The organism is Stenotrophomonas sp. PAMC25021, assembly GCF_004795795.1.
Taxonomy (GTDB): domain Bacteria; phylum Pseudomonadota; class Gammaproteobacteria; order Xanthomonadales; family Xanthomonadaceae; genus Stenotrophomonas; species Stenotrophomonas muris.
This window is the reverse complement of the sequence record NZ_CP039255.1, coordinates 4,249,460-4,476,811: the sequence shown is the minus strand read 5'-3', so window position 1 is coordinate 4,476,811 and position 227,352 is coordinate 4,249,460. Positions and strand designations below refer to the sequence as shown.

The following is a 227,352-nucleotide window of genomic DNA, read 5'->3' as shown; positions in this document are numbered from 1 at the left end:
GCCGTCCTCGTAATGCTCCTGCTTCCAGATCGGGCACTGGTGCTTCACCGCCTCGATCAACTGCCGGCAGGCCCGGAACGCCTCGTCTCGATGCGGGCTGCCGGCAGCCACCACCACCGCCACATCGCCAATGCCCAACCGGCCCTTGGCGTGGGCCACATACAGCTTCAGCTTCGGACCGAACGTCGCCTCGACCTCGGCGGCCAGGCGCTTGAACTCGTTCAACACCAACGGCTCGAACAGGTCGTAGGTGATCCCGGTCACCGGCCGGCCGATGTTGACGTCGCGCACCTTGCCGATGAACACGTCGATGCCACCGAAGCCCGGATCAGATACCGCCGCGATGCCTTCGGCCGGATCGATCGCCGCCTGCGCGCGGTCCACCACCTTCGCGATGATCTTCCCGCTCATCGCTCAGCCCCCGCTCACGGGCGGCAGGATCGCCACCCGGCCATCGTCGGGCAGCGCCTCGTGGTCACGCAGCACGCGTTGCTGGTCGGCGAACGCCGAATAATCCAGCAGGCCGGCACGGAAATCCGGCCAGCGCAGCGGCAGCAGTTCGCGCAACGCCTGGCGCAGGTCGGCCACGGTGCCACCGGCCACATCGACGGCGATTTCGCGGCTGGCATCCAGATCGGAAAACGCACCGAACAATTGCAGATTCACCTGTTTCATCATGACTCCTGGCTCACCAGCTGCAGCGGTTCGTGGTGACCCCAGCCCTGCACGCGCACGTAGGTGCCGGCGCTGGCCAGGTCACCCTCGGCCTCCAGCACCACCCAGGCGTTGGCCTGCAGCATGGACATCAAACGGAACGACTCCTGCCCGGACAGCACACGCGCACTCAGGCGCCCCTGCCCGTCCATTTCCACCCGCGCACGCGCGTGGAAGCGCAGGCCCGGCGGCTTTCGCACGTCGGCCTGCAGCGGCAGCTGCAACATGACTTCCGGCGCCAGCCCCAACAGGCGGCGTAGCACCGGCTCGACGAAGAAGCGCTGGCCCACGGCAGCGGAGACCGGGTTGCCCGGCAGGCCGAAGTACAGTGCGCCATTGGGCAGCACCGCGAACAGCAGCGGCTTGCCCGGGCGGATCGCCACCTTGTGGAATACGATGCGTGCACCACGCTCGCGCAGCGCATCCGGAACGAAGTCGTAGCGACCGGCCGAGACCGCGCCGGTACTGATCAACACCTGCGCGCCGGCGGCCAACGCCTCATCCAGCACGGCATTGAACGCGGCCACCTCATCACCCACCGTGCCCTGCCAGACCACCTCGGCACCGGCCGCCTGCAGGCGGCCCACCAGGTAGGGGCGATTGCTGTCACGGATCTGGCCCGATTCCAGCGCCTGCGCCGCCTCGGTCACCAGTTCCTTGCCGGTGGCGATCACCGCCGCCCTCGGCCGCGCCACCACCGCCACCTCACCCACGCCCAGGGCGTGCAGCAGGGTGCGCGCATTGATATCCAGCACCTGCCCGGCCTGCAGCACACGCTCGCCTTCGCTCACGTCCTGGCCGCGCAGGCGCACGTTCTGGCCCGGCTTCACCGTCGCGGTCAGCGCGATGCGGGTCGGCCGGCCCGCGTCGCTGGCAAGGACCTGCACATTCTCGACTGGCACCACCGTATCCAGCCCGGATGGCATGCGTGCGCCGGTCATGATTTCCCACGCACCCTCGCCGCCTTCTGCGCTGGCATCACCGGCGGCCTGCCAGCCCTGCACCGCGAATTCGGTACCCGGCTCGAACACCCGGCCCTCGGCGCGCAGCGCGAAGCCGTCCATCGCCGAGTTGTCGAACGGCGGCAGCGACTGCCCACTGTGGATGTCGGCAGCCAGCGTCCGGCCCGCGGCCTCATGCAGGCGCAGGGTCTCGGCCGGCAGCGCCGTGGCCGCGTCCAGCAGGTGTTGCAGGGCGTCGCTGTAGGCAATCATGCCGCGCCCCCATGGGCATGGCCGCCGCCATCGACCATCGCCAGTGCGTGGCCGAGCACCGGCGCCAGGATGTCCAGGCACTGTGCCGCCGCCTTCGGGCTGCCCGGCAGCGCGAACACCAGCATGCCGCCCAGTTGCACCACCTCGGCGCGGCTCAGCCAGGCCATCGGCGTGTGCTGTGCACTCAGTGCCCGCACCATCTGCGCCAGGCCATGTACCGGCCGCGCGTTCAAGGAACGCAACGCCTCCGGGGTCAAATCACGCGGGCCCAGCCCGGTACCGCCGGTACACAGGCACAGGCGCACGCCCTCGGCGGCCAAGGCCTGCAGGCGGCCCGCCAATGGCTCGATGCCATCGGGCAACACCTCAGCGGCCACCACCTCGCCGCCCAGCTTTTTCAGGCCGGTCACCAGGGTCGGGCCAGAGATATCCTCATAGGTGCCGTCGCTGGCGCGATCGCTCAGCGTGATCACCGCGCAGGCCGCGCCCTCCAGGCCCTTCGGCGCACGCGGCTTGAAACGCGTGCGCTCGGCATCGTCCATGCCGTCGGGGTGCAGCCAGACACCGCGCTTGCCGCCTTCCTTGAACAGCAGGCGGATGCCTTCGATGCGCAGCGCCGGCTCCACCGGCTTGCTCAGGTCGTACAGGGTCAGCAGCGCCGCGTTGACGCCGGCCAGTGCCTCCATCTCCACGCCGGTGCGCGCCTCGCTGGCGCACTCGCACCACACTCGGATCGCCTGCCGTTCCGGTACCGGCGCGCAGAACACCTGCACCAGTTCCAGCGGCAGCGGGTGGCACAGTGGCATCAGCGTCGAGGCCATCTTGGCGCCCTGCAGGCCGGCAATCTCGGCCATCACCAGCGCATCGCCCTTGGGCAGGCGGCGCTCGACGATCAGCGGATAGGCCACCGGACCGGCGTGCAGCTCGCCCACCGCCACCGCCCGTCGGCGGGTGATGCGCTTGTCGCGGACATCGGCCATATGGAAGGCCGCATTCAATTCCCCACTCATCGTGTTGCTCATCCTCCGATGGAGGCCAGGTGCGGGGTCAGCCCGGTCTGGCCCTGGTGCAGTCCATGCCCGGCCGCTTTCAGGCCAAGCTGGGTGGTGATGCGTGCCAGCAGCGCGTCATGGTCGTCGTCGTTCTGCAGCAGCGGCCGCAGCGGCACGCCGAACTCGCCGAACAGGCACAGCCGCAGGTCGCCCTTGGCGGTCACCCGCAGGCGGTTGCAGCCCTTGCAGAAATCACGCGAATACGGCGCGATGATGCCGATGCGGCCGCGATGGTCGGGGTGGCCGAATTCGCGCGCCGGGCCGGCGTCGGCCGCGCGCGGGCGTTCGTGCCAGCCGGCAGCCAGCAGCTGCTCGATCACCACGTCGGCGCGCAGGTGATGGCGCTGGAAATAGGCTTCGTTGTCGCCGGTGCGCATCAGTTCGATGAAGCGCACGCTGAAGGGGCGCTCGCGCAGGTAGTCCATCCACTGCGGCAGCTCATCATCATTCAGGCCACGCAGCAGCACCGCATTGAGCTTGATGGCCGGCAGGCCCAGTGCCTGCGCCAAGGCCAGGCCCTGCTCGATTTCCGGCAACCGGTCATGCCCGGTGATGGTTGCGAAGCGCTCGCGCTGCAGGCTGTCCATGCTCACGTTCAACGCCGTCAGCCCGGCGCGGTGCCAGCCCGGCAGGCGCCGCGGCAGCAGCGTGCCATTGGTGGTGATAGCCACCTTGGCGATGCCCGGCACCGCCGCCACGGTGGCGATGATCTCGTCCAGATCCTTGCGCAGGCTCGGCTCACCGCCGGTCAGGCGGATCTTGCTCATGCCCAGCGCCGCGAACGCACGCACCAGGCGCGCGATTTCATCCACCTGCAGGAAGCGCGGGCGGCCGTCGGCCTGGTAACCGTCGGGCAGGCAGTAGCTGCAACGGAAGTTGCAGGCTTCGGTCAACGACAGGCGCAGGTACGGAAAGCTGCGTCCGAAACCGTCGGTGAGTTGGCGGGGATGACCTGCCAGTGCGCCCTCACCTACCGGCTCTGGCGCCCGAATGAGCTCGGCTGACATTCTTAGTCCTCCCTACGACATGCCGGCGCAATCACTGTGAAATGACCACCCTGACCGGGATCGACTTCGCCGCGGGGGTACCACTGATGCGATCGAAGTAATCCAGAGGTAGCAGTGGATTGAGTTCAGGGTAGTAGCCCGCAATCGCGCCACGCGGCATCGGATAGTCAAGCACAGTCAACCCATCGACCCGCCGGCAGACGCCATCACTGGAGATCGTCTCGAGGCTCACCTGTTCCTCCTTCCCAATCCCTCGTGCTACTCGATCTTCCAGGTTCATGAAGAGGATCATTCGATCGTTGTACACACCGCGATAGCGATCGTTGTAGCTGTAGATTGTCGTGTTGTACTGGTCATGGGAGCGAACCGTGGCCAGCCGAAGCATAGTGGGATCCTCGACCAGGTCGTTCACTTCAAGACCCGGCAACACCAGAATATTGGCCTTCCCGTTAGGTGTCGGCCACTCACGGCGGCGCGGCGGAATGTCCAAGTGGAAGCCACGCGGCGCCTGGATCCGTTCATTGAAGTCTGCGTAGATGCCGGGATAGACCGCCGCGATCAGCTCACGAACATGGTTGTAATCGTGCATGCAAGCTGCCCAGTCGACCTTGCTGTCCGGCAGTGTTGCCATTGCCATGCGGCACACGATCTCAACTTCCGGAAGAACATGTTCACTCACAGGCTCCAGCACTCCACGGGATGCGGTGACATTCGACATGGCATCCTCGATGGTGACAAACTGCTCACCTAGCGGGGTATGGATCCACTCCGAGCGCGCCACCACCGGTAGGATCAGCGCCTCCTTGCCATGCACTAGGTGGCCACGGTTGAGTTTGGTGGCGATGCCAACCGTAAGCTCAAGACCACGCATTGCCCTGTAGGCAATTTCGGTATCAGGAACAGCATGGATGAAGTTCCCGCCCATGCCGATGAAGACCTTGGCGGTTCCAGCCAGCATCGCCTCAATAGACTCAACCACATGGTGCCCATGTTCGCGCGGCGGTTCGAACCCGAACACGTCGCGAACTTGGTCCAGGTAGCGTTGCGTCGGCTTCTCATCAATGCCGACGGTACGGTCGCCTTGCACGTTGGAATGGCCGCGAATAGGAGCAATGCCCGCCCCGGGCTTTCCGAAGTTGCCGCGCAGCATCAGCAGATTGGCAACCTGCTGCAAAAGGCGAGATCCTTGCTGGTGCTGGGTCAGGCCCATGCCATAGCAGATAATGGTCGCACGGGAACGGATGTAGATCTCTGCACAACGCAGAATCTGCTCCTTCTTGATCCCGGACACTTGGAGGATCTGGCTCCACTCCAGGGACATCACTTCTTCACGCAATGCCTCCAGCCCGACGGTGTGCTCGGTCAGGAATTCGTGATCGAGAACAGACTCGCCGGCCGCTTCCCGCTCGAACATAGCCTTCATGATGCCCTTGATCAGGGCCAGGTCACCGCCGATGCGAATGTGTACAAATTCACTGGAAATCGCGGTGGAGCCAAACGTGGCCATTTGCACGACGTCTTGGGGCTCGGCAAAGCGAATCAGCGCACGTTCCGGCATAGGATTGACCGCGACAATTGGAGCATTACGCTTCCGCGCCTCCACCAGGTTGGACATCATTCGTGGTGAGTTGGTGCCTGTGTTCTGGCCGATGACGAAGATGGCCTCAGCATGCTCAAAGTCATCGAGCACGATAGTGCCCTTGCCGACGCCAATTGCCGGCGGCAACCCCCGGCTGGTCGGCTCGTGGCACATGTTCGAGCAGTCCGGGAAGTTGTTGGTTCCGAACTCGCGCACGAAGATCGAGTACAGGAACGCGGCTTCGTTCGGCGTCCTCCCCGAGGTGTAGAACTCAGCCTCATGCGGGCTGGACAGGGCCTGCAGGTGTCGCCCGATCAGCGCGAAGGCTTCATCCCAGCTACAAGGAACGTAATGGTCGGTTACCGGGTCATATCGCATCGGCTCGGTCAATCGACCCTGCATCTCCAGCCAATAGTCGGACTGCGCCATCAGCTCCTGGACAGTGTGCTCCGCGAAGAACTCACGCGTGGCGCGATGCTTGGTTGCCTCCCATGCCAAGGCCTTCGCACCGTTTTCGCAGAACTCCAGCTTCTTGGTGTGATCTGCATCCGGGAAAGCGCAACTGGGGCACTTGAATCCCCCAGGCTGATTCATCGACAAGAGCGCTTTAGATCCCTTGGCAATGACGCTCTGCTGCATCAGAACCTTGGCGGTTGCACCGGCGGCACCCCAACCACCGGCAGGATGGTCGTAGGCTTTGTAACGGGGGATCTTCTGCTCTGACATGACAGGCACTCGCAGCATGCAATTGGGAGTGGGAAAAGTTAAGCACGCGACGGCCTCCCCTTCCACGGACAGTATGTCCACCCTGCCCAGACAAGACGTCCGGCGTACACGCCGGGGATCGAATCGAGGCACTGGTGTCCGATACGAGTGCCTCAACGGACCCGAAGCGCTCATCCTGGCCCTCACCACGAACAGGTCTTCACGCCACCCGCCATCGATTGTAACCATCTAATTTATCGGGCGTTTTCTAGCTACAGACACCTGTAGCGGACAGGCGGACCACAGCCCCTCGAACAGAATGTCGGATCAACTCAGCCAAACTGTCCATCTGCGAACATTTGTAAATTTTGACCGCAGCGGGGTGTACGCCTTGGGATACTCTCCGCACTGTCAAACCACTAAGAAGTCCCCGACCCGAGGGACCCTGCACGCCCAGATCATCGTTACCGGCTTCCCTCCCCGCCAGGCCTCATCTCCATGCAAGCGCCCAGCCCAGTACCTGCCAACGAGCCCTGCGGCATCGCATATCGAAGAACCCTTCGGTGGCGTGGTGGCGAGCGCGGCTCAATCATGGACAGCGTTGCCGAAGAAGTGCCTGTCGCGATGCTCTACAACGACAATCCTTTCTCGGTGATGATGGCCAGCCCAACGGATCTGGAAGACTTTGCGCTGGGCTTTTCCATGACGGAGGGAACAATTTCTGATCCCTCCCAACTTCTCCGGATTGAAGTGAGGCCATCGCTGGAAGGCATTGAGCTGGCGATGGAAGTCACAGATAGTGCGCCCATCGTGTCAATGCCCAAGGACGCCACCCGCAACCTACCCGGGCGTAGCGGTTGCGGGCTATGTGGAGCTAGTCGACTGGAGCAAGTGCTCAGAATGCCTTTGCCAATCGACCGACCCACCACCTACTCCGCCTTGGCGCTACGCGTAGCGCTGTCCTCGCTAGAAGGGCTACAGCCAATGAACGAGGCTGCCGGCTCAACCCACGCAGCAGCGTGGGCTCTCCCGGACGGAGCTATCGAAGTGGTACGCGAAGACGTAGGCAGGCACAACGCACTAGATAAGCTCATTGGTGCAATGAGGCGCTCATCGACTTCAACCAACGAAGGTCTCGTGCTTCTATCTAGCCGTGCTAGCTACGAAATGGTGAGTAAGGCCGCCTATGCAGGCATGGCGATCGTTGCAGCGGTATCGGCACCCACAGCCTTAGCCATAGATCTCGCAAAGGCAGCAGGAATCTGTCTTGTCGGCTTCGCGCGCTCGGATGGCTTCAATATCTATTCACACCCCCAGCGCCTACTCGATTTGGAAGCTGCACACCTAGCAGCCGTATGACACCAGATGACGCCTGCCGTGCAATAAGCAAGGATCTCCGCCGATGAAATTGCCAAGCACGATCGGAACTTGAGCCGCTAGCCACCACCCACCCCCTATTGGGATCGTTATGGACGCCTTCCTCCTTTCCCGAATTCAGTTCGGCTTTCTCATCAGCTTCCATGTGCTCTTCCCTGCCTTCACCATTGGCTTGGCCAGTTGGCTTGGTTTCGTGGAATGGCGCTGGCTTCGAACCCGCAACCCGGTGTGGCGGGATCTGTTCTTCTTCTGGCAGAAGATCTTTGCCGTGTCCTTCGGCATGGGCGTGGTAAGCGGTATCGTCATGGCGTTCCAGTTCGGCACAAACTGGCCTCGTTTGAGCCAGATCGCCGGAACCGTAATCGGCCCCCTACTGACTTACGAGGTCCTGACAGCCTTCTTCCTGGAGGCAAGTTTCCTCGGAGTGATGATGTTCGGCTGGGGGCGAGTATCACCACGCCTGCACTTCTTTTCCACATGCATGGTCGCACTTGGAACGCTCTTTTCAACGTTCTGGATTCTTGCCTCCAACAGCTGGTTGCATACGCCTGCGGGCTACGAAACGATCAACGGAGTGGTCCATCCGGTTGACTGGTTCGAGGTTGTGTTCAATCCATCGTTCCCCTATCGACTGGCCCATATGGCAATAGGGTCATTCATAACAACCTGCTTCGTGGTGGGTGGTGTTGGCGCCTGGTACCTGCGGCGTAAGGAGCACGTCGAAGCCGGCCGCAAGATGCTTGGGGCGGCTGTGATATTTGCGGCCATTACCGTTCCTGTTCATATTTTCGTGGGTGACATGCATGGTCTGAACACCCTCAAGCACCAGCCGATGAAGATCGCAGCGGTAGAGGCTCACTGGCATCAGGGCCAAGAAGGTGAAGGAGTTCCGCTGGTCGTCTTCGCTGTACCAAATGAGAAGGAAGAGCGGAACGATCTTGAGATCGCGATTCCGCGTGTTGGCAGCCTCATCCTGACTCACTCCATGGATGGAACCTTCGCACCGCTGACATCCGTACCGGCGAGCGAACGGCCTCCGGTCACGCCTGTGTTCTTCGCATTCCGGATCATGGTTGGGATAGGCACCCTCATGCTACTGCTCGCCTGGCTTTCTGCTTTCACCCTGGCCCGCCGTAAGCTGTTCGATTCCGGGGCCCTGCTGCGCGCTTGGAACTGGATGCTTCCAAGTGGGTTCGTTGCTTTGGTGGCCGGCTGGTTTGTCACCGAGATGGGGCGCCAGCCTTGGATTGTCTATGGCGTTTTGCGAACGGCTGATGCCGTGGGACCGCAAACGGCCTGGATGACAGCGATCTCACTCGCGGTCTATGTCGCTGGATATGCGTTCGTATTTGGTTGGGGCATCTGGTATCTGGTCAAGATCCTCCGACATGGCCCACATGCCCAAGACGGAAGTCCGTCGCTAGAGGGTGGTGATCGCACACCTGCACGGCCTATCTCGGCCGCTGATCAATCTCTCTGAGGAACGCTGACATGGACTCGATGACCTGGTTGCCCATCGCCTGGTTCGCCGTCATCAGCTTCGGCGTCCTGATGTACGTCGTCCTCGACGGCTTCGTACTCGGTATTGGCATTCTCGCGCCCTTTGCCGAGGATGAAGAGCAGCTCGATGTGATGATGAACACCGCTGCCCCAATATGGGATGGCAACGAAACCTGGCTGGTGCTCGGCGGAGCCGGATTGCTAGCAGCGTTTCCAACAGCCTATGCAGCGCTTCTTTCGGCCCTGTACCTTCCAGTACTTCTGCTGCTTGTATCATTGGTTTTCCGGGGGGTCGCCTTTGAGTTCAGGTTCAAAGCCCATCGCTCCAAGAGGCTTTGGAGCGTGGCTTTCGGCCTTGGCTCGCTTCTGGCCGCGTTCTCTCAAGGAGTGATTCTTGGCACGGTGGTGCAAGGCGTGCCAATGACTGGTGACACCTACGCTGGCGGACCATTCCTATGGTTCAGCCCCTTTGCCATGCTTACCGGAGCAGCCTTGGTTGCCGGCTACGCCTTGCTTGGAGGCACCTGGCTAATCTTGAAGACCGAGGGGCGAACCCAGGCACTTGCCAGGCGCCTGACCCGCCCCCTGGTGGTCGCCGTGATCGTGGCCATGGGGCTCGTGAGCAGCTGGCTGCCGTTCCTTGATCTGCGACTAATGACTCGCTGGTTCAGTGACGGGAATTTCTGGTGGCTGTCCCCCGTCCCCCTTCTTACGCTCGCCGTGGCAGTGGCGCTGTGGCGCGCGGAGAAACGCCCCACTCATGATCTTGCCCCTTTCCTACTGAGCCTGTCGTTGTTTGTCCTGGGCTACCTAGGTCTCGTACTCGGCATGTGGCCGTACCTGCTCCCGCCCGGATTGACGATCTGGGATGCAGCAGCGCCAGTGTCGTCGCTTGGCTTCAGCCTGGTCGGCTTGGCGGTCATGCTTCCGGTCATCCTGGGCTACACCGCCTGGTCATACCGCGTTTTCCGCGGCAAGGTGAGTGCGAGCACGAGCTATCATTGAGCGTGATATACCACCCATTCGCCTGATTAGCCAATACGCCCGGCCTCCCAGAATCGTGTATCGCCCTAAGACACACAGGATGTGATGAATGAGGCCTTCAGCCGACCCTGAATCGTATGCCTTCGGATCGAACTGACTTGAAGGAAAGTCGATGATTCACGGTGAGGTGGTAGAAGAACGCCTCACACCAACGAAGCCGCCTAGAAAGAAGGACTACATCATGTATGGGGCCGCTACGAGATAGCCACCTGACAAGAGTGAGTGGGTCCCTTCCCGACAGCATGGGGCTAAGTAGCTCAACAGTAGAGCCTCTGGCCAACGTGCAAACCCACGGCCGTACGGATCTTAACCATAGGTGGAAGCCCTCCCGCTCAAGCCTACGCCTTTCAGCAAGCTCCGCTCTGAGCTGACGCCGGCGAACTTGGCGGGCTATCTCCAAGTGTGGCGAGTACTCCCCCTTGCCATGATAGGCAACCTTCAGGACGTAGCCCCGGGCCCTGGTAGGAATCGGTGAGTACGAAGCTCGAACACGCGCAAAGAAGTACCCCGCGAAAACGGCAGTTGCGACGAGAACAACATGAAGTTCGCTCGGGGCGATACGGTATCCACTCGCGGTGAAGAACTGGACGCAAACAAGTCCATCACAACCCGTAGGAATCAACGTTCGATACAACGTCGTCCCGGGAACATACAAGAGAAAAATGAAGCCATAGGCGCACCATTTCCAGCAATGAACTCGCTGATCCAGCACCGGCTCCCAACTGAGCTCTCTTTTGGGGCGGCGCAGAACGTAAGCGCCAATGAAGAGCAGCGAAGGAACGCCCAATAGCAGCAGCAGGTCGATGATCTTCTGAATTGAGTACATGGCAGGGTACTTAGAACGTCGCTCCGGAGCTCCTGGGCAAACGGGATGCCATCGACTGGATTCGTGGCCGGGACGACCCGCCAGGAGTCTGGACAGAGCTGTATCGGCCGCGCGACATGGAACTTGAACCACTGATTCGTCCATGCTCAATGGCCTACTCGCGCTCCTCGGCATAGCACGGCTCCCCAAAGAACCTAGAACGCCGCTGGAGGAAGCGACGGGACTTTCACTCACAACTCCAGCGCAGCCACGGACAGCAGTGTGGTGATATCTGAAGATCAGATGGACGCGAACTCGCCTCGCTGCTATGCTGGTGAACTAGGCGAGCGATCTGAGAGACAAGTGGCCTATGTTGTCACCCAACCGACCCTCATTTCGCATTGGCCAGAGTTGGACGATTTCGTTCGTTCAATCGGCCCGTTCTTAGCCTGCGCCTGGTGCGCACTGGAGCGCTCAAGGACCGTAAGCGGGCCTGTTGCCGCCGAGGGCTTGGCCTCAGCCGCACTCGATACGCTTGCCTCACTTCGCGTACTGCAGCGCATTCCCATCGCAGCCCCCAATTCCGGGGCGAGGTCCTTGTATGAGCCTCTGGCATGGACCTATCAGGCCGCTTGGTCACGTCAGGACGTGAGTCTGGAGGCCAGGTTGACCAGTACGCTTACCCGATGGGCTGCCGAATGCCCGTCCACTGCCAAACGGACCTTGGGAACCTCGCTCGCAGAGAGCGAAGCCCGTGCATACCTGGCCAACCTGCTACGCAAGTATCGGCTATCTCCCACGCTGGGCAATGGCCTGAGATCGACCCAGCTCCCGGAGTGGAATGCACTGAGCTTGGGACGCAAGAGGTATGTACTGTGGGCCGGCATGCGCAACGTTGCGTCGGAGTTCCTGAAAGCTCATCTGGACGAGGAGGCCGCCCGTCGGGTACTTGATCGAGAGATCAGCAGGAGATGCACTTGGCTCGTTAGCCGAGTTCAATCGGGAGCACTTGACCCGACTGACTTTTGCTTCGTGCCAGGCCATGGCTGGCGTCAGCCGTTGATCTTGGACGTGGCAATGGAGACCTTTATCCCTCTGGGCAGACAGTACTGGCTGCAGCCAAGTAGCGACTGGAGGCTTTAGCGGATACTCTCCGCGCCGCGTCCACTAGTGGGCGCGCGACCCAGCGAATCCGGTGTCAGCGGTCAACTAGATCGCGTAGGTATCGGTGGCGCCAATAGCCAGGGCCTGGCCTTGAACGACTGATGAGCTCGCCACGCGTTTGATCTGGAAGGGCAACTACGAGCGCAGTCCCTGTGCCCATTGCTGCAGGAACTCCTCCTGGACAGCGGTCTCGATGGCACCCGGCCTGACACGTCGCACCGAGCCAATGGCAGCCTGCGCTGTTCGCTCAGCCCCTGACTGCAGTAGAAGCATCGCTGCGACAGTGCCGGCTCGCCCCAGCCCACCCTTGCAGTGGACCACAATGCGCAGGCCCGAATGCAAACTCCGAACGAGCATTGACCCCAGTACTGGCCATCGTTCGAGCAACCTCTGGTCAGGCGCTGCGCCATCCGTGATTGGAAGGCCATGCCATGAGATGCCCTGCCCTTCAACCACTTGAGGCAAGCACTCGATCCGCAACTCACTGAACTCCCACGGCTCGAGTAGCGTAATCAGGTGGCTGGCTCCCCAACGCTGAATCACAGAGACATCCACATCGATGTCTCTCGCCCATGCCCCCGTCATCGCAACTTCTTGGTACTTACCTGGCGCGAAGGTCACACCAATTGCCCCTCCCCTTTCGCCAACCGGGAGTTCCGCGATAGCTAAAGGGTGGGTCAAACTTGTTCGAATCATGTCGGATCTCCTGAACGACAGCCCATTCCTATGCAGCAACCGGCGCTGCTGGCTGGAAGAGCTGCACCCGCCAACCCACTCACTAAGCACACCAACTACAACGGAACAACCAATCGTTCCTTCAGCATCTCAAGGGCCACTTCCAGGCCGGCGTCATCCGCGTCATATGGAGCGCCGAACAAAGAGACCTCAATCCAATAGCGCTCCTGCCCCGGATGGATGTAGTCCGAGTGATCGTCCAGCAACAGCGCTGCACCCAGGATCGGAGACACATACCGGAGGTCCTTCGTTGCCCCTCCCCAGAATGTATATGGCAACTCAGCGAACCAGCCTGGCGCGCTCCCTTCCTCGACCAGCAGCCGCGAAATCCTGCGGAAAGCTGCCTCAGGGACCGTGGTGTAGATGACCAGATGCTCGAAGAGTTCATGAGCGACCTCAAGGAACTGATAAAGCCCTGGGCGTGGAATCTGGCTGACAGCATTTGAGATCAGCGTCCCCTCGAGATCGAGAGCAAGGATGGTCGGTCGCATTGAGCGCTAGAATCCTCATCAGTAGTTGGACACTTGGATCTGGAGCGTTCCGCGCTGCGCTTGGTCATCGGACGCAGTTGCTGAACGCCAATGAGTCAGATATCTGAGAACTTCTCGGCTTGCTTAAGCTGATTCTCCAGAGAATGGATCTTTTCCCTATAGTTGGCAGCTATGTAGGGCTTGTCATTGAAGTCCAAAGCCGTCTGAGGAATTAGTTCGAGCTCGACTCGCGTTGAAGACGCTTGTCGAATTGCCAGTGTCGACCACGCATCATCACCTTTTACGAAGCCAACATTGAAGCGCGCCGTGACGCCGTGGTTCGGCTTGAGGCCATCAATCGATCGGAAGTCGCTGTGCACCCGCGACTTTGCCGTGGGCTGAGCTTCGCCATTGATGTAGAGCGTCGCCGCCCAGCTGGCCTGGCTGAGCGCCAAAGTTGAGCTATTGGCAATTCGCGCCTCAATGACCGGCTTCGGGCCAAAGAAGCTGTCCTCGATCCGTAACGTTGCGCCACTCGCACGCACTCTTTCTAGTTCGGTGATCGTCGGACGCTGTGTGTTGGCCTGCTCCTGCAGAGCAAGAATTTCTTTTGGATGGGCATCCCTAATCTGCTTGATGTGCCCCCTAACCACCTGTCTTATAGATGCATTCGGGTAGGCCTTGTTCAGCTCAGCCAGATCAAGGTCGGCAACGGCCCAGTTGAAGGCATCCCGCTCATGGGCACTCAGCTCGGCGTCAATCGCGTCAATCGACGCTCTGTATTGCTCCTGCGTGCCGTCAGTGACCAACTTCCTGTCTACTGGACCGCTGCAGGCGGCAACTAGGACCGTCAGAGCAAGCAGCAAGCCCTGCCTGCCCCAGCCAGCTGCGTCGCGTCGACGTTGTTCTTTGATCATGCCCTTCCCCTGTCAATGAGAAGCACAGGATATCTGGTTTTTAGATATCGGAGAACTGGATATAGCTTCTGAAGCCGCTCAACCAGGGTGCGGCCGTGGCCAAGACAATCCATCGCAAGGAATACGCCGCCCTGATTGAGACCGTCAGAGACGCGCGCTTGGCTGCTGGCCTTACCCAAGTACAAGTGTCCAGCAAGCTGGGGCGCAGCCAGTCGTTCATTAGCGATGTTGAGACAGGGAAGCGCAGGGTTGACGTCGTGGAGCTTAGGGACATAGCGCGCCTGACAGGCCTATCCCTGGGCAAGCTCATTGCCGACTTTGAGAAGCGACTCAAAGACTGACTTTACTGAGCTATGGCTCAGTCTTCTTCAGATGCGTACCACTAGGCTCACACATAGTGCCCAGCGGCCGTACCATCACCGCCAATGCGCGCTGGACCTGGTGACCCCGAAAAGCCCTTCCATCGTCGCGGAGGAGGAGCATGCCATCACGAGAACGATGCCATGACCGCTTTGCTTGCCATCCTGGCAATGCTTTCCGGCAGCGCTGCCGCGTGGCTTTGCTACCTGGCCTCACCGCAACAGCAGTACGCGGCCACCTGCCGGCATTGTCCCGAGGAGAGGCTCGTCGACCGTTGTGCCAGACATTTAATGATCGGGCGCCGGCGCGATGGGTCATCTCCGCCCCCTCCCCCTGCCGCGCTCGTCCCGTTCATTCGGCCACTGCAAGGCGCTGAACCTAGGATCTTGGGTAAGGAATACGGAGCTTGTTCAGTGCCCGCCTCCGCGGTGGACATGAGTGATTACAACGATCTACGCACTCTCCATCGGATGGGAGTGCGCCTTGGCGCCACCTGGCTCTTCGTGGGCAGCCATCAAGCGAATAATCGCGTCTTCGGGCAGCAGAGCTTGCCTTCTTCCCGTTGCTAGTACCGAGGTTGCCCACTCCCAGGCAACGTTATTGAAACTGACGGACCGTCGCACGTCTTCGCTGGCGTCTTCGAACGGCACCTTCAGTTTGATTCTCGGCCCCAATCCAAAGCGAAGGTCAAAGCCGTAGTCGACCGAGAGCAGTCGGCGAAGCTCCCGCGTTGGGCCGCCGGGGACGTAGCCCGTCCAGCCATTGGCTTTCATGTGAAGGATGGTGCTGCGCAGCCAATCTGCCTGGGCATTGAGCACTCCCCGGTCCAGTTCGAACTCAACGAACGTGTCAGAGGCCATTGGGAAAACATATCGGATAAGGTACTCGAAAAGTTCCGGTGCGATCGCTCGCAAGCCCGTCACAGTGGCGGCCATCAGCATGATTCCATGCAATGAACGTCCGATGTCAAACGCACGCGACGCATCACCCGCTTCATGGGCTTCCCGAACGAGTACGACGGCAGCAGCGATCGCCTGCAGGTCTGCCTGCCCCTCAAGGCGGATTAGCGGCTGGACCGGGGCGGTGCGCCGAACATAGCGCCCCATCGCCAATGCCCGTTCTTCGAATAGGGCACTTTGGATCGATGGCCGCAGTCGCTTCAGCAGCTTGTCACCGTCGCCACCGATCGGCCGACTCACATCCAGCAGGTCCCAGCTCGGATCCTCCAGCAGGTAGCTAGAACGCGGGACCTGCTGTTCACAGGCATAGACCGTCTCAGCACTTGGGAGGTGCTTCCCCACAGCGTACTTGGCCCACACGTTGTGGTGATACAAGCCATCACGGTAGGTGTGTGGCTGCAGTCGCTGTCCGACGCCGTAGGCGGTGGATTGGTGCAGGCGTATGCGTAGCCCTTCAAACCAAACGCCAGCTCTAAGGACGTTCAACGCCTTCTTCAATGATCTGGGGCGATCGGATTGGGCAAAACACAGCATGTTTTCTAGCCGGGCTTCGTGATAAGGCTTTATCCTTTTCAATGGCTTAGCAGACATCTTGGTGTGGAAATAGAGTAACGATTTACTCCAGCTTGCCATCTGTGCAAAAGCCAATGCAATGACTACGCTAGTGCCATGACTGAGCGTGACACGATCGTGGACCCACTGGCTCGCTTGCTGGAGCAGGATTTGCTGCAGCGCTATGGACCAATGATTGGCCAGGATGATCTGCGGCAAGCCTTGGGCTACAGCTCTTCCGACGCCTTCCGCCAGGCCCTCGCTCGAGGGGTCTTGCCCGTTCCTGTTTTTGCCATCGCACATCGGCGCGGCAAGTTCGCGCTGTGCAAGGATGTCGCGCAGTGGTTGGCCCAATTACGACATCACGCACAAGGCGTTGAGTCGGCAGGATGCTAGTAGCCACAGTTTCGCGCCCAGTCGGGGCTGACTGCGTTGTTCGCGCCGACGCCTGCTGCACTTGTCGGCGTCGATGACCCTGTCGGCGTCGTTTACGTAACTGTTGCAGATGGATGCAGCAGAGCCTCGCGCCCGGAGCCGCCCCCCAGTTGCTGACGGTAAGGAGAACATCCTCGCAGACCTAGTTCAGAACTCCGGACCATAGAAATGAAAAATGCCCCCGTTGGCGCGGAGGCATTTGGCCTCTCGTCGGAGCGAGAGGTGGTGAGCACTAGTAGAAGCTGACATCAGGCTCGCGCATTTCTCCCCCCAAGTCAAGTCGCCCAATGCCGGCGGCTGGGCACTCGTGTGCGCTCGCTCGGGCCAGTCGACCCCGGCAGACAAGAGGCGTGCTGAGTTTCCCTGGCCGCGCATGGTGCGAAGCAGCGCACACATGCGCCGCAACAGGAGAAACCAATGACTGCAGGAGCAGCGGCCACCGCCTCGGGCGTGGCCACGTCACATCACGTTGACGCTTCACTGAACTACACACCCCGTCCGCTCAAGCGAGGCCAGCGTAGCCGGCGCGAGGTTTTCGTGTTCCAGTCCCCGCGCAATGGCCGCGTGGTCACCGTCGCCGACGCCAGTGCGTTTGCCTACGCCCTTCTGCTCGAGTTCGATCCAACCGTGCGAACCTACGTGGAAAGGCCGCGGCAGCTTCAAGTAACGAGCAAGAGCCGCATAGACCTGAGCTTCTGGTCGGAGCGAAATGACGGCACCGAGCGATTTGATCTGATCATACCGGCCGCCCGTACTCTGCAGAGCACCACAGGCTCAATGGCGCTGCCGGGAAAGCAGGAGCTCATCGAGATTGGGACTCGCAACGGGGTCAATCTGACACTGGTTACCGAGCACGAGCTGACCTCCCAGTTGTCCCAGATCGCCGTTGCCTACGAGCTGTTGCCACTGGTATGGGATAGCGCCCGTATAAGCGCGCGGGCTGCGATCGCTGAGCAGGTAAAAGAGCTGCTTAAGCGCGCCGCTCGTCTGAGCCTGCTCAGCGTTGCAGCTGCCCTGCCCTATACCTCCAACCAGGTGCGAGCCACGGTGGCCTGGATGGTTCACCAGGGCGTGGTCCACCTGATCGACCATACCCCCGGCGCTTCGGACGCCGTACTGGAGCTCGTCCGTGGCTAATCCTCCCTATCTCTACGATGCCCAGGAGCTGGCCACGTGGTACCGGCCGAATGTGAATGAGGTGCGGGAAGAAGACCGCGACTCCTATCGCCGTGCTGAGGCCGCGCTGCTCGGGGTGGTCACCGGGCAGCTCTCCCTTGCGCGGGCGGCCAAGCTGCACGGACTGTGTCGTAAACGCCTAAGGCGGATGGTAGCCCATGCGCCGGGCGTCCATGCCGACGGCATGGCCAACGGATTTCGCGTATGTGTGCCCTACGGCACCTATCAGCGCATGCCAGGAGCATCAGGCGAGGTGTCTGTTCCTAGCAGTGGCGGGCCCGGAAGCATCGCTCAGCTGCTTCAGGCGCTGCCTGCAGTGCGTGACCTGGTGGAGCGCTTCACAGACCCATTGCCGCCAGGGCGTGCACCAAGGGCATTCTCCCGCCTACATGAGCGCATTTGCGCGGAACTGCGTCGACTGGATCTCTCTGACCACTACCCCCTGAACACGCCTGACCATGGGCGCAGAGCCCTGCTCGACTACCTGCGTCGTGACCGGCTTGCCGCGGTCGTGCCGGGGACGCTGGAGCTGGAGCCTATGGCTGTCCATAAGCTGGAAGACGCCTTCCGAGGCAGGCTGTTTGATCGTACGGAGTTCGACGCGCACCGCATCGATGTCGAAGGCACCTTGAGTGTTGAGCTTCCGGATGGCGGGGTTGCAGAGCGGCCCATCACTACCCTGTGGCTTCTGGTAGAGGTGGAGGTGCGCTCCAGAGCCATTGTCTCGTGGTCCCTGCGCGTTGGTCGTGGCTACAACAACCTCGATGTGGCCACCTGCCTGGCATCGGGACTTCGCCCGTGGTCGCCTCGCGAGCTCACCATTCCTGATCTGGCCTATGCGCCCGGTGCGGGAATGCCAACGGGACTGGAGCCGGCATTGGCCTCCAGGCGCTCGCGCTCGATCGCCCTGGACAACGCCTTGGCCCACTCAGCCCTGGAGCTGGAAGCTTCGATGTGTCGCTCCCGCGGTGGCGTGATCATCTTCGGCCGCGCCCACGAGCCCCGATCTCGGCCTATTGTCGAGCAGCTGTTCTCGCGCTTGGAGCGCGGAGCACTGCGCCGGATCCCTGGCGGCTTTGAGCCTGCCAAGTCCCTAAATGAAAGCAGGCGACGGATAAGCAAAGTCCCTGGGAATGAGCACTACTTCAATCTGGGCGCATTCGAAGAGCTGCTTGACGTCATCATCGCAAACTACAACGCTACGCCGCACCCAGCGCTGGGGAGCCTGTCTCCTCTTCAGTTCCTCAGGACCCAGCCCTGCTCGGCCTTTGCTTTCAGTCCCGATGTCGCCGAGCAGGACGCCGCGGACCTGTGCACGGTCCTGGTTCCGTTGGTCGTGCATGGCAACAGGCCCCAGGGTGTGATGCCCCACGTCAACTACAAATATGTCAAATACCGTGGACCCGGCCTGGATGGGCGCTGGGAGCTGATCGGCAAGACGGTGCTCGCTCGCGTCAATCGCAATGACCTACGTACGTTGACATTGATGAAGAGCGTCACCGCTCCGTTGTGCGGTGTACGCGCTGCAGACCCTTGGGCCCGCACGGCACACGATGAGACGACCCGATCTTTGATCATGCGATGGATCAAGAATCGCGACGGGTTCAGCGTTGCCGGTGCTGATTGCGCAGTTGTGGCCTATGTGGGCTTCCTCAAAAGCAGGATGCAGACCTCACAGCTGGCGGTCGATCAATTGGCGCGCATGGACGCGGCGACACGCCCAGTGTCTCGCCAGGCTGTTGAGCCTGACTGCTACAGCACGGCTATCACGATGGCAACCGACGGCTGGATCAGCCTGGATGAATAGTGCGACGCCTGATCGCCTCCTCGCCAGCTCTGCCACCGCCAACTTCCAGACCTTGCCATGAAACACACCCACAGCAATCCGCTGATTGCCTCCCACCATCCGTTGCTGGTCCCCGATGGTTACCAGATCAACACCAAGCCCACCGAGCGGCTGGCCAATTTCATTCGTAAGAACATCTTTGAAGGACACCACGGGTGCTCGGCCTATGGAGGCGGCGGCGTGGGGAAAACCACCGCCATTGCCTACCTCACCGACAATGCACCGCGCTGGCTGATTGACAGCGACAAATCCCCGATGGGTGTGGCGATGCGGATGGTCATGGCCAGCGGCATTCGTCGCACGGACCGCGCCTTCTGGTCGACCATGAATGATCGGATGGGGATCGGTAGCTCAAGCGCAACCTCAGCAGCGGCAGGGATGGCCAAGCTCAGGAACCTGATCAGCAGCCGCTGCGGCCAAGCCGGCGTGAGCAGGATGGTCCTGTTCATCGACAATGCGCAGCGGATCACCGAGGCCGAGTACGAGTACCTGGAGGATCTGGACAGTATGGTCAGAGAGGACCGGCTGAGCCTGTTCTTGGTGCTGATGCGCCAGAGTGACGCCGAAGGCGTGGACGTGGGCGATGACTGGCGTGATCGTGCAACCCACAGCATCCGGCGCTGGTTCATGGCCACCGCCCCCTTTGGCCCATTGATGGGCCTGGATGAGGCCAAGCATGCCTTGGGCGGTTACGACAGCAGTTGGTGGCCAACGCCTGACATGCCCTACAGCCGCTACTTCGCCCGCTCCGCCTTCGACGGCGGCTGGCGCCTGGCGATGGAGGCCCCGCTGATCTGGCAGGTGATGGGAGAGCTTCGAAAGAAGGGAAAGTTGCCGGAGAGCCAGGCCTGGCCGATGGCAACGTTCACCTTGATGGTGCGTCATTTGCTCCACGACATTGCATTTCGGCAGAAGGACTTCACAGGCTTCACCGCCGACCAGGTGGCCACCGCCCTGCAGAACTGCGGCTATCTGCGGTTGGAGTACGTCCGGGCGCGCATGCGTATGCCTCTGACGAGCTGACGGAAGGAGCACGTAATGGCCTGGAACGACGATATCCAAGGGCAGCCGGCAGTGCCACGCATGATAGGGGCTGACCTCAGCCCCTATCCCTACATCTCCGGCTACGGATTGGCTCAACGCATCACGGCGTTTGCCCTCCCCGCCGGTGTGGAGCTGACGGCCCTTGGCTTCAGGAATCGAAAGGGGATGGATGTTCTGATTGCGACCCAGCGATTGGGCAAGCCCCGATCGAACTTCCTTTGGAGCTTGGCGTTGACCGACACGAAGGTGGGGGCATATTGGGCCCCGGAAGTCTGGTCGCCAACCGACTGCCCAGGATTGTTCTCTCGGCATCCGAGACCGCTTCGGCAATGCTGGGAGTGCGCTGAGCACGGATACCACAGTGCGCTGTTCCAGCTTCCCTCCATCACTCGTTGCCCCTGGCATGGGCTGCGGCTCAGCTGTACCTGCCCGCAGTGCGGTCAAACCCAGTTCGCCCGCTTCAATGATAAAAATGCGCTGGGTGTCTGTGCCTGTGGATACATCGCGATGAACGCCCGGACTGCGCTTGCAGGCATGCGCAGCTTCCCAACGTATCAATGCGCTTCGTGGGCCGAGGTCTACTTGGAGTGGGCCCAGCGTCAGCGGGAAAGACGAGTTCTCTATGTGCCCGAATCCAACCAGGCATGGGATCAGGCCTATGCCGCAGTGGCTGCCCCGCCTGCCTATCTTGTCACTCGGGAGCTGCCTGCCTCTAGAACGGCACCGACACATTTCGTGTTTGAAGGCGTTGGCGCAGATCCTGACCACGATTGCCTGTGGGGCTTCTCGCACCTGGGTGGCCCCCAAGTCTTCCGCTTGACGCCTTTGCCCAAAGGCGTCATTGACCGGCTGGCGGCCATCACGGATCAGGCCGTTGCGGAAGTGGCGAAACAGGAGCGCGAAATGGTGCCAAGCGAAGGTCACGCTCGCCCGCTCGATTCAACGTCAGCGTCGCCGGCCAGAGATCGCACATTCCTTATCGGCCCCTATGGCCTGTCGGAGAGCGGTCATGCTTGGCTCAGCCTGGCGGTAGTGGACAAGGAGCTGACGATTGCCTGCGGAAACGCCCTACTGCACTTTTCTGAGAAACTGCGCACGTCTCTTGAACTGCATCTGTCTCCGCAGGCGAGCGTGGCGTCGGTGCTTGGTTCCATCGGCGGCCGCAGGCACCTTGTGGACGCAATGATGGATTGCGTATGTCGTGCTTATGACCAAGGTCTTAGATCGCGGCTGTGCCACCCCACACAGAAGCCGAAGAATGCGCAGGCCAGCACTCTGGAGGTTCCACTGATTGAACTGCAGATCCGTGATGGGGCCATTGCCAGGGTTCAGGTGGCGTGGGCGCCCTCTCCTTCGGAAAAACGGGCGCCAAGCCTGCCGGCGCCCTGTGACATTCGCGAGGTTTCACCGAGGTCGAAACCGAATTCGGCGTAGAGAAGGGAACGGGAGGGTCTGCGACGACGTGGGTCACATGATCCTTGGAGAAGGTAATCTCTGTCTCTTCGGCCGACAAGGGTGCTCAGAAGCGGAGGCGAGCAGCGACTCGTGCAATTTCAAGCGCTAGGGCTGCGCCTGCGGTCGACTCGCGGCGACGGGGGCGATGGGTCCAGTGTTCGGGACGGTAGTGAGCCTACGCAGGTTTGGTGCATATTCAGGCGTAGCGAAAGCGCTACCTGGTGGCATTTGAGCCAAGATTGGACCGAATTCGGTGAGGCTATGCAAGCTGTTCCGACGGGTGCAGGAAGGGGGCTGTACGTGACGGCCGGAATTTCGACGTTGTCCGATAGCACAGAGACTGGCGATTCTGGATCATCGCGTCACCCCTAGGAATGGCAAATAGAACCGTGAGTGCCGTTTAGCTAGGGAGTTCCTTCTGAACCTACGGATTCCACCATGACCACTGCCTGCCTCGTTTTGACCCAGCCGCCGAGCTGGCGCATGGTGAGCGCCCAGACCAGATTCAGCTGCGCCGCACCGGAGTGGCGAATAGCAGCCCTCGATTGCGTCATGTCCAGCGGGAGCCACTCAGGCAAATGCCCGGCCAGAACCATGGGATCGGCCTCGCTAATCTGGACGATCTGAACCGGAAGCGGACGTCCCAGTATTTCCCGTCCGTAGTCACTTGCCCCTTGGAGCGTGAGAGTTCCTCCGAGCAGGGGGCGCAGTTGCTGCTCAGCCTCTTGGACCGAAACTGGGCCAAGGCCGGCGCATGCCTCAACCAGTGCCTCGAAGCACGCAGCCTCCAAAGGGGTATTCCCCAAGAAGGACAGCTGCCTAGATACAATCTGGCGGATTCTCTCTCGAGTAATCCCGTGCACCTCGCCAATTGCACGCAGGGTGCTCTCATCCTCGCCCTGCCCGCCATAGCGAGCCCTGAAGACCAGGGCATTTCTCTCTGCACGCGATGGTGCATGGGCGCGCCGTGTCAGAATGCTGGCGAGGCCGCATCTCTGGGGAAGTTCAATGGCGACGATTGATTACACGCAAGCGGTCAAATACGACGTTGAGCGGGCTCTCCTCAACAGCCGTCGCACCGTTCTATCGGCGCGGCTGAGTCATGAACGCAACTGCGCTCAGCCCTATGCTCACGCAATAAGCAAACTTCAGGCTGAGATGCGTGATGTTGCCGTGCTTGTTCGCCGGCTCAGTGTCCGGCTGGAGCCAAAACGCTGAGACAGTGACACCGTGCGCCGCTGGCCCGCCCAGTACATGTCAGCGGCGAGGACTCGATGCCAATCTCATCGGAAGAGACGCTGGGGCCGTAGGCTGGAAGAAGTAGACGTAACGACCCCAAGGAGCTTTGCCGTGAGCACAATCACCACTACACCGCCCAAAATCACCATTGCGGTGCGTCGTCTGACCGATTCCGTCGTACTTGGCGCAGAGCCGATCTATCTCCCCGTCCGGCCTGAAGCCGACGCGATCGTGCATGAGTGCTTTCCCAATGTGCAGGCCAAGATCGCCCGGGATGGCGGCCAGATGCTGTGCGGTTGGCAGCTTTGGGAGTGGCCGGATGTGCTGGTGGAGGCAGAGTTCCATGCTGTGTGGGTCAGCCCGTGCGGGGAGCCGATCGACGTCTCGCCAAAGCCCGAAGGTGAAACGCGCATACTGTTCGTTCCGGACCCGGGCAGGCGCTACGAGGGCTTGGCCATCGATAACGTCCGAATGCCGCTGAGCGACGATCTGCTGATCAGGCATTTCATCCAAATGTCCGAGGCCATCGTGGGGGTCATGAATCGAGGCAAGCGAGCAACGCAGTACGGCCACGTCAGCGTTCCCGCCAATGAGATTCAGCCGCTTCTGCAGGCAAGAGCTTTCCTGGGGCAATCACTCGCCGCAGGGCTCCGCGAGCATACGCCGTGCCTATGCGGCAGCGGCCGCAAGTATGCGCGTTGCCATGGTAGCCACGTAGAGGCCTTCTTTGGCTCTTGATGGTGGCGTTCTTGGCTCATTTGAATTGTCGTCAATCCAAAGCAACGCCGTTGCTTCTAGCGCAGCGTCGGTAGCTGGAATCAGTGCGCCCCAAGCGAACTCAGGCCTGGTGGCGACTGATTGCACTCTTCCTAGCGGCGCCCTGGGAACACGAACAATCACCCGCATCGCTCGTTAATTACGACGTGCCCTCCAGGCAAGAGGTGAGTGCTGCATTGCAGCATCCGACCGCGCTGGCACCGAGATCAAGCGGCCACAGCAGATGTCGCCGTTCGAGCGGCCGGACCGCGTTTTTGGCGCTCAGGCCTTGCACTTAAAGGCCTAGTGCAGGAGAACTGCGTCCTGCCAGTTGCCTGCCGTACCCGAAAGGTGTATTAGTAGCAATACTACTAACCGCGCTCTTGGAGGCAATGATGTCTTCTGATTTCGCTCCAGTCCCGCCACGGCCGAAGGGTTGGGACGACCTCTTTGAGATTACCCATGGGCTTCATGGAATCCCTATCGAGGAGATAGAACGCGGGAGAGTCGATTATGAGTACACATTCAGCTCCAACGATCTTCGCCCCTGTGGCCGGCTGGGGTGCGAGCAAAAGCACTGTCATGGCTGGCTTGTCGCCTTGGCTGGAGGGCGTTTCGTCAACATTGGGAACGACTGCGCGTTGAAGTACGCCCAGGCGGGTTTATGGTCGTCAAGCATCAGGAACTATAGAGAGCAGGAAGCCTCCAGAGCTCGGGCGGTCGCGCTTGTAGAGGTGAGAGAGCAAGCGCAGGGGAAGCAGTATTGGTTGGACAATTCTCCTGAAGTTGATCGTGCAATCGCGCTGCTCCAGTCATTCTCAGTTCAAGCCCGCGGCGGGCTTCTTAAGGAGCTTGAACGGCGCGCCGAGCGTGGGCACGTAGACATAGAGAGCGAACGACGGCTGACCGATGATGAAGTTCAGTTGCGACGGGCGATGCTTGCTGGCCGCCGAACAGAAGATGAGCCAATGCCGTATTTGCCCACTGTGGAGAGGGTCGTTGTAGGGCGCATTGAGGGGCTCGAGTGCTTCAAGGGCAACGGAAATCCGGAACGGTTAAGGATGGACCTTCAGCGGTTGGTCGAGACATTGTTGAAGTGGTCTCCCGCACAGAAGGATCGCAGCGCCCAACGCGCCCTGCTTCAAGCGACCCGTGATCTGGCGCCACTGAGCAATCGCTTGAATTCCAGCATTGTTGCAGCTGGGCGATTCTTTACCGAATCCAATCTTGAGACGCTGATGCGCCTGGAAATTATCAGATCTCAGGGCATTCAGTCGATCAAACTTGATGGAGTCGGCGGCGTTATCATTTCTCGCCTGCCGCACTGGAGACAGGCCGCCTAGGCTCCGCGCCAAGTCTCGTAGGTTTGATAGTTCGATTCCGGTGGGCAAGGCGCATGCCAGCCTGGCTAGATCCCTAGCGAAAGCTCGGCGCCCCTCCCCTCAGCCCCCCTTTCCCCGAGTCTTGATCAGTGGGTGAACTGCGAAGGAGCTCGCCTAAACAGCCCAATGTTGTTTCCGAGAGCGATTGGTAAGGCCGCAACCTCTGAGTGAGCTTCAGTTACCCTCTTCAAACTCATCCTCTGTCGCCCCCATGACTTCGACGAGCGCCCTTCTGGTCCTGCCATTGGCGGTTACTTTGTATGCCGTCCCGGCAGTGCCTCCCAACGAAACCACATACTTGATCAAGCCAACCATCCTGGTCTCGGTCAGTGTGAGCATGATGCCACCTGCATCATAGTCGCCCTCTCCCAAATGCAGGAAGGCCTTGGCGGGCACGCCGGCGTAGAGGTTACTCAGCGAGCTCTTGCTAACCGTGTTGACCCAGCTAACGTCGCCGGAGCTGGAGACGCTGACCTCCCGATGGTTGACCAGTGGTCCACTACTAGTTCCTACCCGGCCCTGCGCCTCGGTCAGGCGTGCAGCGTTAATCGGCCAGCCTCGAATTGCAAAGATGCCTCGATCAACTTGGCGCAAGAGGGGCGAGCAAGCCAAGGCAACAGAGAAGGAGATGGCGTTGAGTCCAAGATTTACGACCAATGATTGATGAAGTTCGCTGCGAGAGGCCAGCCCGCCTCGAAGCTTGAGTTCCTCAACGATTGATTGTGCAACTCCCTTCTTGCCCTCACGAGGCGCACCAGGGTTAGCCAGCCGGAAGTCGTCGCCTTGTTGGCAGACTAGAACAGGCGTCTTGGCGAGAACCCTTTGAACGACCTCCATTGGCGGCCAAATGCCGGCATCTTCTGCAACATCAGATGAGGCGCCACGTGAATAGCGTGTTACGCCGCTATAAATGACCTCGATGTCAAGTGCACCCTTTGCATTGGAGAGGATATCGATCGCCCGGTTCACGACTCGATTCGCGCTCCCGTCAACACCAAACCAATACCAGGCTTGATCGTCATCGACCCACTCGAATCCTGGGGCATGAGCGATGATTGAGCGGAACTCATCAGGAGCGATCCAATCTCCGTGCTGGCGCATGGTCAAGGCCCAGACGAGATTGATCTGGGCGGCACCACAATGCCGGATCGCCGCCTTGGACTGCGAAATCCCCGCCACAAACCACGTGGGCAGCTGCCCAGGAAGGACCACCGGATCTCCCTTCTTGATCTGAATGATCTGAACGGGAAGAGATCGCCCGAGCACCTCGCGCCCGTAGTCAATTGCGCCCTGCAAGCTCAGTGTCCCACCCAAGAGACTCCGCAACCGCTCTTCAGCCTCTGGAACTGCAACAGCTCCCAGCTCCTGACACGCCTCTGCTAGTGCATCGAACTGCGCTGTTAGGACGGTGGTCGTCGGAAGGAAGGACAGCTGCTTGTCCACGATCTGACGGATGCGCTCGCGGGTGATTCCATGAATCTCCCCTATGGCACTCAATGTGCTCTCGGAATCTCCCTGCCCGCCATAGCGGGCCCTGAAGACCTGCGCATTTCGCTCGGCATGGGAGGGCGCATGCGCGCGCCGGCTTAACAGACAACCGTTGAATAGAATCTCCTCGTATAGATCCGTCGGAGAAGCCATGGACGCTATCACTTCAGCTTGAATGGCCCGCCCCTGGCGCACGTCGAAATCGGGACCAGGGGGTTCAACGCAGCATGCCTCAGCGATGGCACAGATATCCTTGTACTTAGGAATTCTGCTGATTCCCGGGTTCTCCCATGCTGCCACTGACATATGCGATCGTCCTATGCGGTCCGCCAGCTCCATCTGGGTTAAGCGGCCTCTTGGATTATCGCGGCGCGCGGAGCGGAGCCAAAGCTTCAGCGCATTGCGCGATGCTCGGGGAAGTACAACCGTTTTTTCTGAAGGAGTGAGGTCCAGCACAGTTGGGCAAAGGTAGTCGGCCGCCTGTACTACAAGATCGTGGGCAGGATAGCCGGTAGCGGCGGAGATCTTTTTGATTTCCTCTGGCAGAGGAGTGTCTTGACAATGCAAGCTGAAGAGCTTGACGAGTCGCTTCCTCTGTATCCCTGTCTTTGCATGGATATCCGAGATGCCCTCGGATCGCTGTAACGAGAGCGACATCCAGTTTTTGATGATCTCAACCGCGGACTCGTCTGAAAGCTCTCCTGCTTCGGTACCGATCCACCCGTCCAGCATCTCCCCCTCCCTGCCTTTTACGGCGTTCCTTGGAGATGAATATCGCGTTCCAGCCACCGACTGTCCACTCTGCTGTCGATTGCGCCGTTCAAGAGCGTCAGACTCGGCAACAATAGAGCGCCACGAGGAGCAGCTCTATGATCCGACGGACCTAGCACCCGGGAGAAGGAAGGTGCCGCCGGCCAGCATCACTCGCTCAATTGAGCCCCCTCTCGCGAAATCTGGGGCACATTGCCCGGGGTTCTAGCGCAAGCGGGACACCTTTTCCGGAGTTCGCGGACGATGGGGCGCTTTTTCCGTAGTTCACTAAGAACGGGGCGCATTTATCGTAGTTCGAACTACGGACAGTTCACCCAATCCATGTCGCCAAACTATAAGAATCAATGGCTTGCAGATGGGGGACATCGTCCCCGTCAATCAAATGGCTGGGCCTCTGGCTCGGCTCTTTGACTGCCACAACGGAAACGCCCCAGATCCCACAGCTGTCCGCCCGTATTTCCCCACAAGGACGCCCGCGATTTCCAGATCTCCCCCAAAGATGCCCTTGATTCCTGGATCCGCACCTAAGACGCCCTCGATTTCTGGCTCCACATCCAGCTCGCCCTTGAGTTCCCAACTGCGCACCTGATCGGTCAGAGCTTGTCGCCTGCACTTCCCAGTTCCGCCAGTCGCGACATTGGTCGCAAGAACAATTAGACGAGATCTCGGGCCTGAACGTGCGAACAGTTCAGCGGGTTGAGCAGGACTACAACACCGCGACTTCCCTGGGTGACGCGCCACGCCCCGCTCCACCTGCTCAAGCGCGTCGCTCGCCCCCTGACCAAGCTTTGACCTTAACTGGGCGTCGGTGACTCCCTCCCGTTCTGGTCGGCATCTGGGCCTTGTAGCGGCTCAAGCGCTGAGCTATAACGCCTTAGCCAGTCGCTATAAAGCGCCGGTGTTGTGCCCGCATAGCCAATAGGCTCCGGGTGCCCGAGGTCCACCCAATGGGGGCACGGGAATCCTTCGATTCCGGAGCCATCCATGACCGCCAAACGCCGCAGATCCCTTCGCACTTCTGCCTTCTACGCCCAATCGGGCCGTTGCTTCTATTGCGGCCTGCCGATGTGGCTCACTGCACCCTCAGAGCTCGGGCTGAAGGCCAGTAAGGCCCGAGCCTTTCAATGCACCGCCGAGCACCTGGTGGCCCAACAGGACGGGGGCAGAGACGTGTCCGGGAACGTGGTGGCCGCGCATAGCCGGTGCAACCAGGGCAGGCACCAGCGGAAGGGACCAGCCCCTTCCGCTGAAGCGTTCCGGGCGCTGGTTCAGACGCGGCTGGCAATGGGGAGATGGTGGTCCCGACTGCCATCAGGGATTGCACGTGCTTCCGTATGGCCAATTGAATTGAATCTTTGCAAGGAATCGGCAGCTGCTTGCCTGATTCGCTAGTCCACACTAGTGGCGCCCGGTTGCGGTGCTAGAACGGCGAGTCTGCTGCGAAATGGTCGCGCATTGGGCCTAACAAGGTCTGCGACCCTGTCAACACGTCCGAGAATTCCACCTGTCGCCACCTTCTCGTTCCAATATCGTTCCATCCACTCGGCTTTATCCAGGATCTTACCCGGAGCGCCTAGCAGCCTCTTGGCGATGAAATGCCGGATGAGAGCGGCCTGGCTATCGAGAATCACGACGCCCGCCCTTGGATTAGAGTCATAAGCGCTGTACGAGATCAGATAGTGGACATAGTGGCGGTCTGGCTCTTCGTCATCCCACGTCAACAGGTTGCTTAACCCCGCAGCGCGAGCATCCGATCGCACCTCTTCGCTCACGAGCACCATGGGATTGCGTGCTTCCTTACATTCCATGCGATAGGCGTCCAGCATCGCCGGTCCGAAGATCATCTGAGAATCATGATGAATGCTTCCAACTGTGAGCCCTCCACGTATCAATATATCAACCACTAGCAGGTTCTCGGCCAACATTCTGATGTAGCTCAGGATGTCGGCAAGGCCAGCAGGAGAGCGGCTGCTTGATATGACGATGCAGTCGCTGAAGTAAGTGAACAAAAGTGCTGTTGCTGGGTTGCAGCACGCTGTGTTCTTTAGTCTGTCGATGGCCTCTGCTATTTCATCAAGCTTGCTCATGTCGGCTGCCGACTCTTGGACAAGTGCGGAGAACCCGAGCATGTCGATGAAGGCGACGTACTTATCTTGGTAGAGCATGAAGAACTCCTTAGATGGTCGTGCCCATGGTGCCGAGGGCGGTTCCATTTGACCAGCGGGTGCGGGGCACGTCATAGGCCATGGAGCAATGTCAGCGACCTGGCTCGCGCACTAGTCTCGCAGAGGCTTGTTACGGCGCATCTTCGCATCGGATAGAAGCGAGCGAACGAGAGAGTTGAAGTCCATCCTGGCCCTAAAAGTTTCCTTCACCCTTGGTTAAACGAATGTCCGCTTTCGGTCAGAAGCGGACCAAAGTAGCCGGTGCTCTTCGCAGCCCGTACGCGACTTGGAGTCATATCATCAATCTGTATCAGGGCTCAGACCTAAGTGCCTGATGGTCCAATTCAGCGACACTATCCAGCTTCGGCGTCATCGCACACTTCGGGATACAGCCAGCGCGATCCGCTTATGGAACCAAACCGCACTGTGCCTTACTCTTAAGGAACATTGCCAACGGCAACCTTCGGCAATTGAATTTAGAGAATCCGGGCGGTTCATCCCGCGCGGCCCGTTAATGTCTACAGCTGTGGAGTTGTGAATGGCAGAAGATCAAGGTGGTGAAGAGGTAATTAGGGAGATAGGGAAGGCGCTAGCCCTTGCGTCTGAGCTTGATCCACAAATTGTTAGATCGCTTCGCTCCGCGATTGTTCAGGCGATGTCTGATTACGAGGACGACACGAATGCACAAGCTGCAGCCGCACTTGCGGCGGTTCTCGATTTTAGACCTGTGACGACCCAAGACGCCCTCTCGCAAACCTTGGGTGAGATCGGGAAGCTGGTCCAAGGTCTCACCGGACTGGAGGACGTTCATTACACTGTTGAGACACCAGAAGGTCGCCGAGTTCGCTCAATCCGGTCACATCTACCAACTGTATCACCCCAGCGTTTGACGGATCACGAGCAGGCAGATCTTGAGGCCTATATCGCTCGATATCTGCCACCGGACGACCCTCGCGAGGAACACGCGCCACGAGGACCGCGACTGTGACGATCAGTAAGTTAGCAATCCTCAACGCTGTGAAAGCAGCCATTTCGCGTGCTAAGGCGAGCGGGTCTCCCTACGCGCAAGGAAAGGCTTACGAACTTCGGGTGCTGCTTAGGCTTCTGCGAATCATCGATAGTGCGGGCTACAAGCTCACGTGTACCCCCAAGATGGCAGGCGTCCTGACGTTTGGAGGATCTCCATGCAAAGCAAACCATCCGGATCACGATTACATCAGTGGATCTACGTCTACTGAGAAGCTCGAGATTAGGATTTCAGTGCAGGTCACCACACTAAGCCATAGCTGGAAAGGCACGACGGTGGTCAAAGCGGCTGACCGTCACGAGATTGACGTCGGTGTATATCGTCCGATTAAGACCCGTCGCTATCCCGCATTTACGGAGTTACTACTTGGGGTCTCGTGCAAGACTGGCGGCTGGAACAAGGCGTACGTCCGCGAGGCGCTAGGTATGCGTAGGGAGCTAGGATTCCTCACATCACCTAGGACGAGCTTGACGAGCTCAGCTCCGTGGTTCATCGCAACAGTTCCCTGCGATCCTCCGGTTCCCTTTGCCTTGTACGCGACCAACGCTGGGTCCGCCGTGTATGCGTCGTTGGCAGCTTTGGGGCTCTACGTCGAGCACTACAAGGGGTAGCGGAAACAGGCTTTGGAGTACGGATCAACTCAGGTGTGTCGAGAACGATGCCCGCTTTGGGTCGAAGGCGGATGCCATCACCGGGCCGGTCGCCGCCCAATGTCCGCTTCCGGCCAGAAGCGGACATCCACCCTGCCCTCGATAAACATCCCAAATCCACGGACGACCTTGGTCTGCTTTGGCCTTCTGCCTTAGGGCCAGACCTGAACTTCGATTTCAGCCCCTAGCGTATTTGACTCCCGCGACCTAGATCTCTCCTAGATCCTTGAGCAGGGCTTGCCCCTTCTGCAGAAACCCAACTAGCAGTCGACCTCCTGCTACTTTCCGGCCCAATTGCCCATTGAGGTAGCTGACCTGGAGACGCGCATGGGCCAGCAGATCCACCTGGGCCATGCTAGGGGTCGCGGCCTGGAGCGGTTCGCCCGGCGACGCCATCTGCCCCCCGATCGGCTGGACAACGCAAGGGCGCCGGCTGTCACTCTTCGCATACGCCGTGGCCATCATCCGGCCGTTCTTCAACGACCATCCACCAAGCACCAACTCGGTCCCGAGTTGCTCGATCGGCAATCCCGCTTCGCTAACCGCTTTCTCAAAGTTCGGCCAGAGTTGGTCCACCACCAGCCCTAGCTCGGCAGATAGCTGTTCTATTGTGAAATCTGCGCGGAAGCTGGCCTGCAGTGCAAGCTCGTAGATGCGGAGGAAGGGGGAACCGCAGAATTCGGAAAAAATCGTACGCTAAGCTAACGGTGTTCTCGTGACAGCTCTTTGACTAGGCTTTCTAAGGGGTCGTCTCAGAAAACGGAAAATAAAGCACGCTAAGGCATAGCCGAACCTGCCAAGCTTGCTCCACCCTGTAGTGACGCGATCAGCGGGCAGGAAACGTTCCCCCTTCGCGCATGGCAGGCGCGCACCAACTCAGACAGCACGGCCTCCATGCGCGCCAGGTCAGCCATTTTCTCGCGCACGTCCTTGAGCTTGTGCTCGGCCAGACTGCTGGCTTCCTCGCAATGGGTGCCATCCTCCAGCCGCAGCAGCTCGGCGATCTCATCCAGGCTGAAGCCCAGCCGCTGGGCTGATTTCACGAAGCGCACCCGCGTTACATTCGCCTCGCCATAGCGGCGGATGCTGCCATAGGGCTTGTCAGGCTCCAGCAACAAGCCCTTGCGCTGATAGAAACGGATGGTCTCCACATTGACCCCGGCCGCCTTGGCGAAAACGCCAATGGTCAGGTTCTCCAAATTGTTTTCCATATCGCTTGACTCCGTACATGAGTACGGAAGTAAGGTTACGCTATCCAATTTCAATTCGAAAGGACAAGCGCATGTCTGAACCAAAAACCGGGCGCGGCGCGCTCTTCACTGGAGGGCTTGCCGCCATCCTCGCCTCGGCTTGCTGCCTCGGGCCGTTGGTTCTGATCGCCTTGGGGTTCAGCGGCGCTTGGATCGGCAACTTGGCGGTGTTGGAACCCTATCGCCCCATCTTTATCGGCGTGGCGCTGGTGGCGTTGTTCTTCGCCTGGCGGCGCATCTACCGGCAGGCAGCGGCCTGCAAACCGGGTGAGGTCTGCGCGATTCCCCAAGTGCGAGCTACTTACAAGCTCATTTTCTGGATCGTGGCCGCGCTGGTTCTGGTCGCGCTCGGATTTCCCTACGTCATGCCATTTTTCTACTGATCGGAGTTCACCATGAAGAAACTGTTTGCCTCCCTCGCCCTCGCCGCCGTTGTTGCCCCCGTCTGGGCCGCCACCCAGACCGTCACGCTGTCCGTACCGGGCATGACCTGCTCCGCCTGCCCGATCACTGTCAAGAAGGCGATTTCCAAGGTCGAAGGCGTCAGCAAAGTTGACGTGACTTTCGAGACACGCCAAGCGGTCGTCACCTTCGACGATGCCAAGACCAGCGTGCAGAAGCTGACCAAGGCAACCGCAGACGCGGGCTATCCGTCCAGCGTCAAGCAGTGAGTCACTGAAAACGGCACCGCAGCACAACGGACGTCATTGTCTGGCGCCACAAACGATAAAGGATCTGTTGCATGACCCATCTAAAAATCACCGGCATGACTTGCGACTCGTGCGCGGCGCACGTCAAGGAAGCGCTGGAAAAAGTGCCAGGCGTGCAGTCGGCGCTGGTGTCCTATCCGAAGGGCACAGCGCAACTCGCCATCGTGCCGGGCACATCGCCGGACGCGCTGACTGCCGCCGTGGCCGGACTGGGCTACAAGGCAACGCTAGCCGATGCGCCACTGGCGGACAACCGCGTCGGACTGCTCGACAAGGTGCGGGGATGGATGGCCGCCGCCGAAAAGCACAGTGGCAACGAGCCCCCGGTGCAGGTAGCGGTCATTGGCAGCGGTGGAGCCGCGATGGCGGCGGCGCTGAAGGCCGTCGAGCAAGGCGCGCAGGTCACGCTGATCGAGCGCGGCACCATCGGCGGCACCTGCGTCAATGTCGGCTGTGTGCCGTCCAAGATCATGATCCGCGCCGCCCACATCGCCCATCTGCGCCGGGAAAGCCCGTTCGATGGCGGTATTGCGGCAACTGTGCCTACGATTGACCGCAGTAAGCTGCTGGCCCAGCAGCAGGCCCGCGTCGACGAACTGCGGCACGCCAAGTACGAAGGCATCCTGGGCGGTAATCCGGCCATCACCGTTGTGCACGGTGAGGCGCGCTTCAAGGACGACCAGAGCCTTACCGTCCGTTTGAACGAGGGTGGCGAGCGCGTCGTGATGTTCGACCGCTGCCTGGTCGCCACGGGTGCCAGCCCGGCGGTCCCGCCGATTCCGGGCTTGAAAGAGTCACCCTACTGGACTTCCACCGAGGCCCTGGCGAGCGACACCATTCCCGAACGCCTTGCCGTAATCGGCTCGTCGGTGGTGGCGCTGGAGCTGGCGCAAGCCTTTGCCCGGCTGGGCAGCAAGGTCACGGTCCTGGCGCGCAATACCTTGTTCTTCCGTGAAGACCCGGCCATCGGCGAGGCGGTGACAGCCGCTTTCCGTGCCGAGGGCATCGAGGTGCTGGAGCACACGCAAGCCAGCCAGGTCGCCCATATGGACGGTGAATTCGTGCTGACCACCACGCACGGTGAATTGCGCGCCGACAAACTGCTGGTTGCCACCGGTCGGACACCGAACACGCGCAGCCTCGCGCTGGACGCAGCGGGGGTCACTGTCAATGCGCAAGGTGCCATCGTCATCGACCAAGGCATGCGCACGAGCAACCCGAACATCTACGCGGCCGGCGACTGCACCGACCAGCCGCAGTTCGTCTATGTGGCGGCAGCGGCCGGCACCCGTGCCGCGATCAACATGACCGGCGGCGATGCGGCGCTCGACCTGACCGCAATGCCGGCCGTGGTGTTCACCGATCCGCAAGTGGCGACCGTGGGCTACAGCGAGGCGGAAGCCCACCACGACGGGATCGAGACCGACAGCCGCACCTTGACCTTGGACAACGTGCCGCGTGCGCTCGCCAACTTCGACACACGCGGCTTCATCAAGTTGGTTATCGAGGAAGGCAGCCATCGGCTGATCGGCGTACAGGCGGTCGCGCCGGAAGCGGGTGAACTGATCCAGACGGCGGCTCTGGCCATTCGCAACCGCATGACGGTGCAGGAACTGGCCGACCAGTTGTTCCCCTACCTGACGATGGTCGAGGGGTTGAAGCTCGCGGCGCAGACCTTCAACAAGGATGTGAAGCAGCTTTCCTGCTGCGCCGGGTGAGAAAAAGGAGGTGTTCAATGAACGCCTACACGGTGTCCCGGCTGGCTCTTGATGCCGGGGTGAGCGTGCATATCGTGCGCGACTACCTGCTGCGCGGATTGCTGCGCCCGGTGGCGTGCACACCAGGCGGCTACGGCTTGTTCGATGACGCCGCCTTGCAACGGCTGTGCTTCGTGCGGGCGGCCTTCGAGGCGGGCATCGGCCTCGACGCGCTGGCGCGGCTGTGCCGGGCGCTGGATGCGGCGGACGGCGACGAAGCGGCCGCGCAGCTTGCCCTGCTGCGTCAGTTCGTCGAGCGTCGGCGCGAAGCGTTGGCCGATCTGGAAGTGCAGTTGGCCACCCTGCCGACCGAGCCGGCACAGCACGCGGAGAGTCTGCCATGAACAACCCCGAGCGCTTGCCGTCCGAGACGCACAAACCGATCACCGGCTACCTGTGGGGCGGACTGGCTGTGCTGACTTGCCCCTGCCACCTGCCCATCCTCGCTGTCGTGCTGGCCGGCACAACCGCCGGTGCTTTCCTCGGCGAGCATTGGGTCATCGCGGCGCTCGGTTTGACCGGCCTGTTCCTTCTGTCCCTGTCGCGGGCGTTGCGGGCATTCAGGGAAAGAGAATGAGCGCTTTCCGGCCGGATGGATGGACGACGCCGGAACTGGCCCAAGCGGTCGAGCGCGGGCAGCTTGAACTGCACTACCAGCCCGTCGTCGATCTGCGCAGTGGTGGGATTGTCGGCGCGGAAGCCCTGTTGCGCTGGCGTCATCCGACGCTTGGACTATTGCCACCGGGCCAGTTCCTGCCCGTGGTCGAATCGTCCGGCCTGATGCCTGAAATCGGCGCTTGGGTGCTGGGCGAAGCCTGCCGCCAGATGCGTGACTGGCGAATGCTGGCATGGCGACCGTTCCGGCTGGCCGTCAATGTTTCGGCGAGCCAAGTGGGACCGGACTTCGACGGGTGGGTAAAGGGCGTGCTGGCTGATGCCGAGTTGCCCGCCGAGTATCTCGAAATCGAGCTGACCGAATCGGTCGCGTTTGGTGATCCGGCGATCTTCCCCGCCCTGGACGCCTTGCGGCAGATCGGTGTGCGCTTCGCCGCCGATGACTTCGGGACGGGGTATTCCTGTCTGCAACATCTGAAGTGCTGCCCAATCAGCACGCTCAAGATCGACCAATCGTTTGTCGCCGGGCTCGCCAACGACCGCCGCGACCAAACCATCGTGCACACCGTGATTCAGCTTGCGCACGGGCTGGGCATGGATGTGGTGGCTGAAGGCGTGGAAACATCGGCGAGTCTTGATCTATTGCGACAAGCGGACTGCGACACAGGACAAGGCTTCCTGTTCGCGAAGCCAATGCCGGCGGCGGCATTCGCCGTCTTCGTCAGTCAATGGAGGGGTGCCACCATGAATGCAAGTGACTCGACCACCACCAGTTGCTGCGTGTGCTGCAAGGAAATCCCGCTCGATGCCGCCTTCACCCCGGAAGGCGCGGAATACGTCGAGCACTTCTGCGGGTTGGAGTGTTATCAACGCTTCGAAGCGCGTGCCAAGACAGGGAACGAAACCGATGCCGATCCGAACGCCTGCGACTCGCTACCGTCAGATTGAGGCATACCCTAACTGGATGTCAGGCAGGGCCGCGCCGCTTAGTCAGAATAGAGTCATCTTTCGCATTTTTTGACACATGCCTGCGAAGGTCATAGATTTCAGCCTGACAGAAACGGGGTTTGAGGCACAACGGAACAGAAGGAGCACTTAAGCCGCCTTCAACCAAGGAGACATCGTGCAGGGGCACCGCATCGGCTACGTCCGGGTCAGCAGCTTCGACCAGAACCCGGAACGCCAGCTGGAACAGACACAGGTGAGCAAGGTGTTCACCGACAAGGCATCGGGCAAGGACACCCAGCGCCCCCAGCTCGAAGCGCTGCTGAGCTTCGTCCGCGAAGGCGATACAGTGGTGGTGCACAGCATGGACCGGCTGGCCCGCAACCTCGATGACCTGCGTCGCTTGGTACAGAAGCTGACTCAACGCGGCGTGCGCATCGAGTTCCTGAAGGAGGGCCTGGTGTTCACTGGCGAGGACTCGCCGATGGCCAACCTGATGCTGTCGGTGATGGGGGCCTTCGCTGAGTTCGAGCGCGCCCTGATCCGCGAGCGGCAGCGTGAGGGCATCACCTTGGCCAAGCAGCGTGGCGCGTACCGGGGCCGCAAGAAAGCCCTGTCCGATGAGCAGGCTGCTACCCTGCGGCAGCGAGCGACGGCCGGCGAGCCCAAGGCGCAGCTTGCCCGCGAGTTCAACATCAGCCGGGAAACCCTCTACCAGTACCTCCGCACGGACGACTGACACATGCCGCGTCGCTTGATCCTCTCGGCCACGGAGCGGGGCACCCTGCTCGCGTTGCCAGAAAGCCAGGATGACCTGATCCGCTACTACACCTTCAACGACTCCGACCTGTCGCTGATCCGTCAGCGGCGCGGCGACGCCAACCGCCTCGGCTTCGCCGTGCAACTCTGCCTGCTGCGCTACCCCGGCTATGCGTTGGGCACTGACAGCGAGCTGCCCGAACCGGTCATCCTGTGGGTGGCCAAGCAAGTCCAGACCGATCCGGCGAGTTGGACGAAGTACGGCGAGCGCGATGTGACCCGTCGCGAGCACGCCCAGGAACTGCGCACCTACCTTCAACTGGCCCCGTTCGGCCTGTCCGACTTCCGCGCCCTGGTGCGCGAGCTGACCGAACTGGCCCAGCAGACCGACAAGGGCTTGCTGCTGGCCGGCCAGGCGCTGGAGAGCCTGCGGCAGAAGCGACGCATCCTGCCGGCGTTGAGCGTGATCGACCGGGCTTGCTCGGAGGCCATTGCACGGGCCAATCGGCGGGTCTACCGCGCCCTGGTTGAACCGCTCACGGACTCGCATCGGGCCAAGCTGGACGAGCTGTTGAAGCTCAAGGCCGGCAGCAGCATCACCTGGTTGACCTGGCTGCGCCAGGCACCGCTGAAACCCAACTCTCGGCACATGCTTGAGCACATCGAGCGGCTGAAGACATTTCAGCTGGTGGACTTGCCCGAAGTCCTGGGCCGGCACATCCACCAGAACCGCCTGCTCAAGCTGGCCCGCGAGGGTGGGCAGATGACGCCCAAAGACCTCGGCAAGTTCGAGCCGCAGCGGCGCTATGCGACCCTGGCCGCCGTGGTGCTGGAGAGCACTGCAACCGTGATTGATGAGCTGGTGGATCTGCACGATCGCATCCTAGTCAAGCTGTTCAGCGGCGCGAAGCACAAGCATCAGCAGCAGTTCCAGAAGCAGGGCAAGGCGATCAACGACAAGGTGCGCCTGTACTCCAAGATCGGCCAGGCGCTGCTGGAGGCCAAGGAAGCCGGCAGCGACCCCTATGCCGCCATCGAGGCGGTGATCCCCTGGGACGAGTTCACCGAGAGCGTCAGCGAAGCCGAGCTGCTGGCCCGGCCGGAGGGCTTCGACCACCTGCACCTGGTCGGCGAGAACTTCGCCACCCTGCGCCGCTACACGCCGGCTCTGCTGGAGGTATTGGAGCTGCGCGCCGCCCCGGCCGCGCAGGGCGTGCTGGCAGCCGTGCAGACGCTGCGCGAGATGAACGCCGACAACCTGCGCAAGGTGCCGGCCGATGCTCCCACCGCCTTCATCAAGCCGCGCTGGAAGCCACTGGTGATCACCCCGGAAGGCCTCGACCGGCGCTTCTACGAAATCTGCGCCCTGTCCGAGCTGAAGAACGCCCTGCGCTCCGGCGACATCTGGGTCAAGGGCTCGCGGCAGTTCCGCGACTTCGACGACTACCTGCTGCCGGCCGAGAAGTTCGCCGCGCTCAAGCGGGAACAGGCCCTGCCGCTGGCGATCAACCCGAACAGCGACCAGTATCTGGAAGAGCGCTTGCAGCTGCTGGACGAGCAGTTGGCCACTGTCGCCCGCCTGGCCAAGGACAACGAGCTGCCCGATGCCATCCTCACCGAGTCCGGGTTGAAGATCACCCCGCTGGATGCGGCGGTGCCGGATCGGGCGCAGGCGCTGATCGACCAGACCAGTCAGTTACTGCCGCGCATCAAGATCACCGAACTGCTGATGGACGTGGACGACTGGACGGGCTTCAGCCGCCACTTCACCCACCTGAAGGACGGGGCCGAGGCCAAAGACCGGACGTTGCTGCTGTCCGCGATCCTCGGTGATGCGATCAACCTCGGGCTGACCAAGATGGCCGAGTCGAGCCCCGGTCTGACCTACGCCAAGCTGTCCTGGCTGCAAGCCTGGCACATCCGCGACGAGACCTATTCGGCGGCCCTGGCCGAGCTGGTCAACCACCAGTACCAGCATGCCTTCGCCGCCCACTGGGGCGACGGCACCACCTCATCCTCCGATGGCCAGCGTTTCCGGGCTGGCGGCCGGGGCGAGAGCACCAGACACGTCAACCCGAAGTACGGCAGTGAGCCGGGACGGCTGTTCTACACCCATATCTCCGACCAGTACGCGCCGTTCAGCACCCGCGTGGTGAATGTCGGCGTGCGCGATTCCACCTATGTGCTCGACGGCCTGCTGTACCACGAGTCCGACCTGCGGATCGAGGAGCACTACACCGACACGGCCGGCTTCACCGATCACGTCTTCGCCCTGATGCACCTGCTGGGCTTCCGTTTCGCGCCGCGCATCCGCGACCTCGGCGAAACCAAGCTGTACGTGCCGCAGGGCGTGCAGACCTACCCGACGCTGCGGCCGCTGATCGGCGGCACCCTGAACATCAAGCACGTCCGCGCCCATTGGGACGACATCCTGCGCCTGGCCAGCTCGATCAAACAGGGCACCGTCACTGCCTCGCTGATGCTGCGCAAGCTCGGCAGCTATCCGCGCCAGAACGGCCTGGCCGTGGCCCTGCGCGAGCTGGGCCGGATCGAACGCACGCTGTTCATCCTAGACTGGCTGCAAAGTGTTGAGCTGCGCCGCCGCGTGCATGCCGGCCTGAACAAAGGTGAGGCGCGCAACTCGCTGGCCAGGGCGGTGTTCTTCAACCGCCTTGGGGAAATCAGGGATCGGAGCTTCGAGCAGCAGCGCTACCGGGCCAGCGGCCTCAACCTGGTGACGGCGGCTATCGTGCTGTGGAACACGGTGTACCTGGAGCGCGCCACCCAGGGGTTGGTCGAGGCCGGCAAGCCGGTGGACGGCGAGCTGCTGCAATTCCTGTCGCCGCTGGGCTGGGAGCACATCAACCTCACCGGCGATTACGTCTGGCGGCAGAGCCGCAGACTGGAAGACGGGAAGTTTCGGCCCCTACGGATGCCCGGAAAACCTTAGCGTACGATTTTTTCCGAATTCTGCGAGCCCCCCAGGAAGAATTGCGTAGACCCGCGCGCAGCAAGCACTACGTTGTGCTGAGGGATCAGCAGCAGCTTTGCCCCCGCGGAATACGCCCCTGTGAGAGCATCCTCTGCCAGGGTATCCGCTGCGACGACGAGGTGGTCACGAGTGAGGAGAACGTTGAGGATGCTCATTGCGGGATCGTCTAGACGTTTGCAGACTATCGCCTTCCCCTCCCCTCCTGTCCAGACTGCTATGGCCTCCGCGATCACACAAATTCTTGGTCGCCCCAATGCTTGCGAGAACGCACTTGAGATACGCCGCGGCTACCTCAAGGCGATGGAAGATGCGCTGCGGGTTTCGCTTCTGATCCACCAAGATCCAAGGCTTCTGTTCGACACGTGGGCCAGACTGCTCCCCTTGATCGCTCAAAGCCACGAGAGTGACGGCAGCCAGCCATTTGCGACCGGGATCGTCCGCTCGCGCGATCATGGATCCCGGCGGTTGGCTGGCTGAGCGTATGGTTGCAATATAGGAAGCAATCGCGCGCGGACCAGAACGCTGTTCATCGCAGACATTCTTAGGGTGCCATTGCAGAGATTTCAGCTTTTGAGGAATAAAATTTCAGTGCAAGACGGTCCATTGCAGAAAAATTTGACTTGCGACTGACGCAACGCAGAAATTGCTGATGCACGGATGATGCAATGCAGAGATTACCGGCTAACAGATGCTGCAGCCCAGCCGGCCAACTGAGGGCTTTGCCCGATGGACGAGCCGTTACTCTTGCCTGCAGATCACGATTCTAGGATGACTTGTGCCTCAATCGGCTGACCAGGATCGGGCGTCTGTGCTGGAGGGCTCCTTAGAGCTCTTGGGTGAAATTCGAGCCGCTTGGATGGAGATAGAGCATGGACGTGACCGAAGATCGACGGCGGTGGCGGCACTTTGCCAGATGTCCCTTGATCACGCCGTGGCAGTACAGTCCCTGATCGCTACTCTGCCCCAGTCAGCAATCTCGCTGGTCCGGCCCCAGTATGAGGCCCTCGTGCGTGCAACCTGGGCATGTTATGCAGCTACCGACACCGACATCGAGAAGCTTCTTGCGCCCCTGACTCTGGAGAGTCAGCAAGCGGCAAAGAGGCTCCCTGGCGTTCAGGACATGCTCGTAAAGCTTGAGTCCTCTGGGCCCCGAGGAGCATCACAGTTGTTGGGCAGAGCCAGACAATGCCTTTATGTCGGCTTGAACTCCTATCTCCATGCCGGGATTCACCCCTTGGCAAGGCAGTTAAATGGCTACCCGGGCGCGCTTCTGGCGGGGGTGGCCATGAACAGCAATGCGCTTGCCATGCTAACCCTTCTGAATCTGGCGCACCTGTGGCCAGGCGAACCAGTTCTGGCATGGATGAATGCACTGCATCATCAATTTGGGGGTGTTTTGCCAGAGCTGGAGCCATTGACCCCCCATCAGCCCTCGCCATAGAGCTGTCCCGGATCGCCTGCGCGTCTAGGGTGGGGTCTGTGGTGAGTGACTAGGCAGTTGGGCCTCGCCCCCCTCTGGGGGCACGGGGAGAACATCACGGGCGCATAAGCAGTTGCCCCGGATTTCTCGTTGGGGCAAGTCCTGGCAGTTGATCTGTGTCGGGGGCCTGTCGGGCGACTGTCATGTTTCCAAGTTCGGCACCCTCCTAATCTGGGCTCCCTACCCCTCCGGAGTTATCTTCTATGACCACCAAGACCCCGCCTCGCCTGCTTACCGCTGCTGAGGTTGGCGCCTGCATTCGCCAGTTCCGCCAGTTGCGTCATTGGTCGCAAGAACAATTGGCCGAGATCTCGGGCCTGAACGTGCGAACAGTTCAGCGGGTTGAGCAGGGTGACTCGGCCAGTTTCGACACCCGTCGCGCACTGGCGCGCGCCTTCGATTTCAATGACATCGATGCACTCAACAAGCCTTTCTCGCTGCCGACAGACGAGGAACTGCAGGCGGCGCAAGCGCAGTTTGAGCGCGACTACATCACCCTGGCGGTGTCCCCGCTTGCTGCTGGGCGCGAGCTGGCCAGCCTGATCGTTTCGTGCGACATGGATCTGTCCGAACCGGCTTTCGAGCTGTCGCGCGAGGCGGCGAGCGAGTTTGCTGCACTGGTCGACTACTACCGTTAGTATCGCGACTGCCAAGACCTGTATTCAGAAGTCGACAAGCTAGACATCTACGACGGGCTGCAGCAGCGCATTGAGGTCCTGCGGGAACTGGGAGTATCACTGTCGCACGGTCAGCGTAAGGTCGTCATTCGGATGGGCTCAGGTATGCCGATGGATGCCACGGTCCTGTACGTCGTGGCGTTTCGCCTCGGCCACGAGTGCAGTCAGATCGTAACTCCTAAGGCAGCACGCATCGGCTGAGTCAGCATTCATTAGATCGATAGTGGTGGCGATACATCTGACAGATGTCTATTGATCGCGCCGTCGCAGTACAGTCCCTGGAGGTTGCCCTGCCTTAGTCAGCGATAGCGCTGGTCCGGCCCCAGCACAAGACCCTGATTCGTGCGACAGCAAGGTTCTTAGCTTTCGAGGCAGCGAATTTTTGATGTGCCCTGAACCCTCGCGAAGATCCACTATGGAGACGCCGTCGATTTCTGGATCCAGACCTAAGAAGCCCTCGAGTTCTGGATCCACAGGCAACTCGTCCTTGAGTTCCTGACTGCGCACCTGAGTGGTCAAGCTCCGCCCGGGTGAAGGCTCTGCGCCCAGTACTCTAGGAACTCCTCTTGAGCAATCGTTTCGATTGCGCCTGGCCTGGCATGCCGCACCATGTGGATGGCATCCGATGCCCGCTTGGCCTCGCCAGACTGCAGCAAAAGCATGGCAGCGACCGTTCCCGCGCGTCCCAACCCCCCCTTGCAGTGGACCACGATCCTTTGACCGCTCAGCATGTCAGCGACGAGCTCAGCACTTAGCTGTAGCCAATCTTTGAGGAGTCTGTCGTCTGGTGCGGCTCCATCAGTGATTGGCAGTCCATGCCAAGAGATGCCCTTCCCCGCCACTATCGCCGGTAAGCTCTCGATTCGAAGGTCCTTGAGCTCCCAAGGCTCAAGCAAGGTGACTAGGTGAGTGGCACCCCAGTCCTGAATAGCCGAGACGTCCACATCTAGGTCTCTCGCCCATGCTCCAGTCATGGCGACTTCCTGGTACTTGCCTGGCGCAAATGTCACCCCTATGCCGCCTCCATGGGCTCCAACAGGCAACTCTGCAATCAGTAACGGGTGGCTAGCGCTGGTGCGCATCATTTCGGCTCTCCCAACATGCGGTAACGTTCTGCGTCGTGCGCCGGGGCGCTCCCCGCTCATTCGCTGCACGGCTAGGATATCGGATGTTCAGATATCGTTGAACTGGAGAGAACACCTAAGGGTCAATATCGGAAAGTCAGATAGACAGTCTGTGGGCAGGTTGATATCCTGACAACTGGTATCGCGATTTGAGGGCTGTGTGGCCTATGTCGTTAGCCAACCGACCCTCATCGCGCCCTGGCCAGAACTGGACAATTTCGTTCGTTCAATAGGTCCCTTTCTTGCGTGCGCGTGGTGCGCGCTAGAGCGCTCAAGAACGGCTAGTTCGCCGGTAGCTGCTGAGGGGTTGGCCTCGCAGGCACTTGACACGCTTGCGACGCTGCGCGTCCTCCATCGCGAACCAGTCGAATGTTCTCGGCTTGCCGCAAGATCTCTGTATGAGCCCCTGGCTTGGTCCTACAAATCTCCGTGGTCTCGCAGTGACTTGAACCTTGAGTCGGCATTGACCCGGTCGCTCACCCAGTGGGCGGCTGAGTGCACGCCCAGTGCGAGGCGGAATCTCGGAATTTCACTGGCATCCACCGAAGCTCGAGCGTACTTGGCAAACCTTCTGCGGAAGCATCGGTTGGACCCGAAGCTAGGCGACGGGCTTCAGTCGATTGGATCGCCTGAATGGAATGCGCTCAGCTTGGGGCGTAAGCGCTACGTGCTGTGGGCGAGCATGCGAAATTCTGCCTCGGAGTTCATACAAAGCGGTTTGGATGAGCATGCCGCGAGGCGAGCACTTGATCGCGAGATAAAACGCAGATGCATCTGGTTAGCTGGACGCGAGCAAGCTGGAACCCTCGCCCGGAAGGATTTTTGCTTCTTGCCTGGTCAGGGTTGGCGTCAGCCGTTGATCCTGGACGTTGCAATGGAGACTTTCCTGCCGCTGGGCATGGCGTACTGGCTGGAACCTAGCGGCAGTTGGCAGCTTTAGCTTCTAGTCTGAGTAGACCGACCAGCTGCCACGGGTCCATGAGATGGTTTGAGGGGGCTCAGGACTCTATCGCGGTAAACGCCCCCCCAGGTCTATATCGACGGTTCTCCAACGAAGCGCTGGACCTTGGTTGACCGGCGAGCCTGTGGCCCATTGGACGCTGGCCGAGAGATGGCCCTCTAGTACTCGTTCAGTCGCTTACGGATTGCCTCGATGGCATCGTCCAGTCCCGCGTCGTCCTCGGGGTAAGGAGAACAAAACAGTTGAACCGGGACCCAGCAATGTTCCTGTCCCGGTTGTACATAGGGGGCGTAATCATCTAGTAGCCATGCAGAGCCGATGGGCTGGGAAACGTTGGCAAGATCCTTCGTCGGCCCAGTCCAGTCTATGTATGGCAAGCGGGCAAACCAACCCGGGGCCGCTCCTTCGCAAGCCAATAGGTCGGCAATCTCGCGAAATCTAGGCTCCGGAACTGTGGTGAAGATGACTAGACCCTCAAAGAGCGACTTTGCCGACTCCAGAAATTCGTAGAGGCCCGGGCGCGGGATCTGGCTTACAGCGTTGGAAATCAGCGTTCCTTCTAAGTCCAAGGCGAGGATGGACGGGCGCATTGTGTAATGGTCCTCTTTGGCGGGGGTGAACGTCGGTACCGCTACCAAGCCCCGCCGGAGGGTGATCCGCCGGCGGGGCTTGGTAGCATCAGACATCTTCGAACTCGCTCGCTTGCTTGAGTTGGTTCTCAAGGAAATCAATGCGCTTCTGAAGATCGGCACTTAGATAGGCTTTGTCCGTAAAGTCCATTGCTGTCTCAGGGATCATCTCCAGCTCGACGCGTGTGGATGTAGCTTGACGAATTGCCAAGGTGGTCCAGGCCTTATCGCCCTTGACGAATCCGACAGTGAATCGAGCCGTAACATGGTGTTCGGGCTTGAGGCCTTCGATGGAACGGAAATCGCTGCGCACCTTCGACGTGGCTACAGGCTGTACATCGCCATTGATGTACAGCGCCGCATTCCAGCTCGCTTCGCTCAATGGCAGTGTTGAGCGGTTGATGATGCGGGCGGTGATGACTGGCTTGGGCCCAAAGAAGCTGTTTTCCATCCGGAACTCTGGATCAACCGCACTGACCCTCTTTAGCTCGGCGATAGTAGGAAGTTGATCGTTGGCCTCCTGTCGTAGCGCTTCTATCTCCTTGGGATTGCTATCCCTGATGTGCTTAACCTGCCCTCTCACCACCTGCCTTACGGAAGCGTTTGGGTAGGTCTGGTTCAGTTTTTCAAGAAGGTCGGCAGGGATTCGTGAGAAAAACAGCCGAATCGTCTCTAACACCATGATTCAACGAGGAAACACCCCTCGACGTCAGGCAGTTCGTGGATTACAGACCTAGGCTTGATTGAACCAGAAGCCGCGTGACACAGGCATTCCTGGAGTACTGCTCAGGCACGCGTGCCCTTCTTGAATATTGGATTCAAGAGTTTCCACGCTCCTGACCCAACGGAAACCTTCAAGAAGGCTCTGACCGTCGCCTGATCCATTGCAGTAGTTCCTCGTGCGGGATCGTACGTCCAGCGTCGACGTCGGCCATACCCTCGCGGGTCCGCCGTTCCTTCTCTTCCTCGGTCAATCCCGGAAGGAGTGCTAGTAGCTTATCTTCAGGGCTCATAGGCCGATGAGCTGTGCTCAAGTTGGCTTGATTCTCGTGAAAAAATATGGGCAGGATCTGGGGATCATCCAAGCCCGCCGGCAAAGGCAGCGATACGTCGTGGACCGCCAAGTCGATGATGACGTCCAAATCTGAGCATAAGGGCTGTATGGCGGTGGTCACCAGACGAGCCGCCCGCTCGGCGAAAGCCAGGTCCACCACCAGCCAGATCAACAGACCGGGAGGCTGTTCGACGCCCCCTGACGAGTGAGTTTCCAGGAGATAGGCCGACGAGACGAAGTCGGCGTGCTCAAGGCTGCCGCTGATGGCCGGAGCGAGCCAAGCCGGCGCGGCCTGGGCAGGTCTCACCGCGAACTCCGCCGGCGCCAGACGTTCCACCCTGGCCAGAAAGCCCGTATCCAACAATGTCGCAACCTCTTCCGGGTACAGGACAACGCCGCCGTAGTTGGGATTGAGCATCAACGTCGCGCCGCGAGTACCGGTTAGCAGCTCACGGCCTGAAACTCCCAGAATTCTGACAGCAGACGAGCTGGCCGCCTGCGCCTTGTCGAGCGAGGTAAAGAAAGGGATCGCATCGAAACCGTCAGGATGGCGGAACTGGACCAGCCGCAGTGTCTGCGCGTCGTCCGAGATGGGCGCATGCACGTACACGATCGCATCCATCAGTCGCTTGAAGAATGCGCGTTCCTCGGCCGCACTGTCGCGGGCCCGTTCAAAGGAAGCCTCCAGCGCTGTCTCCGCAGACGTAGTCCCTCTTCCACGCGGCCTGCTCGGTTGCTTCATGGTCAGATGCGATGAGGGCCGAGCGGGTACCCGGAGAACCAATCCGCCTCGATCTCGCTGCTCAGGTAGGGTCGTACGAAGGCCGACTGGGTCAGCGCTCGCAGCCGCTCTTCGTGCTCAGCAATCGCCTCGATGTCGCTGACGGTTGGATAGTGCCGCAGCAGTCGATATGCCTCTTGCCGCACCTCTTTAGGCACGGCTTGGCTGGCCGCTAGCTGCCTGAGGAACGCGCCCGCCTGCAGCACATTGCGGGTGCGCTCAGATGGCATCGTCATGACATCAAGAATGACTAGCACTAAGGAATGCTTAGCTTATCGCGTTTGTGGCCGGCCAGGGCACGGTGCAACTACAGACCTTGCGATTCCTGTATTAATGTAATATAATCAATAACTTAATTCGCATAAGTGAGCGTTATGTCCATGGAGTGAGGGCCAATAGGAACGAGCAGGTAGCCTGAGCCTTCCCATGATGGGAAGGTCAACAACGCGGGACGGATTACCACTCAACTTGCCTGTCGTTTGACCTTCCCACCGTGGGAAGGCTCATCGTCACGCCGTCGGCAAACCGCCGATGCTTTTGGAGGGTTGTCCATGAATCTCGTTGTTGAAGGTATGACCTGTGGTCACTGTGTCCGAACGGTCACCCAAGCCATTCAGGCCCTTGACCCCCACGCCCAGGTGGACGTCGATCTGGGCAGTGGCGTGGTCAAGATCGAGGGCCTGCTTGCCGTAGAACAGGCGGTTGAGGCTATCCAGCGGCAAGGCTATGTGATCGCTGCGGTGCTCCCTTCTGAGGCTGGTACGCCGGCCGCCCCGGCCGTCGCATCCTCCTGCTGCGGCGGATGCCACCGCTGAGTCCGCGCGAGGGCTTGATCCTGATCAATGACAGTCGGCCCCAAGAGGGCTAGACTGGCCATCATGAGAGCTCGCACGTCCCCTGCCCTGATCTGCCCAGCGTCCGCAGGCGCTGCTTCGGGCGTGCGGGAGCTGTCATGGTGAGGCTGCTGAGGCGATGGCGGCGACCCCGTTCTCGTGCCCGACTGGCATGGCTGGGACTGTGGGCGCTGCTGCTGCAGCAACTCGCGCTGGTGGCTTACGCCTGTCCGCTGGAATCGGTGGAAGCTGGACAAGCGACCCTGATGGTCGGTTGCGAAGAGATGTCCACGCCGGATCCCGATGCTCCGGCGTTGTGCGACCAGCATTGCCAGCGCGATCACATCGCCACGGCCGATGCGAAGGCCCCTCAAGTGCCTTACCAGCCCGCGCTGGCCGCCTTCGCGCTGGTGCAGGCTCTGTTGCCACCGGTACACGCGCAGTTGTATCGGGATGTTCCGGTGTGCGTGTCCGATCCGCCTCCCCTGCAGCGCTTCTGTAGCCTGCTGATTTAAGCCCCCTCCTGGATTGACCCGTGCTCGTGCTGCATGCGTTGCAGCGCGCTCGTTGTCGTTTCCCGGAGGTCTTATGGAGATGTCTTTCTTCTTGCGTGCAAGGCGCAAGATGGCGTGTGGGTTCGTGTTTGCCCTGGCGCTCAGTGGTCCTGTGCTGGCGGCATCGCGCGCTATCCCGATCAGCTACACAGAAGCCCTACAACGGGCGCTTGCTAACGCCCCAACCCTGCAGGTGCGCCGATCGCAGATCGATGCCAGTACCGAAGAAGCCGCGCGTGCTGGCGCGCTTCCCGACCCACGTTTGATCGTGGGGCTGGCGAACTGGCCCGTCAGCGGACCCGATGCCTTCAGCTTGCGGGCCGATGAGATGACCACCCAGCAAATCGGTCTGATGCAGGAGTTTCCTGCGCGTGCGAAACGACGTGCCGAGCACGCGTTGGCGCAAGCGACGCTGGCGCAAGCGCGCTCACTGTCGATGGCCGAACAGCAGATGGTGGCCCAAGCGGCCGCGCTGGCCTGGATCGAGCTGTGGAGTACGCAGCAAGCCGTAGATGCGTTGGAAGGTCTGCGCGAGCCGGCCCGTATAGCCGAGCGTGCGGCGCGTGCTCGCTTGGCAGGCGGCACGGCCGGGGCCAGTGATGTGCTTGCCGCCCAGGCCGCCCTACTGCAGTTGGACAATCGCCTGGAGCAGGTACATGCGGAGCACGCCGCCGCGCAGGCCGGCCTGGCGCGGTGGTTGGGTATTGCACCAGAGGCGATCTTGGCCAGTGGTGCGGCACCGGATTTTTCGCAGTTGCCATTGGAGCCCACCCAACTGCTGGCCAAACTGGACCAACACACGCCACTACTGGGCTGGGAGGCACGCGAGAGCTTAGCCCAGGCCCAGGTGGATGCGGCCGTGGCCGAAACCCGCCCGGATTGGAGTGTGGAGCTCACCTACGGACGTCGCGAGCGCGCACCCGACGGCATGGCGCGCAGCGACATGCTCATGGTGGAAGTGGGTGTGGGCCTGCCGCTGTTCCAGAAGAACCGCCAAGCACGAGGCATCGCGGCACGGCGGGCCGAGCTGGAGGCGGTGTCCGCAGAGCGCGATGAGGCCCGGCGCATCCAAGCCGAGTCGGTGCAACGCGCGATAGCGCGATGGCGCGGGTTAACCGGCCAGTTGGAGCGCCAGAACACGCAGAGCCTGCCTTTGGCGCGCGATCGTGCACGCACGGCGTTGGCCGCCTACGGCGCCGGTGCCGACCTGCAGCCGTGGCTGGAAGCGCGGCGCGATGAGATCGAATTGCACCTGGAGAACGCCCGTCTGCTGGGCGAACAGGGCCGTGCCTGGGCGGCACTGGCCTATCTGCTACCCCATGAGGAGAACACGCCATGAGCCCGACCAAGACGCGTCTCACACAGCTCGCCGTGGCCCTCGGGTTGCTGGCGCTCGGCTTTGCCGGCGGCTACGCCTGGATGACTCGAACCTCTGATACCACCCCGCCCCCCGGCACGAGCGTCGCAGATCAAGCACGCAAGGTGCTGTACTGGTACGACCCCATGGCGCCGGAGCAGCGATTCGACAAGCCGGGCAAATCTCCGTTCATGGATATGGAGTTGCTGCCCAAATACGCAGATGAGGCCATAGGGGGCGGAACGCAGATCGATCCGCGCCTGCAGCAGAACGTGGGCATACGCACTCAGGAAGTGACGGTAGAGTTACTAGGGACTGCCGTACGCGTGCCGGGCACACTGACGTGGGATCTGACCCAGGAAAGCGTGATCAGTGCGCGCATGGAAGGCTTGATCACCCACGTGCAGGTAAAGGCGCCGTTTACCGAGGTTCGTCGTGGTCAAACGCTGGCCACCGTGCAGGCCCCGGCATGGAACGCGGCCATCGCCGAAGCACATGCCCTGAGCCAAGCTCAGTCCGCGGGCGCGCGTGAGCTGCAGGGTGCGGCGCAACAACGGTTGCGTTCGTTGGGTGTTCCTTCTGGCGCCTCGGCCAGAAGTGGCGTCGTGCTTAGCGCAGACCACAGTGGTGTCGTGACCGAGATCCTGGCACGCGAGGGACAGACGGTGATGCCCGGTACGCCACTGTTCAAGATCAATGGGCTGGACACGTTGTGGCTGGAGGCCTCGGTACCCCAGGCAGCGCTGGGCACCTTGCGGCCGGGGACCTCAGTGCAGGCCACGGTCAGTGCCTGGCCGGCAGAGCGCTTTGCCGGACAGATCCAGGCGTTGCTTCCCCAGGTCGACATGGCTAGTCGCACGCAGCGGGCGCGAATTGTGCTGCGCAACCCGCAGCGTCGGCTGGTGCCGGGCATGTTCGCCGAGGTTCTGGTGCAGCCCGACGCCGAGCAGGCCCTGCCAGTCGTTCCCACGGAGGCGCTGATCGCCACCGGGCGGGACAGCCGGGTCATCGTGCAGGATCCGGACGGGAGCTTCCGGCCAGTGCGGGTGAGTGTGGGACGTAGCGTGCAAGGGCGCACGCAGATCGTGGCAGGCTTGGCCGGTGGTGAACGCGTGGTCGTCTCGGGTCAGTTCTTGCTCGACTCCGAAGCCAGTCTCTCCGGTGCGTTGGAGCGCCTGGGTGCTGCACAACCGACACGCCCTGCCAGCGCATCAGGTGTGCACGAGCGCCATGACGCCGGGCACGAACCACGCACTGTCGTGCCGTCACCGTCCAGACAGCCGGCGCCTGTCGCGCCAGACACCTCCACCTCTACGCCGCCGCGCTGCCCGGTGCAGTACTGGTATGACCCGATGGTGCCGGAGAAGCATTTCGACAAGCCGGGCAAGTCACCGTTCATGGATATGCAGTTGGTACCCAAGTTCGGCCCCGCCGCAGCCGCTGATTGCCAGGCAAGCGAGGTCATGTCCGAAGCGATGGAGGGCACACCATGATCGCGCGCCTGATCCATGCTTGCATCGCCAATCGCGTGCTGGTGCTGGTTGCCGCCGCGCTGCTGGCGGTGGTCGGTATCTGGTCGGTAAAGAACACGCCGCTGGATGCGCTGCCGGACCTGTCCGATACCCAGGTCATCATCCGCACGCAATGGGCGGGGCAAACCCCGCGCATCATCGAAGACCAGGTCACCTACCCGTTGGCCACCACGATGTTGTCCGTGCCGGGCGTGAAGGCGGTACGCGGCTTCTCCTTCTTCGGTGATTCATTCGTCTACATCCTGTTTGACGATGCCACTGATCTTTACTGGGCGCGCTCTCGAGTGCTCGAGTACTTGAGCCAGGTACGCGATCGACTTCCGCCGAATGTGAATCCGGCGCTGGGTCCTGATGCGACAGGACTGGGCTGGATCTACCAGTACGCCTTGGTGGATCGGACAGGTCAACGTGATGTGGGGCAGCTGCGTGCTTTGCAGGACTGGTTTCTTCGTTATGAGCTAAAAACCGTGCCGGACGTGGCTGAAGTAGCCAGTGTGGGCGGTGCGGTGCGCGCCTGGCAGATCCAGCCCGATCCGCAGGCGTTGGCGGCCCGTGGACTGACGGTGGCCGAGCTCATCGAGGCGGTGGATGCGGCCAACGGCGCTACCGGGGGCTCGGTGATCGAACAAGGCGAAGCCGAACTGATGGTGCGCAGCGAAGGCTACCTGCGCACACAGGAGGCGTTCGAACAGGTGCCGGTAACCGGCAACGACGGCATCCCCGTCCTGCTCGGCGAGGTGGCCACGATCAGTCGCGGGCCGGTCTTCCGTCGTGGTATCGCAGAGTTGGATGGTCAAGGTGAGGTGGCCGGCGGCGTGATCGTCCTGCGGACCGGCAAGGATGCCTTGGGGGCCATTTGGAACGTCAAAGCGCGACTGCAGGCGTTGCAATCCAGCTTGCCCGAGGGCGTGGAAGTGGTGCCGGTGTACGACCGCTCCGAGCTGATCCAGGATGCGGTACGCAACCTCACCCACAAGCTTGGCGAAGAGTTTCTGGTCGTAGCGCTGGTATGCCTGCTGTTCCTGTGGCACCTACGCTCGGCGTTGGTGGCCGTCATCACCCTGCCTTTGGGTATCCTGGCGGCCTTCATCGTGATGCACGCCCAGGGGATCTCCGCCAACTTGCTGTCATTAGGCGGCATCGCCATCGCCATTGGTGCGATGGTCGATGCAGCGGTGGTGATGATCGAAAATGCACACAAGCATCTGGAGCACTGGCGGGAGGCGCACGGCCGGGAACCTCAGGGTGAGGAGCGCTGGCAGCTGATGGCCCGCTCGGCGGCCGAGGTCGGACCGGCCCTGTTCGCCAGCTTGCTGGTCATCACCCTGTCTTTCGTGCCGGTTTTTGCCCTGCAGGCGCAGGAAGGGCGATTGTTCTCGCCTCTGGCCTACACCAAGACCTACGCGATGGCCGCCGCAGCAGGGTTGTCGGTGACCTTGATCCCCGTCTTGATGGGCTACCTGATCCGCGGCCGCATCCGCCCGGAACAGCAGAACCCCATCAATCGCATCCTGATCGCTGGCTATCGGCCCATCCTGCTGTGGGTCCTCAAACATCCCGGTGTCACCTTGCTGCTCAGCGGCCTGCTGCTAGTGCTCACCTTGATCCCCTTTAGCCGGTTGGGCAGTGAGTTCATGCCGCCCTTGGAAGAAGGCAGCCTGTTGTACATGCCCACGGCCCTGCCCGGCCTGTCCGCCGACAAGGCCCGTCAGTTGCTCCAGCTCTCGGGCCGGATGATCAAGACCGTACCGGAGGTTGAGCACGTGTTCGGCAAGGCGGGCCGTGCCGAAAGTGCGACCGATCCGGCACCGATCGAAATGTTTGAGACCACCGTGACCTTCAAGCCGCGGGATCAATGGCGCCCGGGCATGACCCCCCAGAAGCTACGCCAGGAGTTGGACGCAGCGGTCAAGATTCCCGGTCTGACCAACCTATGGGTCCCGCCCATTCGCAATCGCATCGATATGTTGGCCACCGGCATCAAGAGCCCGATTGGGATCAAGGTCTCCGGACCCGATGTGGAGCAGATCGAGCGCCTGAGCCAGCAGATCGAGCAGGTGGCCAAGACTGTGCCCGGCGTGAGTTCGGCACTGGCCGAACGCGTCACGGGTGGGCGCTATGTCGATGTACAGGTGCGCCCGGAAATCGCTGCACGTTACGGATTCACTCAAGGCCAACTCCAGCAACTGATTGCCACGGTCGTTGGCGGTGATCCAATCGGGGAAACGATCGAGGGGCGCGAACGCTATCCCATCGTCTTGCGCTACCCCCGTGGCCAGCGTGACTCGTTGCAGGCCTTGCAGGATCTGCCGCTGATCGCGCCAGGCGGTGTGCAACTGACCTTGAGCCAGGTGGCGGAGCTGTCAATCAGCCCAGGCCCGCCGATGCTCAAGAGCGATAACGGCCGGTTGGTGGGCTACATCTACGTGGATGTGGCCGATCGCGACTTGGGATCGGTGGTCCAGGACCTGCAAGCCGCGGTGCAGACCCAGGTGAGTTTGCCTGCCGGCTATGGTCTGGCGTGGTCGGGGCAGTACGAGTATCTGCAACGGGCTTTGGCACGCCTGCAATGGGTGGTGCCCGCGGCGTTGGCGATCATCTTCCTGGTCATCTGGATGGTGTTTCGCCGGCTTAGCGATGTATCCATCATCCTGCTCAGCTTGCCCTTGGCGTTGGTGGGCGGTTTCTGGTTGATCTGGGGGCTGGGCCATGCGATTTCGGTGGCCAGCGTGATCGGATTCATCGCCCTGGGCGGCGTTGCGGCTGAGTTCGGCGTCATCATGCTGCTGTACCTGCGTCATGCCTGGGAGCAGCGCTTGGCCAGCGGTGCGCCGGAAGATGTGTCTACCCTGCAAGAGGCTATCTACGAAGGCGCCGTGCAACGGGTGCGCCCGAAGGCGATGACGGTAGCCGTCATCCTGGCCGGGTTGTTTCCGCTTTTCGTCGGTGCCGGTGCCGGCTCGGAGGTCATGCAACGTATCGCCGCGCCGATGCTGGGTGGCATGCTCACCGCACCGGTGCTCTCTATGGTGGTGATTCCCGCAGCGTTCTATCTAGTGCGGCGACGTGGATTGCGCGCGGCGCGGGGCGACCAATGAGAGACAGACTGAGCACTTGAGGTAAGTCCCCACAAAAAGACGCCAGTCATGGAAGAAGTCATGACTGGCGTCAAAGGGGAGAGTACCGCCTACATGCTTACTTATCAGTGCCCGGCGTGCGGGGAAATCTCAAAGCTCAGCGACGCCCGATCCGACACAAAATCCAAACCCTTTTGTGTAGAGGGCACAATGTGATTGGTGTGGATGTACCAGGTCTTGGCGGTGGTCACCTGGAAACTGGCTTGGCCTTGGGCATCGGTGCGCAGGAGCGTAGCGCTACCGTGCCCACCCTTGACCGGTGCGTCAGCACGATGACCGACGTACACGCGTAGGTTGGGCACTGGCGTGCCCTGCTGCAGCACCTGGAACGACAGCTGTTCGCCGACCTTCACGCTTCCAGGATTGCGGGCCAAGCGGATCTCCAGCGGATAGCCCAGCGAGGCAGCGAAATCGTCGGTCAGTTTTGTGCCCACCTGTCCAATGGTACGAGCATGCTTGGTATAGCTATAGGTGACCCCTTTGGGAAACTTGCTCGCATCATAGGTGGCCAGGGTATCGGGCAAGTCTTCCAACTCCAGGTACTTGCCGAACTCGCTGGCCGTACGCGTGCTGGTGGAGGCCATCGTCGAGACCCCCAGCAGATAGGTGCCCTCGCCCGCCGGATGCACGGTGAGCTGGCTCTGCTTGCCGACCTCTTTCCAACTGGCCAAGTCCGGTGCAGCCTTAGCGCCGCCCTGACTCAGCGAAACGTCCTGTAGACGCGCTCGGGTGACTGCACCTGCACTTTCATCGAAGGTGCCATTGTTCACCAACGCTGTGTTCGCCTCGCCCGCTGCGGTGCCAGGCTTGGAGAAAGCGACAAACAGGTCGTGCGCACCGGCACTGCCGGCCACAGCGAACAGCAGTAGTGTGGCGGATAGTTGCGTGTTTCTCATGATGTGTAGCTCCTCGTGATCGTGGCTTACCAGTGGTAACCAAAGCGGACATTCCAGCGACGACCCAGCAAGTCGTACGTCATGGTGTCGGTGTCGGTGTTGGGGTTGTTCTTCACGAACGGCGCCTTCTTATCGAGCACTTTTTCAACGCCGGCGGAGATATCCCACTTCTTCTTGATGCCGTAGCTCAGTTGCAGGCTGTGGTACACCACGCTGGACACATGCGAGCCGATCGTGTCGGGCACGGCGATGATGTCGTCCGCGCTGCCGATGTACTGCGCCGAATAGACGCCGGTCCAACGGTTCTTGCCCATACGCAGTGAGCCCAAGCCACGCCACTGGGTGTAGCTACCCAAGCCGCTGGTGATCTTGCCGGCGTACTCAATGGTGGTGGCCCCGGGCGTGAGCGCCCCCAACCCACGCGGGGTGAGTCTGGAGGTCCTGGAAGCCCTGCTGGATCTGGTCATGGCCTCGGGCAAGGTACGTGTGGTCGACGTGGCGGAACTGTGTCCGCCCCTGGATCCGGATCAAGCCACCGCACGTGTGGCCGCGCGTTTGATCCACCGAATGGTCAGTGCGCAGGCTCAGTGAAGTGATATCGGCTGGCAAAAGGCAGTGAGCTAATGGGAACGCTCAGCCAGCAACTGCTTCATTTGCGCGATCTCCTGTGTCTGCGAGGTAATAATGTCCTGGCAGAGCTTCACCAACTCAGGATCCTTCAGACGATTCTCCTCACACATCAGGATGGCGCCAGCGTGGTGGGGAATCATCGAACGGATGAACTGTTTGTCAGTGACCGCTGCTTGAGTGCGAATGCCCCACCAGCAGAACAGCATGAACGCCACCGTCAGACCAGCCAGAATCAGATTGCGTCGGCGATCGGGGTACATGCTGGACATTAGCCACAGCTCGATCAGCAGCATGGGAGCGGCCATCAGGCCCGCCATGTAGAACTGGTTCACGTTGTTATAGACGTTAGCCCACTGATCGACCATTGCGTACATCAATGCGTACATGGCCACGAAAGACAGGCCCATCATCAACAACAGGCGGCCGTAATGGCCTTGATGCCCTTGTTGTGCCTGGTGGGCAGGTTGGTGTGAGGCGTGCGGTTTTGCGTGCTGGGACTGCGGGTCTTGCGCGTTTTCGTGCGTACCGTGCGAAGAGGACATAACAATCTCCGTGGGAATGGCAGAACGGCGGAAGAACCCGCGAACTGTTGGAACAGCTCCCGGGCTGAGAACACTTACATACCCTTGCCGGCAGCGAATTCCTGCGGGCTCAGCTTGCCATCTTTGTTGCTATCGAGCATGCCAAAGTGCGGCGCCAGCTTGTGCTTGGCCAGTTCTTCCTTGGACAGCGAGCCGTCCTTGTTGGCATCGAGCTTGGTGAAATCGGCATCGGCCGCCGCCGGCTTGTGCTGACCGTGGTCGGTGGTGGGCGTGGTGGTCTGGCCGCCGGCGAAGGCCGCGCCCGCCATCAGGAACAAGGCCATCATCGAGAGGGAGGCATAACGCTTCATTGCAGTACTCCTTGTGGGATATGAGCCATCAGTGACAGGAATGGCCGCGCGCAGGCTCATCGGCGCGGTCAGGGTGGGGGGTGGCAACAACGGTGGAGCCGGACAAACGCAGGGCATTGGTGACCACCGAAACCGAGCTCAGGCTCATGGCCAGGGCCGCCATCATCGGACTGAGCAAAAGGCCGAAGCTGGGATACAGCAAGCCGGCGGCGATAGGCACGCCGATGGCGTTGTAGACGAAGGCGAAGCCCAGGTTCTGCTTCATATTGGCCACCGTCAAAGACGAGATGGCACGGGCTTGCACGATGCGCCTCAAATCACCCTTGACCAGGGTGAGCTGGGCGCTGGACATGGCCACATCCGTGCCCGTCCCCATCGCGATGCCCACATCGGCTGCCGCCAGGGCCGGCGCATCGTTGATGCCATCGCCAGCCATGGCCACGCGACGACCCTGGGCTTTGAGTTGCTGGACCAGGTCGGCCTTGTCCTGCGGCTTGACGCCACCACGCACATCCTCGATGCCCAGCGTGCGCCCCACGGCCTCGGCCGTCGCCTGTGCGTCACCGGAGGCCATCACCACGTGCAGGCCATCGGCACGTAGCAGGTTCAAGGCAGGCAAGGTCGTGGCTTTGATGGGATCAGCCACCGCAATGGCGCCGGCCAACCGACCATTGACCGCCAGGAACATCACGCTAGCGCCTTCTTTCCGAAGACGCTCGGCGCTGCTTTGCAAAGGTGCTACATCGGCGCCAACCGACGCCATCAGGCTTTGGTTGCCGAGCACGACATCCTGATCGGACACGCGCCCGCGGACGCCTTGGCCGGTGAGCGAATCAAAATCTTGGGCGGCCACCAGGTTCAAGCCACGTCGCTGGGCTTCAGCCACGATGGCCTCGGCCAAGGGGTGCTCACTGCCCTGCTCCAAGCTGCCGGCCAAACAAAGGATCTGATCGGCGTCGAAGCCGGCGTTGGAGAGCGTGTCGCGAAAGGCTGGACGCCCCTCGGTCAACGTACCGGTCTTGTCCACGATCAACGTGTCGATCAGACGTAGCTGCTCGATCGCCTGAGCATCGCGGAACAGGACCCCGACCTGCGCAGCGCGGCCAGTGGCGACCATGATCGACATGGGGGTAGCCAAACCCAAGGCACACGGGCAAGCAATGATCAGAACCGATACGGCATTGAGGACGGCAAAGGTCCAGGACGGTTCGGGTCCAAACAGACCCCATCCGAAGAACGTGAGCACCGCCGTGGCCAGCACGGCCAGGACAAACCAGTACGCCACCTTGTCCGCCATACGCTGCATCGGCGCGCGGGAGCGCTGGGCTTGGGCTACCAACTGCACAATCTGCGCCAGTACCGTCCCGGATCCGACTTTGTCCGCCCGGATGACTAAGGCGCCCGTCCCGTTGAGCGTGGCGCCTATAACGTGATCACCGACAGCCTTCTCCACCGGAATGGGTTCACCGGTCAGCATCGACTCATCGACACTGGCGCGGCCTTCGATGACTTCCCCATCGACCGGCACCTTCTCGCCCGGTCGTACGCGAAGCAGATCACCCACGTGCACGTGATCCAGCGCAACGTCCTCTTCGCCCCCATCGGGTTTGACGCGGCGAGCCGTCTTGGGCGCCAATCCCAGCAGGGACTTGATGGCCGCCGAGGTTTTGGAACGCGCCCGCAGTTCCAGCAGCTGTCCGAGCAGGGTGAGCGAGACGATGACCGCTGCCGCCTCGAAGTAGACCCCTACCCGTCCATGCTCGCGGAAAGAGTCCGGAAACAGGTCCGGTGCCACGGTGGCCACCACGCTGTAGCCAAACGCGGCGGCCACGCCGATGCCGATCAGCGTCCACATGTTGGGGCTGCGATTGCCGATGGACTGTAGGCAGCGCTCAAAGAAAGGCCACCCCGCCCAGAGCACCACCGGGGCGCTCAGCACGAGCTCAATCCAGGTGCGCGCCTGCGTGGACAAGCCGGGCAGACGGTGTCCCAGCATGGCCAAGACCAGGACGATCAACGTCAAAGGCAACGTCCACCAGAACCTTCGGGTGAAATCGCGTAACTCTGGATTGTCGTCCTCCTCCAGCGAGGGCATCTCCGGCTCCAGCGCCATGCCGCAGATCGGACAGGTGCCGGGACCTGGCTGACGAATCTGCGGATGCATCGGGCAGGTGTAGACCGTGGCGTGGGTACCGCTGGGTTGGGCCACCGCTGCTGGGGCGGTCACTTCAACTTGCTGGGGAGCATCGTCCGTATAGCGGACGGGATTGGTGATGACCCGTCCATCCGCAGCCTCGACAGGGGCTGCGCCTGCAGAATGGTGATGGTCATGGGACGACGGTGAGTTCATGCCGATGCTCGCTTTAGTGGGGATGGACTGCCAAGGCAGTGTGCCATTGCGGGTTACACAGCTATTCGGGGCTGAGCGTCCCGAGCACTGAAACAACAATCAGGATCAAGATGGCCAGCGCGGCCTCAGCCGTAACACTCTGCCGCAAAGCCCGCACCTCCTGCGCGGGATCTCCGCTGGTCAGCGCTCGTTCCAAGCGCGGCACCAGCGTCCATCGGTGCAGCGCTCCCAAACCCAGCATTCCAGCGAACAGGGCCAGTTTGAAAAGCAGCAACTTCCCGTAGGTGCTCTGGAACAGGGCCGAAAACGACCACGCGGTGAGATCCCCGTAGTGCGCGATGCCGGACACGATGAGCGCACCAACGAAGATCGTTCCCAGCGTCGAAAAACCATGCAGAAAGTCATGCGTTGATCGCAGACGCCCGCTGCCGTTCGTCTCTTTGCCGCGCAGCAGCATGGCAAGGAACATCAGGACCGCTGCGATCCAGCCGCCTGCCGCGAGAAGATGGACGATGCCTGCAGCAAGCCGGACCGCGCCTGCCAAGCCCTCGCCAGCGGCGGCGTGGCCGTTCCATGCCAGCGAAGCGAGTGCGCCGCCCGCCAGCATCGCCCCCAGCGGGAAGGCGGTCTCCACCTTCCCGCGGCGACGATGCCATCCGAGCACGAACATCAGGGCGACCAGCAGCGCGCCTCTCGCCATGGCTGCCCGGCCCGCGGACGTCTCGAGCAGATACCAGCCAAGCGATGCGCGATCAACCTCGGCAAGCGGCATTCCCATGATGCCCGCGGTCTTGAAGACGACATCGAGCCCGGTGAGCACGAGACCGGCTACGGCACCCGCCAATAGAACGCCCATGAGTGACCACCCGGCCAAGGCGTCGGCGAGTGCCGATCGACGCGACCCGTACCAACCGAAGAGTGGAACCCCGAAAAGAACCATGATGACAAGGTATTCCAAGAATCTCAGTGCATAAGCCGACAGGTCGAACATTCGCGACTCCTCAGCGCACCGTGAAGCTGAAGCTGCCCGGCATGGGGTGGTTGTCACCACCGACGGCGCGGTATTCCACGGTATAGACGCCCGGAGCCAGCGGTCCAGGCAACTTGGCACGCAGGGTCTTGCCGTTGTTGACGATCTCGGTCGTGAAATTCTCGATCGGCATGGTGGAACTGCCGTGCTTCATGAGCAACTTGAGACGCGACGCCCGCGGAATCAATGTCTCGTTGAACACGAGATCGATCTGGCCTGGCGAGGCCACCACCGCATTTGCCGCCGGTGTGGACTGCTGCAGCGCGGCGTGGGCGTGCGCGACCTGCAGCGAAAACTGCCCGGCCGCGATTGCGAGGACGAGCGCGAAGGAGCGAATGACGTTGGACGACTTCATATGGATAAATCCTCATTGGAATGTGATGCAAAGCCCGTTCGGGAGGGGCCGCGCTGTGTTCGATGCGACAAGCGTTAGATGTCGGACTGTCACTGAAACCACGATTTGTCGGATTTTCTTGATACTTCCGCTTTCGCGAGACGAGGATCCCACCGGCTCAGGCGGGATCCTCGACGCATTACGCTGCCATGGCGCTGCAGCTTTCCGCGCAGCGGCGACAAACTTCGGCGCAGCGCGTCATCTCAGGGTCGTTCATGGCGTCGCATGCATCGGCGCACTGGCGGCAGATCTCCGCGCAGGCACCGCAAACCACGTCGTGAACGCTGGCACCGCGCAGCATCGCGTCGGCACTGGTTGCGCAGGTATCGGCACACGTCGCCAACAGGGCGATGTGCTCCGGGGCCGCGTGAACACCTCCTTTGGTCAGGCAGTAGTTGATGGTCTCCAGGCAGATCGCATGGCATTGCGTGCAGTTGTCGATGCACTCGTTCATGGCCTGGGGCCGGTGTGCTGCGGAATGGTGAGTCATGTAGTTCTCCTTCTTCCTCGCGGGCGAGAATCGGCGCGCCCGCAACACCGTCCCCTGTTGCTGCGACGGATCAGTGCTGTGCGAACGGTTCGGTGGTTCCGTCGCGATGTATCAGCTCGACCGTGAACGGCTGCTGGCGTCCCTCCGGGACCTCCATGCCCGGAGAACCAAGCGGCATCCCTGGGAGGACCAGGCCGCGTGCGTTCGGCTTTTCTTCGAGGAGACGCTTGATGTCCGCGGCCGGAACGTGGCCTTCGATGACGTATCCGCCGATCTCGGCCGTGTGGCAGGAGCCCTTTGCATAGGGGACACCCAACCGCTCCTTGACCAGACCCAGGTCATCCATGTCGTGCACATCCACGGTGAATCCCGCCTTCTGCACGTGGTCGATCCAGACACCGCAGCACCCGCAGGTCGGGGTCTTGTGGACGGTCATGCGTGGCAGGGCTGCTGGAGTCGCGTCGGCTGATTGGACGACAACCTGTGCGGAGGGCGAGGTTGTGGGTTGCGCGGATGAAGCATCCTGGGTGCAAGCACCCAGACCAGCCACGGCAAGGACCACAAAAGTCAGACGGTGCAATGTGAGCGTAGTCATTTCAATCTCTCGACTCAGCGCTTGGTCCGCGAGGACCAGTGGATGTGGACGATCCGCCAGCCGTCCGCGGTCTCCTTCAGCACCATCGTCTCGTCGCTCTGGACGGTCAGTGGCTGGCCGTCCTTCTGGGCATGCAACTCGCTTTCGGTTCCGACCCACGCGAACTCGCCAGCGGCTCGTGCGCGCTGACGGAGCAGCTGGCGATGGGCGCCCTTGAGGAACGCCGCATCGCTGACTGCGTGATGGCCCATGTATTCCTCGCGGCTGCGTTCGGCGCCCCCGGACTCGAGGATGAGAACGTCGGCAGCGAGCAGGGCTTCGACCGTGGCCAGATCGCCGCTAGACAGGGCCCTGTTGAAACGCTCCGCTACGGCGACCGCGGCCTCTGCAGTGACTGGGACGTCGACGTCCGCAGATGCCGCGGCAGCGGGGTGATGTGCGTGCGGCTGTGTCGCCTGCGCCATTGCGGGGGACACGACGGCCAGTGCCAGTGCGAGGGTGAACGAGATTGCTGTTGCGTTCATTGCGTGGGCTCCAAGAAGATCAATGGGGGTGCGCATGGCCGTCATCGGCCACGGGCGTGTGTGGTGCAGGGTGCGACTCCACCTTGCCGTCGGGATGGCCGTGGCTCACCAACCCGACTTCCGTGTCGCTGGGTGTCGGGCCGTGGTGATCGTCGTCCACGCCCGGCGGGTGCGCATGCGGCATGGAGTTGTTGCCCGGCTCGAATAAGGCAGGGTGATCCTCGGCCTTTTCGTCGTCATGGTGGCCTTGCGTCTCGCCGCCGCCATGCGAATGGCCCTCGCTGCTGTCGACAAGTTCCTTGTACGCAGTCGCGTCCAGCGTGGGCAACTTCTGCAGGAAGGCCGACATGTTCCATATGAACTCATCGTCCATGCTGCCGCCCCAAGCGGGCATGCCGCTGGCCTTGATGCCGTGCTTGATCACCCAGAACGCCTCAGCTGGAGCGACCGGCTGTTTGCTTAGGTTCGGTGGCGCGGGGTACAGGCCCTTGCTCATCTCGGTGGCCGCCGCGTCTGGTGAAAGATGGCAGGTCACGCACATGGCGTTGTAGTTGCCCGCACCCTGGCGGATACGCTCAGGATCATCAAGGTTCGTGGGTAGCTGAAGCTTGGCGGCGCGCACCTCAATGGAACGCTCGCGCGCCGTTTCAAGTAGCGCATACACCGGGCGACTATGCGGATCGTCGGCGGCCACGTTGTACACGCCCAGAGAGAGCGTGGCGGTTGCGACCACCGCAACCAATGCCACGCCGGCACCGAGCCATACCCACATCTTTTTGTTGGATTTCATTGTCAGTTCCCCTTAGAACCAGGTACGAAGGCCGATGACCAAGCGCGTGTCTTCAAAGGACTCGCCATGCTCGCGTCGCATGTCTGCGGTATTGCCAAACGCGCGCTCGTACACCACGCCGATGTAGGGAGCGAACTTTCGGGTGAACTCATAGCGAAGTCGTAGCCCCGCCTCAGCGGCACTCAGACCCGAACCTATCCCGCGCAATGGATCGTTCTTGCCATAGGCGGTGACTTCCACCAGCGGCTGCAAGATCAGCCGGTTGGTTAGCAGCAATTCGTACTCGGCCTCGACATTGGCGGCAGTCTGGCCCCCTTCGCCGAGATAGGCTGTGGCGGACACTTCGAACTTCATCGGCGCCAAGCCCTGTACACCGATAGCGGCGAAGTTCTGCGATGCCCCAGGCTTGAAGTCATGACGCACACCGGCCACCACATCCCACCACGTGGAGATACTGCGGCCGTAAAGCACTTCCAGATCAGCCGACTCGGTCTGACCATCCGTGCGTTCGCCTTCACTGCGGAGCCAGACGCGATTGAGGTCCGTACCGATCCAGCCCTGGCCCTCCCAGCCCAGCCCGGTGCCCGGATCGGCATCCCAGGTTTCCAGGCGATTGAGCAGCACGTAGCTCTTGATCGAGTTGTCATGCACCGGATGCGCGTGTTCCGGCGCGATGGCCGCCTTGCGATCCGCGTCCGTCACCGCGGGAATCGGGGTGCGCGGCTGCGTTGGCGCTGCAGGCCCGTGTCCCATCTGACTGTGGTCCATGCCCTCCATCGATTGCATTCCCGCTTCTGGTGTAGCGGGCGCGGGCGAATCATGGCCCATCTGCGAATGGTCCATCCCCTGCATCGCAGGCGTGGCCGTGCCGGAGGTGTCGGCTGCAGCGGGCTGTGCCATCTGACTGTGATCCATGCCCTGCATCGACTGCGCCTGCGCTGTGGGCGCCGCAGGTGTGCTCGCGGGCGAGCCGTGCCCCATCTGCGAATGGTCCATGCCCTGCATGGCAGGCTCGGCTGCGTTAGCCTGCGGCTCGGCGTGGCCCATCGCCGCATGATCGATCGTCGCTTCGCTCGTCTTGGCCGGTGTTGCAGGCTTTTGGGCTGGCGCAGGTTTTGATGTCGGTGCCTGATGTGCAGAGTGATCCTGAGTCTGGGTCTGCGCGCCCTGCTCCATCTGCATGGAGCCGTGCTGCATAGATTGGGCGCTGGCCGCATTGGCCAGGGCCAGCGAGATAGCCGTCAGCGCAGTCAGGGTGGTATCGCGTCTATTGATGTTCATTCGTCGACCCTCACCGTGCGCATCATTCCGGCTTCCATGTGATAAAGCAGGTGGCAATGGAACGCCCAGCTGCCCAACGCATCGGCACGCACGCGATACGTGCGTCGGCTACCTGGCGGCATATCCACCGTGTGCTTGCGCACCATGAAGTTGCCGTTGTCGTCCTCCACGTCACTCCACATGCCGTGCAAATGGATGGGATGGGTCATCATCGTGTCGTTAACCAATACGATGCGCATACGCTCGCCGTAGTTCAGCCGCAGCGGCTCGACATCGGAAAACTTCTGACCGTTGAAGCCCCAGGAGAATTTCTCCATGTGTCCGGTCAGATGCAGCTCGATCTCGCGACCGGGGTCGCGTCCGTCAGGGTCTTCAAAGGTGCTCTTGAGCATGGAATACGTCAGCACATGACGGCCGTTATCGCGCAGGCCATTGCCCGGATCATCCAAGCGCGAACTCACGCTCATGGCTTGGTTGTCCAACAGGGGATTGTTGGTCTCGCTAGCAGGGTGTGATTGCATGCCCCCGTGCTGCATGCCTGCCATGGCACCATCGCCGGCGGCGGGCATCGCATGGCCTGCATGGGCCGAGGTCGCGTTACCGCTGACAGGTGGGGTCATGCCAGGCATGCCCATGGCCGCACCACAGCCGCCTTCCATGCCCTTGCTGCCGCCAGACATATCCATCGACCCATGATCCATGCCCATGTCTGCCATCGTCAGCAGCGGCCGGGGATCCACAGACGGAACGGGCGCGCGTAATCCTTCGCGCACAGCGAGCGTGCCGCTGATGTAGCCGGTGCGACCGGAGTCTTGGGCAAAGATGGTGAATGCGTCCTGCCCGGAGGGCTCCACGATCACATCGAAGGTTTCTGCTACCGCGATGCGGAACTCGTCGACGGAAACCGGATGGACATACAAGCCATCTGCCGCCACCACGGTCATCTTCAGCCCCGGAATACGCACATCGAAGTACGTCATGGCAGAGCCATTGATGAAACGCAGGCGCACCTTCTCGCCACTGCGGAACAAACCGGTCCAGTTGCCCAGTGAGGTCGTGCCGTTCATCAGGTAGGTGTAGGTGTTGGCGTTGACGTCGGACAGGTCCGTGGGCGTCATCCGCATCACGCCCCACATCTTGCGATCTTCCAACGTGGCCGACAGGCCGTTGCGCTTCACATCGCGCGCAAAATCGCCGACCGTGCGCTTGTAGTAATTGTCATGGCCCGGCATCTTCTTCAAACGATCGAACAGGGCCGTCGGGTCCAGGTCTGTCCAATCGCTCAGCATCACGACGTAGTCGCGATCGAAACTGAAGGGCTCCGGCTCCAATGGGTCGATGACGATCGGGCCATAGAGCCCGGCTTGTTCCTGGAACCCTGAGTGGCTGTGGTACCAGTAGGTTCCGCCCTGATGCAGGGTGAACCGGTAGTGGTAGGTCTCACCACGTCCGATACCGTCAAAGCTCAGACCCGGCACGCCGTCCATGTTGGCCGGCAAAATGATGCCGTGCCAATGGATGGAGGTGTCCGCGCCATGGATGGAGTTAGCGGGCAATGCATTAGAGACGCGCAAGTTGACCGTGGTGCCTTCCCGCCACCGCAGCAACGGCGCCGGAACGGACCCGTTGACCGTGATCGCGGTGCGGGTCTTGCCGGTGAAGTTCATCGGCGTCTCGCCAATGGTCAGGTCAAACTCAGTGCCCGATAGTACGTTGGGTTGTCCCGGCCCCTTGAGCGCCCAACTGGCTTTGGGCCAGAAACCTAATCCTGCGACTGCGCCTCCCAAGGCCAAGCCTTGGACAAATCGCCGCCGCGAAGGCAGCAGCGGTCCACCGCGTGGACCACGAAAATCATCATGCGACATGAAAATGCTCCAAGCGTCGTGTTGCCACCGGCGGGCGGTGGTACAGAGCGGGCGGCTGGCCTAAACAGGCATGCAAGCCACACCAACGGCGCCATTGCGGCGCCTAGGGACGCTTAGCCGATCGGTGGTCGGATCAGATGAGGCAAGGCAGGTGCCGCATGCCCTAGGGGCAGCGGCATGACATCCAGGCCCAAGGCCAGTTGCACCGAAACATGCAGGCGCGCAGGAAGTGCGCTCGCGCAAGCGTGTACGCAGGCGCACCGGCACGCAGAAGACTTGCAACAGTCGGGACCGGCATGGTCGCCATGCCCAGTGCCAGCCTTTTCAATCGATGTGGCATCGGGATGATGCTCAGCACTGTGATGGGCGAAGCAGTCTTCGTCGACTTGCACCGCGGCAGCCACTTCGCTGGCCTGCTCTTCCATGACCGGGTTCATACTGACGGACGCAAACGCCGACCACGCGCCGTTAAGCACGAGCATGGCGATCAGGAACAGTCGCAGTAGAAGTGAGGAGGCTGACACGGGCGACATGGTATATCACTTTAGACAAGGCGCGTGTGTATCGGTCGTGAACAAAATCTCAAGTAAGCCTGAGATGTCGCGACTTGTCAGTCGCACTAGCCGCGGACACTGCAGCTCCCTCCAGAAGCGCCCAAAGGGCGGGTTGAGGCGAAGAGTTGCCCATAGGGCGAGCGCTTGTTCGGTTTACTTCTCGGGCGTGGCCTCGATCAGCTTCACCAACTCGCGCTTCTGCTGCTTGCTTAGCGAGCCCCAGCGCAGGAGCAACTTGGCCAGCAGATCATCGTCGGTGTAAAGGAAGGCGGCGGGGATCCCCAACGCTTGGGCCAACCGCTCAGCAATCTCCAGCATGGGCTCGTGCTTGCCACGCTCGTACTGGTTGATTCGGGGGCTGGCCACGTGAGGATCCAGACCGGCCCGGATGCCCAACTCCTTCTGCGACAAACCCGTGTGCAGGCGGGCTTGTTTGAGGCGTCGAGCGAAGGTCGGTGTTGAGTCGACGGACAAAGTCACGCGCGCACCCCATGGAGACCCCATAAGGATGGCGGATGTACCCAGCCTTGCATACTAAGATATTCTTAGCTTTGAGGCAACCGGCGACACCGGTAGCGCCGCCCCCCCCCCAGGAGCCACGCCGCTCCCTCATCCCCGGAAACCGCATGCCCGGAACCTCGTCAATGACGCCATCTGGGGTCGCCAGCATCGAGGAGTTGGGCCTTCGTGGCACCCTTTTCCTAGCCGCACTGTTAGCCGCGCAGCTACGACGCCTACCGGTGGCGCCCACACGCCGCTCCACCTTGCTGGTGCTGGACACGCTGCGAGACTTGGCCTTGATCCAAGTTCCCTGGCCAGCGGATCGATGGCAGATCCGCCCCGATGCCGAGGTCACGCCCATCGAAGATCTGCAATGGGCTTTCGCCTGGTCTACCCACGAGCGCAGGCACCTGCTCCCGGTGCTGGAAGACCAACTCGGCGATATGGCACACGATGTAGACTTGGCGGACGCGAAACTGGAGCTGTGGGATGAACTTGCACTCTGGGAGACCGAGCAGTTTCTGGAGCAGCAATTGCTCAAACATCACTTCGACCCAGGCTGGGCACGTGATGTGGGGTTCGTCTTTCAATCCGGACCGCGGGGCTTGCCGATCGCGCGGTGGCGTTACTGCTGCTGGGCGGCGGTACGCCAAGGTGCCTCGGTGGCGATGCGTCTTGGCGTGCACGACAGCGCCCATGTGCGGGAAGCCATCTTTCAGGAGGTCCAGAAGCGCCTGCGCTACCTGATGACCAGTTCGCCCGAGCAAGGCATGTTCAAGCCCTATCATTTGGCACCGGAGTCCTCAGTAGCCAAACTGTTTGTAGATTGGGTCGTCCCTATGGAATGGGCGTACTGGACAGGTGAGCGCCACCCCAGCCGCTAGCAGACAAACGAGCAGCCTCGTCAGTCGGCTCCCCCATCTTGCGCATGGCCGCGCCGAGTTTTCTTCACCGCATTTTGTGCTGGCGTCAGTTGATTCAGTAGAGGCTCTAGCGCTTCAAGACGTGCATTGGCACGCAACGCATCGGCTTCAGCGCTCTCGCGGCGCTCACGCTCCCGCGCAAGGGTGTCTTGAACTTGAGCTAGCTCGTTGCGCATGGTATCCAAGGTCTTGGCGTCAGTCTTCCAGCGCTCCTGCAGTGCCAAATAGTCCGTCGCGGTCTGGCGCAACGCCACGACCTCGCTGTGTTGGCCTTCGTGGGCCTGTCGTAGCTGGGCAAGCTCACGCTCAATCCGCCCGTGGCGCTCCAGCCATTGACCATTGTCGCGGTTCAGCACCAACAGCTCCTGATTCTTCGCGCCCAAGGCTTCATTGGCCTGACGTAAGGCTACTTGCAGCTCTTGGACCTGATGCTCGTGACGGCGAAGCTCTTGCTCACGCTGCTCTTTGGTTGAAGTGCGGTAGTGCTCAAGCGCTTCCCGGGCATGGGCATGCTTGTCCTCCAGAGAACGCGTATGCGCCTCATGATCAGCCAGCCGCACCGTCATGCCAGCGATGCGCTCGTTCAACTGGGCGATTTCCGCGATCCTGTCACCTAGATTCTGTTGAAGGAGGGCGTGAGCAGCTTGCTCTTGGTGCAGGCTTGCTTCGGTGCGCTGCAGCCGACTGCTCAAGGCGGCAGCCTCCTCTTGGGCACCGGAAAGCGCCTGTTGCCGACTGTGGAGCTCAGCCTGATGGCGCTCACGCTCCTGGGTGAGGATGGCCTCTGCTTCCTCCTGGAGCCGCGAGGCCAAGCGCGCAACCAAGTCCTGCAAAGCATCACTAACGGCTACCGTCCTCGCCGGACCGCCGCCTTCCTCTCCTTCCAGTTCACGCAAGTAGCGGTGGATCGTGGTCTTGGAGCCCGTGTTGCCCAAGGCCACTCGCACCGCGTCGACTGACGGCTTCTTGCGTTGGGCCAGCAGCGCGTCGCGCGCCTTCTGGACGTCACTCTTATAGAGTCCTGCGCGCGCCATCGTGCCACCTCACTTTATTTCGTAATGTATTACATACCATGTAATTACATACTATTAAAGCAGGTAGACGACCGCTCGTCGGCGAAAATAGTTATACGGGATAATATTGAATTATCCCGCGTAAGGCGGATTCTGACCCTTCCCGGCGTCCCAAGCAGTACGAAACCGCCCAGGGCCGGCGATCGCTGGGTAGTATGGCCCAGAGCGGAAAGGAGGCCAGCCAGGGTGCAGGCAGGCTCCGCCACCGAGCCCGTTGGCCATCATAGGACTGTGCATGCCGATCGAACGTATCGTCATCGACAACTTCAAGTCGTTTCGCCATCTGGACCTGCCCCTCAATGCCCACATGAACCTGGTGGTGGGCGACAACGAGGTCGGTAAATCCACCCTGCTGGAGGCCATCCACGCGGTGGTCACCGGCCAGCTGCATGGGCGCAATCTTGCCTACGAGCTCACGCCCTACCTGTTCCACCAGCCCACGGTGCAGGAGTACTTGGGAGCGCTTGCCACGGGCACGCCGGCCTCGCCGCCACGGATCTCCATCGAAGCCTATCTGGGCGCCGACGCCGCGCTGGCGTCGTTACGCGGCACCAACAACTCCCTGCGTCTGGATACCGCCGGCATCCGGCTGCTGGTCGAGCTCAACGACGACTACCGCGAGGAGTTCAACGCCTACCTGCAGCAGCACCAGGGCGCGGTCAGCCTGCCGGTGGAGTACTACACGGTGCGCTGGTACTCCTTCGCCAACAATGGCGTCACCGCCCGTAGTATTCCGTTCGACTCGACCATCATCGACACGCACGGCATCAAGACCTTGTCCGGTGCCGATCGCTATATCGCCGGCATCATCGAGCAGGCACTGACGCCTGCGCAGCGCGTCTCGCTGTCGCTGAGCTTCCGCCGCATGCGGCAGAGCTTTTCCGAAGAAGCGGATGTGGCAGCGATCAATGCCTACTTGACCGAGCACACCGGGGACATCAGCCACAGGGCATTGACGGTAGGCGTGGACACATCGCCGCGCTCAACGTGGGAAACCAGCCTGTCACCCTACCTGGATGAGCTCCCGTTCACCCAGGCCGGCAAGGGCGAGCAAAGCGCGGTGAAGATGAAGCTGGCGATGCACGCGGCCGGCGCGGCTCACGTGCTGCTGATCGAGGAGCCGGAGAACCATCTGTCCTATTCCAGCATGACCCAGCTGATCGACAAGATTGCGGCCCTCTCCACCGCCCAGCAGGTGATCATCGCCACCCACAGCAGCTTCGTGTTGAACAAGCTGGGCGTGGACAACGTGATCCTGTTCAGCGCGCAAGGCCAGATGAAGCTGGACCAGCTGCCCAGCGATACCCACGACTATTTCATGAAGCTGCCGGGCCACGACACGCTGCGGTTGATCCTGGCCAAGCAGGCGATCCTGGTGGAAGGCCCTTCCGACGAACTGATCGTGCAGCGTGCCTACAGTGACCATCACGGCGTGGCGCCGATGGCTCACGGCGTAGACATCATTTCGGTCAAGTCGTTGGCATTCAAACGCTTCTTGCAGATTGCCGATCGACTGAGGATTCAGGCCAAGGTGATCACCGACAACGACGGTGATATCGCAGCTGTGCAAGAGCGCTATGCCGAGCACATCAACGCGATCTATTACGATTCCGACGAGAGCGCCCCTTCGCTGGAAGAGCAGCTGATCAAAGCCAACTCGCTGGCCGAACTCAATACCGTGCTGGGCAAGGCCTTTGCCGATGAGGTGGCGCTGCTCAAGTACATGAAGGGCCATAAGACCGATACGGCCTTGGCGATTTTCAATAGCCCGCACTCGATCAGGTTCCCGGACTATGTCCAGCGTGCCATCACCTAACCGGGTCCTGCTCTCGGCAGCCGGCTCGGGCAAGACCACGTTGCTGGTCCGGCAGGCCTTGGAGCGACCTGAGCGCCGCATCGCGATTGTCACCTACACGCTGGAAAACCTGGAAGAGATCCGGCGCTCGTTTGAGGCCCACGCAGGCGCGGTCCCCGCGCATGTCACCTTGCACAGCTGGTATGGCTTTCTGCTGCGCCAGTGCATTCGCCCGTACCAGGCTGCGCTTTGCCCTGAGCCTCGCATCGAGACCATCCTGTTCGTAGAAGGTGTCACCAACAACCGCGCCCCACGCACCCAGGTGGCGCGCCACTACCTGGCGGGCAACCGGATGTATTCGGACCGAGCGGCCGATTTCGCTGTGCGCTGCGATGAGCTGACCCAAGGCCAGGTCGTGGCGCGATTGGCGGCGATGTACGACGAGCTCTACATCGACGAAGTCCAGGATCTGGCCGGCTTTGATCTGGATCTGGTCGAACGGCTGTTGAAGAGCGAGATTGCCATCACGTTGGTAGGCGATACGCGCCAAGCCACGTATGCGACCAACTATGCGCAAAGGTACAGCCAATACCGTGGTCCGAATCTGGCAGCGCTGTTTCAGATTTGGGAGGCCGACGGCTTATGCCGGCTGGATCACCGCCTCACCAGTCTGCGCTGCGTCCAGGCTCTGTGCGATATGGCTGACACGCTCTATCCGCAGATGCCGCGGACCCAATCAGGCAATGGCGAGGTCACCGGACACGATGGCATCTACCTCGTCGCTCCAGGGGATGTGGCCGCGTACATGCAGGAGTTCGCCCCCACCGTGCTCCGGCATGACCGGCGGCAGGCGTGCGACGGACTGCCGGCGGTGAACTTTGGGCAGTGCAAGGGCCGCACCTACAGTCGGGTCCTCATCTTTCCGAACGGGCCGTTGACGCAGTACCTGCGCACGGCCGATGCAGCGCGTATCACCGCGCCGCCGAAATACTACGTGGCCTTCACCCGGGCGCGGCAAAGCGTGGCCTTTGTGTATGCCGGCGCGTGCGCGTTGCCGGGTCATCAGCTCTATGCGCCTGCCAGCGCAGACGCATAGAGCCAGGGGCTGCGATCACATCTTCTTTAACGGCGCCGCGGTGGGCGGCGGCGGTACCGGGCCCGGGTCGTTGAAACACAGCATGATCTGATCGATGCCGAATTGATCGGCCAGGACCTGGGCAATCACAGCATGCACCAGGTCCAGGTCGACCGAGGGCGCCGCGACCGTGATGGTGGCCGCGATCGCACGGCCATGCTCACCGGCGACCAGGCGCAGGTCGTCCACCGCTTTCACGCCCGGGTCGGTAAACATCGCCGCACGGACCTGTTCCAGGTTGAGCTCGTTCATGGGGACTCCAAAGCAGTGCTACCGGCGCGGGGAGCTCGGTCGCGATGCAGCCAACGATAGAGCACCGGCAGCACCAACAAGGTCAATGCGGTGGATGAGACGATGCCGCCGATGACGACAGTGGCCAGCGGCCGCTGCACTTCCGAGCCAGCACCGACATTCAAGGCCATGGGTAGGAAGCCCAGCGAGGCTACCAGGGCGGTCATCAACACCGGTCGCAGGCGTCCAAGGGCGCCGTCGCGCACAGCGTCGTCTAGCGGATCGCCCTGTTCGCGCAGACGGCGGATGAAGGCGATCATGACCAGCCCGTTGAGTACGGCCACGCCCGACAGCGCGATGAAGCCCACGCCGGCAGAGATCGACAACGGAATCCCGCGCAGAGCCAGTGCCAGCACACCGCCGGTCAGCGCCAGCGGCACGCCACTGAACACAATGGCCGCATCCTTGGCCGAGCCGAAGGCCATGAATAGCAGAGCGAAGATCAACGCCAGTGTCACCGGAACGACCACGCCCAGGCGTTGGGTGGCCGAGATCAGCTGCTCGAAGGTGCCGCCGTAATCGATCCAGTAGCCCTCTGGAAGCGCGACATCCTGGCCGATGCGTGTGCGCAACTCGCCGACGAACCCGCCCAGATCGCGCTCGCGCACGTTGGCGGTGATCACCACGCGGCGCTTGCCGTTCTCGCGGTTGATCTGATTGGGCCCGCGCTCTACCTGGATCTTCGCCACTTCCCGCAGCGGCACCGTGCGAGGCCCCCCATTGGCGCCGGCGGCCAGACGGCTGGACTCATCGACACTGGTGCTTGCCGGCAGCGGAATGGGCAGATCTGCCAGCACAGCGGGGTCTTGGCGCTGCGCTTCGGGCAGGCGCACGACCAGGTCGAAGCGGCGGTCGCCCTCGATCAACTGGCCGGCAACACTGCCCCCAATGGCGGTGGCCACCGTTTCCTGCACATCGCCCGGGTTCAGGCCATACCGTGCCAATGCCGCCGGATCTGGCGTGATGGTCAGCAGCGGCAGGCCGGAGACCTGCTCGGCCTTGACGTCTTCGGCGCCGGGGACGCTACGCATGACCCGCTCGACCCGGCTGGCCAGGCGCGTCAACTGGTCAAGGTTGTCGCCGTAGACCTTGACCGCCACGTCCGAACGGACGCCGGAGATCAACTCGTTGGTGCGCATCTGGATGGGCTGGGTGAACTCGTAGTTGCTGCCCGGGATTTCCTTGGCCGCCGCCTCCAGCTCTTCCACCAGCTCGGCCTTGGGCTTGCGCGGGTCGGGCCACTGGTCGCGGGGCTTGAGCATCAGGAAGGTGTCGGCCATCGACGGCGGCATAGGATCGGTGGCCACCTCGGCGGTGCCGATCTTTGAGAAGATGTTGGCCACCTCCGGGAACTGGGCCAGGCGCTTCTCCAGCGTTTCCTGCATGGCCACCGACTGCTCCAAGCTGGTGCCGGGAATACGCATGGGCTGCAAGGTGATGTCGCCCTCATCCAGGCTCGGCACGAACTCCGAACCCAAGCGGGTGGCCAGCACGCCACAGCCCACCACCAGCACGGCCGCGCCGGCCAGCACCACCACGCGCCGACGCAGGGCCCAATCCAGCAGCGGCGTATAACGGGCACGCGACCAGCGCATCAGGCGGTTGTCGTGCTCAGCCACACGGCCGCGCAGGAAGCTGGCGATCGCCGCCGGCACGAAGGTCAGCGACAACACCATGGCGCCGGTCAGGGCCAGCACCACCGTGATCGCCATCGGGTGGAACATTTTTCCTTCTACCCCGGACAGCGAGAAGATCGGCAGGTAGACCGCGGCGATGATGCCCAGGCCAAACAGGCTGGGACGGATCACCTCGGCGGTGGCCGAGGCGGTCAGGTCATAGCGCTCTTCATCGTTGAGCTGGCGGCCTAGCGCGTGCTGCGCCTCGCCGAACCGGCGCAGACAGTTCTCGATGATGATCACCGCCCCGTCCACGATCAGGCCGAAGTCCAGCGCGCCCAGGCTCATCAGGTTGCCCGACACGCCGCCACGCACCATGCCGATGATGGTGAACAGCATCGCCAACGGGATCACCGCCGCGGTGATCAACGAGGCGCGCACATTGCCCAGCAGCAGGAACAGCACCACCACCACCAGCAGCGCGCCCTCGATCAGGTTCTTGGACACCGTGCCGATGGTGCGATCCACCAGCGCGGTGCGGTCATAGACGGCCTTGGCATGGACGCCGGCAGGCAGGCTGGCGTTGGCGGCATCCAGCTTGGCCGCGGCCGCCTGGGAGACTTCCCGGCTGTTGGCGCCGAACAACATGAAGGCGGTACCGACCACGACCTCGTGGCCATTCTGGGTGGCCGCGCCCGTGCGCAGCTCCTTGCCTTCGCCCACGCTAGCGACGTCGCGCACCCGAATGGGCACGCCATCGCGCCGGTCCAGCACGATGTTGCCGATTGCCTCCAGATTGGCTAGCTGGCCCGGCACGCGCACCAGGAACTGCTGTCCGTTGCGCTCGATGTAGCCGGCGCCGATGTTCTGGTTGTTGCGCATGACCGCGGCGACCACGTCGTTCAACGTGAAGCCCAGCGCCACCAACTGAGCTGGATCGGGAGTGATGTGGATCTGCCGCTCGAAGCCGCCGATGGTGTTGACCTCGGTGACGCCGGGCGTGGTGCGCAGCTGCGGCCGGATCACCCAGTCCTGCAGGGTGCGCAGGTCCGTGGCCGTGTACGGGGTGCCGTCGGGCTTGCGAGCGTTGGGCTCGGCCTCCACGGTGTACATGAAGATCTCGCCCAACCCGGTGGAGATCGGCCCCATTTCCGGGTCCAACCCTTCGGGAAGCTGGGAGGCGATCTGCTGCAGGCGCTCGGCGACCTGCTGGCGGGCAAAGTACAGGTCGGTGCCGTCCTTGAAGACGACGGTGACCTGCGAAAGCCCGTAGCGCGACAGCGAGCGGCTGTAGTCCAGCTTGGGCAGACCGGCCATGGCCGTTTCGATGGCAAAGGTGACCCGTTGTTCGGCCTCCAGCGGCGAGTAACCCGGGGCCTGGGTGTTGATCTGGACCTGGACGTTGGTGATGTCGGGCGTGGCGTCAATGGAAAGGTGACGGTAGCTCCACACGCCCAGCGCAACCAGCGCAGCGGTGAGCACTAGCGTCAGCCAGCGATGGCGGATGGACAGCCCAATGAGGCGTTCGAGCATGGCGGGCCTCATTCTTCTTCCACGGTGGACTTTTCGATGTCGGCCTTGATCAGGAAGCTTTGGGCCACCACCACCTGTTCACCGGCCTTGAGGCCTTCCAGCACTTCGGCGCGTTCGGCGTCGCGGCGCCCCAGCTTCACCGGCCGGGTGTGGTAGGTTTCGCCCTGCTGCACGTAGACCACGTCCTGGTCTTCTGCGGTCTGCAGCGCCGTGATCGGCACCACCAACGCTGCCGATTGGCGATCCACGGTGACCCGCGCCTTGACCGCCGACCCCGGCCGCCACAGGCCATCGGTGTTGGCCACCGTGCCGCGCGCAATGGTGCTTTGGCTGGCGGTGGCGGTGCCGGGCAGGACGCGCTCCAAGGTGGTCTGTGCGGTGACGCCATCGCTCAAGCGGGTAACCGTCACCGGCACGCCAGCACCGATGTGCTGGGCGTCGGCGCCGAAGATGTGAAGGTCCACCCACAGCGTGGACAGGTCGGCGACCTCAAACAGCGGCGCGCCCTCAGCGGCGGCCATGCCTACGGCGGCCGTGCGCGCCATGACCACGCCACTGATCGGCGCGGTGACGGTATAGGTGGTCAGGCTCAGGTTGCTCTCTACCGTGGCCAGTGCCTGGCCGGCCCGTACCTGATCACCCACGCCCGCACGCACGGAGCGGACCGGTCCGGGGAAGCGTGCCGTGACCTGCGCGATGCGACCGTCAATCGGGGTCAACAGCCCTTGCACCTCATGCTCGTCAGCAATCTCACCGGGGCCTGCCGGTGCGACCTGGATACCCGCTGCCTGCGCAGCTTTGGCGGCAATCTTGGTTTCCAGCGGCGCTTCCTCGTGCTCGCCGTGCTCTTCGCCCTCAGCGGCGGCGCCGCCTTCGGACGCTTCGTTGGGGGCCGACGCGTTGCAGGCGGCCAGCATCATCAGGGCCATGCCCAGTGCGGTCCAAGAAAAGCGATTCATGGGGTCTCTCCGGTGGAAGCAGCCGCCGGCGGCGCGACAAGCGCTTGGCCGGTCAGGCGTTGAATTTCGATCAGGGCGCGCTGCGCATCGAGCGCCACGTCCAGCTGCTGCTGGGCCATGGCCGTGCGTTCGGACTGCAGCTGTGCCCATTCCAGGTAGCTGATCGCGCCGGCGCGATAGGCGCGCTCGGCGGCCTTCTCAGCCCGGGCCAACTTCGGCAGCACCTCGCCTTGCAGCCGTGCCACCTCGGCCTGCGCCACGGTGTAGCGACCATGGGCTTCGACCAGCGTGGAATACAGCGACAGGCCCTTGGCCTCGCGCTCGATCGTCAGAACCTCCAGCTCGGCTTCGCCGGCGCGGATCTCCGGCTGCGCGCGGCTGCGGCTGCCCAGTGGCATGGACAGGCTGGCCACCAGCGCGGTGTCGTCAGTCTCCTGCAGGCGGCGCACGCCCAGCTGCCACGACAAGTCCGGCGAGGCCGCCGAACGCGCCAGCTGCAGTCGTGCCTGCGCGATCCGGCGGGCATCGGCAAACTGCGCCAACTCGGGAGTGCGCTCCAATTCCTCGGCCAGCGACTGCATGGACGCGATCGCCGGCAGGGTCATGGGATCCGCCGCGGCCACCTCGAAGCTCGGAGCACGTTCGCCCCAGAGGGCAGCAAGGTGCTGCCGGGCGGCAATGCGCTGCTGCTCGGCCCGATCACGGGTCAACTCTGCTCTCGCCAGTGCTGCTTGTGCGGTGAGCATCACCGATTCGGGAGACGCGCCAGCCTGCAGGCGCTGCCGGGCAGCGGCGACGGTCCGCTGGCGCTGGCCGACATCCATGTTCGTCAGGCTGCGTTGCCGGTCGGCACCGACAACGGCCAAATAGCGCTGCGCCGTCTCGGCGAGCAGGTCCAGCCGCCTGGTCTCGCGCTGCACGGCCAGTGCATCAATCCGGCTTTGGGCCAAGGTGCGGCGGGCGTCGAGCTTGCCGCCGCGCTCCAGGACCGAGCTCAGGCTCAAGGTCAACTCCGCGCTGTCCAGGCCACGGGCCGCGCCCGTGCCCAGCGCATTTTCAACCTCCGCCCCCAACGTCCACGGTGGCCGCTGCACGGCCTGGTCGCGCTCGGCAGCGAGCACCGTGGCTCGCGCATCGACCAGGCGCAGCTCGGGGTGGGTTTGGGCCACGCGTGCAAACGCGTCGTCCAAGGTCATCAGCTCTTCTGCTGTCGCCGGCGTTGCCGCCGCGCTCAACAGTAGCCACGCGGCCAGGGCCGCCAATCGCACATGCATGAAGTACTCCAGAATTTTCGATAGCCAACAGGGATCCGGCGCACGCCGGCGCGCATCACCCTGCGATCGGCGGCCGGAACGGCGCGAGCAGGTGCTCATGCCGATATCTGTCCGCATGGGCTGTCGCCGACGGCCAATGCCGGCCGATATGAGCAATGGCCAACACTATTTCTGGAGCCGGCGCGGCCTGGCTACAGCACAGCACCAGCTGCTGTAGCCGGTGCAGCGCGGCGTCTACGCCACGCTCGGAAGCTGGTGATGCCACTGCCGGGTCATGGTCGGCCGCGGCCAGATGGGTTTGAGCATGGAGCTCGCCAACCACTGCCAGCACCGGCTGCGTCACAAGGCCCACGGCCAAGTGCGCCAGCAGCAGCCAGCGCAGGCCACAGCTCAGCCGGCCAAGCGCTGTCATGCAGGCGTTTTGCGCGCGTCGGCACGCGCCCGGCGAGCATCACCCAAGATCTCGAAAGCCTCCTTGATCACATACAGGCCGATCAGGGCGCCGATCACGAAATCCGGGTAGGGGCTGGCCAGCCACCACACCAACAGGCCGGCCAGAATCACCCCAACGTTGGCCACCACATCGGCGCGGGTAAACAGCCAGGTCGCTCGCAGATGCACTTCGCCAGACTTCAAGGGGGCGAGCATACGGAGCACCTTCAGGTTCACGGCCAGCGAGACCAGAGCGGTACCGATCATCCAACCGCTGACCGGCTCGGCGCCGTACATCACCCGGCGGCCGACTTCGACCAGCACGCCTACGCCCAGCACCAGCAGCACGCTGCCACTGACCCACGCGGCGTTGGCCTTGAAGCGCGCCGTGCGCCCGATAGCGACCAGGCCAATGGCATAGGCGGTGGCGTCAGACAGCATGTCCAGCGCGTCAGCCAGCAGCCCGGTGGAATGGGCAATCCAGCCGGCAATGCCGCCGATCACGGCCATCGCTGCATTCAGGACCAAGGCGATCCAGAGGATGCGTCGCTCCTCCTTGTTCTTGGCTTCGTGGTGGCACCCGCAATCACTCATGTCTTGGTCCTCTGCTGTGTTGTTTCATTGCTTGTTTGCGCCTGGCTGTCTACGCACACCGGAACGGGCATTGGCGAGGAACCCCACGATGGCGGCGGTGCCTACCAATACCTGCGCCAGCAGCGACTGCCAGGTGGGATACAGGCCGATCCACTCGATGCGCGGCAACGCGAGCGGTGTTTGAGAGATCCAGCCCGCTTCCTGCAACGCGGCCACGCCTTTACCGATCAGGATGACCGCCATCACCGCGATGAGAATCGAGCTGATCGAAAAGAACCGGCCAATCGGCAGCCGCCTGCTCATGCGCAGCATCCAGTACGCCACCGCAGCCAACACCGCGATTCCCGCCGCCAGGCCTGCGAGGATGGCGGTGGACGCCTGATCGCTCCACATCGCGATGTAGAACAAGATCGTCTCAAACACCTCGCGGTACACCGCGACAAAGGCCAGCATGAACAGGAAAACAGCCGAGCGCCGTGTCAGCGCAGTCGTCAGCTTGGCGTGCAGGTACTCCTGCCACCGCCCTGCAAGGCTCTTTTGGTGCATCCAGATGCCTACGCTGAGCAGGACAGCGGCAGCGAACAAGGCCGAGACGCCCTCAGTGACTTCCCGGTTCGCACCGCTGATATCAACAAAGTAAGTGGCCACCGCCCAGGTAGCTGCGCCTGCCAACAACGCGCAGATCCAACCCGCATGCACATACGGCAACACATCAGACCGCTCGGCTTTACGCAAGAACGCCACGATACCAATCACGATCAGCAGCGCTTCCAGTCCTTCGCGTACCAAGATGGTAAAGCTGCCTAGAAACGCGGTGCTGGCGCCTATTCGGGTGTCCTGCAGCGCCACGTCCGCGCGATCAAACAGCTGGGCAATTTGCGCTGCCTGCCCGGCAACGTCAGCCGCGGGCGCATGCTGATCCAGCTGCGCGCGGTAGCCTGCCATGGCCGTCTCGATCTCTCGCAGCAATGACGGATTGCGCGTGGCCAGCGTGGGTTCAAGCGGCTCTACACCATCCAGATAGGACGAGAGCGCAAGCTTTTTGGCTTGAGCCAGGTCCTCATCAGCGTAAGCGCGCTGGCTGGCGGCCAGTCGCTGCCGCGCCACCGCAAAGCGATCGGCTCCTGGTACCGCTTCGTTTACTACCTGTGGCTGCGAACGCAGGTAGGCGATGATCGCGTTTGCCTGATCGGCGGGCATCGTGGTGGCAAGATCGGCCTCTCGCGTGCGTGTCAGCGCTTCGAGCGAGGGAATGTGCGTATGGGCCTCGGCACTGGTGCGCCATAACGCCTCACCTTGAGCCTTGGCTTGCGAGGAGTACCCCAAGCTGCCCACATAGAATGCCAACGCCCAGCGATCACTTTCTGACAGCCCAGAGAAGCTGACCATGCCGGTACCCGGCACACCCTGGGAAATGACCTCGTACAACGACAGCGGCGTTCGCTGCGCGGCGCGAGTGGCATCGGTGAACGCGATCGGCGGCGGACTTAACGCTTGCGCGGCGGGGCCATCACCGTGACCTGTGGGGCCGTGACAGGCCGCGCACTGCTGGCTGTAGATGGACGCGGCCTGGGAGGTCTTCGGCGCGCTCGCCGGAACAGCGCCGATCGGGTAGCGGGCCAACAGCGTCGTGCCGAGCCCGCGCGCCAACGTTGCCACTTGCGCCGGGTCGGCCTTCTCTGCCACCGCCTGGACCAGGCGGTCGGCCTGGGCCGTCAGCTCCTGCTGGTTCTGGCCACTGGGCAATGCTGCCAGCTGACTGCGCACGGCGCCGGCAAACTCGCTCATTTCGGCGTATTCGTTGGGGGCAATTACGCGACCGGCCTGGACCGCGCCGGGGTAGTCGACCGCGATGTAATCGAGCATCTGCCAGGTTTGGCGCAGGTCTGCTGCGGCAGGCTCCGCCTGAGCAGAAGCGGGCAGAACCCAGCCGATCAGCAAGGCAATCAGGCAGTAGCGAATCAAGGCGATGGGCAGTGGCATGGTCGTCACATGCAGCGCCGCGGCCGGAGTGGCGGCGGATACGGGTTCAGCGTAAAGTCCGTAGCTACTACGGAGTCAAGCGTACTACGAATGAAAATCAGTGAGGCTGCCGACGCCAGCGGATGCCACTTGGAGACGATTCGCTATTACGAGCGGATCGGGTTGCTGCCGCGCCCGGGGCGCACGGGCAACGGCTACCGGGTCTATGGCCCGGCCGACATCGAGCGGCTGCGCTTCATTGCGCGTGGCCGGGACCTGGGCTTCAGCCTGGAGGAGGTCCGCAGCCTGCTGCAGCTGGCCGGCGATGAGGAGCTTTCGTGCGGGGACGTGGACCGGTTGGCCCGCAGCCATCTGGCCGACGTGCGCGCCCGCATGGCCGACCTGCAGCGCATGGCCAGCGAGCTGGAACGGGTGATTGCCAGTTGCCATGGCGGGCAGCGGGCGGAATGCACCATCCTGTCGACGCTGCGCCAGACGACCTCGGTGGAGGCCACGCGCCAGTGACCGAACTGGACCGCTACCTCGATGCGGCCACGCGCCAGAACACGGTGCGCAGCTATGCGTCGGCGCTGCGGCACTTCGAGGTTGAATGGCAAGGCCACCTCCCAGCGACACCTGACAGCGTGGCCCGGTACCTGGCCGCTTATGCGCAGACCTTGGCGACCAGCACCCTCCGCCAACGTCTGGCGGCCATCGCCTCTTGGCACCGCGACCACGGCTTTGTCGACCCGACCCGATCGCCGCTGGTGCGCAAGGTGCTCAAAGGCATCCAGACCCTGCACCCGGGCCAGGTCAAGCAAGCCGCGCCGCTCCAGATTCGGCGGCTGGTCGAGCTCGATGACTGGCTGGCCGCGGCGATCGCTGCGGCACATGCCCGGGGCGATGGGCCGGCGGCGCTGCGCCATCAACGAGACCGAGCGCTGGTGCTGCTCGGGTTCTGGCGGGGATTCCGTGGCGATGAACTGCTGCGTCTGGACGTGGCCCATCTCACGCTGGTGCCGGGACAGGGGATGACCTGCTTCTTGCCACGCAGCAAGGGTGATCGCCAAGCAGCCGGCGTCACCTACAAGGTGCCGGCGCTGTCGCGGTTATGTCCGGTGGAGGCGACCCAGGCGTGGCTGCAGGCGGCCGACCTGCAAGAAGGGCCGGTGTTTCGGGCAGTCAACCAATGGGGCCAGGTGAGCGCCGAAGGCCTGCATCCCAACAGCTTGGTGCGCCTGCTGCGCGAGTTGCTGACCAGTGCAGGCTTTGCCGATGCGGGGCTCCACAGCAGCCATTCGTTGCGCCGCGGCTTTGCCAGCTGGGCCAACGACCAAGGCTGGGACATGAAGGCCTTGATGGAGTACGTGGGCTGGCGCGATGTGCAGTCGGCCATGCGTTACCTGGACGGGCGTGACCCGTTTGCCCGGGACCGCATTGAAGCAAGCCTGCCCAGTCCAACCGTGCCGGTACCGGCGATGGCACTGCCGGCGCCGGAGGGCAAATCGGCCCTGCAGCTGCGCCTGCGCATGGTGCTGACCCCGTTTGCCCGCACGGGCCGCGGCGCGGCCAAGGCCCGAGGCCGAATTGAAGAGATCTGCTTGGCCCCGTTCCAGGCTGTGCGCCTGAACACCGCCAGCAGCGAGTACCAGTTGACTGCTCCCACCGATCCCGAAAGGGATCTGGATGAAATCCTGGCCACGTTGCTCGATGACATGCACCGCATGGCCGATACGCACCAGTGCTTCCTGGAAGCGTCGCTCAGTACAGACGACGGCCGGCACTGGGACTGATCCCCCTCACACCCTCCGGATCCAATGGCTACCCTTCACGAGACCGCCTACCCGCGACTGAAGCCTGATCCCACCGCCAAGGAACTGGAGGAGATCTATACCCCGACCGCCGCTGAGATTGCATTCGCCAAGCAGCTGACCACCCAGCCGGGTCCGCAGCTGGCGGTACTGATTCATCTCAAGCTCTTCCAACGCTTGGGCTACTTCACGCTGTTGGCCGACGTACCCGAGCGGATCCGGAAGCACATCGCCAAGGCCGCCCGACTCGGGCGCGTATTGGACACCGACCAGCTCGAACGCTACGACGCTTCCGGCAGCCAGCGCCGGCATATGCCGCAGCTTCGGCAATTCATCGGGGTACGTCCCCTGGATAAATCGGGCTTGGCTTGGCTGGACACAGTGGCCACCGGAGCAGCCCAGACCAAGCACACCATCCCGGACATCGTGAACGTCCTGCTCGAAGAGCTGGTGCACCATCGCTACGAACTACCCGGTTTCCGCACTCTGGAGCTGGCCGCCATCGGCGCCCGTGAGGGGGTCAATCTGGGCTACTACCGCAGCATCAGCCACGCGCTGACGCCTGCCACGCGCACGCTCATCGACGAACTGCTGCGCGCACCGGAAGGGTCCAGGTTCACCGGCTGGCAATCACTCAAGCGCGAGCCCGGCCGGCCCACCAACAAGGAAGTTCGGTTCTACCTGCAGCACATCCGCATGCTGCAGCAGTTGGCCGACCAGCTGCCTCCCATCGATGTGCCGGTGCCCAAGCTCAAGCAGTTCCGTGCAATGGCTCGGGCCTATGACGCCAGCGAGCTGGCCGAACTGGCTCCGGACAAGCGCTATGCGCTGGCCACCATCTTCATTCGCGCCCAGCATGCCAAGACACTGGATGATGCAGCCGAGTTGTTCATCAAGCAGGTGCGCGGGCTGGAGAACACGGCCCAGCAGAAATTGCTGGCCTACCAGCTCGAACATGCCAAACGGGCCGACTTCCTCATCGGCCAGCTCAAGGAAATCCTGCAGGCCTATCAGCTAGACGGCAGCGATAGTCAGCGCGTGGATGCCATCGACAACAGCCTGGAAGCGGAAGTGTCGACCTTGCTGGCCGAATGCGAAGAACATATGGCCTACGCCGGGAAGAACTACCTGCCTTTCATGCTGCAGCCCTATGGCGCGGTCAGGCCGCTGCTGTTCAATGGGCTGGAGCTGATGAAACTTCGGGCGACCAGCCACGACGCCGGCATGGAGCCGCTGATCGCAGCGGTGCTCTCGCTGCGCAACCAGCGCCGTGAGCTGATCGAGGTCGCCTCCCTCGGTTTGGACCCGGAAAAGGACTTTGACTGGATGTCCAAGCTCTGGTGTCAGCACGTGTTCGGCAAGCGGGCCAGTGCAGCCGGCGCCGGCTGGATGCACCGTAAGTACTTCGAGCTGGCCGTGCTGGTGCAGGTCAAGGACGAACTGAAGTCCGGAGATCTCTTCATTCCCAGCAGCGAACGGTTTGATGACTACCGTGAGCAGCTGGTCGATGAAGCCACCTTGGCCCAGGAACTGGAAGCCTACGGCCAGGTGTCAGGCCTGCCCACCGACGCCGAGTCTTTCGTGGCGGGATTACGTGCACAACTGACCTCCCTGGCCGATGAGGTCGACGCGCGTTTCCCGGAGAACGTACATGCGGACATCCTGGATGGGCGCCTGGTGCTGCGGAAGGGGCAACGCGCCGAAGTCTCCAGCGCGATTACCACGGTGGATCGCCTCATCGCCGAACGGCTTCCAGAATCCAGCATCGTCGATGTCCTGATCGATGCCAGCCAATGGCTGGATCTGCACCGTTTCTTCCGCCCGATCGCCGGCACCGAGAGCCAGGTCGAAGATCTGCCCCGACGTGTGATCACCACGCTATTCTGCTATGGCTGCAACCTGGGGCCGACGCAGACGGCGCGGTCGATCAAGGGCTTCAGCCGGCGCCAAGTCGCTTGGCTCAACCTGAAATACGTGACCGAGGATGTGCTTGAGAAGGCCATCGTGGAGGTCATCAATACCTACAACAGATTCGACCTGCCTGGCTATTGGGGCAGCGGCAAGAGCGCATCAGCTGATGGCACGAAGTGGAGCGTCTACGAGGACAACCTGCTGTCGGAGTATCACATCCGCTACGGCGGCTACGGTGGCATCGGCTACTGCCACGTGTCCGACAAATACGTAGCGCCGTTCAGCCACTTCATTCCCTGTGGCGTGCACGAGGGCATCTACATCCTCGACGGTCTGTTGGCCAACACTTCCGACATCCAGCCTGAGATCGTCCATGGCGACACGCAGGCCCAAAGCTATCCGGTCTTCGGCCTGGCCCACATGCTGGGCATCCAGCTGATGCCCCGGATCCGGAACATCAAGGACCTGACATTCTTTCGGCCCGAACCGGGTAGGGCTTATAAGAACATCCAGGCACTGTTCGGGGACAGCATCGACTGGCAACTGATCGCCACCCATCTCCACGACATGCTGCGGGTGGTGATCTCAATCCGATTGGGCAAGATCACCGCGTCCTCGATCCTGCGCCGGCTGGGCACCTACAGCCGGAAGAACAAGCTGTACTTCGCCTTCCGGGAACTTGGCAAGGCCGTTCGAACGCTGTTCTTGCTGCGCTACATTGATGACAATGAGATCCGCAAAACGATCCATGCTGCCACCAACAAGAGCGAGGAATACAACGGCTTCGTGAAATGGGTGTTCTTTGGCAGCCAGGGGATCATTGCTGAGAACGTCCAACACGAGCAGCGCAAGATCATCAAGTACAGCCAGCTGGTGGCCAACATGATCATCCTCCACAACGTGGAAGGCATGAGCCGGACCTTGGCCGAGATGAGGAAGGAGGGGATTGAACTGACGCCCGAGATCCTGGCCGGCCTGTCGCCTTATCGGACCAGCCACATCAATCGCTTCGGCGACTACCACCTGGATCTTGAAAGGGAAGTGGCGCCGCTGAGCTACACAGCCAAGGTGCTTGAACAGACCCCATAGATGGGGAGAACCTGATCGAGAGACGAGCAATCAACTTTGAAATTCAGTCGCTTAGGCAGCTTTTGGCCCTGTACGTAATGATTCCCTGCCGACCCTCTTCAAGGTTCATCCCAGCGACTGCCCAGTTGAAGGCCGCTCTTTCGTGGGCATTGAGTTCCGCGTCGATAGCGTCAATTGACTGCCGGTATTGCTGCTGGGTTCCATTCGTAACCATCTTCTTGTCTGTCGGACCGCTGCAGGCAGCTAGCAGTGCTGATGCTGCCAGGATCAGTGTTGCTCTGCTTCTGGCCGCGGTGATGAAGCGGTATGGCTGTTCGCTCATGCGTCCCCCTGTCAATGAAGAAGACAGAATATCTGGTTTTTAGATATCGGAGAACTGGATATAGCTTTCTAGGCCGCTCAGCCAAGGCGCGGTCGTGTCGAAGTCCATCCATCGAAAAGAGTACGCTGCCCTCATTGAGGCTGTTCGCGAGGCGCGGCTAGCTGCCGGTCTGACCCAGGCCCAGGTGTCCAGCATGCTGGGCCGCAGCCAGTCATTCATCAGCGACGTCGAAACAGGCAAGAGAAGGGTTGATGTGGTGGAGCTGAGAGATATCGCCCGCCTGACAGGCCTTTCGCTGGGCAAGTTGATCACAAACTTTGAGAAGCGAATCAAAGACTAAAGCCCCTTAGGGTGTAGCGGTAGGTTCGCGCTTCTTGCCGGCCGGTCGGGACCAGGCGCACACGCCAGTGACAGACGGCCAACCGGATGGAAGGGGCACGCCCTGCCGGAAATCCGTGACGTAGATCGGCCTCGGCGTGCCGGGTCGAAACTTTAGGCTGTTTTGTGGAACCGTGGGGTCTGAACCCTCGTGTAGATCCGGGTGAAGCGACGTCTTTACAGTTGTTGATGTGAAGACATTTCTCCGGCCCACTCCACAGCAGCTCCACAGGTCGCTAAAGCGAACCCCTAAATGCCTCCGATGGGCTTGTCGCGGGGCCTATACCCTTTCGGCGCGACTGTCTGACGTGGAGGATTGCGCCCTACACAAGCTTCGAGACGCAAAGGCTATCGCTTGGCGGCGGCAGCGCAAGATGCGCAGCTGGGCCGCGAAGCATCCCCGGTTCCTACTGTTAGCCTTTCCGCTTTGGGGTGATCCCCGGTCATTCGCTGAGTTACCGGAACAGAAGCTTTGGCCGCGCATTCTTGGCGTTTTCGCGCTTGTTAGCCCCCATCATCGATGCGCTACAAGCCGATCCAGGAAGTGGCCAGTCACTAGTTCAATGGGCAGAAGTTGCTGGCGTATCCTCTCGGACTCCTGCAAGACGCTGGGTTGCCGCTACTGGCCTGGGATGTTGTGAGTGGCGCCAGAGGCTGAAGCTTGCTGCGTCCCTCCCTCTCCTCCAGAGCGACTGCAAAGTTGGTGATGTTGCCAAGCGGCTGGGCTATAGCGGCCCCTCCCCTTTTATTGCAATGTTTCGCCGACTAACCGGCATGTGCCCAACTCAGCTGAAGAGCGCTGTCTAGATGCAACTTCACCTTGAGGAGAGGGCCCTTTGAACCTGGCTAGCCGAAGAAGCGTTCCCCGAACAAGGAGAACGGGCCTCAAGCGGCCCGTTTTCATTTGAACTGCAGCTATGCAATTGTCTTTCAGCGCTTGGTCGAGGTGTCATCCACGACCATGACCTCGTCAGGCTTCTTGCGAGCTGCGTACTCCGCCAGTACCACACCAAATACTGCCATCAAACCGCCACCCACGACCCAGGTGCTCAGAGACTCTTTGAGGACCACCACCGCAAGCAATGCAGTGACGATCGGGACGAGATTGAAGAACCCGGCCACGCGAGCAGAGCCCAGCCGATGCAGGCCGGTCATCCATGCCAACGGTGCCATGATCGAAGCGCCGATTGCTGCGAATGCAATGCAGCCGATGGCTGCGCCACCCTGGACGCCAGTGCCTGCGACAAGGAAAAGAGGTAGCAGCAGGATCGTTGCAGACATGGCTTGAAGAAACAGGGATTCGATCAGCGTTACGGGAATGCGCCACTTGTGCATCAGCAAATTGTAGGTGGCAAAAGCCAAAGCGCCCAGCAGCATCAGGGCGTCACCTTTGTTGATTCCATGGGAAACCAAGGCTTCAAAGTCACCATGGGACACTACCGCTATCACCCCAACCAAGGAGATGATCGAACCAATCACTGCGCCACCGCGGACTGCGTGACCCATGAAGATGCGCGACAAGGCAAGAGCGATCAACGGGATGAGTGCCTGGATAACGCCCATGTTGGTCGCAGAAGTGAAATGTGCGGCGTAGTACGCCAGGCATTGGAACATGACACCGCCCAAAGCACCGAGCACGAGGAAGCGTGCCCAATTGGCTTTCAGGACCGCTAGGTTCGACTTCAGGCGCGGCAGGGCGAATGGGAGCAAGATGATGGCCGCAGCAAGCCATCGCCAGAAGCTAATATCGACCGGGCCGACGGTCCCTGCAGCGAGCTTTGTAACGATGGTGTTGGCGCCCCAGAGAAGGCAGGCCAGGAGGGGGAGCAGGTAGTACATGGCATCCTCAGATACTGGATATCAACAGCCAGTAGCGTAGACTTGGCGGAATTTCGTTACATCCATAATTTGCGCCAATCTTCATCTTGAATGCGACATGGCAATGGACCCCGTCCCCTCGTTCAGCTCCATCCCTGGAGACATCTACGTTCGGCAAGGGACTTTGCCTCCCTCCGACTGGGATGCTCGTGTGCATCCGTGGGGGCAGTTCAACTATGTTGCGCAGGGTGTCATGGAGTTACAGGTAGGCGAGGACTGGATGGTGTCCCCTACCCACTATGCGATATGGATTCCGCCTGGTGTTCACCACTCATCCCGAAACCGTGGTGCGGTTGCTTATCGATCCGCATACCTTTCGGTCGGCGCGTCGGCGCAGATGCCCAGCATTCCGACTGCGTTAGCGGTTAGCTCGTTGCTTAGGGAGATCTTGGACGAACTGGCCCGTCGTGACATCGGCGAGGCCGTTAAGCCAGAAGACCGGCGACTCTCCGCGGTCGCCCTTGACCTGATTCTGGCCGCGCCGGTGATGTCGAGCTTCCTGCCGCTGGCCAGCGGTGACGTGCTAAAGCGGATTCTGAGCTATGCCGAGACCTCCCTTCAGGACTCTCCGTCGGCACTTGAGGTCGCAGAGCGCCACCACATTAGTGTTCGATCACTTGAGCGCTTGGCAAAGCGCGAGCTAGGGATGGGGTTCGGAGAGTGGCGCAGTCGGCTTCGTTTTCTGAGGGCAATTGATGCCTTGGGTTCAGACCGATCAATTACGCAGATTGCAGACGATCTGGGCTATGCAAACTCAACGTCTTTCAGTGAGATGTTCAAGCGACACTCTGGCCGGACCCCAGACCAGTATAGAAGGGGCCTCAGTCCGCTCCAGCGAGAGGTGGAGCCCTCCTCCCGCTGAATCGAGGCAGGCCTCGAAGCTGTTGGGTCAACCATTTAGCTGGCCCAGACAGTGGCCATTCGGATCGATGGATCATCCAGAGGGTGTCAACCACCGGAGATCCACAGTCAACCACCTCAATTGCGTCTTGCCGAGCGAAGGATTCACGGGCGTGTCGCGGAATGACAGTGAATCCCAGCCCGAGCGATACCGGCTCAAGGATGAGCGCAACCTGATTGGTGAAGCCGTGTATAGGAAGCGCGCGTACGCCTGGATTTCCTGGGAACTTGCGGGCGAGAAGGCGGGTGGCCATAGCCTGGCCATCTGGATGATCAACGAAACCCAACTTTTGAAGATCCGCCCAGCTGTCCGCGCAGGCACCTCTCGGAACTACCAGCTCAAGCGCCTCCTCGGTGAAGGGCTCAGCCCGCAGCCGAGGGTCATCCGGCCGAAGTGCAAGTAGACCCACCTCGTACTTCTTCTCCAGTACCGCCGATAGGATTTCTGGGTCCGGCGAGAAGCGATGACGAATGATCAAGCCGGGATGGGTGCGCTGGAAGTCCAGCAACACCGGGTAAAGAGCAAGGCCAACACTCCCGGGGGTTATCAGCGCAAACTCCCCCTGATCGCTGTCCGCGCTCGCGAGCTTGGCTTGAAGCCGGCGATCGGCCGAATCCATCTCTTGGCAGTACTGCAATAGAGCCATTCCCGCCGGCGTCAGCTCAATAAATCGTGGTCTGCGCAGAAACAGGGCACCCAGCTGTTGCTCAAGATGACGTACATGCTGACTGACCGCAGCCTGGGTGAGCTGCAGCTGGCCTGCGGCCCTGGTAAAGCTCCCGACCTCTGCGATAGCCCGAAAGGATCGGAGCCAATGCTCATTCAGCATAAGAATATTTTATCAATCTGATAAAAATGGATCAGATCATGGTTGAGTTGCAGGGTCTAATCTTGCGGCTACCCCTCTCTTCAGTGGTGTGCCGTGCCTGCCCTACCCCCTCCCTACCCTCGCGCCTTCTCCCACATCGGCCTGTCTGTTACCGATCTCGATGCCGCGGTTTCCTTCTATACAGAAGTCTTGGGCTGGTACCTCGTCATGCCGCCGACCAGGATTGCTGAAGACGAAAGCGCAATTGGCGTGATGTGCACGGATGTGTTTGGGCCTGGATGGGGCAGCTTCCGCATTGCACATCTATCCACTGGTGACCGGGTTGGAGTCGAAATCTTCCAGTTCAATAACGCCGAGCGTCCCGCGAACAACTTCGAGTACTGGAAGTCGGGCGTCTTCCACTTCTGTATTCAGGATCCGGACGTTGAAGGCCTGGCCGCTCGGATTGTGGCAGCTGGTGGAAAGCAGCGAATGCCGGTTCGAGAGTACTTCCCAGGGGAGAAGCCCTATCGGATGGTTTACATGGAGGATCCGCTGGGCAACATCCTGGAGATCTACAGCCACAGCTACGAGCTTACGTATTCAGCTGGCGCGTACGTCTAGCTCCACGCACACCCTCAGCCAGCTTTCGACTGCCAGGCAGTCCTCGCCAAACTGAGACACGACGGTACGGAGCAAGTGTCTCGGCTGTAGAAGTCAGAGGTCTGCAAGTTAGAAGCTGGCGAACGTAATTTTAACGATTCATCGGCGAGCCGCGCCGCTAGCCCTAAGGAGCATATGATGAAAATGAACGGCATTCGTTGGCCGGAAGGCTACCTTCCTGGTTACACCGAAAACTTTGTCTCGAATGAGCTGATCGTCCTCGGCCTTGCCGCAGCTGATGTTTGGCCGTTGCTTGAAGAGCCACGTCTGTGGCCGACCTACTACGGAAATTCAGCCAATGTGCGCTTCCACGATGGCGCCGGCCCTCTGTTGCGAAACGGGGATCGATTCTACTTTGAAACCTTTGGCTTCCCCGTGGAGGCTCAATGCGTCGAGCATGAGGCTCCTACCTCCGAGGGTCCGGGCCGGATCGCTTGGCATGGCTGGGCCGGTGAGCCCGGGTCTGCCGATCGACTTGACGTTCATCATGCGTGGATTGTCGAAGACCTTGATGGTGGCCGAGTGCGGATCCTCACGCAGGAGACGCAGAAGGGACAGCCTGCAGAAGCCCTGCGTCTGGCCAAGCCGAATCCAATGATCAATGGTCACCAGGATTGGCTGGACGGCCTGGTGGAAGCAGCTCGAGCCGCCAAGTCAACGTCCTAAGCCGGAGTAAATCCCCGTGCTTGCTCCTCTTGCTCTCCCCAAAGCCCCGTTTATGTCTGCCCTGTTTAGCCCATTCGAGCTCAAAGGTGTCACTCTTAAGAATCGTATCGCGGTGCCGCCCATGTGCCAGTACAGTGCGGAGGACGGCCGTATCAACGATTGGCATCTCAGCCACTATGCCGCGCTTGCGCGCGGAGGCGCTGGGCTCGTGATTGTCGAGGCTACCGCCGTGTCTCCGGAAGGACGCATCACCCCGGGATGTGCTGGCCTGTGGGGTGATGAGCAAATTCCAGGAATGGCAGCCATCGCTTCTGCCATCAAGCAAGGCGGTGCCGTAGCTGGCATCCAGATCGGCCACGCAGGGCGCAAGGCTAGTGCAAATCGGCCATGGCAAGGCGATGACCACATCGCAGCCGATGATCCCGCAGGATGGGCGATCCTTGGTCCCTCGCCGATCGCCTTTGGCGGCTCGCTCGATAGAGTTCCCAACGAGATGACGGTTGAGGACATTCATCGCGTTCAAGCGGATTTCGTCGCTGCAGCCAAGCGTGCGCTTGCTGCAGGATTTGAATGGCTGGAGCTTCACTTCGCTCATGGCTATCTGGCGCAGAGCTTCTTCAGCCCCGACAGCAACAAGCGGGAGGATCGCTACGGTGGCAGTGCGGAGAACAGAGCACGCTTCCTGCTGGAGACATTGGCGGCCGTCCGTAAGGTTTGGCCCGAGCATCTGCCGCTGACCGCGCGCTTTGGAGTTGTGGAGTACAACTCGCGCGATGGCCAAGCACTGGTCGACTCCATTGAGATTGGCAAAGAAATGCGAGAGTTGGGGCTTGATCTGCTCAACGTGAGCATTGGCTTCAGTGCTCTTGGTGGCCGCGTCCCATGGGGTACACAGGCGTTCCTGGCACCCCTTGCTGAGCGATTTGCTAATGAAACTGGGCTTCCGGTGGCCACAGGTTGGTGCATCGATGATCCACAGACTGCCGAGCGCGTTGTAGCGGACTGTCAGGTTGACCTAGTGATGATCGGGCGGGCCCACCTATCCAATCCGCACTATCCGTACCAAATGGCCATTGCGCTTGGCCAGGAGCTCCCAGCCAGCGTGCTACCCACGCCTTACAGCTATTGGCTGAGCAGATACAAAGGCCCGGGCAAGGCGTCGGCTCAATAGGAGCGAGCCAGCCCCCTCCTCCATCGAGCAATAGGGGCAAATGATCTGGCTCCCATCGAGAATCCCTAACGCCATTGCAAGCTGCTACCCCGCCTCAACACAGGCGGGGACAGGCACCATTAAAGTTGCTCCGCCTTGTCCGCCAGGGGTCACCGAAGCGGCTGCGTGAGCGAGACGGGATGGGAGGTCTGACTAGGCGCCGAAGAAGACTCGAGCTAGCGAGAGGCACTTGGCCGACGCTGCCTTGCCGGCATGCTCAAGCGCGAGCGCTCCGCCGCCGACAAGATGACCATCAGCACAAAGGGGTTGGCTACCTGAATCATGACTACGGACGTCTCTGAGATTGCACCTTGCAGCAGGAGAATCATCGGAATAGTGAGTAGGGCATGGAACAACACTCCCGCACCAACCAAAAGGGCTAGTGCTCGATAGCTCATACGACCCGCGCCAAAGGATGTGTAGATCATCCAAGCGCAGAGGGGGATGAAGATGATGATCGCAGTTAGCGTTCCCGCGCCGTAGCCGACCCCGAGAATCAGCGGGATCACGTGGAAGACAACGTTGATCATGATGATGCTGTAGATCGCATAGCCCCTTGAGCCAGGGCAAGGCTGGAAAGATTGAAGGCGGCGATCGCCTGCCCTGGGTGAAGACGCGTGGTGAGGACAACTACGCGATCTCAGAGCAAATCGGCTGGCAGGTCCATGTCTATGGACGAGCCAGTACTGAACTAAAGGGCTGGTGCGACAGCCGCGGCATGGCTCTTCGCGAGTTTACCTGGCACGAAGAACATGGCCGCGCTGGACGTCAGCAGGACGCTGTCTACGTTCTGCGGCCTGACACTTGGGTGGGATTGGCACAGCCAACGCAGTCCCTAGACGAGCTGCAGCGCTATTGGGATTCCCGCATGGGCAAGAGATTGAGCACGTGAGCGAGATGCAACCTAAGTGGAGTCGTCGCAAGGAGGCGCGGCCGCTCGAGATTGTAGACGCTGCGGTAGATGTTTTCCTTGAGAACGGCTTTGCTGCCGCAAAGCTCTCTGATATCGCGAAGCGCGCACGAGTCGCGAAGGGCACGATCTACCTCTACTTTGAAACCAAGGAAGAGCTGTTTCGAGCCGCAGCGCGCCAGTTGATCTCCACAAATCTGGAAGGCCTTGAGACGGCACAGGCGACCTTCGACGGGTCGATTGAGGAGCTAATCCCGACGCTCCTCCAGCGAGCGGTCTCATCAGGTGGCGATGCCCGCTTGTCTGCAGCATTGCGAATGGTGCTATCGGAGAGCCGAATGTTTCCTGAGCTTGCGAGGATCTGGCATGACGAAGTTGCATCTCGCATGATCCGGCTGGTGGCAAGCGCTGTCGAGCGGGCGCAGGCCAAGGGGACCGTCCGCGCCGGCGACTCAAATCTCATGGCCTTTTCAATCATGGCTCCGATCGTAATGGGTGTGCTGTTCCACGAGCTGTTCGGGACCTCGAGTCCGCATGCACCTGCGCTGGACAAACTTGCGTCCCAGCATGCTTCAATGATCCTTCATGGCATCACTGTGGATGCGATGTAAGCCGCCCTCACGGAGTTGTTAAGGGTTGGGCCACATCTATCCCTCCATGATTGAGATCAGTTGTCCTAGCCCTGCGACTTCGAGGGTGATCGTCTGCCGGCCAGAAGCAGATTCAGCGCGGCACAATCCTAGCCAGCGCATGCGCCCAAGGCATTGCTACTTGAAGGATGGGCAGCCATTGGCAAGCCACCAGCAGGCTACCGTCCTTCGTCGCCCCATGCGCACCGTCACGCAGTTCGAGCAGGGCATCCGGCCCGGGTTAGTCGTCCATCCCGCTGCAGACGATCAGGTCGAAACGACCCGTCGGCCACTCCTGCAGTTTCTGGGCGCAGGCCGCCGGAAGCGATAGAACGTTGAGTGTCGGTCCGAGGGCTGGCGCACCTCGTAGCCGCTGCCTCGATATCCCCCCGAGAACCGCTGGCCGAACGCAAGCGTCAGCGCCTCCACGCTCAGCACCACGTTCCAGATCCTTCGTGGCCCCACTTGCCGCTTCGCTTCCTGCGTTACGACGGCCAGCGCAACGGCCCCGATGACCGCGGACTGGTACCGGAGTTCAGGCACCACTCGCCGAGCTCCCGCGCGCCTGCGATCAGACGAAGACCTCATCGAGCAGGTCCCGCAGCGCGCCGTTCAGCCTCGGGTCGCCCTGTCCCTGCAAGGACAGGTACAGCGACAACGGGTCCACGACGGTGCCCGCGCCACCCAGGCGGGTGGAGTACGCCCAATGCTGCACGTCTGCATAGCCCTCGCCGGCCACGGGAAACCATTCCGGCTCCGGATGCCGACGGAAGCAGTCTCGTCCGATCGCAGCGATCGGACGCGATGGCGCCGCCAGTTCGGTGAGAACGGACAGGCCGGTTTCTCCCGCAGCACGACAATGATCGGCCAGCAGCATGTCCAAGCCACTTTTGCCGATGCAAGTGGTGCGCAGCACCGGCGAGCGCAGCCGCGGCAGCGCGACCGCCCACAAGGAGCGGCGCGCTTTCAAGAACCGTAGCTTCGTCTCCCGCCCCTCGCGCTGGGCGCTGACGAGGTTAGCCGCCACCAGTTCACGGGCGACCCGCGAGGCAGTCATGCGTGAGTAGCCTGCCTCGCGCGCCAGGTCGAGCGGCACCCACGGGACGCTGCCAGGGATGCCGCGCTCCTCCAAGTCGGGCCGCAACAGGGCCGCGATCAGAACCGCTTGTGCCGGATGGCTCAACCGCTCCCCAGCGGATGTGAGCACCCTTGGAGACGAATCGCGCTCGCGTAAGCTCATCAGGAAGCTCGGAGCGAACAGTTGGCTACCAGGCACAACGAAATCCACCCGAGACTCGATGAGCTTGGAGCGAATGTAGGGCGAAACGCCGGAGAGCACGAGAATGACCCTCAAGCCGGCCTTTTCCGCCAATCGATGCACCTGCGCGATCAGCCGCAAAGGTGGCAACGGTTCCGTCTGCGCCGGGACGGTGGCCAGCAGCACCCTGTGGCCGAGCAGGTCAAGCTCGGCCAGGCCGAATAGGGTGGCGAGGAAGTGGGGTAAGCCGCGCGTCTTGGAGCTGGGCCAGGGCTCGAGCTCACCGACCATGTCGGGTAGTAGACCCTGAAGATAGCGGGCTGCGGCGTCGAGGTCGTTCATAGCAGCGAATGTAACGGAGGTTCTTTACCGTAACAAGGCGCGGTGACAGTGAAACTGCTCTGTTACAGTCCAGTGCACCAGGCCCCTGCTACATCGCCAGGCGAGTTCCCCCGTTCAGACGCCAGCTACTCCCTCCGACTCCGCACGATTTGCCGGATAGCCCTCGGCAGTGGATTACTAGAGAGAGGTTTGTGACTATTACCGCGTAGTTGTAACGAACAGCATTTGCATGGGCTATTCATTAGGCAGCACGATTGTGTCGTAGTTGAAGTCTCGAGGCCGCTGACCGGTTGCCTTGATTGCTTCTTCGACGGCTCTATCGAGCATGAGCAGGTACTTTTTAACGATCTCGCTCCCCCGCCCCTTTTTCATCTCTTCTTTTCTCAGAAAGAGTTCCTGGATCTCCTTAAGTGCACTCACAGCCGTTGCTGATTGCTGCAGCGCAATCGCCAAGGATCGGTTCGGCACGTCAACATAGTTGACTGAATCGAAAGCCTTATGAAGCTGGGTCAGATGCGCCAAGATCAGCCGGGGGCCGCCGAATCCTCCCTCGAACTGCGCCAGCATCAGTGTCGCTGGAAATCGCGCATAGGAAATCAGCTCTATGAGGGACTGTGTGACCTCCCGTCTCCTGACTCTGGCGTGCCAAAGGGGGATCAGTCCCGCGGCGATGATGGCTGCGATGCTGCCGATCGCTTGCACCCACGCCGGCCAGTCAAGCGCTAACGTGGCGGATTTGGGACTCGGCTTGCTCATGAGTGCCCAAGTCAAGACGGCTCCTGCGGCAAAGGTCATCACAGCGACCACCGCCCAATCTCTGTCAGTTCTTCCCTGCTTCATGGCGTTCCTCCTCCGGCGTGCTGGTTTCTACCGTTCGTACGGGGCCTGTCGCGCCGTGCTCTCGGGCGCGGTCGAGGATGAACTTTGGGGGGGGCGTGTACGTCCTCCAAGTCTTTCGGGGAAAGAAGCCTTGATCGAATGGATGGCCTCAAGTCTTAGATTTCCTGCTATTGGGTTCTTGTGTCGGCTCGCCCACTCTTCTGGGCGCGGTGCGGCGTGGCTTGCTTTGCCTGCTTGGCGTTGCCGTGTTCGCTCTCCCTTGTCGGAGTGCCTCGGTAACTTGCCGAGTGGTTTCCTTCAGTGACGTCAGCTGCGCCTCCAAGCCATCAGCCCGCGCGTTCACGCCTTCCAGTCGGCGCAATGCCTGTTGCTCGCGGTTGGCAGCAGCAATGGCTTGTTGCTCGCTCTCTCGCAATGAGGTGGCCAAGGCCATGCGCTCCCGCCCCCACTCCTGCTCGGCTGACCGCAACGCCTGGCGATGCCGGTCAACCTCCGTATGGGCACGATCCTCCACTGCCCTGACGTGCGCCTGGAGCGCCCTCCTCTCTTCTTCGTGAGCGGCCGCGGCCTCGCCCAGACTGCGGCGTACGGCATCCAGTTCCTGCTCGAGTCGCTCCGCCCGTCCATAGGCTCCATCGCGTTGGCGCAGCAGGTCTTGTACTTGTGCCGTCATCTGGGAGACCTGTGCCGCCAACTGCTCCGCGGTGGTGGCGGCGGCCTGAGTCTGGACCTGAGCCTCCCTTTCGCGCTTCTGGCTGGCCTCAATCGCCAGCGTCAGGGCCACCCGGTCCTCCTCCAGCAGGCGCTCGCGTTCCTCCAGTGCGTGCCTGGTCGACTCCAGCTGGGTCTGAGCGAGCTCGCCGGCATCCTGCAGCGCGGCCTGCCACAAACGCTGGCTCAGGTGAGCTACCCGCTCTGGGATGCCTGGAACCGCCGCCTCAATGGCGCGCTGGCGCAGGCGAAAGCCTACGGTCTGCCACCAGGTCTCCAGCCAACGCGTGACGGTGTTGGGCGAGCCGGTGCCCAAGTGGGCTCGGATTCGCTCGACGGTGGGACGTTCGCCGGCGGCGATGATGTCGTCCGCTGCCTGGTGCACATCCAGTTCGCTGATGCCCTTGGCCATTGGGTGTCCTTCTGCGGAACGGTGAGAATTGGCAGGCCATGTCTGATAAGGCATATTTATCAGATGTAGCTCAACCTAATCATAGTGCACAATACATAGTACATATGAATAATATCACTGCTGCGTCAGGGGAACTCGTTTCGGGGCTGGTTCCGGAGCGGCTGGCCACTTCCGCCGCAGAAGCGGTGCGAGACATCCTGCAGGAGGCCGAAGCGCCTAACACCATTCGCAGCTACGCCGGCGCCCTGCGCTATTGGGCGGGCTGGTTCGAAGGGCGCTATGGCAGGCCCATCGCCCTACCCGTCCCCCCGGCGGCAGTGGTTCAGTTCATCGTGGATCACATGGGGCGCTCAGGCGATTTGGGGCTTCGTTGGGATCTGCCTGCAGACTTGGATAGTGCCTTGGTGCATGCGGGCCTGAAGAAGAAGCCTGGGCCGCTGGCGTTCTCCAGCCTGGTCCACCGGGTGGCGGTCTTGTCGGCGGCCCACAAGCAGGCCCGCCAAGACAACCCTTGCGAGGATCGCGCCGTGAGGACCCTACTGTCCAAGGGGCGCAGGGCTTCTCACAAACGAGGCGAGCGCCCGGCCAAGAAGACCGCGCTGTCAGCCGCAGATCTGCGCGCAATGGCGGCCACCTGCGACACCTCGCTCAAGGGGAAGCGCGATCGCGCCCTGCTCTACTTTGCCTTTGCTAGCGGCGGGCGCCGCCGCAGCGAAGTCGCCGAGGCGACGGTGAATCACCTCACCCGACTGCCCGAAGGCGGCTACACCTATCGCTTGGATCACGGAAAAACCTTGCAGTCCGGGCCAGTGGTTGGCAGCAGCCCCGACAAGCCCATCCTGGGAGAGGCAGCCACCGCACTGCAGGACTGGCTGGACGTGGCCGAGATTACCGACGGCCCCCTGTTCCGGCGCGTCTGGCCACGGTCATTGGGCGGCGCGCTCAGCGGCAAGGCGGTCGCCGCCATCGTTAAGGACCGGGCGCGGTTGGCCGGTCTGGACGGGGACTTTGCCGGCCACAGCCTGCGCTCGGGCTTTGTTACCGAAGGTGCGCGGCGTGGGGTGGCCCTGCCGGCGCTGATGGCGATGACCGATCACCGCTCCGTGGCCAGCGTGATCGGATATTTCCAGCAGGGCGGCGTCGGCAGCAACCCCGCCGCGCGCCTGATGGATGAGGACTGAGCCTCCGGCCCGAGCGGCCAGCAGTGCGCGTTGAATGTGCCCCGCTCGGGCCCTATCCTGCACAAGACGCGCACCATCCACGGCAGGAATCAGGGGGCAGCATGAAGCTAGTCAAGGCACGGATCCGAAACTTCCGTTCTGCAGAGGATTCCGGAACGTTCGATGTCGGAGAGCTGACCTGCTTGGTCGGTAAGAACGAGGCGGGCAAGACTGCAATTCTCACGGCGTTGTTTGGTACCCGTCCCATCGCCGACCAGTTTGCTTACGACACGGTGCGCGATTACCCCCGCCGCTTCCTCACGCGGTATGAGGAACGCCACGACGACGAACCCGCACCGGTTGCCACCCTGACCTGGGAGCTCAGCCACGAAGACCAAAAGGCGGTCGCCGACGTCCTGGGTGCCGGCGCGTTAAGTAGTACGACCGTTGACGTAACGACAGATTACAGTGGCCACAGCACTTGGAGCATTCACGTCGATCCCAACGTGGTGCGCGCGTTTCTGCTCGACCAGCACGGTGTGGCAGGCGAAGAGCGGGAGAAGTTTTCCAAGATATTGCTGGATCGACTCGTGGTCGAGATAGATGCGCACCCCGAGCCGTCTGACCAATTGCAGGCGGTCAAGCGGTCCATCAGCGGCTTCCGCAAGGGGAAACCAGTGCTGGCGGCCATCGATATCCTGCAGAAAAGGATGCCGGCGTTCTTCTATACCTCTCACTTTGATCGCATGTCCGGGGAGATATCGCTGGACAAGCTGTCTCGTGACACCCAAAGCGGCGCGACGATCTCCCCGGGTGACCAGATTTTCCTCGACTTCCTCGAGTACGCCGGGACGTCGGTCAGCGAATTGCAGTCCAGCACACGCCTGGAAGAGCTCAACGCACGTTGCCAAGCCGCCTCCAATGAAATTACCGATGAGATCTTCGAGTTTTGGAGTCAGAACGACGCGCTCAGTGTAGAGATAGCGCTTGCCCAAGGCCTCTCCGAGGATCCCGCCCCCTTCAATAGCGGGACTGTTGCCAAAATCCGCATTCGGAATGACAACCACAAGGTTTCGGTGCCCCTGTCTGAGCGCAGCGCCGGATTCGTCTGGTTCTTCTCCTTCCTGTCGCAGTTCAAGCAGATGCGAAAGAGGAACCCCGGTGCGATCATCCTTCTGGATGAGCCTGGATTGACGCTACATGGAAAGGCGCAAGCTGATCTGCTCCGCTACATCATTGAGCGTCTACTCCCCGACCACCAGGTCATCTACAGCACCCACTCGCCCTTTATGGTGCCGGCCGATCGTCTTGCGGACGTTCGCGTCGTCGAGGACGTTGTCACCTACGACCAGCGTCGCCGCCCCACCGTTAAGGGCACACAGGTCTCCGCGGACGTCCTGAGCGTCGATCAGGACACGCTGTTCCCCCTTCAGGCCCATCTCGGTTACGAGGTTACCCAAAGCCTGTTTGTGGGAGCGCATACCCTGTTGGTCGAAGGACCTTCGGATGTGCTCTATCTTCAGGCGGCATCGCACGCGCTCAAGCAACGCAAGCGCCAAGGCTTGGACAGCCGGTGGGTGATCTGCCCCACAGGCGGCATAGACAAAGTGCAATCGTTCGCCTCGCTCTTCTCTGGCAAGGGCATCCACATGGTCGCCTTGTGTGACTACGGCAATGGCGATAAAGGCAAGGTGCAGCGGCTGAGGGAGTCTCAGATCATGAAGACTTCCGGCGTCTTGGTAGCCACGGATTTCACCGGAAAGGCGGAGAGCGACATTGAGGACTTCTTCGCACCCGCCGTCTTCGCCGACATCCTCAACGGTGCCTACGGTCTGAAGGGAAAAGGGCAAATTTCCGCCCGGCAGTTCAGCCAAGACGGTGCCCTGACGCGCCAGGTCAAACAGGCCGAAGCACTGTTTAATGTCATGGGGGCTTCCGTTCCGCCCCTGGATCATTTCACTCCCGCCAACTGGCTCATCCAGAATCAGCACGTGCTGGCCGCGGAAACTACGGCCATCAATGAAACGCTGGAGCGCTTTGAGAAGGCCTTCGCTGAGATCAATGCGGCGCTAGGGGCCGGTGCGTAGATGAACCTCTGCCAGAGCTCCGCAATGGCAGCGGGTTCCTCTCCCGGCGCGCACTCATCGGAGGGCAGGACTCGGCTGCCTGACTCCCGCGCCATGAAATCGGCCTCTAACAGTGCGCCCTTTCCCTGCCATGCTGGCCCTGCGAATGCCGGGTCCGCAGAGGGCGCTTTAGACGCGCCAAGCCCAGTCTGATCCGTGAATGCGGCGACCACCCTGCCGGTTCCAGCGGAACGCCTCCCACATCAGAGTCGGCGGCGTTCCACCGTACTTCAACTCATCAGCCAACCGGATGAACACCTCATCGGTAATCCAGGTTGACGGGGCAAGGTCCAGGTCCGTGAGCTTGGCCGCATGATTGGCCGCGCGTCCAACCCAGACGATGTCGTTGCCGCCTCGAATGCCCGTGCGAGCAGCTCGGATTGGGCTGCTGTCGATTCCGACGACATGCCTCACGGTACCTGTCCAGTCGGGGTACTGCTGTTTCAACGCTGGCATGACGATCATCTTGACCGCATAGTTGATTTTCAACCCGGCCTTAGCCGCCGGCGTGGCTTGCCGGTCACCCACCCAGATGCCCATGAAACGATCTCCGTCGTAGGAGGTGATCTTGCCGCCCTCTTTCCTGATGATCGTCGCTGCACAGTGCAGGAACGCTTTGTAGATCTCTGCACTCAACTGCCAGGCTTCGGTGTCGACCATATTCGTTGAGCCGTTCAGGTCCGCGTACAAAACAGTGGCACGATCAAACTCCACTGCGTCATTGCCCAATCGCAGATCTTCTGGATCGGGTACAACTTGACCTCTCCGTGTAGACCATCGGGTTTGTGCTATCGCCTGCACGGCGGCCGTCATCTCTTCCAGCAGTGCCACCGTCAGTCCCTCGGCCCAGCTTCGAGAATGCGGGAGCGAATTTGTTCGCATGCCGGTGCAATCAAAGCCCGGGCGTCCGGGCCAGGGGTGTATCGGTAGGGGACGGTCGTGAGCCCCGTGAGATCACTGGGAAGCTTCAGCTTGTCTTCGCGCGGCTCCATCAAGAAGGCGCGCCGACGCCCCAGGAATCCAATGAACATACCCAGTTCAAAGACGACGTTGTCGCGCATGACAGGCCACTCGTCACCGCGGCTGATGACCATGTCATCCGCGTGGGCCACGGCAATGGCAAAGTCTGCCTGTTCCAGCTGGCGCTCGAGCTCGTCAAGTGTGTAGTTGGCGGCGCGGAACACCCCGTGGTCCCATACCACCGTCAGGAACGGGTCGTGCTCGAAGTGCTGTACCAGCAACCGCGTGACAGGGAGCGCCTCCACCGACGACATCACAAAGACCCGGACCTGTCCGCGAGGTTGGGTAATCATGTGATTGCGCTCTTTTAGACGGCGCGAAAGGGTCGCGGCCAGCCGCCGCCAGATGACGGGGTGTGAATCCGCAATCCTGCTGAAATCGATTTCCGGCACCTTTAGCACTACGGTCGGCTCGCGTGCAGTAACAGTTGCCGCCCGCAGTTGCGCCGGTTCGATGGCTGCCATTTCGCCGACGTGGTCCCCAGCCCTTCGGGTATTAACCACTTTGCCGTTGACCAGCACGTCCACGGAGCCGGAGACAATGAAGAAAACGTCGGTCTCTGGGGCGTCCTGAGTGATAAAGGCCTGCCCTGTCCCCACGTCGAGCAATTCCCCGGCCTGTGCCAGCTGGGCTGCGGCCGCGTCCAAGCCGGCCAGCAGGCGGAACTCAGCCAAGGCGGCGATCAGTCGCCTGCCATCATCCGCCGCGAGGCGCTCGACGATCCCAGTCCCCATACTGCCCCCTTGAAAGTGTGAACTGGGTCCCAATATACGCCCAAAGGAGCTGGAATGAATCCGGCTGCCAGCCACGCCGTAGGCGACGCGACCCGCCCGGCCTGGCCTCCTCTTGGGCGCAGGGAGTAGCACGATGGGACACAGCTGGAAAAAAGATCGCACCAAGAAGCGCATTGCCACCCGTTACGCCGAAGTCCGCGACGTGGACATCCGCGATTACAAGCGGGAAACCTCGCTGGTGGATATTCCAGTCAATCGCGCCTATCGCGTCCAAGGGGCGCATGTCTACATCGACATCGTCAATCTGGCGGACATGCTTAGCTGCACTGACATCGAAGGTGAAACCTGCCACAAGCGGGCCCTTCGATTCCTGAATCAGCACTACCGCGCCGTCCATCGCATCCTCGTTGAAAGTGATGCCATCCGTGTGGACTTTCACAACCAGCGGCTGCATGCGGTTGTGACCAAGCCGTACGGCGATGCCAACGAACGCGCCCGGATCGAGCGCGCGGTTGCGATCGCCCAGCTCGCCATCGATGTGCTGGCTGAAACGGGCGACTCGGACGCGCACATCCCCAATGCCCAGGTTCGTGTCGGCATTGACAGCGGGATGGCGTTGGCCGTCAACAATGGTCGTCGCGCCAGCCGAGAACCTCTTTTCTTAGGCTCCCCAGCCAATCAGGCGGCCAAGTGTGCCGGGCATGGAGGGGCTGAAGGCATCTACCTGACGCACGGCGCACGTGCCGTGCTTGAACTGCCTACCTTGACCGGCAACAAGGACCGCACCACTTCGCTGACCGATGCTCAGATTTCCGCATGCGTCGAGGCCGCTGCACTCGGCATTTCCAAGTCGCGCATCATCGAACTCTGGAAAGATGAACAGGCCGAGCTCCCTATCGGCGAATTCAAGTTCAGTCGACCGACGCCTCCGCTTTCTGATCTGGACTTCTCCCTGCTCAGCGCGGCGAACTCAAGGCGATTTGATGGCGTTTCGATCTATGCCGACATTGACGGATTCACCGACTTCGTGGACAAGCACTTAGAGGAGGATCCCGAACATCTGGTTCGAACACTGCACGTATTGCGCTCTGAGCTGGATGCGGTCGTACACGAGGATTTTGGCGGGCGTCGTGTCCGTTTTATTGGCGACTGCCTTCATGGGGTGCTGCTGGAGGGCACGTCACGGACGACAGATGCGCAGGACACGGTCAGCACCGCTGCCCAGTGCGCGGGTGCATTGCGCAGCAGTTTCTCCACTGCCCTGGAGCAACTGAGCGCCGAAGGCGCGGAAGTGGCAGAGCTGGGATTGGCCATTGGCTTCGAACTTGGCCCCCTTGCCATTTCCCGCCTGGGCATGAAGGGGAGCCTTCTGCGGTGTGCCACGGGGCGAGCGGTGTTGGAATCTGAAGCCCAACAACGACTCTGCGACGGTGTGGAGACGGCCATTGGTGAAAATGCCTACAAGGCCGCCAGCGCCGCGATACGGACCGTCTTTACCGACAAGCGAAAGGCGGCGAACCTAGACTATGCCGCAGCGGTGGAGGAACTCGCCGCATCCGGGGACCGCGTGGCGAAGGCAACACTGGAGGCACACTACGCTGAAGTGGCACCCGCAGTGGCTCCTGCGCTCGCGCAGCCGATCCGTCCTCATGTGGCCGCGACGTGACGCCAAGGCCTTTGGAGCTGCTGCAGCGCGTGGCACCGGACTACGGTGCCACGTTGATCGTAGACCCTGTCGGGGGGCTGGTTGGGATCACAGTGGTTCGGGCCGGCGGAGCCGAGTACGCATTTAGATTGCTCGTCTCCGTTGCAGGCGAGCACGTCTCAGTGCGCGAGATCGCCGACCCCGGCATGCTGCCGGGGTTCTGTCCCGATCGGCATATCAACGGTGACCGTAGCTTCTGCCTCGGCTGGGGAGAAGACAATCCGAGCCGGATCCAAGACGAAGCAGCAGCGAGGCATTGGTGGGCCACGGTCTACCAGTACCTGACCTACCAGATCGGCGCGAACGCCCGCCGGGTCTTTCCTGGAGCGGAGAACGGCCGCGCGCACGGTCGTGCTGCGCAGCATCAGGCCAATGCTGAGCAGGCAGCCGAACGACTGGGTCCGGCATTCAAGGCAGATGTGCTCGCGGGGCAGTTCATGGTCCGCAAGGATTCGCGCCCTCAGAAGCGGAGGCTCGAGCTCTGGCACGGCAAACTACTCCTTGCTCGGGTGTCGACGCGCACTGAAACCTTGGTCGGGAGACCCCCAGTCTGCCCATGTGGCCGCGATCCTGACGGTGCGATCACTGCATGTGGCGACCACGCTGCGGCCCTGGTCACTTTCATCTTGGAACAGCACCGATGTGCGCTGGCCGACACAGCTTTCCTTGAGGATTGTGCGGCTGCAGGAGCGCGCTGCTGCGGAACGCTGGACATCTGCGGTCTTCGATCTGCCATCAAACGAACACAAACCGTATCCCTCAAGACAGAGAACTCACCCCGTGCAAGAACCTCAAAATTCTGGCGGCCACCCGCCAAATCAAAGCGACCGCGTTAGTGCCGCTTGGCAGCAGCTGAATTTGGTCTTGGGCTTCTTCTCCCGTGTAGACACAAAACTCTCGGTCGGCCTGGGTATCAACCTGGGCATGCTTGCCATGATCGCGACGCGGCTGCCGAAACTTGATGAACTAACGGCCCTGATCTCGGTTGTGGGCGTTTTGTTCCTTACACCGCTTACTGTTAGCTTCTGGCACCTGTGGTACGGATATTTTCCGGAACTGCGAGGCGGGTCAAATTCGCTCATCTTCTTTGAACGGGTGTCGAGCATGGCCGAGCACGAGTTCTTGCAGAAGTGCGCGGAGCGTACGCTGATGGAGTTCGAGGAAGACCTCCTGGGTCAATGTTGGCGCAATTCCAAGATTCTCTCGTCAAAATTCAGCTGTTTGAAGTACGCGTACATTGCCACTGTTCTGGCAATCGCCCCATGGATGGCACTCATCGTTGTGCTGCCTCCGCCGGCAAAGTGACACACAAGTGGCTTCTGCTCATCCAGTTGTTGAGCCGGAGCCCCGGGCAGCGCTGACAGGGCCGGGCCTTCCGGCCCAAGTCGGCCCAAGGTGAGAAACGGTGCTGGCCATTGCCGGAGTTTGGCCATCGGCTATCACACGCACGTCGCAGTTAGCTCCCTTTCGGAAGGGGATGCCAGCCTAGACGTGCAGCAAACTCACGACGATAGACGGTGTCAATCTGGGGCGGGGCTCGCCGGACGTACTCTTCTGCGAGCGTCGCAGTTTGCCCTGAGAGGCTTGCGAGGTAGGCAACTGCTTCTTCCACTGATGGGACGCGTTGATTTTCCCCGTTGAACTTCGGTGGCAGCGCCGTCCATAGCACAGTGGTAATCCCGCGAGCAGCGGCCCAGTCAGCGAGCCCAGGAATACTCGCCGGTGCTGGACAGCCATGTGTCCAGACCCCCAAGTGTCGCTCCATGTTCTTTGAGGGAATGGCTTCCCGCTCACGCAAGGCTCGCTTGGCGTCGCCCTCGTCGTCGGTACCAGCCTCAACCCAGAAGGAGGTGACAGCAGACGCGGCCGCATGCATGACCAACGTAAGCCGTCCATTGCCGGATTGCCTTAAAAACTCTACGCAAACCGTTGGCCCGTCTGCCAGCCACTGTCCACGAACCGGTAGACCGTCGGGTTGCCATACCAGCGACCCCCAACCAAGATAGGCAATCATCTTGAGCCTCTACTCGACTGCGACAGCCGTGCCGCCCACCACAAGCGGCTCATTTCGTAATCGGTCGAGCCTTTAGTCTCTGCGCTCACCATCCTGGATGCCTCCTCGTCTCAACAAGACTCTGTATTGATAGCGCTACCGCGCCATCTGCCGCGATGTTGCGCTGCAGGGTCCGACGCCGGGCGAGAAGAAGCGCGAAGACGGAGCATGCTGCTGATTGCGGACTACCCGCAAGAGCGGGTGACGCATGCCTGGGAGATAGTCGAACCCGCTGTCTTCAAGCTCAAGTACGAGGCGGGAGAGAACCTCATGCTGCAGGAGCAAGCGGCGTCGCGACGATGCAATCCGAACACCCCGGCACCCTGTGAAAGGAAGCACGAAATGGCTGAAGTACCAGAACAGCTCTTCGGCAATAAGCTGGATGGGACTATCCTGCCCCACCAGTAGCAGGCAATCGTGCAGTGCACGCCCCAAGGCAAAGCAGTCATGCCGTCTGCCCTGCTCATGGGCGACCCTCAACATCACCACTAGTGCCGCCAGGCTATCCAGAGTGCCCAGCCCGCACAAGCCCTCGGTGATCTCTCGTAACCGACGGTCTCGGCGGACAAACATGCCGGCTCGCAAGCTCGCTCCGCTGAACACTTCCAGTTGCACAGGTGCACTGAGCGACATGAGTATTGATTCTCCACAACCGCCAAGTGCCTCGTGGACATTCAGAGCGGCCCAGACCGGTGAACATAGAACCATGCGGGAGCCGGGATAGCGCGCCTCGGCTGCTGCCTGCGTCGCCTGGGACGGGACGTGTTCCGCATGGGCATATTTCACCCACACATTGGAGTGGCAGCCGGGACGCTCCGGGGATATCGACTGTCCGAGCGCGTATGCGCTGGATAGGCCCATTCGGCTTCGCAAGCATTCAAACCACAATCCGACACTGAGTGATCGCAGGCAGTACGACACGGCTCGGTTGGCGGGAAGTATGCTCGTGCTTGCACGCATGCGGGCAAGTCGCGCCTCGCCGTAAAAGGGTATCTCTTTGAGCGCCATGGCCGTGCCCCTCCCCATTCACCTTTGATGGGTAACGAAACGCGAGTTTGTTACTCCTTCCACCATCCGTATTAGAGGGGCAGAATCAGGAGGACACAAGCGACGGGGTGTGACCACGCCATGACGGAGCGGACCAACGAATCAATCCTGGCCCCGGAACGCCGTGAGATCGAAAGAGAATTGACCTTTCATTTCGGGCCTCTCATCGGCTATGAAAACTTGCCGCGAGCTCTTGGCTATCGCTCCAGCCACGCGCTCCGCCAAGCAGAGGCACGCGGAACCTTGCCCGTGAAGATATTCAAAGTGCCCGGCCGCCGCGGCAAATTTGCCTTTGCGATGGACATCGCCGACTGGATGGTTGGGCTGAGGGCCGCAATCAGTCCGCCGGCAGTATCTGGCACCCCGCAAGATGAAGCGGCTGCTCTGAAGCCCAACCAGGAATGACGCCCCACAACCCAAACTCAAGGGGCCGGGCTTGTAGCGTTTCAAGAACAGACTCAAGACGTCCCCGAAGATGCGCTCGCCGAGCGCCGAGGAGAGTACCAAGAGCCGGAAACTAACATCTCCGAACCCTGGAAATGACTTGCCCCCGTTGGCGCGGGGGCAAGTGACATCTGTTGGAGCAGATGGTGGTGAAACTCAGCCTGTACCCTGAGGCTCACCCTTTTCCTTGACAAAGTCAAGCGACTTCCCGTTCGCGCGGAGGGGTGCGCCCATTTCCTCCCCATCTCATATGGCGGAGGCGAACCTGAATGGGCACCTTGTTCCAATCTCGAGACCGGGCAGACGTTCGCAAGCCGACGGCTGAGGAGCAGGATGATGACCGCAGGAAAAAGCGCGACCGCCAAACCGACGGACGAAGACCGCCGTGAGGGGCATCTGCCCCATTCCCCTCTCGAGCTAGCACGCGGCAAGCGCGACCGCCGCGAAATCTTTGTATTTCAGTCCCCGAAGAATGGGCGGACCGTAACGGTGGCCGACCTGGTCAACTTTTGCCAGGCGCTGATGCTCGAATTTGACCCCCAGGTGGAGATGTATGTTGAGAGGCCGCGTCGAATCACGGTAGGCGAGAAGCGCGACCTTGAGTTGAGCTTCTGGGTCGGGCGGAGGGATGGCACCCAGCACTACCAGTTTGTAATCCCTACAAAACGGGTGGCTTCACTGAGCGTTGGCTTAGTCAAGCTTCCCGCAGATGACGAGCTCATCCACATGGCCTTGAATCAAGGGCTCGTATTGCGACTTGTCCACGAAAACTCTCTGGCATCTCGCGCCAGCGAGGTCGCTGTTGCCTACGAACTACTTCCGCTTGTCTGGGCCAATGCAAAGATCGCGGGGGCCAGGCAGTTGGAAGTGAGGATTGAGGACATGCTCCAGAACGTTGAGCGCCTCACCATGAGCGCATTACAACTGCAGACGGGCCAGGCCCGGTTCGCAGTGGCTTGCGCAGTGGCAAGCCTCGTCTACACCGGCCGCGTACAACTCGTGGACTATCGCCCAGGGGATCCGGATGCCCTCGTGGAGGTGCGTCATGGCTAGGTACGAAATCTATGATCAGGCGACACTCGACGAGTGGTACTCCCCACATCCGGTTGATATTGCACCAGATCATCTCTCCAAGTTCCGCGTGGCCAAGGAAGCACTCACCGCCTTGCTTCTGGGCCGTTCCACCATCACCGCTATATCCCGGAGATATGGAATCTGCCACAAACGCCTGAAGCGCATGGCAATGAAAGCGCCCACGATAGCCCACGATGGCATGCCGCACGGATTTCGCGTATGCATTCCATGGGGCAGTTACTCGACTGAGCTTTCCTTCGAACCCGCGGAATTGCCGCTGGTTCCAGGAAGATTTGCGTGGCACAAAGTCTCCGAAGCTGTGCCGAGTGTTAAAGCCTTGATCGATGGCTTTGCAACCCATCTGCCGCCGGGCCGCCCTCCAAGCGCGTTCGTAAAATTGCACCAACGAGTCCTTGCGGAGCTGAAGCAGCACAACCTGGAGGACAAATTCCCCCTGAACGATCCTGGCAAGGGGAAGCGCTCGCTGCTTGCTTTGCTCAAGCGGCGGCAGTCGGCAGTAGCCGACGTGGACCTTTATGAACCTCAATCGGCATCGAACGCTCCTGTCGCTTTGGAGCAAGCAGTACGGATGGGCCTGTTCGCCAGAACGGAGTTTGACGCGCACCAAATCGATGTTGAATGCAAGATCTCCATCGATATGCCCAATGGCGCGCGTGTTACGCGCAAAGTGTCACGGCTATGGCTTCTCATCGAAATAGGGACTGAATCCAGGGCGGTAACGGGATGGCTTCTCTGTGTCGGCCAGAGCTATGACAATCTTGATGTAGCGCTCTGCTTGTCCAAGTCAATGGAACCCTGGGCTCCCAGGGACCTGACGATCCCGGACCTCTTCTACGCACCTGGCGCTGGAATGCCCGTCTATCAGGCAGCAACGCCGATAGTCACGCGCTCGGCCGCTGTCGCACTGGACAACTTCCTTGCGCACTCGGCCCATGCACTCGAAGCAGCATTCTGCAGGGCTCGGGGAGGTGTGATGATCTTCGGAAAGTCGCACACACCGCGCTCACGACCCATTGTAGAGCAATTCTTCTCGCGCTTGGAACGTGGTGCGCTGCGTAAGATCCCCGGCGGTTTTGAGCCCGCCAAACGGCTGGGGGAAACAAGATCAGGATCAGCAACTTCTCTCCGGATGCCCATCCCATCCAGATGCACCTTCTCGAGGAGCTCCTGGACGTCATCATAGCCAACTACAACGCGACGCCTCACTCCGCACTCGGACAGATGACGCCGCTAGCGTATCTCACGAATCGCAAAGAGTCAGCGTTTGCGTTTGCGCCGGAAACCTGTGGCCTGGATGCTGCAGATATGGCTTCGACAATCGTAAGCCTGCCCGTAAAAGGCAACAAGGATAATGGGGAGTTGCCCCATGTCACCTACTTGTATGCGGACTACCGATCCCCTTCCCTTAACGATAAATGGGGACTGATTGGCACCAGGATTCTTGCGCGCGTGAATAGGCGCGATCTTCGTTCAATCGTGCTACTTCAAAGTGCCACCGTGCCATTCGGAGTGGCTACCGCGCGAGCGCCTTGGTCGCGCGCGCCGCATGACGAGAGGACGCGAAGGATCATCTGTCGTTGGTCCAAACAGCGCAGTGATTTCTCAATCGCTGGCGTGGAGTGTGCAATTGAAGCCTTCATAGCGCATCTTCGATCTACTGCAGACACGTCCCAACCCGCAGTCGACCAACTTGCGCGCTTGCAGCAGTTGCACTTCGGCCGTCTGCCCGACATTCGGTCCCAGCCAGCTCACATCCCGGTAAGAGTCCCCCGGGGAGGCAAGGTGAATCTTGATGACTAGATCGGACCTTGCGGAGGCCATCATGGCCGTCCGTCGCCTTGACCCCGACCATCCACTTTTCATTGAGTCTGGCTACCGTATCAACACGAAGCCTGTCGAACGCATGGCGGATTTCGTTCTGTACAACATTCAGCAGGGTCATCATGGATGCTCTCTTTATTCAGAGAGCGGGGTTGGCAAATCCACGGCGCAAGACTATCTAGTCGAAACCGACTGGCGCTGGCTCGTGGAGGACGGACGCCGCGCAGGTGTGGCCAGGGCAATCGTCGCAACCTCAGATGCATGCAGGAGCCCGCTGAGCTTCTGGCACGCGCTTTCACATCAACTGGGAATGCCGCGCTGGTCATCGGCCAGGCCTCACGAGCTGAGGGCACGAGTACACAATCACATGCGCGCCGCGTGTGGGCACGCCGACGTACGCAGGTACGTATTGTTCATCGACAGTGCTCAACGGCTCACCAATCTTGAGTTTCAGTGCTTAGAAGATCTTGATAACTTGATGAGCAAGGACAGGCTTACTCTCTTTTTGGTCTTTGTGTACCAAAGTGACCAGCAGGGCATCGAGCTTGGCGACATGTGGCAGCACCATCCGTCACATGTTGTTCGCCGGTGGTTTCTGGACTCAGCCCCATTTCTTCCTCTTGCGGCGCGAGATGAAGTCAGGCATGCCCTGTCGCGCTACGACGGCGCAGCATGGTGGCCGACAGAGGACATGCCATTTTCTAGATACTTCGCCACCGACGCATTTGATCGCGGATGGCGGCTGGAATCTGAAACGGAGATGATTTGCGATGCTGTGTCCGCCCTCCGGAGGGAGGTGGGACTTCCCGAACATAGTGGCTGGCCGATGTGCTCCTTCACATCGACCGTGCGGAATCTGCTAACGAACGCTTGGTTTCAGCAGAGTTTCGAACGCTTCACTCCATCTGACGTCCGTGCTGCGCTTGTGCATGTCGGGTACCTGCGAACCGAGTTCATTCGCATGCGCGAGAAGATGTCCGACAAGGCAATCGCCATCATTGAGAAGATACAGAATACGGCAAACCAGGTAGGGGGAAGCAATGAATAGCTCTCGCGCCGTAAATCCTTCTACGCCTCGGATTGTCGGCGCAGAGCATGAGTTCTATCCATACATATCGGGCTACGGCGTGCTGCAGCGGATCGTTGCACTGGGCATGCCAACAAGTGAGCAACTCATGATCATGGGGGTGAGGCGTAAGACTGGGCGCTCCATGCTCCGCCCTTTGCTTCTGCCGGGCCGGGTGCAGGATACTTTTGCGTCAGCCATCGAAGTCCGTGACGTCACAACGAAGAATCTATGGAATCCGGCCGCGTGGCTTCCAGTTCAATCACTTCGACTTCTCGCGGGTAGTGAGCTTCCATATATGCGGTGCCCCGCATGCGCACTTCACGGCTACCATTGTTCACTATTTCTCCTTCCTTCCATCTCTGCGTGCCCTTGGCATGGCGAGAAGCTCATCAGCCACTGCGAGGCATGCGGAAGGACGCTGGGCACCAGTTTTGACCACTCCGGTGGTCTCGGGACTTGTACTTGTGGATTTCAGCCAATCGACGCCCACACAGCGCTACTGGACGTCAGGCAATTTCCCGCTCGTGAAGTGTCGCAGTGGGTGGATGACTACCTTCATTGGGCATCACGCCAGCGGGCAGGCCGAGTGATTCACTTCCCCAGTGATGCGCAAAGCTGGCCTTCAGCTCTGGCGCGCCTGATTGATAGAACGACTCCTATGCCGCCCGTCCACCAGGACGATGGCAATGCTCACGTAAGGTATGAGGCTTTCCAGCCATCCGCTGACGATCCGGAGCCAGGGGCGTTCTGGGGCTGGGCAATGATTGGCGGCAACTCGGGCCTCATGTGCGCTCCGCTCCCATTGATGGCCTACGATGCTTTGACGCGGGCCACTGCAGCGGCATGCGCCAGGGTCGGACTTGAAGGCCTATCTGTCCTGAGCTTCCGCTCAACGCACTACGACACCCAAGGACCCACTGAGGTAGAGCGGCACGAGTCGTTCCTAGCTCCCTATGGTGTTTCTGCCAGCGGCGCGACTTGGCTCAATCTCTCGGTTGTCGACCCGATGGTAACGTTAGCGTGCGGCACAGCGCTGGAGCTGGCCGCTGCGGCCTTTGGTATCGCGAACGACAAGCCGGATAGGTCCCCTTCCGTAATCGTCGCTTCGGTATTGGACAGCATTAAGGGAAGATCCGCCTTGGTCGACGCGCTTGTGTGGGTTCTGGCAACCGCTTATGAGGAAGGCTTGGCGTTGACGCTTGCAAGGGTGTTCAAGCTGAATCCGAAGGATGTACTGCCTTCAGGTGGGTATCCGGTCATCGAGCTTCAGGGTTCCGCCCGTTCCTTGAGAGAAGTCCGGGTCGCCTGGGTGACACCTCGAAAAACAGCTAGAATCCAGCAGAAATCCTAAGGCAGGCAGTTCTTAGCAATTTTTGCCATCATTGGGGCAACGGCACTGTCTCGTGCCGGACTGCGAACGGCAGTAGCCTTCATGCGAGTACGCAACACAAGGGGAGGCTTTGCCGCCGCGTGGGCTAATTGGCAATTCTAATGAACCCCCGGCAGTCGTGGGCGTGTTTTATGGGCTTCCGGAACTGTTGGGCGTTATTTATGTACTTCTGGAAATGCCGGGCGTCTTTGGTGAACTTCCGGGAATATCGGGCATCTTTGGTGGACTTCCGGAAATATCGGGCATCTTTGGTGGACGGAAGCTGCCAGGAAGAGGCTAAGCTCACCCCATCCATATCTTCTAAAATCAATGCGTTAGAGGCCGGGCGTTTTCGGTGCGGCAGACACTCTTGCCTGCGTCCTCAGTCCCCGGCCAAGGATGAGATCGCGGCATGATTGAGTTCGACCCGCGCCACCGTATTGACCTGACCGGCCCTTGGGCCGGTTTTTCTTTCCTCGGTGATCGTCTGATCACGCCTGAAGGCCGCGAGCTGCTTCCTGAAGATTTGGCCTGGCTGTCGCTCACCGCCTGCCAAGCGCAGGAATGGCGCCGGATGATGGAAGCTGCACGCTCGGCGCCAGATTCCCATTGCTCAATACTTGGGAACAATCGTGCTGCAGTCGCGTGGGCCTGACGCCGAGCCACCAGCGGCAGTCCTACCAGGATCGGGGCCGAGGCCTCGCCAGCGCGGATGAGGCGTTTTCCGTAGGGGCGCCCGCCCCTACACCCCAGTCATGTCCTCTGACAGTTGTCCGCCATGCGTGCGAGAGAGCCGCAAATGAGGGCTACTGAGATCTTCATCCGATCGAGTCTCGTTTGAGCATTGAGTAATTGCTCGACGCGTCTAAGCGGCATAGCTGCGATGAGAGAATCGATCTTACGCTCCAGGTGTGCAGCGTCTCTCCCATGGGCGAGCTCATTACGAGCAGAATTTAGCTTCTCAACAGCCTTCCACAACTGAGGGTCTCCCCCGACTACCGCCATCGCGAGCTTCGTCTTCGTCCAAAAATTCAATCTTGCGTCGATCACGCAATCTGGATGATCGAAAACTGAAAGAACGATGCTTTCAAGTTGCTCCTCGGCGTAAAGATGACCTTGGAGCAGCGGGATCGCGTACTCATTCTGCCGATTGAATCGGGCAAAGAATTCTTTGGCGCGATCCTCAGCGTGTTCGAGACGTTCGTCTATGTCTTTCATTTCTCACTCTCCAATACGAAGAGCTCTTCAGTGGTTGGCTATTTGCAGGCCGACCAAACCATATCATCCATGCGGCGACCAACCATGTAGGGCCGGTTGGAGCCGTACATGCGGAAAACGCGCTCACGCTCAGCCTTGGCGGCCTCGCATGCGTCAGGGTCCTTGTACTGGGAAATGCTGTGGAGGCGTCCGCCACCACCGCCATTTCGATACACAGGACGCGTTGGTGCAGGTCGAGGCGCGATAGACGCTGAATTCTGCTGTCGAATGGCGTCGAGGCGACGCTCATTCTCAATGACGCCCTCAGATCGAGGCGCTACCTCGACGGCCCACGTCTTCGCCGCCTCACCATTGGCGCACGGCGTTGACTGGTATTCGGTCCCTGCCTTGGTAACGCACTTGTAAATCTGCTGGGCGACCGCAGGCGCGGCGAGTGCACACAGCAGCAATCCGGCTGCAATCCTTGTGAACATGGCATCCCCCTGATGCTTGAGCACCAAGGAAATGGCTGGCGCTCACGGCGGCAGTATAAGCGCCACAAGCCCAAGGCAAGCCAGATGGCCCACGTAGTAGCCGTAGAAGGCCCACCGGCCACGTGGTACCGGCCACGCCACCTGAGACAGGCCAAGCGCCACCGGAACCGCCGCGAGCGCCCACAGGTTTATGCGCATGGGTGCGGCGCACTTGCCAAGTTCGGAGATTGAAGCCGCTTTCGCATTGGTAGGCATCAACCCGGCCACCGACGAGCTCGTCCAATACCTAGGTGAGTTATCTCCTAAATAGTTCGAGTCGGCGGCGGCTTCATCCTTTGGATATGCACCGGGACTTCTTGCGCCCCCGCCCGCTCCATCACGGCGTTCACCATGCCTTGCACATAGACATCCAACAGCTCCGGCTGCGTGAGTGCAGCAAATTGGTCGCCGTGTTCTCCCATGAATTGAAGCAGCTTCTCTTTCGGGGTGTGGATGTAAGTAGCTTTCAATCTGTCATAGAGTTCAATAGGATCGTTGATCGGGCCAGGTCCTTGGCGGATCTGCCCGAAGAACGTCTCTGGATAGCGCTTCCAAGCAGCAAATTCCTCAGGCGAAAGCTGGTTGGTGTAGATCGCTTGTCCGCCTTCATCCCGAGCAATAATCAACGCGACCTCCCCGTTGTCGCTCATCACACAGGCGTCTTTCAACGTGCCCACCACGCCATCGTCCATCTGATATCGGTGGCCGATGAGCAGGCGGTTTGACGGCAGCCCAGGAATTTCCCCCTCAAACGTGGAAGGCAGGTCGATATGTTCCTGGATCGATGCTACGAGTGCCTCGATCTCAGGATTACGTACACGCATCCCTATCTTCTGCGACAGGGTCAGGATCTCACCGGTCCGATAGTCATCGATCTTGAAGCCCTCAATGGCGGCTCCAGCATCAGGAACCTGAGTATCAAGGTGGTGATGGTCAGGATAGTTGGTGATGAACACCACGGCGGGGGGCAGGGTCGCCGCCTTTGGTTGTGCCTCGAACCTTCGAAGCGTGTTGATGCCGATCGTTCGCCAATCATGTGGTCCGCCCGGAACATAGGGATAGGCGTGCATGTTCAGATCGACGAAGATCAAACGGTCATGAGGGGTTGTCTTCTTCAGCGCATCACTTACCAGCCCAGCAAACCTCCCAAGATGCTGGTTCGCCTGCTTCGCAGTGTCCTGGTTTCGGATCTTGCACTCCACGCCAAAAGCTTTGCCGGTGCGCGGATAGGTGGCTGTGTATTCCACATGCTTGGTTCGGCGATCGGTTTCGTCTTCCCATTCCAGCTCGAATCCCGCTCTCAAAAGTATGGCCGCAACACGGATCTCATAACGCACCCCGATGAACTGATCTTGGCACTTCAAGCGACCGATCAGTAACTTCCGCAGCTGTGGGGTGCGCGTTTGGACGTTGTTGTGCTCTAGGATGTAGAGGTCATACGCCAGCGTTAGAAATGCGCTGATTGCGCCGGTCATCAGCGTCTGGCGTGTCTCGCCTGGCGCCAGGTCGGCGGCTTTCGACGCCAGCAGGAACCTTTCATGCCACTGAATGACAGGGTGACGTTCGTTGTGTTCCAGTTGCGTCTGGGCTTCGAACCAGTCATGCCCCAGAACGTCAAGGATGTAGCTATAGAGGAAGTCATGAAAGGTTGGCCATTCGCCTTGAAATAGGCGATGGCCCACAGCGACGATCCGCTTGCCGGCAGTCTGGTCGGCGATGATTGGGCGACCTAGGCCTTGCTGTCGCTGCTGCTGTATCCGATTGATCTCAGCCCTGCGCTTGGCTTCCTCCGCACCTCGCGAGATCATCTCTTCGTAATTGACATTGAGGCCGCCGTGGCAGCGCTTGAACTTCTTGTCGCTTCCACACGGACAAAGTTCATTCCTGCCTGGCTTAGTTCCGCCCATAGATCGCTCGTTCGCTGTTCTTCCTTGAGGGAGACCACCTCAGTCGCACATTCAGTTATTTAAATGCCCGTATAGAGCAGAAATCACTTCGATGTAGCCTCGCCGCTACTTTACAGCCTCCGCATCGGGGCGGGAACAGCCCTCCCCTACCCTCGATAAATCTTCCTAATCTCCGTCCCTGCTCAAGGCCCGCACTCGGCCAGAAGCGGTCTATCCAGTTGCCGAGCTAGCAAATAAGTCTGACGGCCATGCACTCAAAGAAGGATCGACAGTTCCCTGCGGGTGCCCAGGATCCTTGGCGAGAGGCTGTGTGCAGCATGAACAAACCTATGCACATTGACAGCCAGTTACATAGTCTCGGACTTAAGCCTTTCTAGCAAGAGCTGGAAGGCCTTTTGCTCTAGAGCTCCCTTCGATGCTTCCAGATAGGGTAGCCATTGGGCGGTCACTACGTCCTCACGAAACACATTGTTATGAGTCAGCAATGCGCTACGAATTTGACACAGCTGAGGATGCTCCTTGACGAAGCCAGATTTTCCGGCGGCGCCAAACAGATCGTCCTTCGCCAGAAAACGTATGCCGCCGTCTGGAATATACCTAACCCACTCATCTTCTTCTGAAATAGTATTCAAGACTCGTCCTACGATGCCTCGATCAATGAAATCACCCCAATCGAAATTAGTTGTGAGTATCGAACCGCACAGGATTACGCACTCGAATTTCTCCGAAATATCACCGGCATTGGACAGGTAACGACCCACTATGTAGCTCCCGAAAGAGTGCGCCACGATGGAAATTGGACCCTCATATTCCTTTCGGACATCAATCAGCCAGGATCTAAACCCCTCAACGATTTCAGCCTTCTCCTCCTCATTGCGAAGGACGTTTGCAGATCGATACCCGTACACATAGGGAGCAACAGCCCATCCTGACGTGCTCGCAGATAGACACAGGCGTGGTAGCCATCCGTCCGCATGCGTTCGAATCCCGTGCAACGGTACGATAACCCCCTTCGTTGTCTGCTGTTTCGACCAGCGCCGGCCCAAGTATGCAACCTTGACTATCTCAAGGCTCTGTGACGACTGCTCAGGCCTGTAGAAGGTTTGCACAGAGCTGTGCATCTTTACCTGGACCAAGCCGTGCCTAGCGCCGGATCGGGTGGTCCCCAGTAATTCAAGGTATGCACTAGCGATCTCGGGCTGGTCCTCCGCAAGAAGTTGCACATCGAGCATGAGGCCATCTATGTCGTAGCGTTCCCGGCCGTGTGGGACCTGCGAAGATGTGGCGAAAAAGATCACTACATCCAGGTCATTGGGATCATTTTTGCGCGATACGAATGACCCTCCGACGACAATTGACGTTGCCCCAGCCTCCTCGGCCCATTCGTAAATATCCAGGAATGGCTTGAGGAATTTCGAGCGAGCCATCTCTTGATAATGGCCGAAGGTCTTCTCGGGACTGCTACAGAACTCCGCAATGAAGTCTTCCTTGCTTATGATGTAAGTTCCCGGCAGCAACAGGCCCTCTTCAAACTTGAGCGAAATCTTATCCATCAATTCAATCTCCAACAAAGCAATGGAATTGTCGTGAGCCGCGAAGAGAATTATACCTTGGTCTCGTTGATCGCGGCCGGAAGTTCGCGAGTTTATTCAAGCACTGGGTGCGGTCCTTAGTTCGGGGAAGGATGCTGCTCGGCAAGAAGGGTGTAACTGAAGAGCCCTGCTCCCGACATGGACGGTGGTGGATAGCAGGTGCTTCCTAGAAGAAGCGTAAGCGTCCGAAATGGCCACTCTCGCCCGTAAGTGCACACCCCTCTACTCCCGATAAACATCCCTTATCGCGACTGGACTGACTTGTCAGGCAAAACGTTTTTTTGCGCAATCACCAGCCTTCTCACGCCGCCCACAGGCACAAGAACTGCAGTCTTCTGTGCCATGTCCCAGAACACATAGTTGTCCCCCAAGCGCCCCACCAAACCCAGGCTACCTTGCACCTTCTCATCAATGGTCACATTGACCGTGTACTCGCTGCTGCCAGAAGTAATCGCCTTGGCGCGTTCGAAGCCAAGCCAGTTTGAAGAGATCGGGACATAGACAATCATCACGAGCGCATAGACCAGCCACGGCGAGTTCTTCACGGCGGCCGGCAACACTGGGGACAGGCGTACTGCCATTGCACATATGCCCGTCAGCGCCACACCTATCAAAATTGGCCAGGCATTGGACCACCAAAGCAAGGCGCCCATTCCAACAAGACAAAGAGCCAGGGTCAGCCACATCAGCAGATTGGCTGGGGACGGCGTCGCTGTCACCTTCCCCTCGACCCACCCTCCAAGCAGCAGCGCAATCAGTATGAAGAACAACACCATGCCGATCCCCGCAAGCCCTGCCAGCGCAAGCTCGCTTACGGCGACAAACTGAAAGGGATCCAGGCCGAAGTGCCCCAATACGCCTTCAGATAAAAGGCCCCTTGAATCAACCCGAACGTGACGAGCGCCGAACCCCATCCAGCAACATCAGCCATCGTTAGCGTCTTCTGCGTACGTTCCATGTATCCCCTTCCATCAATGCAGCCCCGCCACATAGTGGCATGCAGCGCTCCGTCCTGCAGAACCCACCCTATTAACGTGACGCGTCACGCCCGATCACCCCGCCCATTGGCGCCCCACCCCTCCCCCACTATAGTTCCACCCCTCACAAGGAACGAGGCGGCACACATGCCCTATATCGGAATCGGACTCCACGTACTGGCGGCCATCTACTTCGCGGTGCACGCCATCCGCTCGGGCCAGAGCCTCTATTGGCTCATCCTGCTCTTCTCCTTCCCACTGCTAGGCAGCATCGTCTACTTCCTGGCGATCTACTTCCCGGAAGCCCGCAACTCGCGCGGCGCGCGGCAGGCAATCCGCTCCGCCAAGCAGCTCATGGACCCGGGCCAGGACCTGCGCAACGCGCGTGCCGAACTGGCGCGTACGCCCACCGTGCAGAATCGGGTTCGCCTGGGCATGACGCTGCTGGATGCCGGCCAGGCCGAGGAAGCCAGAACCCTGCTGGAGCAGGCGGCCAGCTCGCCGCTGGGCGACGATCCCTACATCCTGACCGGCCTTGCCCGTGCCCGCCTCGATTCCGGGCAGCCCGCGCTTGCGGCGGAGACGCTGGACGGCCTGTTCGCCCGCCATCCGGATGGGCGCCGCAAGCCGGAACAGACCCTGCTTTACGCGCAGGCACTGGCGGCTGCCCAAGCGCCCGGCACCCGTACCGCGTTCGAGCGCGCCGTGGAATGCGGAAACGATGCCGCCGCCCGCTGCCTGTACGCCGAGTGGTTGATGGCACAGCCGCAGCCCGACGATCGTGAGCAGGCCCGCAGCCTGTTCGCCAGCATCATCGATGATGCCCAGCACTGGTCGCGTCACGCACGCAGCCACAATGCCGCATGGCTGGAACGGACCAAGGTCGCGTTGAAGGGCTACTGACGCCTGGCGGCCTTTGGCAACCCTGTCGCATCCGCCTCGTTCACGGCCCCGCCGGGCGGATGCCGACACTCGTCAGGCGTGCACCGCCGACATCGACAACAGCCTTGCGGCGCAAGGCTCCAGGTCCGTTGCGCCATATGCAACGATTCTGAAAATGTTGAATGTGGTGACGGCATCGGCCTTACTGCATTGGCATCGCGCACAGCCGGGCGTATTCCTCTCCGTGCCACCGGAAACAGGTGGCCGGGATTCGAAACCCCGGTAGTTCGCTGAAGTAAACGCTTGCCAGCCGGCATCACCCTGTGTGGTGCCGGCTGGCAATCCGTCGGCCGGCTATGGCGGGCGGTGCGTGGAGGCCTTGTGCCTGCCGGTTTAGCGAACACCGGGTTTCGAACCTCGCACCGTCCGCCACCTTTATCGGTGGCGGCTTCTGCATGCACGCAAGGAGCCCAGCCATGACCCAGCCCCACTCCCCTGCCCCGCACCCGATTCGCGACACGCCTGCGAATGGCCCTGCGCTGGACCCGAACACCCTCATCGCCCTGCTGCACAGCATCGGCTCGGGCGCCGCCTCCGATGGCCAGCCGTGGCCGGAACGCCATCAGATGCCCGGCCGACGCATCGCCCTGGCAGATACCGATTGCTCTCTGGCGGGCCTTCGGGTGGTGCTGGAGATCCTGCTGGCCGCACAGCGCGCCCGCGAGAACGGCGAGCTGGAGCAGTATGTTGGCCCTCGCGTCATGGAGGGCCTGATCATGGCCGGAATCGGCCTTACCGCACACGCCAGTACCCGACTGCATCCGGAGGGGTGAGTGGCGTGGTGCCGCTGGGCGGCCAACGCGCTCTGTCTTGTGGTGGTGGTTGCGGCACAGGCGCAGTGGCCGGCGACGCCGGCGCCCTCGCCTGTCGCGTTCCAAAGCATCAACGACGATCGATTCTCACAACTGCGCCGCCAGGCGATGCAGTTCGTGGACTCTCGGCCACGACAGGGCTTCCAGTTCGTCGAGCGGCACCGAGATGCCGAGTTCCAGGTTCTTTGCCGGGGCATACCCGTGCTGTGGCTGGAGGGGCGCTCGCACCAATCTGCTGTTGCAGGTCTCACTGGACGCGGAGCAGCGGGCGCCCGCCATTGTGCAGCTTGGTACGTTGCTTCAATGGCAGCTGGAGCCGTTGGATTACCTGGAGCAGGTACTGGCTGGCGTGCCGGAGCCTGTTCTGTTGGATCGTGTGCTGCAGATTCTTGCTAGTGATGTGCCTGATGGGGCGCGATGTGGCGTGCCGTAGTCGAGCATGGCTCGACTCTACAGGGCTCGGGCAGCAAGGGTTAGGGCTCCAGCCCTGCCGCTCGTCACCTGCGCGACAGGCATTGGCCCAGTGATCATGCAGGTCACCTCCCGGCATCGATCCAGCCCGCATCGCGCGCACGCGCGAGATCTTCTGGCGTATCGATATCCAGGCCGAGTTCCGGTGCCTGCAGGACATGCACTGTATCGACAGGAAGTTGCCGCAGGCGCGCTCCGAAGCCGCGGTCACCGGATGCACCGACAGGGGTGAACCAGGCGCGCGGCACGACTGCGGGAACGCCAAGCGCATTTCCGTGGCGGGTGCCCGCGCACGTTGACGCTGCGGCGCGGGCACCGGAAAGCAGCGCCTGCAGATTGGAGCGCTCGATTGCGGGCTGGTCGCATGCCACGATCATCACCGCGGTCACCGTGGGCAGCAGGTGTGCGCCGGCAACCTGCAGACTGCTCGCCAGGCCACGCTCCCAGTGGTGATTGGTTACCGGAGTGGCATCCAGCCCGGCAACGCTGGATGTCACGGCCTGTGCGTTCGCGCCCACCACGACCAGGACCTGCGCTGGCGCGAGCTCCAGCGCTAGCCGCACTACGCGGTGTACCAGGGTCTCGCCCTGCCGGGTCAGAAGCTGCTTGGGCTGGCCAAGTCGGGTGCTCCCGCCGGCAGCAAGCACGACGATCGCATGCGCGTCAGTCACCTGCCGTGCGCGCCTCGCCATTGCTGCAGCTGCGCGGCGATGCTGAGCGAAATCGCCTCTGGCCCTCGGCCGCCGATGTTCAGGCCGACCGGTGATCGAAGTCTCGGGGAAAGGCGGTGGCGCTGATCCGGTGTCAGCAGCTTGAACAGGTCCTCGCGCCTTCGCCCCGGACCCAGCAGTCCAATGAACGCGACGTTGGTATCAGCCAGGGCCACCAGCGCCTCCCGGTCCAGTTCGAAATCGTGATGCATCACCAGTGCCGCGTCGCACGGGGCGCCATGAAGGGCCTCGGCCGGGCTGGTCTGAAGATGCGTATCCGCGCACTGCCCGGCTGGGGCCCAGCGCGCTCGCCGTTCGGCCACGCTGACCCGCCACCCCAGGCCGCGCAGCAGCGGAACCAGGAAGGGCGTTTCGGGACCGCCCCCCAACACCAGGGCCCGCGGAAGCCGGGGCAACGGCAAACGCCACGCGCCCTCGCCAAAGGGCTGTGTACCCTCCATCGGATGCAGCTGCCACGCCTGCTCGCGATGGCCGGCACGGAAAACGACCTGCCCCGACGTGCGAAGGTCGCGCTGGAGTGACACGCCCTCGCGCAACCAAGCCTCGATAACGTCGTCGATGCCGGCCATGGCACGCAACGGCAGCAGCGCAATCCGAAGCCGGCCGCGGCAGCCGAGCGCGGACCCGCTCAACAGGTCGTCGTCACTGCGGGTGTCGATCTCGATCCAGTCGACCCGCCCTGCCGCGCTCACCTGCTCCGCGCGTCGCGCGAGCTCGGGCTCCAGGCATCCGCCGCTCAGCCAGCCGACCTGGCTGCCGTTGCAGAACAGCACCATGTCGCCGGCACCGGCGTAGGTGGAGCCATCGGTTTCCAGCACCAGCGCGAGCACGGCGTGCTCCCCCGCGCGCACGCGCGTCAAGGCCGTCTCGAGTACGCCGCGCGGGCTGCCTTCGGCGAGGAAGCCCGGCGCTGCGGACAGGTCCTCGGCAAGATCGCCGGGCTCCCCTCCGCCTGCGGCGGAGACCTCCAGAGTGGGCGAGGCTACGGGTCGGTCCATGCGCAACGTCAGCCTATGTCGGGCAAGCCGGGCAACAGCTTGTCCAGGGTGATGGGATAGCTGCGCACGCGCACGCCGGTTGCGTTGTAGATCGCATTGGCGATCGCGGCGCCAACCCCGCAGATGCCCAGTTCACCCACACCCTTGGCCTTCATCGGCGAGATCACCGGATCCAGCGTGTCGAGGAAGACCACCTCCTGGTACGGGATGTCGGCGTGCACGGGAACCTCGTAGCCGGCCAGGTCGTGGTTGATGAACAAACCAAGCCGTTTGTCGACCACCAGCTCCTCCATCAGGGTCGCGCCCGCACCCATCACCATCCCGCCGATGACCTGGCTGCGTGCGGAGAGCGGATTGAGGATCCGGCCGCCATCGCATACGGCAAGCATGCGGCGAATGCGCGTTTCTCCAGTGTAGGCATGCACGGCGACCTCGCAGAAATGTCCTGCATAGGTGCCGACGTCGTAGCCTTGTTTGAAGTCGCCGAAGGCAATGCCGTCCTCCGCCGACAGGGTTCCCGCCTCCGCCAGCGTGATGGTCCGCCCATCCGCCTGGATGCGGCCATTGGCGAAGTTTGCGGTGTCGCCGTCGAAGCCGAGTTTCTCGCCCACCTTGCGGCGCAGGCTGACGCACGCCGCGTACACGCCCGCGGTGGAGCTTGCCGCGCCCCACTGGCCGCCGGAACCGGCGGAGGCGGGATGACGGGAGTCACCGAGGGTGACCTGGACCTGGTCCAGCGGCACGCCCATGGTCTCGGCTGCCGTCTGCGCGATGATCGTGTAGGAGCCGGTGCCGATGTCGGTCATGTCGGTCTCGACAACCACCCCGCCCTGGCCGTCAAGCCGGACCCGCGCCGCCGACTTCATTGTCGGTGCGCCGCGGTAGCCCGCGGACACGCCCATGCCGACCAGCCAATGCCCTTCCCTGACCTGCGCCGGCCGGGCGTTGCGCTTGTTCCAGTTGAAGCGCTCCGCGCCTTCGCGCAGGCAGCGCACCAGGTTGCGGTCGGAGAATTTCTTGGACGGATCGCCGGGCACGACCTCGGGCTCGTTGAGGATGCGGAACGCGATCGGATCGAGGCCCAGCTTCTCGGCCATTTCGTCCATCGCCACTTCCAGCGCCATGTGGCCCGGTGCTTCACCCGGTGCGCGCATCGCATTGCCTTCGGGCATGTCGAGCGTGGCGATGTAGTTGGCCACCAGGCGGTTGGCGCCCGCATAGAGCTTGGGCGTCTGCAGGGTACCGTTTTCGCCATCCTCGCCGTTGATGTTGCCCGACCAGTTCTCATGGGCGATGGCGGAGATCCGGCCATCCTTTCCGCAGCCGATCCGCACGCGCTGGAGGGTGGCGTGCCGGTGCGTGGTGTTGTTGGGCATCAACGGGCGTTGCAGCGCGATCTTCACCGGTCGCCCGACCTGCTTGGCCGCCAACGCGGCCAGCACCGCGTCGGCGCGGATGAACAGCTTGCCGCCGAAGCCGCCGCCGATATAGGGCGAGTCCACGCGCACCTTGGCAGGATCGATGCCGAGGATCGCCGCCATGCCCTGCCTGGCCCAGTCGATCATCTGGTTCGCCGTCCACAGCGTGAGCGTGTCACCCTCCCAGGCGGCGATGGTGGCGTGCGGCTCCATCATCGAATGACTTTCGTCGGAGGTGTGATAAGTCTCGTCGAGCTTGACCGCGGCGCTCGCGTAGGCGGTGTCGAAATCGCCCAGCGCCTGCCGGTCGGGCTTGCCGTCACGCCCCTTTGCCAGCGGCGCGGACGGTGCCAGGGCCGGGAAATCGAAGCGGCCCTTGCTGCGCTCGTAGCGGGTGCGGATCAGCGCCGCGGCGGCGCGGGCCTGCTCGAAGGTCTCTGCCACCACGCAGGCGATGGCCTGGTGGTAGTGGGCCACTTCGGGTCCGCCGAACAACGGCGCGTTGTTCCAGTTCGATTTGCCGACCGGCTTGGTTTCCGGTGCGGTGATGACCGCCAGTACGCCGGGCGCGGCACGTGCGCGGGAGGCATCCATCGAAATGATGCGCCCCTTGCCGATGCCCGCACCGACGATGTAACCGTAGGCCTGGTTCGGCGCCACGTCATGGCGCTCGTAGGCGTAGGGGGCGGTGCCGGTGGTCTTGCGTGGACCGTCGATGCGCGGCGTCGACTTGCCGACGACCTTGGCCTTGTCGAACAGGTTGTCGCCGGCGGGGGCGTTGAATTCAAGGGGCATCAGCGCTCTCCTTCCGCCAGCACGGCTGCGAGGGTGCGCTCGGCGAGAGCGATCTTGAACGCATTCTCCCGCGTCGGACGGGCGCCGGCGAACACCTGCCGGGCCGCGGCCTTTACGCCGTCGCGCAGCAGTGGTTCGGCTGCCTCGACGCGCCACGGCTTCGGCGCAACCCCACCGAAGGCGAACCGCGCCGAGCCGTCTCGTTGCACGACCGCGGCGACGGACACCAGTGCGAACGCATAGGACGCGCGGTCACGTACCTTGTGGTACACGTGCCGACCGCCCAGGGGCTTCGGCAGCGTGACGTGGGTGATCAGCTCACCGCGCTGCAGCACGTTGTCCTGCTGCGGCCTGTCGCCGGGGGAACGATGGAAATCGGCAATCGGGATGCTGCGCGTACTGCCGTCACCGCTGACGGTCTGGATCGAGGCGTCCAGCACCCGCAGGGCCACCGCCATGTCGCCCGGATAGGTCGCGATGCAGCTGTCCGATGTGCCGATCACGCCCATCTGCCGGGAGAACCCCTCGAGTGCGCCGCAGCCCGACCCGGGCAGGCGCTTGTTGCAGGGCAGATGGGGATCGTAGAAATACGGGCAGCGCGTGCGCTGCAGCAGGTTGCCGCCGGTGGTGGCTTTGTTGCGCAGCTGCCCGGAGGCGCCTGCCACGATCGCGCGGGTCAGCACCGCGTAGTCGCGGCGCACGCGCTCATGCGAGGCCAGCGCGGTATTGGTGACCAACGTGCCGATGCGCAGGCCGCCCTCGTCGGTGGGTTCGATCCTGTCCAGGCCGATGTCCTGCACATCGACCAGGTGCGCTGGCGTCTCGACCTCCAGCTTCATCAGGTCGAGCAGGTTGGTCCCTCCGGCCAGGAACTTCGCGCCCTCGATACCGGCGACGGCCTTGGCGGCCTCGGCCGGGGATTTGGCGCGTTCGTAACTGAAGGCCCTCATGCGCGCCTCCCTGCAGGGGTCACGCCTGCAACCTCTTCCATCGCCTCGGCAATATTGGAATAGGCCCCGCAGCGGCAGAGGTTGCCGCTCATGCGTTCGCGCATCTCCATGTTGGTGGCCCGGGGCCGTGCGCTGACGTCTGCCTGCACATGACTGGGGACACCCCGCTTGATCTCGTCCAGTACCGCCACCGCCGAGCAGATCTGCCCCGGCGTGCAGTACCCGCACTGGTAGCCGTCATGCTTGATGAAGGCGGCCTGCATCGGATGCAGGTCATCGGGGGTTCCGAGTCCTTCGATGGTGGTGATGGCATCGCCCTGGTGCTGCACCGCCAGGCTGAGGCAGGCATTGATGCGCTCACCGTTGACCAGCACGGTACAGGCACCGCATTGACCGTGATCGCAGCCCTTCTTGGTCCCGGTCAGCTTCAGATGTTCGCGCAGGGCATCGAGCAGCGTAGTCCGCGTGTCGAGCTCAAGCTCCCGCCGCTTGCCGTTGACGGTCAACGCCACCGTGCTGATGACCGGCGGCCTGGGCGGCGGGGGCGTCGCCAGTTCGGCGGCGAGCGATGACGCCCCCGGTGCGGCGGACATTGCCACGGTCGTGACGCCGCCGGCGATCACCTGGCGACGCGTCAACTTCATTCCTTCATCACAACTTGGCACAGTGACCTCCTGGCGTTCGGGAAAATCCCGTGGCTGGATGGACGCGCTCACACTACCCAAGGGGCACTATGCCCATCTGCGGGGTACAGGCCTGTGAAGTCGGCGACATGTACGATCCGACCAATGCAGGCAACCGCGACTTTTACTCTTCAGCGCGGCACTCTTGAGCCATGCGTATGCTTCACTGGATGGCTCACAGTTCTGTTTATCCCTCACGGCGCTGGCTTCGAGGGTTCGGGCTCGTGGATAGAGCCCTCCAACAATGCCACGTAGGTATCCAGCCTGGTGCGAAGGCCGATCAGCATCCAGCCCAGCAGGTACAGCAGCACCATGGCGAAGATAAGCAGTGCGCCTAGCAATCCAACATCGAAAGCGCCCGCCCAGTCGCCCCATTTCCATCCGCGGAACTGCAGGTAGAGGGCAATCAACAGCGGGAATGGTCCAAGCCGCTGCAGCCCGCCATACATCATGCCCATGCGCTCAATCATGTTTGTGCGCAGGTGACTGACGTACTTGAGGCGCCGCTCGCGCTGGACGCGCGGAAATCCGCGAAGCTCGGTCACCACCGCTTGCCAGTGCGCGAAATCGCCATCCATCTCCCGCGCGTGCGAGAGCCGAGGCTGGCTGAACTGGCGAATGCCCCTGCGGGCGGCCAGGACGCCCCCGGCAATGAACCCTCCAATTTCGATTGCCAGGCAGGCAACAACCACCTGCAGCACTGCGCCGACAGGCAGCCATCGATCCGGAAGCTGGCCAGTGAGAATGCCGACGATCGCCGCACCCATGCCGATGCGAAACGCCCACGTCTCCACCCTGCCCGCCTTCGGATAGATGCTGTGCTCAACCAGCCCCTGCACCCGCTGATAGAGCCAGTGGAATGTCAGTTCCTGCGAATCGGTCGTTGCCGGCGGATCGACTCCGCCCCTTGCCTGCATGTCCATTGCGCCCCTGCCCCGGCCGGCGCAGATGCCGGCCGCCCCCTCGTGCCTGAGCGCGCTTCGGAAGGCGCCTCAGCGGGAATCACATACCCAGTTCCGACAACCCCGGATGATCGTCCGGGCGAAGCCCCAACGGCCAATGGAACTTGCGGTCGCTTTCCTTGATCGGCAGGTCGTTGATGCACGAGAAGCGGCGCTGCATCAGGCCATCCTCTCCGAATTCCCAGTTTTCGTTGCCATAGGAACGGAACCAGTTGCCGGAGTCGTCGTGCCATTCGTAGGCATAGCGGACCGCAATGCGGTTTTCGGTAAAAGCCCAGAGCTCCTTGATCAGGCGGTACTCGAGTTCCTTGTTCCATTTGCGTGCCAGGAACTGCCGGGCTTCCTCCCGGCCGTTGGTGAATTCGGCACGGTTACGCCACTGGGTGTCGAGCGAATAGGCAAGCGACACCTTGTCGGCATCGCGGGAATTCCAGCCATCCTCGGCAAGACGCACCTTCTGCATGGCCGATTCAAGGGTGAACGGAGGAAGCGGCGGACGGGGCTGTTCTGCGGACACGGGGAGACCTCCAATCGAAATGGATATACGGGTTGCTTCAAAGGATCTGGCGTACCCAGACGCTAACGCTTGGCCTGTTCCAACAACAGCTTCGCGACATCCTTCGCGGTGTCTGCGGCGCTGTAATCACCCATCACACGCGACAGGGTGATGGCGCCTTCCATCAGGATCAGCAGCTGACGGGCCAGGTCCGCCGGCTGCTCAACATCCAGTTGCCCGGTAAGTTCCAGCGTGTAATCGAGCAGCTTCTGTTTGTGATCACGCGCGATCTGCCTGATCGGATCGGTAGGATCGCCGACCTCGCCCGCGGTATTGATGAACGCACACCCGCGATAGCCCTCGGACTGGAACCAGTTCTTGAGCACGGTGAACATGCCGAGGATCCGTGCTTCCGGGGTATCCGCCTTCTCACACTCCTGCCGGAACCAGGCCAGCCAACGCACGTCGCGCGCCTTCAATGCAGCGGCGGCCACGTCGTCCTTGTTCTCGAAGTGGCGGTAGATGCTCTTCCGCGCCACGCCCGAGGTCTTCACCAGCAGGTCCATGCCGGTGGCGTGGATCCCGTTCTGGTAGATCAGCGCCTCGGCCGTGGCCAGGATCTTCTGTTGGGTGTCGGTGGTGAGCTTGCTCATGGCTGCAAGGTAGAACGCTCGTTCTACTCTGTCAACAGGCGATCGCGAGCGATTGGTGTGCGCACATCCATGCAAGACGATCTATCAAGAAATCCGGACACTTCATCACCCGGACGCCTGATTGCAGGCGCAAAGTACGTCTCACCACCCACCCATGAGAGTTTCCGCATGAACACCTTCGCCCGTACCCTGGCCGTTGCCGCCCTCGCCCTCTCGGTCCAGGCCGGCCTGTCCGCGCAGGCCGCCGAACCGGCCAAGCCGGCTCCGGTCACCGCCATCGCGCGCACTGCCAGCTACATCACCACCGCCGACGGCGTGCAGCTGTACTACAAGGACTGGGGCCCGAAGGACGGCCCGGTCGTGACCTTCAGCCATGGCTGGCCGTTGAATTCGGACAGCTGGGAGTCGCAGATGATCTTCCTGGCCAACCACGGCTACCGCGTCATCGCGCATGACCGTCGCGGCCACGGGCGCTCCAGCCAGCCGTGGGACGGCAACGACATGGATCACTACGCCGATGACCTGGCCACGGTGATCAACACACTGGACCTGCACGATGTGACCCTGGTGGGCTTCTCCACCGGTGGTGGCGAAGTGGCGCGCTACATCGGCCGGCATGGCACCGGCCGGGTCAAGAAGGCCGTGCTGATCAGCTCGGTGCCGCCGTTCATGCTGAAGACCGCCGACAACCCCAACGGCCTGCCGATCGAAGTGTTCGATGGCATCCGCAAGGCGCAGATGGATAACCGCGCGCAGCTGTATCGGGACATTCCGTCGGGCCCGTTCTATGGCTTCAACCGCCCCGGTGCGAAGGTGTCGCAGGGGCTGATCGATGCGTGGTGGGCGCAGGGCATGCAGGGCGGCCACAAGAACACCTACGATTCGATCGCCGCGTTCTCGGCCACCGATTTCCGCGCCGACCTGAAGAAGTTCGATGTCCCCACCCTGGTGATCCACGGTGACGACGACCAGATCGTGCCGATCGATATCTCTGGCCGCCAGTCAGCGAAACTGATCAAGGGCGCCAGGCTGATTGTCTACCCGGGTGCGCCGCATGGCCTGACCGACACCCACAAGGACAAGGTCAACCAGGACCTGCTGACGTTCCTGCAGGAAAAGTGAGTGGCCAGGGCTCCGGCGCGGTGCCGGAGCCCTTCTGTTGCCTGGCGCCCACCTTCATGGACGCGCCGCGGTCGGCATCTGGAATGTGAACACGGTGCCGTCGCTCTCACTCGACTGCACGTCCAGTGTTCCGCCGTGGGACTTGGCAATTTCCGATGCAATGTAGATGCCCAGGCCAAGCCCTGGCCTGGGCAGCTCGCCCTGCTCACGCGAAAACGGGCTGAAAATCGTCCCTAGCCGCTCAGGCGCAATGCAGCCGGCGTTATGCACATCCAGCGTGAGGCGATGGGATGCGGCCTGAACCCTCAGCGTGACTGGGGCGGAGCGCTCGCCGTGCTGGGCTGCGTTGGTCAGCAGGTTGGCCAGCAGCTGCGACAGCCTGCCGGTGTCGCAGACCACGCCACCTTCGATCCGCATCTGGACGTTGATGTCCTGCCGACCGGTAGCGATCGCCACTTCTTCTGCAACCTGTTCAAGCGCCGCCTGCAAGGTGTGGCTTTCCTGGAGCGAGACCGGAATGCCTCCTCCCAGCCGCCCCCTGGCGAAATCAAGAACATCACCGATGAGGCCATCCATCCGGGTGACGCTGGCGGCGATGTGCGCGAGCATCCGCTGCTGGCGCTCGGATGTTGCCTCAAGTTCCAGTGAATCGGCGGCCACGCTGATGGCCTGCAGCGGGCTGCGGAGGTCATGGCCCAGCACCGCGATGAACTGATCGCGCAGATCGGAAACACGCTGTGCCGTTGAAAGGGCTGTCTCTGCCTCCAGCAGCTGATCCTCTTTGTCGAGGTAGTTGCCAACGAGGTCGGCAAGCAGCTCCATGGATCGTTGGACATGCGCCTCATCGAAGTTGCCCGGCGACGAATCAATGGCACACAGGGTGCCGAAGAAACTGCCATCCGGCCGATGGATCGGCACGGAGGCGTAACTCTCCAGCCCATAGATCCTGGGCGTATGGTGTTTGGAATACAGCGGATGTGCACTGGCGTGCGCGAACACCACGGAGGTCGATGACTGCCTGATCTCGTCACATAGGGTGGTTTCGAGGACCAGCTGCCCGCCCGGAACGAGCCCGAACCCCAAGGTGTCCAGGGTGGCGCAGGCGGTCCACGTGGTTTCTGTCACCCTGGCAATCGCGGTGAATCTTGAGCCTGTGATATGGGCGACAGTTTCAAGGATGCGCGGCACTGCTTCAATACGGCCGATCTTAGCGATGTCATTCAGCAGGTGGGGATCGGTCAGTGTGTGCATGTAGTGGCAGTCGGGCGCAGTGGTGCATCATCCCATGAATCCAGCCATGAACACTCAGTCCGCCCCGCCCCGTGCGTTGCGCCGCAGCGATTGCGGCGGCTGGCCGAAGGCGCGCAGGAAGGCACGTCGCATGCGTTCGGTATCACCGAAGCCCGTTTCAGTCGCCACTTCATCCATCGTGTAGCGGCTCTGCTCGATCAACACGCGAGCGGCCTCCACCCGCAGGCCCTCCACTGCCTTGGCGGGGGATTGCCCGGTTTCCTCGCGGAACGCGCGACTGAACTGGCGGGTGCTCAGATGCGCGGCCTGCGCCAGTTCTTCAACCGACAAGGTGGCGCGCAGATTGCGGCGTGCAAAGGTCAGCGCGTTCTGGATGCGATCAGACCGGGCATCCAGCTCGAGCAGCACCGAATGCTGGGACTGCCCGCCTCCGCGCCGATGGTAGATCACCAGCTTCCGGGCCACCGCCCTGCACAGATCCGCACCGAAGTCCTGCTCGATCATGCCAAGCGCCAGGTCCAGCCCCGCGCTCATGCCGGCGGAGGTCCAGATCGGGCCATCGGTGATGAAGATGCGGTCTTCCTCCACCTGCGCGGCGGGAAAGCGCTGCCTGAGCGCACGTGCGTGGAACCAGTGCGTAGTGGCGCGGCGCCCGTCCAGCAACCCCGCTTCGCCGAGAAGGAACGCGCCGGTGCACACCGACGCGGTCCTGCGCGTGCGTGCGGCCGCGTGACGGATCGGATCGATCAGCGCGCCGCTGGACGGGGCTGGCTCCAGCAGGCCGGCCACGATCATGGTATCCAGCGGCTGCTGCGCAAGCGGCGCTGTCTGCATGGCCATGCCAAGCGAGCTGGGCACCAGCCCGCCCTGTTCGGACAGCATGTGCAGATCGTAAAGGCGCGCGCCTTCGGTGGCATTGGCCAGTTCGAAGGCGGACGCCGCGGCGATCGCCATGGTCTGGAATCCGGCGGGCAGGACAAATCCAACACTGAGCATGACGGTTTTTCAGGGGTGGCCGTAAACGAGGTATATACGACATTTACGACACGTACAAGCCGGCCTAGATTTCCCCTGACCCCGGCGACGTTCGCCGGTTCGGACTGACCTCTGTGAACGACCCTACCCATCACGGCACCGCACTCATCACTGGCGCATCGTCCGGCATCGGGGCGATCTATGCTGATCGCCTGGCCCACGCCGGCCATGACCTGATCCTGGTCGCGCGACGCGCCGACCGCCTGCGCCAACTGGCCGAAGCGCTGGCCCGCAGCACCGGCCGCACGGTGGACATCGTCGCCGCGGACCTGACCACCTCCGACGGGCGTGCCGAAGTTGAAAAGGTCATTCAAGGCCGAGCGGATATCCAGGTGCTGGTCAACAATGCCGGTATCGGCGCTACGGCGCCCCTGCTGCAGTCGGATATCGGCGAGATGGAGCGCATGATCACGCTCAACGTGAACGCCGCGATGCGCCTGGCCTATGCTGCAGCGCCGGTGTTTGTGGCACGTGGCCGGGGCACGATCATCAACATCGCCTCCATCGTCGCGCTGGCACCGGAGCTGCTCAACGGGGTCTACGCGGGAAGCAAGGCGTTCGTGCTGGCGTTCTCGCAGTCGCTCCACCATGAGCTGGCCGACAAGGGCGTGCGTGTCCAGGTCGTCCTGCCGGGCGCCACCGCAACCGACTTCTGGCACCTTTCCGGCCTGCCGGTGGAGCACCTGCCACAGGGCATCGTGATGAGCGCCGAAGACATGGTGGACGCGTCCCTGGCCGGGCTGGCGCAGGGTGAACTTGTGACCATTCCCGCGCTTCCGGACATCGCTGAGTGGGACGCCTTCGAGCAGGCACGCAAGGCAATGGCACCGGGCCTTTCGCGTGCGCAGCCGGCGCCGCGCTATGTGAGCGGCGCCTGATCGGCGAACGGCTTGCAGATGCCCGGCGTGGTGGAGTGCGATAGCCGGGGATGACGTCGCTACAGCGCCAGTTCCCTGGCGAGGAACGGCGCCGTCCTGCTGCCCTTGGCGCGGGCCACCTGGCGTGGCGTACCCTTCGCCACGATGGTTCCACCTGCGCCGCCTGCGCCCGGGCCGACGTCAATCACCCAGTCGGCCTGTGCGACAGACCGCATGTCGTGCTCGATCATCACCACGGTGTTTCCCGTGTCCACCAGCCGCTGCAACTGCACCAGCAGCCTGTCTGCGTCCAATGCATGCAGGCCGGTGGTGGGTTCGTCCAGTACGTAGAGCGTGCGGCCGCGTTGGCTGCGCTGCAGCTCGGTCGCCAGCTTGATGCGCTGCGCCTCGCCCCCTGAAAGCTCCGTGGCCGGCTGGCCGAGCCTGAGATAGCCCAGGCCGATCTCGTGCAGCAGCTGCAGCGGCCGCGCGATGGCTTCCTCACCGGCGAAAAATGTCTGTGCCTGGTCGACCGTCATCTGCAGGACTTCGGCAATGTTGCGGCCGTTCCACAACACCTTCAGCGTGGCCTCGTTGTAGCGGGCGCCATGGCAGGCGGGGCATGGCGCATAGACACTGGGCATGAACAGCAGTTCGACGCTTACGAAACCCTCGCCTTCGCAGGTCTCGCACCGGCCCTTGGCCACGTTGAACGAAAAGCGGCCGGCGTCAAAGCGGCGGCGTCGCGCGTCGGGGGTCGCAGCGAACAGCTTGCGCACGTGATCGAACAGGCCGGTATAGGTGGCCAGGTTGGAGCGTGGCGTGCGGCCGATCGGTTTCTGGTCCACCTGCACCACGCGCTGGATGGCGTCCACGGCTCCGGCAAGCTGGCCCCGCGTCGCTTCGATCACGGTTGGCCCGTCCTCGGGCGTGCTGTCGGCGCTGTCGTCTACGGGCTCGTGCCCCAGGTGCAGCAGCATCAGCTCGGGCAGCGCCTGCGCCATCAGGCTGGACTTGCCCGATCCGGAAATGCCGGTCACTGCGGTCAGCACTCCCAGCGGCAGCTGCGCGTCCACGCCCTGCAGGTTGTGGCGGTGGATGCCCTTCAGCTCCAGCCAGCGGTCGGCGCTGCGTTGCCGGCTGGCAGGCGCAGGCACCTGGTCGAACAGGTACCGCGCGGTGCGCGAGTCCTCGATGCGGCGCAGGCCGTCGGGCTCGCCACTGTAGAGAACGCGCCCGCCGTGCTCGCCCGCTTGCGGTCCCACGTCCACCAGCCACTGTGCACGTCGCATCAGGTCCAGATCGTGTTCAACGACGAACACCGAGTTGCCGCCATCGCGCAGCCGGTCCAGCGCGTCGTACAGCGCCTGGCTGTCGGCCGGATGCAGGCCGGCCGAGGGCTCATCGAGCACGTACAGCACACCAAACAGCAACGAGCTGAGCTGTGTGGCCAGCCGCAGGCGCTGCAGTTCGCCGGCCGACAGCGTGGGCGTGGCGCGATCCAGCGAGAGATACCCCAGGCCCAGCTCGCGCAGCTGCCGTACCCGCGCCATGACCCCACCCGCCAGTCGCTGCGCGGCCAGGCGTTTCTCCTCCGACAGGGCCGAGGTCAGCCGCACATCGGGCGCGCCCTCGTGGGTCGCACGGCCAGTGGCTGCCCGCTTGGCGCGATCGCGGGGCGTCGCACTCCTGCGGGTGCGTGCGCCGTGGCTGTGTGCACTGAAGTCGCCCTGCGCGATGGGCTCGAGCAGCCCGGCCAGTTGATCCAGCGGCAGCCGCATGAACTCGCCGATGTCCACGCCGGCGAAGGTGACCGAAAGCGCTTCGGGCTTCAGTCGCTTGCCCTTGCAGGCGGGGCACAGCTTGCCTTCCATGTAGCGCGAGACACGCTTGCGCATCAGCGCGCTCTGGGTGTTGGCGAAGGTGTGCAGCACGTAGCGGCGGGCGCCGGTGTAGGTGCCCATGTAACTGGGCTCCAGCTTGCGCTTGAGTGCGGCACGCGTCTCGGCAGGCGTGAAGCCGGCATAGACGGGCACGGTCGGCGTGTCCTCGGTGAACAGGATCCACTCCCGGTCCTTCTTCGGCAGCTTCTTCCACGGCACGTCGATGTCGTAGCCCAGGGTGACCAGGATGTCGCGCAGGTTCTGGCCATGCCAGGCCGGCGGCCAGGAGGCGATGGCGCGCTCGCGGATGCTCAGCGACGGGTCCGGCACCATCAGCGCTTCGGTCACTTCGTAGACGTGGCCCAACCCATGGCAGGTGCTGCAGGCCCCCTGCGGCGTATTGGGCGAGAAGTCCTCGGCGTACAGCATGGGCTGGTGGGCCGGGTACGCGCCTGCACGCGAATACATCATGCGTACCAGGCTGGACAGCGTGGTCACGCTGCCCACCGATGAACGTGCGTTGCTGGCACCGCGCTGCTGCTGCAGGGCCACCGCCGGCGGCAGGCCGTCGATGGCATCCACGTCGGGCACGCCCGCTTGGTCGATCAGGCGGCGCGCATACGGTGCGACGGATTCGAAGTAGCGCCGCTGGGCCTCGGCGAAGACCGTGCCGAACGCCAGCGAGGATTTGCCCGAACCCGATACCCCGGAGAACACCACCAGCGCATTGCGCGGAATGGAGACGTCGACGTTCTTCAGGTTGTGCTCGCGTGCGCCGCGGACCTCGATGCAGCCGCTGGCTGCGGCAGCGCATGACGACTCGCCAAAGGGGGTGTTGGACATCTTCGCGATCCTGCTACCAATGAGTGGAATACATGCATGCGCACACGGGCGGCTATTGTCGCTGCTGCAGGGTGAATGGAGTGAGGGGATGTTGATTGCGTGCAGCGTCGGAACACCAGGTGGCCGACGCCAACCGCGCTATACGGCTGATTGTTAACCTGCATTGGCTGAAGGCTTGACGCCACGTTGCCGCACCCTTGATGCAGCCGCTCACAGTGCGGCTCCTATGCTGGGCCCGCCACTACGGCAGTGGGACCCAACCTGGAGATTCACCATGCAACGCGATCAGAAAGACCTGCCCCACCCGGACCCGGAAGCACAGCGCACCGATCCGGTCAGCCCGCTTCAGGCCAAGCTGCATAACCATCGCAATCATGACGAGGCGTTGCAGGAGACGTTCCCGGCCAGTGACCCGATCTCGCCCTTCGTCGCAGCCCCGACGCCCGACGAGCAGGCCGCGCGTCTGGGTGAGCGGGTCAAACTGCCAGACCGCCGGACGGATAAGGAGGCCGGCGGAGGTGAGCAGTGATCCGGCGCGGCTTTGCGCGCGTCGCGGCGGCCACGGCGCGGTTGTCCGGCAGTCTTGGGGCGTTCGTCGCGGCACTGGGGGTGATCATCGCCTGGGCCGCCAGCGGGCCGGCCTTCCACTTCAATGACACCTGGCAGCTGGTGGTCAACACGGGCACCACCATCGTGACGTTCCTGATGGTATTCCTGATCCAGCATACCCAGAACGCTGACACCGCTGCGCTGCACATCAAGCTGGATGAGCTGATCCGGGTCAGCAAGGACGCCAACCAGGAGCTGCTGAACCTGGAATCGATGGAGCCGGCCCATCTTGAAGAGATACGCCAGCGCTACGAGGCACTGGCGAAGACCGCTGCAGACATCAAGTCCAAGAAGGAGCGCTGCATGCCCTGCGAAGCGGATGCAACCGCCGAAGCCTGAGGTCACCGCTGCGGCGGCGGCCTACAGCGCCGCCGGTGTGAGGCCCTGCCTGGCGGGGCCCTCCAGCAGGGCCCCGGTGGCGGAAAAGCGGCTGCCGTGGCACGGGCAGTCCCATGTGCGTTCATGGCCATTCCATTGGACGACGCACTTGAGGTGCGGGCACAGCGCCGACATTGCGTGCAGCTGGCCATCATCATCGCGGTAGATCGCGGTGCGCTCTCCGCCCACGTCCAGCAGCGCACCGCACCCGCGGCCCAGCTCGCTGGGAGCGCGCGACGACGCGGTTCCAAGGCGATCGCCCACCATGTGCCGCGCAACCGTGGCGTTGGTGCGGGCCCAGCCTGCAGCCGAGCGCAGCGGAGTAAAGCGCATGGGGCTGAGCAGCTGCTCGATCTCGCTGGTCGTTCCCGTGATTCCCTCCGTGATCGCGCGCGCGGCCACGCCCGCCCAGGTCAATCCGTCCGGCCCATAGCCGGTAGCGACCCATACATTGTCGTGCGCGCTGCTGCCGATGTAGGGCAGCTGATCCGCGGCCCGGAACTGCTGCGCGGACCAGCACAGCGGCTCGCCCTGCACGCTGAAGTTGCGACGCGCGTCGGCGACCAGATGCTGGGCCGGATCCATCGCCGGGGTTTCGCCAGTGCGATGTGTCTCCCCGACCAGCACCAGCCAGTCGCGGCCATCAGCGCCATGCACCCCGCGCAGCGAGCGGTGACGGTCGGCGATCCAGTGAATGCCTGCCGCTGGCGGATTGGCCACCGGTACCGCTACGCCGTATTCGCGGTACACCTCCATTTCGGCCTGCACCAGGTTGAATCCTGCTGGCGAGTGGGTGGCCAGCACAAAGTGCCTGGCATGAATGCGGGCACCAGGGGCCGTCGCCATTCCGGCTGAAGCCTCGATGCGGGTGATCCGGGTCCAGTCGTGGATGCGCACGCGGCCCACCAGATGACGGGCCAGTTCCCTGCAGAACGCCGCCGGATGCAACTGCGCCTGGTCGGGAACGCGGAAAGCGTGGGCCAAGGTGAACGGCAGCCCGGATTGGCGGTGCTCGCAATGCAGGCCAACGCGTTGGTAGGCCTGCAGCTCGCGTTCGGACTGCGCCGTGGCCTCGCGCGAACGCTCCTGCACGCCGTACTGCATGGCCACGCGCTCGAAGCCACAGTGCAGATCGTAGCGGTGGACCAGTGTTTCGATGGAACGCACCGCGTGTTGCCGCCACTGCACCACACGACGTGCCGTGTCACCGCCCCAACGCGCGATCAGGTCTGCCAGCCGGGACACGGGAGCGTAAAGATTGCCGGTTGACATCACCGTGTTGCGTCCGCCGATCGGGCCGGCATCCACCACCACCACATCCAGGCCGCTGTCGGCCAAGCGGGCGGCGGTCAACAGGCCCGTCATGCCTGCACCGACCACGAGCACGTCCGCGCGCGTGGTCCCGGCGAGCGGGCGGAAGCCGTGCGGATCGGAATCAGCTGACCATAAGCTGGCGCGCGGGGACGGGTCGGCCATGAAAAGGATCCTTGCAGGTTCAATGGAGAGCCTTCCCTGATACGCCCTGCCGGGTGAAACGACGGTGGCGTGCCCGTGCAGGAAATGCTCACGTGCGTGGCACTGCCGCGGTGAGGATCAAGACGGGGTGAGTGCCGCATGGACACGATGCCAGCGTCGCCTGTGCGAACCGCGACCCTCTGCTTGCAGCGTGATTGCTAACGTGGCTGCATGGAGGGCCAGGCAGTGAGCACGCACCTGGAAATCGACCTGATGATCGCGCAACTGGAGGAAATGCTGCCCACCTGGGCGGCGTTCTATCCCGAGCCGCAGTTCATCCGCATGCTCGCCGAGGCGCTGGACTACATCGCTGCCAGTGCGGACCCGGATGCCCGCCTGTACTGCGTGATGCGCACCGGGCACCTCGATTCGTGCAGCGGCGAGATGCCCTGGGCGGCGCGCTATGGGGGCCGCTAGGCCGATCAATCACGCCGCGACGGCATAGGGTTCCACCAACCTGGCCAGGACATCCATCGCCGTCTCGGTTGGCGCATCGTCACCGGTCCGCTGGGCGAACCCTGACCAGTCCGCGCGGGCAAGACTCTTCAACTGCTCGGGTTGCGTCGGCAGCCAGCGCATCGGCCAGAACGGGAGACGCCGGTTGCCTACCCTGCCGCGCTGCAGTTCGATCAGTCCCGTGTGGCTTGTAGCACCGAGTACCCGCGAGTACGCCACATTCAGGCCATCTTCGGGTCCCTCCATGTACTGCAGGAAGCGGGCGCCATCGAACAGCAGTACGCCGGTAACGCCGGCATTCCGGTTGAAGCGCGCGGCATCATCGACCAGGTCGTCCAGCTTCCCGCTGCGCAGGCCCAAAGGATCACCCGCAACGGCCGGGCCCGCTTCACTTATGTATGCGACTGCCCTGATCGGCATTGGCTGCTCCTGTAGCGAATCCCCCCAGATTCCGTACCGCAAGCATAGGCCAACCGCGCCGACGATATGTTCCGGCCCTGTGTATTCTGCGAATCAGTTGGGTTCGGGCTGACAGACGGTACGCAGCACGGGCCTGGCCTACGGGTCTGCCTGGGCCCATCGGGCGAGATTCTGCTTCACTTCCGCGATGCCGGCCCAAGGGTCCTTGCGGCGACGTCTGAGCTTTGCGGGCACGTCCTTGATCGTGAAGGCGTCGGCGCGCTTGAGTTTCGCCAGATCACCCCAGGCGATCGGCAGTGCCACCGGTGCGCCCGGCCGGGCGCGCAACGAATAGGACGCGACCGCCGTTGCACCGCGCCCATTGCGCAGATAGTCGACGAAGATCCGCTTGTTGCGCAGGCTCTTGGTGGCGGTTGCCAGGAACCGCTGCGGTTCGGACTGTGCCAATGCATCGGCGAAACCCTTCGCAAAACGCTTGGTCAGGTCCCAATCGCACCCTGGGTTGAGCGGCACGACCACGTGCAGGCCCTTGCCGCCGGAGACTCGCAGGAACGATTCCAGCTCCAGCTGCGCCAGCAGTTTCCGGATGTCGGTTGCCGCTTTCTTGACTTCGGCAAAGGGCACATCCGGTCCGGGATCCAGATCGAACACCACCCGGTCGGCCCTGTCGGGCGCCTCGGCGTGGCTGCCCCAAGGGTGGAACTCCAACGCGTTGAACTGCACCAGTTCCAGCAGGCTGGCTGCGTCCCGCACCACCAGGTAATGGGCGTTGATGCCGCTTTCCTCCTTCAGCCTTACCGAATCGACCAGCGCCAGCCCGGCCGTATGGTGTTTCTGGAAGAAGCAGGGCTTTGCGGTGCCACTCGGGCAGCGGATGATCGACAGCGGACGATCCACCACCTCGGGCAGGAGGTGCTCCATCACTGCTGCGTAGTAATCCCACACGTCCTGCTTGGTGTAGCCGTCGCCGGGAAACAGGATCTTGCCTGGGGACGACAGCACGGGGGGCGCGCGATCCGTTGCCGGCGCCCTTTCCACCCGGCGCCCACGCCGCGCGGGCGCTTGCGACCGCGCAGCGGCCGGGGCCGCTCCGGCGCGATCGGAATCGGCGAGGTCGGCGATATCCTTGTCCGCCCGCACCGCCTTCAGCGACGCCTGGCGCAACAGTTGCTGCCCACCGATTCCGCGGTAGAAGACCTCCACCACGAAACGCGGTTCGAACCAGGTCGCAGCGCGCAGATCGGTGTCTTGCGTGGGCACGTACGCGGTTGGCTTGCGGCTGCCGCCGCCCTTGATGCGCTTGCTGATGTCGCCAATCAGTTCATCCGAGAACCCGGACCCGACGCGCCCTGCGTAGAGCCAGCCATGCGTTGCGTCTGGCCGGGCCAGCAGCAGCGAACCAAAGCCGGTGCGGCTGCCTTTGGGTGCGGTGTAGCCCACCACCGCGAACTCGTCGCTGGCCAGCTGCTTCGTCTTGCGCCAGTCCTCGCTGCGGCCGCTGTGGTAGCTGCGATCGGCGCGCTTGGAGATGATGCCCTCGAAGTGCTGCTTACCGGCCAAGCGGTAGGCCTCCTCACCATCTCCCTGCACATGCGAACTGAAGGCCAATGGGCTGCCCTGCCCCTCCAGCACCGATTGCAGCAAGGCCTTGCGCTCAAGCAGGGGCGCATCGGCCACATCCACGCCATCAAGATGCAGCAGATCGAACAGCGCATACGTCAGGACGCCTTGCTTCTCGCCGGAAAGCGTGGCCTGCAGCAGGTTGAAGTCTTCCTTGGTGCCGGCGCCGGCGATCAGCTCGCCGTCCAGTGCCGCCGAAGTCAGGCCCAGGGCCGCGATCGCATCACGTATTTCGGGAAGTTTGGCGGTCCATTCCAGCGCGTTCCGTGACCACAGCTGCACGTTGCCCTCAGCCACCGTAGCAAGGATGCGGTACCCGTCCCATTTGATCTCATGCACCCACTGCCCGCCCTGGGGCGGCGCTTCGCCCAGCTTGGCCAACTGCGGCTCAAACGGCCCGGACGGCGCTGCCGCCCTTTTCGCCTTGCTGAGCGCCAGGGCCTTCTTCGCCCAGTTCTTTCGCCGGGCGCGTCTGGCAGGTACCGCCGTCAGCCGCTTCTTCCCGGCCTTGCCGGCGCCGGCTCGCTTCAGATCCTCCGGTGGCGCTTCAGCGACGTCCCCCAGCAGATCGTCTGCCTCGATATCGCTGGCAAATTCGTCGTCGTCCTTGAACAGCAGCCACTGTGGCTGGCGCGCGGGCTTTCCCGACCGGACCAGATGCCAGCCGCCTTTCAACTTGGTACCGAACAGCTCGAAGCGCAGATGGCCCTTGGCGAGCTGGGCTTCCGGATCGCCCTGCGTGGCCCATACACCGTGGTCAAACTGGGCGACATGGCCGCCGCCGTACTGGCCCTTGGGAATATCACCCTCGAACGCCGCGTAGTCCACCGGGTGGTCTTCCACTTCCACCGCCATGCGCTTGACCTTCGGGTCGTAACTGGGGCCTTTGGGCACCGCCCAGCTCTTCAGCGCATCGCCAACCTGCAGGCGGAAGTCATAGTGCCTGCGGCTGGCATGATGCAGCTGCACCACGAAAATGGCGCGCTGGCCTTTCGGCAGCGCCTTGCCCGGCTCGGGCTCCTTGGTCTGGTCAAAACGACGCTTGCGGCGATACTCGACCAGGGACATGGCCAGCTCCGCGCTATTTGCCCAGGTGCTTCCGGACAGCAACCGCCGTGGGCCCGACTGCCGCGACGGCCGCGCGAAGTTCGTCGGCGGACACGCCCAGCGTCGTGGTCCAGTACCGCAGTTCGTAATCCTCATTGACGTTGATGCGGTCCCGGTCCGGGCTGCCGGCGTTGTTCTTGTCATCGCTCATGGGAGTCTCCAGCGTGATCGGGGGTGAACTGACCGTACCGGCCATTCCATGGGCACGGAGCGATGCCACTGTGAAGCCATGGCGAAGGCCGCCGGCACGGCGTCCTGCCGATGCGCGAAAGACGCTGCTTCGTGAAGGCAGCGCGCAGGGTCCGCGTGGGAATTCACATGCCGCCTTCACTCCTTCCCCGCCTGATCGCAACCGGACGGGACCTACTCTGAGCACTCCATTCACAGCGGAGCCCAGCATGGCTATCAAGACGGCGGAAGATCTGTTCATCCACGAGCTCTCGGACATCTACAGCGCCGAGAAGCAGCTGACCAAGGCGCTTCCGCGCCTGGCCCGTGCGGCCGAGAATCCGGATCTGGCCGCAGCGTTCGAAACGCACCTGGAAGAAACCCAGGGGCAGATCGAACGCATCGACCAGGTGGTCGAGGTGCTCGGCATCCGCCTGAAGCGCATCAAGTGCGCGGCGATGGAAGGCCTGGTCGAGGAAGGCAAGGAGGTGATCGACAGCATCGACAAGGGGCCGGTGCGCGATGCTGCCCTGATCGGTGGCGCGCAGAAGGTCGAGCATTATGAAATTGCCTCCTACGGCACCATCGCCGCGCTGGCCAAGCAGCTGGGCTACAAGGATGCCCTGCCGTTGCTGCTGGAGACGCTGGAGGAAGAAAAGGCGACCGATGAGAAGCTGACCCTGCTGGCCAAGGGCGGCGGCAATGCCAAGGACGCGCAGGCCGCCTGAGTCGAATCGCATGCCCCTCGGCCGCCATGGAAGGCGGCCTCAGGGTGGGTAGAGCACCTGATCGTTTGGGCAGAAGAACGTGCGTCGCCGCGTCGTACCCATGTACAGCTTGCTGATGGGGCCACCGCAGAGCGGGCACACCTTTCGCGTATGCACCTGCCAGTGCTTCTTCAATTCGAAGCGCCGTTTCCATTCCAGGAAGTCGAAGCTGTAGGCACGGGCCTGGTTGATCAGGGCGGTGAGCTTGCGCGGTGGCAGGTCGCCCAGTCGCGTGGCCGGATGCACGCGGATGCGGAACAGCACCTCATTCTTGATGATATTGCCGACGCCCGCGAAGATCGTCTGGTCCAGAAGCGCATCACAGACCAGGGTGTCCGGGAGTGCCTTCAGCTTGCGCCGGGCCAGTTTTGGATCCCAGGCGTCGTTCATCACGTCCGCCCGCCAGTCGTAGACGTCGTCCAACGGCTGGTCGATCAGCCGGACGGAACACGCATAGAAATTCAGTTCCCCGTTGTCGAATGCCAGCGACACCCGTGCAGGAACTGGCTTCCGTTCGTCGATGCGCCAGCTGCCGAACATCATCAGATGGATGCGCAGCGTGTGGTGGCTGAACTCCAGCAGGAAGTGCTTGCCCCAGCTGCGAACCGCCTTGACCCTGCGTCCCTGCAGCGGTGACAGGTCGATGCGGCTGTTGCCGGAGACGCCGCGCACGACGTGACCCTTGAAGCGGCTGGCGGCTTCGCGCAGCAGGACAATGGACGGGCCCTCAGGCATGCGCGTTCTCCTGCAGCAGTGCCTGCAGGTGCAGGGCGTTGCCGGTCGCGTGGCCCAGCGCGGTGTTGTCCAGTACGCACCAGGCGCGGCGCTGCGCAGCGGCTTCACGCTGCAGGTGCTGGGCCAGCCCCGCCAGCGCCTGTTCGCTGTAGGGGCTGCGATAGATCTGCGGCTGCCCGTGCCAGCGCCAGTAGCTCCACGTGCGGTCACCGCCCGGGACAGCTGCTGCCGGTACCCGGGCCGGGTCAGCCGCGACCCGTGCGATGCCATGGTCGCTCAGCAGCGTATCGACGTCCGCAGTGAACCAGCTGGGATGGCGCGGTTCGCAGGCGACATCAACCGAGGTGCGTGCGCGCAGTCCGTGCAGGAATGCCTTTACGGTTGCCGGCTCATACGCCAGGCTGGGCGGCAGCTGGAGCAGCAGCGGCCCCAGCCTGTCCCCCAGCGCGATCACGCCATCAAGGAACAGCGCCAGCGGCTGCATCGCGTCGCGCAGCCGGCGTTCATGGCTGATCACGCGCGGCAGTTTCACCGCGAAGCGGAAACCCGCGGGCACGCTCGCCGCCCACCGGGCGTAGGTCGCCGCCTGGTGGGGGCGGTAGAACGAGGAATTGATCTCGACCATCGGCAGGCGGGTGGCATAGCGCTGCAGTACGCTGTCGCCTGCGCCGAACGCCGCCTGCGCCGCGCGCGACAGCGACCAGCCTGCGCAGCCGATCCGTACACGTCCTGGCGTGCCCGGGGCGTCGGCTGCGCTCATCGTGCTACCGGTCCGTCCGGCTCCAGCAACCGGCCATCGCCGGCGCCTGGCGGCGCCTGCGCCACCGATTGCAGTCGATCAAGCGCACTGGTGCCAGGAGCGAGCGCGGAGGCGCTGCGCACGAAGCCGGTCCAGTCGGAGATCGCGATCTTTCCCAGCGCCAGCTCATCCACGCGCACGCTGTGCATGCGCCAGTGCGGGAACTGACGCCGCCCCACCCTGCCCCGGTTGAGTTCGACCAGACCGTTGTGGCTGCCGGCCGCCAGGATGCGGGTGTACGCCGCACTGACGCCGGCCTCCGGACCTTCGAGGTATTGCAGGAAGCGCGTGCCGTCGAACAGGAGGACGCCGGTCACATCAACCGACTCGTTGAACAGCATCGCGTCCGCGACAAGCTGCTGCAGCCGTTCTGCAGTCAGGTTTCGGGTGGCTTCACTTACATATGCAATGGCACGAAGAGGCATGACAGCACCGGGTTGTTGCAGATGGCTCTACCTTAGCGGTGCGGATCAAACGCGCGGTGACACCTGCGTGGAGGCGGCGTTGAACCTGTACGTGCCAACGCCGCGCTGCGTTGACACCCGGCTCGAGCACCACGACCGGCATGCCGTGTCTTCCGCCGATGGATTTGCTTTCGTGGAGAATGCATGAGGAAGCGCGTGCCTGCGCATGACATCACGTTGGCGGTGGTGCCACCGCCGTCTAGCGGCGGATCTGGAAGATGGTCGCTGCCGCCAATCGGGCGGCTCACTCCAAGGAGACTTTCCATGGCCAACCAGAACCAGAACCAGGGCAGCAGCAACCGCGGCTTCGCTTCGATGGACGAAGACAAGCAGCGCGAGATCGCCGCCAAGGGCGGCCGCGCCGCGCATGAGTCGGGCAACGCCCATGAATTCAGCTCTGAAGAAGCGCGCGAAGCCGGTCGCAAGGGCGGCGAAGCGGTGAGCCAGGATCGCCAGCACATGGCCGACATCGGCCGCGAAGGCGGCCAGAACAGCCATGGCGGCGGCAACCAGGGTGGCAACCAGGGCGGTCGGCAGCAACAGCAGGAACGTGGCGGCAACAACAACCGCGGTGGCCAGCAGCGTTGATCGAGACTGACCAGTTGCACCCCATGTGGGCGGACAGCGTGTCCGCCCACTTTTTTTCACGCGAAACGTGGGGCGGAGGCCCGCCCCGGCCTGTCCCGCGTCAAGGCTCCCGTGGCGGCAGGTCGAGCGCACCGGCGCCCGGCCCGGCGCCCAGTTCGGCACCGGTTGTCGGCCGTGCTTCGGGATCGGAAAGCGTTCGCAGGGTCATGGCCTGCACCGCCGCCTGCTCGCGTGGGTCCAGGCCCACCGTGGCGCTGCCGTCACCGCCGTCCACAGCGGTCTGGGCCTCGCGGTCGCTGACCCGCTCCCACAGCTCGCCGCTGTTCCAGCTGCCCAGCAGGTCATCGGCGCCGTCGCCCTGCGACATGTCCATGTACAGGTCGGTAAAGGCGGGGTCACCCGGCTGCTTGCCCGGCGGGAAGTTGGGCTGGATGCTGTGCAATGCCTTTTCGAAGGACTTCTGGTGGGCGATTTCGCGCGTCATCAGGAAGCGCAGTGCGTCCTTGATGCCTGGATCATCGGTCACCGTGATCAGTCGTTCGTAGACCAGCTTGGCGCGGGCTTCGGCGGCGATGTTCGAGCGCAGGTCGGCGGTGGGCTCCCCGATCGAATCGACGTAGGCCGCCGTCCACGGCACCCCGCTGGAATTGACCAGCGCCGGGCCGCCCCCATACAGGATCTGTTCGGTATGGCTGGTGCTGTTCTGGCCCAGCAGCCGCATGTCCTCGGCTTCGGCAAGACCCTCGGACTGGATGGCCTTCGGGCCGCGGTTGAGCATGGCGATGATGGTGCCGATGATCTCCAGGTGGCTGATCTCTTCGGTGGCAATGTCCATCAGCAGGTCCTTGCGGCCCGGATCGCATTCACCGAGTCCCTGGGTGAAGTAACGCATTGCAGCCGCCAGTTCGCCTTGGGGGCCGCCAAACTGTTCCAGCATGAGGCTGGCAAGCTGCGGGTTGGATTCGCGCACGCGCACGGTGTACATCAGCTTCCTGTGGTGGAAGAACATGGGACTGTCTCCTGTGTATGGCAGGCGGGACCGGGATCAACGCTTGGCTTCGGCGCCAGGCGTTTCGTCACGGTTGAGGAAGGCGCCGACCAGGCTGTCCTGGTGCTCTTCCAGCCAGCGCGCCATGGCGATCTCTTCCTGCAGGATCTGGCCGCACACGGCCGCGATATCCGGCGCAGCGGCCCGCTCGGCCGCGATCACCAGCGCCCGGTAGGTGGCGATTTCGGTGTTCTCGAAGCCAAAGGAGATGCCGATGCTCTTGACGACCTCGTCCTCCATCAGGGTGTTGCCGGCAGCGTGGATCGCTGCGGTCATGCTCGCGAACAGCCCCTTGGCGGTGGGCACGCTTCCGCCGAGCGCTTCAATGCACTCGCGCAGGGAGGCGGCCTGCTGCTGCGTCTCCAGCACGTGCTGGCCGATGCGTGCGGCAAGATGGGGATAGTTCTGGATGCGCGAAGCCATGGCCTTCATCATGGTCTCCGCCTCCTGCTCCATGGCGTAGGCATCCTGCAGCCATTTCAGCAGGCGCTCGCTGCGGACGGTGTTCTGGTCTGCCATCACGGTCTCCGGTAGTGGGGCGACATGCCTCCGGAGACCATGGTGGCGAGGCAGCAATCACTGCCCCGTCGGCCGGCGTGAGCCGGCGGGCGTGCGCGCTGCACCTGGCGCTGATGCGGCCATAACATCCGCCGTTGCGTGGCAACGCCTGCCGCGAACTCAGGCGGGCATCGCGCCGGACACTACAGCGCTGCCGGCGTCGCGACGGGGGCTTGCTGCGGGTGCGCGCGCGCCTGCGGAGGCCTTCAACGCCTGGATCACCCGGTGCTGCGCACGGTGCGCGCCCCCTTCCACGCCCACGACGTAGACAAAGCGGCCATCGAACTTGGCCTGGGCACCCTCCAGCACGTCATCCTCCTGCAGGGCGCGCTTGAGCGACTTCATCCATGCCCGTTCGGGGGTGCGATCCAGCTCCACGACGATCGCAGCGCCGCCGCAATCCAGGGACATGCACTCCACGCGCAATGCGCAGGGGGCGGTGGGGTCGGTGGCGGATCGAGGCATGGTCATGGCTCCAGTGCTGGGGGACGGCGGCAGTATCCATGGCCGCCGCCAACGCGCCGTCAAAAAAGGCGCACCGCCTTCCACGCCGCATCTACGGCATGGACCACCTGCGCGGGGCGGCTTCGCGCTGGGCTGACACGGCCCACGCGCGCCGTTGATGCAATACAGCACACACTGCAGTTCCCAAGGCAACACAGGCATGCGCGCATGCAATCGGAAATGGACCAGCGCAGGTGCAACCTGCTGCTGGTTGAAGACCAGCTCGACCTGGCTGCACTGATGGAACAGGCGCTGGAAGACGGCGGCGGCCGGGTGACCCACGCCTACAGCGTGTTCGATGCGCTGGGGCTGCTGGATACGCAACGTTTCGATGGCGCGGTTCTGGATGTGGAGCTCCGCGATGGCGTGGTGTTCCCGGTGGCCGATCGACTGGCGGAACTCGGCATTCCCTACCTGTTCGTCTCTGCGGTCTATGACCAGCTGGTGCCGCTGCGCCACCGCCGCGCAACCTTCGTGGCCAAGCCGTTCCACATCGACCAGTTGCAGGAAGCCGTCCAGCAGGTCGTGGGAGACGCCTGCGCGCCCCCCTGCCACGCATTGAGCGGCAGACGCCGGGATTACGCCAGGTGTGGGGCTACCACCTGCCCCAGCTGGCGCAGCGCACCACCGCGGGAGAGCCCGCTCCAGTTGCCACGAGCGACGCTGCGGATGTCGGCAGGGTCGGTCCAGAGCAGCCGCATCGACCAATAGGGAAAGAACCGGCCGGACACCCTGCCCCGGCCCAGCTCAAGCAGTTCGCAATGGCTGCGGGCACCGAGGATACGGCTGTACACCACGTTGATGCTGTCTTCCGGTCCCTCGATGTACTGGAGGAAGCGGTGCCCATCGTAAAGAAGCACACCCGTCACGCCTGCTTCGAAGTTGAAGCGGGCAGCGGCCCTGGCGAGGTCGTCCACAGGGTCCATGGAAAGCCCCGGTATCGCCTCACTTGCGTAAGCGATTGCGCGGAGGGGCACGTTGATTCCTTCTGACGCAGGAAGTGTCCTGCCCTTCCATGATGCTGCCCTTGCCGTAGAGCCAAATGAGGCGGGTCACAACCTGCCTCGCTCCATCCTCTCCCCTGCGGCACACTGCAGTAACAGGTTTCCGGCTCAGGCGGCCTTTGCGTAGGGCTCGACAATCAGCAGCAGCTTGTCCATCGCCGTGGCATCGGCCTGTCCGGTCGCTGCCCGCTGGATGAAGCTGGTCCAGTCGGCACAGGCGATCTCGCGCAGCTCATCTGCAGTGACGGACAGGCAACGCATGGGCCAGAACGGCAGCCGCCGCTGGCCGACACGCCCCCGCGCAAGTTCGATCAGGTGGATGTGACTGCTGGCGCCGGTGACACGGGAGAAGGCCACATCCAGTCCATCGGCAGGGCCCTCCATGTACTGCAGGAAGCGTTCGCCGTCGAACAGCAGCACCCCGGTCACCCCTGCGCCCCGATTGAAGCGCGCGGCATCGCCCATCAGCGCTTTCAGACGTTCCGGCGAGAATCCACTGACGGCCTCGCTGACGTAGGCGATGGCTCGATTCGGCATGGTGCCACTCCTGCTCTTCCAGCGCTTCACTCTAGGACGGGCATCGTGGCGAAACCGTAAACGCCAGCCGGGAAAACATCACATCATGCCCAATTCAGCGTGGTTTCCGAGGCGCTTCCAGGTACCGCCATCCGCCGATCTGCCGCCGTGGCGGGGCGCGCACCCTCCATTCCGGCCAGGTAGGCCGAGAACCCTCCGGTCGCGCGTCCCACCAGGCGGGCACTGGTCATGACGATGGGAGCGCCGGCCCACCTTACGGTAGCGCCGAGGCGTTGCAGCCTCCTCACCAGTGCAACATCCTCTCCACAGCGCAGGGGAGCAAATCCCCCGGCCGCCAGATAGGCCTGGGCGGAGACGCCGAAATTGGCACCGTGGATGCGCCCATGATCGTCGCCCCACTGCTGCCGTTTCTGGAACGCGCGTCGCAGGCGCTTCTCCGTCCTGGAGGTGGTTGCTATGTCCACCAGTCCGCAGAAGGCGTCGCACCGGCCCTCAAGCTGGGCAACCAGCCATTCGGGAGGTACCTCGCTGTCGGCATCGGTGCTCGCCAGCCATCTCGCACCGCGTCCGAGCAGCTCAGCGGCGGCCGCTGCCCTGGCAACGCCGACGCAGCGTGCTTCCAGGCGCACCGTATCGACCCGCTGCTGCTGGCAGATGGACGCGGTGGCATCCGAGCAGCTGTCCAGTGCAACCACCACCTGCACTGCTTCGCCGTGCAGCTCGGGATGCAGGGCTGCCCTTCGGATCGATTGCAGGCAGCGCTCCACGCTGGCTGCCTCGTCATGGGCCGGAACCAGGATGCCGATCATCGCAGGCCCTCGTTGCGGGCCAGCGACAGCGAGCTGCGCGTCCAGCCCTGCAGCACGAAGTCCGCATCACGATAGTGGAAGGCTTCGTGCAGGCCTTGGCCAAGGCACCGATGCACGACGTCGGTGCGACTTGCGCGCCTCTGGAACGAAGGCAACCAATGGCAGGCGACCAGCAGTCCGTCGTCGCGAAGGGCCGAATCGATGCCGGCGCGCAGCTCGTGCAGAGCTGCTGCACCCAGGTAGTAGCCCATTTCCCCGCAGACGATCAGGTCGAAGCGGCCCGGCGGCCATTGCTCGGGATGGCTGGCGCAATGGACCTGCACATGCGGCAGGTGGGCCAGGTTGCGGCGGGCCCGGAACGCTGCGCGTGGGCTGATGTCGGTGGCCAGCAGGCGCTCGCAGCGGGCGGCCAAGGCCTCGGTCAGCACGCCGTTGGAGCATCCCAGCTCCCAGCCCCGAATGAACTGGCGCTGGCTCAGGCTGGCCAGCAGCAGCGCACGCTTGCGTTCTTCATACCATCGGCTGCGATAGCCGAAGGGATCCTCCTGCTCATGCAGTTCATCGAAGTACGGTTGCGCGCTCATGCCAGGAATACCTCGTAGTTCCGGAAGAATCGGGTAAGTACATGTGCGGGCAGCACCGGCGGGCTGTTCAGTTCCGGCACCTCGCCGGTCTGGGTCCGGAAGTGCGCGATGGCGTTTCGTTTTGCGGCAGCCACTGCTGAAATGTCGATCAGCCTGGGAACCTCCCACGCCATATGTGCGCAGGCGGGGTCAAGCCAGTGCCAGCCCCACACCGGGTACTCCAGGCGTCGGCAGCCCACTGCCCGCACCGCCCTGCAGGCAGCACGCCCTGCGGCTTCATGATCGGGATGCCCATCAAAGCGCCAGGGTGCCAGGACCAGGTCGCTCGGCTGGAGGTGCTGCTGCAGCCAGTCTTCCAGGCCCTGTTCGTGCGCACTGACCGCGCCGTCGGCGATGCCGAGATGAAACGCGGATCCAGGCCGGATACCGAGTTCGCCCAGCGCTGCGGCAAGCTCGGCGCGTCGCGCCGAGCGCAGGCGTTCTGGCGTCCACCAGTGCTCGTCCGGATAGCACGCTTCGCCATCGGTCACGGCGACGACGCGTACCTCCATGCCCTGCTCCGCAGCGTGACGGAGCAGTCCACCACAGCCGAGGATCTCGTCGTCTGGATGGGGTGCGACCACCACGACGCGATCATGGCCGGCGCAGAGGGCATTGGCCGATGTTGCCGGCCGCTGCCACAGCCAATCGCAGCGCAGCCATGCCTGCTCCTGCGTTCCTTCCCCCTGCAGGGGTGTCCTGGCTACAGCGCCCATGTCGCCTCCTGGCTCGCCCGCTGGCCGCCCAGCCATTCCCAATCGCGATCTGCGTGGTTCTGCCGAAGGAACACGGTCAGGTCCGCGCAGCGACGGGCGTGGGCATCCTCCAGGCACATCGGCGCCGGGCCCAATGCGCGCCCCGCCAGATCCAGGACACGCGTCGCCGCGCGCTCGACCACGCAGCGCAGGCGCACGACCTCTTCGCGATGCGCCGATTCCGGCGCGGCGTCGATGCGTGCCGCCACTTCGCGAAGCAGCGCCGCCGCCGGGCCCAAGGCGAGGTCCACTTCACCCAGTAATCGCGCGCGATTCCCCTCGCTGCAGGCTGGCCGCATGCGCTCGGCCAAGGCGGCCGCCGCGCCGAACCAGACTGCCGCGATGCCCGCACCGCCGTGCCAGAAGCCCGGTCGCTGCAGGTACTCATCGCGCGTTCCCAGAAGCGCCATCGGTGCGCCGTCGAATCGCACCGTGGTGGACGGAACGCCGGCCATGCCAACGGCCGGCCAGGGCTCATCTGCAAGCGTGCGCCAGTGTTTCGCCGCGACCTGGCACAGCCACACGCCCTGCGCGTTGCGGACGGTTACCAATGCCGCATCCACCCACGCGCTGCCGGAACACCAGGGCTTGTCACCATGGAGCTGGCCGTGGGCATCGAAGCGGAGTGTGTTGGCTGGACCTTCCGCGGCCCAGACCGCCAGTAGCTGGCCTTCAGCCAGTTCGGGCGCGTTCAGTTCGGCGATGATCGCCTGGGCGTCGTAGTGCGCCTCAAGCACTTTGGCCAGGCACAGGTCTTCCGCCCCCCATGCCGCCAGCGCCTGCCACCGCCGCAGCGTGCGGCCGCTTCCGGGCAATGGCAGGTCGGGCCGCTGGACCACTACCTCGCGAGCGCGGCCCTCCAGCGGGGATGGCGACGTCACATGCTGCATGAAGGAGCCTGAAATGGAGAGACATGTCGAACGTAGGCGGCAAGCGGTCACATCACTGTCTGGGAGGCGTAGCCGGCGCATGAATTCTCTGCGCGATCATCCTCACGCGCTCGCTTGCCGGCGCTGCCGCCGTGCGCGCAGGCACTGCCGCAGCTCCCACAACCATGGCAGCACGACCACGCCCAGCGCCGGCAGCAGGACCAGCCACCAGACGCCCGGTGCTGCAGGCTTCACGTCGAGCGACCACCGGGGGTGGGCCTGCCAGCCCACCCAGCCCAGCAGGACCCACGGCGCGGCATCGAGCACGCTGTGCACATGCTGCTCTGCCGGGCTGATGCGTCGTCTGCCGTCCGCGCTGACGGTGTCGAAGTAGCCGGCGATTGCGTGCGCGAGGACCAGAAGTGCCAGAAACGTGACGAGCGACAGCGTGTTTTCCAGCAGGAGCCATGCGAGCACTCCGCTGCCGATCAGCAGCAACTGCACCCCATGCAACAGGCTTTCGCGCATCGCGGAGGTGTGTGGAAGGTCGGTCCGCCGGTGAAAATGGAAGTCCAGCCAGCCGGCAGCCAGCCACAGTGCGTAGACACCGGCGGCAATCGCGCTCATGGCAGCATGCTCAGGGTGTCAGCACGATCTTGCGGCAGTCGTCATCCTTGGCATCGAATATCGCGTAGCCCTGCGCAGCGTCGGCCAGGCGCATCCGGTGCGAGATGATGTCACCCGGATCCAGCTTTCCTTCCATGATTGCGTCGAGCAGTTCCGGCATCAGCCCCTGCACATGGGTCTGGCCCATCTTGAATGTCAGTCCTTTGTCGAACGCATCACCCAGCAGAAAACCATGGATGAAGCCGGCATAGACGCCTGGAATGCTGACCACGCCGCCACGGCGCGTTGCCGCGATGCATTGCCGTATCGCCACGCCACTGCTGCCTTCCAGCTTTACAGCGGTCAACGCTGACTCCAACGCACTGCCCTCGGCCTCGAAGCCTACGGCCTCGATGCAGGCGTCTACGCCCCGCCCACTGGTCTGGGTAAGGATGTAATCGGCCGGGTCTTCTATCTCCTTGAAGTCGATGGGGGTCACGCCGTAAGCACGGCGTGCATAGTCCAGGCGGTAACGGAGGTGGTCGACCATGAAGATGGTCTCTGCTCCCAGCAGTCGGCAACAGGCCGCGCTCATCAGCCCAACCGGACCGGCGCCGAAGATGGCCACCGTCGAGCCGGGCTTCACACCCGCGTTCAGCGCGGCCTGATAGCCGGTCGGGAGAATGTCAGACAGGAACAGCACCTGCTCATCGGCCACGCCTTCCGGAATGCGCAACGGGCCCACGTTGGCCTTCGGCACGCGTACGAATTCGGCTTGGCCACCGGCTACGCCGCCATACAGATGGCTGTATCCGAACAAAGCAGCTGGAGGCAGCAGCCCTTTCTGGTTGAGCGCCGCGCCCTTGCCAGAATTGGTGGTCTCGCATGCGGCATATTCGGCCAGCCTGCAGTGGAAACACTCGCCACAGGCGATCACGAAGGGAATCACCACGCGATCGCCCGGCTTCACCTGGGTCACGCCGCTGCCGACCTCTTCCACCACGCCCATGAATTCGTGGCCCAGTACATCGCCATCGTGCAGATCAGGAATCTTGCCGCGGTAGAGGTGCAGGTCTGAACCGCAGATGGCGGTGGCGGTCACCCGCAGTATCAGATCGTCATCCGCCGCCAGTACCGGGTCGGGCACAGTCTCGACGCGCACATCCCTGCGGCCGTGATAGGTCAATGCCTGCATCGTGCTGCTCCAGGAGCTCGGGCCTTCAGCATCGCAAGGCCGCCATCCGGCTGCAGTGACATCCCGGTGTGCGCGGCGTTCATTCTGCAGCGTCGTGGCGTTAACCCGGCGCGGCGCAGGCTTCACTCTCTCGCCGCAGGAGCTGCCCATGAACGACAAACTGCCCTTCAATCCAACGACGGATGTGGACGATCAGTCAAAGGCGCACACGCCGGACAAACGGCGCAATGATCGAGCCAGATGGAAGGAGCACGACATGCCCGACGACGGCGATGGCCCCAAGGCGGTACCGGAGGACTACGAGCGCCCTGATCCCGATCCGACGGGGAAGCGTTGAGTCCGCCTCACATTCCGGATGCGCAGCAATCACGAGGCATGGCTCTTTGTCGGCGCAAGCTTCATGGACGGTCTTTGGAGCAGCCTCAACGAGGTCTTGCATGTGGAAACGCAACGGTCTCTCGCTGGTGCTGCTTGCGCTCACGTTGGTGTTCATTGTGGGGCAGGCAGTTGCGGGGCATCACGTGCACAACCAGGAACTGGTCGAGCACGGACGCATGCCGATCGATTTCTCGCACTACCTGGCTACCGGGCACTTCGTCAGCGCTACGTTCGAGAACTGGGAGAGCGAATTCCTGCAGATGGGGATGTACGTTCTGCTGACGGTCAGCCTGCGCCAGCGCGGTTCGGCCGAATCGCGGCCGCTGGACCCCGCGCAGGAACAGAATCGCATCGAACCCGGCCGCACGCCCTGGCCGGTCAGGCGCGGTGGCCTGTGGAAGGTTCTTTACGGTCATTCGCTGGCGATTGCGTTCGGGCTGTTGTTCCTGTTCAGCTTTACGCTGCATGCATTGGGAAGCTGGCGCGCCGAGGAGGCCGAACAGCAGTTGAAGGGATTGCCGCCGCCAGGCTTTGTGGAGCACCTCGCCAGCAGCACATTCTGGTTCGAATCCATGCAGAACTGGCAAAGCGAGTTCCTGGCCGTGCTGTCTCTGGTGGTGCTGACGATCTTCCTGCGCCAGAAGGATTCGCCGCAGTCCAAGCCGGTCGAGGCGCCGCATACCCAGACAGGAGATTGAACCATGGCAGATGATCCGTCGACGGCCTTGCTGATCATCGACATGTTCAGCCGTTTCGATTTCCCGGGCGCGCAGGAGCTGGCGCCCGCGGCAGAGCGGGCGGCCCGGCAGATCCGGCGCCTGAGAGATCACTTCGACGAACGCGGGTGGCCGGTCATCTACGCCAATGACAATTTCTCGGATTGGAAGCGCGATTTCCGCCAGCAGGTGGAACAGTGCCGGCGCGACGGCGGTCCGGCGGGACGAACTGCCAGCCTTCTCTCGCCCTTGCCCGGTCATTACTTCGTGCTCAAGCCCAAGCACTCGGCGTTCCTGGCCAGTCCCTTGCCGATTCTGCTGGCCAAACTGGGCGTGCGCCGCCTGTGCCTGAGTGGCATGACGGCCGATTCGTGCGTTCTGGCCACCGCGCTGGATGCCAACGCCAGAGAGTTCGACGTCGTGCTGGCATCGGAGGTCGTGGCGGGGCTGCCATCCCGGAAGCGGCGCGCACTGGCGCTGCTGGCTGATTCGGGTGCAGCCCGGATCGCGCGGCTTTCTTCGCTTGTCTCTGGGCAGGAAGCAGGAGGGCGCTGAAGGCAGCTCAGGCCCGGTCGGCTATACCCTGTACGCCGGCATGACCGGCGCAATGTGCACAGCAGAAGATCTGGCCATTTCCTTCAACGCCATGCCCAATGACCGCGCATTTGCAGTGTGCGCAGCGGGGTGCGAATGCGTGGATCGCGCACTCGAACGAATCGAACGTGCCGCTGCGCCCGCCCTGCTGCAGGGTAAAGCTCTTGTCGTAGTTGTTGCCGCAGACATCACAGGTAGCCATGGGGCACCTCGTGCTGTGGAAGGAACATGCAGTGTGGCGAGCGCGAATGTCGGTGGCCGTGAATGCACCGTGTCGTGAGGGTGTAGGACGTCCGCATCGTCGCCAAGCGGGCGCGGCGTGCTTCATTGGTCATTGCCGGGCTCGGCACTGTTGCCACGTGGTGTGCCGCGACCACAGGGAAACGCCGTGCGCAGCCCTTCGACAACCAGTGGCGACGCATCCTGCTGCAATCGCTCGCGGGGCAGTTGCCGGAGATGGGAAGACACATGGTCGACCAGTTCATGCGGAAGGATCTGGCGCTGCCCGCACCACTGTCCGCGGCTGGCATCGGCGACGCCCAGGATATAGCCGCTGGCGCGAGCGCTGGACAGGATCCGGCACTGTTCACCGTCGCAGAACCCGTCATCGCCTTTCCCCTGCAGGAGGGTAATGAGTTCCGTGCCGCTGACAAGCCAGGTCCGTACCGGCTGCATTGTTCCGGCCAAAGCGGACCCAGCCAGCGCGCAGAGGCCGAGTGCGAGGAGCCGACGCATGACGCGGCGCGCCTGGGGTTGGTGATGTCTCTTCATGTTGAGGCCCTGGCTGTTGCTTTCATGGACGCCACGCGGCAGAGGTCAAAGCCGATCAAGCTGGTTGCGCGGACGAAACTCCGGGTCGTCCTCGGCTTCCAGCATGGCCTCCACCAATGTTTCGAAGGGCTCGGTGGCGGCATCCAGGTCTGCGGATGACAGGAATCCGGATTCCCCGGGGCCGGCCAGCCCAATCGCAGCAACCGTCTCCTGCTCACCTTCCTCGGCCCAGAGATAGTCGTGGATCAGTGCCACGCCTTCGTCGCCCCCCTTCAGGAAGTCGGCGGCGCCTCGTGCCACGGCAAGAAACGCGATGAGATCGTAAAGGCTCTCCGAATACGTCAGCGATCCTGCGACAAAGTGCGTAGCAGTGCGGTCATAGGCGGCAATCTGGATATTCCCGGCCTGTGCAGAGGCAAGGAAAGCCTTCAATGCGGCGCGATTGTCGGGGTAGCGGGCCAACAGCGCCTGGCAATCCGCGAGCAGGTGGTCCAACGCCTCGTCGCTGCACGAGGCAAGGTATTGACCGTTTTCCATGCGCCACTGCCCGGAGATGCCTCGCCAGTCGGACCAACGGGATGATGAAGGCACGGGCGCTGCCAGCCATCTGGAAAGATCGTGGTGGGAAATCTTCAGGCGGAGCAGTGCTGAATAGGGCTCTGACAAGGCGATCCTCCACTGTGTCTGCGTACAGTTGGCTTGTAGCAGACAACGCATGACCCGCCAACATCTGGCGGCTGCCGCAGGCCGGTGCCGGACTATCGCCCAGCCGTCGACCCTCTCACCACGCACCTTCCCGTCATCACCAGCCTGCGCACGGGCAGCTCCGGCATGCGCAGGCGTTCCAGCAACAGCGACATCGCAGCGCGCCCCATGTCTTCAACCGGCTGCTCGACCACGGTAATGCCAGGTTCGACCAGCTCGGTCCAGCGCTCGTTGTCGAACCCTGCCAGCGCCAGCTCTCCTGGAATGGCGAGACCGGCGCTGCGTGCCGCCTTCAATGCACCCATGAGCAGCAGGCTGTTGCTGGTGACCAGCGCGTCGGGACGCGAAGGGCCGGCCAGCCATTGGTCGACCGTTGCGATGGCGGCCTCGGCCGTTGGCTCGACTTCACGGTAATCCGGCTCCAATCCGTGCGTGCGCATCGCAGCAAGATAGCCGTCGCGGCGCTCGGCCGCCGTGGTGCTGGTGCTGCCGAACAGGCCGCCGATGCGGCGATAGCCACGCTCGACGAGATGCTCGACCAGGGCGCCCATTGCCGCGGGATTGTCCAGCACCACGCTGTCGATCGACCCGCTGGCCGCGGCGCGGTCCACCAGTACCGTCGGGAAGTCCAGCGTGAGCCGTTCCAGCCGCCCCACCGTGGTCCGTGTGGGCGCAAAGATCAGTCCACTGATGCGCTCCTCGTGCATCAACTGCAGGTACAGCGCCTCGCGCTCGGGGTCTTCGTCGGTGTTGCAGAGCGTGACGCGCAGGCCTTCGCGATAGGCGACCTCCTCCACCGCACGGATAAGCGCAGTGAAGAACGGGTTGCGGATATCCGCAACGATCAACCCGATGATGCCGGTGTGCCGGGAGCGCAGCCGCCTTGCCTGCAGGTTCGGCCGATAGCCGGTCTGGCGGATCGCCACCTCGACCCGGCCGCGAACCTCTTCGCTGACCGGGCCGCCCCCGAGCACCCGCGACACGGTGGACTTGGATACCCCCGCTACACGCGCGACGTCATTGATGCTGATACTCATTGGAAACGTTCCCGGAAAAGTGCGCCTGCCATGGCCCGGCGGCTGTTCAGGACAATGCTAACGCCAAAGAGCTATTGGCATTTTGTGCAGTGCACATTGAAATAGGCGGTGGGAACGTTCCCAATATGCCCAGCCATCCTTTTGCCGGAGCCGCCCTTTGTCGCCCCAGACCTTCCCCTCCCCCGTCAGCCGGGAACTGATCCGCCTGGACGCGCGGGCGCAGGACAAGACCGATGCGATCGCCCAGGTCGCGCAGATGCTGGTCGCGGCCGGCTGCGTGGCGCCGGGGTACGAGGCCAGCATGGGACGGCGCGAAGCGCTGGCCAACACCTTCCTCGGCCATGGCGTGGCAATCCCGCACGGGCTTGGCGAGGACCGCCATCTGGTGCGCCGCGATGGCATTGCCGTGCTGCAGTTGCCGGAAGGCGTGGAATGGAATCCGGGGCAGGTCACCCGTCTGGTGGTTGGCATCGCTGCCCAGTCCGATACCCACATTACCCTGCTGCGCCGCCTGACCCGGCTGATCCAGGATGAGGCAACGCTGCAGCGCCTGTTTGCGACCACCGATGCGGGTGAGATCGTCAACGCGCTGACCGGCGACATTGCGATCACGACCGCCCAGGTACCGGCCACCGATCTGGCCGAGCGCTTTGACTGGACCATTGCCTACCCCAGCGGCCTGCACGCGCGCCCGGCCACGCGCTGGGCAGAGACGGCGCGCCGCTTTGCGGCCCGCGCCCAGGTGCGTGCCGGCGACCAGGCAGCGGACGCCAAGAGTCTGGTCGCGCTGCTGCAACTTGGCCTGCGTCATGGCGATGCCGTCAGCGTGTCTGCCGAGGGGGCGGATGCCCCTGCCCTGCTGACCGCGCTGCGCAGGGTCATGGAGGACCTGGTGGCACAGGAAAAGGCCGACGCCGAACGCGCAGCACAACGCAAGGCCACGCCGGTGGCAGGCTGGAATCCGCCCGAGGCACAGGCTGCCATCGTCGGCATCGGTGCCAGCCCTGGGCTGGCAATCGGCCCGGTGCATGTATTGGCCAGCACGCAGGTCGAGGTCGCCGATCGCCCGGCCCCGCTCGGCGAAGGCGGGGCGCGTCTGCAGGACGCGCTCGCACGTACCCGCCAGCAGTTGGCCGCGCTGCAGGATGACACCCAGCGCCGGCTTGGCGCCTCGGACGCCGCCATCTTCAAGGCCCATGCCGCGCTGTTGGACGACACCGACCTGATTACCCGTACCTGCCAGCTGATGGTCGAAGGCCATGGCGTCGCATGGTCCTGGCACCAGGCCATCGAACACATCGCCTCGGGCCTGGCCGCGCTGGGCAACCCGGTGCTGGCCGGGCGCGCCGCCGACCTGCGTGACGTTGGCCGCCGAGTGCTGGCGCAGCTTGATCCGTCGGCCGCCGGTGGCGGCCTGGCCGACCTGCCCGCGCACCCGTGCATCCTGATCGCGGCGGACCTGTCGCCGTCCGACACGGCCAACCTCGACACTACCCGCGTGATTGGCCTGGCCACCGCGCAGGGCGGGCCGACCTCGCACACCGCCATCCTCTCGCGCACCCTCGGCCTGCCGGCGCTGGTCGCCGGGGGGGGCGAGCTGCTCGCGATCAGCGCCGGTCGCGAGGCGATCATCGACGGCAGCAGCGGGCGGCTCTACCTGTCTCCGTCCGAGGCCGACCTCGCCTCGGCGCGCGCGTGGATCGCCGAACAGCAGCAGATCCGCGAGCGTGAAGCGGCGCAACGTGCGCAGCCGGCACAGACGCCGGACGGCCACCGCATCGACATCGGCGCCAACGTCAACCTGCCCGAGCAGGTGCCGCTGGCACTGGAGCAAGGCGCGGAAGGCGTCGGCCTGATGCGTACCGAATTCCTGTTCCTTGAACGTGGCAGTACGCCCAGCGAGGATGAGCAGTACACCACGTATGTGGCGATGGCCAAGGCACTCGGCGGCCGCCCGCTGATCGTGCGTGCGCTCGATATCGGTGGCGACAAGCAGGTGGCGCACCTGGAGCTGCCGCATGAAGAAAACCCGTTCCTGGGCGTGCGCGGCGCGCGCCTGCTGCTGCGCCGGCCGGACCTGCTGGAACCGCAGCTGCGTGCGCTGTACCGCGCGGCGAAAGACGGCGCGCGCCTGTCCATCATGTTCCCGATGATCACCTCGGTGAGCGAGCTGGTCGCACTGCGCGCCATCTGCGAGCGCCAGCGCGCAGCACTGCAGGCGCCCGCGGTACCGATCGGCATCATGATTGAAGTGCCGGCCGCTGCGGCGCAGAGCGATGTGCTGGCCCGCCACGCCGACTTCTTCTCGATCGGTACCAACGACCTGACCCAGTACGTGCTGGCGATCGACCGCCAGAATCCGGAGCTGGCCGCCGAGGCCGACAGCCTGCATCCGGCCGTGCTGCGCGCGATCCGCGCCACGGTGGAAGGCGCACGACTGCATGGGCGCTGGGTGGGCGTCTGTGGCGGGCTGGCCGGCGATCCGTTCGGCGCACTGCTGTTGGCCGGCCTGGGCGTGGACGAACTGTCGATGACCCCGAACGACATCCCGGCCGTGAAAGCACGCCTGCGTGGCAGCGCGCTGGCCGATCTGCGAACGCTGGCTGCGACGGCGCTGGACTGCGAAACCGCTGAGCAGGTGCGTGCCCTCGATGGAGTGCGCGCATGAGCGCCCGCGCCGTCACCATTACCCTGAACCCGGCAATCGACCAGACCGTGCGGCTGGCGCACCTGCAACCGGGTCACGTGCATCGCGCCCGCAGTTCCCGCGACGACGCCGGCGGCAAAGGCATCAACGTGGCCGCTTGCCTGGCAGACTGGGGCGTGCCGACCACTGCGCTGGGCGTGCTCGGCGATGGCAACGACGGCGTGTTCAGCGCACTGTTTTCCGATCGGGGCATCGCAGACGCGTGTCTGCGCATTCCGGGCCGTACCCGCACCAACATCAAGCTGGTGGAAGATGCCAACGGCGAGACCACCGACATCAACCTGCCCGGCCTGTCACTGTGCGACGCCGATCTGGACGCGGTATCGCGCCGACTCGACGCACTGCTCCAGCCGCAGCTGCCGGTGGTGCTGTCCGGCAGCCTTCCGTCCGGGCTGCAAGCCGATGCATGGGCCCGACTGCAGGCGCAGGTGCGCGCCGCCGGCGCGCGCGTACTGCTGGATACCAGTGGCGACGCGCTTGCCGCCGCGTTGAGTGGTGCACAGGGTGCACTGCCCTACGCGGCCAAGCCCAACCGCCATGAACTGGAGGCCTGGGCCGGCACGCCGCTGCTGGATCGCAGCGCCCTGCGCGCCGCGGGCCGGGCCCTGGTCGAACGCGGAGTTGCACTCGTAGCGATCTCGATGGGCGCCGACGGCGCGCTGTTCATTGATCGCAGCGGCGCCCTGGTTGCACGGCCGGCGCGACTGGCGCAGGGCAGTACGGTCGGTGCCGGCGACGCCATGGTCGCCGGCATCGCCGCCGCCTTGTTGGAGCCCTCCCCCGACCTGGCCGGTTGTGCGCGACTGGCCACGGCGTTCTCGATGAGCCGGCTGGAGAGTGGCGACGCGCGGCGGCTGGACCCGGCGCAGGTGCGCGCGTGGACCGGCGATGTACTGATCGAGCGGTTGGATTGAAACCCCTGCAGAGGGGGCTGCGGCTGGCCTTGGGCCACCGATGGCCCCTGCTGCAAGGACGAACCCGAAGAATTCCAGGAGTTGCCATGCAAGCTTCCACCGTAGTCATCGCCGCTGGCGAACGCAGCATCGAGGCCGTTCTTGCCGCCGAAGCGCTGCGCCGCGCCGCACGCCAGCAAAGGGTCGAATTGGCGATCGAAATCCGCAGCAATCAGGGCGTGACCGGGGCACTGTCCGACGCGCAGGCTGCCGCCGCAACGCAGCTGCTGCTGGTGGGTGACGGCGAGGCGGACAGCGCCCGCTTCGGCAATGCCCAGATCGTGCGCGCCGGCCTCGGTGAAGTGCTGGACGACCCGCTCGCCGTGCTGGCGCAGCTCGCCGCAGCATCGGCACCCCCTTCCAGGGATGACGCGGGCAAGCGCATCGTCGCCGTCACCTCCTGCCCGACCGGCATCGCCCACACGTTCATGGCGGCCGAAGGCCTGCAGCAGGCGGCCAAGGCACTGGGCCACGCGATCCGGGTGGAAACCCAGGGCTCGGTCGGCGCCCAGGACGCGTTGAGCGACGACGAAATCGCCGCCGCCGACCTGGTGCTGATCGCCGCCGACCGCGAAGTCGATCTGTCGCGCTTTTCTGGCAAACGCCTGTTCAAGAGCGGCACCAAGCCGGCGATCAATGACGGCCAGAACCTGATCCGCAAGGCGCTGGCCGAGGCTGGCGTGCAGACCGGCACGGTGGCTTCAGGTCGCACCACCGAGAAGGCCAGGGTCACCGGCCCCTACAAGCACCTGATGACCGGCGTGTCGTTCATGCTGCCGTTCGTCACTGCCGGCGGCCTGCTGATCGCACTGGCGTTCGCGCTCGGCGGCATCTATGCCTTCGACGATGCACACAAGGGCACGCTGGCCTGGTCGCTGTTCCAGATCGGCGCCAAGTCCGGCTTCATGCTGATGGTGCCGGCACTGGCCGGCTACATCGCCTACTCCATCGCCGATCGCCCGGGCATCGCCCCGGGCATGATCGGGGGATTGGTGGCAGTCAACATGGATGCGGGCTTCATCGGCGGCATCCTGGCCGGTTTCATCGCCGGCTACGGCGTGCATTGGATCAACCGTGCGCTGCGGCTGCCGCGCAGCCTGGAAGGCCTCAAGCCGGTGCTGATCCTGCCGGTGCTGGGCACGCTGCTGGTCGGCCTGTTGATGATGTATGTAATCGGTACGCCGGTGGCCGGGCTGCTGGCCTGGCTGACCGACTGGCTGCGCGGCATGCAAGGCAGCAGCGCGATCCTGCTTGGCCTGCTGCTGGGCGGCATGATGGCGGTGGACATGGGCGGACCCGTCAACAAGGCGTCCTACGCCTTCTCCACCGCATTGATTTCCAGCCAGGTCTACACGCCGATGGCGGCGACGATGATCGGCGGCATGACGCCGCCGCTGGGTATCGCACTGGCGACATGGCTGTTCAGGAACCGCTTCACTGCCGAGGAGCGTGGCACGGCCGGTGCCGCTGGCGTGCTTGGCCTCAGTTTCGTGACCGAAGGCGCGATCCCCTATGCCGCGCGTGATCCGCTGCGCACCATTCCGGCGCTGATCCTTGGTTCTGCCGTGGCCGGTGCGATTTCGATGGCCGCAGGCGTCGAACTGAAGGTGCCGCATGGCGGCGTGTTCGTGCTGCCGATCCCGAACGCAGTCACCCACCTTGGCATCTACCTGCTGGCACTCGTGGCCGGCGTGGCCGTCACCGCGGTCGCGCTGCGCGTGCTCAAGAAGCCGGTCACGGCTCCCACCCTGTAAAAGGAACCCGCCCATGACCTCCCCTTCCCGCCGCCTGCTGCCGACAGTGATCCTGCTGGCCCTGCCATCACTGGCCGCAGCCGCCGACGCGAGCGACGTCTTCGCTCCGAAGCTCGCCTACACCGGCGAAGCGGCCGCCAAGCTCGACGGTGGCAAGCGCAGCGGCACGGCCTATGCCGGCCAACTGATGTTCGGTGCCGACGTGGACCTGGACGCGGCGTTTGGCTGGCGAGGTGCGACGGTCAAGGCCTACGGCATCAACCGCCATGGCACCAATCTCGCCAACAGCAGTACGGGCAACAGCACCTCGGTGCAGGAAATCTACGGCGGCCAGGGCACGCGCCTGGCCAACCTGACCCTCGAACAGAAGTTCTTCAACGACCGGTTGGTGCTGGAAGCAGGGCGCAGCGTCGCCAACATCCATCACCTGGGTTCGGACCTGTGCCGGTACTTCCAGGGCAACTCGGCCTGTGGCAACCCGACCTACGTATTCCGCACCAGCAGTTTCACCTGGTGGCCGGTGTCGAGCTGGATGGCCGATGCCACGGCCTGGGTGACGCCCGATGTCTATGTCCGCGTCGGCGCCTACCAGGTTGATCCCAGCCAGGCCGAGGATGGCCAGCATGGCCTGAAGTGGAATACGAACCAGGCCACCGGCTGGATCGTGCCCTACACGATCGGCTGGCGCAGCCCTGCTTCGGCACGACTGAAAGCCCGCTACGAACTCGGTGGTTGGCAGGACAACTCGACCTATCGCGATCCGCTGCGCGATGCCAACGGCATTCCCGCGCTGCTCAGTGGCCAGGAGTACGCGACGCGTCACGGTCGCTCCGGTGCGTTCGCCCGCTTCGAGCAGCAACTCACCAGTGATGGTGCCGGCCGCGGCCTGACCCTTTTCGGTGCGGCGCTCAAGGGCACCTCCGGCCAGTTGATCGAGGATCATTTCCTGCAGGCCGGGCTGGTGCAGAAAGGCACGTTCGCCCGGCGGCCGCAGGACAGCATCGCTTTCGTCGTGACCCAGCAGAAGTACAGCAGCATCGCGCTGGAAGACCTGCGCCTCGCCCGCGCCGCAGCCGGTGGCAGCGGCACCCCGCACGGGAGCCAGGTGATGATGGAGCTGAGCTATGGCATCCAGCTCACCCCGCAGCTTCGTGTTGCACCGAACCTGCACTACATCGTGCACCCCGACCAGTTCAATGAGCCCGCACGCCAGCACGACCTGCCGGATGCGCTGATCGCGGGCATGCGGATCGACTGGAACCTGTAGGAAATGTCAGGTGGTCCTGGGGCGCGGCCCGTGTCAGGCACCGGGTCCACGGCCGGTCCAGGCGGCGTACCGACCGCCCGGCACCCGGGTGATCGCCTGCCCTGGCCGGGGTTTCAGGTGCTGTCCGCCGCCCACGCCAGTTCGAATGTCAACGCGAGGCGCTGGCCGGGCTCCAGCCGGTGCGGTGCCAGGGTGTAGCCATCTGGCGGGCCGCTCTGCGGTTCGACACAGGTGGCGTGCGGCGTACCATCGTAGACCACCCAGTGGTCGTGGTCCGACCTCAGCCGCAGGTGCTGGCCTTCGCGTATCAGCGTGACGTCACCGTCGGCGATGAAGCAGTCATCCCAGGGGCCGGTGGTGGGCTCCACGCGGGGCAGCGTGGCAATACCTTCCCTGTCCCGCGGATACATCGAGCGAGGACTGAACAGCAGTCGTTCCGGCTTCCGGAACCAGGGGTGCCAGCCCAGCACCGCCGGCATCGCCTGGCCGCCGGCCTGGACCGAGAGGTCCATCTGCAGGCTGTGAGCCTGCAACTGCAGGTCCAGCACGGCAGCGCCACCGAAAGGCCAGTAGCCGTCGCTCGGCAGCTCCAGCGACAACCGGGCTGCCGCCGCGTCCAAGCGGTCGATCCGCCAGGGTCGCGAGAAACCCACCCCATGGATGGCGTGCCCGTCGAAGTTGAGCGGCAGCCGATGCGGCCTGCCGTCAAAATGGAACTGTCCACGGCGGATGCGCCCGGCCCACGGCACCATCGGGTAGCAGCCCCACGCGATCGCCGCCGGGCCTGCCTGCTGCGCATCCACCAGCCATTCCACGCCCTGGTAGCGCAGGTGCGCCACGCGCCCGCCCGCCCCTGCGGCGAACGCAACCTCCAGTTCGCCGCACCTCAGCCAGTGCAGCTCGCCGGCTGGCAGCGGAGCCAGCGCATCATCCACCGGCAGCATCCGCTCAGGCCCCATACGGGTTGATCGTGCGGATGCTTCCGTCCGGCTCAATGTGCAGCGGCGTGCACTTGGCCGAGCGCAGGTGGGTGATGCCGCCGGACATCAGTGCATCGTGATAGAACAGGTACCACTGTCCTTCGAACTGGCAGATGGAGTGGTGGGTGGTCCAACCGACCACGGGGGTGAGGATCACGCCAGCGTAGGTGAACGGTCCATACGGGCTGTCGCCGATGGCGTAGCACAGCTGGTGGGTGTTGCCAGTGGAGTACGACAGGTAGTAGCGACCCTGGTACCGGTGCAGCCACGGACCTTCGAAGAAGCGGCGCGCATGGTCGTCCGCGCGCAGCGGCTGGCCATGCTCATCCAGGATCTGCACTTCGCGGGTGGGTTCGGCCAGCTCGGTCATGCCGGCATCCAGGCGGCCCACGCGCGGGCCCAGCGCCGGTGCGCTGCCCTCGGGCTCCTCGTGGGCCTCGCTGTACTGGTTGTCACGATACTTCTGCAGCTGCCCGCCCCATATGCCGCCGAAGTACAGGTAGTGGCTGCCATCCTCGTCTTCGAACACGGCCGGGTCGATCGAGTACGCACCCTTGATCGGCTCCGGCTGGGGCACGAACGGGCCCTCCGGCCGCGTACCGATCGCCACGCCGATGCGGAACCGGCCCTCGGCATCCTTGGCCGGGAAGTAGAGGTAGTAGCGGCCATCACGGCAGGCGGCATCGGGGGCCCACATCTGTTTCCGGGCCCAGGGCACATCGCGCACATGCAACGCCATGCCGCAATCGACGGCCGTGCCGTCGGGCGTATCCATCTTCAGCACATGATAATCCTGCATGCCGAAGTGGCCACCTTCGTCGTCGAATGGCTGGCCGCCGTCGATGTCGTGCGACGGATAGATGTACAGGCGCCCCTCGAACACATGCGCCGAAGGGTCGGCGGTATAGATGTGGGTCACCAGCGGTTGCGAAATGGCGTGCGCGGTGAGCTGCGCAAGACGGGCTTCGCTGGCCTGGCCGTCTTCGCCGGCAGAGAGGTCGATCATGGTCGTCATCTTGGAGTTACACGGAGGCGTCGGCGGAACGGCGACGCAGGTGGAGGTCCTGCTCGATGCGGGTTTCGGTGCGCTTGTCGATCCTGTAGAAGACCAGCAGCGCCACGGCGAGCAGGAAAGGAAGGGAGCAGTAGACGCTTACTGTCAGGCGGATGCCCTGCACCACGGCCTCAGGCTGCTGCGCCAGGCCGGCCTGGTAGCCGTAGTGGGCGAGGATCGCGGCGACCAGCGCGCCGCCCACGCTGAGGCCGATCTTCAGCCCGCACAGCATCGCCGAGAAGATGATCGCGGTTGCCCGCCGATGGTTCTTCCACTCCGAATAGTCCGCGACGTCGGCGATCATCGCCCACAGCAACGGGATGGTGATGCCGTAGCAGAAGCCATGCAGCATGAAGGCGCCGAACGCCACCGCCACCGCCGTGGGTGGAAACAGGTAGAAGGCAAGCAGGAACAGGGTCGAGACAAACAGGGCGCCACCGAAGACGTCGCGCTTGCCGAAGCGGTCCGCCAACCGTCGCGATGCGCCGATACCCAGGATCATGCAGAGGATGCCGCACGCGTTGAACAGGCTGAACGCCGAGGTGGCCGCGTCCTTCGGCCAGGTGAACGCCGCGAAGCCGGCGCTGGCCAGCGCAGCATTCAACGCGCTGACCAAGCCGTTGAACCCCGAGTTTTCAAGGAAGCCGGCCAGCGCCGCTTCACTCATGTAGTACTGGAAGTAATAGATGTAGGTACCGCCCTTCAATGCCAGGTTGATGAACACCAGCACGGTCAGGGCCAGCATCACCTGCCACGGGCGGTTGTGCAGCAGGTCCGACAGGTCCTGCACTATGCCGCCGGTCTGTTCGCGCGTCGGCACGATGCGTTCGCGGGTGGTGGCGAACGTGATCAGGAAGAACGCCGTGCCGATGATGGCGAATGCGGTCATGACCTGCTCGAAGCCGCGCACCCGGTCGCCGTCACCCAGGATCAGCACCAGCGGCATCAGCAGCACCTGGATGATGAACTGCGCGATCATCACGGCCACGAAGCGGTAGGCCGAAAGGCTGTTGCGCTGGGCCATGCTGCCGGTCAGCACGCCGCTCAGCGCCGAGTACGGCAGGTTGTTCGCTGCGTACACGCACACCAGCAGCGCGTAGGTGGCCAGTGCATAGATCACCTTTCCGCGCTCGCCCAGGTCCGGCGTGCTGAACGCCAGCAGGGACAGTACGCCAAAGGGAATGGCCGTCCACAGGATCCACGGCCGGAAGCGGCCCCAACGGGTGGACGTCCGGTCAGCCGCGATGCCGATCAACGGCGTGAACACGAACGCACCCAGCAGGCCCACCACGAAGATGATCGTGGCCGCGGTCGCAGCTGGCAGGCGGTAGACGTCGGTGTAGAAGAACGCCAGGTAGGTGATCAGGGTCTGGAAGATCAGGTTGGCGGCGAGATCGCCCAGGCTGTAGCCGAGCTTCTCGCGTACCGATAGCGCGTGTTCAGTGCTTGCCATGCAGCGGACGTCCTGGAAAAGGGATCTGGGCGGAGGGAAATCGATGCCGGCGAGAGCGATCAGTCATGCGCGGACACCACCGTGAACCTGCCCTGCGCGCGTGCATCGGCACTGGACGCCCCCACCCTGACCTCGTAGGCACCGGGCCGCACCTCATACGCGGCGCGCGCTTCGTCATAGTGGCGCAGGGCCTGCGCTGCCTCCAGGGTGAACGTCACCGTGCGGTGTTCGCCCGGGGCCAGATGGATCCGCTGGAAGCCACGCAGCTCCTGCACGGCATCGCCGCTGCCAGCGTGCTCGCGCCGCACGTACAGCTGCACCACTTCGTCACCGCTGCGCGTGCCTGCGTTGGTCACATCGACCGCAATGCCCAGGCGGCCATCGGCCCGGAGCCTGGCTGCATCGAGGCGGAGCGTTCCATAGTCGAACCGCGTATACGACAGGCCGTGACCGAACGGATAAAGCGGCGTGCCGCGGAAGTAGCGATAGGTGCGGCCCTCCATGGCGTAGTCGTCGAATGCCGGCAACGCTTCGCTGGCCTTGTAGAACGTCACTGGCAACCGGCCGGCGGGATTGATGTCGCCGAACAGCGCCTGGCCGACGGCGGTGCCGCCGCGCTGCCCGGGGTACCAGCTCATCAGGATCGCCGGCAGATGCGACTGCGCCCAGTCCACGGCAATGGCCGAGCCGCCGGTGAGCACCATCACCACCGGCTTGCCGGTAGCGTGCAGGGCCTCCAGCAGGGTGCGCTGCGGCGCGGGCAACCGCAGGTCGGTACGGTCGCCACCGGCAAAGCCTGGATAGTTGACCGTCATTTCCTCGCCTTCGACATCGCCGGTAAGGCCACCGACGAACACCACCACATCGGCTTCGCGTGCGGCATCGAGCGCTTCATCGAACGGCGCCTTGGCGCCGGGCATGCGCCAGCCCAGGCGCACGCCGGCATCGCGCTCGTCGTCGTAGTACTCCAGCGTCATCGCGTAGGCACGCCCGGCCTGCAGCTCCAGTTCGATGCCCTCGGCATGCAGGCGATCTGTGTTCACCCAGTGATCGATCACGCGCTTCCCGTCCAGGTACAGGCGGTAGCCATCGTCGCCGGCCACCTCCAGCCGGTAGCGGCCGGACACGGGTGGCAGCAGTTGGCCGCTCCAGCGGATGCTGAAGCGGTCGTTCGGGATCCCCTGCCCCGGTGCCGCTTCGCCGCGTGCCAGCAGGTTGTCGGTCGGCGAGCCGCGGTCCCAGCGGAAGCCGATCTGCGCGTCGGTACGCACCAGGGCCGGCGTACCGGACAGGTCGGGCGTGCGGAAGTACTCGCCACGCAGGCCACGCTCGGGCGAGTCCGCCGAAGGCCGCAGGAAGGTCGGCTCGATCAACGGCGTGGCACCGGGATCGTCGCGGCCCTCCACCAGGTCCACGCCGCGGGCATAGCGAACCTCGACGCCCTTGGCCGCCTCGCGTATGCCCTGCAGGATCGTGACCGGCGCGGCCGGTGTGCCGAAGTAGTTGCCGAGCAGCGCCATGGTGTCGTCGGCAGTGGGTCCGACCACGGCAATGCGCTTGATGTCGCGTGACAGCGGCAGGATGCCGTCGTTCTTCAGCAGCACCAGCGACGCCTGCGCGGCCTTGAGCGCCAGCGCATCATGTGCCGGGGCCTGGTTCACCGAGGCCGGAATGCGCGCCCAGCGCACCCGCTCCGGCGGGTCGAACATGCCCAGGCGCATCCGTGCGGTGAACAGACGGGTCACCGCATCGTCGATCTCCGCTTCGCTGATCAAACCCTGACGCACGGCCGACGGAAGCGTGGCGTACTCCTGGCCGCATTCCAGCTCGGTGCCATTCCTGACCGCCAGCGCCGCAGCGGCTTCGCGCGTGGTCACGATATGGTGGTGCTTCCAGATGTCGACGATGGCCCAGCAGTCCGAGACCACGTAGCCCTTGAAGCCCCAGTCGCGTCGCAGCACATCGCGCAGCAGGAAACGGCTGGCACTGGCGGACTCGCCGTACACGCGGTTGTAGGCGCCCATCACAGCATCGACGTCGCCCTCCTTGACCAGCGCCTCGAATGCCGGCAGGTAGGTGTCATACAGGTCGCGCCGGCTGGGCCGTGCATCGAAGTGATGGCGGTCGGCCTCCGGCCCGCTGTGCACGGCCAGATGCTTGGCGGTGGCGTCCAGCTTGCGGTAGACGGGGTCGTCGCCCTGCAGGCCACGTACGAAGGCCACGCCCATGCGCGCGGTGAGGTACGGGTCCTCGCCATAGGTTTCCTGTCCGCGGCCCCAGCGCGGGTCGCGGAAGATGTTGACGTTCGGCGACCAGAAGGTCAGCCCCTGGTAACGGCCGTGCGCGCCTTCGCGGAGGAACTGGTGGTGCTTTGCGCGGGCCTCATCGCTGATCGTCGTGGCCACCTGCCCCATCAACGGCACATCGAAGGTCGCGGCCAGGCCGATCGCCTGCGGAAAGACCGTGGCCTGCCCTGCCCGTGCCACGCCATGCAGTCCCTCATTCCACCAGTCGTAGGCGGGCACACCCAGGCGTTCGATTGCCGGCGCGGCGTTCTGCATCTGCGCGGCTTTCTCTTCCAGCGTCATCTGCGCGACGAGTGAGGCAGCCCGTTGCTCGAAGCTGGCCGAAACGTCCAGCCAGGGCCGCGGCGCGGCTGCGGATGCGGCCGCCGCGATGCAGGTCAGAACGAACACAGTGAGCCCGCGGCGCAACGTGCGGCGACGGGCGTTGGACGACAGCGACAGCCTCATTTGCTTCTCCCGGTGCGCTCATCGCGCGCGAAGGGACCCAGCAGTGCGCCTACGAAGCCGCCCGCCCGGTCCGTGCTCAGAACGGTGCCATCCACCTTGCCTGCAAGCAGTTGCCAGCCCTGCCCGTCGCCGGTATCGAACGAGAACGCGTAGTCGCCCTCGTTGCCGTCGATCTTCAGGCGCAACGCGTCCGGTGCCCGCACCTCGCGGGTCGCCACGATGCGCGTACTGCCACCGCCATCACGAACTTCCAGGAAGAGCGAAAGTCGCTCGTCCGGAAGGCTGCGAACGCCAAGGAAGTACCAGTACGCCTCGCTCTGGAACGCCGCCAGGCCGGCCGCCACGCCAGGCCCCGGCCGGCTCATCGCGGCGCTCGCCTCGAAGCGCAGGTGCTGCTGGCGTCGGCCAAGGAACGCGGGATTGCGCAGCGTGTCCAGATCCTCGGCAAGCGGGTGCACGGCCAGCATTCCCGGGCGCGTGGCCAGGTCGGCCCAGGCGTGCTTGGGCACCCGCACGCGCAGCCACTGGCGATCGAGCCTCGGTCCATCGAAGTTGTCGCGCTCGACGAAGTTGCCGGTCGAGGGGGCCTGGGATGCCTCGCCCTGCATCCACGACGGCGCCTTGACCACGTAGGGGATGGGCTGGTCGGCCGGCAGGATCCGTGGCCAGCCGTCCTGCCAGCGCACCGGCAGCAGATAGGTCTCGCGCCCGGTGTTGTAGTGCCGCGTCTGATAGTTGCGGCTGGCCAGGAACACCGCCCACCACGAACCGTCCGGGCCTTCGACCAGGTCGGCATGGCCGGCATTGGTGATCGGTAGCGGTCGGTCGTCGGGCAGCTCGCGCTGGGTCAGGATCGGATTGCCCGCGTAGGGGTCATACGGGCCCCACACGGCGCGGCTGCGCAGCACCACCTGGGAGTGCTGCGGCCCGGTGCCCCCTTCGGCATCGGACAGGTAATACCAGCCCTGGCGCTTGTAGATGTGGGGTCCTTCGATCCAGATCGGGTTCTTCGCCGGCTCCACGCCCGCGTCGACCAGCACCCGGCGCGGCCCGACCGGCTTGAAGGCAGCCAGATCGATCTGCTGCATCCAGATGGCGCGGTGCCCGTCGTAGCGCGGCGGGCCGGGCGGTGCATCGTTGTTGACCAGGTACACCTTGCCGTCGTCATCGAAGAACAGTGATGGATCGATGCCATCGATGCCGGGCAGCCAGTGCGGATCGGACCACGGACCGGCCGGGTCGCGCGCGGTGGCAATGAAGTTGCCGCCACTGTCGGTGGCCGTGGTCACCACGTAGAAGACCCCATCGTGGTATTCGATGGTGGGCGCGAAGATGCCGCGCGAGACGCTCAGTCCGTCGAAATCCAGCTGCGTGGCGCGGTCGATCACGTTGCCGATCTGCTTCCAGTGAACCAGGTCGGCACTCTCGAACACCGGAATGCCCGGGAAATAGGTGAAGCTGGAATTGACCAGGTAGAACCGGCCGTTCGCGCTCACGATGCTGGGATCGGCATGGAAGCCGGCCAGCACCGGATTGCGGTAGTGGCCGGCCGGCAGCGGCGTGTCGAAGGCCGCGTCGTTGCCGCGGTATTCGAACCAGTCGAAGTACACCGGCGGTGCGTCCGGCGGCGCGCTGGCCGGGCTGGTTGCGGCCGACAGCAGGAGTGCCGCCGCCAGCAGGTGGCGCGCCATCGACCTCAGGCCGGCCCTGTCGCGGACCGGAGGGGACTGCTTGGACAACGTCATCATCGTCGCGTCTCGGCTTCGGCAATGGGAAGTTCGAACGGGCCTGCCGGTGCCCCGCTGCGGTCGCGTAGCGTGCACACCGGGCCATCGGCCCAGCAATAGCGGACATGCGTTGCGTGCGTCGACAGCGGGCCGCGCAGCAGGATCCGGCGCCCATCCAGTTCGGCGTCGCCGTAGTCGCAGTGGCGGGTATCACCCCTGGTCCCGCACAGTTCAAAACCAATCGGACGCAGCGCGCCGGTCGCGGTGAGCACGCCTTCGACATCCTCGAACGCAATGGCCACGCCAGCGGGCGTCCGCACGGCCGTTACCGCTCGCGGACCCGACGGCGCCACGTCCTGCTTGCCGTACACCACGTGGCGCGCCACGCGCGCCAGGCGGCGCCCGAGCTCCTGCTTGTTCGGCGGATGGATGTCGTAGGCGTCGCCGATGTCGATGGCAATGGCGAGCCCGCTCCGCGCATCCTCGGCGGCGACGCGCCGCTGCGCCTCACGCACCTGCGCCCAACCGCTGGCGGCGGGCACCACCGGCGGCTGGCCGTAGCCGGCCAGCTGCACCAGCAGCAGTGGCGTGCGCGCACCGAACTGCCGCCGCCAGTCCTCGCGCAGCGCACGCAACCGCATCGCATACGCCGCACCATCGCTGGTGTTCGATTCACCTTGATACCAGAGCATGCCGCGCAGCCCGAAGCCCCCGAGCGGTGCGATCATCCCGTTGTACAGCGTCGACAGCCCGGTGGCGGCCTGCCATGGCGCGAAAGGCGGCGCCTGCTGGCCCGCCGCCACCCGGTATTTCCAGAGGCCCTGCAGTGCCACGCGCTCGCCGTTGTCGAACTGCAGGCCGTATGCCGTTGAGGGGCCGGCCAGGCCGCCTTCGCCGTAGGTGTCCAGCACGTTGACCGCAATGCTGTTGGATCCCGCCTTCAACAGGCCACTCGGCAACGGATAGCGCCTCTGGCCGGCGCCGTACTGGCTGCCGACGGCGACCCCGTTCACCCAGGTCACGTCCACCTCGTCGGCCGATGCCAGCTCCAGGGTCGCGCCGCGTGCAGCCTGTTCAGCGCTCAGCACCACCTGCGTGCGATACCAGACCATGCCGTTGTAATCGGCAAGCGCGGGCTCGTTCCACCGCTCCCATGCGCCCAGTGTGGCCGGTGCGTGCGACCATGCGCGGTCATCGGTATCCGCGCGCCAAGGTGCGTCGCCCGGCAGCGCCCCTTCGCGCGTCTCCCACCAGTGCTGCCAGTGGCGGCCCCAGGCTACGCGTGCCTCCAGCGGATCACGGGCAGAGCGCGCGAGAATATCGAGGGCCTCGTCCATGCCACCTTGCCCGCGCAGGGCATCGGTACTGGTCCAGGCCTCGATCCGCGAGCCGCCCCACGCTGCTTGGATCAACCCCATCGGTACGGTAACCGTGCGCTGCAGTTCGCGGGCGAAATAGAAGCAGGCTGCAGAGAAACCGCGCACCGAATCGGGCGTTGCCCGCGTCCATCCAGGGTCACCCTTGAAGCTCTCCTGCGCCTGCACGGCCGCGTCCTGCGGCACGCTGAACAGCCGGATCCGTGGCAGCGTGGCCGAGGCGATCTCGCTGGCTGCGTTGAGCGAGCGCCAGACCGGCAGCTCCATGTTCGACTGCCCCGCGCACAACCAGACGTCGCCGACCAGAAGATCCCGCGCCGTCTCACGCCGGGTCCCGGCGGTTGCCTCGAGGGTGTACGGGCCGCCTGCGGCGATGGCGGGGAACATGGCCTGCCAGCGGCCTGCCCTATCGGCCTGTGTGGCCACCGCCTGGCCCGCGAAGGTGGCCGATACCGCCTGCCCAGGGCTTGCCTGGCCCCAGACGGTGATCGGCCGGTCGCGCTGCAGGACCGCATGGTCCTGGAACAGCGGGTGCAGCAAACCCGTCGTTTCGCCGGCCGCCACCGGTGCGGCAAGCCACGCCAGCACCATCAACGCCGCCGCGCGCGCGGACCATCCGAACCGGTTCATCGTCCATCTCCGGGTGCGAAAGGAAACTGCAACGCCTGGTAGTACGACAACGGCTGTGGCGGTGGCCGTTCTCCCGCCGGCAGCGGTCGGCCGCTGACTGACTGGAAGTACGCCACACTGGCATCGCGCCACCACTGCGCTTCCTCGCGCTGGATCTGCAGGAACGCCGCCACCTGCTGGTGCCGCTGCGGATCGATCCGATCGCGCAGGCCCGCCCAGGTCGCCTGCATCGACTGCACCTGGCGCACACCCCGCGAATAGCGCCCGACCAGTTCGTCCCACAGCGTCCTGCCCGAGCGCATGCGGCGGTCCCACGGCACGTGATGGAACCACAGCAGCAGCGACTCGGGCACCCGCGCCGGATCGCCATAAACCCCGGCAACCGGCGGGAAGTACTGCCCCACGGCGTTGCTTCCGCTTGCGCTGCGGTCAAAACCGATGCCGTTGCGGTCTGCACGGTGGTAGTAGACCGACGTCCAGTCCGCACGCGGGCCGCCGTCCACCCAGGGGCCGGGACCGTAGTGATGGCCGCGTGCCATGAGGTGATGCAACCCGAGCGGCGTCATGTAGTCCACTGCCGCCTCGCGCGAGTCCATCATCATCCGCACGATCGGGCCGGTCACCTGCGGGTCGGGCGAGAAGGTCAGCGCGGCCCAGTCCTCGGCAATGCCGCGCGCGGACTGCTGCGGATTCCATGCCAGTCGCCCGAACGCGTACCAGTTGGCCTGGTCGAAATGCGAGCCGCTCCAGGTGCGGTCTACGCCAATGTTCGCAACGCCGGCGATGCCGGTCAGTGCATGACCTTCCAACGAGCCGTCGACCACGCGGGCGACCGTGGAGCCCTCGCCACGTGCATGGGTGTCGGCCTGCAGCACTTCTTCGTAAAGCGTTCCCAGGTACACCAGGTGCGTCGCAAAACCCAGGTACTCCTTGGTGATCTGCAGTTCCATCATCAGCGGCGTGCGTGGCATGGCGCCGAACAGCGGATGGAACGGCTCGCGCGGCTGGAAGTCGATGGGACCGTTCTTCACCTGCACGATCACGTTGGGGCGGAAGGCACCGTCCAGCCCGACAAACTCGCTGTACGCCTGCTTGGCGCGATCTTCGGGAACCTGGTGCGAGTACACGAAGGCGCGCCACATCACTACGCCGTTGTAGGGCGCCAGTGCCTCGGCCAGCAGGTTGGCGCCGTCGGCATGGGAACGACCGTAATCCTGCGGGCCGGGTTGCCCCTCCGAGTTCGCCTTGACCAGGAAACCGCCGAAATCCGGAATGCGCGCATGGATCTCATCGACCTTGTCGCGCCACCAGCGCCGCACAGCCGGATCCAGCGGATCAGCCGTTGCCAGGCCGCCAAGCTCGATGGGCGCACTGAAGCGCGCGCTCAGGTAGACCCGGATGCCATAGGGCCGGAACAGGTCGGCCAGCGCGGCGGCCTTGGCCAGATAGGCCGGCGACAGGCTCAGCGCACTGGCATTGACGTTGTTGAGGACGGTGCCGTTGATGCCGAGCGAGGCGTTGGCACGGGCGTAGTCGGTGTAACGCGGGTCACGCCACTGCGGCAACGTCTGCCAGTCCCACAGCGAGCTGCCCGCATAGCCACGCTCGACGTAACGATCCAGGTTGTCCCAATGGTTGAGCACACGCAGTGCGACCTGCGGCGACTCACGCACATCCAGCGCCTGCAGCGGGGTGCCACGCTGCAGCAGGCGCAGCAGATGGAACATGCCATACAGCACGCCGACATCCTGGCGTGCCGCCACAAGCAGCACATCGCGCCCCTCGATCCGGACCCGCCGGATCAGGAACCCCTCGTTGCCCAACGTGGCGATCTCGTTGCCGTACGCGGCGACGAGTGTCGAAGATTGCGGCGTGCCCAGCACCAGGGCACGCTCGGTACTGATTGCCGTTCGCATTGGCGGCGCCGCTCCCAGCAATCCAGGGAGGCTGCGCGCAAGCTCGTCGCGGGTGGCGCGCTGCATCGGCGTGCGATCCGGGGCCACCACTTCGGCCAGTTGCCGGCGGTAATCGGCAGCGACCGTTGCGGCAACCGGCTGGTAGCGCATCCACAGCGCATAGCCATCCTCCGCCCGTGCCCCGCCAACACAGGCCAGCAGCACGAGCAGGGCCCACAGCTGCGTGCCGACAGCGCGCAACAACGGCGTTAACATGCGCCTTTGTAGACTACGTCCGGGCCCGGGGCAGCGCATCATCGTCCTTCGCACCCGCGCGGCAGCGCCACCAAGAACAAAGGGATCGTGCATTGGACAAGCCGAAGAAATCGGTTCGCCGCAGAACCGCAGGCGTGACGATCGACGAGGTTGCGGCCCTTGCCGGCGTTTCGCCGATGACCGTGTCGCGGGTAATCAACCAGGGCAAGGTGCGCGACGTCACCCGCGAGCGCGTGCTGCGCGCCGTGCGTGAGCTGGGCTATACGCCCAATCTTGCCGCCAGTTCGCTGGCCGCTGCACAGCACACGCGCATTGCGCTGATCTACACCAACCCCAGCGGCGCCTACCTGCGCGAACTGCTGGTGGGCCTGCTGCGCGTCGCCTCCAGTTCCGCCATCCAGCTGGTCATCGACTACTGGGACAACCTGGATGCCGAATCCGAACGCAGGGCGGCGCGTGCGCTCGCCGGACGCGTCGACGGCGTGATCCTGCCGCCGCCGCTGTGCGAATCGCAGGCCGCCGTAAGCGAACTGGTCAAGGCTGGCATTCCGGTGGTGGCCATCGCATCGGGTCGCCTGAGCGAGGCCCTGTCCTGCGTCCGCATCGACGATTTCAGTGCGGGCAGGGAAATGACCGATCACCTGCTCCGGCAGGGACACACCCGCATCGGTTTCATCCGTGGGCGCGATGACCTGAGCGCAAGTGCGCTCCGCTACGACGGCTTCGTCACCGCCCTGCGCGAGGCCGGGCTGGCGGTGGAGCCCGGCCTGGTCCAGCACGGTGACTACACCTACCGGTCCGGCCTGGCAGCGGCCGAGAAGCTGCTGTCCCAGCGCCGGCCACCGACCGCGATTTTCGCCAGCAACGACGACATGGGCGCCGCCGCCATCTCCGTGGCGCATCGGCGCGGGCTGGAAGTGCCACGCGACCTGTCGGTGGTGGGTTTCGATGACACCTCGGCCGCCACCACCGTGTGGCCGGAACTGACCACGATCCACCAGCCCATCGCCTCGATGGCCAACGCGGCCATCGACATCCTGCTGCGCACCATCCGCCGGCCTGCGGGGGACGCAACGGTGCTGCGCGAACATGTGATGCCGCATCGGCTGATCGCACGCGGTTCGGTAGCCGCACCGCCCACGCGCCGGTAGCGAAGGCCCCGCCCTCATGCCTGCGCCTGCGCAGTAGGCGGCAGGGTGCCGGTCAGGCCGGCAGCAATCATGCGCCGCATCCAAGGGCGACCTCGGCTTCGTTCAGTGCGCCCAGCGCGACGCGTGACACGGAGATCGTCATCGCATCGGCCGTCACCACCGACCACGGTCGGTCGATCGCGTCCAGCTTTGCACCCGCCTTGGCCAGGCACTTCAGCGGCACGCCAACGCGCTTCCACTGGCCTTGTGGAAGGGCCGCCAGCGACGGCCCGATGGCGATGCGTGCCGAGCAGCCCACGCCGCAACCGACCGACAGCCACGCCTCACCCTCCGGCGCAGCGTCCACGCGCAGCGTGGTCAGCAGCATCAGGTCACCGTTGGATTCGCGCTGCAGGTCCAGCGCCGTGTGCGACTGCAGTGCAGCAACGGCCTCGCCCTTGCCCGACCAGGCCAGGCGTCGCCCATCCTCCTGCGCCAGATGATCCACGCCGGTGATCTTCAGCCGATCATCGGGCAACGCGTCCGGCACGCGGGTCACGGTCAGGCCCTGGCCTGCGGCCTGCTCAAGGCGCAGCGCCATGCCGGGGCCTGCATCACCGCGCGCGAAGAACACGCCGGTCGCGCCCTCGTTGCCGGTCACGCCCGATGCCTCCGGCAGCGCGGCCAGGTCGCCGTTGTCGGCGTAGGTCAGGCCGAAGCCGAACGCAAACAACGGATCGTAGTCCTTCTGGCCGACGTTGTTGGCGTACTGGGTGGCGGTGCGCGGCCAGCTGAAACTGAGCTTGCCCTTGAAATCGTGCTGCACCCCGCCATCGCTTCCGCGCAGCAGTACATCGGCAATGCCGGCGCCTTCCGAGCCCGGCAGCCACGCGGCCACGAAGGCATCGGCGGCATTGATTTCCCGGTTCACCCAGAGCGGCCGCCCGCTCAGGAAGACCGCGACGACCGGTATGCCATCGGCCTTGAGTCGCTTGAGCAGCGCCAGATCCGTTTCGTTGCCCGGCTTGTAGGCCAAGGTGGGCCGGTCCCCCTGGAACTCGGCATAGGGGTCTTCGCCAAACACCACCACCGCCACGTCGGGTTTCACTGCATAGCGACCGTCAACGGCAAGCACGGCTTCACCACCGGCCGCCCTGGCCTGGCGCGCGATGCCCTCGTAGATGGAGTCCGCATTGGGGAAGTCCTTGCGCGTGGTGCCGGTGCCCTGCCAGTTGAGCGTCCAGCCACCGGCCTGCTTGCCGACATCGTTGGCGCCGTCGCCGGCCACGAGGATCCGCTGCTTCGGCGACAGCGGCAGGACGCCGTTCTGGTTCTTCAGCAGGACCAGCGATTCGCGCACGGCCTGCCGGGCCACCGCGCGATGTGCCGGCGCGCCGATCAGTGCGAACTGCCCGCCAACGGCCCGCGTGGACGGCCTGCCGGCCTCGAACAACCCCAGGCGGAACTTGACCCGCAGGATCCGGTGCACCGCATCGTCCAGGCGCTGAGGCGTTATCCGGCCGTCCTTCACCGCAGCCAGCGTCGTCTCGTAGAAGCCTTTCCAGCTGTCCGAGGCCATCGCCATGTCCAGGCCCGCGTTGATCGTGGCCGGGCAGTCCGTGGTGGTGCAGCCCTTGACCTGGCCATGACCATTCCAGTCGCCCACCACGAAGCCACCGAAGTTCATGCGTCCCTTGAGCACATCGGTGAGGTAGTGCCGGTGCCCGTGCATCTTTTCACCGTTGACGCTGTTGAACGATGCCATCGCGGTCTGCGCGCCGGCGGCGATGGCCGGCGGGTATCCGGCGGCGTGGATGCGCACCAGGTCCGGCTCACTGATGCGGGTGTCGCCCTGGTCCTTGCCGTCGGTGGTCCCGCCATCACCGAGAAAGTGCTTCACCGAGGCGATCACATGGCGGCCATCGAGGAACTCCGGTGTTCCCACCCTGCCCTGCAATCCCTCCACCATGGCGCCGGCATAGCTGGCCACCACCTCGGGCGATTCCGAGTAGCCCTCGTAGCTGCGGCCCCAGCGATCATCCTGGGGTACCGCAACGGTCGGTGCGAACGTCCACTCCATGCCGGTGACGCGGGTTTCCAGCGCGGTGATGCCACCGATCTGCCGCAGCAGCTCCGGATTGCGTGTGGCGCCCAGCCCGATGTTGTGCGGGAACAACGTGGCGCCAATGATGTTGCTCTGCCCATGCACGGCATCGATGCCGAACAGCAGCGGAATGGCCTTGCCGCCTTTCGACGTGTCCATGGAGGCGTCGTAGAAGGCGTCTGCCAGCGCCAGCCACTCGGCTGGCGACGCATCGTAGCGGCCACCGGGGTCGGAATTGCCACCGGCCAGGATCGAACCAAGGCGGTAGCGCCGCACGTCATCGGGGGTGAGGCTGGCAATGTCGCCCTGCACGAGCTGGCCGACCTTTTCCTCCACCGTCATGCCGGCCATCAGGTCGGTGATCCGCTTCTCCAGCGCAGGATCCGCGGCCAGTGGCCAGGTGACCTGCGGCCACGGGTCGCTGGCGGCTCCCGCAGTGGCGGCGGGCCGGTCCTGGCCGTGGCAGCCCAGCAACGCCAGCGTCAGCACGGCGACCAGCACGCCGCTGCGGGATACGGAGGTCTGCGATGTCATGGCGCTCATCCTTCCATCTGCTCCAGTTCCTTGCCCTTGGTCTCGTGCACATGCCGGACCACGAAAATCACCGAGATGATCGCCGCCACCAGGTAGATGCCGTAGGTGGCCGCCAGCCCTGCCGCGGCCAGCAGCATCGGGAACGTCACCGTGACCACGAAGTTGGAGGTCCATTGCGCTGCGCCGGCGACCGCCAGTGCCGAACCGCGGATCTGGTTCGGGAACATCTCGCCCAGCATCACCCACATCACCGGCCCCCACGACAGGTTGAAGAACACGACATAGGCATTGGCCGCCACCAGCGCCAGCGTGCCCATGCGCCCGGGTAGCTGCAGATGCCCGTCGGCCAGTGAACCACTTGCAAACGCGACCACCACCAGTGCAAGCGACAGCGACATCCCGGCCGAGCCGAACCACAGCAGGGGCTTGCGGCCGATCCGGTCGATCAGCAGCACCGTGACCACGCAGGCACCGATGCTCAGCGCGCCGGACAGCACGTTGATCAGCAGCGCGTCGTTTTCGGAAAAGCCGACCGCCTGCCACAGCACGGCGCCGTAATAGAACACCACGTTGATGCCGACCAGCTGCTGGAAGCAGGCCAGCCCGACGCCGACCCACACAATCGGGCGGATCCGCCCGGTCGCCCGGCTCTTCAGATCGGACAGGCGCGGGCGATGGTGGTCGTTGGACAGCGAGGCATCGATCTCTTCGAGCGTGGCGCGGGCCTTGTCGTTGCCGAGCAGCCGGGTCAGCACGCGCAGCGCGTCGTCCTTGCGCCGCTTGACCACCAGGTAGCGCGGGCTCTCAGGAATGGTCAGCAACAGCAGCAGGAACACCAGCGATGGCGCGGCCTGCATCCAGAACATCCAGCGCCAGGCAGCCTGCCCGGCCCACAGCGGCTCGGTCGACGCGCCCGCTGCGGCCGCCAGCAGGTAGTTGGACAGGAAGGCAGCGGTGAGCCCGGTGATGATCGCGATCTGCTGCACCGTGGCCAGGCGGCCGCGATAGCGGGCCGGAGCGACCTCGGCAATGTAGGCCGGCGAGATCACGCTCGCCGCGCCTACCGCGAACCCACCCACCACCCGCGCCGCAATGAACCAGCCCGACGAGGCCGCCGCCCCGGCACCGAGTGCCGACAGCAGGAACATCACCGCCGACAGGATCAGCACGTTGCGACGGCCGAGGCGGTCGGCCAGGCGGCCGGCACTGAACGCGCCCACCGCACAGCCCAGCAGCATCGACGCGATCTCGAACCCCTGCATCCATTCACCGGACCGGAACGCCTGGTGCAGGCCGTCCTGGGTGCCGTTGATCACGCCGCTGTCGAAGCCGAACAGAAAACCGCCAATCGTCGCTACCACGCTGATCAGTACGATCAGCCGGGTGTTCTCACCGCTGCCTGCTGCCTGGTTCATTCCCGTCCCCTCGAGTGCACCGTTGCCGCGCTCAGCGCAGCAGGTACTGGTTGAGCAGGTTTTCGTAACGCTCCTGCTTGCCGCTGGCCTGGTGCGGTTCGCCGAGGCGGGCGGCCAGGCCCGCCAGGTCCGGCAGGCTGAGCGCGCCACGCTCGAACTCCTGGCCGGCGCCGCTGTCGAAACTCGCGTAGCGCTCCTTGCGCCATTGCTCCCAGGGCGACTCGGTCAGCAGTGCATGGGCAACCTCCAGCCCGCGTGCGAACGCATCCATGCCGCCGATATGGGCAATGAACAGATCCTCCAGGTCGGTCGACTCACGGCGCACTTTGGCATCGAAGTTCAACCCGCCCTCCAGCCCGCCCTGGCGCAGCACGACCAGCATTGCACCCACCGTGTCGTACAGATCGCTGGGGAACTGGTCGGTGTCCCAGCCGTTCTGCGCGTTGCCGCGGTTGGCATCGATGCTGCCGAGCAGGCCATGGTCGGACGCAACCTGCAGGTCGTGCTCGAAGGTGTGCCCGGACAACGTGGCGTGGTTGGCTTCGATGTTGAGCTTGAAGTCCTTGTCCAGCCCATGCTCCTTCAGGAAGCCCACCACCGTGGCACTGTCGAAGTCATACTGGTGCTTCATCGGCTCCATCGGCTTGGGCTCGATCAGGAAGTTGCCCTTCAGGCCGATGCTGCGGCCGTAGTCGCGGGCCATGGTGAGGAAGCGCGCGAAATGTTCGATCTCGCGCTTCATCTGGGTATTGGCCAGCGACGCATAACCTTCGCGTCCGCCCCAGAACACGTAGTGCTCGCCGCCGAGTTCGACCGTGGCCTCCAGCGCGGCCTTGACCTGCACCGCTGCGCGCGCGACCACCGCGAAGTCGGGGTTGGTCGATGCGCCGTTCATGTAACGCGGGTGCGAGAACAGGTTGGCCGTGCCCCACAGCAGCTTGACGCCGGTGGCCTCCTGGCGCGCCTTGGCCAGGGCCACCATGTGCGAGAGGTTCTTCTGGTACTGGCCGATGTCGTCGGCATCCGGCGCCAGGTCGATATCGTGGAAGCACCAGTACGGCACGCCCAGCTTGGTGAAGAACTCGAACGCCGCGTCCACCTTCGCTTCGGCCGTGGCCAGTGGCGAGGCTGCCTCCCACGGGAACTGTCGGGTACCCGGGCCGAACGGATCGTGCCCGGCATTGCAGAAGGTGTGCCAGTAGCACACGGCGAAGCGCAGATGCTCCTGCATGGTCTTGCCACCGATGACCCGGTTTGCATCGTAGACCTTGAAGGCAAGCGGATTGTCCGAGCCCTTGCCCTCGAACGGAATGCGGCCGACGCCGGGGAAGTACTCCTTGGCGCCGATGAAGGGCTGCGTGCTCATGGTGCGTGCTCCTGTCGTTGTACGGGGTGTCGTGGAGGAGCCATCAGCCGCGCTGCAGCGGCGTGATGGCATCAAGATGGCTGAGGAAGCGTGCGTAGGCCCGTGCATAGGCAGCGCTGCGATCCGGATCCGGCCGTGCGGACTGCGCGGGATCGACGGTGACGTGGCGCGCGGTGATGTCGCTGATCGAGGCGGCGTCTCCCTGCGCCCGGGCGAGCGCCCACAGCGCCTGCAGTGCCGCACCAAACGCCGCGCCTTCGGCCTGCACCGGGACGTCCACCGGCAGGCCGAACACATCAGCCACCAGCTGACGCCAGGCCGCGCTGTTGCTGCCGCCGCCGGTGAGCACGATGCGATCGAACTGCATGCCCGCGCGGACGAAGGCGTCGTAGCCGTACTTCAGGCTGTAGGTCGCGCCCTCCACGGCGGCGCGGTACACGTGCGCCGGGGTGAAATTGGCAATGTCCAGGCCAGCCAGCACGCCCTTGCCCAGCGGCAGGTCGGGGGTGCGTTCGCCATTGAGGAACGGCAGCATCACCAGCCCCCCTGCGCCCGGCGGCGTCGCGTGGAGGTGCGCATCGCCGTCGCGGGTGCTGAAACCGAAGGCGCTGGCCACGCGTTCGGTGGCTACGGTGCAGTTCATGGTGCAGATCAGCGGCAGCCAGCCACCGGTGGACGAGCAGAACGCCGCCCACGCGCCGTCCGGATCGATCATTGGCGAGCCGGAATAGGCGAACAGCGTTCCGGAGGTTCCCAGGCTCATCGCCAGTCGACCTTCCGTGACGCAGCCGGTGCCGATCGCCGCCATCATGTTGTCGCCGCCGCCAACGGCCACCTTCACCGCCGCTGCAAGCCCGAGCGCGGCCGCGGCCTTCGGCGCGATATCGAACAGGGCGTCGGGTGCGGCGATCGGCGGCAGGCAGGCGGCAAGATCACGATCAGGATCGGTGGCGCGCAGCAGTTCCTGCGACCAGGTGCGTGTGCGCACGTCCAGCCAGCCGGTTCCGGACGCATCGCCAAGCTCGCAGAACCGCTGCCCGGTCAACACGAAATTCAGGTAGTCGTGTGGCAGCAGGATGGTCGCCAGCCGCGCATAGGCGTCGGCACGGTGGATCCGGGTCCAGGGCAGCTTGGACGCTGTGTAGCCGGCCAGGATCGGGTTGCCCGCCAGCGCGATGGTCCGTTGGAACCCGCCCACGGCGTCCATGATCTGGATGCATTCGGCCGAGGTGCTGGTGTCGCACCACAGCTTGGCCGGCGCCAGTACCTCGCCAGCATCATCAACCGGCACAAACCCATGCTGCTGCCCCGATACCGCCAGTGCGACGATGCGAGCGCGCAGCGAGGGGTCGATCTTGGCAAAGCAGTCGCGCAGGGCCGACACCCAGCCGGCAGGCGCCTGTTCACGGCTGCCGTCGGCACCGCTGTCCAGCGCGAGCGGCACGCTGGCCGAGGCCACCACCACCTGCGTCCGCGGGTCATAGACCAGCACCTTCAGGCTCTGCGTCCCTGCATCGATCCCTGCAACCAGACCCATCGAAACCGCCTCCGATCAAAAAAGGTAGCGCTAACATTCCGTGGACTCAAAAAGGGGGCGTGGTGTCCGGCCCCCTCGTTGCCACCGCGCGCGTCATCGCCAGCGGTGTTGCCGCACTGTAACCAGCTGCAGCGGAAAAAGCGTGCTGCAACGCAAAACCCTGTTACGCGCCTGCTGCCGTCGAACGCCACACGTCCACGCCGGACCTGCAGTACTGCGCGATGAACTCCGCCTGCGCCGGCATCTGCGCGGCAGCCTGCTGCACGGGCTGCTGGATGCCCTTCAACAGGGTGCGCAGATCGGCGTCGCTCACGGCCCGCGCCAGCGGGTGGGCGGGACCGGGTGCGATGCCCTGCCCGAGCAGCACGCTGGTCCAGGATTCCACGCGGAAAACCTCGCCGGGGTCCTGCCACGCATGTGCACGCTCGCGCCACGCGCTCAGCCGCTGCTGCAGCGATTCGGGCACGCACATTTCGCGACACGCCTTCCACATCGGTTCGGGGCGCTGGGTTGCGTGGTAGTGCAGGATGATGAAGTCGCGCACGTGCTCCATTTCCTGGCGGCTGACATCGTTGTACAGCTTCACCAGCGACGCACTGATGCCATCGAACGGGAACAGCTGGATCAGGCGCACTACCGCGCTGATCGTCAGATGGATGCTGGTCGACTCCAGCGGTTCGATGAAGCCGCTGGCCAGCCCGAGCGACACCACGTTCCTGTTCCAGGCCTTCAGCCGGCGCCCGCTGCGGAACGGCACCTTCCATGGATCGCGCAAGGGTGGAGCCCCGGCATCGCGCAGCAGCTTCGCTGCGGCCTCGTCATCGGACAGGTGGCGGCTGTCATACACCAGCCCGCAGCCAACGCGGTGCTGCAGCGCGATGTGCCAGCGCCACCCCGCTTCGTGGGCGATCGCCCGGGTATAGGGCACCGGCGGCGCCACCGCTTCGGTCTGCACCGCCACGGCGCGGTCGCACGGCAGCCATTGGTGCCAGTCCTCGTAGCCGGTGCCCAGCGTCTGCTCGATCAGCAGGCCACGGAAGCCGGTGCAGTCGATGAACAGGTCGCCCTCGATCACCTGGCCGTCGTCCAGTACCAGCGCCTGCACCGAACCGTCGTGCGCGTTCTGCCTGACCTGGGCGATCCTGCCTTCGATCCGGCGCAGGCCGTGGGCCTCGGCCCTGCGGCGCAGGAACCGCGCATACAGGCTCGCATCGAAATGATACGCATAGCTGGCCTGCGGCTGGGTGTGCAGCGAGAAGCGGTCGCCATGCGATGCGATGCTCTCCAGGCTGAAGTCGCCAAGCTCCGAGGGCATGCCGCGGCGCAGGCTGTCCAGCCAGAAGTGATGGAAGGGTGCCGCCCAGGTGCCGTGGCCGATGGTGCCGAACGGATGGAAGAAGCGATCCCCCGACAGGTGCCAGTTCTCGAACGAGATCGACAGCTTGAAGGTGCCGGCCACCGCGCGCAGGAACTCCTGCTCGTCGATCTGCAGGAAGCGATGGAAGGTGCGGATCGGCGGCACGGTGGACTCACCGACGCCGACCGTGCCGATCTGCTCGGACTCGACCAGCGTGATCTGCAGCTGGTCACGGAACTGATGCGCCAGCGCGCAGCCGGCCAGCCATCCCGCCGTACCGCCACCGGCAATGACCACCTTGCGGATGCGCCCTGCAGGCGTGCTCTGGGTATCCAACACGGTGCCCTCTCTCAACGGTTGAGCCTGCCCAGCAGCATCGCGCGCATGCGGCGGGCGCGCTGCTCGTCGAACGGTGCCAGATCCCCGCGCGCCGTCTCAGGCAGGTGCTGACCGGCGCGCTCGCCGGGGCCGAATACGTAGTAACGGAAGAGCCCTTCCCAGGCCTGCTTCTCACGCGCTGGCAGGTCGCGCACGGACCACATCGCGTGCTGCAGCGCCGCCAGCGGCGACCCCAGCCAGGCCGGTGAGCTTCGCCACCAGTAGTTCACCAGCACGTTGAACGGTTCCAGGCTGCGTACATGGTGCCACCACATGCTGGGAATGAAGATCGCATCGCCGGGCCCAAGTACCGCGCTGCGTGCATGCGCCAGCGCCTCGCGGAAACGTGGATGCCGATCGAAGTCGGGGCGCTCGAAGTCCACCACGCTGACCACCTGTCCGCCCGGCGTGGGATCGAGCGGGCCCGGATACAGGTTGTCGACCTGGGCGGGCGGGAACAGCGTGAACTCGCGCTGCCCCACCGCGCAGCAGGCGAGGTTGTCGGGTGTGTCGAAATGGCACGAGGCCGTCACCCGGTTGCCGATCCAGATGCTGGCTGTGGCGTCGATGCCCTGCTTCGCCAGCCCGGCATCGTTGGCCTGCGCGAATGCCGGCAGCAGTGCCCGCGTGATCGGCAGCGAGGCCACGTAATAGGTTGGCGGCCGCGGCGCATGCAACGTCGCGGCGATCTCTTCCAGCACCTGGGCGAGTACACCGCGCCGCACTTCGAAGTTCAGCCGGGTGAAGTCCGCGCTGTAGAACGGGCGACCCGCGATCTCGGCGCCGCCGAACGAGTACTGGATGGGCGCACCCGCATCGACGCTGCACAGGTACGCCATCGCGTCACGCGCGCTACCCAGTCCGGCCTGGACCAGTGGCCAACCGCTGGCGATGCCGCGCAGTACGACCGGCTCACCGGCCTCCACCAGGGCGGCCAATGGCAAGCCAGCAGGATCGATGCCTTCCAGGATCCGTATCGGCAGGCGGGCTTGCACCGGTCAGTTCCTGACCGCCTGCGCGGTGCCGTCCTGGACGCGGAGACGGCGCTGCTTCTCGGCGATCAGGCGGCGCATGTTATGCAGCGACGCAAGCATCAGGTACGCACCTTCCAGGTAACCGGCGCGGTTCAACGCCGCCAGGCGTGAACTGTCCAGCGCCGCCAGTCGCTCGCGGTCGATGCCGTGCAATCCGCTCACGCCCACGCGGTGATGCGGCGCGAGCTGCACATCAAGCGTGACCGGCTGGATGAGGCCACAGTCGTCGAGCATCGTGAACATGCCGGCCGCGAAGGCACTGCCCTCGTGGATGCCGCGCAGCACGCCAGCGATGTGGTCCAGGTAAGGCGTGTTTCCACCCTGCGGCAGGAACACCGGCTCACCGGCGCCGGAGGTGACACGCGGATGGTCCAGGTCGACGTGCATCACCGCGTCCTGGGTGAGCAGGCCGTCCACGTAGTGCTCCTGGAAGCCGATCAGGAACGGCCCTTTTGCGGCCGCGCCGGGCAGGTAGGAGGCATTCCAGCGTCCGTCCTGCAGGTACAGGTTCTCGTGCTGCTCGAAACCCAGCAGGGCCACGGACTGCCACGCCCCGGTCCCGGCCTCCCGGCGCAGGAAGATCGGATACTCGCGCTGCAGTTCGGCGAACTCGCTGGGATAGGCCGGCACCATGCCCACCGCATCGCCGAACTGCGGCCCGAATCCGATGGCGACCTTCAGGTCCCGATGCGCGATGTTGTTGAGCATTTCATAGCGGGCCATCGAGGTATCCAGTCCAGTGCGGGGTGGCTGGCCAGCAGGGTAGCGCAGGCGCGGCAGGTGCGGCGACACCGTCCCGGCACGGCACCGCTGGCGGGCAGCGGTACCGTGCCGGACGCATCGGCAACCAGGCTCAGAACTTGTAACGGACGCCCAGCATGTAGCGCGGGCTCTGGTCTGCCAGCTTGACGATCATCTGCGAGGTGCGCGAGCGCCACCGCACATCCTCGCCGGTCAGGTTGATCGCCTCCAGGCTGAAGGACCAGTGGTCATCCAGCGCGTAGTTGACGCTGAGATCCCACTGCTCGTACGGCTCCACGTAGTACGGATTGCGGCTGGAACCCTGGTTGGCCAGGATCAGGTACTGGTCGCGCCAGTTCCATGCCAGGCGCACCGACCACCCGTACTTCTCGTACATCAGCATGGCGTTGGCAGTGTCGCTCAGGCCGGTGAGCGAGAACTGGTCGATACCCGGATCGCCGCCATTGTTGTAGCCGACATCACCTTTGACCACGGTGTAGTTGGCCAGCACGCCGAAGCCGGTGTCACCGAAGAAGTACTGGCCGCCCAGTTCCCAGCCATGCAGCTTGGACTTGTTCTGGTTGATCGGGCGATTGACGTTGAACTGGTAAAGCGGGTCGTTGGCCTGCCCATACAGATCGTAGGCCGCTTCGGTGGCCAGTACCTGCGCATCGGTGCCGTTGTAGGCGCCCAGGCCAGCTGGATTGTTGCGCAGCAGCGCCAGTGCGGTGAACAGCGAGGTGTCGTTGGCTGAGCAGGCGGCCGCATTGGCCGGCCCGACCTGGGCCACGCAGGCGCCGCTGGTCAGGAAGTCCAACGCCGCCCGCGCATCCGGCCCGGAGGTCGGGTCGGTGAGGCCGTACAGGCTCTCCTGGACGACCGTGTTGCCGATGAAGTTGCTGACCGACTTGTTCCAGTAGGTCAATGACACATAGCTGGCATCGGCGAAGTACCACTCCAGCCCCAGGTCGAGGTTGTCCGATTCCAGCGGCTTCAAGCTCGGGTTCTGCGAATTGCCGCTGGCGCGCGACGAGGGATCGATCAGCACCGAGCCGAACGGCTGCTGGGCACCGGGCCCTGCATACAGGTTGCCGTACGGCGCTCGGGCAATGCTCTTGCCGAACGAAACGCGACCCTTCAGTTCCTCGGTGAGGTCGATGCTGAAATCAAGGTTGGGCAGGATGTAGCTGTACCTGGCCTTCTCGGTGAAGGGCTGCTGCTCATCGGACAGCACGATGCGGAAATCGTTGTTGGCCTGCCACTCGATGGACTCGGGAACGGCAATGACCGAGGTCGACACCACGTCGGTGGTTTCATAGCGCACGCCCAGGCGGGTATTGGTGCGCATGCCGCCCAGCTCCCCGTCCAGCTCCACCTGGAAGTACGCCGCCTTGGTCTTCTCTTCCACGAAGTTGTCGGCTGCGCGTTGCGGATCCACGCCCAGGCCGACGCCGTACTCGCGCGACGCCCATTGCGCGAGCTGCCCGGCATTGCCGCGCCAGGCCGGCCAGCTGTTGGCACTGTAGTCATCGAACAGGCCGACGATGCTGACCGGCTGCAGCAGGTCCATCAGGCCGGCGGCGGTATCCCGGTCCACGTTGGCCACGCCCCAGTCGCCCAGTGTCGAATAGGCCTCGGCGGCCTGGATGCGGTGGGTGGTGGACTTGTTCGTATCCACGCCGAACTGGAAGCGGCCGTGGTCGAAGTTCCATTCGCCGTCGACACGCGCCTGCTTGATCTTGCTGATCTGGGTCTGCGCGTTGACGCGCAGCACCTGGGTGCCGATCTCGCCTTCCTGGAAGCCCGGATTGACCACGCCATTGGTCCCGGCGATCGCATCGGCAGTACTGGGATACCAGACCTGGGTGCCGACCGGCAGGCCATTGTTGAAGTTCAACTCCTGTACCCAGGAGCCACCGCAATGCGGGCCACGGGTGCAGTTGTTGGTGCCGGCAATGCTCATGAAGATGGAGCCGCCGCCGGTCAGTGGGTCATTGGGGCGGCTTTCATTCTTCGAATTGTGCGCATCGAAGCTGAGCTTGAAACGGTCGCTGACATTCCAGACCGCGTTGAAGCCCAGCGAGCCCAGCTTGTACTCCTGCATGCTGCGCTGCTGTTCCAGCCCGAAGTCCTTGGTGCCGGCGATCTCGCGGATGTAGACCGGGGTGGCGACCGCACCGGAGGTGTCGAACTGGACATTGGTGTAGTTGCTGTTCTGCAGCCACATGCCCTGCTCGCCACGATTCTCGGTGATCTCGTTGGTCGAGTAGGTGTAATCCATGGTCAGGGTCAGGCTGTCCGTCGGTGCGAACTGCAGCACGGCCTGGCCATTGACTCGCTCGCGCTCGAATTCGGAGAACGCGTAGCGCAGGTCGTTGGGCCGCGCATAGAGCTGGCCGACGGCCGGGGCGTTCACCACGGTCGGGTTGCCCGGCATCGACCCCGTCCAGGGCTGCACGTTCCAGTAGTTCTCCGTGGCCTGCACCGAGCCGCCCTTGCGCTTCTGCTGGCTCGCGCTGAGGCTGACGCCAAAGGTCTTTTCCGGATTGCTGTAACTGAAGATGCCCGACAGCTCCGGCGTCAGGTCGTTGTCGAACGGCTGGCTCTGGTCGGAGACCAGCTTTGCCCCGGCATTGGCCACGATGCCGGCGTGGTCGAGCGGGCGCGAGGTCAGGATGTTGATCGTCGCGCCGATGCCACCGCTGGGCACCTGTGCCTGGCTGGTCTTGTAGACCTCGATGCCATTGATGGCCTCGGCGGCCAGCTGCGCGAAATTGAAGGCGCGAGTGCCGCCGTCGACACCGCCGATGGCCACCTGCCCGGAGGCACCGAATGCATCGGCGCCGGGCATCTGGCGACCATTGAGCGTGACCATGTTGAACTGCGGACCAAAGCCACGCGCGGTCACCTGCGCGCCCTCGCCGTCACGGCGCTCGATGGAGATGCCGGTGATGCGCTGCAACGACTCGGCAAGATTGGTATCGGGGAACTTGCCGATGTCCTCGGCGCTGATCGCGTCGACCACGCCCGCCGAGTCGCGCTTGATGTCCATGGCCTGGCTCAGGCTGTTGCGTATGCCCGTGACCTGCACTGCATCGAGCTGGGTGGGCTGCGACTGGCTCTGCGGCTGCTGCCCGGTTGCCGTTGCTGCGTCCTGCGCAAACGCAGGATTGATGACCAGGGCGCCACCCACGAAGGTGAACATGGCCCGGGACCGGAACTTCGCCAACGCGCGGCTCATGAACCGGACCTCGGGCCCGGGGTGCCACGGAAACTGCAAGTGCTCATGAAAGTCCCCTCTGACATACGATCGAATGGATGTACCGCCCCCTCCCAGGGGCACGCACGGGCGTGGCCCGCATTCCAAACCGAACAGCACGGCTGCTGGAGCACGCCGCGACTTACACTTGCTTTTCAAGCCTGCCAGGACAAACACGCGGCAAAGAAGGCAGCCCCTGGACCCTGGATCCCCGTCCGACTGGTAGCGCTACCATCGCGTTGCAGCGGAGAGTAATCACCCGGGTTCGCGCTTGTCACCATGCAGCGCAGCAAATCGGCAGCGCGCGTAGCGGCGCTGGAATCACCCCGCTACTGATGACCGGGCTGCTGCTGCATCCGGTCACCGCTCACCCGCCGCAGGAAAGATGCCCGCGCCTGCGGGTCATCCAGAAAGGAACGCACCGTGAACGCTCTCCAGCGCATCGCCGCCGCAGTCGGCTCGCCGTACTCGTTCCGTCCGGCTCCGCCGTTTCCGCGGCCAACGCCGTGATCGTGGACGGAGCAGATGAGCCGCTCACCGTGGCGCTACGCAGGGGCTACCACTCCGGTCCCAGCAGCTTCATCACTTCGGCCTCCAGTTTCTGCGCGGCCTCGTCCTGGGAGGCGACCTTGATGCACAGCCCCGACTGCGCCGGCCCGGGCATCAGCTGGTATCGGTTGATGGTGCCGCCCCCGTCGCCGTCCAGCGCCACGCGCGCCACCACCGTGCGCCCATTGGCGTGGAAGGTCCAGTCCTGGTAATCAAACATGCTTCAGTATCCCGGCGGCCAAGGGGTCATCCCACCTTAGGCGGCACGACAGTGAAGAAGGCTCCAGGAAGTTGTTCAGAGCGCGTGGACATGATGATGGCAGCACCTACTGCAGTGCCCGCGCCAATTGCAGGACATCGGCGAAGAAGGACGCGTAGTCGTCCTGTGGGGCGTGGTGGCTCTCGCGCCGATGGATCAGGCGCACTGCGACGACGCGTTGTTCCGGAACGATCATCAGGTATTGGCCCAGGTAGCCGTTGGCGGCAAAGCCGACGACCGGTCCCCGTGTGATGTCGTAGAGATCGGCGAGCTTCAGGCCGCGCGCGGCGATCTGGCTGGCGTAACGCTGCGGCCCGTCCGCACCCAACCGTTCGGTGAGGAATGCGATCAACTGCCCCCGGCTGTCGAACGTGCGCCCCGCGCTGGCCTGCACGGCGCGGCGCACGTCATCGTCAACGCCGTGCCCGGCCAGCAGGTCATCCAGCCGGGGTTTGAGCTGATAGCGTTCCCACGCTGGTATCCGCCACCACAACAGGCCCACGTCAGGCGAACGGGCACTTTCAGCAGTGATCAATGCCACTGACCGTTCACTCAACAGTCGTTTGCCATCCGGCGCCACGCCTCCATCCAGCAACAGTTGCCCGATGGCGGCAAGATCGGCGGCACGCAGGGACAGGCCCGCCATTCCCAGCGGAGTGCCTGCCTCATCCTTCATCCAGGTGTGGTGGGCAATGCCCAGCGGCTTGAACAGGCGCGCATCCAGGTAGGCATCCAGCGGCTCGCCCGCCAGGCGCTCGACAATGCCGGGCAGCAGGTTGGTGGCCTTGTTGTTGTAGGAAAACACGGCGCCCGGGTCGTCACTCAGCTCGGCTGCCAGTGCCAGTTTGACCAGGTCCGGGGCCCCTTCCAGTTCGGCGCCCGCGTTGGCCACGTTCTGCAGGCCGGAGGTGTGGTCCAGCAGCATGCGCACGGTGATGCGGCTCTTCCTGCCCTGTTTCCATTCCGGATAGATCTGGCTGACCGGTACGTCGATCGAAGCCAGCTTCCCTTCGTCCAGCAGCAACGCAATGCCCAGCGCGACGACGGACTTGGTTGCCGACATCAGGTGCACGGATTCCTGCGCTGGGGCGGGCTTCAGCTCAAGCAGCGTGTCCCGGTCGTGCATCACGAGCACCGCATCGGTATGCGAAGCACGCGCGTTGCGCTCGATCGTGGCGAGGGCGTCGGCACGCGGCGTCGCATGGGTGGGCCCCGCGATGCCGATCACGAGGGCCAGGGCGCAGGACAACCAGCAGGACGTTGGCATTGCGTTCTCTTCCAGTGAGTGTGCCCGCAGTTTGACTACACATGTAGTCAAACTGCAGTGCCTGAAGTCATACCGCGCTTGATTGCCCATCCGCACTGGACGCCGGGTTCGTCACTAACCCGCCCGGCCCCCCAGCAGTCGCCATGCCAGTGCGCACGGTATGATGCGGCGATCCCGGAACCTGCGATGATTGCAGCGGCCGCCCATCCGCTGATCGCGTGCGCCAGGAGCACCTGCGCCGGGGTCGCTGCCGGTGCCGCTGAAGCCCCCACTCCATGCTCGCCCCCCATTCCCCCCTCGTGATCTGGGCAGCGGTCGCCGTTGCCACCATCGGCCTGCTGTTCCGTCCCTTCCGCATCCCCGAGTATGTGTGGGCGCTGGGTGCTGCCGCCCTGTTGCCGCTGCTGGGCGCGGTATCGCTGCAGACCGCATGGGGCGCGGTAGCCGAAGGCCGCGACGTCTACCTGTTCCTGGTCGGCATGATGGTGCTGGCCGAACTGGCGCGGCGCGAAGGCCTGTTCGATTGGCTGGCGTTGTACGCGGTGCGGCATGCGGGCGGATCGGGGCGACGCCTGTTCGACCTGGTGTTCCTGGTCGGCACGCTGGTGACGGTGTTCCTGTCCAACGATGCAACGGCCGTGGTGCTGACACCGGCGGTCTACGCGGCCTGCAAGGCGGCGCGCGCCAATCCCCTGCCCTACCTGTTCGTCTGCGCCTTCATTGCCAATGCGGCCAGCTTCGTGCTGCCCATCTCCAACCCGGCCAACCTGGTGGTGTACGGCCAGCACATGCCGCCACTGCTGCAGTGGCTGGCGCAGTTCGCGCTGCCGTCGGCGGCGGCGATCGGTGCCACCTACCTGGTGCTGCGCTGGGTACACCGGCGCGAAATCGCGCAGCCGCTGGTCGCCGCACCGGAACATCGCCCGCTGAGCGAGGGTGGCCGACTGAGTGCGTTGGGCGTGCTGTTCACCGGCAGCGTACTGCTGGTGACGTCCGCGCTGAACGGACCGCTGGGCCTGGCCACGTTCTGCGCCGGCGCGCTGAGCGTGGCGGTCGTGGTGATACGCCAGCGCCATAGCCCGCTGCCGCTGCTGCGGCATGTCGCCTGGGGCGTGCTGCCGCTGGTGGCCGGTCTGTTCGTGCTGGTGGAGGCGGTGGCGCAGACCGGCGTCATCCAGACTGCGGCAAGCGCGCTGCAGGCCATGGCGCAGGCTTCTCCCCACCAGGCCAGCTGGCTGGCCGGTGGCGCCGCTGCACTGCTGAGCAACGTAGCCAACAATCTGCCGGTCGGCCTGGCCGCCGGTTCGCTGGGCCAGATGGCTGAACTGCCCGCACAGACCCGTGCCGCACTGCTGATCGGCGTGGACCTGGGCCCGAACCTGTCGGTGACCGGCTCACTGGCCACGATGCTGTGGCTGGTGGCGCTGCGCCGCGAGGGCGAGCATGTCAGCGCGCTCGACTTCCTGCGCGTCGGCGCGCTGGTGATGCCGCCTGCACTCATCGCTGCGTTGTTGCTGCTGTGACCAGAATGCAGGCGGCGGCCCGGCCCTAGAAGACCAGCTGCAGACGGGTATTGAAGGTGGTGCCTTCATCCCTGCCCGCAGCACTGCCGCTGCGGTGGCGGGTCTGCCAACGCACGGCTTCGAACATCACCCGGCTGAAATCGTTGAGGTACCAGTTCGCGCCCAGTGTCCACGCGTGACCGGTACCACCACTGGGCAGTTCGGCATAGTCCACGTCCTCATAGCGGCCCTTCAGCTCCCACGCACCGCTGCCGCCGCGCGTCACCGGATCGGCCACCTTCACCTTGCCCCACGTGCCGGCCTTGCCCGAGTAGGACGGCAGCGCGCCCGCCAGGAACCAGCCGGCCGAGATCGCCCACGCTTCGTGGTCGCGATCATAGCGCCCGCTGGCATCGGCCCCGCGCAGGCTTCGCGTACCCCACTCGCCGGTTGCCCACGCCGGGCCGAAGAAGCCGGCCAGTTCCGCGCCGTAGGCGGTGCTGCGCTCGGCGCCCACCAGCGTGCCCGGTGTGATCCTGACCAGATCGTTGAAATGCCCCGCGATGGCCGAACTGCGCACCACGCCGCTGGCCCCGGCGGGAATCTTCTCGTGGAAGGCCCATGCGCCCAGATGCACCGTGGCGTCGGCGGTGTCCAGCGGATTCCAGTGGACGCGGGTGGCCCAGGTCTGGCTGTCGTTGTCGGTGCCGGCGTTGTTGAGGTCGTTGCCGGCCACCGACAGGCTGGCATGCCAGCCCCTTCCATACACCCGCTCGGTGAGCCCGATACCAAACAGGCCGCGCTGCGGCAGCAGCAGCGTGCCGACCACGTTGCGCTCCTGGAACGGCGTGTTGGAGGTGCTGCTTGAGCCATCGATACCGCGATCGTTCAAGCGGTTGCCGATCGTGAGATCGGCCGGCAGGCCGAACAGCGTGTGGTCCAGCGTGGCGTAGACCGACTTCCACGCCACCGCGTTGTCGGCGAAGTCGCCCTCCACGACCCAGCCCAGGGTGCCGTAGCGCCCCTCGGCCCCCAGGCGCACCGAACGGATCTCGGTACCCGAAACGTTGCGGTCGGCGACCGCCGAACCGTCGGTGCTCGAGGCATCGACGAACAGGCGGCCACGGGGGCGGAACACCGTCGTGCCGTCGGCACTGCTGAACTCCGGTGCACCCTTGGCCCAGGAGACCTTCGGCAGCCTGGACTGGCTGGTTTCCAGTGCGGCCACCCGCGTTTCCAGCGCAGGCGCGGGCGGCGTTGACGGTGCCCTCGCACTGCCCTGCCCGCCCTCGACGGCGCGGAGGCGTGCTTCCAGTTGCTGGATCTGCAGTGCCTGCTGCTGCACCAGGCGTGACAGCTCGGCCTGGCTCAGCGGCGCGGGCAGCGAGGACGTGGACTGTGCGTCGGCATGGCCACTGGCCAACAGCAGGCCGAGCGCGACCGACAGCGCTGCCAGCGGCAGCACGTTGGAATGGTTCATGGGCTCTCTCCGGCCAGCCGGCCCCCTGGCCTGGCGCTGGCCCGTTGCGGTGGTGCGGGGGAAGATCGGGGAAGGAAGCGCGCGCCGCCGGATCGGCCCGGCGGCGCGGCAGGCGGGCTCAGCCCGTCCGGGTCAGCTGGTGGCCTGTGCCTGGGCGTTGGGACGCCAGGTGATCAGCTTGTTCTCGACCACGTCCAGCAGCGCGTCGATGACCAGCACGAAGGCGGCCAGGATGATGATGCCGGCGAACACGCCCACAGCGTTGAAGTTGCCTTCTGCCTGCGCGATCAGGTAGCCCAGGCCCGCCGAGGCGCCGAGGTATTCGCCGATGATCGCACCGACCACGGCAAAGCCGACCGAAGTACGCAGCGAAGACAGGATCCAGCTCGCCGCTGCGGGGAAGTAGACATGGCGCAGCAGGTCACTGCGGCTCGCCCCCAGGATGCGGGCATTGGCCAGCACCACCGGATTCACCTCGCGCACGCCCTGCATGGCATTGAAGAACGTGGTGAAGAACACCAGCGTGACCGCCAGCGCCACCTTCGACCACAGCCCCAGGCCCAGCCACAGCACGAAAATCGGCGCCAGCACCACGCGCGGAATCGCGTTGAAGCCCTTGATGAAGGGATCGAGGATGCGTGCCGAGCGGCGGCTCAGGCCGAGCCAGACGCCGCCGGCCACACCCAGGCCGGTGCCGATGATGTAGCCCAGCGCGGTTTCGGTCAGCGTGATGTAGACATGCTGATAGAACGACGTATCGGACAGCCAGGTCCAGGCCTGCTGCACGATGGCGGTTGGCGATGGGAAGAAGAACGGATCGATCACGCCCAGCGCGATGCCGCCTTCCCAGCCACCGAACACGGCGACCACCAGCGCGAGCTGGATGAACTTGTCAGTCTTGGCGTGCATAGCTCTTCTCCACTTCGCCGCGCAGGCAGGCCCAGATGTCGCGGTACAGGTCGGTGAAACGGTCATCCAGCTTGATTTCGGCCACGTTCCTCGGCCGTTCCAGATCCACATCGAAACTGCGCACCACGCGGCTGGCCGGGCCGGAGGACAGCACCACCACGCGGTCGCCCAGGGCGATCGCTTCTTCCAGATCGTGGGTGATCAGGATCACCGAGCGCCGGTCTTCCTGCCACAACCTCAGCAGCTCGTTCTGCATGAGGTGGCGGGTATGGATGTCCAGCGCCGAGAACGGCTCATCCATCAGGATCACCTTCGGCTCGACGATCAACGCCTGGGCCATCTGCACGCGCTTGCGCTGGCCACCGGACAGCTGGTGCGGGTAGCGATGCTCGAAGCCGGCCAGGCCGACCTTGGCCAGCCACGCGTTGGCCTTGGCCTTGCGTTCGGCCTCGGGCACACCACGGAAGCGCAGGCCGAGTTCAACATTCTGGTACGCGGTCTTCCACGGCAGCAGCGCGTCCTGCTGGAACAGGTAGCCGACCGACTCCTGCACGCCGCTGACGGCACGGCCATCGATGCTGACCTGGCCCGACGACGGCTTCAGCAGGCCCGCCACGGAATTGAGGATGGTGCTCTTGCCGCAGCCGGTGGGTCCGACGATGGCAAGGAACTCGCCGTCACCCACCTGGATGTCGACATCGCGTACGGCGGTGAATTCGCCGAAGGACATGGTCACCTTGTTGATGGCGACCATGGTCTGTGCAGGCTCCAGCTGCGGCGCGCCATTGAACTGGCGCACAGTGGCATTGAGGGCCATGGTTTACCTCCGCTTACGGTTGGGCAGCCGGCGCCGCAGCGTTGGCACGCTCGACGAAGGCATTGGTATAGGTCCGGGACAGATCGATATCGGCCTTGGCGACATCCGTGTTGAACTCACGCAGCACCTTCAGCGGTGTTTCCAGATCGGCAGGCGTGAAGTGACCGTCCCGGGTGAAGATCGCGCGCGCGTTCTCCACCGCGCGGGCATAGGTGGCGCGGTCACCGGAGACGTAGCTGTCCGGCAGCGCGGCCACGATGTCTTCAGCACTGTTGTCGGCGATGAACTTCAAGGCCATCTGCTCGGCGCGGGCGATCTTCTCGGCCGCTTCGGGACGCGTGTCCAGGAAGCTCTGGTTGGCGTACATCACCGAGGTCGGGTACAGGCCGCCATAGACCTGGCGGGCGCCGTCGTCGCTGCGCGCGTCGAGGATGATCCTGCCGACGTTGCGCTCGGTGATCAGGGTGGCGGCAGGATCATAGTTGACGAGCAGGTCGATCTTGCCCTGCTCGAGCGCGGCCACCGCTGCGGCGCCCGAGCCGACGCCGATCAACGAGATGCTGTCGGCCGGAATATCGTGCTGGGCGAGGAAGTGACGGACGAAGAAGTCGGACGAGGAGCCCGGCGCGGTGATCCCGACCTTCTGGCCCTTGATGGTCTCCGGGCGCGCCGGATCGAAGGTGGCATCCTCGCGGCCGGCCATCACCAGGCCGGAGTTGCGCGAGAGCAGTACGAAGGCCACCACGTCCTTGCCCTTGGCCTGCATCTGGATGGTGTGGTCGTAGAAGCCGACGGCCACGTCGGTGGAATTGGCCACCAGCGCCTGCAATACCTTGGAGCCGCCCTGGGCAAAGTTCTCGGTCTTCACCTGCAGGCCGACGTCCTTGAAGTACCCCTTGGCGTCGGCGATGAAGAACGGCAGGTTGTTGAGGTTGTAGGAGCCGACGCTGATGCGTACCGGGGCATTGTCGCCACCGCCGGCGGATGCGCCTTCGCTGCGCCCGCTGTTGCTGCATCCGGCCGCGGCCAGACCGGCCGCGCACAGCGCGGCCAAGAAGAACTGCTTGTACATCATCCCTCCCAGGAGTGAAGCATCTACGTTGTAATGGCGGGCATGCGCGTCTACGCAGGCCCGTCCGGGTTCAGATCATGCCGCTGACGTCCATTGGCGGGCTTGGGTGGCACTGGCCGTGGCGGGCGCGGGCGAAGTCGCGTACACGCGCCCCTCGAACAAGCGGCGTGCGGTGCGGACCACGCTGGCAATCACCGGCGAATCGCCCGAGCTGCGACTGAGGCCCACCTCCAGGGCCCCACTCGGATGTTCGAGGGTAATGCTGCCGGGAACGGACCGGCATCCGACCAAAGTGTGGGCCAGCGTGCCCGGCGTGACGGCGGCGGTGGCCAGGCCGACCGCACCGGTGATGGCCAGTGCGGTGTGGCATTGGTGCGGCATGAAATAGCGCACCTGCAGATCGCCGCCCTGTTGCGGCGCCGACAGCAGCACCGGCTTGGGAATGACCTTGTTGCCGGCGTCGGCGATGCCCATGCGGGCGCCCGCCTCGATGCGCAGCGCTTCCAGCCGGCGCATGAACGCCGCGTCCGCGTTCAGTTCGGCGGGCGAGGCATCACCGCGCACGCCCAGGTCTTCGGCACGCACCAGCATCATCGGCATGGCGCAGTCCACCAGGCTGGCCGGCACGCCATTGATGGTTTCCTGCGCATGCCCGCTGGGCAGCAGCTTGCCGGTGCGGGTGCCTGCCGCATCAAGGAAGGAGAGCCTGACCGGCGCGGCTGAGCCCGGCGCGCCGGCAATGCGCGTATCACCGCGGTAGGCCACATTGCCGCCCGGCGTTTCCACCGTGGCGATGATCAGCTTGCCGGTGTTGACGTTGTGGATGCGCACCTCGGTCTGCGGATCCTGCGCCTGCACCAGCCCACGCTCGATAGCATACGGGCCCACGGCCGCCAGCATGTTGCCGCAGTTGGGCGAGGTATCCACCACCTGCTGCTCCACCCGGACCTGGGCGAACAGGTAGTCCACGTCGGCGTCCGCCCGGCTCGAGCGGTCGATGATCGCCACCTTGCTGGTCAGTGCGTTGCCACCGCCGATGCCGTCGATCTGCAACGGATGGCCCGAGCCCATCACTTCCAGCAGCAGGCGATCCCGTTCGGCGGTGTCCGCCGGCAGGTCGCTGGCCAGGAAGAACGGGCCCTTGGAGGTGCCGCCGCGCATGAGCACGCAGGGAATGCTGAGCAGATCGTTGGACATACGTGTGCTAGATTGATGCGTATAGGGGATGAATGACCCCTCTGTGATTCGATACTGGCATGACCCTAATTGATCTGTGAATTGCTGATTTTTGGATGATTGATACCCAATGAGCATCAATTGCGAAATCCTGGATCTACGCGCGTTCCTGCTGGTATCGGAGACACGCAGCTTCCATCGCGCCGCTGAAATCCTGCACGTCTCCCAGCCGGCGCTCAGCCGACGGATACAGAAGCTGGAGCAGGCCGTGGGTTCGCCGCTGCTGGAGCGCACCACGCGCAGCGTCAGTACCACCGCTGTCGGCGAGAACCTGCTGCCACTGGTGCGCCGCATGCTGGAGGAATTCGATGGCTCGCTGTTCTCGCTGCGCGGCCGCGAAGACACCCGCGGCGCCACCGTGACCATCGCGTGCCTGCCGACGGCGGCGTTCTACTTCCTGCCCAGCGTGATGGCGCGTTTCCACGAAGCACACCCGAACGTGCGCTTCCGCATTCTGGATATCCCGGCCACGGAGGGTCTGCAGGCAGTGGAACGTGGTGAAGTCGAGTTCGGCATCAACTTCATGGGCGCCAACGATCCGAATCTCGACTTCGACGTGCTGGCCGAGGACCCCTTCGTCCTCGCCTGCCGGCGCGATCATCCGCTGGCCCGCAAGCGCAAAGTGGAATGGGCTGATCTGGCCGAGCACCAGCTGATCACCGTGCATCGCACCAGCGGTAACCGCACGCTGCTGGACGGCGCGCTGGCGCGCGAGAACCTCAAGTTGAGCTGGCACTACGAGGTGACGCACCTGTCGACGTCACTGGGCATGGTCGAGGCCGGCATCGGCGTGTCGGTGCTACCGAAGATGGCCACGCCGGACGGGGATCACCCCACCCTGGTGACGCGCGCGATCGGCAACCCGGTGGTGTCGCGCACGATCGGCATCGTCCGCCGACGGGGTGCCCTGCTCTCGCCCACCGCAGAGCGATTCCTTCAGATGCTGATGAGCCAGTGGCGTGGGGAGGCGTGAGCAACCGCGCGGTTCACGCGCTTGTGCTGTCCTGACTCCAGGCGAATGTGCTGCTGCCACCCATCAATCGGGCCGTCTGCATCGACCATTCCTGCAGAAGCTGCCGCGCGCCTGATTCGCCACCTCGCCCGATTGCCTCCAGCATCCTGTCCAGTCTTCCGCGGATCGCGCTGGACACCGGCAGTGCGAGCAGATTCTTCAGTGCAGCGTCTGCGGCCGGGAAATCGCCCAGGCGAATGGTGGACAGGTACTTCACCCATTGGCAGTAATCGCCCTCGAAACCGGCCTCTTCAACATACATCAGAAGGTCCGCAGCTGTTCTCACCCCTTCGAGCATTGCGAGGTGAGCCTCGTGCGTGCCGCGGAAAAAGTCCTTTGGATCTTCCGGGCAAGCGACCCTCTGGCCGAGAGACATATGCAGGTGTGGCAGGCCGTCATAGACCGGAAGTGCGAAGGTCCATACATAGATGGAGGACGGCGCTGGGTCCATGGCAAACCCGGAGATCACATCGCGCGTGTACGAAACAATCAGAAAGTTGCCAACCACCCGCAACCCAGCCTTCCTGGCGTTCCGTTTCATTGTCCACAGATCAATGGATCTCATGCGTGCGCCCGACGGTTGGCGAGGACGCAGGACGTTCGATGTTCAACTGGATGCCCTGCACCATTCGCCTTCCGTCGCGCAGGACAACAAGGGCTCGATCCAGATCGCGCCTTGCAATGGAAATCGATCTCAGACCAAGCGATTGAGCGACCTCGCACTGCGAAAAGAAGATGTCATAGGTCTCCATCAACTCGGCATGAAACAGCTGATTGGGGGCGTTGTCGATCACCCTGGAGAGGTCCGTCATGAAATTCCATGCATCCACGACCTCCCCGGGGTCGACCTCCCGCCCTGAATCTACAGACGAGATCAGCGAGTCGAGGTCAATGACGGACTCTCCTTCCCAGTCCAGGACTCGGCCGCGCGCGGCAACCTGACCCTCCAGCCCTTCCTTGCTGCTGTCGCAGACAGGCCTTCCATTGCTGGACATCACCCGATCATGGTCACCTGATACCCAGGCAAACCAGATGATCCGCATTCCCCCTGCAACGCCGACCGGATATATCGCTTCCACTATCGATTCCTGCTCAGATGGTTCCATCCATCCCGGGCTCTCACGGGAGGTGCAGCCGCTCCGATGGTAACGCCAAACTCGATTACCGATGACCTGCGGAGCCTCCAGCGACCGGCACTACCAGGTCAATCAACCTGCGGTTTCCAGTCCCTTCCCCGCCGCATCCATCCGCAGCGAGGCCAGGTAGCGACAGTACTTGCCCACGAAGACGCCAGTGAACCCGCCGGTCAGCAGCAGGTAGGCGGCGCTGAAGCCGGCACTGGCGGTCAGCGTCGACGACACCGCAAATGCGACCTCGAAGGCGTACTTCACCAGGAAGGTGACCAGCAGCAGCGGCAGCAGGCTGAAGTCCGCGCTGCGCCAGAGCTTGCCGGTGCTGCGGTCCAGCGTCAGCTTCAATCGACTCAACAGCAGCCAGGCAAGCGCGGCCCCCGTGGCGATGCCGGCCAGCCACTCGCTCCAGGCGATCAGCGACGCGCCGAAACGATGGCTGATCGACCACGCGCCCCAGACGGCAAACAGGCCGGGCACGATCGCCAGCTTCTGCAGCGAGGTCTGGGCCGGCTTCATGGCGGCAATGCCACGGGTGACCAGGAAGGCCAGGAGCAGCCAGACCCAGATCGGCGTCTGCGAGGCGAGTTGCTGGAGCATGTTCATGAGCGGTCCCCCTGGTGAGTGGTGGCTGAGTGGTGGCGAGGTGTCCTCGCCTTGGCGCTCACTATTCGCTTCCGCCCGGGTTGCAGCCAGTGACAGCTGTCAGCCATCGCCGGTTACGCCGTGGCGAGCACGCCCTGGCCTGACCCGGCCGGGGCGGGCCGGGCCGGGCACATGCTGTTGACGGCCCGGCCCTATGCTGGGGCACTCATTGGAGACCTGCCAGGTAAAAACCATGACGAAGCTGCACACCCTGATACTGACCGGCGCCCTGCTTGCGCTGAGCCCCCTGGCCTCGGCCGAGACCGTGAATCTGACCAACAGTGCCGAGGGTGCCAACCGCGATGTCGGCATCACTGCGGTCAAGAAGAAGCTGCAGGACGCGTGTACCGAGCGCAAGGGCTCGCCCGACACCGCCTCGTTCGAGGTGGTCTTCGAGAAGACCAACCCGAACCCGAGAGTGCCCAAGCCCTACTACGTGGACGGAAAGATGAAGTGCGACCTGCCGGGCTGAGGCGATTCAACCATCGGTGCCGGAAATGCGCCGCCGGTACTGCGCCACCCACTCCAGCGACGGCGCAATACCGCCGAACGGGAAGAAATGCGGGCTGACCTGGCCATGGGCGCGGGTCAGCCCCTTCACCAGGCAATCGACGAACACCTCCGGCCCTGCCGTGCCGAGCAGCCGGCCGATCGAGATGCCATACCGGGCCAGCATCGATGCACTGGCGCCCACGCCGCACATCGCGGCGTAGCGCAGCAGGCGAGAGACGCTGGCCGGGCCCGGCACGCCGACCAGCACCGGGACGCTGATGCCACGCGCGCGCAGTGCATCCAGCCAGGCCAGCACGGCATCGGCATCGAAGGCGAACTGGGTGACGATCAAGGGGGCCATGCCACGCGCTTCGATGCTCTGGCATTTACGCTCAAGCGCCTGCCAGCGTTCGTCAGTGCTCATTACCGGATGCCCTTCCGGGTGTCCGCCGATACCAACGACCTTGATCCCGGAGTGCTCCAGAAGACCGGTCTGGATGATCGAAGCACTGTCGGCAAACGGCCCAGCGGGCGTGGCCAGGTCGCCCGCGATCAGCAGGCAACGCGCGACCCCGGCGTCGCCGGCCGCACGCTCCAGGAAGCGCGCAAGCGATGCGGCTGACCGGATGCGGCGGGCAGAGAGATGCGGCATCGGCTCCAATCCGAGCGCGCGCACGGTGCGCACGGCGGCCAGGCGGGCGTCGTCATCCTCGCTGGCCAGCCAGGGAATGGAGATGACCGTACCGCGCGGGATCCGATCCGCCTCGGCGCGCAGCGCAGGCATGGCCTTCGCGCTGACTTCCAGTGAAAAGGCGTTGATGAAGGCTTCCGCGTGCGCTGAGGTACCGGCCGGCATCAGCGCGCCTCGCGTGCATTGCCGGCAAGCGGCGAGCTGTTGCGGGCCAGTTCGATGAAGGCCTGCAGGTAGTCGATACCGGTATCGGCCTCGCGCGCACCCAGGTAGATCTGCTTGGGGATGCCCTTGGCGCCCAGCCGTACGGGCACCACGTCCATGCGCGTGGCGTACTCCTCCACCAGCCAGCGCGGCATGGCAGCCACGCCGCGGCCGCTGGCCACCATCTGCATCATGATGTCGGTGGTTTCGATGGCCTTGTGGCGCCGCGGGGTGATGCCGGCCGGCAGCAGGAACTGGTTGTAGATGTCCAGGCGCTCGAACGGCACCGGGTAGCTGATCAGCACTTCCTGGCCGAGCTGGCGCGGCTTTACGTGGTCCACCTTGGCCAGGGCGTGGTTGCTGGCCACTACCAGCACCTGCTCGTAATCGAACACGGGGATGAACTTCAGGCCCGGCTTCAGCAGTGGATCGGGCGTGACCAGCAGGTCGATCTCGTAACCGAACAATGCGCCGATGCCACCGAACTGGAACTTCTGCTTGACGTCCACATCCACGTCCGGCCACGCCGCCAGGTAGGGAGAGACGATCTTCAGCAGCCACTGGTAGCACGGATGGCATTCCATGCCGATGCGCAGCGCGCCGCGCTCGCCCTGCGCGAACTGGCCCAACCGCTCCTCGGCCAGGTCCAGCTGCGGCAGTACCCGGTTGGCGACCGCCAGCAGGTACTGCCCGGCCTGGGTCAGGCGCAGGCTGCGGCCCTCGCGCAGCCAGACATCGGTGCCCAGCTGCTGCTCCAGCTTTTTCATGCTGTGGCTGAGCGCCGACTGGGTCAGGTTGAGCACGCCGGCGGCCGCGGTGAGCGAGCCCTGCTGTTCGACCTGCTGCACGATGCTGAGGTGGATCCGTTCCAACATGACGATGAATCTCATTCATGGATTGGTGAAGTAATACCATTTTACGTCATGGAAGGGCATGGCTAGGATCGGGTCATGCCTTCGGTTGCCTGCCAGCCTGCTGACCCAGCCGGCCTGCAGGGCTGCGCACCTGCAGATGCCCGAAGGCGCTCCCCTCCCCCGCTGATAGCGAACAGATGACCCGCCCCCTCCGTATCGTCGCCGTTTCCGGCGGACTGCAACGCCCCTCCCGGGCCGCCGCCCTGGCCGAGCATCTGCTGGACCTGATCGGCGAGGACATCCACAGCGAACAGCAGCTGATCGAACTCGGTGAGCTGGCACCGCAGCTGGCCGGTGCGCTGTGGCGCTCGCAGCTGCCCGAGGCCGTGGAGCGGCAGCCGGTTGCGGTTGAACAGGCCGACGTCCTGGTGGTGGCCACGCCGGTCTACCGCGGCTCCTACACCGGCCTGTTCAAGCACTTCTTCGACTTCATCGACCAGGATGCGCTGGTCGACACCCCGATCCTGCTGGCCGCCACCGGCGGGAGCGAGCGCCATGCCCTTGTGATCGACCACCAGCTGCGCCCGCTCTTCAGCTTCTTCCAGGCCCGCACCCTGCCCCTGGGCGTCTACGCCACCGACCGCGATTTCTCCGAGGGCCGCGTGCACAACGACGCACTGATCCAGCGTGCGCGACTGGCCGTGCAGCGGGCGATGCCCCTGCTGGCGCTGTCCCATCGCGCCGCGCCTCCCGCTACCGCAGAGGCCACCGCAACGCTTTGAATGCCAGACGCCGCCGACCTGCATCTGGATGTCACCCCGCAACCCGGAACGCCGCCATGACGACCGATACCTTCACCTTCAGCATCACGCACATCCCCTTCAACGAGGATTACCAGCCGGCCGAGGGCACGCGCATCACCACCAACTTCGCCAACCTGGCCCGTGGCGCGTCGCGGCGGGAGAACCTGCGCAACACGATCAGCATGATCAACAACCGCTTCAACGACCTGGCACATTGGGACAACCCGAATGCGGACCGCTATGCGGTCGAGCTGGACATCATCACCGTGGAGATGCACATCGACGGCGCCGACGGCAGCGATCCGTTCCCGTTGATCGAAGTGCTGCGGCCGACCATCGTCGATACGCAGACCGGCGTGCGTAGCGAGGGCATCGTTGGCAACAACTTCTCGTCCTACGTGCGCGACTACGACTTCAGCGTCGTGCTGCCGGCCAGCAACGAGGGCAAGGACACCTTCGGCATTCCGGAGGGCTTTGGCGACCTGCACGGCAAGCTGTTCCAGCACTTCCTGCGCTCGGACGCCTACCGCGCCAACTTCAGCAAGGGGCCGGTGATCTGCATCAGTGTTTCCAGCAGCAGGACCTACCACCGCACCGAGAACCATCACCCGATCCTGGGCGTGGAATACCGCCAAGGTGAGTTCTCCCCCACCGACCAGTACTTCGACAAGATGGGCCTGCAGGTGCGCTATTTCATGCCACCGGGCAGCGTCGCGCCGCTGGCGTTCTACTTCCAGGGCGACCTGCTGGGCGATTACTCGAACCTGGAACTGATCGGCACCATCAGCACCATGGAAGCCTTCCAGAAGATCTACCGCCCGGAGATCTACAACGCCAATTCCGTGGCCGGCAAGGTCTACCAGCCCAGCCTGAAGCACCAGGACTACTCCTCCACCCGCATCGTCTACGACCGCGAAGAGCGCAGCCAGCTGGCGGTCAAGCAGGGCAGGTTCACCGAAGAGCACTTCATCAAGCCGTACCGCGCCGTGCTTGAGCAGTGGGCCGCCCGCTGATCCATCGATTTACCAACCGCCCCAGGACACACGACACAATGCCGACGAAGACGCTGCTCCCCACCTCCACCGCAGGCAGCCTGCCCAAACCCTCCTGGCTGGCAGAGCCCGAAACACTCTGGTCACCCTGGAAGCTGCAGGACGAAGCGCTGCTTGAAGGCAAGCAGGACGCCCTTCGCCTGTCCCTGCAGGAACAGCAGCACGCCGGCATTGATATCGTCAGCGACGGCGAGCAGACCCGGCAGCATTTCGTCACCACCTTCATCGAGCATCTCAGCGGCGTCGACTTCGAGAAGCGCGAAACCGTGCGCATCCGCAACCGCTACGACGCCAGCGTGCCGACCGTGGTTGGCGCGGTGAGCCGCCCGAAGCCGGTGTTCGTGGAGGATGCGAAGTTCCTGCGCCGCCAGACCACGCAGCCGATCAAGTGGGCGCTGCCGGGCCCGATGACGATGATCGACACGCTGTACGACGCGCACTACAGGAGCCGCGAAAAGCTGGCCTGGGAGTTCGCGAAGATCCTCAATGAGGAAGCGAAGGAACTGGAGGCCGCCGGCGTTGACATCATCCAGTTCGATGAGCCGGCCTTCAATGTGTTCTTCGACGAGGTGAACGACTGGGGCGTGGCCGCCCTGGAGCGTGCGATCGAAGGGCTGAAGTGCGAGACGGCGGTGCACATCTGCTACGGCTACGGCATCAAGGCCAACACCGACTGGAAGCAGACGCTGGGTTCGGAATGGCGCCAGTACGAGGAGTCGTTCCCGAAGCTGCAGACCTCCAGCCTCGACATCATCTCGCTGGAATGCCACAACTCCCATGTGCCGATCGACCTGATCGAGCTGGTGCGCGGCAAGAAGGTGATGGTCGGTGCCATCGACGTGGCCTCCACCACGGTGGAAACCCCGGAGGACGTGGCCAACACCCTGCGCAGGGCGCTGCAGTTCGTGGACGCCGACAAGCTCTACCCGAGCACCAACTGTGGCATGGCGCCACTGGCGCGCGACGTGGCCAGGGGCAAGCTGCGCGCACTCAGCGCGGGAGCGAGGATCGTTCGCGAAGAACTCTCGGCATAACCCTGGCTGGGGAGGAATTGTTGTTCGAATGTCGGTTTGACGGAGCCTGGCCGGGTATCGACCAGGCTCCACCCCGCCCCTGCACTTCCGGTCGGGTCTTCATCGCGGGCTGTCGCGGCGCCAGTGCCTGCTTGATCCGTACCACCTCCCCCGCCCCGGCCTCGGCCAGGCGGCGGGCCTGCTGCCGTTGTTCCCGCGAAAGCGCGGGCGACGGCGCAGCGCCTGTTTCCGGCGCTACGTCCACCAGGCGTGCCACTGCCTCGCGCAGCCGCAGCTGTGGGCAGAGCCGCGCAGCACACCAGCGCTCGGCGTAGCGCCTGGCCTGCCGCACATTCGTGGCGGCCACCACCTTGGTCTGGGACATCCTGCGTGCATCCAGGTAGACCCGGAAGCCAAGTTCGGCATGCGGCACGATGTTGGCCACCGAGCGCCCGTTCCACCACAGGTCCCAGCGCTCGCCGCTCCGTACCCAGCCGGAGGGCCGGGTGACCGTCATGAACTCTGGAAGATCGAAGGGAGGACTCATGTCGGGAAGGATACGAGCGCCCGTCGCACCGGCTGAGATCCGCACCGTGCGCTTGTTCGAGACCATGAATCGTTAAGGCGCGCTTGCTTCCGCTACGCCTGCTCCGCACCGCCGGGCTACGGGAACAAGAACTAAAGTGACGCGTCACGCTCGATGATGCTTTCGATCCAGTCGATGTAGCGGGACACACGCACGTTGTAGACCACCTGCCCATAGAAACCCGCTTCCAGCGCATGCTCGGGTACGGCGGTGATCCAGGAACCGAGGCCCACCAGCTGCCAGGCCCCATCTTTCTCGATCACCAGCGGGCCGCCGCTGTCGCCGTTGCCGAGCACGCCTTCAAGGGGAAGGCCCTGCGGAGGCGGATCAAACCGGTACCAGAGATAGCGCGTGTTGCCGCCTGTGATCGCGTTGCAGGCCCGCCGCAGCGTTGTACGATGCGGCCCGCCGGGCATCAGGCCAGTCGCACCATTGCCGGTGGCGCCTCTCCCTATCAGGGCGGCGACCTGCGTGACCTCGTCGGCGCCCCGGTAGAGTGCGACCGGCGGCACATCGCTCACCGGTGCGGCAAGTCTGATCAACGCAATGTCATCCGATGCTGCCAGGAACGCGTGGATTTTCGACGCGCTCCCGGTTGCCATCGCTTCCTTGCCCAGCGCCTCGGGCATCTTCCGGTAGCCGGGGTGCAGGAAGACACGCTCGACGCCGTAGCCGTTCCCATTGATGGTGATGGTGGCGCCCCTCCCTTCCATCGGCGCGGCATGCGCGGCGGTCAGCACCCAGCGCGGCGCGATCAGGACGCCGTGCCCCTCGCCCGGCATGTCGGCCAGCGCGGGGAAGGCCGATGCATCGATCTGATACCGGGCGTCGTCCACATCATCACGGATGACCACGGCACCGGCAGTGAACGGGAGCGTGGCCAATGCCAGGAAAATCCAGCGGTTCATGGTTGCTTGCATCCCAGCAGTTCAATCCCAACAGCCTAGGGCATGGCCCTGCCATACGGGGAGATCGTGCGACCGATCCCCGGCGATTGCCGACGAATGCGGGGAAACGGGAGTTGAAGCCAGGCGGGCCATGCCCTACCTGCGGCCGCGATAGGGTTCGCAGCCCACGCCATCATTGTCACGATCGAGGTGCGGGCCATAGCCCGGATCACCACGCCGTACCGGCGCCGCCCCGGCGGCGCGGGCCTCCGCGCAGTTGGCAAACACCCGGGAACTGCGCGCGGGCGCGGGGGCGAAACTGCTGCGCGGAGTGTCGACGTATCGAGGTGCCGCTGGAGCGCCTCGATGACAGTGATACTCACCCGTTTTCCGGTTGGTGTGGCACCCCTGCTTGTCGAGCCCGCCCGGATGCGCGAGCGCATTGGCGGACAGTGCCAGTGCGAGCATGCCGGATGCAGTCAATACGCTGGAAACGCGGCGTCGTGTGTCCATGCCTTCCCCCTGTCAGGCACTCCTGCCAAGGGGAAGGCTAGCATGGTGTCTCGACCGCCAGGCTTGACGCTGCAGCGGCTGCCACTCAACGCAGGTAGTCCTTCAGGAACAGCCAGGTGATCAGCGTCGGCAAGATCAACAAGAAGAAGCTGCGCGTGGTGCACGACCCGGAGGCAGGCGCCGGCAGTCGCTGATCCCTGGGCGGCCACGGGCTCTGCGCCAACGCGGGGAAATCAATGCACCCGCGCTCCTGTTCCGTCGGTTCCGCCGCATACATCGTGGCTGGCGCCGATCCTCCCTCGCCCCTCGCTCCTACAGTGGATTCGCGGCGACGCACGGCCTGCACCCCCGATGGCAACGTCGCCGCCCCCACCTTTCGAGCCCACAGGAGCGAGACATGGCATGCCTTTCCCGGACTATCGATGGCACAGCGGCAATGCGCCCAGCCCCCTCCACGCAGGTTGAACGGGGGGGTGCACCATGAACCAGGTCTACGTCGCAGTCTGGGATGGAGCCCACTATCTGGTCGTCCGCAAACGGGTGCTCAACAGCTGGTGGGGCAGCAATTCCGTTGTCGTACTTTCTGCCGAGGCGATGGCCGCTGTGCTGGCCATCCGCAACGCGTCCGGCGGTGGCACAGAGCAGGACTGGGATCTGGTGAAGAAGCTGCTTTCCGGCGCCTGGCGCGCCGCAGGGTCAGTCGCCTACCGCGGCGAACGCACGCTGCCCCGCACCATGGACGCACTGGACCGGGCGCTTGAAAGCGCCGAACGCACGCATCCGCAGACCGATGACATCGCCATGGAGACGCTGGCCGCTCTGCAGAGCCTGTTCCGCGAGGACGCAAGAACCCCTCCCCCGTTCAGCGCTGCGCGAGCAACCTTGCGGGAGCTCTCCATCGCGTTGCCGCCGCCCACCCGGGGTGCGCCGAACTGGGCCGCTGCGTTGATACTGGCACAACGCCTGGTGGCGGAAGTCGGGGCGTGGTCGGATGGCCTGCCCCCGGCGCTGGTGAACCAGGCGGGGCAATGGGCCCTGCCCGGCGGCGGCCGCCTGAACAACGAACGCAAGGAGCGCGCCGCGCGCCGCGAGTTCGAGGAGGAGCTTGGCATCTGGCTTGGGCAGGGTCGCGCCGCATGCGATCTGCGTGCCCGGCTGTTTCCGGATGGGGGAGGCAGCTTCTCCCTGGTTCGCTTCCGCACCACGGCCGAGGAGCTCCTGCGGATGGCGCAGGAGGCCGAGAACAACGTCCAGGCCAGTGCCAGCAGCCCTGCGCGCCCCCAGTCCTGCCTGGTGACCGACTGGGAGGTGGCGAGCATCGGACGGGTACCGGTGACCGAACTGCGCAACATCCTGGGAGCAAGGGTGGAGGTTCCGGGCGCAGGAACACCGGAGGTTGACGAGGCCCTGGCCGGCGCCAGGCCCGGTAGCCAGGAGATCGGCTGGTACCGGGAGATCGCCGCCCTGCTGTCACCCGCCTGAGCCTCCAGCGCGAACCCATGTGATCCCCTGCAACCCCAGCGAGGCCCCTCCATGAAAGAGAGCACGCCCGAGCGCGAGGCCCGGCGCCACATCAGCAAGCAGCTCACCGCGCAGATCAACAACGCGCAGGCGTATCCCGACGTCCGCTCGGTCGTGGTGAAGGCCCTGTCGGACATCAAGGACCAGCTGCGCAGCCTGTCCAGCAAGGTACGGCGCGACTACAGTCTGAAGCCCGACGAGCCGCTGATGTTCTTCTACGTCAAGGGCGGCAACGCACTGGACGCACTGCTTGAACGCCCGGCCCAGCCGCCACCGACGCTGTTCGATTTCGGCCGGTCCGACTGGGATACGCAGGTGGTGATCAATCCCTGGATTCCGATCCCGGCCCAGGACGCCCTGCACGGCGGCGTGGAGGACATCGTGATCGAGGTGATGCTCGGCGCCGGCCTCAACATCGCATTGGAGATCAGTGTCTTCCCACCCAACCAGAATCCGCTGGCCGGCCAAGTGGTGGATCTTGCACCGGTGGACATCCATGTGCCGCCCGGCCAGCAGTGCCTGGTGACCTGTGACACTCCGCAGGCGTTCCGGAAGGTCTACCAGCGTGACCGCGCGGGCCTGCATCTGTTCACCAGCGAACCGCTGAAGGGCATCGGCACCTCCACGGCCTTGGCCAGCCCGTCCGTGCTGCCCCCGCCGCAGCCGCCACTGCCCGTGCAGCCGCCACCTGCCCCTCCGCCGCCACCCGGCATCATCCTCAACGACGGCATCAAGCCGTTCGTGCTGTACCGCATGGGCTACACCTGGCACGCGCGATGGGTGAAGGATCCGAAGGCGCCTGTCGGCGACGACCCGGTGACGCCGCGACCGATCCTGATGGAACTGATCGATGTGACCACGCCGCGCCGCGATACCGTGGAGGCCGTGACAGTGTGGTCGGACATCATCCGCAACCATCTGGTGATTGCCGAGGATGCCGGCGCGGAAGAGCGCTGGCGGCTGCCCCTGCCCAGCATGGAGTACCACCTGTGGGAAGGCCTGACCATGCTGTGCGAGATCGCTGCCTATCCCGGCTGGCCGGGTGCGGACAAGCTGGAGAAGCGTCGCCGCAATGTGCAGCGCATCCACGACTGGTACCACGACCAGCAGGGCGACCTGGCGACGTTCGGCAGGGTGATCGATGGCATCTCGGCGGCGCCGGTGTTCGCCGATGACAGGGACTGCATGCAGCAGGTCGATGCCTGCATGCGTGAGGTCAAAATGCGCATGCAGGCGTCATCTTCGGGATTCGATCACGGCGCCCTGTCGGCCACCCACACGCATCGCCTGCGGCAGGGGCGGCAGTGGGTCGCGCAGCGGGTCGCAACGCTGCTGCAACGCCTGCAGACATCTGCCGCATCCTGTGGCTACAGCGACGATCTGGCGTTGATCGGGACGCTGGCACAGAACCCCTACCTGGATGTTACCCAGGTACCGATCTCCGGCGTCGACTGCGCGATGATCATCCGCACCGACCCTGCAACGCTGCGCAGGGCGACGGCGGCCAACTGCTTGAATGCGCTTGCCGAGGATCTCGGCGCGCACATGACCATCGAGGATTCCCTGCACTCGACCGTACGTGCGACGGGTATCAGTTACGAGCGAACGCTGGTGATCTTCGATGCGCCGCGTTCGCCGTCGGCGCGCGTGGCCAAGGCGATCCTGACATTCACCACGGCTGGCCCGGTCGGTTGCCCGTTCCGGGACAGCCCCGACGGTTCCGGGCAGGCCATCGCACCGTTGCTGGACATGGACAACCAGCGCAAGGTGGCAGCCTCGATCGTCCAGGGTTTCGTGCAACGGGCGAATCTGTCCAGGCAGCACGAGATGATCCGGGTGTTGCTGCCGCAGGGGGAATGATCCTCCATCAGCGCAGCGCGGGCGGCGGGTTCCGATCAGGTCCGATCAGTCCCTGCCCTCCAGGATCCATGCCTCCAGCGCCTGCGTGTCCCGCATGGCCCCCGCGTAGCGGCGATCCGGCACGTAGGGCTCGTTCGAACCGCGCCCGCGACCGCGGTAGACCTTCATGGGCACCGAAATCCGGCTCAGCCCACTGGGCAATGGCTGAGGCCTGATATCCATGTAGACACTGAGGGCGCCGTCCATCTGGGCGACGAAGCCGGGATTGTGCGGGTCAACCACCCCGGGATGGCTGTCGCGCAGGGCCGCGTCAGCAGCCTCCAGATCCATCAACAGCGTGCTCGGCCAATCTGTGGCAGAGCCTTGGGTGCCTGCTGCCAGTACCGCACCGACCAGCAACGATGAGAGCGCCATCGATTCACCTCTCTACTGGATTGCGTTCCAAGCTGGCAGCTTTCAGGTCTGTCGTGCCGCGCCCGCCGCAACGGGCGCGGCGCCACGTCAATGCAGGGGCACCTTCAGCACCGAAGGCGCGTTGGCCGGTGAGCTGAAGGTCACCGCACCGCCCAGCTGGCTGATGCCTGCATAGCGCAGGTCCACGGTATCGACCACCAGGGTCAGGCGGCTGCCGGCCGGGAGGTTCCAGCTGCTGGCTTCCAGGCGGAGATCGATTGTTTTCGGCTGGCCGGGCACGGCCCCGCGCAGGGTGTAGGGCTTGTGGCTGACCAGCTGGCCGTTGCCCAGCACGTCTTCGGCATACAGGTAGGCATACAGCGTGGTATTGGCGCGGCTGGGCGTCACCGTCACCCGCACTTCCGGTGCGCCATCCAGGCGACGTGCGCTCCAGTAGATCGGGCCCTGCCAGACGCCGGCGGCGTTGCGGCCGACGAACGGTACATAGGCGCCGGGCGGCAGGTTGATCATCTGCAGTGCACCGGAGGCCATCACCACGCCGGAACTGGCAGCCGTCAGCAGCCCGCTGCCGATGCGGTAGCTCCAGCCGGTAGCGCCACCGTTCTCCGCCAGGCCGCCGGTGGGCAGCAGCAAACCGGAGGGTGCGGTCAGGCCGTAGCTGACGGCGCCCGCATTGGTGGCCTGCCAGTCCGGATAGCGGCTCCAGCTGCCCTTCTGCGACTTCAGCTGTACCGCTGCCTGGCGATCGATGCCATTGTCCACGCCCTTCAGGTAGTGGTCGAACCAGTCGCCTACGGCGGCATAGACCTCATTGGGAATGCCGAACGCACCGAAGGCCTCGTTGAGGGCATGGTCGCCGTGGCGCAACTGCAGCTGCTTGGGCCCCTTCAGGCGGTTGAAGAAATCGACCAGCTGGCCCGGCGGGAACAGGCTGTCATTGAAGGCATTGGCGAGGAATACTGCCGGCTGGTTGGCGTTGATCTCTTCAAGGCTGCTGGCCGGGCTGCGCTGTGCGGCCACCGGCAGCAGCGAGTCCACCGCCCCCTGGTAATTGCCGACCAGCACATTGCGGTTGATGGTGGCCAGCTCCGCGCCGGGGCGGCCGGTGGCCAGACCCGCCGCCACCAGCAGGGCGATGCCCTGGGCGCTGGGTGTGTCATGGCTGTACAGCGACGCCTGCAGGTCGGCCCAGCCACTGAGTGCGGCAACGGCCTTGATGCGGGGGTCGCGCGCCGCCGCCAGCAGGCTGGTGCCGGCGCCATAGGAGATGCCCGAGACCCCGATCCTGGCCGGATCGGCGCGGGTGTTGTCCAGCGCCCAGTCGATCAGCGCGCTGACATCCTCGACCGTGGCGGGCCCGGCGATGTCGATGCTGCCACCCGACTCCCAGAAGCCGCGCGAGCTGTAGCTGATGACCACATAGCCGCGCTGCGCCAGCGACTGTGCCACGCCCACGTACTCCACGCTGGGCACCGCCCAGCTGCTGGGCATGACCAGCAGCGGATAGCGCCCGCTGCCGGCATCCTGCGGTTCGATGACGAAGGCCCCGAGAGGCGTGCCATCCCAGCTGGGAATGGTGCGATGGGTGGTCTTGACCGTGGCGGCCCAGGCGGTGGGCGCCAGGCCGGCCAGCAGGATCAACAGCAGCAAAAGCTTGCGCATCGTCGTCTCTCCCCGTCGGTGGTGGTGCAACGGGTCGGACCGTACCAGTGCGAATGGTGGCTGGCACCTTGCGACGCAGCATGGCGCTTTCGGAGCCGACAGCCCAGGCGGATCGATGCGAAACCAGATTCAGGCGCGGTGGACAACCCATACCAGCAGGCCCGCCAGCGGTATCAATGCCAGCATGCCAACCACGCCCAGGCACCCGGATTGCCCGCGGCGCGACCTGGAATCCTGTGGGTGTGATCGCAACCAGTCTGCATGACACCCGCTGCAGTAGAAGCGCTGCTTCCCGTCTCGCCAGGCGCCGATGGTACGTGTGTCGTGCAGCGCCGCGCTGCCGCAGCGCCCACACTTGAAACTGCGGTATGGCGGACGCTTCTGTCGACGCAGCGCAGCCACGATCGCCATTCCGACGACGGCAACAACAGCGGCCCACGCAAAGACATCACTGCTCATCATTCCCCACATGCCAGGCCAGGGCTTTCCCAGATGCCGGCTATGGTACCGAGTCGCGCAGCCACTGCGGCACGACGCCCTATCACGCGCGCATGTCAGCCACGGACCGCGTGATCTGACACATCACCAGTGCTTGCACCCGGTCACAGCTTCGCGTTCTCGTCGTTGACCAAAAGACGACAGCTTGTGACGCTTGCGACACCGCGCGGCCCTCCGGGCCTCCTCATCGCGGCCTCGCTCTACTGCACTCCGCATCACCCGTATCCGCAACGCCTTCACATGACACAGGCCCGGCCTGGTCGTGGCGGGCAGCTGCGTCCTGCACTCTTTGCTGGAGAATCGCAATGCGCCTTGCAAGCTTCGTCTTTGCCTTCGTCCTCAGCGCCTTTGCCGGCGCAGCCCAGGCCCAGGCAGTCACCCTCAACAAGGGCGGCTTCGTGCTCACCTACGACTGCGGCATCCACAGCGCCACCCGTTACGAGTACACGCTCACCGCCGATACCGGTTCGGCCGCACGGCCGTCCAGCTTCTACAAGGACCCGGACCTGCCGGCCGGTTGCCTGGGCCAGACCAGCACCGCGTCCTACGCCAGCATCAAATCCGGCTATGACCGTGGCCATCTGGTCACGTCCAACCACATGGATTACGACGCGACCTACATCCGTCGCGCCAACTACATGACCAACATCGTGCCGCAGGTGTCCAGCTTCAACCAGGGCATCTGGGTGAAGGCCGAGAACGTGGCCGAGTGCTACCGCGACATCGCGCCGGTGGACGTCTACGGTGGCGTGGTCTACGGCGATGCCGCCAACGATTATTTCCTGGCCAGCCATGGCATTCCGACGCCGGAGTTCTTCTGGAAGACGATCATCACCCGCGACCCGAACACCGGAACCGCCAAGGCGATCAGCTGGATCATCCCCAACGAGGCCAACCTGGGCAGCCTGGACAACTACCTGGTGACGATTTCCGATCTGGAGGAACTGCTGGGCGCCAGCTACGTGGCGATCAACGCGCCGGCCTCGCTGAAGAACATGCTGCCGGCCACCACCTGGCCGCAGCCGGCCGGGTGTGACCTGGGCTGATCGGGGGTCAGAGGAACGTCACGATGCCTGTGCGCGCAGCCATCGTGACGCCAGCACTCTGGCCAGCAGGAACTGCACTGCGGCGCCGACGACGGTGGCAACGACAAGCCCGCGACTTGTCGTCGGCGCCCCAGCGGACAGCGCTCGCAGAAGATAAGCCGTGCTGGCCAGGATGATCAGCAGCGCCGTGGCAAGCAGGATCAGCGACACCACCATCGTGCGCGCCGTCGATGCGGGTTCCGGCGACGGAGCGCCGGCCCATAGGCCGGCAAACGTGGCCAGCGCGCAGGCCACCAGCAGGATCAGGCTCGCAATCTGCAGCTGCGCGGCGCCGTCGGCAACGGGCATGATGAACTCGCCGGGCGAGAATCCCACCGGCAGCTGCGCCACCAGGATGGGAAGCAGGCAGCTGCCGGCCACCAGCGTCACCGCGCCGGCGATGCTGGCACTGATGAGGTGATGGTGCCCGCCCTCGGCAGGAATGCGCCGCTGCATCAGCAGCGCCGGCACCAAGGCCAGCAGCGTGAGGACCAGTGCATGCGCAAGCGGCATCAGACTGATGGCTGCGACGCTGTAGACTGGAAACGGCAACTGCGCCATCGGAATGCGCATGGCGCGATCCAGCACGACGAGCAACCCGAAAAAGGCGATCGAAGCGATCACCGGGTGGCGGATCCGCAGCGCGCCGCGACGCCCGAACAGCAGCATCGACACCAGTACCGCCGCTCCGGCGAAGAGACTCAGCCTGAAACCGAGCTCCGCCAGCGCGTAGCCGATTTCACGTGAGGCCTCGGGCGGGCCCAGACGGCGCCCGAATTCGACCAGGCGGAGGGCTACGGGCAGATACAGGCAGAGCACGTAAAGCTTGGCGGCCATCGCGAACTTGATGGGGTACGCACTGAAGAATGATCGCAATCGGTTCAAGGCGTATTCCCGTGCAGGCGCTGGGCGGGCTGACCTGGCAGTCTAGCGTTCCTGTGGCCCGCGTGCCCCGCCCGACCCGCTATGGGAAAATGGCGGGCACGTCGCCCCCTTGGCTGTTCCCGGAGTAGTAGATGTCCCGTTTCCCCTTCGATGCCGTGCTGTTCGACTGCGACGGCGTACTGGTCGATTCCGAGCCGCTGGTGGCCCGTGTGCTCTCGGAAATGCTGACCGCACGCGGCTGGCCGCTGACCCCGGCGCAGGCGGGCGAGGTCTTCCTCGGCCAGTCCGTGGCTCATCTGGCTGGGCTGATCGCAGAGCGCACCGGCAAGCCGTTCACCGAGCAATGGCTGGAGGAATTCCGCCAGCAGCGCAACCGTGCGCTGGAGCAGGACCTAGAGGCGATCCAGGGGGCGCCCGAGGCCGTGCGTGCGATTGCCGCGGCCACCGGCGGGCGGATTGCCTGCGCCTCCGGTGCCGACCTGTTCAAGGTGAAGCTGCAGCTGGGCAAGGTCGGCATCCTTGATGCCTTCGGTGCCCATGTGTTCAGTGGCCAGGACATGCCGAACACCAAGCCTCACCCGGATGTCTATCTGGCCGCCGCCGCAGCGCTGGGCGTGGACCCGAAGCGCTGCGCGGTGATCGAAGACACCGTGACCGGCGCCACCGCCGGCGTCGCGGCAGGTGCGACCGTGTTTGGTTTCAGCGAGGGCGGCCCGCACCACAGCACGCCGGAGGCCCTGCGCGCTGCGGGCGCGAAGGTGATCTTCCAGCGCATGGAGCAGCTGCCGGCAGTGCTGGCGGCCTACGCCGCCGACGCAGCCGCCTGAGGCGGCCTCAGCCCGCAGCGCCCAGTGCGGCGCCGCGGCGTTTCCCGGCGTAATGCAGCACGAACAGGTACAGGCCGGTGAACAGCTGCAGGAACAGTGGCGGCAACGGCGAATAGGTGATCCACGCTGCAGGCTCGCCCTGCCCCAGCCCGCGAACGACGAAGTTGGCGATCACCGCCAGGGTGAAGACGATCGAGGTCCAGCGATGTACGGGCCGCGCCCAGCCACCGCGGCTCATTGACGGCGCCTCGCTTCGGAGCGCGCTTCGATCATCTTCCAGCCATTGCCGGACGGGTCGCGGAACCCCGCATCGATGGCGCCGTAGCGTTCGACCGGCGCCTGGGTGAACTCCACGCCCTGCGCCAGCCATTGCGTGTAGCGCGCCTGGCAGTCATCCACGGCCAGCACCAGCGGCGGCATTGCGCCCTTGGCCACCAGCTGCTGCAGCGCCTGCGCGGTGGCCGCATCGTGGGTGGGCGGACCGGGCACGAACAGGCCCAGCTGGAATCCGTCCTGGCCGGGGCTGCGCACCGTCAGCCAGCGGTAGCTGCCATTGCGCACGTCGGTATGCACTTCGAAGCCGAGCGTGCCGACGTAGAACGCGAGCGCCTCATCCTGGTCGCGCACATACAGGCCGACCGTGTTCACAGTGTCTGTCATGGGACCTCCCTCAGGTGGGATCCACGTTAGCAACCGCCTCGCGGCGGCGCTTCTCCAAAACTGCGATGTTCAGGTCCGGTCGCTGCGCGGCACGTGCGTGGCATTCCGGCACGCTGGCCGGCGTCGCCTCGCCGGCGCGCTCGCGCTGGCGCACATTGCCCGGGCTGTCGCCGGTGATGTCACGAAAGATGCGCCCGAAGGTGCCCAGGCTGCTCCAGCCGGTCTGCGCGGCGATCTCGGTGACCGGCAGCTCGGTGTCACGCAGCATCGCCACGGCCCGTTCGATGCGGCGGCTGAGCAGGTAGCGGTGCGGCGGCAGGCCGAATGCCTGCTTGAACGAACGCGCGAAATGCGCAGGCGATACCGCACTGACCTCGGCCAGGCGGGCCACCGGCCAGTCCTCGTGACTGGCGTGGTCCATCCGGTCCTTGGCACGCAGCAGGCGCCGCAACAGTTCCGGGCTCTGGTTCATGGCGTCACCGCGTGTGCCAGATGATGTCGCGACGCACGCCTGGCCTGCGCGGCCTGCTCGCCCAGCCAGTCACCGAATGCGATGACCTTGGTGCTGCGGCTGCGCGCCGTCGGTGCCACGAACCAGAAACCACGCCCGTCGCTGGCCACACCGGGATGTGCCTGCACCAGGCGCCCACTGTCCAGTTCGGCCTGGAACAGGATCGGCGAGCCGATGGCGATGCCCTGCCCGGCAATGGCAGCACCGACATCCAGATGCTCCATCGCAAAGGGGGTGACGAAGCTCTCCGGGTCCGGTGGCGGAACAGCACCATGTGCGGAAAACCACAGCGCCCACCAGTCAGGCCTGCCGAGCAGTGGAACCTCCAACGCCCGCCGACCGAGCCCGTCTGCCGCCGGCAGCAGCGCTGGCGCGCACAGCGGAGTGAAAATGCTGGGGAACAGGGGCGTGGCCTGCAGCCCGGGCCACGCACCATGCCCGTTGCGGATGGCGGCATCGAAACGCCCGGCGGCCAGGTCCTGCGGCTCTGCCGACAGGTCCAGTTCCAGCACGATGCTTGGATGGCGCGCGCGGAAACTGCCCAGGCGCGGCGTCAACCAGCTGGTGCCCAGCGTCGGTAGAACGGACAGGCGCAGTCGTGCCGCATCCATGTCAGCGGCGCGCATGAAACTGGCGCGCAGCGCGTCGAAGGCCCGGGTGGCCTCCACTGCGACGCTCGCACCGGCGGCGGTCAATTCCACATGCTGGGCGTGGCGCAGGAACAGGCAGGTCCCGGTCTGGGCCTCCAGCCGGCGCACGTGGTAACTCACCGATGCCGCACTGGTGTCGAGCTCCTCGGCGGCGCGGGCGAAGCTGCCCAGCCGTGCCGCCGCCTCGAAGGCGCGGATGGCGACAAGCGATGGCAGCTGGCGTTGGGTCACCATAAGTGTGGCTTAGCCTGAGCCCCGATTTCCGCGTGGTCAATCCCCCTCGCACGCGCAACGATGGAGGCACCTCCGGCACGGGATAACGCACATGGATCGACGGCAGTTCCTGGCCACCCTGGCCGCCACGGCAGCGTCCACCGCCCTGCCCTCCGGGTGGGCCCTGGCCAGCCCCAGCGCAGACTGGAAATGGTTGCAGGGCAACTGGCAGGTCCGGCACCAACGCCTGAAGGAGCGCCTGGTGGGCGATACCCGCTGGGACGCCTTCACCGGCGCCAGCGCGGTCTGGCTCACCCTGGGCGGGCTCGGCACCATCGATGACAACGTCATGGCACCGCCTTCGGGCCCCTACAGGGGCCTGGGCGTGCGTGCCTTCGATCCGGTGTCTTCCACCTGGTCGATCTGGTGGATCGATGGGCGCACCCCTGCCCATATCGAAGCGCCCGTGCGCGGCGCCTTCGCAGGCGATGGCGGCAGCTTCCGTGGTCGCGATGACTTCAAGGGACGCCCCATCGAGGTCTGGTTCCGCTGGCATGACATCCACGGCGATGAGCCGTGGTGGGAGCAGGCGTTCTCCGACGATGCCGGTGCCCATTGGGAAGTGAACTGGCGCAACTGGTTCCGCCGCACTGCTGCGATCCCCACTCCGCTTCCGAAGCTGCCGGATGCACCGGGCGATTTTGATTTCCTGGTGGGCCATTGGAACGTGCGCCATCGCCGCCTGCGCGCTCGGCTGGCAGGCAGCGATGCGTGGGACGCGTTCAACGGCACCCTGCACAACTGGCCGGTACTGGGCGGATTCGGCAACGTGGGCGACAACCTGATGGACGTGCCTGGAGCACCGCTGCGCGGCATGGGCATCCGCGCCTGGAATGCGGCCGAGCGGCACTGGCTCAGCTGGTGGCTGGATGGCCGCGCGCCGACCCGGATCGGCGCGCCACTGCGCGGGGGGTTCGAGGCCGGTGTCGGCCGCTTCTTCGGCGAGGACCAGCACGAGGGACGGGCAATCCAGACGCGGGTGATCTGGTCACGCATCACCCCGCGTTCGGCGCGCTGGGAACAGGCGGCCTCCGCCGATGGTGGACGCAGTTGGGAAACCAACTGGGTCAGCGACTTCGAGCGACAGGCATGAAGGCGCTGCTGGCCGTGATGCTGCTGGCATCGGCATTGCCCGTGCCCTCCCCGCCCGTGGTGCTGCGGATCATCGGCCCCGCCGAGCGCTTCGCCCCCGGCATTGCCTCCACACAGCATGACGAGATCCGGCTGACCCTGAGTCCGGACGGCAATACCGCCCTGTGGTTCAGCCGCAACCGGCCGGGGGGGCCTGGGGGCTACGACATCTGGATCTCGCACCGCGAAGGTGACCGCTGGCGGCCGGCCACGCCAGTGCCGTTCAACACGCCGGGGCGCGACTTCGATCCCGCATTTTCCGCAGATGGGCGCGTCGTGTATTTCTGCTCGGACCGCGCAGGCGGCCAGGGCGGTGACGATCTGTATCGGGTCAGCATGGGGAGCGACGGTCGATTCGGGGAGCCAGTCAATCTTGGCCCCGCAGTGAACAGCGCGGCCGATGAGTTCGCGCCGATGCTCTCGCCCGACGGTCGTACGCTGTTGTTCTCCAGCGATCGTGCGGGCGGTGCTGGCGGCCATGACCTCTACAGCGCGGCGATGATCGGCGGCGTCGCGCCGCCGGCACGGCCGCTGGCGGGAGACCTCAATACCGCAGCGCAGGAGTTCGATGCCACCTTCCTGGGCGACGGCCGAACGGTGGTATTTGCCCGCGCCCAGGACTTCGGCAGCGCACCGGTGCGCCAGTTCATTGCCTACGAACGTGGAGGCTGCTATGACGCAGGCCATGCCTTGCCATCGCCCGTGAACGCGCCCAGCGGCGACAGCTACGGCGCGATGCTGGATGGCTCGCGCCGCGACACGCTGACCTACTCGGCGCGACGCGCCGGTGGTGAGGGACTGGACCTGTACCGCGTCCGCTACCGGATGATGCCGCCCTGAAGGCAGTGGGTGTCGATTTCCCACGCGCCCGTTCGTCGAGAGGTTGAGTACCCCAGGAGAAAATGCAGATGCCTTCCCAACAGTCCCTTGCCTGCGCCTGCGGCCAGGTCCGCCTGACCACCACCGGCAGCCCCATCGCCAGCGTCGAATGCTGCTGCGACAGCTGCCGCAGGGCCGGCGTCCGGATGCAGGCGATGCCCGGCGTACCGCAGGTGCTGGGGCCTCAGGGCCAGACGCATTTCGTAATGCAGCGCAAGGATCGCGTCCGCATCGATGCCGGGCATTCCCGGCTGCACGCGTGGCGGTTGTCCAGCACGGCCGGCAGCCGCCGCGTCGTGGCGGGCTGCTGCAATACGCCGCTCTTCCTGGAGTTCAGCGGTGGCCATTGGCTGAGCCTGTATGGGCTGTTGTGGCCGGACGCGATACGCCCCGCCGTGGAGATGCGGACGATGGTCAACGATCTTCCCGACGCGTCTGTCCTTCCCGGCGACGTGCCCAACCTGAAGACCCACTCGCTGCGGTTCCATGCCCGGCTGTTGAAGGCGTGGATCTCCATGGGCTTCCGCAGCCCACGCATCGAGATCACGGGAGACAGCCATGCCTGAGCCCGAGCGGATCGAGATCGAGAGCATCACCACGCCCGGGCACATCCAGCGCGTGGATCGCGCCAAGTACATGGCCATGCGCGCGGCCCTGCTGCGTGCCTTGCCCAGGCAACCTCCCGGGATGACGGTGGCGCAGGCGAAGCAGGCGCTGTTGCCGCACCTGCCCGCATCGCTGTTTCCGCAAGGCGCCACGGCCGGTTGGTGGCTGAAAGCCGTGCAGCTGGACCTGGAGGCCAAGAGCGTGATCGAGCGTCTTCCAGGCACGCCATTGCGCCTGTTCAAGCACGTGCCGGCCGGCTGATCAGCGCTGCGCCGGCAGCTCCAGCCGATGCTTGCGGCACAGCCGATACACGGTCACCCGCGAGATCTGCATCTGCCGCGCGCACTCGGAGACGTTGTAGCCGGTCTGCCGCAGCGTCTGCAGCAGCACATCACGTTCGGCCTGGCCGCGGGCATCGTGCAGCATCGCCCCCGGCGGCGCATGCACGGGCCCTCCCAGTTCGAGGTCACGCTCGCTGATCAGCTCGCCTTCGGCCATGATCGCCGCCCGCTGCACCCGGTTCAGCAGTTCGCGCACGTTGCCGGGCCATTCGAAACGCCGCATCGCCTGCAGCGCAGCGGGTGCAAAGCCACGTGCACGCACGCTGTGGCGCAGGCGGAAGCAGCGCAGGAAATGCTCGGCCAGCAGCTGCACATCAGCGCCGCGCTCGCGCAGCGGTGGCATCAGCAGGCGCAGCACGTTGAGGCGATAGTAGAGATCGCTGCGGAACCGCCCCTGCGCCACCGCGTGCTCCAGTTCCACATGGGTGGCAGCCAGTACGCGCACGTCCGCCCGCAGCGGCTGGCTGCTGCCGACCCGCTCGAACGTACCTTCCTGCAGCACGCGCAACAGGCTGGTCTGCGCTTCGGCCGGCAGGTCGCCCACCTCGTCAAGGAACACGGTGCCGCCGGATGCGGCTTCGAATACGCCGATCTGGCGCTTGTCAGCACCGGTGAACGAGCCACGCTCGTGGCCGAACAGCTCCGACTGCACCAGGTTCGCAGGGATGGCACCGCAGTTGACCGCGATGAACGGCTTGCCTGCACGGCCGGACAACGCGTGCAGTGCATGTGCAGCCAACTCCTTGCCGGTGCCGGTCTCGCCGGTGACCAGCACCGGCAGATCGACCGGCGCGAACTTGTGCAGTACGGTGCGCACCGCATGCAGCGCAGGACTCTCGCCGATCAATGCGCGCGGCCCCTGCCCGCTGCACACTTCGTCGGCAGACGTATCCTCCGCGTCGAACTGCTGGCGCATCGCCGCCACCAGGTCCTGCAGGCCGAAAGGCAGCGTGAACCGCGAGATGCAACGCTGCAACAAGGGCAGCCACGCGGCAGGCGTGGGCCCTGCGCCAGGCGGCAGCACCGCCAGCCACGTCAGATGCGCGTGCTGTTCGATCCACGGCGCCAGCAATTGCAGGGCCGGCGCATCCAGATGGCGAAGATCCAGCACGGCGAGCAGCCGGTCGCGCCCGCGCAGGCCGATGGCCATCGCCGGGTCGGGATGGATGCGACGCACGTACCAGCCTGCGGCTGCCAGCGCGCTGCGCTCGTTCGCCAGCGGCTCGCCGAACCAGAGCACGCATCGTGACGCAGAAGCCTCCGGGACCGCTGCCATGCTTCCCCCAGCATCCGGACACCGTTGGCGGACTGTCAGGCAATCACCGGCGTGCCGCCCCTCCGCCGGGACCTCTACGGCCACCGCGGCGGCCTTTGTTGCGCGGATCCTAGCGCTGCGCTAAATGGCGGCGCAATGAGCGGCGCGTCAAGAAAGCACTGGCTGAAGCGGCATCGTTACAGTCCGCGGCGGCACCTGTAACACCCGTGCGACAGTCGGGCGCCCGCCTTGCCCTGCGGCGCTTGGCGCTGCGCAATCCCAACATTTTTCCCACGCTGCTGTAACGATATGGCAGCAACGCCCCACGCCTGCCAGTGCCCGCCCCCCTGGCTGCCAAGACTTTCAGGGTTGGCACGGTTGATGCGTGGTTCCGCCGCACCCATCACGGGAGATCGGCATGGACGGCATCACCCCCATTCGCGGCCTGCTGGCAATGCTGGCCGTGGCCCTGCTGTCGGGCGCCGCGGGCGCCTCTGCCTCCGGTGCCCGCCAGGGCGTGAAGGCACAACCGGGCGAAATCGTCCTGTTGCGGGATGTGGCCGCGCGGCCGGCCTATCGCATGGCGCCCCCGGGCATGGCGCTGATCGCCGACCCGAAACCGCAGCGCGAGATTGCGACGGCGCTCGGTGCGGGTACCCCGGCAAACGCGATGGACGAGCTGAGCGATGAGGACTATGCCGG

210 protein-coding genes and 3 pseudogenes (2 of these 213 only partly in view) are annotated in these 227,352 nt (G+C 63.8%); 86 read left to right on the top strand and 127 right to left on the bottom strand.

Annotated elements, in window-relative coordinates; translation table 11 throughout:
- The 6 genes in view from E5790_RS20785 to E5790_RS20760 are tightly spaced (at most 31 nt apart) and all read right to left on the bottom strand, a layout consistent with a single transcriptional unit that may run on beyond the window.
- A protein-coding gene (locus tag E5790_RS20785) for a molybdenum cofactor biosynthesis protein MoaE (RefSeq protein WP_005413351.1) crosses the window boundary here: on the bottom strand, nt 1-411 show its 5' portion. 108 nt of this gene lie to the left of the window's left edge; 411 of the gene's 519 nt are visible here — the first part of the coding sequence; it begins with the start codon at nt 409-411; its stop codon lies beyond the left edge, outside the window.
- Between the two features lie 3 nt (nt 412-414).
- Nucleotides 415-675, bottom strand: coding sequence for a MoaD/ThiS family protein (locus E5790_RS20780; protein ID WP_005413352.1), 261 nt, complete (start codon nt 673-675; stop codon nt 415-417).
- Nucleotides 675-1,928 (bottom strand): gephyrin-like molybdotransferase Glp, encoded by a 1,254-nt coding sequence (glp, locus tag E5790_RS20775; protein ID WP_005413353.1) that lies wholly within the window; start codon nt 1,926-1,928, stop codon nt 675-677. The genes E5790_RS20780 and glp overlap by 1 nt, the downstream gene beginning before the upstream one ends.
- Entirely contained in the window at nt 1,925-2,938 is a 1,014-nt protein-coding gene (gene moaCB / locus E5790_RS20770) for a bifunctional molybdenum cofactor biosynthesis protein MoaC/MoaB (protein WP_032966747.1), read from the bottom strand. The genes glp and moaCB overlap by 4 nt, the downstream gene beginning before the upstream one ends.
- Nucleotides 2,939-2,946: 8 nt before the next feature.
- Nucleotides 2,947-3,987, bottom strand: a complete 1,041-nt coding sequence (moaA, locus tag E5790_RS20765) for a GTP 3',8-cyclase MoaA (RefSeq protein ID WP_005413355.1) — start codon at nt 3,985-3,987, stop codon at nt 2,947-2,949.
- 31 nt (nt 3,988-4,018) lie between these two features.
- Nucleotides 4,019-6,292 (bottom strand): FdhF/YdeP family oxidoreductase, encoded by a 2,274-nt coding sequence (locus E5790_RS20760; RefSeq protein ID WP_005413356.1) that lies wholly within the window; start codon nt 6,290-6,292, stop codon nt 4,019-4,021.
- Between the two features lie 570 nt (nt 6,293-6,862).
- Here E5790_RS20760 and fdhD point away from each other — a divergent pair.
- From fdhD to cydB, 3 genes are all read left to right on the top strand, one after another.
- Entirely contained in the window at nt 6,863-7,630 is a 768-nt protein-coding gene (gene fdhD / locus E5790_RS20755; protein ID WP_219625132.1) for a formate dehydrogenase accessory sulfurtransferase FdhD, read from the top strand.
- Between the two features lie 109 nt (nt 7,631-7,739).
- Nucleotides 7,740-9,128 (top strand): cytochrome ubiquinol oxidase subunit I, encoded by a 1,389-nt coding sequence (locus tag E5790_RS20750; RefSeq protein WP_136191797.1) that lies wholly within the window; start codon nt 7,740-7,742, stop codon nt 9,126-9,128.
- 11 nt (nt 9,129-9,139) lie between these two features.
- Nucleotides 9,140-10,153, top strand: coding sequence for a cytochrome d ubiquinol oxidase subunit II (gene cydB, locus E5790_RS20745; protein WP_005413358.1), 1,014 nt, complete (start codon nt 9,140-9,142; stop codon nt 10,151-10,153).
- 2,143 nt (nt 10,154-12,296) lie between these two features.
- Here cydB and E5790_RS20740 read toward each other — a convergent pair.
- From E5790_RS20740 to E5790_RS20730, 3 genes are all read right to left on the bottom strand, one after another.
- Nucleotides 12,297-12,746 (bottom strand): protein-tyrosine phosphatase family protein, encoded by a 450-nt coding sequence (locus E5790_RS20740; protein ID WP_080101843.1) that lies wholly within the window; start codon nt 12,744-12,746, stop codon nt 12,297-12,299.
- A 206-nt stretch (nt 12,747-12,952) separates the two neighbouring features.
- Complete coding sequence (locus E5790_RS20735) at nt 12,953-13,387, bottom strand: NIF family HAD-type phosphatase (protein WP_032966749.1); 435 nt, start codon at nt 13,385-13,387, stop codon at nt 12,953-12,955.
- Between the two features lie 95 nt (nt 13,388-13,482).
- Nucleotides 13,483-14,283, bottom strand: coding sequence for a hypothetical protein (locus E5790_RS20730; RefSeq protein WP_032966750.1), 801 nt, complete (start codon nt 14,281-14,283; stop codon nt 13,483-13,485).
- 95 nt (nt 14,284-14,378) lie between these two features.
- On the opposite strand from E5790_RS20730, the gene E5790_RS20725 reads away from it, so the two are divergent.
- Complete coding sequence (locus tag E5790_RS20725) at nt 14,379-14,624, top strand: helix-turn-helix transcriptional regulator (protein ID WP_017354505.1); 246 nt, start codon at nt 14,379-14,381, stop codon at nt 14,622-14,624.
- Nucleotides 14,625-15,095: 471 nt separating this feature from the next.
- On the opposite strand, the gene E5790_RS20720 is transcribed toward E5790_RS20725, so the two are convergent.
- Nucleotides 15,096-16,508, bottom strand: a complete 1,413-nt coding sequence (locus E5790_RS20720; protein ID WP_176422024.1) for a hypothetical protein — start codon at nt 16,506-16,508, stop codon at nt 15,096-15,098.
- Between the two features lie 498 nt (nt 16,509-17,006).
- On the opposite strand from E5790_RS20720, the gene E5790_RS20710 reads away from it, so the two are divergent.
- From E5790_RS20710 to E5790_RS20675, 7 genes are all read left to right on the top strand, one after another.
- The gene (locus tag E5790_RS20710) at nt 17,007-17,726 is read left to right on the top strand and encodes a hypothetical protein (RefSeq protein ID WP_032966753.1); all 720 of its coding nucleotides are present in this window, start codon (nt 17,007-17,009) and stop codon (nt 17,724-17,726) included.
- Nucleotides 17,719-19,572, top strand: a complete 1,854-nt coding sequence (locus E5790_RS20705) for a hypothetical protein (RefSeq protein ID WP_005413361.1) — start codon at nt 17,719-17,721, stop codon at nt 19,570-19,572. The genes E5790_RS20710 and E5790_RS20705 overlap by 8 nt, the downstream gene beginning before the upstream one ends.
- A 57-nt stretch (nt 19,573-19,629) precedes the next feature.
- Entirely contained in the window at nt 19,630-20,634 is a 1,005-nt protein-coding gene (locus tag E5790_RS20700) for an AAA family ATPase (RefSeq protein WP_005413362.1), read from the top strand.
- A 15-nt stretch (nt 20,635-20,649) separates the two neighbouring features.
- The gene (locus tag E5790_RS20695; protein ID WP_005413363.1) at nt 20,650-22,089 is read left to right on the top strand and encodes a hypothetical protein; all 1,440 of its coding nucleotides are present in this window, start codon (nt 20,650-20,652) and stop codon (nt 22,087-22,089) included.
- Nucleotides 22,090-23,118: 1,029 nt separating this feature from the next.
- Nucleotides 23,119-23,328 carry a hypothetical protein gene (locus tag E5790_RS20685; RefSeq protein WP_128988313.1) on the top strand — a complete coding sequence of 70 codons (210 nt, stop codon included), beginning with the start codon at nt 23,119-23,121 and terminating at the stop codon, nt 23,326-23,328.
- 132 nt (nt 23,329-23,460) lie between these two features.
- Nucleotides 23,461-24,087, top strand: coding sequence for an SEC-C domain-containing protein (locus E5790_RS20680; protein ID WP_050557871.1), 627 nt, complete (start codon nt 23,461-23,463; stop codon nt 24,085-24,087).
- 413 nt (nt 24,088-24,500) lie between these two features.
- Nucleotides 24,501-25,448 carry a hypothetical protein gene (locus E5790_RS20675; protein WP_125893261.1) on the top strand — a complete coding sequence of 316 codons (948 nt, stop codon included), beginning with the start codon at nt 24,501-24,503 and terminating at the stop codon, nt 25,446-25,448.
- A 213-nt stretch (nt 25,449-25,661) separates the two neighbouring features.
- On the opposite strand, the gene E5790_RS20670 is transcribed toward E5790_RS20675, so the two are convergent.
- Nucleotides 25,662-27,707, bottom strand: coding sequence for a helix-turn-helix transcriptional regulator (locus E5790_RS20670; RefSeq protein WP_032966756.1), 2,046 nt, complete (start codon nt 27,705-27,707; stop codon nt 25,662-25,664).
- A 668-nt stretch (nt 27,708-28,375) separates the two neighbouring features.
- On the opposite strand from E5790_RS20670, the pseudogene E5790_RS22220 reads away from it, so the two are divergent.
- Nucleotides 28,376-28,558 (top strand): annotated as a pseudogene (locus tag E5790_RS22220) (hypothetical protein); the annotation flags it as partial.
- Nucleotides 28,559-29,134: 576 nt separating this feature from the next.
- On the opposite strand, the gene E5790_RS20655 reads toward E5790_RS22220, so the two are convergent.
- Complete coding sequence (locus E5790_RS20655; protein ID WP_021201823.1) at nt 29,135-29,911, bottom strand: hypothetical protein; 777 nt, start codon at nt 29,909-29,911, stop codon at nt 29,135-29,137.
- A gap of 2,453 nt (nt 29,912-32,364) precedes the next feature.
- A complete protein-coding gene (gene merR / locus E5790_RS20645) occupies nt 32,365-32,799 on the bottom strand; it encodes an Hg(II)-responsive transcriptional regulator (RefSeq protein ID WP_005413387.1) in 435 nt (144 codons plus the stop codon).
- A gap of 71 nt (nt 32,800-32,870) precedes the next feature.
- Here merR and merT point away from each other — a divergent pair, with 71 nt between their 5' ends.
- The 8 genes from merT (at nt 32,871) to E5790_RS20605 (ending at nt 40,574) form a co-directional block, all read left to right on the top strand.
- Nucleotides 32,871-33,221 (top strand): mercuric ion transporter MerT, encoded by a 351-nt coding sequence (merT, locus tag E5790_RS20640; protein WP_003131974.1) that lies wholly within the window; start codon nt 32,871-32,873, stop codon nt 33,219-33,221.
- A gap of 12 nt (nt 33,222-33,233) precedes the next feature.
- The gene (gene merP / locus E5790_RS20635; protein ID WP_003131987.1) at nt 33,234-33,509 is read left to right on the top strand and encodes a mercury resistance system periplasmic binding protein MerP; all 276 of its coding nucleotides are present in this window, start codon (nt 33,234-33,236) and stop codon (nt 33,507-33,509) included.
- Between the two features lie 71 nt (nt 33,510-33,580).
- Nucleotides 33,581-35,266, top strand: coding sequence for a mercury(II) reductase (merA, locus tag E5790_RS20630; protein ID WP_003156770.1), 1,686 nt, complete (start codon nt 33,581-33,583; stop codon nt 35,264-35,266).
- 17 nt (nt 35,267-35,283) lie between these two features.
- Nucleotides 35,284-35,649 (top strand): mercury resistance co-regulator MerD, encoded by a 366-nt coding sequence (gene merD / locus E5790_RS20625; RefSeq protein ID WP_000995360.1) that lies wholly within the window; start codon nt 35,284-35,286, stop codon nt 35,647-35,649.
- Entirely contained in the window at nt 35,646-35,882 is a 237-nt protein-coding gene (gene merE, locus E5790_RS20620) for a broad-spectrum mercury transporter MerE (protein WP_003132004.1), read from the top strand. Before merD ends, merE begins: the two co-directional genes overlap by 4 nt.
- Complete coding sequence (locus tag E5790_RS22160) at nt 35,879-36,868, top strand: DUF3330 domain-containing protein (protein ID WP_003132006.1); 990 nt, start codon at nt 35,879-35,881, stop codon at nt 36,866-36,868. The genes merE and E5790_RS22160 overlap by 4 nt, the downstream gene beginning before the upstream one ends.
- A gap of 175 nt (nt 36,869-37,043) precedes the next feature.
- Nucleotides 37,044-37,604: a recombinase family protein gene (locus tag E5790_RS20610; RefSeq protein ID WP_010921730.1), complete on the top strand. Its 561-nt coding sequence runs from the start codon at nt 37,044-37,046 to the stop codon at nt 37,602-37,604.
- Nucleotides 37,605-37,607: 3 nt separating this feature from the next.
- Nucleotides 37,608-40,574, top strand: a complete 2,967-nt coding sequence (locus E5790_RS20605) for a Tn3-like element TnAs1 family transposase (RefSeq protein WP_005413400.1) — start codon at nt 37,608-37,610, stop codon at nt 40,572-40,574.
- Here the strand turns inward: E5790_RS20605 and E5790_RS20600 are convergent.
- Nucleotides 40,571-40,771: a hypothetical protein gene (locus tag E5790_RS20600; protein WP_032966765.1), complete on the bottom strand. Its 201-nt coding sequence runs from the start codon at nt 40,769-40,771 to the stop codon at nt 40,571-40,573. The two genes, E5790_RS20605 and E5790_RS20600, sit on opposite strands and share 4 nt — an antisense overlap.
- Nucleotides 40,772-40,832: 61 nt before the next feature.
- On the opposite strand from E5790_RS20600, the gene E5790_RS20595 reads away from it, so the two are divergent.
- Together E5790_RS20595 and E5790_RS22150 are read left to right on the top strand one after the other, a co-directional pair.
- Nucleotides 40,833-41,093, top strand: coding sequence for a hypothetical protein (locus tag E5790_RS20595; RefSeq protein ID WP_049401600.1), 261 nt, complete (start codon nt 40,833-40,835; stop codon nt 41,091-41,093).
- 1,206 nt (nt 41,094-42,299) lie between these two features.
- A complete protein-coding gene (locus tag E5790_RS22150) occupies nt 42,300-42,734 on the top strand; it encodes a helix-turn-helix transcriptional regulator (protein ID WP_021201829.1) in 435 nt (144 codons plus the stop codon).
- 554 nt (nt 42,735-43,288) lie between these two features.
- Here E5790_RS22150 and E5790_RS20585 read toward each other — a convergent pair.
- From E5790_RS20585 to E5790_RS20565, 5 genes are all read right to left on the bottom strand, one after another.
- On the bottom strand, nt 43,289-43,747 hold the full coding sequence (locus tag E5790_RS20585; RefSeq protein ID WP_021201830.1) for a cyclin-dependent kinase inhibitor 3 family protein: 459 nt from the start codon (nt 43,745-43,747) through the stop codon (nt 43,289-43,291).
- 1,269 nt (nt 43,748-45,016) lie between these two features.
- The gene (locus tag E5790_RS20580) at nt 45,017-45,448 is read right to left on the bottom strand and encodes an NIF family HAD-type phosphatase (RefSeq protein WP_031269101.1); all 432 of its coding nucleotides are present in this window, start codon (nt 45,446-45,448) and stop codon (nt 45,017-45,019) included.
- A gap of 88 nt (nt 45,449-45,536) precedes the next feature.
- On the bottom strand, nt 45,537-46,169 hold the full coding sequence (locus tag E5790_RS20575) for a hypothetical protein (protein ID WP_021201832.1): 633 nt from the start codon (nt 46,167-46,169) through the stop codon (nt 45,537-45,539).
- A gap of 172 nt (nt 46,170-46,341) precedes the next feature.
- A complete protein-coding gene (locus E5790_RS20570; protein WP_019184713.1) occupies nt 46,342-47,163 on the bottom strand; it encodes an SseB family protein in 822 nt (273 codons plus the stop codon).
- Nucleotides 47,164-47,285: 122 nt separating this feature from the next.
- Nucleotides 47,286-47,579: a BPSL0761 family protein gene (locus E5790_RS20565; RefSeq protein ID WP_223224794.1), complete on the bottom strand. Its 294-nt coding sequence runs from the start codon at nt 47,577-47,579 to the stop codon at nt 47,286-47,288.
- 294 nt (nt 47,580-47,873) lie between these two features.
- On the opposite strand from E5790_RS20565, the gene E5790_RS20560 reads away from it, so the two are divergent.
- From E5790_RS20560 to E5790_RS20540, 5 genes are all read left to right on the top strand, one after another.
- Nucleotides 47,874-48,137, top strand: a complete 264-nt coding sequence (locus tag E5790_RS20560; protein WP_021201833.1) for a cation transporter — start codon at nt 47,874-47,876, stop codon at nt 48,135-48,137.
- A 137-nt stretch (nt 48,138-48,274) separates the two neighbouring features.
- Nucleotides 48,275-48,670: a hypothetical protein gene (locus E5790_RS20555; protein WP_005413404.1), complete on the top strand. Its 396-nt coding sequence runs from the start codon at nt 48,275-48,277 to the stop codon at nt 48,668-48,670.
- A 79-nt stretch (nt 48,671-48,749) separates the two neighbouring features.
- Entirely contained in the window at nt 48,750-50,048 is a 1,299-nt protein-coding gene (locus tag E5790_RS20550; protein ID WP_281727726.1) for a TolC family protein, read from the top strand.
- Nucleotides 50,045-51,559, top strand: coding sequence for an efflux RND transporter periplasmic adaptor subunit (locus E5790_RS22145; protein WP_005413406.1), 1,515 nt, complete (start codon nt 50,045-50,047; stop codon nt 51,557-51,559). The genes E5790_RS20550 and E5790_RS22145 overlap by 4 nt, the downstream gene beginning before the upstream one ends.
- A complete protein-coding gene (locus tag E5790_RS20540) occupies nt 51,556-54,696 on the top strand; it encodes a CusA/CzcA family heavy metal efflux RND transporter (RefSeq protein WP_111205579.1) in 3,141 nt (1,046 codons plus the stop codon). Before E5790_RS22145 ends, E5790_RS20540 begins: the two co-directional genes overlap by 4 nt.
- Nucleotides 54,697-54,800: 104 nt before the next feature.
- Here the strand turns inward: E5790_RS20540 and E5790_RS20535 are convergent, their stop codons facing one another.
- Nucleotides 54,801-55,631, bottom strand: a complete 831-nt coding sequence (locus E5790_RS20535; protein WP_005413408.1) for a DUF4198 domain-containing protein — start codon at nt 55,629-55,631, stop codon at nt 54,801-54,803.
- Nucleotides 55,632-55,657: 26 nt separating this feature from the next.
- The gene (locus E5790_RS20530) at nt 55,658-55,945 is read right to left on the bottom strand and encodes a TonB-dependent receptor (protein ID WP_005413409.1); all 288 of its coding nucleotides are present in this window, start codon (nt 55,943-55,945) and stop codon (nt 55,658-55,660) included.
- 88 nt (nt 55,946-56,033) lie between these two features.
- Here E5790_RS20530 and E5790_RS20525 point away from each other — a divergent pair, with 88 nt between their 5' ends.
- The gene (locus E5790_RS20525; RefSeq protein WP_187756563.1) at nt 56,034-56,222 is read left to right on the top strand and encodes an arginase family protein; all 189 of its coding nucleotides are present in this window, start codon (nt 56,034-56,036) and stop codon (nt 56,220-56,222) included.
- Between the two features lie 29 nt (nt 56,223-56,251).
- On the opposite strand, the gene E5790_RS20520 is transcribed toward E5790_RS20525, so the two are convergent.
- The 13 genes from E5790_RS20520 to E5790_RS20460 all read right to left on the bottom strand — a co-directional run bounded on the left by E5790_RS20520 (nt 56,252) and on the right by E5790_RS20460 (nt 67,530).
- On the bottom strand, nt 56,252-56,803 hold the full coding sequence (locus E5790_RS20520) for a DUF305 domain-containing protein (protein ID WP_031269107.1): 552 nt from the start codon (nt 56,801-56,803) through the stop codon (nt 56,252-56,254).
- Between the two features lie 74 nt (nt 56,804-56,877).
- Nucleotides 56,878-57,153: a hypothetical protein gene (locus tag E5790_RS20515; RefSeq protein ID WP_005413412.1), complete on the bottom strand. Its 276-nt coding sequence runs from the start codon at nt 57,151-57,153 to the stop codon at nt 56,878-56,880.
- Nucleotides 57,154-57,181: 28 nt separating this feature from the next.
- Nucleotides 57,182-59,317 carry a copper-translocating P-type ATPase gene (locus E5790_RS20510; protein ID WP_024957401.1) on the bottom strand — a complete coding sequence of 712 codons (2,136 nt, stop codon included), beginning with the start codon at nt 59,315-59,317 and terminating at the stop codon, nt 57,182-57,184.
- A 247-nt stretch (nt 59,318-59,564) separates the two neighbouring features.
- A complete protein-coding gene (gene copD / locus E5790_RS20505) occupies nt 59,565-60,494 on the bottom strand; it encodes a copper homeostasis membrane protein CopD (RefSeq protein ID WP_017354978.1) in 930 nt (309 codons plus the stop codon).
- Nucleotides 60,495-60,504: 10 nt separating this feature from the next.
- Entirely contained in the window at nt 60,505-60,888 is a 384-nt protein-coding gene (gene copC, locus E5790_RS20500; RefSeq protein WP_005413416.1) for a copper homeostasis periplasmic binding protein CopC, read from the bottom strand.
- A 178-nt stretch (nt 60,889-61,066) separates the two neighbouring features.
- Nucleotides 61,067-61,417 carry a four-helix bundle copper-binding protein gene (locus E5790_RS20495; protein ID WP_012480213.1) on the bottom strand — a complete coding sequence of 117 codons (351 nt, stop codon included), beginning with the start codon at nt 61,415-61,417 and terminating at the stop codon, nt 61,067-61,069.
- A 70-nt stretch (nt 61,418-61,487) separates the two neighbouring features.
- Entirely contained in the window at nt 61,488-61,853 is a 366-nt protein-coding gene (locus tag E5790_RS20490) for a DUF411 domain-containing protein (RefSeq protein ID WP_019184727.1), read from the bottom strand.
- A 173-nt stretch (nt 61,854-62,026) separates the two neighbouring features.
- The gene (locus tag E5790_RS20485) at nt 62,027-62,572 is read right to left on the bottom strand and encodes a nuclear transport factor 2 family protein (RefSeq protein ID WP_223224792.1); all 546 of its coding nucleotides are present in this window, start codon (nt 62,570-62,572) and stop codon (nt 62,027-62,029) included.
- On the bottom strand, nt 62,556-63,326 hold the full coding sequence (locus E5790_RS20480) for a cytochrome c (RefSeq protein WP_005413420.1): 771 nt from the start codon (nt 63,324-63,326) through the stop codon (nt 62,556-62,558). The genes E5790_RS20485 and E5790_RS20480 overlap by 17 nt, the downstream gene beginning before the upstream one ends.
- Before the next feature lie 12 nt (nt 63,327-63,338).
- On the bottom strand, nt 63,339-64,607 hold the full coding sequence (locus E5790_RS20475; protein WP_005413421.1) for a copper-binding protein CopB: 1,269 nt from the start codon (nt 64,605-64,607) through the stop codon (nt 63,339-63,341).
- The gene (locus E5790_RS20470; protein WP_012480217.1) at nt 64,604-66,472 is read right to left on the bottom strand and encodes a copper resistance system multicopper oxidase; all 1,869 of its coding nucleotides are present in this window, start codon (nt 66,470-66,472) and stop codon (nt 64,604-64,606) included. Before E5790_RS20470 ends, E5790_RS20475 begins: the two co-directional genes overlap by 4 nt.
- Before the next feature lie 113 nt (nt 66,473-66,585).
- On the bottom strand, nt 66,586-67,005 hold the full coding sequence (gene copL / locus E5790_RS20465) for a transcriptional regulator CopL (RefSeq protein ID WP_012480218.1): 420 nt from the start codon (nt 67,003-67,005) through the stop codon (nt 66,586-66,588).
- Between the two features lie 174 nt (nt 67,006-67,179).
- On the bottom strand, nt 67,180-67,530 hold the full coding sequence (locus E5790_RS20460; protein ID WP_043033515.1) for a helix-turn-helix transcriptional regulator: 351 nt from the start codon (nt 67,528-67,530) through the stop codon (nt 67,180-67,182).
- A gap of 122 nt (nt 67,531-67,652) precedes the next feature.
- Here E5790_RS20460 and E5790_RS20455 point away from each other — a divergent pair, with 122 nt between their 5' ends.
- Complete coding sequence (locus tag E5790_RS20455) at nt 67,653-68,411, top strand: hypothetical protein (RefSeq protein ID WP_223224790.1); 759 nt, start codon at nt 67,653-67,655, stop codon at nt 68,409-68,411.
- A 20-nt stretch (nt 68,412-68,431) separates the two neighbouring features.
- Here the strand turns inward: E5790_RS20455 and E5790_RS20450 are convergent, their stop codons facing one another.
- Complete coding sequence (locus tag E5790_RS20450) at nt 68,432-69,484, bottom strand: DNA-binding protein (protein ID WP_021201903.1); 1,053 nt, start codon at nt 69,482-69,484, stop codon at nt 68,432-68,434.
- A gap of 274 nt (nt 69,485-69,758) precedes the next feature.
- On the opposite strand from E5790_RS20450, the gene E5790_RS20445 reads away from it, so the two are divergent.
- Nucleotides 69,759-71,339 carry an AAA family ATPase gene (locus tag E5790_RS20445; RefSeq protein WP_111205578.1) on the top strand — a complete coding sequence of 527 codons (1,581 nt, stop codon included), beginning with the start codon at nt 69,759-69,761 and terminating at the stop codon, nt 71,337-71,339.
- Complete coding sequence (locus E5790_RS20440) at nt 71,317-72,414, top strand: UvrD-helicase domain-containing protein (RefSeq protein WP_043033512.1); 1,098 nt, start codon at nt 71,317-71,319, stop codon at nt 72,412-72,414. Before E5790_RS20445 ends, E5790_RS20440 begins: the two co-directional genes overlap by 23 nt.
- 15 nt (nt 72,415-72,429) lie before the next feature.
- On the opposite strand, the gene E5790_RS20435 is transcribed toward E5790_RS20440, so the two are convergent.
- The 7 genes from E5790_RS20435 to E5790_RS20405 are packed head-to-tail and all read right to left on the bottom strand — an operon-like array spanning nt 72,430 to nt 81,135.
- On the bottom strand, nt 72,430-72,705 hold the full coding sequence (locus tag E5790_RS20435) for a hypothetical protein (RefSeq protein WP_019184735.1): 276 nt from the start codon (nt 72,703-72,705) through the stop codon (nt 72,430-72,432).
- Complete coding sequence (locus tag E5790_RS20430) at nt 72,702-75,893, bottom strand: CusA/CzcA family heavy metal efflux RND transporter (protein WP_049402758.1); 3,192 nt, start codon at nt 75,891-75,893, stop codon at nt 72,702-72,704. The genes E5790_RS20435 and E5790_RS20430 overlap by 4 nt, the downstream gene beginning before the upstream one ends.
- Before the next feature lie 8 nt (nt 75,894-75,901).
- Nucleotides 75,902-76,852, bottom strand: coding sequence for an efflux RND transporter periplasmic adaptor subunit (locus E5790_RS20425; protein ID WP_021201906.1), 951 nt, complete (start codon nt 76,850-76,852; stop codon nt 75,902-75,904).
- A complete protein-coding gene (locus tag E5790_RS20420) occupies nt 76,849-78,126 on the bottom strand; it encodes a TolC family protein (RefSeq protein ID WP_043033510.1) in 1,278 nt (425 codons plus the stop codon). The genes E5790_RS20425 and E5790_RS20420 overlap by 4 nt, the downstream gene beginning before the upstream one ends.
- Before the next feature lie 55 nt (nt 78,127-78,181).
- Complete coding sequence (locus E5790_RS20415; RefSeq protein WP_012480228.1) at nt 78,182-78,538, bottom strand: hypothetical protein; 357 nt, start codon at nt 78,536-78,538, stop codon at nt 78,182-78,184.
- A complete protein-coding gene (locus tag E5790_RS20410) occupies nt 78,535-79,152 on the bottom strand; it encodes a cation transporter (protein ID WP_005413376.1) in 618 nt (205 codons plus the stop codon). Before E5790_RS20410 ends, E5790_RS20415 begins: the two co-directional genes overlap by 4 nt.
- 24 nt (nt 79,153-79,176) lie before the next feature.
- Nucleotides 79,177-81,135 (bottom strand): cytochrome c/FTR1 family iron permease, encoded by a 1,959-nt coding sequence (locus tag E5790_RS20405; RefSeq protein ID WP_043033508.1) that lies wholly within the window; start codon nt 81,133-81,135, stop codon nt 79,177-79,179.
- Between the two features lie 90 nt (nt 81,136-81,225).
- Here E5790_RS20405 and E5790_RS20400 point away from each other — a divergent pair, with 90 nt between their 5' ends.
- Genes E5790_RS20400 through E5790_RS20390 form a run of 3 tightly spaced genes read left to right on the top strand, consistent with a single transcriptional unit; the run spans nt 81,226 to nt 85,925 of the window.
- Nucleotides 81,226-81,639 (top strand): helix-turn-helix domain-containing protein, encoded by a 414-nt coding sequence (locus E5790_RS20400; RefSeq protein ID WP_012480230.1) that lies wholly within the window; start codon nt 81,226-81,228, stop codon nt 81,637-81,639.
- Nucleotides 81,636-82,907: a site-specific integrase gene (locus E5790_RS20395; protein ID WP_005413373.1), complete on the top strand. Its 1,272-nt coding sequence runs from the start codon at nt 81,636-81,638 to the stop codon at nt 82,905-82,907. The genes E5790_RS20400 and E5790_RS20395 overlap by 4 nt, the downstream gene beginning before the upstream one ends.
- Before the next feature lie 24 nt (nt 82,908-82,931).
- On the top strand, nt 82,932-85,925 hold the full coding sequence (locus E5790_RS20390; protein ID WP_130768061.1) for a Tn3 family transposase: 2,994 nt from the start codon (nt 82,932-82,934) through the stop codon (nt 85,923-85,925).
- 43 nt (nt 85,926-85,968) lie between these two features.
- On the opposite strand, the gene E5790_RS20385 is transcribed toward E5790_RS20390, so the two are convergent.
- Nucleotides 85,969-86,247 carry a hypothetical protein gene (locus E5790_RS20385; protein ID WP_033835997.1) on the bottom strand — a complete coding sequence of 93 codons (279 nt, stop codon included), beginning with the start codon at nt 86,245-86,247 and terminating at the stop codon, nt 85,969-85,971.
- 94 nt (nt 86,248-86,341) lie between these two features.
- Here E5790_RS20385 and E5790_RS20380 point away from each other — a divergent pair, with 94 nt between their 5' ends.
- Nucleotides 86,342-86,587: a helix-turn-helix transcriptional regulator gene (locus E5790_RS20380; RefSeq protein WP_043033505.1), complete on the top strand. Its 246-nt coding sequence runs from the start codon at nt 86,342-86,344 to the stop codon at nt 86,585-86,587.
- A 968-nt stretch (nt 86,588-87,555) separates the two neighbouring features.
- Here the strand turns inward: E5790_RS20380 and E5790_RS20370 are convergent.
- Nucleotides 87,556-88,464 (bottom strand): DMT family transporter, encoded by a 909-nt coding sequence (locus E5790_RS20370; protein WP_043033504.1) that lies wholly within the window; start codon nt 88,462-88,464, stop codon nt 87,556-87,558.
- 97 nt (nt 88,465-88,561) lie between these two features.
- Between E5790_RS20370 and E5790_RS20365 the strand changes: the two genes are divergently transcribed.
- The 5 genes from E5790_RS20365 (at nt 88,562) to E5790_RS20345 (ending at nt 92,712) form a co-directional block, all read left to right on the top strand.
- The gene (locus tag E5790_RS20365; protein ID WP_043033503.1) at nt 88,562-89,365 is read left to right on the top strand and encodes a helix-turn-helix transcriptional regulator; all 804 of its coding nucleotides are present in this window, start codon (nt 88,562-88,564) and stop codon (nt 89,363-89,365) included.
- A 151-nt stretch (nt 89,366-89,516) separates the two neighbouring features.
- On the top strand, nt 89,517-89,807 hold the full coding sequence (locus E5790_RS22135) for a hypothetical protein (protein ID WP_049402761.1): 291 nt from the start codon (nt 89,517-89,519) through the stop codon (nt 89,805-89,807).
- Nucleotides 89,808-90,326: 519 nt separating this feature from the next.
- A complete protein-coding gene (locus E5790_RS20355) occupies nt 90,327-90,836 on the top strand; it encodes a lactoylglutathione lyase family protein (protein ID WP_033836000.1) in 510 nt (169 codons plus the stop codon).
- 177 nt (nt 90,837-91,013) lie between these two features.
- On the top strand, nt 91,014-91,541 hold the full coding sequence (locus E5790_RS20350) for an SRPBCC domain-containing protein (protein ID WP_223224789.1): 528 nt from the start codon (nt 91,014-91,016) through the stop codon (nt 91,539-91,541).
- A gap of 52 nt (nt 91,542-91,593) precedes the next feature.
- Complete coding sequence (locus E5790_RS20345; protein WP_049402762.1) at nt 91,594-92,712, top strand: NADH:flavin oxidoreductase/NADH oxidase; 1,119 nt, start codon at nt 91,594-91,596, stop codon at nt 92,710-92,712.
- 215 nt (nt 92,713-92,927) lie between these two features.
- Here the strand turns inward: E5790_RS20345 and E5790_RS20340 are convergent, their stop codons facing one another.
- Nucleotides 92,928-93,281: a hypothetical protein gene (locus E5790_RS20340; RefSeq protein WP_043033501.1), complete on the bottom strand. Its 354-nt coding sequence runs from the start codon at nt 93,279-93,281 to the stop codon at nt 92,928-92,930.
- Nucleotides 93,282-93,307: 26 nt separating this feature from the next.
- Between E5790_RS20340 and E5790_RS20335 the strand changes: the two genes are divergently transcribed.
- Nucleotides 93,308-93,643 carry a hypothetical protein gene (locus tag E5790_RS20335; RefSeq protein WP_043033500.1) on the top strand — a complete coding sequence of 112 codons (336 nt, stop codon included), beginning with the start codon at nt 93,308-93,310 and terminating at the stop codon, nt 93,641-93,643.
- A 5-nt stretch (nt 93,644-93,648) separates the two neighbouring features.
- The gene (locus E5790_RS20330; RefSeq protein ID WP_043033616.1) at nt 93,649-94,272 is read left to right on the top strand and encodes a TetR/AcrR family transcriptional regulator; all 624 of its coding nucleotides are present in this window, start codon (nt 93,649-93,651) and stop codon (nt 94,270-94,272) included.
- 589 nt (nt 94,273-94,861) lie between these two features.
- On the opposite strand, the gene E5790_RS20325 is transcribed toward E5790_RS20330, so the two are convergent.
- From E5790_RS20325 to E5790_RS20315, 3 genes are all read right to left on the bottom strand, one after another.
- Nucleotides 94,862-95,890 carry a hypothetical protein gene (locus E5790_RS20325; protein ID WP_049402763.1) on the bottom strand — a complete coding sequence of 343 codons (1,029 nt, stop codon included), beginning with the start codon at nt 95,888-95,890 and terminating at the stop codon, nt 94,862-94,864.
- Between the two features lie 234 nt (nt 95,891-96,124).
- Nucleotides 96,125-96,730 (bottom strand): hypothetical protein, encoded by a 606-nt coding sequence (locus E5790_RS20320; protein ID WP_033836002.1) that lies wholly within the window; start codon nt 96,728-96,730, stop codon nt 96,125-96,127.
- 148 nt (nt 96,731-96,878) lie between these two features.
- Nucleotides 96,879-97,853, bottom strand: coding sequence for a DNA-binding protein (locus E5790_RS20315; RefSeq protein WP_049402764.1), 975 nt, complete (start codon nt 97,851-97,853; stop codon nt 96,879-96,881).
- Nucleotides 97,854-97,957: 104 nt separating this feature from the next.
- On the opposite strand from E5790_RS20315, the gene E5790_RS20310 reads away from it, so the two are divergent.
- Together E5790_RS20310 and E5790_RS20305 are read left to right on the top strand one after the other, a co-directional pair.
- Entirely contained in the window at nt 97,958-99,034 is a 1,077-nt protein-coding gene (locus E5790_RS20310) for a site-specific integrase (RefSeq protein ID WP_049453654.1), read from the top strand.
- A gap of 101 nt (nt 99,035-99,135) precedes the next feature.
- Complete coding sequence (locus tag E5790_RS20305; RefSeq protein ID WP_024956865.1) at nt 99,136-101,100, top strand: AAA family ATPase; 1,965 nt, start codon at nt 99,136-99,138, stop codon at nt 101,098-101,100.
- Nucleotides 101,101-101,268: 168 nt separating this feature from the next.
- Here E5790_RS20305 and E5790_RS20300 read toward each other — a convergent pair whose 3' ends face one another.
- Both E5790_RS20300 and E5790_RS20295 read right to left on the bottom strand, forming a co-directional pair.
- Entirely contained in the window at nt 101,269-101,970 is a 702-nt protein-coding gene (locus E5790_RS20300) for an adenylate/guanylate cyclase domain-containing protein (protein WP_197585661.1), read from the bottom strand.
- 2 nt (nt 101,971-101,972) lie between these two features.
- Nucleotides 101,973-102,893: a TIR domain-containing protein gene (locus E5790_RS20295; protein WP_095052052.1), complete on the bottom strand. Its 921-nt coding sequence runs from the start codon at nt 102,891-102,893 to the stop codon at nt 101,973-101,975.
- A gap of 133 nt (nt 102,894-103,026) precedes the next feature.
- Between E5790_RS20295 and E5790_RS20290 the strand changes: the two genes are divergently transcribed.
- The 9 genes from E5790_RS20290 (at nt 103,027) to E5790_RS20250 (ending at nt 114,151) form a co-directional block, all read left to right on the top strand.
- Nucleotides 103,027-104,559, top strand: a complete 1,533-nt coding sequence (locus tag E5790_RS20290) for an adenylate/guanylate cyclase domain-containing protein (RefSeq protein WP_111205582.1) — start codon at nt 103,027-103,029, stop codon at nt 104,557-104,559.
- Nucleotides 104,560-105,156: 597 nt separating this feature from the next.
- Entirely contained in the window at nt 105,157-105,903 is a 747-nt protein-coding gene (locus E5790_RS20285; protein ID WP_128990601.1) for a Pycsar system effector family protein, read from the top strand.
- Nucleotides 105,904-106,819: 916 nt separating this feature from the next.
- Nucleotides 106,820-107,059, top strand: coding sequence for a hypothetical protein (locus tag E5790_RS20280; RefSeq protein ID WP_126412177.1), 240 nt, complete (start codon nt 106,820-106,822; stop codon nt 107,057-107,059).
- 720 nt (nt 107,060-107,779) lie between these two features.
- Nucleotides 107,780-108,103 (top strand): hypothetical protein, encoded by a 324-nt coding sequence (locus E5790_RS20275; RefSeq protein ID WP_024956858.1) that lies wholly within the window; start codon nt 107,780-107,782, stop codon nt 108,101-108,103.
- A 375-nt stretch (nt 108,104-108,478) separates the two neighbouring features.
- Nucleotides 108,479-109,195, top strand: a complete 717-nt coding sequence (locus E5790_RS20270) for a hypothetical protein (protein WP_049401583.1) — start codon at nt 108,479-108,481, stop codon at nt 109,193-109,195.
- On the top strand, nt 109,188-110,420 hold the full coding sequence (locus tag E5790_RS20265; RefSeq protein ID WP_136191795.1) for a hypothetical protein: 1,233 nt from the start codon (nt 109,188-109,190) through the stop codon (nt 110,418-110,420). Before E5790_RS20270 ends, E5790_RS20265 begins: the two co-directional genes overlap by 8 nt.
- Before the next feature lie 639 nt (nt 110,421-111,059).
- Nucleotides 111,060-112,106 carry an ATP-binding protein gene (locus E5790_RS20260; RefSeq protein WP_164972404.1) on the top strand — a complete coding sequence of 349 codons (1,047 nt, stop codon included), beginning with the start codon at nt 111,060-111,062 and terminating at the stop codon, nt 112,104-112,106.
- 826 nt (nt 112,107-112,932) lie between these two features.
- Nucleotides 112,933-113,478, top strand: coding sequence for a hypothetical protein (locus tag E5790_RS20255; protein WP_126412179.1), 546 nt, complete (start codon nt 112,933-112,935; stop codon nt 113,476-113,478).
- A 430-nt stretch (nt 113,479-113,908) separates the two neighbouring features.
- Entirely contained in the window at nt 113,909-114,151 is a 243-nt protein-coding gene (locus E5790_RS20250; RefSeq protein WP_080355731.1) for a DUF3653 domain-containing protein, read from the top strand.
- Between the two features lie 98 nt (nt 114,152-114,249).
- On the opposite strand, the gene E5790_RS20245 is transcribed toward E5790_RS20250, so the two are convergent.
- From E5790_RS20245 to E5790_RS20220, 5 genes and pseudogenes are all read right to left on the bottom strand, one after another.
- Nucleotides 114,250-114,714: a hypothetical protein gene (locus E5790_RS20245; protein ID WP_111205584.1), complete on the bottom strand. Its 465-nt coding sequence runs from the start codon at nt 114,712-114,714 to the stop codon at nt 114,250-114,252.
- A 515-nt stretch (nt 114,715-115,229) separates the two neighbouring features.
- Nucleotides 115,230-115,376, bottom strand: a pseudogene (locus tag E5790_RS20235) (TraX family protein); the annotation flags it as partial.
- Between the two features lie 113 nt (nt 115,377-115,489).
- Nucleotides 115,490-117,133: an SEC-C domain-containing protein gene (locus tag E5790_RS20230; RefSeq protein ID WP_111205586.1), complete on the bottom strand. Its 1,644-nt coding sequence runs from the start codon at nt 117,131-117,133 to the stop codon at nt 115,490-115,492.
- Between the two features lie 347 nt (nt 117,134-117,480).
- Nucleotides 117,481-118,686, bottom strand: coding sequence for a hypothetical protein (locus E5790_RS20225; RefSeq protein ID WP_049439763.1), 1,206 nt, complete (start codon nt 118,684-118,686; stop codon nt 117,481-117,483).
- Between the two features lie 281 nt (nt 118,687-118,967).
- Nucleotides 118,968-119,639: a hypothetical protein gene (locus tag E5790_RS20220; RefSeq protein WP_229653764.1), complete on the bottom strand. Its 672-nt coding sequence runs from the start codon at nt 119,637-119,639 to the stop codon at nt 118,968-118,970.
- Nucleotides 119,640-119,849: 210 nt separating this feature from the next.
- Here E5790_RS20220 and E5790_RS20215 point away from each other — a divergent pair, with 210 nt between their 5' ends.
- Together E5790_RS20215 and E5790_RS20210 are read left to right on the top strand one after the other, a co-directional pair.
- Nucleotides 119,850-120,605, top strand: a complete 756-nt coding sequence (locus E5790_RS20215) for a tetratricopeptide repeat protein (RefSeq protein WP_049439761.1) — start codon at nt 119,850-119,852, stop codon at nt 120,603-120,605.
- Nucleotides 120,606-121,060: 455 nt separating this feature from the next.
- Complete coding sequence (locus E5790_RS20210; RefSeq protein ID WP_049439759.1) at nt 121,061-121,417, top strand: hypothetical protein; 357 nt, start codon at nt 121,061-121,063, stop codon at nt 121,415-121,417.
- Nucleotides 121,418-121,543: 126 nt separating this feature from the next.
- Here E5790_RS20210 and E5790_RS21955 read toward each other — a convergent pair whose 3' ends face one another.
- The 9 genes from E5790_RS21955 to E5790_RS20165 all read right to left on the bottom strand — a co-directional run bounded on the left by E5790_RS21955 (nt 121,544) and on the right by E5790_RS20165 (nt 129,613).
- Nucleotides 121,544-121,684: a hypothetical protein gene (locus tag E5790_RS21955; protein ID WP_154344211.1), complete on the bottom strand. Its 141-nt coding sequence runs from the start codon at nt 121,682-121,684 to the stop codon at nt 121,544-121,546.
- Nucleotides 121,685-121,992: 308 nt separating this feature from the next.
- Nucleotides 121,993-122,619: a nucleotidyltransferase family protein gene (locus tag E5790_RS20200; RefSeq protein WP_111205751.1), complete on the bottom strand. Its 627-nt coding sequence runs from the start codon at nt 122,617-122,619 to the stop codon at nt 121,993-121,995.
- Entirely contained in the window at nt 122,595-123,656 is a 1,062-nt protein-coding gene (locus E5790_RS20195; RefSeq protein ID WP_111205750.1) for an XdhC/CoxI family protein, read from the bottom strand. Before E5790_RS20195 ends, E5790_RS20200 begins: the two co-directional genes overlap by 25 nt.
- 8 nt (nt 123,657-123,664) lie before the next feature.
- Complete coding sequence (gene paoC / locus E5790_RS20190) at nt 123,665-125,869, bottom strand: aldehyde oxidoreductase molybdenum-binding subunit PaoC (protein ID WP_111205749.1); 2,205 nt, start codon at nt 125,867-125,869, stop codon at nt 123,665-123,667.
- Nucleotides 125,869-126,819, bottom strand: a complete 951-nt coding sequence (locus E5790_RS20185) for a xanthine dehydrogenase family protein subunit M (protein ID WP_111205748.1) — start codon at nt 126,817-126,819, stop codon at nt 125,869-125,871. Before E5790_RS20185 ends, paoC begins: the two co-directional genes overlap by 1 nt.
- Complete coding sequence (gene paoA, locus E5790_RS20180; protein ID WP_111205747.1) at nt 126,816-127,463, bottom strand: aldehyde dehydrogenase iron-sulfur subunit PaoA; 648 nt, start codon at nt 127,461-127,463, stop codon at nt 126,816-126,818. The genes E5790_RS20185 and paoA overlap by 4 nt, the downstream gene beginning before the upstream one ends.
- A gap of 233 nt (nt 127,464-127,696) precedes the next feature.
- Nucleotides 127,697-128,425 carry a hypothetical protein gene (locus tag E5790_RS20175; protein WP_111205746.1) on the bottom strand — a complete coding sequence of 243 codons (729 nt, stop codon included), beginning with the start codon at nt 128,423-128,425 and terminating at the stop codon, nt 127,697-127,699.
- A 79-nt stretch (nt 128,426-128,504) separates the two neighbouring features.
- Entirely contained in the window at nt 128,505-128,927 is a 423-nt protein-coding gene (locus tag E5790_RS20170; protein WP_229653775.1) for a nuclear transport factor 2 family protein, read from the bottom strand.
- Nucleotides 128,928-129,043: 116 nt separating this feature from the next.
- The gene (locus tag E5790_RS20165) at nt 129,044-129,613 is read right to left on the bottom strand and encodes a TetR family transcriptional regulator (RefSeq protein ID WP_111205744.1); all 570 of its coding nucleotides are present in this window, start codon (nt 129,611-129,613) and stop codon (nt 129,044-129,046) included.
- 168 nt (nt 129,614-129,781) lie between these two features.
- On the opposite strand from E5790_RS20165, the gene E5790_RS20160 reads away from it, so the two are divergent.
- Complete coding sequence (locus E5790_RS20160) at nt 129,782-130,735, top strand: alpha/beta hydrolase (RefSeq protein ID WP_049407332.1); 954 nt, start codon at nt 129,782-129,784, stop codon at nt 130,733-130,735.
- A 54-nt stretch (nt 130,736-130,789) separates the two neighbouring features.
- On the opposite strand, the gene E5790_RS20155 is transcribed toward E5790_RS20160, so the two are convergent.
- Nucleotides 130,790-131,986 carry a GAF domain-containing sensor histidine kinase gene (locus E5790_RS20155; protein ID WP_111205743.1) on the bottom strand — a complete coding sequence of 399 codons (1,197 nt, stop codon included), beginning with the start codon at nt 131,984-131,986 and terminating at the stop codon, nt 130,790-130,792.
- A 54-nt stretch (nt 131,987-132,040) separates the two neighbouring features.
- Nucleotides 132,041-132,940 carry a GlxA family transcriptional regulator gene (locus tag E5790_RS20150; RefSeq protein ID WP_229653766.1) on the bottom strand — a complete coding sequence of 300 codons (900 nt, stop codon included), beginning with the start codon at nt 132,938-132,940 and terminating at the stop codon, nt 132,041-132,043.
- Nucleotides 132,941-133,095: 155 nt separating this feature from the next.
- Between E5790_RS20150 and E5790_RS20145 the strand changes: the two genes are divergently transcribed.
- Entirely contained in the window at nt 133,096-133,899 is an 804-nt protein-coding gene (locus tag E5790_RS20145; protein WP_032962419.1) for an SDR family oxidoreductase, read from the top strand.
- Between the two features lie 59 nt (nt 133,900-133,958).
- On the opposite strand, the gene E5790_RS20140 is transcribed toward E5790_RS20145, so the two are convergent.
- Nucleotides 133,959-136,604: an excinuclease ABC subunit UvrA gene (locus tag E5790_RS20140; RefSeq protein ID WP_111205741.1), complete on the bottom strand. Its 2,646-nt coding sequence runs from the start codon at nt 136,602-136,604 to the stop codon at nt 133,959-133,961.
- A gap of 274 nt (nt 136,605-136,878) precedes the next feature.
- Here E5790_RS20140 and E5790_RS20135 point away from each other — a divergent pair, with 274 nt between their 5' ends.
- On the top strand, nt 136,879-137,133 hold the full coding sequence (locus tag E5790_RS20135) for a hypothetical protein (RefSeq protein ID WP_111205740.1): 255 nt from the start codon (nt 136,879-136,881) through the stop codon (nt 137,131-137,133).
- Nucleotides 137,130-137,552, top strand: coding sequence for a low affinity iron permease family protein (locus E5790_RS20130; RefSeq protein WP_014647164.1), 423 nt, complete (start codon nt 137,130-137,132; stop codon nt 137,550-137,552). Before E5790_RS20135 ends, E5790_RS20130 begins: the two co-directional genes overlap by 4 nt.
- Nucleotides 137,553-137,573: 21 nt before the next feature.
- Here E5790_RS20130 and E5790_RS20125 read toward each other — a convergent pair whose 3' ends face one another.
- Nucleotides 137,574-139,067: an FAD-dependent oxidoreductase gene (locus E5790_RS20125; RefSeq protein WP_111205739.1), complete on the bottom strand. Its 1,494-nt coding sequence runs from the start codon at nt 139,065-139,067 to the stop codon at nt 137,574-137,576.
- Nucleotides 139,068-139,292: 225 nt separating this feature from the next.
- On the opposite strand from E5790_RS20125, the gene E5790_RS20120 reads away from it, so the two are divergent.
- Nucleotides 139,293-139,523: a hypothetical protein gene (locus E5790_RS20120; RefSeq protein WP_049439927.1), complete on the top strand. Its 231-nt coding sequence runs from the start codon at nt 139,293-139,295 to the stop codon at nt 139,521-139,523.
- Nucleotides 139,524-139,532: 9 nt separating this feature from the next.
- On the opposite strand, the gene E5790_RS20115 is transcribed toward E5790_RS20120, so the two are convergent.
- The 3 genes from E5790_RS20115 to E5790_RS20105 form a co-directional block, all read right to left on the bottom strand.
- Nucleotides 139,533-139,982 carry a BLUF domain-containing protein gene (locus E5790_RS20115; RefSeq protein ID WP_049407346.1) on the bottom strand — a complete coding sequence of 150 codons (450 nt, stop codon included), beginning with the start codon at nt 139,980-139,982 and terminating at the stop codon, nt 139,533-139,535.
- A 138-nt stretch (nt 139,983-140,120) separates the two neighbouring features.
- A complete protein-coding gene (gene ligD / locus E5790_RS20110; protein ID WP_111205738.1) occupies nt 140,121-142,670 on the bottom strand; it encodes a DNA ligase D in 2,550 nt (849 codons plus the stop codon).
- A gap of 13 nt (nt 142,671-142,683) precedes the next feature.
- Nucleotides 142,684-142,860 (bottom strand): DUF3606 domain-containing protein, encoded by a 177-nt coding sequence (locus tag E5790_RS20105; protein WP_014647169.1) that lies wholly within the window; start codon nt 142,858-142,860, stop codon nt 142,684-142,686.
- A 247-nt stretch (nt 142,861-143,107) separates the two neighbouring features.
- Between E5790_RS20105 and E5790_RS20100 the strand changes: the two genes are divergently transcribed.
- Nucleotides 143,108-143,605 (top strand): ferritin-like domain-containing protein, encoded by a 498-nt coding sequence (locus tag E5790_RS20100; protein WP_111205737.1) that lies wholly within the window; start codon nt 143,108-143,110, stop codon nt 143,603-143,605.
- Nucleotides 143,606-143,644: 39 nt separating this feature from the next.
- Here the strand turns inward: E5790_RS20100 and E5790_RS20095 are convergent, their stop codons facing one another.
- The 3 genes from E5790_RS20095 to E5790_RS20085 are packed head-to-tail and all read right to left on the bottom strand — an operon-like array spanning nt 143,645 to nt 145,603.
- On the bottom strand, nt 143,645-144,379 hold the full coding sequence (locus E5790_RS20095) for a DNA-formamidopyrimidine glycosylase family protein (protein WP_049439730.1): 735 nt from the start codon (nt 144,377-144,379) through the stop codon (nt 143,645-143,647).
- A complete protein-coding gene (locus E5790_RS20090; RefSeq protein WP_049439729.1) occupies nt 144,372-145,139 on the bottom strand; it encodes a DUF72 domain-containing protein in 768 nt (255 codons plus the stop codon). The genes E5790_RS20095 and E5790_RS20090 overlap by 8 nt, the downstream gene beginning before the upstream one ends.
- On the bottom strand, nt 145,136-145,603 hold the full coding sequence (locus E5790_RS20085; RefSeq protein WP_049439727.1) for a BLUF domain-containing protein: 468 nt from the start codon (nt 145,601-145,603) through the stop codon (nt 145,136-145,138). Before E5790_RS20085 ends, E5790_RS20090 begins: the two co-directional genes overlap by 4 nt.
- Before the next feature lie 303 nt (nt 145,604-145,906).
- On the opposite strand from E5790_RS20085, the gene E5790_RS20080 reads away from it, so the two are divergent.
- Nucleotides 145,907-146,230 carry a KGG domain-containing protein gene (locus tag E5790_RS20080; protein WP_046430680.1) on the top strand — a complete coding sequence of 108 codons (324 nt, stop codon included), beginning with the start codon at nt 145,907-145,909 and terminating at the stop codon, nt 146,228-146,230.
- 100 nt (nt 146,231-146,330) lie between these two features.
- Here the strand turns inward: E5790_RS20080 and E5790_RS20075 are convergent, their stop codons facing one another.
- From E5790_RS20075 to E5790_RS20065, 3 genes are all read right to left on the bottom strand, one after another.
- Nucleotides 146,331-147,239 carry a manganese catalase family protein gene (locus E5790_RS20075; protein ID WP_111205736.1) on the bottom strand — a complete coding sequence of 303 codons (909 nt, stop codon included), beginning with the start codon at nt 147,237-147,239 and terminating at the stop codon, nt 146,331-146,333.
- Nucleotides 147,240-147,275: 36 nt separating this feature from the next.
- On the bottom strand, nt 147,276-147,797 hold the full coding sequence (locus E5790_RS20070) for a ferritin-like domain-containing protein (RefSeq protein WP_111205735.1): 522 nt from the start codon (nt 147,795-147,797) through the stop codon (nt 147,276-147,278).
- Between the two features lie 159 nt (nt 147,798-147,956).
- Nucleotides 147,957-148,301: a hypothetical protein gene (locus E5790_RS20065; RefSeq protein WP_100450505.1), complete on the bottom strand. Its 345-nt coding sequence runs from the start codon at nt 148,299-148,301 to the stop codon at nt 147,957-147,959.
- Nucleotides 148,302-148,508: 207 nt separating this feature from the next.
- Here E5790_RS20065 and E5790_RS20060 point away from each other — a divergent pair.
- Nucleotides 148,509-148,895: pseudogene (locus E5790_RS20060) on the top strand (response regulator); the annotation flags it as partial.
- Between the two features lie 23 nt (nt 148,896-148,918).
- Here E5790_RS20060 and E5790_RS20055 read toward each other — a convergent pair.
- The 8 genes from E5790_RS20055 to E5790_RS20020 form a co-directional block, all read right to left on the bottom strand.
- Entirely contained in the window at nt 148,919-149,266 is a 348-nt protein-coding gene (locus tag E5790_RS20055) for a BLUF domain-containing protein (RefSeq protein WP_050483464.1), read from the bottom strand.
- 186 nt (nt 149,267-149,452) lie between these two features.
- A complete protein-coding gene (locus tag E5790_RS20050) occupies nt 149,453-149,881 on the bottom strand; it encodes a BLUF domain-containing protein (RefSeq protein WP_111205734.1) in 429 nt (142 codons plus the stop codon).
- A gap of 83 nt (nt 149,882-149,964) precedes the next feature.
- On the bottom strand, nt 149,965-150,690 hold the full coding sequence (locus tag E5790_RS20045) for a glycosyltransferase (protein WP_111205733.1): 726 nt from the start codon (nt 150,688-150,690) through the stop codon (nt 149,965-149,967).
- On the bottom strand, nt 150,687-151,274 hold the full coding sequence (locus E5790_RS20040) for an SAM-dependent methyltransferase (protein ID WP_111205732.1): 588 nt from the start codon (nt 151,272-151,274) through the stop codon (nt 150,687-150,689). Before E5790_RS20040 ends, E5790_RS20045 begins: the two co-directional genes overlap by 4 nt.
- Nucleotides 151,271-152,029: a PIG-L family deacetylase gene (locus tag E5790_RS20035; RefSeq protein WP_014647183.1), complete on the bottom strand. Its 759-nt coding sequence runs from the start codon at nt 152,027-152,029 to the stop codon at nt 151,271-151,273. The genes E5790_RS20040 and E5790_RS20035 overlap by 4 nt, the downstream gene beginning before the upstream one ends.
- Nucleotides 152,017-152,958, bottom strand: coding sequence for an acyl-CoA dehydrogenase (locus E5790_RS20030; RefSeq protein WP_111205731.1), 942 nt, complete (start codon nt 152,956-152,958; stop codon nt 152,017-152,019). The genes E5790_RS20035 and E5790_RS20030 overlap by 13 nt, the downstream gene beginning before the upstream one ends.
- A 102-nt stretch (nt 152,959-153,060) precedes the next feature.
- Nucleotides 153,061-153,564, bottom strand: coding sequence for a hypothetical protein (locus E5790_RS20025; protein WP_111205730.1), 504 nt, complete (start codon nt 153,562-153,564; stop codon nt 153,061-153,063).
- A 10-nt stretch (nt 153,565-153,574) separates the two neighbouring features.
- The gene (locus E5790_RS20020; protein ID WP_111205729.1) at nt 153,575-154,738 is read right to left on the bottom strand and encodes a zinc-dependent alcohol dehydrogenase; all 1,164 of its coding nucleotides are present in this window, start codon (nt 154,736-154,738) and stop codon (nt 153,575-153,577) included.
- A gap of 148 nt (nt 154,739-154,886) precedes the next feature.
- Between E5790_RS20020 and E5790_RS20015 the strand changes: the two genes are divergently transcribed.
- The 3 genes from E5790_RS20015 to E5790_RS20005 all read left to right on the top strand — a co-directional run bounded on the left by E5790_RS20015 (nt 154,887) and on the right by E5790_RS20005 (nt 156,387).
- Nucleotides 154,887-155,075 (top strand): hypothetical protein, encoded by a 189-nt coding sequence (locus E5790_RS20015; RefSeq protein WP_014647187.1) that lies wholly within the window; start codon nt 154,887-154,889, stop codon nt 155,073-155,075.
- A gap of 100 nt (nt 155,076-155,175) precedes the next feature.
- Complete coding sequence (locus E5790_RS20010) at nt 155,176-155,814, top strand: DUF6766 family protein (RefSeq protein WP_014647188.1); 639 nt, start codon at nt 155,176-155,178, stop codon at nt 155,812-155,814.
- Nucleotides 155,815-155,817: 3 nt separating this feature from the next.
- Nucleotides 155,818-156,387, top strand: a complete 570-nt coding sequence (locus E5790_RS20005) for a cysteine hydrolase (protein ID WP_111205728.1) — start codon at nt 155,818-155,820, stop codon at nt 156,385-156,387.
- Nucleotides 156,388-156,394: 7 nt separating this feature from the next.
- Here E5790_RS20005 and E5790_RS20000 read toward each other — a convergent pair whose 3' ends face one another.
- The 4 genes from E5790_RS20000 to E5790_RS19985 form a co-directional block, all read right to left on the bottom strand.
- Complete coding sequence (locus E5790_RS20000) at nt 156,395-156,628, bottom strand: hypothetical protein (protein ID WP_014647190.1); 234 nt, start codon at nt 156,626-156,628, stop codon at nt 156,395-156,397.
- 122 nt (nt 156,629-156,750) lie between these two features.
- Complete coding sequence (locus tag E5790_RS19995) at nt 156,751-157,161, bottom strand: Rap1a/Tai family immunity protein (protein ID WP_111205727.1); 411 nt, start codon at nt 157,159-157,161, stop codon at nt 156,751-156,753.
- A gap of 81 nt (nt 157,162-157,242) precedes the next feature.
- On the bottom strand, nt 157,243-157,863 hold the full coding sequence (locus E5790_RS19990; RefSeq protein WP_227863764.1) for a hypothetical protein: 621 nt from the start codon (nt 157,861-157,863) through the stop codon (nt 157,243-157,245).
- A 92-nt stretch (nt 157,864-157,955) separates the two neighbouring features.
- Nucleotides 157,956-158,939, bottom strand: coding sequence for a LacI family DNA-binding transcriptional regulator (locus tag E5790_RS19985; protein ID WP_014647193.1), 984 nt, complete (start codon nt 158,937-158,939; stop codon nt 157,956-157,958).
- A 157-nt stretch (nt 158,940-159,096) separates the two neighbouring features.
- Between E5790_RS19985 and ptsP the strand changes: the two genes are divergently transcribed.
- The 4 genes from ptsP (at nt 159,097) to E5790_RS19965 (ending at nt 165,620) form a co-directional block, all read left to right on the top strand.
- Nucleotides 159,097-161,607 carry a phosphoenolpyruvate--protein phosphotransferase gene (gene ptsP, locus E5790_RS19980; protein ID WP_136191794.1) on the top strand — a complete coding sequence of 837 codons (2,511 nt, stop codon included), beginning with the start codon at nt 159,097-159,099 and terminating at the stop codon, nt 161,605-161,607.
- On the top strand, nt 161,604-162,560 hold the full coding sequence (locus tag E5790_RS19975; protein WP_136191793.1) for a 1-phosphofructokinase family hexose kinase: 957 nt from the start codon (nt 161,604-161,606) through the stop codon (nt 162,558-162,560). Before ptsP ends, E5790_RS19975 begins: the two co-directional genes overlap by 4 nt.
- An 86-nt stretch (nt 162,561-162,646) precedes the next feature.
- Nucleotides 162,647-164,353: a fructose-specific PTS transporter subunit EIIC gene (locus E5790_RS19970; RefSeq protein WP_111205724.1), complete on the top strand. Its 1,707-nt coding sequence runs from the start codon at nt 162,647-162,649 to the stop codon at nt 164,351-164,353.
- Nucleotides 164,354-164,366: 13 nt separating this feature from the next.
- Nucleotides 164,367-165,620, top strand: coding sequence for a carbohydrate porin (locus E5790_RS19965; RefSeq protein ID WP_111205723.1), 1,254 nt, complete (start codon nt 164,367-164,369; stop codon nt 165,618-165,620).
- A gap of 113 nt (nt 165,621-165,733) precedes the next feature.
- Here the strand turns inward: E5790_RS19965 and E5790_RS19960 are convergent, their stop codons facing one another.
- The 7 genes from E5790_RS19960 to E5790_RS19930 are packed head-to-tail and all read right to left on the bottom strand — an operon-like array spanning nt 165,734 to nt 177,749.
- Nucleotides 165,734-166,564 (bottom strand): aldose 1-epimerase, encoded by an 831-nt coding sequence (locus E5790_RS19960; protein WP_014647198.1) that lies wholly within the window; start codon nt 166,562-166,564, stop codon nt 165,734-165,736.
- A 4-nt stretch (nt 166,565-166,568) separates the two neighbouring features.
- Nucleotides 166,569-167,606 (bottom strand): glycoside hydrolase family 43 protein, encoded by a 1,038-nt coding sequence (locus E5790_RS19955; protein ID WP_111205722.1) that lies wholly within the window; start codon nt 167,604-167,606, stop codon nt 166,569-166,571.
- Nucleotides 167,607-167,622: 16 nt separating this feature from the next.
- Entirely contained in the window at nt 167,623-169,107 is a 1,485-nt protein-coding gene (locus tag E5790_RS19950; RefSeq protein ID WP_014647200.1) for an MFS transporter, read from the bottom strand.
- Nucleotides 169,108-169,166: 59 nt separating this feature from the next.
- Nucleotides 169,167-171,860 carry a glycoside hydrolase family 3 protein gene (locus E5790_RS19945; RefSeq protein ID WP_111205721.1) on the bottom strand — a complete coding sequence of 898 codons (2,694 nt, stop codon included), beginning with the start codon at nt 171,858-171,860 and terminating at the stop codon, nt 169,167-169,169.
- Nucleotides 171,857-173,551, bottom strand: a complete 1,695-nt coding sequence (locus tag E5790_RS19940; RefSeq protein WP_111205720.1) for a glycoside hydrolase family 43 protein — start codon at nt 173,549-173,551, stop codon at nt 171,857-171,859. The genes E5790_RS19945 and E5790_RS19940 overlap by 4 nt, the downstream gene beginning before the upstream one ends.
- 53 nt (nt 173,552-173,604) lie before the next feature.
- Entirely contained in the window at nt 173,605-175,593 is a 1,989-nt protein-coding gene (locus E5790_RS19935; protein ID WP_111205719.1) for a sialate O-acetylesterase, read from the bottom strand.
- Complete coding sequence (locus tag E5790_RS19930) at nt 175,590-177,749, bottom strand: alpha-glucuronidase family glycosyl hydrolase (protein ID WP_281727728.1); 2,160 nt, start codon at nt 177,747-177,749, stop codon at nt 175,590-175,592. The genes E5790_RS19935 and E5790_RS19930 overlap by 4 nt, the downstream gene beginning before the upstream one ends.
- A gap of 107 nt (nt 177,750-177,856) precedes the next feature.
- On the opposite strand from E5790_RS19930, the gene E5790_RS19925 reads away from it, so the two are divergent.
- On the top strand, nt 177,857-178,915 hold the full coding sequence (locus E5790_RS19925) for a LacI family DNA-binding transcriptional regulator (RefSeq protein ID WP_014647205.1): 1,059 nt from the start codon (nt 177,857-177,859) through the stop codon (nt 178,913-178,915).
- Nucleotides 178,916-178,982: 67 nt separating this feature from the next.
- Here the strand turns inward: E5790_RS19925 and E5790_RS19920 are convergent, their stop codons facing one another.
- The 10 genes from E5790_RS19920 to E5790_RS19875 form a co-directional block, all read right to left on the bottom strand.
- Nucleotides 178,983-181,541 carry an exo 1,3/1,4-beta-D-glucan glucohydrolase gene (locus tag E5790_RS19920; protein ID WP_111205717.1) on the bottom strand — a complete coding sequence of 853 codons (2,559 nt, stop codon included), beginning with the start codon at nt 181,539-181,541 and terminating at the stop codon, nt 178,983-178,985.
- On the bottom strand, nt 181,538-182,947 hold the full coding sequence (locus E5790_RS19915; RefSeq protein WP_046430740.1) for a sugar porter family MFS transporter: 1,410 nt from the start codon (nt 182,945-182,947) through the stop codon (nt 181,538-181,540). Before E5790_RS19915 ends, E5790_RS19920 begins: the two co-directional genes overlap by 4 nt.
- A gap of 31 nt (nt 182,948-182,978) precedes the next feature.
- Nucleotides 182,979-184,313: a xylose isomerase gene (gene xylA / locus E5790_RS19910; protein WP_111205716.1), complete on the bottom strand. Its 1,335-nt coding sequence runs from the start codon at nt 184,311-184,313 to the stop codon at nt 182,979-182,981.
- 43 nt (nt 184,314-184,356) lie between these two features.
- Nucleotides 184,357-185,850, bottom strand: a complete 1,494-nt coding sequence (xylB, locus tag E5790_RS19905) for a xylulokinase (RefSeq protein ID WP_111205715.1) — start codon at nt 185,848-185,850, stop codon at nt 184,357-184,359.
- Nucleotides 185,851-186,013: 163 nt separating this feature from the next.
- On the bottom strand, nt 186,014-187,546 hold the full coding sequence (locus tag E5790_RS19900) for a tryptophan halogenase family protein (protein ID WP_049439678.1): 1,533 nt from the start codon (nt 187,544-187,546) through the stop codon (nt 186,014-186,016).
- An 11-nt stretch (nt 187,547-187,557) separates the two neighbouring features.
- Nucleotides 187,558-188,580, bottom strand: coding sequence for a cupin-like domain-containing protein (locus E5790_RS19895; protein WP_111205714.1), 1,023 nt, complete (start codon nt 188,578-188,580; stop codon nt 187,558-187,560).
- A gap of 3 nt (nt 188,581-188,583) precedes the next feature.
- Entirely contained in the window at nt 188,584-189,342 is a 759-nt protein-coding gene (locus tag E5790_RS19890; RefSeq protein WP_049439668.1) for a SapC family protein, read from the bottom strand.
- Nucleotides 189,343-189,472: 130 nt separating this feature from the next.
- Nucleotides 189,473-192,601 carry a TonB-dependent receptor gene (locus E5790_RS19885; protein ID WP_014647213.1) on the bottom strand — a complete coding sequence of 1,043 codons (3,129 nt, stop codon included), beginning with the start codon at nt 192,599-192,601 and terminating at the stop codon, nt 189,473-189,475.
- Nucleotides 192,602-193,175: 574 nt separating this feature from the next.
- Nucleotides 193,176-193,388, bottom strand: a complete 213-nt coding sequence (locus E5790_RS19880) for a hypothetical protein (RefSeq protein WP_046430752.1) — start codon at nt 193,386-193,388, stop codon at nt 193,176-193,178.
- A gap of 106 nt (nt 193,389-193,494) precedes the next feature.
- Nucleotides 193,495-194,676, bottom strand: coding sequence for a serine hydrolase domain-containing protein (locus E5790_RS19875; protein WP_111205713.1), 1,182 nt, complete (start codon nt 194,674-194,676; stop codon nt 193,495-193,497).
- A 293-nt stretch (nt 194,677-194,969) separates the two neighbouring features.
- On the opposite strand from E5790_RS19875, the gene E5790_RS19870 reads away from it, so the two are divergent.
- Complete coding sequence (locus E5790_RS19870; protein WP_111205712.1) at nt 194,970-196,217, top strand: arsenic transporter; 1,248 nt, start codon at nt 194,970-194,972, stop codon at nt 196,215-196,217.
- A gap of 25 nt (nt 196,218-196,242) precedes the next feature.
- Here E5790_RS19870 and E5790_RS19865 read toward each other — a convergent pair whose 3' ends face one another.
- From E5790_RS19865 to E5790_RS19845, 5 genes are all read right to left on the bottom strand, one after another.
- On the bottom strand, nt 196,243-197,676 hold the full coding sequence (locus E5790_RS19865) for a porin (RefSeq protein ID WP_111205711.1): 1,434 nt from the start codon (nt 197,674-197,676) through the stop codon (nt 196,243-196,245).
- Between the two features lie 132 nt (nt 197,677-197,808).
- Nucleotides 197,809-198,585 carry an ABC transporter permease gene (locus E5790_RS19860; protein WP_005409726.1) on the bottom strand — a complete coding sequence of 259 codons (777 nt, stop codon included), beginning with the start codon at nt 198,583-198,585 and terminating at the stop codon, nt 197,809-197,811.
- Nucleotides 198,569-199,402, bottom strand: a complete 834-nt coding sequence (locus tag E5790_RS19855) for an ABC transporter ATP-binding protein (RefSeq protein WP_014647218.1) — start codon at nt 199,400-199,402, stop codon at nt 198,569-198,571. The genes E5790_RS19860 and E5790_RS19855 overlap by 17 nt, the downstream gene beginning before the upstream one ends.
- A 13-nt stretch (nt 199,403-199,415) precedes the next feature.
- The gene (locus tag E5790_RS19850; RefSeq protein WP_111205752.1) at nt 199,416-200,474 is read right to left on the bottom strand and encodes an ABC transporter substrate-binding protein; all 1,059 of its coding nucleotides are present in this window, start codon (nt 200,472-200,474) and stop codon (nt 199,416-199,418) included.
- A gap of 75 nt (nt 200,475-200,549) precedes the next feature.
- Nucleotides 200,550-201,671 (bottom strand): 4-oxalomesaconate tautomerase, encoded by a 1,122-nt coding sequence (locus E5790_RS19845; RefSeq protein ID WP_136191806.1) that lies wholly within the window; start codon nt 201,669-201,671, stop codon nt 200,550-200,552.
- A 109-nt stretch (nt 201,672-201,780) separates the two neighbouring features.
- Between E5790_RS19845 and E5790_RS19840 the strand changes: the two genes are divergently transcribed.
- Nucleotides 201,781-202,683: a LysR family transcriptional regulator gene (locus E5790_RS19840; RefSeq protein WP_010485668.1), complete on the top strand. Its 903-nt coding sequence runs from the start codon at nt 201,781-201,783 to the stop codon at nt 202,681-202,683.
- 13 nt (nt 202,684-202,696) lie between these two features.
- On the opposite strand, the gene E5790_RS19835 is transcribed toward E5790_RS19840, so the two are convergent.
- The 3 genes from E5790_RS19835 to E5790_RS19825 form a co-directional block, all read right to left on the bottom strand.
- The gene (locus tag E5790_RS19835) at nt 202,697-203,263 is read right to left on the bottom strand and encodes a hypothetical protein (RefSeq protein WP_032958916.1); all 567 of its coding nucleotides are present in this window, start codon (nt 203,261-203,263) and stop codon (nt 202,697-202,699) included.
- Between the two features lie 10 nt (nt 203,264-203,273).
- Nucleotides 203,274-203,801: a hypothetical protein gene (locus E5790_RS22005; protein ID WP_181160698.1), complete on the bottom strand. Its 528-nt coding sequence runs from the start codon at nt 203,799-203,801 to the stop codon at nt 203,274-203,276.
- A gap of 129 nt (nt 203,802-203,930) precedes the next feature.
- A complete protein-coding gene (locus tag E5790_RS19825; RefSeq protein ID WP_111205709.1) occupies nt 203,931-204,458 on the bottom strand; it encodes a DUF6622 family protein in 528 nt (175 codons plus the stop codon).
- Between the two features lie 232 nt (nt 204,459-204,690).
- On the opposite strand from E5790_RS19825, the gene E5790_RS19820 reads away from it, so the two are divergent.
- Nucleotides 204,691-204,969, top strand: a complete 279-nt coding sequence (locus tag E5790_RS19820) for a hypothetical protein (RefSeq protein WP_111205708.1) — start codon at nt 204,691-204,693, stop codon at nt 204,967-204,969.
- A gap of 6 nt (nt 204,970-204,975) precedes the next feature.
- Here E5790_RS19820 and E5790_RS19815 read toward each other — a convergent pair whose 3' ends face one another.
- Both E5790_RS19815 and E5790_RS19810 read right to left on the bottom strand, forming a co-directional pair.
- Nucleotides 204,976-205,845 (bottom strand): methylenetetrahydrofolate reductase, encoded by an 870-nt coding sequence (locus tag E5790_RS19815; RefSeq protein WP_111205707.1) that lies wholly within the window; start codon nt 205,843-205,845, stop codon nt 204,976-204,978.
- Nucleotides 205,845-206,759: a LysR family transcriptional regulator gene (locus E5790_RS19810; RefSeq protein ID WP_014647226.1), complete on the bottom strand. Its 915-nt coding sequence runs from the start codon at nt 206,757-206,759 to the stop codon at nt 205,845-205,847. The genes E5790_RS19815 and E5790_RS19810 overlap by 1 nt, the downstream gene beginning before the upstream one ends.
- A 176-nt stretch (nt 206,760-206,935) precedes the next feature.
- Here E5790_RS19810 and msuE point away from each other — a divergent pair, with 176 nt between their 5' ends.
- From msuE to E5790_RS19795, 3 genes are read left to right on the top strand one after another with little or no spacing between them, the layout of a single operon-like run.
- Nucleotides 206,936-207,520, top strand: a complete 585-nt coding sequence (msuE, locus tag E5790_RS19805) for an FMN reductase (protein WP_136191792.1) — start codon at nt 206,936-206,938, stop codon at nt 207,518-207,520.
- A 56-nt stretch (nt 207,521-207,576) separates the two neighbouring features.
- A complete protein-coding gene (locus tag E5790_RS19800) occupies nt 207,577-208,554 on the top strand; it encodes a DUF1852 domain-containing protein (protein WP_014647228.1) in 978 nt (325 codons plus the stop codon).
- A 38-nt stretch (nt 208,555-208,592) separates the two neighbouring features.
- Nucleotides 208,593-209,627, top strand: a complete 1,035-nt coding sequence (locus tag E5790_RS19795) for a methionine synthase (protein WP_014647229.1) — start codon at nt 208,593-208,595, stop codon at nt 209,625-209,627.
- Here the strand turns inward: E5790_RS19795 and E5790_RS19790 are convergent.
- From E5790_RS19790 to E5790_RS19780, 3 genes are all read right to left on the bottom strand, one after another.
- Nucleotides 209,584-210,219, bottom strand: a complete 636-nt coding sequence (locus E5790_RS19790) for a hypothetical protein (RefSeq protein WP_111206846.1) — start codon at nt 210,217-210,219, stop codon at nt 209,584-209,586. The two genes, E5790_RS19795 and E5790_RS19790, sit on opposite strands and share 44 nt — an antisense overlap.
- A 65-nt stretch (nt 210,220-210,284) precedes the next feature.
- Nucleotides 210,285-211,100, bottom strand: a complete 816-nt coding sequence (locus E5790_RS19785) for a trypsin-like serine protease (protein ID WP_111206848.1) — start codon at nt 211,098-211,100, stop codon at nt 210,285-210,287.
- Between the two features lie 135 nt (nt 211,101-211,235).
- Nucleotides 211,236-211,592, bottom strand: coding sequence for an excalibur calcium-binding domain-containing protein (locus E5790_RS19780; protein ID WP_111206845.1), 357 nt, complete (start codon nt 211,590-211,592; stop codon nt 211,236-211,238).
- A gap of 480 nt (nt 211,593-212,072) precedes the next feature.
- Here E5790_RS19780 and E5790_RS19775 point away from each other — a divergent pair, with 480 nt between their 5' ends.
- Both E5790_RS19775 and E5790_RS19770 read left to right on the top strand, forming a co-directional pair.
- Nucleotides 212,073-213,074: an NUDIX hydrolase gene (locus tag E5790_RS19775; protein WP_111206843.1), complete on the top strand. Its 1,002-nt coding sequence runs from the start codon at nt 212,073-212,075 to the stop codon at nt 213,072-213,074.
- A 51-nt stretch (nt 213,075-213,125) separates the two neighbouring features.
- Nucleotides 213,126-214,973: a hypothetical protein gene (locus tag E5790_RS19770; protein ID WP_136191791.1), complete on the top strand. Its 1,848-nt coding sequence runs from the start codon at nt 213,126-213,128 to the stop codon at nt 214,971-214,973.
- A 45-nt stretch (nt 214,974-215,018) separates the two neighbouring features.
- Here E5790_RS19770 and E5790_RS22130 read toward each other — a convergent pair whose 3' ends face one another.
- Nucleotides 215,019-215,387 carry a hypothetical protein gene (locus E5790_RS22130; protein ID WP_111207009.1) on the bottom strand — a complete coding sequence of 123 codons (369 nt, stop codon included), beginning with the start codon at nt 215,385-215,387 and terminating at the stop codon, nt 215,019-215,021.
- An 87-nt stretch (nt 215,388-215,474) separates the two neighbouring features.
- A complete protein-coding gene (locus tag E5790_RS19760) occupies nt 215,475-217,049 on the bottom strand; it encodes a CocE/NonD family hydrolase (protein WP_111207010.1) in 1,575 nt (524 codons plus the stop codon).
- Between the two features lie 803 nt (nt 217,050-217,852).
- Between E5790_RS19760 and E5790_RS19755 the strand changes: the two genes are divergently transcribed.
- Nucleotides 217,853-218,593 carry a DNA/RNA non-specific endonuclease gene (locus E5790_RS19755; RefSeq protein WP_111207011.1) on the top strand — a complete coding sequence of 247 codons (741 nt, stop codon included), beginning with the start codon at nt 217,853-217,855 and terminating at the stop codon, nt 218,591-218,593.
- 18 nt (nt 218,594-218,611) lie between these two features.
- Here E5790_RS19755 and E5790_RS19750 read toward each other — a convergent pair whose 3' ends face one another.
- Nucleotides 218,612-219,469 (bottom strand): hypothetical protein, encoded by an 858-nt coding sequence (locus E5790_RS19750; RefSeq protein ID WP_229653699.1) that lies wholly within the window; start codon nt 219,467-219,469, stop codon nt 218,612-218,614.
- Between the two features lie 179 nt (nt 219,470-219,648).
- Between E5790_RS19750 and E5790_RS19745 the strand changes: the two genes are divergently transcribed.
- On the top strand, nt 219,649-220,344 hold the full coding sequence (locus E5790_RS19745) for an HAD family phosphatase (RefSeq protein ID WP_014647239.1): 696 nt from the start codon (nt 219,649-219,651) through the stop codon (nt 220,342-220,344).
- Between the two features lie 7 nt (nt 220,345-220,351).
- Here E5790_RS19745 and E5790_RS19740 read toward each other — a convergent pair whose 3' ends face one another.
- From E5790_RS19740 to E5790_RS19725, 4 genes are read right to left on the bottom strand one after another with little or no spacing between them, the layout of a single operon-like run.
- Entirely contained in the window at nt 220,352-220,582 is a 231-nt protein-coding gene (locus E5790_RS19740) for a hypothetical protein (protein ID WP_032957563.1), read from the bottom strand.
- Entirely contained in the window at nt 220,579-221,004 is a 426-nt protein-coding gene (locus tag E5790_RS19735; RefSeq protein WP_111207012.1) for a VOC family protein, read from the bottom strand. Before E5790_RS19735 ends, E5790_RS19740 begins: the two co-directional genes overlap by 4 nt.
- 10 nt (nt 221,005-221,014) lie before the next feature.
- Nucleotides 221,015-221,476, bottom strand: a complete 462-nt coding sequence (locus tag E5790_RS19730) for an AraC family transcriptional regulator (RefSeq protein WP_014647242.1) — start codon at nt 221,474-221,476, stop codon at nt 221,015-221,017.
- Nucleotides 221,473-222,399 (bottom strand): LysR substrate-binding domain-containing protein, encoded by a 927-nt coding sequence (locus E5790_RS19725; RefSeq protein WP_014647243.1) that lies wholly within the window; start codon nt 222,397-222,399, stop codon nt 221,473-221,475. The genes E5790_RS19730 and E5790_RS19725 overlap by 4 nt, the downstream gene beginning before the upstream one ends.
- Nucleotides 222,400-222,490: 91 nt before the next feature.
- Here E5790_RS19725 and E5790_RS19720 point away from each other — a divergent pair, with 91 nt between their 5' ends.
- From E5790_RS19720 to E5790_RS19705, 4 genes are all read left to right on the top strand, one after another.
- Entirely contained in the window at nt 222,491-223,531 is a 1,041-nt protein-coding gene (locus E5790_RS19720; RefSeq protein ID WP_111207013.1) for a hypothetical protein, read from the top strand.
- On the top strand, nt 223,528-224,409 hold the full coding sequence (locus tag E5790_RS19715) for a PD40 domain-containing protein (RefSeq protein ID WP_111207014.1): 882 nt from the start codon (nt 223,528-223,530) through the stop codon (nt 224,407-224,409). Before E5790_RS19720 ends, E5790_RS19715 begins: the two co-directional genes overlap by 4 nt.
- A 62-nt stretch (nt 224,410-224,471) precedes the next feature.
- On the top strand, nt 224,472-225,014 hold the full coding sequence (locus tag E5790_RS19710) for a hypothetical protein (RefSeq protein ID WP_041863476.1): 543 nt from the start codon (nt 224,472-224,474) through the stop codon (nt 225,012-225,014).
- The gene (locus E5790_RS19705; RefSeq protein WP_111207015.1) at nt 225,007-225,315 is read left to right on the top strand and encodes a hypothetical protein; all 309 of its coding nucleotides are present in this window, start codon (nt 225,007-225,009) and stop codon (nt 225,313-225,315) included. The genes E5790_RS19710 and E5790_RS19705 overlap by 8 nt, the downstream gene beginning before the upstream one ends.
- On the opposite strand, the gene E5790_RS19700 is transcribed toward E5790_RS19705, so the two are convergent.
- A complete protein-coding gene (locus E5790_RS19700; protein WP_111207016.1) occupies nt 225,316-226,671 on the bottom strand; it encodes a sigma-54 dependent transcriptional regulator in 1,356 nt (451 codons plus the stop codon).
- Nucleotides 226,672-227,068: 397 nt separating this feature from the next.
- On the opposite strand from E5790_RS19700, the gene E5790_RS19695 reads away from it, so the two are divergent.
- On the top strand, nt 227,069-227,352 hold the 5' portion of the coding sequence (locus tag E5790_RS19695; RefSeq protein WP_032957577.1) for a hypothetical protein. 247 nt of this gene lie beyond the right edge of the window; only the first 284 of its 531 coding nucleotides appear in the window; its start codon is at nt 227,069-227,071; its stop codon lies beyond the right edge, outside the window.

Excerpts from the sequence above, each read along its gene's own strand:
- E5790_RS20780 (WP_005413352.1), bottom strand. The coding sequence starts at position 675 with ATGAAACAGGTGAATCTGCAATTGTTCGGTGCGTTTTCCGATCTGGAT.
- glp (WP_005413353.1), bottom strand. The coding sequence starts at position 1,928 with ATGATTGCCTACAGCGACGCCCTGCAACACCTGCTGGACGCGGCCACG.
- moaCB (WP_032966747.1), bottom strand. The coding sequence starts at position 2,938 with ATGAGTGGGGAATTGAATGCGGCCTTCCATATGGCCGATGTCCGCGAC.
- moaA (WP_005413355.1), bottom strand. The coding sequence starts at position 3,987 with ATGTCAGCCGAGCTCATTCGGGCGCCAGAGCCGGTAGGTGAGGGCGCA.
- E5790_RS20760 (WP_005413356.1), bottom strand. The coding sequence starts at position 6,292 with ATGTCAGAGCAGAAGATCCCCCGTTACAAAGCCTACGACCATCCTGCC.
- fdhD (WP_219625132.1), top strand. The coding sequence starts at position 6,863 with ATGGACAGCGTTGCCGAAGAAGTGCCTGTCGCGATGCTCTACAACGAC.
- E5790_RS20750 (WP_136191797.1), top strand. The coding sequence starts at position 7,740 with ATGGACGCCTTCCTCCTTTCCCGAATTCAGTTCGGCTTTCTCATCAGC.
- cydB (WP_005413358.1), top strand. The coding sequence starts at position 9,140 with ATGGACTCGATGACCTGGTTGCCCATCGCCTGGTTCGCCGTCATCAGC.
- E5790_RS20740 (WP_080101843.1), bottom strand. The coding sequence starts at position 12,746 with ATGACGGGGGCATGGGCGAGAGACATCGATGTGGATGTCTCTGTGATT.
- E5790_RS20735 (WP_032966749.1), bottom strand. The coding sequence starts at position 13,387 with ATGCGACCGACCATCCTTGCTCTCGATCTCGAGGGGACGCTGATCTCA.
- E5790_RS20730 (WP_032966750.1), bottom strand. The coding sequence starts at position 14,283 with ATGATCAAAGAACAACGTCGACGCGACGCAGCTGGCTGGGGCAGGCAG.
- E5790_RS20710 (WP_032966753.1), top strand. The coding sequence starts at position 17,007 with ATGACTGCAGGAGCAGCGGCCACCGCCTCGGGCGTGGCCACGTCACAT.
- E5790_RS20700 (WP_005413362.1), top strand. The coding sequence starts at position 19,630 with ATGAAACACACCCACAGCAATCCGCTGATTGCCTCCCACCATCCGTTG.
- E5790_RS20695 (WP_005413363.1), top strand. The coding sequence starts at position 20,650 with ATGGCCTGGAACGACGATATCCAAGGGCAGCCGGCAGTGCCACGCATG.
- E5790_RS20685 (WP_128988313.1), top strand. The coding sequence starts at position 23,119 with ATGGCGACGATTGATTACACGCAAGCGGTCAAATACGACGTTGAGCGG.
- E5790_RS20675 (WP_125893261.1), top strand. The coding sequence starts at position 24,501 with ATGTCTTCTGATTTCGCTCCAGTCCCGCCACGGCCGAAGGGTTGGGAC.
- E5790_RS20670 (WP_032966756.1), bottom strand. The coding sequence starts at position 27,707 with ATGCTGGACGGGTGGATCGGTACCGAAGCAGGAGAGCTTTCAGACGAG.
- E5790_RS20655 (WP_021201823.1), bottom strand. The coding sequence starts at position 29,911 with ATGCTCTACCAAGATAAGTACGTCGCCTTCATCGACATGCTCGGGTTC.
- merR (WP_005413387.1), bottom strand. The coding sequence starts at position 32,799 with ATGGAAAACAATTTGGAGAACCTGACCATTGGCGTTTTCGCCAAGGCG.
- merT (WP_003131974.1), top strand. The coding sequence starts at position 32,871 with ATGTCTGAACCAAAAACCGGGCGCGGCGCGCTCTTCACTGGAGGGCTT.
- merP (WP_003131987.1), top strand. The coding sequence starts at position 33,234 with ATGAAGAAACTGTTTGCCTCCCTCGCCCTCGCCGCCGTTGTTGCCCCC.
- merA (WP_003156770.1), top strand. The coding sequence starts at position 33,581 with ATGACCCATCTAAAAATCACCGGCATGACTTGCGACTCGTGCGCGGCG.
- merD (WP_000995360.1), top strand. The coding sequence starts at position 35,284 with ATGAACGCCTACACGGTGTCCCGGCTGGCTCTTGATGCCGGGGTGAGC.
- merE (WP_003132004.1), top strand. The coding sequence starts at position 35,646 with ATGAACAACCCCGAGCGCTTGCCGTCCGAGACGCACAAACCGATCACC.
- E5790_RS22160 (WP_003132006.1), top strand. The coding sequence starts at position 35,879 with ATGAGCGCTTTCCGGCCGGATGGATGGACGACGCCGGAACTGGCCCAA.
- E5790_RS20605 (WP_005413400.1), top strand. The coding sequence starts at position 37,608 with ATGCCGCGTCGCTTGATCCTCTCGGCCACGGAGCGGGGCACCCTGCTC.
- E5790_RS20600 (WP_032966765.1), bottom strand. The coding sequence starts at position 40,771 with ATGAGCATCCTCAACGTTCTCCTCACTCGTGACCACCTCGTCGTCGCA.
- E5790_RS20595 (WP_049401600.1), top strand. The coding sequence starts at position 40,833 with ATGGCCTCCGCGATCACACAAATTCTTGGTCGCCCCAATGCTTGCGAG.
- E5790_RS22150 (WP_021201829.1), top strand. The coding sequence starts at position 42,300 with ATGACCACCAAGACCCCGCCTCGCCTGCTTACCGCTGCTGAGGTTGGC.
- E5790_RS20585 (WP_021201830.1), bottom strand. The coding sequence starts at position 43,747 with ATGACTGGAGCATGGGCGAGAGACCTAGATGTGGACGTCTCGGCTATT.
- E5790_RS20580 (WP_031269101.1), bottom strand. The coding sequence starts at position 45,448 with ATGCGCCCGTCCATCCTCGCCTTGGACTTAGAAGGAACGCTGATTTCC.
- E5790_RS20575 (WP_021201832.1), bottom strand. The coding sequence starts at position 46,169 with ATGGTGTTAGAGACGATTCGGCTGTTTTTCTCACGAATCCCTGCCGAC.
- E5790_RS20570 (WP_019184713.1), bottom strand. The coding sequence starts at position 47,163 with ATGGATGCGATCGTGTACGTGCATGCGCCCATCTCGGACGACGCGCAG.
- E5790_RS20560 (WP_021201833.1), top strand. The coding sequence starts at position 47,874 with ATGAATCTCGTTGTTGAAGGTATGACCTGTGGTCACTGTGTCCGAACG.
- E5790_RS20555 (WP_005413404.1), top strand. The coding sequence starts at position 48,275 with ATGGTGAGGCTGCTGAGGCGATGGCGGCGACCCCGTTCTCGTGCCCGA.
- E5790_RS20550 (WP_281727726.1), top strand. The coding sequence starts at position 48,750 with ATGTCTTTCTTCTTGCGTGCAAGGCGCAAGATGGCGTGTGGGTTCGTG.
- E5790_RS22145 (WP_005413406.1), top strand. The coding sequence starts at position 50,045 with ATGAGCCCGACCAAGACGCGTCTCACACAGCTCGCCGTGGCCCTCGGG.
- E5790_RS20540 (WP_111205579.1), top strand. The coding sequence starts at position 51,556 with ATGATCGCGCGCCTGATCCATGCTTGCATCGCCAATCGCGTGCTGGTG.
- E5790_RS20535 (WP_005413408.1), bottom strand. The coding sequence starts at position 55,631 with ATGAGAAACACGCAACTATCCGCCACACTACTGCTGTTCGCTGTGGCC.
- E5790_RS20530 (WP_005413409.1), bottom strand. The coding sequence starts at position 55,945 with ATGGGCAAGAACCGTTGGACCGGCGTCTATTCGGCGCAGTACATCGGC.
- E5790_RS20520 (WP_031269107.1), bottom strand. The coding sequence starts at position 56,803 with ATGTCCTCTTCGCACGGTACGCACGAAAACGCGCAAGACCCGCAGTCC.
- E5790_RS20515 (WP_005413412.1), bottom strand. The coding sequence starts at position 57,153 with ATGAAGCGTTATGCCTCCCTCTCGATGATGGCCTTGTTCCTGATGGCG.
- E5790_RS20510 (WP_024957401.1), bottom strand. The coding sequence starts at position 59,317 with ATGCATCCGCAGATTCGTCAGCCAGGTCCCGGCACCTGTCCGATCTGC.
- copD (WP_017354978.1), bottom strand. The coding sequence starts at position 60,494 with ATGTTCGACCTGTCGGCTTATGCACTGAGATTCTTGGAATACCTTGTC.
- copC (WP_005413416.1), bottom strand. The coding sequence starts at position 60,888 with ATGAAGTCGTCCAACGTCATTCGCTCCTTCGCGCTCGTCCTCGCAATC.
- E5790_RS20495 (WP_012480213.1), bottom strand. The coding sequence starts at position 61,417 with ATGACTCACCATTCCGCAGCACACCGGCCCCAGGCCATGAACGAGTGC.
- E5790_RS20490 (WP_019184727.1), bottom strand. The coding sequence starts at position 61,853 with ATGACCGTCCACAAGACCCCGACCTGCGGGTGCTGCGGTGTCTGGATC.
- E5790_RS20485 (WP_223224792.1), bottom strand. The coding sequence starts at position 62,572 with ATGCGCACCCCCATTGATCTTCTTGGAGCCCACGCAATGAACGCAACA.
- E5790_RS20480 (WP_005413420.1), bottom strand. The coding sequence starts at position 63,326 with ATGAAATCCAACAAAAAGATGTGGGTATGGCTCGGTGCCGGCGTGGCA.
- E5790_RS20475 (WP_005413421.1), bottom strand. The coding sequence starts at position 64,607 with ATGAACATCAATAGACGCGATACCACCCTGACTGCGCTGACGGCTATC.
- E5790_RS20470 (WP_012480217.1), bottom strand. The coding sequence starts at position 66,472 with ATGTCGCATGATGATTTTCGTGGTCCACGCGGTGGACCGCTGCTGCCT.
- copL (WP_012480218.1), bottom strand. The coding sequence starts at position 67,005 with ATGTCGCCCGTGTCAGCCTCCTCACTTCTACTGCGACTGTTCCTGATC.
- E5790_RS20460 (WP_043033515.1), bottom strand. The coding sequence starts at position 67,530 with ATGGGGTCTCCATGGGGTGCGCGCGTGACTTTGTCCGTCGACTCAACA.
- E5790_RS20455 (WP_223224790.1), top strand. The coding sequence starts at position 67,653 with ATGCCCGGAACCTCGTCAATGACGCCATCTGGGGTCGCCAGCATCGAG.
- E5790_RS20450 (WP_021201903.1), bottom strand. The coding sequence starts at position 69,484 with ATGGCGCGCGCAGGACTCTATAAGAGTGACGTCCAGAAGGCGCGCGAC.
- E5790_RS20445 (WP_111205578.1), top strand. The coding sequence starts at position 69,759 with ATGCCGATCGAACGTATCGTCATCGACAACTTCAAGTCGTTTCGCCAT.
- E5790_RS20440 (WP_043033512.1), top strand. The coding sequence starts at position 71,317 with ATGTCCAGCGTGCCATCACCTAACCGGGTCCTGCTCTCGGCAGCCGGC.
- E5790_RS20435 (WP_019184735.1), bottom strand. The coding sequence starts at position 72,705 with ATGAACGAGCTCAACCTGGAACAGGTCCGTGCGGCGATGTTTACCGAC.
- E5790_RS20430 (WP_049402758.1), bottom strand. The coding sequence starts at position 75,893 with ATGCTCGAACGCCTCATTGGGCTGTCCATCCGCCATCGCTGGCTGACG.
- E5790_RS20425 (WP_021201906.1), bottom strand. The coding sequence starts at position 76,852 with ATGAATCGCTTTTCTTGGACCGCACTGGGCATGGCCCTGATGATGCTG.
- E5790_RS20420 (WP_043033510.1), bottom strand. The coding sequence starts at position 78,126 with ATGCATGTGCGATTGGCGGCCCTGGCCGCGTGGCTACTGTTGAGCGCG.
- E5790_RS20415 (WP_012480228.1), bottom strand. The coding sequence starts at position 78,538 with ATGACAGCGCTTGGCCGGCTGAGCTGTGGCCTGCGCTGGCTGCTGCTG.
- E5790_RS20410 (WP_005413376.1), bottom strand. The coding sequence starts at position 79,152 with ATGAGTGATTGCGGGTGCCACCACGAAGCCAAGAACAAGGAGGAGCGA.
- E5790_RS20405 (WP_043033508.1), bottom strand. The coding sequence starts at position 81,135 with ATGCCACTGCCCATCGCCTTGATTCGCTACTGCCTGATTGCCTTGCTG.
- E5790_RS20400 (WP_012480230.1), top strand. The coding sequence starts at position 81,226 with ATGAAAATCAGTGAGGCTGCCGACGCCAGCGGATGCCACTTGGAGACG.
- E5790_RS20390 (WP_130768061.1), top strand. The coding sequence starts at position 82,932 with ATGGCTACCCTTCACGAGACCGCCTACCCGCGACTGAAGCCTGATCCC.
- E5790_RS20385 (WP_033835997.1), bottom strand. The coding sequence starts at position 86,247 with ATGAGCGAACAGCCATACCGCTTCATCACCGCGGCCAGAAGCAGAGCA.
- E5790_RS20370 (WP_043033504.1), bottom strand. The coding sequence starts at position 88,464 with ATGTACTACCTGCTCCCCCTCCTGGCCTGCCTTCTCTGGGGCGCCAAC.
- E5790_RS20365 (WP_043033503.1), top strand. The coding sequence starts at position 88,562 with ATGGCAATGGACCCCGTCCCCTCGTTCAGCTCCATCCCTGGAGACATC.
- E5790_RS20350 (WP_223224789.1), top strand. The coding sequence starts at position 91,014 with ATGAAAATGAACGGCATTCGTTGGCCGGAAGGCTACCTTCCTGGTTAC.
- E5790_RS20345 (WP_049402762.1), top strand. The coding sequence starts at position 91,594 with ATGTCTGCCCTGTTTAGCCCATTCGAGCTCAAAGGTGTCACTCTTAAG.
- E5790_RS20340 (WP_043033501.1), bottom strand. The coding sequence starts at position 93,281 with ATGATCAACGTTGTCTTCCACGTGATCCCGCTGATTCTCGGGGTCGGC.
- E5790_RS20330 (WP_043033616.1), top strand. The coding sequence starts at position 93,649 with ATGCAACCTAAGTGGAGTCGTCGCAAGGAGGCGCGGCCGCTCGAGATT.
- E5790_RS20325 (WP_049402763.1), bottom strand. The coding sequence starts at position 95,890 with ATGAACGACCTCGACGCCGCAGCCCGCTATCTTCAGGGTCTACTACCC.
- E5790_RS20320 (WP_033836002.1), bottom strand. The coding sequence starts at position 96,730 with ATGAAGCAGGGAAGAACTGACAGAGATTGGGCGGTGGTCGCTGTGATG.
- E5790_RS20315 (WP_049402764.1), bottom strand. The coding sequence starts at position 97,853 with ATGGCCAAGGGCATCAGCGAACTGGATGTGCACCAGGCAGCGGACGAC.
- E5790_RS20310 (WP_049453654.1), top strand. The coding sequence starts at position 97,958 with ATGAATAATATCACTGCTGCGTCAGGGGAACTCGTTTCGGGGCTGGTT.
- E5790_RS20305 (WP_024956865.1), top strand. The coding sequence starts at position 99,136 with ATGAAGCTAGTCAAGGCACGGATCCGAAACTTCCGTTCTGCAGAGGAT.
- E5790_RS20295 (WP_095052052.1), bottom strand. The coding sequence starts at position 102,893 with ATGGGGACTGGGATCGTCGAGCGCCTCGCGGCGGATGATGGCAGGCGA.
- E5790_RS20290 (WP_111205582.1), top strand. The coding sequence starts at position 103,027 with ATGGGACACAGCTGGAAAAAAGATCGCACCAAGAAGCGCATTGCCACC.
- E5790_RS20280 (WP_126412177.1), top strand. The coding sequence starts at position 106,820 with ATGCTGCTGATTGCGGACTACCCGCAAGAGCGGGTGACGCATGCCTGG.
- E5790_RS20275 (WP_024956858.1), top strand. The coding sequence starts at position 107,780 with ATGACGGAGCGGACCAACGAATCAATCCTGGCCCCGGAACGCCGTGAG.
- E5790_RS20270 (WP_049401583.1), top strand. The coding sequence starts at position 108,479 with ATGACCGCAGGAAAAAGCGCGACCGCCAAACCGACGGACGAAGACCGC.
- E5790_RS20265 (WP_136191795.1), top strand. The coding sequence starts at position 109,188 with ATGGCTAGGTACGAAATCTATGATCAGGCGACACTCGACGAGTGGTAC.
- E5790_RS20260 (WP_164972404.1), top strand. The coding sequence starts at position 111,060 with ATGGCCGTCCGTCGCCTTGACCCCGACCATCCACTTTTCATTGAGTCT.
- E5790_RS20255 (WP_126412179.1), top strand. The coding sequence starts at position 112,933 with ATGGCCTACGATGCTTTGACGCGGGCCACTGCAGCGGCATGCGCCAGG.
- E5790_RS20250 (WP_080355731.1), top strand. The coding sequence starts at position 113,909 with ATGATTGAGTTCGACCCGCGCCACCGTATTGACCTGACCGGCCCTTGG.
- E5790_RS20245 (WP_111205584.1), bottom strand. The coding sequence starts at position 114,714 with ATGAAAGACATAGACGAACGTCTCGAACACGCTGAGGATCGCGCCAAA.
- E5790_RS20230 (WP_111205586.1), bottom strand. The coding sequence starts at position 117,133 with ATGGGCGGAACTAAGCCAGGCAGGAATGAACTTTGTCCGTGTGGAAGC.
- E5790_RS20225 (WP_049439763.1), bottom strand. The coding sequence starts at position 118,686 with ATGGATAAGATTTCGCTCAAGTTTGAAGAGGGCCTGTTGCTGCCGGGA.
- E5790_RS20220 (WP_229653764.1), bottom strand. The coding sequence starts at position 119,639 with ATGGGGTTCGGCGCTCGTCACGTTCGGGTTGATTCAAGGGGCCTTTTA.
- E5790_RS20215 (WP_049439761.1), top strand. The coding sequence starts at position 119,850 with ATGCCCTATATCGGAATCGGACTCCACGTACTGGCGGCCATCTACTTC.
- E5790_RS20210 (WP_049439759.1), top strand. The coding sequence starts at position 121,061 with ATGACCCAGCCCCACTCCCCTGCCCCGCACCCGATTCGCGACACGCCT.
- E5790_RS20200 (WP_111205751.1), bottom strand. The coding sequence starts at position 122,619 with ATGGCGAGGCGCGCACGGCAGGTGACTGACGCGCATGCGATCGTCGTG.
- E5790_RS20195 (WP_111205750.1), bottom strand. The coding sequence starts at position 123,656 with ATGGACCGACCCGTAGCCTCGCCCACTCTGGAGGTCTCCGCCGCAGGC.
- paoC (WP_111205749.1), bottom strand. The coding sequence starts at position 125,869 with ATGCCCCTTGAATTCAACGCCCCCGCCGGCGACAACCTGTTCGACAAG.
- E5790_RS20185 (WP_111205748.1), bottom strand. The coding sequence starts at position 126,819 with ATGAGGGCCTTCAGTTACGAACGCGCCAAATCCCCGGCCGAGGCCGCC.
- paoA (WP_111205747.1), bottom strand. The coding sequence starts at position 127,463 with ATGAAGTTGACGCGTCGCCAGGTGATCGCCGGCGGCGTCACGACCGTG.
- E5790_RS20175 (WP_111205746.1), bottom strand. The coding sequence starts at position 128,425 with ATGGACATGCAGGCAAGGGGCGGAGTCGATCCGCCGGCAACGACCGAT.
- E5790_RS20170 (WP_229653775.1), bottom strand. The coding sequence starts at position 128,927 with ATGCAGAAGGTGCGTCTTGCCGAGGATGGCTGGAATTCCCGCGATGCC.
- E5790_RS20165 (WP_111205744.1), bottom strand. The coding sequence starts at position 129,613 with ATGAGCAAGCTCACCACCGACACCCAACAGAAGATCCTGGCCACGGCC.
- E5790_RS20160 (WP_049407332.1), top strand. The coding sequence starts at position 129,782 with ATGAACACCTTCGCCCGTACCCTGGCCGTTGCCGCCCTCGCCCTCTCG.
- E5790_RS20155 (WP_111205743.1), bottom strand. The coding sequence starts at position 131,986 with ATGCACACACTGACCGATCCCCACCTGCTGAATGACATCGCTAAGATC.
- E5790_RS20150 (WP_229653766.1), bottom strand. The coding sequence starts at position 132,940 with ATGGCGATCGCCGCGGCGTCCGCCTTCGAACTGGCCAATGCCACCGAA.
- E5790_RS20140 (WP_111205741.1), bottom strand. The coding sequence starts at position 136,604 with ATGTCCAACACCCCCTTTGGCGAGTCGTCATGCGCTGCCGCAGCCAGC.
- E5790_RS20135 (WP_111205740.1), top strand. The coding sequence starts at position 136,879 with ATGCAACGCGATCAGAAAGACCTGCCCCACCCGGACCCGGAAGCACAG.
- E5790_RS20125 (WP_111205739.1), bottom strand. The coding sequence starts at position 139,067 with ATGGCCGACCCGTCCCCGCGCGCCAGCTTATGGTCAGCTGATTCCGAT.
- E5790_RS20115 (WP_049407346.1), bottom strand. The coding sequence starts at position 139,982 with ATGCCGATCAGGGCAGTCGCATACATAAGTGAAGCGGGCCCGGCCGTT.
- ligD (WP_111205738.1), bottom strand. The coding sequence starts at position 142,670 with ATGTCCCTGGTCGAGTATCGCCGCAAGCGTCGTTTTGACCAGACCAAG.
- E5790_RS20105 (WP_014647169.1), bottom strand. The coding sequence starts at position 142,860 with ATGAGCGATGACAAGAACAACGCCGGCAGCCCGGACCGGGACCGCATC.
- E5790_RS20100 (WP_111205737.1), top strand. The coding sequence starts at position 143,108 with ATGGCTATCAAGACGGCGGAAGATCTGTTCATCCACGAGCTCTCGGAC.
- E5790_RS20095 (WP_049439730.1), bottom strand. The coding sequence starts at position 144,379 with ATGCCTGAGGGCCCGTCCATTGTCCTGCTGCGCGAAGCCGCCAGCCGC.
- E5790_RS20090 (WP_049439729.1), bottom strand. The coding sequence starts at position 145,139 with ATGAGCGCAGCCGACGCCCCGGGCACGCCAGGACGTGTACGGATCGGC.
- E5790_RS20085 (WP_049439727.1), bottom strand. The coding sequence starts at position 145,603 with ATGCCTCTTCGTGCCATTGCATATGTAAGTGAAGCCACCCGAAACCTG.
- E5790_RS20080 (WP_046430680.1), top strand. The coding sequence starts at position 145,907 with ATGGCCAACCAGAACCAGAACCAGGGCAGCAGCAACCGCGGCTTCGCT.
- E5790_RS20075 (WP_111205736.1), bottom strand. The coding sequence starts at position 147,239 with ATGTTCTTCCACCACAGGAAGCTGATGTACACCGTGCGCGTGCGCGAA.
- E5790_RS20070 (WP_111205735.1), bottom strand. The coding sequence starts at position 147,797 with ATGGCAGACCAGAACACCGTCCGCAGCGAGCGCCTGCTGAAATGGCTG.
- E5790_RS20065 (WP_100450505.1), bottom strand. The coding sequence starts at position 148,301 with ATGCCTCGATCCGCCACCGACCCCACCGCCCCCTGCGCATTGCGCGTG.
- E5790_RS20055 (WP_050483464.1), bottom strand. The coding sequence starts at position 149,266 with ATGGACCCTGTGGACGACCTCGCCAGGGCCGCTGCCCGCTTCAACTTC.
- E5790_RS20050 (WP_111205734.1), bottom strand. The coding sequence starts at position 149,881 with ATGCCGAATCGAGCCATCGCCTACGTCAGCGAGGCCGTCAGTGGATTC.
- E5790_RS20045 (WP_111205733.1), bottom strand. The coding sequence starts at position 150,690 with ATGATCGGCATCCTGGTTCCGGCCCATGACGAGGCAGCCAGCGTGGAG.
- E5790_RS20040 (WP_111205732.1), bottom strand. The coding sequence starts at position 151,274 with ATGAGCGCGCAACCGTACTTCGATGAACTGCATGAGCAGGAGGATCCC.
- E5790_RS20035 (WP_014647183.1), bottom strand. The coding sequence starts at position 152,029 with ATGGGCGCTGTAGCCAGGACACCCCTGCAGGGGGAAGGAACGCAGGAG.
- E5790_RS20030 (WP_111205731.1), bottom strand. The coding sequence starts at position 152,958 with ATGCAGCATGTGACGTCGCCATCCCCGCTGGAGGGCCGCGCTCGCGAG.
- E5790_RS20025 (WP_111205730.1), bottom strand. The coding sequence starts at position 153,564 with ATGAGCGCGATTGCCGCCGGTGTCTACGCACTGTGGCTGGCTGCCGGC.
- E5790_RS20020 (WP_111205729.1), bottom strand. The coding sequence starts at position 154,738 with ATGCAGGCATTGACCTATCACGGCCGCAGGGATGTGCGCGTCGAGACT.
- E5790_RS20015 (WP_014647187.1), top strand. The coding sequence starts at position 154,887 with ATGAACGACAAACTGCCCTTCAATCCAACGACGGATGTGGACGATCAG.
- E5790_RS20010 (WP_014647188.1), top strand. The coding sequence starts at position 155,176 with ATGTGGAAACGCAACGGTCTCTCGCTGGTGCTGCTTGCGCTCACGTTG.
- E5790_RS20005 (WP_111205728.1), top strand. The coding sequence starts at position 155,818 with ATGGCAGATGATCCGTCGACGGCCTTGCTGATCATCGACATGTTCAGC.
- E5790_RS20000 (WP_014647190.1), bottom strand. The coding sequence starts at position 156,628 with ATGGCTACCTGTGATGTCTGCGGCAACAACTACGACAAGAGCTTTACC.
- E5790_RS19995 (WP_111205727.1), bottom strand. The coding sequence starts at position 157,161 with ATGCGTCGGCTCCTCGCACTCGGCCTCTGCGCGCTGGCTGGGTCCGCT.
- E5790_RS19985 (WP_014647193.1), bottom strand. The coding sequence starts at position 158,939 with ATGAGTATCAGCATCAATGACGTCGCGCGTGTAGCGGGGGTATCCAAG.
- E5790_RS19975 (WP_136191793.1), top strand. The coding sequence starts at position 161,604 with ATGAGCGCCCGCGCCGTCACCATTACCCTGAACCCGGCAATCGACCAG.
- E5790_RS19970 (WP_111205724.1), top strand. The coding sequence starts at position 162,647 with ATGCAAGCTTCCACCGTAGTCATCGCCGCTGGCGAACGCAGCATCGAG.
- E5790_RS19965 (WP_111205723.1), top strand. The coding sequence starts at position 164,367 with ATGACCTCCCCTTCCCGCCGCCTGCTGCCGACAGTGATCCTGCTGGCC.
- E5790_RS19960 (WP_014647198.1), bottom strand. The coding sequence starts at position 166,564 with ATGCTGCCGGTGGATGATGCGCTGGCTCCGCTGCCAGCCGGCGAGCTG.
- E5790_RS19955 (WP_111205722.1), bottom strand. The coding sequence starts at position 167,606 with ATGATCGACCTCTCTGCCGGCGAAGACGGCCAGGCCAGCGAAGCCCGT.
- E5790_RS19950 (WP_014647200.1), bottom strand. The coding sequence starts at position 169,107 with ATGGCAAGCACTGAACACGCGCTATCGGTACGCGAGAAGCTCGGCTAC.
- E5790_RS19945 (WP_111205721.1), bottom strand. The coding sequence starts at position 171,860 with ATGAGGCTGTCGCTGTCGTCCAACGCCCGTCGCCGCACGTTGCGCCGC.
- E5790_RS19940 (WP_111205720.1), bottom strand. The coding sequence starts at position 173,551 with ATGGCGCGCCACCTGCTGGCGGCGGCACTCCTGCTGTCGGCCGCAACC.
- E5790_RS19935 (WP_111205719.1), bottom strand. The coding sequence starts at position 175,593 with ATGAACCGGTTCGGATGGTCCGCGCGCGCGGCGGCGTTGATGGTGCTG.
- E5790_RS19920 (WP_111205717.1), bottom strand. The coding sequence starts at position 181,541 with ATGAGCGCCATGACATCGCAGACCTCCGTATCCCGCAGCGGCGTGCTG.
- E5790_RS19915 (WP_046430740.1), bottom strand. The coding sequence starts at position 182,947 with ATGAACCAGGCAGCAGGCAGCGGTGAGAACACCCGGCTGATCGTACTG.
- xylA (WP_111205716.1), bottom strand. The coding sequence starts at position 184,313 with ATGAGCACGCAGCCCTTCATCGGCGCCAAGGAGTACTTCCCCGGCGTC.
- xylB (WP_111205715.1), bottom strand. The coding sequence starts at position 185,850 with ATGGGTCTGGTTGCAGGGATCGATGCAGGGACGCAGAGCCTGAAGGTG.
- E5790_RS19890 (WP_049439668.1), bottom strand. The coding sequence starts at position 189,342 with ATGGCCCGCTATGAAATGCTCAACAACATCGCGCATCGGGACCTGAAG.
- E5790_RS19885 (WP_014647213.1), bottom strand. The coding sequence starts at position 192,601 with ATGAGCCGCGCGTTGGCGAAGTTCCGGTCCCGGGCCATGTTCACCTTC.
- E5790_RS19880 (WP_046430752.1), bottom strand. The coding sequence starts at position 193,388 with ATGTTTGATTACCAGGACTGGACCTTCCACGCCAATGGGCGCACGGTG.
- E5790_RS19870 (WP_111205712.1), top strand. The coding sequence starts at position 194,970 with ATGCTCGCCCCCCATTCCCCCCTCGTGATCTGGGCAGCGGTCGCCGTT.
- E5790_RS19865 (WP_111205711.1), bottom strand. The coding sequence starts at position 197,676 with ATGAACCATTCCAACGTGCTGCCGCTGGCAGCGCTGTCGGTCGCGCTC.
- E5790_RS19860 (WP_005409726.1), bottom strand. The coding sequence starts at position 198,585 with ATGCACGCCAAGACTGACAAGTTCATCCAGCTCGCGCTGGTGGTCGCC.
- E5790_RS19855 (WP_014647218.1), bottom strand. The coding sequence starts at position 199,402 with ATGGCCCTCAATGCCACTGTGCGCCAGTTCAATGGCGCGCCGCAGCTG.
- E5790_RS19850 (WP_111205752.1), bottom strand. The coding sequence starts at position 200,474 with ATGTACAAGCAGTTCTTCTTGGCCGCGCTGTGCGCGGCCGGTCTGGCC.
- E5790_RS19845 (WP_136191806.1), bottom strand. The coding sequence starts at position 201,671 with ATGTCCAACGATCTGCTCAGCATTCCCTGCGTGCTCATGCGCGGCGGC.
- E5790_RS19840 (WP_010485668.1), top strand. The coding sequence starts at position 201,781 with ATGAGCATCAATTGCGAAATCCTGGATCTACGCGCGTTCCTGCTGGTA.
- E5790_RS19835 (WP_032958916.1), bottom strand. The coding sequence starts at position 203,263 with ATGAAACGGAACGCCAGGAAGGCTGGGTTGCGGGTGGTTGGCAACTTT.
- E5790_RS19825 (WP_111205709.1), bottom strand. The coding sequence starts at position 204,458 with ATGAACATGCTCCAGCAACTCGCCTCGCAGACGCCGATCTGGGTCTGG.
- E5790_RS19820 (WP_111205708.1), top strand. The coding sequence starts at position 204,691 with ATGACGAAGCTGCACACCCTGATACTGACCGGCGCCCTGCTTGCGCTG.
- E5790_RS19815 (WP_111205707.1), bottom strand. The coding sequence starts at position 205,845 with ATGCCGGCCGGTACCTCAGCGCACGCGGAAGCCTTCATCAACGCCTTT.
- E5790_RS19810 (WP_014647226.1), bottom strand. The coding sequence starts at position 206,759 with ATGTTGGAACGGATCCACCTCAGCATCGTGCAGCAGGTCGAACAGCAG.
- msuE (WP_136191792.1), top strand. The coding sequence starts at position 206,936 with ATGACCCGCCCCCTCCGTATCGTCGCCGTTTCCGGCGGACTGCAACGC.
- E5790_RS19800 (WP_014647228.1), top strand. The coding sequence starts at position 207,577 with ATGACGACCGATACCTTCACCTTCAGCATCACGCACATCCCCTTCAAC.
- E5790_RS19795 (WP_014647229.1), top strand. The coding sequence starts at position 208,593 with ATGCCGACGAAGACGCTGCTCCCCACCTCCACCGCAGGCAGCCTGCCC.
- E5790_RS19790 (WP_111206846.1), bottom strand. The coding sequence starts at position 210,219 with ATGGTCTCGAACAAGCGCACGGTGCGGATCTCAGCCGGTGCGACGGGC.
- E5790_RS19785 (WP_111206848.1), bottom strand. The coding sequence starts at position 211,100 with ATGAACCGCTGGATTTTCCTGGCATTGGCCACGCTCCCGTTCACTGCC.
- E5790_RS19780 (WP_111206845.1), bottom strand. The coding sequence starts at position 211,592 with ATGGACACACGACGCCGCGTTTCCAGCGTATTGACTGCATCCGGCATG.
- E5790_RS19775 (WP_111206843.1), top strand. The coding sequence starts at position 212,073 with ATGAACCAGGTCTACGTCGCAGTCTGGGATGGAGCCCACTATCTGGTC.
- E5790_RS19770 (WP_136191791.1), top strand. The coding sequence starts at position 213,126 with ATGAAAGAGAGCACGCCCGAGCGCGAGGCCCGGCGCCACATCAGCAAG.
- E5790_RS22130 (WP_111207009.1), bottom strand. The coding sequence starts at position 215,387 with ATGGCGCTCTCATCGTTGCTGGTCGGTGCGGTACTGGCAGCAGGCACC.
- E5790_RS19760 (WP_111207010.1), bottom strand. The coding sequence starts at position 217,049 with ATGCGCAAGCTTTTGCTGCTGTTGATCCTGCTGGCCGGCCTGGCGCCC.
- E5790_RS19755 (WP_111207011.1), top strand. The coding sequence starts at position 217,853 with ATGCGCCTTGCAAGCTTCGTCTTTGCCTTCGTCCTCAGCGCCTTTGCC.
- E5790_RS19750 (WP_229653699.1), bottom strand. The coding sequence starts at position 219,469 with ATGGCCGCCAAGCTTTACGTGCTCTGCCTGTATCTGCCCGTAGCCCTC.
- E5790_RS19745 (WP_014647239.1), top strand. The coding sequence starts at position 219,649 with ATGTCCCGTTTCCCCTTCGATGCCGTGCTGTTCGACTGCGACGGCGTA.
- E5790_RS19740 (WP_032957563.1), bottom strand. The coding sequence starts at position 220,582 with ATGAGCCGCGGTGGCTGGGCGCGGCCCGTACATCGCTGGACCTCGATC.
- E5790_RS19735 (WP_111207012.1), bottom strand. The coding sequence starts at position 221,004 with ATGACAGACACTGTGAACACGGTCGGCCTGTATGTGCGCGACCAGGAT.
- E5790_RS19730 (WP_014647242.1), bottom strand. The coding sequence starts at position 221,476 with ATGAACCAGAGCCCGGAACTGTTGCGGCGCCTGCTGCGTGCCAAGGAC.
- E5790_RS19725 (WP_014647243.1), bottom strand. The coding sequence starts at position 222,399 with ATGGTGACCCAACGCCAGCTGCCATCGCTTGTCGCCATCCGCGCCTTC.
- E5790_RS19720 (WP_111207013.1), top strand. The coding sequence starts at position 222,491 with ATGGATCGACGGCAGTTCCTGGCCACCCTGGCCGCCACGGCAGCGTCC.
- E5790_RS19715 (WP_111207014.1), top strand. The coding sequence starts at position 223,528 with ATGAAGGCGCTGCTGGCCGTGATGCTGCTGGCATCGGCATTGCCCGTG.
- E5790_RS19710 (WP_041863476.1), top strand. The coding sequence starts at position 224,472 with ATGCAGATGCCTTCCCAACAGTCCCTTGCCTGCGCCTGCGGCCAGGTC.
- E5790_RS19705 (WP_111207015.1), top strand. The coding sequence starts at position 225,007 with ATGCCTGAGCCCGAGCGGATCGAGATCGAGAGCATCACCACGCCCGGG.
- E5790_RS19700 (WP_111207016.1), bottom strand. The coding sequence starts at position 226,671 with ATGGCAGCGGTCCCGGAGGCTTCTGCGTCACGATGCGTGCTCTGGTTC.